The sequence below is a fragment of the Pseudomonas sp. ZL2 genome (assembly GCF_054788455.1).
In genome coordinates this window covers 1-228,817 of the sequence record NZ_JBGOGX010000001.1, presented here as the reverse complement: position 1 = coordinate 228,817, position 228,817 = coordinate 1, and the positions used below count along the sequence as shown (strand labels likewise).

Below are 228,817 nucleotides of genomic sequence, written 5' to 3'. Positions count from 1 at the left end.
TTCAGGTAGATCTGCTCGATGTTGCTGACGCCAAGGCTGGCCTGCCAGTTCACCAGGCGGCTGTCATTCGGCACGCTGGCCGACTCTTGGGCGAGCAGGGCGTAGCAGTCGCCCAGAGACGGGAAAGCTTGCTCGAGGTTGGGTGAGCAGTAGTCGGAGCGGCCGGTGGCCACCGGTTGTTCGCGCAGGTCGAGCAGGGCGCGCCCGGTGATCTGCCGGGCCAGTGCCTCAGCCTGCTCCAGAGCGCGTTGCAAGCCGGATTGCGACAGGTCGGCGGTGGCCGCGTAGGTTTCCACGCCATTGAGGCGCACGGTGAGCATTGCGCCTTCGTCGCGGCCGAGGAACGGCGGCTCCGCGATATTCTTGCGCACCGACAGGTGCTGCTGGCTCTGCTGCACATAACGCAGGGAGAAAAATTCGCCACTGCTGCGCAGGGCGGCGAAGCGCTGGCGCAGCAATGCGGTCAACTCGAACATGCGGGAACCTCCGTGTGCGCGGTGGTTCCCCCTCAGAACCACTCGTCGTGCATGCTCAGGCAGGTATCGTCACGGGCCGCGAGCAATGCCAGCTCATTATGGCAGCCCGGCACTTCCCAGGTCAGGAAATAACGCGCCGCCTGCAATTTGCCCAGGTAGAAGTCGCGATCGGCCGGGTTGCCGCGGGCCAGACCCTGTTCGGCACGGACCGCCTGCTCCAGCCAGCGCCAGCCGATCACGCAGTGGCCGAAGGCCTTGAGGTACAGCGCCGAGTTGGCCAGGGCAGTGTTGACCTGACCCTGGGCCAGATCAGCGAGCAGGCCCAGGGTCACTTCCTGCAGGCGGTCGAGCAACTGCTCCAGCGGTACCCGCAGGCGATCCAGGCTGCTGTGTTGGTGGGCTTGCTCGCAAGTCGTGGCGATCAGGCGGACCAGTTGCTTGAGCCCGGCACCACCGTTCTGCGCCAGTTTGCGCCCGAGCAGGTCCAGCGACTGGATACCGTGGGTGCCTTCGTGAATGGGATTCAGGCGGTTGTCGCGGTAGTACTGTTCGACCGGGTACTCGCGGGTGTAACCATGGCCGCCAAGAATCTGGATGGCCAGCTCGTTGGCCTTCAGGCAAAACTCCGAAGGCCAGGATTTGACGATCGGCGTCAGCAGGTCGAGCAGTTCCTGGGCCTGTTGGCGAACCGCTTCGCTCCCGCCGCTCTGAGTGTCATCAAACAGCCGCGCCGCGTACAGGCCCAGGTCGAAGGCGCCTTCGACGTAGGCCTTCTGGGTCAGCAGCATGCGTTTCACATCGCTGTGGCTGATGATCGGCACGGCGGCGGTGGCCGGATCCTTGTTGTCTGGCAGGCGTCCCTGCGGCCGCTGACGGGCGTACTCCAACGAATACAGGTAGCCGGCATAACCGAGCATCACCGCGCCCATGCCGACGCCGATGCGCGCCTCGTTCATCATCTGGAACATGCAGGCCAGCCCCTGGTGCGGCTTGCCCAGCAGATAACCGACGCACTGACCGTTGTCGCCGAAGTTCAGCGCTGTCGAGGTGGTGCCGCGCCAACCCATCTTGTGGAACAGACCGGCCAGCAGTACATCGTTGCGCGGGCCCAGGCTACCGTCGGCATTGACCAGGAACTTGGGCACGATAAACAGCGAAATGCCCTTCACCCCGGGCGGCGCATCCGGCAGTTTGGCCAGGACCATATGCACGATGTTTTCCGACAGTGGATGGTCGCCGGCGGAAATGAAAATCTTGTTGCCGCGCAGCCGATAGCTGCCATCGCCAGCCGGTTCGGCGCGGGTGCGGATATCGGCCAGGGACGAACCGGCGTGCGGCTCGGTGAGGGCCATGGTGCCGAAGAAACGGCCTTCGATCATCGGCTGCAGGAACAGGCGTTTCTGCTCGTCGCTGCCAAAGCTTTCAATCAGGTTGGCGGCGCCCATGGTCAGGAACGGGTAGGCCGTGGTCCCGGCGTTGGCGGCCTGGAAGTGGGCGAAGCAGGCTTGCGACAGCAGGGTCGGCAACTGCATGCCACCGGCTTCGAAGTCACGGCAGGCATTGAGAAAGCCGGCCTCAAGGAAGGCATCCACCGCAGGCTTAACCTCGGGAATCAACACGGCTTCGCCATTTTCAAAACGCGGCTCGTGCTCATCGCCTTTGCGGTTGTGCGGGGCGAAGTACTTTTCGGCGATGGTCCGCGCGGTGGCCAGGGCGGCGTCGAACGTTTCGCGGTTGTGCTCGGTAAAGCGCGGGCGTTGGGTCAGGGCCTCGGCGTCGAGCACTTCGTAGAGTTCGAAGGCCAGGTTGCGGGCGCTGAGCAGAGTCTCGGACATGGCGGCATTCCTGTCTGGGGATGGGCCGAGTCTAGGTAGTGACGTTGCTACTGCACAGCGAAATAGATGCGGGTGATGGCAGGGCACAAGGCGTTTGGGAATGTTCGTACCCTTGCTTCGGAGCCAGAGGGCAGATCTGTGATGCACGAGCAGGCTTAGATGGTCGACCCATTACCGAAGGCCGTAGCCATGACCACTAACAGCACCGCTTCGATGAGCCCTGACCTCCCTGATACCCCAGTCAGCGGGCCAATGTTCTTCGTCGTATCGATCAGAAAGATGATTGTGATGAACCTGTTCACCTTTGGTCTTTATTGGGCTTTTTGCCATTACCAAAGCTGGGCGCTCTACCGGCGGGAAACCGGGGAGCGAGTCTTGCCGCTGGTAAGAAGCATCTTCGGCATTCTGTTTCTTTACAGCCTGCTGAGCAGGGTCGATCGGCAATTGCACCTGTCTGGTCGAAGCTACAGGTGGTCGCCGTTCTGGTTGGTATGCGCCTTGATCCTGCTGACAGCGCTCTCGTTGTGGGCAAATCAGATGATGGAGCTGGCGCCGCTGCCGTTGTTGAGTGCGGTATTGGCTATGGATGTTTTGATACTTTGGGTGGTGGCCAGAGTTCAGGGGGCGATAAATACCTGCGTGGGCGACCCGAAAGGCCAGTCAAATTCCCGGTTGTCACTCCTGAACTGGGCATGGATGTCGGTTGGAATCCTGGTTTGGGTAGTACTGGTGTCTTTTCTCGTGGTTTTGCTGGCGGGGCTTTTCATCGTGACGTTTGCTGATGCCTGAGGCCTTCAGTCGTCAGCCTATGAATCAGCTCCCACTTATAACCCGGTATTGGTGGGGTGGGATGGATGCATTTTTTATTGTCTTGTATGTCCAGGGCAGTCTTCGTAGAGGTCAGATCCTCTATTACACCGACGCCCAAAACATGATCGGGTTGCTTCAGGATCATGGCATTTTCGCCAAGTGGCTCGCGGGTATGAGCTTCACCTTGCATCTGTCGATCATTGTCAGCTGTTTGCTGTTGTTGGCGGGGCGGAAGTCGGGGGTTTATCTCGGTTTGCTACAGATTCCATTTCGGCTGATGTTCATGGTGCCGTCCATTTCGATTCTATTGGTATGGGCAAAGCTGTCGCCAGCCTACAGCCTCTGGCTCATGCTTGTTTTGGTCATTGCTTCCGAGGTCGTGAAGGCGGGTAGCCTGTGGTGGCTGTTACATCATCAGCGTGCGAAATTTCTGGGCTAGAAAGCATCGCGGGCCAAGCCTGCTCCTACGTTGTAGGAGCGGGCTTGACCCGCGATAGAGGCGCCGCAGGCTATCAGCCGATAGTCATCAGGCTCGCGTTGCCACCGGCAGCTGCGGTGTTGACGCTCAGCGCGCGCTCGATCACCAGGCGCTCCAGGGCAATCGCGGTTTCACCCGACGACAGGCCGTGAACACCGACGATGGCACCGGCGCGCTTGGCCACCTGCTCGCACACGGCGCGCAGTTGGTCGGAGTCGCCGTGATGAAGGACGGCGTCGAACACCACTTCGTCCTTGTTCCAGTCGGCCACCAGCTGGATGCGCGCTTGCACTTCCTTCGGCAGACGATTGCGCAGGGTCTTGCTCAACTCGCCTTCCGGCCAGACAGCCGAGCTACCTACGGCCAGGACCGCGGCCAACTGGGTCAGCAGGTCAGCTTCGACCTCGGCCAGGCACAGCACGTGCTCGCGCGGCAGGATGGTGTAGCTGTTGCGCTCGCCAGTCGGGCCCGCCAGCAGGCGGCTGATACCGCTTTGCGATTGCTGGGCGAACTGTTCGCACAAGCCGCTCAGGTCGTTCAGCTGATTGCTCGCCGCCCAGGTTTTGAGGGCTTGCAGCGGTTTGCTCAGGCTGTCGCGCAGGCGGGTGTCCGGGGCGTTTTCGCCGTCGGTGCGCTGGAACGACTGCTCGATGGCGCCGGCCGGACGGGTCGACAGCAGGCGGTACAGGTACAGCGGGCCACCGGCTTTCGGGCCGGTACCCGACAGGCCTTCACCACCGAACGGCTGTACGCCGACCACGGCACCGACGATGTTGCGGTTGACGTAGACGTTACCGGCGTTGACGTTGTCGATGACCTTGGCAATGGTTTCGTCGATCCGGGTGTGCACACCCAGGGTCAGGCCGTAACCGGACGCGTTGATCTGCTCGATCAGCTGGTCGAGGTTCTTGCGGTTGTAGCGCACCACGTGCAGTACCGGGCCGAAGATCTCGCGTTGCAGCTCGTCGAAGCTTTCCAGTTCGATCAGGGTTGGCATCACGAAGGTGCCGCGCTTGATCTCTTCACCATCGGCGATTGCCATCTGGTACACGGTACGGCCTTTGTCGCGCATACCCTGGATGTGCTTCTCGATACCCGCCTTGGCTTCGGCGTCGATCACCGGGCCAATGTCCACGGCCAGGCGCTCGGGGTTACCCAGACGACTTTCAGCCATGGCGCCCTTGAGCATTTCGATGACGCGGTCGGCGGAATCTTCCTGCAGGCACAGTACGCGCAGTGCCGAGCAACGCTGACCGGCGCTGTCGAAGGCCGACGACACTACGTCGATGACCACTTGTTCGGTGAGCGCCGAGGAGTCGACGATCATCGCGTTCTGGCCACCGGTTTCGGCGATCAGCGGGATCGGGCGGCCCTGGGCATCCAGGCGGCCGGCGATGTTGCGTTGCAGCAGGCGCGCAACTTCGGTGGAACCGGTGAACATCACGCCTTTGACCCGATCATCACCGACCAGACGGGCGCCGACGGTTTCACCGCGGCCTGGCAGCAGTTGCACCACGCCTTCCGGAATACCGGCTTCGAGCAGCAGGCGCACGGCCTGGGCTGCGACCAGCGGCGTTTGTTCGGCCGGCTTGGCCAGCACCGGGTTGCCAGCGGCAAGCGCAGCGGCAACCTGGCCGCTGAAGATCGCCAGCGGGAAGTTCCATGGGCTGATGCACACCACCGGACCCAGTGGGCGGTGGGCGTCATTGCTGAAATCGTTACGTGCCTGCACGGCGTAGTAGCGCAGGAAGTCGACTGCTTCACGCACTTCGGCAATGGCGTTGGCGAAGGTCTTGCCGGCTTCACGGGCAAGCAGGCCCATCAGCGGCTGGATCTCGGCTTCCATCAGGTCGGCGGCACGTTCCAGGATCGCCGCGCGTTCGGCTGGCGGGGTGGCCTGCCAGATCGGCGCGGCGTTGAGGGCGCACTGGATGGCGTTGTCGACGTCGGTAACGGTGGCTTCCTGAACATGACCGACCACATCGCGCAGATCGGACGGGTTCAATACCGGTGCCGCTGCCTCGTTACTCGAAGCGCAACCGAGCATCGGCGCGGCTTTCCAGTCATTGTGGGCAGTGGCCAGCAGGGCGCAGGACAGCGAAGCCAGACGGTGTTCGTTGGCCAGGTCGATACCGGCGGAGTTGGCCCGCTCGGCGCCATACAGGTCGCGCGGCAGCGGAATGCGTGGGTGCGGCAGGCCGAAGTTGCCTTCCTGGGTGGCCATCTGCTCGATGGTGGCGACCGGGTCGGCGACCAGTTCCTGGATCGAGATCGACTGGTCGGCAATACGGTTGACGAACGAGGTGTTGGCGCCGTTTTCCAGCAGGCGGCGAACCAGGTAGGCCAGCAGGGTTTCATGGGTGCCGACTGGTGCGTACACGCGGCACGGACGGTTCAGCTTGCCATCGGCGACCTTGCCGACAACCTGTTCGTACAGCGGCTCGCCCATGCCGTGCAGGCACTGGAACTCGTACTGGCCCGGGTAATAGTTCTGACCCGCAATGTGGTAGATGGCCGACAGGGTGTGAGCGTTGTGGGTGGCGAACTGCGGGTAGATGACTTCTGGCACCGACAGCAGTTTGCGTGCGCAAGCAATGTAGGAAACGTCGGTGTACACCTTGCGGGTGTAGACCGGGTAGCCTTCCAGGCCTTCGACCTGGGCGCGCTTGATCTCGCTGTCCCAGTAGGCGCCTTTTACCAGGCGGATCATCAGGCGATGGCGGCTGCGGCGGGCCAGGTCGATGACGTAGTCGATTACATACGGGCAGCGCTTCTGGTACGCCTGGATAACGAAACCGATACCGTTCCAGCCGGTCAGTTGCGGCTCGAAGCACAGGCGCTCGAGCAGGTCCAGCGACAGCTCCAGGCGGTCGGCTTCTTCGGCGTCGATGTTCAGGCCGATGTCGTATTGCTTGGCCAGCAGGGTCAGCGACAGCAGGCGCGGGTACAACTCTTCCATGACGCGCTCGTACTGGGCGCGGCTGTAGCGTGGGTGCAGGGCCGAGAGCTTGATCGAGATGCCCGGGCCTTCATAGATGCCGCGGCCGTGGGAGGCCTTGCCGATCGAGTGGATGGCCTGCTCGTAGGACGCCAGGTACTTCTGTGCGTCATGTTCGGTCAGAGCGGCTTCACCGAGCATGTCGTAGGAGTAACGGAAGCCTTTGGCTTCGAACTTGCTGGCGTTGGCCAGGGCCTCGGCGATGGTTTCGCCGGTCACGAACTGCTCGCCCATCAGGCGCATGGCCATGTCGACGCCCTTGCGGATCATCGGCTCGCCGCTCTTGCCGATGATGCGGCTGAGCGAAGAGGTGAGGCCGGATTCATTGTGGGTCGAGACCAGCTTGCCGGTCAGCAGCAGGCCCCAGGTGGCAGCGTTGACGAACAGCGACGGGCTGTTGCCCAGGTGCGGCTGCCAGTTGCCGGTACTGATCTTGTCGCGGATCAGGGCGTCGCGAGTGCCTTTATCGGGGATGCGCAGCAGCGCTTCGGCCAGGCACATCAGCGCCACGCCTTCTTGGGACGACAGGGAAAATTCCTGCAGCAGGCCCTGAACAATGCCGGCACGGCCGCCAGCGCTCTTCTGGTTACGCAGTTTTTCGGCGATGCCGGCGGCCAGCTTGTTGGTGGCTTCGGCCATGGCGGCCGGCAGGCGTGCCTGCTCCAGCAGCATCGGCACCACTTCCGGCTCAGGGCGGCGGTAGGCGGCGGTGATGGCCGAGCGCAGTACCGATTGCGGCAGGATGCTCTCGGCGAACTCGAGGAAGCACTGGTGGGCGTGGTCGGCCTGGACTTCGCCGGCATCGTCGGCATGAATGCCTGGCTGACCGTTGAGTTCGGTCAGGGTGGCGCCACCCTCGAGCTTCTCCAGGTAATTGAAGATCGCTTGCTTGATCAACCAGTGCGGCGTGCGGTCGATGGACGTCGCAGCTGCTTTGAGTCGCTCACGGGTAGGGTCGTCGAGTTTGACCCCAAGGGTGGTCGTCGCCATTTCTTATCCTCATTATTGCCACAGGTTGTGGCTTAAGCTGGCGCCAAGATTATCCGTGCGCGAATTTGGGTGCAACCTAGTGCAACCCAAAATATGTAGGAAATAAGTGCTACTCGTCCGGAGGGTAAAACCACACAGCAAAAATGGCTGTTTGTGGTGCGTTTTCTTCTGATAACGGTGGTTCTTGCTCCGAAAGGGAGCAAAAAACGGCTGTTACGCAAAAAATCCGACGAGGTGCAACTTGAAAGTAAAAACAGGTTGCACCCTCTTTGCGTTGTTGCATAGGATTCGCGGCCTGGGTGCAACCTCCTCTGAGGCTGTCGCTACATAAAAACAAACGCCAGGGCGCAACAATGAGTGTAAGCAATCCAACCTTGATCACGTTCGTGATCTACATCGCGGCAATGGTGCTGATCGGCTTCATGGCCTATCGCTCTACCAACAACCTTTCTGATTACATTCTTGGCGGTCGCAGCCTCGGCAGCGTGGTCACCGCGCTTTCGGCCGGTGCGTCGGACATGAGTGGCTGGCTGTTGATGGGCCTGCCGGGCGCTATCTACATGTCGGGTCTGTCGGAAAGCTGGATCGCCATCGGCCTGATCGTCGGTGCCTACCTGAACTGGCTGTTCGTCGCCGGCCGCCTGCGCGTGCAGACCGAGCACAACGGTGATGCACTGACCCTGCCGGATTACTTCTCCAGCCGTTTCGAAGACAACAGCGGGTTGCTGCGGATCATCTCCGCGGTGGTAATCCTGGTGTTCTTCACCATCTATTGCGCCTCCGGCATCGTTGCCGGCGCCCGTCTGTTCGAAAGTACCTTCGGCATGTCCTACGAGACAGCGCTGTGGGCTGGCGCAGCGGCGACCATTGCCTACACCTTTGTTGGTGGCTTCCTGGCGGTGAGCTGGACCGATACCGTCCAGGCCACACTGATGATCTTCGCCCTGATCCTGACTCCGGTGATCGTGCTGATCGCAACCGGTGGCTTTGACACGACTTTTGCCGCCATCGAGCTGAAGGATGCGGGCAACTTCGACATGCTCAAGGGCACTACCTTCATCGGCATTATCTCGCTGATGGGCTGGGGTCTGGGCTACTTCGGCCAGCCGCATATCCTGGCGCGCTTCATGGCCGCTGACTCGGTCAAGTCGATCGCTAAAGCCCGTCGCATCTCCATGACCTGGATGATCCTCTGCCTGGTGGGTACCTGCGCCGTTGGTTTCTTCGGTATCGCCTACTTCTCGGCGCATCCTGAAGTGGCCGGTCCGGTTACCGAGAACCACGAGCGTGTGTTCATCGAGCTGGCCAAGATCCTCTTCAACCCTTGGATTGCCGGTGTTCTGCTGTCGGCCATCCTGGCGGCGGTCATGAGTACCCTGAGCTGCCAGCTGCTGGTGTGCTCCAGCGCCCTGACCGAAGACTTCTACAAGACCTTCCTGCGCAAGGGTGCCTCGCAGCTGGAGCTGGTCTGGGTCGGTCGCGCCATGGTGCTGCTGGTGGCCGTGGTTGCCATCCTCATCGCTTCCAACCCTGAGAACCGCGTACTGGGCCTGGTCAGCTACGCCTGGGCAGGCTTCGGTGCCGCCTTCGGTCCGGTGGTGCTGATCTCGGTCCTGTGGAAAGGCATGACCCGTGACGGCGCACTGGCCGGTATCCTGGTGGGTGCGATCACCGTTGTGGTGTGGAAGCACTTCTCCATCTGGGGGCTGTACGAGATCATCCCGGGCTTCATTCTCGGCGCCCTGGCGATCTACTTCGTCAGCCGGGCCGGCAACCCGTCGAAAGGCATGGTGTCGCGCTTCGAAGCTGCCGACGAGGCGTTCAAGGCCGGTCGCTGATCGGCTGCTGAGCTTCGCCTGACAACGGCCCGGCCTCGCAAGAGCCCGGGTCGTTGTCGTTTTGGCGGCCCGTGCCTGACGCCGCCCGCATGACAAGGTAAACTGCGCGGTCTTGCAGGAGTTGCCATGAACTATCGTCACGCCTTCCACGCCGGTAACCACGCCGACGTCTTCAAACACCTTGTGCTGACCCGCCTCATCGCTTTGATGTCGCGCAAGGAACAGCCGTTTGCCTACCTCGACACCCACGCAGGCCTCGGGCTTTATGACCTGCAGGGCGACCAGGCGACGCGTACCGGCGAGTGGCTGGAAGGTATCGGCCGTCTCTGGGGGCGCGACGACCTGCCGGAGGTAACCGCAGATTACCTGCGCATCCTGCGCAAGATGAACCCTGACGGCGAGCTGCGCTACTACCCGGGTTCCCCGGAGCTGGCCCGGCGCCTGGCCCGCCAGCAGGACCGTGTGCTGCTCAACGAGAAGCACCCCGAAGACGGCCGCCTGCTCAAGGACAACATGAAGAAGGACCCGCGCGTCGCCGTGCACCTGGGCGAGGGCTGGCATGTACCGCGGGCCTTGCTGCCAGTGCAGGAAAAGCGTGCAGTGATGCTGATCGACCCGCCGTTCGAGCAGGCCGACGAGCTCAAGCGCTGCACCCAGGCGATGAAAGAGACCATCAGTCGCATGCGCCAGACCGTCGCAGCCATCTGGTACCCGATCAAGGATCAGCGCCAGCTGGTGCGTTTCTACCAGGACCTGACCAGCACCGGTGCGCCGAAGCTGCTGCGGATCGAGCTCTATGTGCATCCGCAGGACAGCCCGCAGGGCCTTAACGGTTCTGGCCTGGCAATTGCCAACCCGCCATGGGGCCTGGAAGAAGAGCTGCGTGCGCTGCTGCCGTGGCTGGCTCAGGTGCTGGCGCAGACCCAGGGTAGCTGGCGGATGGATTGGTTGATCGCCGAGTAACCGCTGTAGGAGCGGGCTTGCCCCGCGATGCGGTATGTCTGAATGTATGCAATCGCGGGGCAAGCCCGCTCCTACGCTTTGCGTTATAATCCCGCGCTTTGGCTGCCGCCCGCCCCAACGGCCCGCGCGCATATTTACAGATTGAAGAGGCTAGACCCTTGGCATTGACGATTCTTGGCCTGTCCGGCGCCCTTAGTCATGACCCTTCCGCGGCCCTGTACATCGACGGCAAGCTGATTGCCGCCGCTGAAGAAGAGCGCTTCGTGCGCGATAAACATGCAAAGAACCGCATGCCCTACGAATCGGCGAAGTTCTGCCTGGAACAGGCCGGTATCAAACCGTCCGACGTTGACGTGGTAGCGATCCCGTTCGCTCCGATCAGCCTGTTCGGCAAGGCACGCTGGCACTACGCCAAGCGTTATTGGTATGCCCCGGACCGCGCCCTTGACGCGATCCTGATGGGCAACCGTCGCTACAAGCGCTACCGCAAGAAGATCGTCTGGTGCCTGGAGCAGCTGGGCTTCGACCCGAAAAAGGTCAAGATCGAGCCGGTCGAGCACCACCTGGCTCACGCCTCCAGCGCCTACCACTGCTCCGGCTTCAAGGAGAAGACCGCGATCCTCGGTATCGACGGTAAAGGCGAATACGCCACGACCTTCTTCGGCTACGGCGAAAACGGCAAGATCCACAAGATCAAGGAATTCTTCGATCCGGACTCGCTGGGCGGTCTGTATGGCGCGATCACCGAGTTCCTCGGCTTCGAAATGCTCGATGGCGAGTTCAAGGTCATGGGCATGGCGCCTTATGGCGATGCCAGCAAGTACGATTTCTCGCGCCTGGCCTCGTTCGAGAACGGCGAGCTGGTGATCAACACCGACTACGCCAACGTCATCGGCTTGCGTCGTTATAAAGAGAAGGGCAAAGGCTTCTACTTCTCGCCGAAGCTGATCGAGTGGCTGGGCCCGAAACGCGAAGGCGACATCGCCGACGAGCCGTACATTCACTACGCCGCGAGCATGCAGGCGCTGTTCGAGAAGCTCGCCCTGCAGATGATCGACCACTACCTGGGCGACATCCTCAAGGAGACTGGCAAGCTGGCCTTCGCCGGCGGTTGCGCGTTGAACGTCAAGCTCAACCAGAAGATCATTGCCCGTCCTGACCTCAAGGAGCTGTTCGTCCAGCCGGCTTCCGGCGACGCCGGTACTGCGGTCGGTGCTGCTGCCTATGTGTCTCACGCCCGTGGTGTGCCGGTCGAGAAGATGGAACACGTCTACCTCGGCCCTGCGTACTCCAACGAAGACGTGATCGCCGCCTGTGCCCGTCACGCGAGCCAGCCGAAATGGCGCAAGCTGGAGAACATGCCCGAGCAGATCGCCAAGATCATGGTCGACGGCAACCCGGTGGCCTGGTTCCAGGGCCGTATGGAGTTCGGTCCGCGCGCCCTCGGCGGTCGCTCGATCATCGGTTGCCCAAGTGTGGAAGGCGTTGCCGACCGCATCAACCACCAGATCAAGTTCCGCGAGCGCTGGAGGCCTTTCTGCCCGTCGATGCTCGACACCGTTGCCCCGCAGATGATCAAGATCGATCACCCGGCGCCGTTCATGACCTTCACCTTCGAAGTGGCCGAAGAGTGGAAGACCCGCGTGCCGGAAGTCGTCCACGAAGACGGCACCTCGCGGGCCCAGGTGCTCAAGCGCGAGTACAACCCGCGCTACTACGACATGATGAAGGCGCTGGAGACCCTGACCGGCAACGGCGTGTCGCTGAACACCTCGCTCAACCGTCGTGGCGAGCCGATGATCTGCTCGCCGACCGATGCGCTGAACATGTTCTTCGGCTCGGACCTGCAGTACCTGATCATGGAAGACATCCTGGTGGTCAAGGACGGCGCGGACACTTATGACGTCCAAGGCTGAAAAACGCGTCCTGCAGTTCTGTCATGGCTATGACGGTCCGTTTCTGGACTGCGCGCGCCAGTATGCCAGCCTGTTCGACGGCAGCGGCTATAAGGTCACCACGGTGTTCCTGACTGGCGCAGCCGACCCTCAGGTAGCGGCCGGCTGCGCCTCGGACGAAGTGATCTTCCTCGAGTTCAGCTCCAAGGCCATCCGTGGCCTGAAGCTGGGGGCGATCCGCGCATTGCGGCGGATCGTCGCCAGTCGCCAGTTCAGCTTCTGCATCGCGCACCGCTTCAAGCCGATCTATATCGCCTTGCTCGGCAGCCGCTTGCCGGTGATCGGCGTGCACCACGCCTTTGGTGACTACCTGCGTGGTAGCCGCCAGCTGTTTGCCAACCTGTTCAGCAAGCGCCTGAGCCTGCTCGGTGTTTCTGATGCGGTGCGCGACGACATGCGCAAGTGCCTGCCCAAGTGGCCGCTCGAGCGTATCCAGACCCTCTACAACCGCATCGACATCGAGGCGCTGCAGTCCAGCCAGGTACCTGCCGCGCAGGCGCGCGAGGCGTTGGGCCTGGATCAGCAGGCATGGATTGTCGGCAACGTCGGCCGCCTGCATCCGGACAAGGACCAGGCCACCTTGCTGCGTGGTTTTGCCCAGGCCCTGCCGCAACTGCCGGCCGGTGCTCGGCTGGCAATCCTCGGCAAAGGCCGTCTTGAGCAAGCGCTCAAGGCTCAGGCCGCCGAACTGGGAATTGCCGCGCAAGTGGATTTTCTCGGTCAGGTACCTGACGCCCGTCGTTACTTCCGTGCCTTCGACGCCTTCGCCTTGAGCTCCGACCACGAGCCGTTCGGCATGGTCCTGCTCGAAGCCATGGTCGCCGGTGTGCCGCTGCTGGCCACGGCTTGTGGCGGCGCGGTCGAGGTGGTCGAAGGTGTTGGCATCCTGTTCCCGCTGGGCGACGCCGAGCGCCTGGGGCAAGGCTTGCAGCACCTGGCCGCGCTGGACGAAGGGCAGCGCCAGGAATGTGCCGGGCGCATGCTCGAACGCCTGCGTGAGCGTTTCTCCGATGCCGCGGTGCGCGACGCCTTCTGGCAACTGCCGCACGTTCGTGCACTGACGGCGGAGGCCTGATGCTCAACCATATTCAAGGCTGGCGTGAGCGCGGCTGGACGCAGATCGATGCGCCTGCCTACGCCCAAGCCTGGGAAAAATTTGGTGGCAGTGTCGCCACTCATCCGCTGGTGGTCGAGCAACTGGCTGACCTGGCGCAAATTCCGGTGCGTTACCTGGGCTGGGAGCGCGACGGCGAGCTCAAGGCCGCGATTCCTACCTGGGGCCGCTACCTGGCGCTGTCCAAGGATGTGCTCAAGCGTCAGGGTAAAAAAGGCCTGTATGACCTGGGCAACGCCGAGCTGATCCTGCCTGCCGCCGCCGATGCCCAGGCGCCGCTGCGGCACGCCGGGCGCTATCTGTCCGAGCTCAATCAGGGTCGTTTTGCCCATCTCAAGCCGCAGACCGAAGCGCTGGCCATGGCGCGTATGCCGGAAGACCTGTCGAAGAAGTTTCGTTACAACCAGCGCCGCGAACTGCGTTTGCTGGAAGAGGCGGGCGGTCAGGTACGGCCGGTCACGGATTTCTCCAGTGCTGAACTTGCCGCAATCTACTGCGACCTGTTCCAGCGCCGGTGGGAGTTCCCGGCTACCGGTGCCGAACGCATGGCCGAGGTGATCGAGCGCCTGCGTGAGCTGTTGATCGGGTCGGTGCTGTTTCTTGACGATGCACCAATTGCCATCCAGTTGGTCTATCGGGTCGAAGCGTCGGAGTGGATCAGCGTTGAATACATCAACGGTGGTGTCGACCCGCAAACCAAGGCATTCAGCCCTGGCAGCGTACTGAGCTTCCTCAATACCCAGGCTGCCTGGGAAGACGCCCGTGCGCGCAACAAACCCCTGCGTTTCTCCTTCGGTCGTGCCGATCGCGAGTACAAGGACCGTTGGTGCAATCCCGTGCCGGTGTTTCAGGTGTGAGTCGCAAGCAGCAGTTGCTCAAGCGCCACCGGCGCAACAAGCGCCTGGGGCTGCTGGTCGGCCTGCTGGTACTGCTCGCCCTGGGCATTTTCGTTCAGTGGTGGCTGCCGCTGCTGTTGTTGCCGCTGCTGTGGGTAGCCCACGAGGCATGGTTTGCCGATCACCTGTTCTACTCTCCGGCCGAGGACTATCAATATCAGTTCCCGCCAGATTGCGTGGCGCATTCGGCCGAGCTGGTCGATGGCCTTGTGCACCTGCAGTCGCCGCTGCAGCTGGGCGGTGACGAAACGCTAATCCTGCAGGTGCGCCTGAAGGGTAGCTGGCTGGGGCGTTTCCTCGATCCTGCGGTAAGCCTGGGAAGTGAAGACGTTCAGACTTTCGAGCGGGGCGTAAACGGCCTTCGTTACCTGAACCTTACCGGGCTTGCCGAACCGCTTACGGCTGGGCGCCTGCGCCTGCGTGGGCGCTACTGTCGACTGATGGGTGAGGCGCAGCTGTGGGTTGCACCTTGCGCTGACCTGCGCCAGCGCCGGGTGATGGTGATCGCACCCCATGCCGACGATGCCGAACTCGCGGCGTTTGGCCTCTACAGCCAGGCTGAGGAAACCTGGGTGGTGACCTTGACTGCCGGCGAAATCGAAGCCGAACACTATCAGCAAATGGGTCTGGAAAAGTCCGAAGCTGCGCGCCTTAAGGGCCGTTTGCGGGCCTGGGACAGCATCGCCGTGCCACGCTGGGCAGGTGTCCCGGAGTCGCGTTGTGTGCAGCTTGGGTACTTCTGCCTGCAGCTCCCGGCCATGCAGGCCGCGCCTGCAGAGCCAATGGCTTCGCGAGAAGCCGGGCTTGTCGATACCCGCCTGTTCCGCCAGTTCAACCCGCTGTCCCTGCCGGGTGACCAGGACGGTGCGCCGACCTGGAACAACCTGCTGGCCGATTTGCGTGCACTGTTGCTCAAGGCCCGGCCGCAGGTGCTGGTGATGCCGCACCCGACCCTCGATCCGCACCCGGACCACATCTGCGCCCAGGCTGCTGTGCTTGAGGCGCTGCAGGGCCTGGAATGGCAGCCTGAAACCCTGTTGTGTTATGCCAACCATTTGCACGACAACGACCGCTGGCCCATGGGCGATAGCGGTGCGGGTATTGCCTTGCCGCCGCAACTCGAAGCGACCCAGGCCTGGACGCCCTATAGCCTGGTGCTGGGCCTGCCAGCCCAATGCGACAAGGCCATGGCCTTGGGCATGATGCATGACCTGCAGCCGCCTGCACCGTTCAAACGCCGCCTGCGCCGCCTGTTGCAACGCTGGCTGGCCGGGCGTCGGCCTTCGCCTTATGGCGAGAACGAGTTTTTCCGCAAGGCTGTGCGTCGACATGAACTGTTCTGGCGTCGTGACCTCTGATCATGACGCTGCAAGATTGAAAGCTGTGGCCCGAGCGCCGCAAGGAAAACGATGAAAGTTCTATTTCTGGTGCAGAAAGAACAACGGGCGATCCTCGATCGTTTGTATGACGGCGTTGCCGCGCATTGCGACTGCGACCTGCGCTGGCTGAGCAGCGACGACCAACGCAATCTGCGCAGTTATTTCCGTCGCGAGATCGACGTCGACAAGTACGACAGGATCGTGTTCTTCCTGCGTTTCAAGCAAGAGATTCGCCAGGTCGGTTTCATTCGCACGGTGCCCAACCTGGTCATCCTCGAACATGATGCCTACCAGAACTACATCCCGTGCAAGTACACCGGCAAGTTCAGTGCCCACTACCGCCAGTTGCCCTGGGCGCGGGTGATCAGCTCGGGTTACATGGTCAGTGAACGCCTGCGCCAGGAAGGCTTCGATGCCGAGTTCGTGCCCAAGGGCTACGATCAGCAGTTGCTGGCTGACCAGGGGCGCGAGCGGGATATCGAACTGGCCTTCGTCGGCAGCACCAACAGTGTTGCCTACAGCGGCCGCAAGGCCCTGCTCGATGAGTTGGCACAAGTGGAAAACCTGCTGGTGACACGCACCAATTCGGGCGAAGAATATTGCGACACACTCAACCGCATCCGTTTCTTTGTAAGCGCCGATGTCGGCATGGGCGAGTACATGATCAAGAATTTCGAGGCGATGGCCTGTGGCTGCGTTTTGCTGGCTTATGACCAGGGTGAAGCGGAAAACCGCGCCCTGGGCTTGAAAGACATGCATAACGTGGTGCTGTATGACAGCATTGCCGCGTTGCAAGAGAAGCTGAAAGTGTTGCGTGGCGACCCTGCACTGGTCGAGCGTATCGGCAACAACGGTCGTGAGCTGGCCGTCTCGCAATTCAGTTTCGCCCAGGTAGGTCGTAGCATCGTGGAAAAAATGCAGCCACCTCTTCGTCCCCGTCCAGCCCTGTCCGGCTGGCAACGCTTGCGTTTGAGACTGGGCATATGAGCCGGCTGTCCTGGAGCCAGGGAAGTAGTCTCGAACATCTGAATACAGTTTATGGGGAGGGAATCCGGTGCGATTCTGCCAAGATAGCGACGTAACCCTGGTGGTCACCAGTTGCGGGCGCTTCGATTTGCTTAAACTCACGCTGGAAAGTTTTGACCGGTTCAATACCGCGCCTATTCGTGAAGTGTTCATCACCGAGGATTCGGGGGATGAAGCGGTTCACGAGGCTGTGCCCGAGCATTGGAAGCCGCACTGCAAGGTTTTCGTCAATCGCCCGAAGCTGGGTCAACTGGCTTCGATCGACCTTGCCTACAGCCATGTAAAAACCTCTTACATCTTCCATTGCGAGGACGACTGGGAGTTCTACCGGCCTGGTTTTGTCGAAGACTCGCATGCGATCCTGGCGGTCAGCCCTGAACTGCTTCAGGTCTGGTTGCGCAGTTATGTCTATGACCTGAAACTGCACAGCCCCTATATCCATCTTGGCGAGCGCCAGGTGATTGCCGGCGTTCCTTGCTACCCGTTGCTGTCGGACAAGCCTGAGTGGCAAAGCTTCTCGCTGAACCCGGGCTTGCGCCGCTTGAGCGATTATCAGCGCTGTGCGCCGTTCGCCGCCTATGCTGGTGAAAAGGCTCTATCAAAACGCTATGCCGAATTGAACCTGACAGGCGTAAGCCTGGAGGGTGATGCCGTGTTGCATACCGGCTTCGGCATGCATGTAAGTCTTCCAGAAGAGCGCCAGCGTAAAGCCCGGCGGCGTCAGCGTGAGCGGATGAAGCTGGCCGTAACCTTGTTGATCGGCTTGGCAGTGGGAGTGGGTATTGGCGTTCTTGCGAGTTGATATTGCCGGTTTGCCAGTTGCCCAGTCCGATACAGGGGGTATAACCCCGTGAATATCGTCAACATCATGTGGGCTGGCGGTTCGCCTTACGTTTCGGTGCATAAGGTGCATCAGCAGATATTGTCGCAGGCCGAGCCTGGGACAAAGATCAGCAGTTGGCTATTGCAAGGGCAGGGCTCGTGCTGTGGTGCAGAATCAACGCGCGAGTGGCACCTGTCCCATCGTCTGCTCAAGGGGCGGCACCTTTGGCTGTTGCTCAGACCCTGGTTGCATGGACGCATGCGTGAGGCCCTGGAGCATGCCAATGCACAGGTGTTGGTGTTGGATGGTCTGGGTGTATCACGGCTGATTTTGCCGGTGGTGCAGAGAATGCCGGATGCTCGGGTGGCCATCGTCTTTCACGGCAAAACTCGTCTGCGTCGGTCGGATATCGCTTTGCTGCGAGCCTTCCCCGGCAGCCGCTTGAGCATCGTGGCGGTGTCCCAGACCCTTGCCAATGCATTGGAACAGGACCTCGGTGTCCCAGTAAAGGTCCTGCGGACCGCGCTTGAGCCAGAAGGCTTTCGCCAAGGCTTGCTGGGCTCAGAACAAGCCCGCGAGGCGCTGAATTTGCCGACGCAAGGTGTGCGGGTCATGGGGGCGGTGGGCCGTCTCGTCGACAGCAAGGGTTTTGACTACCTGCTTGACGCCTTTGCCCAGGCCAGTCAGCAGCAGCCGGATCTACGCCTGGTGATACTTGGTGAAGGTGTGCAGCGCCCGGTCCTGGAGGGGCAGATAAAGTTGCTGGGGCTGGAGCAGAAAGTGTCATTGCCGGGTCATTGCATTGGCCTTGCGCAACTTTATCGGGCATTTGACTGGATGCTGATACCGTCCCGCTCCGAAGGGCTGGGGCTGGTCCTGCAGGAGGCGGTGATGGCTGATGTGCCGGTGCTGTGTAGCGATTTGTCGGTCTTTCGCGAGCAGTTGGGCGAGGCCGGCTGCTATGCCCCGGCTGGTGATACGCCAGCCTGGGCCAAAGCCATCATAGAGTGTGCGATGCTGCCAGGCGCGCAGGTAGCCGCCGCTCAACAGCAAGCCCTCGCGCCAGAGCAGGCCTGGCAAAGTTTCAGTCAGGCCTCGCGGGCTTTGCTGTATACGCCCTGATGCGCCTTACGCCAGCAAGGCGCGCTCAAGTTCGGCAAGAGGAAACTGGTCCTCTAACTGTTCCCGAGCAATGTAACGAGCAAAGTGTTGTACGTTGCGTTTAACCATCCGGGCCGGCAACGGCGCGCGTAAAAAGCGCATGTCGGCCACGTCGATCAAGCCCCACTGCTGTTGCGGGGTAACAACAATATTACCTAGATGCAATGAGCGAAAGTAGATGCCCGACTGATGCAGGCGATGCACCAGGGTTATCAGGTCCGGCAAGCTTTTCTGCCAGCTGAAGCCCGGCTGGCGCGACAGTTGGCGCAGGGTCTCGCCCGGCAAGGGACGATACAGCACAGCTGTCATGCCTGGAGCATCTAGTGTGTAGTACTTCAGCACTTCCAGCGTAGGGATGCCGAGTTTTTGCAGGCGCAAGGCGTTATCGATGAAGCGACGCGAGTAAGGTCGCAGCAAGGCAGATGAAATTAACCGCTTGCGTCTGAACAGCTTGAGGATGTTGCCATCCGTTAGCAGGTAGACTTTAGCGCCGAAACTGTCGGCCTCCAGCACCTGGGCACCAAGCGTCAGTTGATTGAAATCGACCTGGGGTAGCCGTGAACATTGCATGGATAGGGGCCTTGTCATCGGGCAAGCAAAATGACCGGCAATAATGCCGAAAAGTTTAAGGATGCACCATGCCGGTGTTGTTGAATCAATGGGGAAGAGCATGATGTACGCAACGCGCTGGGCGCAGACCTGGCTGGCAATTGGGTTTTTGTGGTTCCTGGTGGGGATTGCATTGTCGCCAAGTAACAAACTGTATCAACAGGGTCTGGTGGTATTCCTCTGGTTGCCGACCCTGGTGCTGATCTGGTCCGCACGCGGTCGTCTGGTTCAGCTCTGGAATGCACAGCGGGCATTGTCTATCTCTATTCTGTTGATGCTTGCATGGACTACATCAAGCCTGCTGTGGGCGACGGGGGAGGAACCTGGCCGGGAGCTCAAGCGCTTGCTGTACATTGCTGTCTTCCTTCTGTTCTTCCCATTGTTGGCACAATCCGGAGAGCAGCGTCTGCGACAGCTGATGTTTTGCGGTGGCATAGGGCTTGCGGTCGCGGCTGTGCAGTCAATTGTGCAGTTCTACCTTGTTAGGGGTGAGGAATGGGCTTCGAGGCTATATGGCATAGGCGAAATCTCCCATCCCATCCTGGGGGCTTACGTGATTGGCGCCGCTATGGTGTGGATGATCCATTGGCAACCGCAAACGCGCCTGCTTCAGTTGCTGTGGTCGATCTCGCTGCTTTGCCTCGCTGCATTCTTACTGTTGTGCCAGAGCCGTGGTGCTGCGCTGGGGTTGTTGATTACCCTGGTTGCCATGCCGCTTTGGTGTCGTGACCGCAGAAGCTGCCTGATCGCCGGTGTGTCGCTGGCAACAGCAGCGGTAGTTTTTGTGGTGTTTTACTCGATGATCATGTCTCGCGGTGCTTCTTACAGGCCTGAAATTTTCCAGGTCACTTTGCAAATGATCGCCGAACACCCCTGGACAGGCGTAGGCCTTGGTTCTTTCTACACCATCATGGCTGCCGGCGCGCAGTTCGATCACACTCACAACATGTTCACTCACATCGCCCTTGAGTTGGGCATTCCCGGCATGCTGTTGTGGCTGAGTATTTGGTTGTGCGTATTGCGCGAAATCTGGAAAGCCCGTGATACCACCTTCGGCCAGGGCCTGATGGGTTTGTGGCTGTTCTCCACCCTGGCCATGCAATTCGATGCCGCCAGCCTCACCGGCACCCCGCGTGCCGAGTGGTTTATCAGTTGGCTGCCGGTCGGTCTGGCCACTGTCCTGGTCTGGGTGCGTGCCCGGGCTCCAGGCTGTGATAAAATTTCCGGTTCTATCTGAACAGCGAGCTCGACGATGGCCGAAACACCGCGAGAGGCGGAGCAGAGCTCCAGCCTGAAAATCTACTTCCGGCTGCTGAGCTATGTGAAGCCGTACATCGGCATTTTTTTGCTGAGTATCCTCGGCTTTGTGATTTTTGCCTCGACCCAGCCAATGCTGGCCGGGATTCTCAAGTACTTCGTCGATGGCTTGAGCAACCCCCAGGCGGTGTTGTTCCCCAACGTTCCTTACCTCAAGGACTTGCAGCTGCTGCAGGCCGTGCCATTGCTGATCGTGCTGATCGCAGCCTGGCAGGGCCTGGGTTCGTTCCTGGGCAACTATTTCCTGGCCAAGGTCTCCCTGGGCCTGGTGCATGACCTGCGGGTCGAGTTGTTCAACAAGCTGCTGGTGTTGCCCAACCGCTATTTCGATAACCACAACTCCGGCCACCTGATTTCACGCATCACCTTCAACGTGACCATGGTCACCGGCGCTGCGACCGATGCGATCAAGGTCGTGATCCGTGAAGGCCTGACCGTGGTGTTCCTGTTCGTCTATCTGCTGTGGATGAACTGGAAACTGACCCTGGTGATGCTGGCGATCCTGCCGGTGATTGCCCTGATGGTTGGCACCGCGAGCAAGAAGTTCCGCAAGCAGAGCAAGAAGATCCAGGTGGCCATGGGCGATGTCACCCACGTTGCCTCGGAAACCATCCAGGGCTACCGGGTAGTGCGCAGCTTTGGTGGCGAAAGCTACGAGCAGCAACGTTTTGCCAATGCCAGCCAGAGCAACACCGACAAGCAGCTGCGCATGACCAAGACTGGCGCGGTGTATACGCCGATGCTGCAACTGGTGATCTACACCGCCATGGCTACATTGATGTTCCTGGTGCTGTTCCTGCGCGGTGATGCCACTGCCGGTGATCTGGTGGCCTACATCACCGCGGCGGGCTTGCTGCCCAAGCCTATCCGCCAGCTGTCCGAAGTCAGCTCGACCATCCAGAAAGGCCTGGCCGGTGCCGAGAGCATCTTTGAGCAACTGGACGAGGCGCCAGAAGTCGATAGCGGCACTGTCGAGCTGGACCGCGTTGTTGGTCGTCTTGAAGTGCGCAACCTGAACTTCACCTATCCGGGGACTGATCGTCAGGTCCTCACCGACATCAACTTTACCGCCGAACCTGGTCAGATGATCGCCCTGGTGGGGCGTTCAGGCAGTGGCAAATCGACCCTGGCGGCGTTGATTCCGCGCTTCTATCACCATGATCAGGGGCAGATTCTGCTCGATGGTGTGGAGATCGAGAACTACCGCCTGCGCAACCTGCGCAAGCACGTCGCTCAGGTGACCCAGCATGTGACCCTGTTCAACGACACCGTGGCCAACAACATCGCCTATGGCGATCTGGCCGGGGCGCCGCGGGACGAGATCGAAGCCGCTGCCGCCGATGCTTATGCCAAGGAGTTCGTCGAGCAACTGCCCAAGGGCTTCGACACTCAGGTCGGCGAGAACGGCGTGCTGCTCTCCGGTGGCCAGCGCCAGCGTCTGGCGATTGCCCGGGCGTTGCTCAAGAATGCGCCGTTGCTGATTCTCGACGAAGCCACTTCGGCCCTCGACACCGAATCCGAGCGGCACATCCAGGCAGCCCTGGATCACGTCATGCAGGGACGCACCACCCTGGTGATCGCCCACCGGCTGTCGACCATCGAAAAAGCCGACATGATCCTGGTCATGGACCAGGGCAAGCTGGTCGAGCGTGGTACCCATACCGAGTTGCTGGCTGCCAATGGCTATTATGCCCGGCTGCACGCCATGGGCCTGGATGAGCCGGCCAAGGCCGACATCACCTGAGTTGCTCGCGCCGGGGCCTGTTGTGCCCCGGCTGCCTTTCCCTGGAGCGCTTGGCAACAAGGCGGTAAACAAGCCTTCGCTTTGCCTGTGCTAATATCCTGCCCCTGTTAATTATTTTGTATATGGGTTGCCCATGAAGTTGTCCATGCCGCGTTTCGATCAAGCCCCGGTACTGGTGGTGGGCGATGTCATGCTCGACCGCTACTGGCATGGCGGTACCTCACGGATCTCGCCTGAAGCACCGGTACCGGTGGTCAAGGTCGAACAGATCGAGGACCGTCCCGGTGGTGCGGCCAACGTTGCCTTGAACATTGCAGCCCTGGGGGCTCCGGCGGCGCTGGTCGGCGTGACCGGCCAGGACGAGGCTGCCGACAGCCTCGCCAATAGCCTGCTGGCTGCTGGCGTACGCTCGATCTTCCAGCGCATCGCCCATCAGCCGACCATCGTCAAGCTGCGGGTCATGAGCCGCCACCAGCAACTGCTGCGTATCGATTTCGAAGAGCCTTTCGCCACCGACCCGCTGTCCCTGGGCGCTGAGGTCGACGCGTTGCTCGATGGCGTCAAGGTGTTGGTGCTGTCGGACTACGGCAAGGGTGCGTTGAAAAACCACCAAAGCCTGATCCAGGCCGCACGGGCCAAGGGCATTCCGGTGCTGGCCGACCCCAAGGGCAAGGATTTCTCGATCTACCGTGGCGCCAGCCTGATTACCCCGAACCTCAGCGAATTCGAAACCATCGTTGGCCGTTGCGCCGACGAGGCTGAACTGGTGGCCAAGGGCGCCCAGTTGATGAGCGAGCTGGAGCTGGGTGCCTTGCTGGTGACCCGCGGTGAGCACGGCATGACCCTGCTGCGCCCCGACCACCCGGCCCTGCACCTGCCAGCCCGTGCCCGTGAAGTGTTCGACGTGACCGGTGCTGGCGATACGGTGATCTCGACCCTGGCCGCCGCCATTGCCGCCGGCGAAGAGCTGCCCCATGCAGTGGGCCTGGCAAATCTTGCCGCTGGTATCGTGGTCGGCAAGCTGGGTACCGCGGCCATCAGCGCCCCGGAACTGCGTCGTGCGATCCAGCGCGAAGAGGGTTCCGAGCGTGGTGTATTGAGTCTCGACCAGTTGCTGCTGGCCATCGACGATGCTCGCGCGCACAACGAGAAGATCGTCTTCACCAACGGTTGCTTCGACATTTTGCATGCCGGCCACGTGACCTATCTGGAACAGGCCCGAGCCCAGGGCGATCGCCTGATTGTCGCGGTCAACGACGATGCGTCGGTCAGCCGCCTGAAAGGTCCGGGCCGGCCGATCAACAGCGTTGACCGGCGTATGGCCGTGCTGGCGGGCCTCGGCGCAGTGGACTGGGTCATCAGCTTCCCTGAAGGCACGCCGGAAAACCTGCTGAGCCAGGTCAAGCCGGACGTGTTGGTCAAGGGTGGCGACTATGGCATCGATCAGGTGGTCGGCGCCGATATCGTCAAGGCCTACGGCGGTACCGTCAAGGTGCTGGGGCTGGTGGAGAACAGCTCGACCACCGCCATCGTCGAGAAGATCCGCAAGAACTGAAGGGCATAGCGCCGTAGGAAGGGCCGGGCGACGCTCGCTTGCCCCGCGATTGTTCCTACTTGCGCACCCCGCCACGCGCCATCTGCAACAACTCCCGCGCCCTGCCGGTCAGCCGCTTCAAGCCGCTGTCCGGCTTCGCCGGCGTCAGGCCTTGCTGCCTGACCCAATCCTTCCAGCGAATCCGCTCATCCCTGACCAGCCATCCTTCCTGCCGGGCAAAGCTTTCCGCCAGGTACAGCCCACGAGTGCTGGCCGGTACCAGGCGATCCTTGCTCAGGGTAAAGAGCTCGGCGCGTGGTTGGCCATCGTCCAGGGGCATCAGATATAGATCGGGACGCTTGCGGTTGAGACGGGCGACGAGCTGGTCGCCTTCAAGACGTTCATCGACGTGGAACAGGCTCAGTGATTTCGCCTCGCGTGGCACTTGCAGGCACAGGTCGTAAATCAGCTGCAGCGAGGCGGTCGGCAAGTGCACATAGGCGCGCGGGCGCTCCAGTAACTGCAGGTTGGCGCAGCGCACCGGGCGCGCTGCGCCGGACTGCGGGGTAAGCACAAAGGGCAGGGCTTCGCGGTAGTGCAGGGCGTCAGCATAGGGCGCCGGCAGCCAGGTGTCGTTGAAGCGCCCGCCAAGCCAGCCTTCCGGGGTTTCCAGCAGGCATTCTTCAGCAACCTCCTGAATCGCCGTATGCAGCGGCAGGTTCAGCTCCTGGGCTGGCACATATCCTGAAATCAATTTCAGCACCACATCGCCCCGGTCCTGGCGGCGTTGGCGTACAAGCACCCAGTAATCGCGATTTTGCCAGCGCAGGGTCAGGCGCACCGAGACACCGAGGTTGGCCAGTTCGACGGCGAAGCGCTGGCTGTCGGCAAGCTGGATCGGTTTGCGCCGTTGCAGGGTCTGGGCAAAGTTCAGGGGCACGCCGATGCTCTGGTAGACGAGGCCCTCGGGGCTGGCCTCGACGTGCAGGGGCAGGGTCTTGAAGTTGCTCGGGTTCTTGCGGATCAGCGTTCGCGGCATGTCGGCTCCTTCTTGCGTTGGGGTCGGCCGCGGCGGCGGCGTGGATGTCAGCGGCGCAGGACGTTGGCAACGGTTGCCACGTTATGCGCCAAGTGCAGCGGGTTGATGGTGCCGACAATAGCACTGCTGACGCCGGGGTGGGCAAACAGCAATTCGAAGCTGGCACGCACCGGGTCGACACCCGGACTCAGGCACACATGACCACTGGCCAGGGCCTTTTTCACCAGGATCGCCTTGCCGTGTTCGGCGGCGTAGTCGATCACCGGGCGTTCAGCCTGCTCGTTGAGATTGTAGGTGACCATGGCGCAATCGCCGCGCTCTAGTGCCTTGAGGCCGCCTGCTGCGGTCTTGCCGGAAAGGCCGAAACCACGGATCTTGCCTTCCTGCTTCAACGCTTCGAGAGTCTGGTAGACCTCCTCGTGTTCGAGGATATGCAGGTCATTGCCGTCGGAGTGCACCAGCACCAGGTCGATGCAGTCGGTTTCCAGGCGCTTGAGACTGCGCTCGATGGAGAAACGCGTGTGTGCTGCGCTGAAATCGAAGCGCGACTGGCCGTCTTCGAACTCTTCACCCACCTTGCTGACGATCACCCAGTGATCGCGCTGGCCGCGCAACAGCGGGCCCAGGCGTTCTTCGCTGCGGCCATAGGCTGGCGCGGTGTCGATCAGGTTAATGCCCAGTTCGCGGGCCTGGGCCAGCAGCATCCGTGCTTCGTCGTCGTCAGGAATGGTAAAGCCGCTGGGGTATTTGACGCCCTGGTCGCGACCGAGCTTGACGGTGCCCAGGCCGAGGGGCGAAACCGTCAGGCCGGTACCGCCGAGAGGACGACGCAAGTCATGCAGGGTCGGCAGGCTCATGGCAGCAATTGCTCCCACACCGGCAAGGCCATGGGCGGCCGGGGCAGTTCGGGCAAGGCGGCCTGGCCGGCTGGCTTGATGCCGTCGCGCTCAAGGTTGGCCAGCACCCGGTCACTGAAGTCCGGAGCCAACGCCAGTTTGGTCGGCCAGCCGACCAGCAGGCGTTGCTGCTCGGCGAGAAAAGCGTTGTCGGGGCGTACCAGGCCCGATTGAGCGGGCTCGGCGCGGTCAATGCGCACGGTCGCCCAGCGCACCTGGCTCAAGTCGATCCACGGCAGCAGGTTGGCGACTTCTTTTTTCGCCGCGGCGATCTGCGCTTCAGGCTCGCGAGCTACGCCGTCGGCTTCGGCCAGGTCGCCGCCCAGGTACCAGACCCACTGGCCGTCAGCGGCCGGATGGCTAGTGACGGTAATACGCGGCTTTGGCCCGCCGCCCAGGCAGTGTGCGTACAGCGGCTTGAGGCTGGCGCCCTTGGCCATGACCATGTGCAGCGGCCGGCGCTGCATGGCCGGCTGGCTCAGGCCCAGGGCCTCGAGCAAGGCGGCATTGCCGGCGCCGGCGCTGAGCACGACGCGTTGGGCGCGGATTTCGCGACCATCGACGCGCAAGCCGAGCAACTCGCCATTGTCGTTCAAGGGTTCGATGGTCTGCGCGGCGAGCAGGCTGTCACCGGCCAATTCCGCAAGCTTGTTGAGTAGGCTCGGTACGTCGATGACCAGTTCGGCCAGGCGATAGACCTTGCCCTTGAAGGCGCGGTCTTGCAGGGCAGGTGGCAACTGATCGCCCTTGACCTGATCGACGCGGCCACGCACCGCCTTGCTGGCAAAGAAACTGGTGAGATTGCCGGCCAGGGTGCCGGGTGACCACAGGTAGTGGGCTTCGGACAGCAGGCGCACGCCGGACAGGTCCAGCTCGCCATTGCCGGCCAGGGCCTCGCGCCAGCGCCGGGGCATGTCGGCGATGGCTTCCGATGCGCCGGTCAGGGCACCGTGCAGGGCGTATTTGGCACCGCCATGGATGATCCCCTGGGATTTGAGGGTCTGCTCGCCACCGAGGCTGGCGCGTTCCACCAGCACTGTCGAATAGCCGAGCCGGCGCAGGCGGGCATTGAGCCAGAGGCCTGCGACCCCAGCGCCGACGATCAGCACATCGGTGGAAATTACGGTTGGCATGCATGAACCTCACAAGCTTGGACAGACGCCCAGTATACAGCCTGTGAGCCATTGCACCCGGTTGCGGATCAATGCCCGGCGGTTTTCGAGAAGACCTGGATCACCACCACGCCACCAACGATCATGGCCATGCCGAGCATCGCCGGCACATCCAGCTTCTGCCCGTAGATCACCAGTGCCGCGATGCTGATCAGGACAATCCCCAGGCCCGACCAGATCGCATAGGCAATGCCAACCGGAATGCTGCGCACCACCAGGGTCAGCATCCAGAACGCCACCGCGTAGCCACACACCATCAGCAGTAGCGGCAGGGGCGTACTCAGGCCCTTGACGGCTTTCATCGAAGCGGTGGCGATGACTTCGGCGCAGATGGCGATAGCCAGGTAGGTGTAGGCGTTCATGTCGGTGATCCTCTATTCTGGCTGGGCATTCTAGAGCAAGCCTGAATGGGGTAAAGTCATTACCTATCTTTTCTGGAGATAGGTTGCATGGCCGAGCAGTGGAATCTGGAGCAGTTGCGCATGTTCGTGCGGGTCGCCGAGTTGCGCTCGTTCTCGGCGGTGGCGCGCGAGCAACGCAAGGCGCAATCGGCGGTGAGCAACGGCATTGCCCTGTTGGAGACCGACCTCGGTGTGACCCTGTTCGAGCGCAGCAGCGGCCGCCAGCCACGCCTGACCGAGGCTGGCGCGACCTTGCTGGAAGATGCCCGCGAACTGTTGCGCCAGTGCGAACGCCTGGACGGCCGGGCCCTGGCCCTGATGCGCGGGCAAGAGGCGCAGTTGCGTGTGGCCCAGGATGAGGCCATGCCCTATCAACCGGTGATCGACAGCCTCGATGAACTGGCCCGGCAGTTCCCCTTGCTCGAAGTGCAGATGGCCAGTGGCGCCCAGGGTGACGTGGCGCGCAAGCTGATCGAACGACGCGCCGATCTCGGGCTGTTGTTCCACCATGACCAGATGCCGGTGTCCCTGGAGCGCCGGGCGGTGGGGCGGATCGAGATGGTCACGGCGTGTGCAGTGGATCATCCACTGACTCGGCTGGAGCGGGTTACCCGCCAGGACCTGGCCCGCCACCGCCAGTTGCTGATCACCCCGCAGGAAAGCGGCTACCCCGGTGGCGAGCCGATCAGCCCGCAGATCTGGCGCGCCGACAGCTTCTACGCCATGGCCGAATTGCTCATGCGCGGCCTCGGCTGGGCCTGGCTGCCACGGCATGTGGTGCAGTACCCCACCTATCAGACGCAGATGGTCGAGCTGGCCAGCGAATGGACGCCGCCGGCGCTGGTGGTCGAGTTGGTGTGGCGGCGTGACGAGCCTTTAGGCCCTGCCGCGCAGTGGTTGGCTGAACGCTTCGCAGTGCACTTGCGCGCAATTGGCTAGTACACTTCGGCGCCATGAACAGAACCCTCTATACCTTGCTGTTTCACCTGGGCCTGCCGCTGGTTGCGCTGCGCCTGTTCCTGCGTTCGCGCAAGGCGCCGGCCTATGGTCAGCGCATTGGTGAGCGATTTGCCCTGAACCTGCCGGCCATGGCCAAAGGCGGCATCTGGGTGCACGCGGTGTCGGTGGGCGAGAGCATTGCCGCCGCGCCGATGATTCGCGCCTTGCTGCAGGCTTATCCACAGCTGCCGGTCACCATCACCTGCATGACCCCGACCGGCTCCGAGCGGGTCCGGGCGATGTTTGCCGATGAGCCGCGGATTCAGCATTGCTACCTGCCATACGACTTGCCCTGGGCTGCCGGGCGCTTTCTCGATCACGTGCAGCCCACGCTTGCGGTGATCATGGAAACCGAGCTGTGGCCCAACCACATTCACCAGTGCGCCAAACGGGGCATTCCCGTGGCCCTGGCCAACGCGCGGTTGTCTGAGCGCTCGGCCCGGGGCTATGCGCGCTTTGCCGGGCTGACCCGGCCGATGCTGGCCGAGATGAGCCTGATCGCGGTGCAGACCGAAACCGAGGCGCAGCGTTTCCGCCAACTGGGTGCGCGCTCCGAATGCGTGCAGGTTACCGGTTCAATCAAGTTCGACCTGAGTATCGATGAGCAACTGTTGCCCCGCGCCCGTGCCTTGCGTGAGCAGTGGCAGGCCGGCCAGCGGCCCGTATGGATCGCGGCCAGTACCCATGAAGGCGAAGACGAGATCATCCTCGCCGCCCACCGGCAGTTGCGAGAGCACCATGCCGATGCCCTGCTGATTCTGGTGCCACGTCATCCGGAACGCTTCAACAGCGTGTTCGAGTTGTGCCGGGGGCAGTTCCCGACGGTTCGCCGCTCCAGTGGCGAACCGGTGGCTGCTGATACCGCAGTGCTGCTCGGCGACACCATGGGCGAGCTGCTGTTTCTCTATGCCCTGGCCGATATCGCCTTCGTTGGTGGCAGCCTGGTGCCTAACGGTGGGCACAACCTGTTGGAGCCGGCGGCGTTGTCGTTGCCGGTGCTCAGTGGTCCGCACCTGTTCAACTTCCTCGAGATCGCGGCGATGCTGCGTGAGGCCGGTGCCTTGCAGGAAGTCGATGATGCCCAGGGGCTGGCGGCCGAGGTGCGGCGGCTGGTCGAGTTGCCGCGTGATGCGCAGCGCATGGGGGCGGCGGGGTTGGCGGTGATGAAGGCCAACCAGGGGGCGTTGCAGCGCTTGCTGGATGCGCTGGGGCGGTTGATCTAGGCAGGCTTCGCCGGCAAGACCGGCTCCCACAGGTTTTTGTGGGAGCCGGTCTTGCCGGCGATTGCTTTTCAGGGCCGGGCTTCGAAATTGGCCTTGGCCGCTGCTGCCAGGTCGGGCGGCAGGAAGTCCTTGTCCGGGTTGTAGTCCGGCTTCAGGTAGCGGCTCAGGTCGGTCAGATCCTGCGGGCTGAGAGTGCCGGCAGCTTGCTTCAGGCGCAGGTTGTCGAGGATGTAGTCATAGCGGGTATTGTTGTAATCACGCACCGAGGTGTACAGCTGACGCTGGGCATCGAGCACGTCGACGATGTTGCGGGTACCCACCTGGTAGCCGATTTCCGTGGCTTCCAGCGCGCTCTGGTTGGAGATGATTGACTGCTTGCGCGCTTGCACCTGCTCCACGTCGGTGTTCACCGCGCGGTGCAGGTTGCGGGTGTTTTCCACCACCTGGCGGCGCAGGCTCTCGCGCTGCTGTTCGGTCTGGCTCAGGCGCTGGTAGGCCTCGCGCACCTGCGAGCTGGTCAGGCCGCCGCTGTAGATCGGGATGTTCAGTTGCAGGCCGATGCTGGTCTGCTCGACATCGCCGCTGTAATTCTGCCCGGTGAGGTTGGGGTTGGTGAAGCCCAGGCTGTCGTTGTCGCCTTTCTGGAAGCGCGCTACCGCGTCCACGGTCGGCGCGTGTCCGGCCTTGCGCTGGCGCAGGGTTTCTTCGGCGGCGCTCACCGCGTAGTTGGTGGCGAGCAGGTTGAGGTTCTGCTTGCCGGCGGTCTCGACCCAGGCCTTGGCGTCGTTCGGTGTCGGCAGTTGCACCGGCAAGGTGTGGACGATGCCCTGGACCGAGTTGTAGTCGCGGTTGGTCAGGGTGATCAGCGCCTCGAAGGCGTCGTCGACCTGGCGCTGGGCAACGATGCGGTTGGCCCGGGCGGTGTCGTAGCTGGCCTGGGATTGCAGCACGTCGGTCTTGTCCGAGAGGCCAACGTCAAAGCGCTCGTTGGACTGGTCGAGCTGGCGCTTGAACGCCGCTTCTTCGGCCTTGGTCGAGGCCAGGGTGTCCTGGGCACGCAGCACGGCGAAATAATTTTCGGCGCTTTGTAGAATCAGGTTCTGCTCGGTTGCCGACAGCTCCAGGGCTGCTTGCTCGTTGACCGCTTCGGCGGCCTGCAACTGGAACCAGCGGTCCGCGCGGAACACCGGCTGCGCCAGGGTCGCGGACCAGGAGTTGCCGCTGCGGTTGGCGGTGGCCGAGGGGCTGTCTATCTTGGTACGGCTGTTCATCATCTCGGCGCCGGCCGAGAGGTTCGGCAGCAGGCCGGCACGGGCCTGAGGCACCACTTCCTTCTGGGCGCCGTAGTTGGCGCGGGCGGCCGCCAGGTCGGCGTTATTGTTCACGGCTTCCTGGTAGACACTGACCAGGTCGGTCTTCGCCGACAGGGGCACATCCGCTGCCCAGGCCATTCCGTTGGTAGCACAAGACACGGCGAGGGCCAGTGAAAGTTTGCGCAGCATAGGGCAATCCTTGAACGGTGAGTATTTCTGAACCGGTGAGTGTAGTTGCGCCGGCATTTTGCAACAATCCGCTATTTGCGCCATTTATCGTGTCCGTGTCCAGATGCTTGGCTTTGCATGCCACTCCAGTCTAGACTGGCCCCGTTCTTGTCGGGGTGCCTTGCGTTGAGGCTGAGATCGGATAATCCGGATCCCGTTGAACCTGATCAGGTTAGCGCCTGCGTAGGGAACAAGATTTCTCGCTTTCCCGGCGAGTCTCTTGTGCCAGGTCCGGGAATGTCGAGTCAGCCAACACAGCTGCAGGCATCACCGCGCATTTGGCACAGCACCACTCATGGTGCGTCCGTGCCTTTCAGGTTCTCCCCGACATTCCACTGCTAGGAAGCCGTCTGGAGAGCCTGTGATGAGTAAACAAGAAAAATATACCAATCTGAGTGAATCGGCCCAGGTCGATCAACAGTCCGTACAGCCGTTCACCCGCTCGCGCAAAATCTATGTCGAAGGCTCGCGCCCGGACATCCGCGTGCCCATGCGTGAAATCAGCCTCGACGACACCCCCACCGATTTCGGCGGCGAAGCCAACGCCCCGGTGCTGGTCTATGACACCTCCGGCCCCTACACCGACCCCAACGTCATCATCGATGTGCGCAAGGGCCTGGGCGACGTACGCTCGGCCTGGATCGACGCCCGCGGCGACACCGAGCGCCTGGACGGGCTGTCGTCGAACTTCGGCCAGCAGCGGCTGGCCGATGCCGAGCTGACCAAGCTGCGTTTCGCCCACGTGCGCAACCCGCGCCGGGCCAAGGCCGGCGCCAACGTCAGCCAGATGCACTATGCGCGCAGGGGCATCATTACCGCCGAGATGGAATACGTTGCCATCCGCGAAAACATGAAGCTGCAGGAGGCCCGCGCCGCCGGTCTGCTCAAGCAGCAACATGCCGGGCACAGCTTCGGTGCCAGCATTCCGAAAGAAATCACCGCCGAATTCGTCCGTGACGAGATCGCCCGCGGCCGCGCGATCATCCCGGCCAACATCAACCACGTGGAGCTGGAGCCGATGATCATCGGCCGCAACTTCCTGGTGAAGATCAACGGCAACATCGGCAACAGCGCCCTGGGTTCGTCCATCGAAGAAGAAGTGGCCAAGCTGACCTGGGGCATCCGCTGGGGTTCGGACACGGTGATGGACCTGTCCACCGGCAAGCACATCCACGAAACCCGCGAGTGGATCATCCGCAACTCGCCGGTGCCGATCGGTACCGTGCCGATCTACCAGGCGCTGGAAAAGGTCAACGGTGTGGCCGAAGACCTGACCTGGGAGCTGTTCCGCGACACCCTGATCGAGCAGGCCGAGCAGGGCGTGGACTACTTCACCATCCACGCCGGCGTGCTGCTGCGCTATGTGCCGCTGACTGCCAAGCGCGTCACCGGCATCGTCAGCCGCGGTGGCTCGATCATGGCCAAGTGGTGCCTGGCGCACCACAAAGAGAACTTCCTTTACACCCACTTCGACGAAATCTGCGAAATCATGAAGGCCTACGACGTCAGCTTCTCGCTCGGCGACGGTCTGCGTCCGGGCTCGATTGCCGACGCCAACGACGAAGCGCAGTTCGGCGAGCTGGAAACCCTCGGCGAGCTGACCAAGATTGCCTGGAAGCATGACGTCCAGTGCATGATCGAAGGCCCGGGCCACGTGCCGATGCAGCTGATCAAGGAGAACATGGACAAGCAGCTCGAATGCTGCGACGAAGCGCCGTTCTACACCCTTGGCCCGCTGACCACCGACATTGCCCCGGGTTACGACCACATCACCTCGGGGATCGGTGCGGCGATGATCGGCTGGTTCGGCTGCGCCATGCTCTGCTACGTCACGCCCAAGGAGCACCTGGGCCTGCCGAACAAGGATGACGTCAAGACCGGCATCATCACCTACAAGATCGCCGCGCACGCTGCGGACCTGGCCAAAGGTCATCCGGGCGCGCAAATCCGCGACAACGCGCTGTCCAAGGCGCGCTTCGAGTTCCGCTGGGAAGACCAGTTCAACCTCGGCCTGGACCCGGACACCGCGCGCAGCTTCCACGACGAGACGCTGCCCAAGGACTCGGCCAAGGTCGCACACTTCTGCTCCATGTGCGGGCCGAAGTTCTGCTCGATGAAAATCACCCAGGAAGTGCGTGAATACGCCGCCAACCAGCGCATCGAAGCGGTGGACGTGGCGGTCGAGGATGGCATGCGCGAGCAGGCCGAACGGTTCCGCCAGGAAGGCAGCCAGTTGTACAAAAAGGTCTGATCGGGCTGTTCAGGCGGTGTGCTGGCGCGCACCGCATCGCCGGCAAGGCCGGCTCCCACAAGGGCCCTGCAGTCAGGCTTTTGTGGGAGCTGGCCTTGCCAGCGATAGGGCCCCGAAGAACAACAAATTACCTCCTGTCGAGACCACTCTCGTGAGCACACCCAGCCAGTTTTCCCCCGATCATCCGGTCACCGCCGCGCAACGCGTGCTCAGCGGCCGCGACCTCTGTTCCTTGTGGTTTTCCCTCGGCATTGGCCTGATGGTGCTGCAGACCGGCGCCTTGCTCGGCCCCGGCCTGGGCCTGGCCAATGCGGTGCTGGCGATCATCATCGGCACCAGCGTCGGTGTACTGCTGCTCGCTGCCGTCGCGGTCATCGGCAGCGACACCGGCCTGTCGTCCATGGCCGCCCTGCGTCGCAGCCTGGGCCGCAATGGCGCGCGCCTGCCGGCCATGCTCAACCTGCTGCAACTGATCGGCTGGGGTTCGTTCGAAATCATCGTCATGCGTGATGCCGCCAGCTTGCTCAGCGAGCGCGCCTTCGGCGCAGGCAGTGCGCTGACCAATCCTTTGCTGTGGACCTTGTGCTTCGGCGCTTTGGCCACCTTGCTGGCGGTCAGCGGGCCGTTGACCTTCGTGCGCAAGATCCTGCGCAAGTGGGGCATCTGGCTGCTGGTCGGTGCTTGCCTGTGGCTGACCTGGAACCTGGTTGCCAAGGCCGACCTGGCTGCACTGTGGGCGCGTGCCGGTGATGGCTCGATGCCGCTGGCAATCGGCATTGATATCGCGATTGCCATGCCGCTGTCGTGGCTGCCGCTGATTGCCGATTACTCACGCTTCAGCCAGCGTGCCAGCCGGGTATTTGCCGGCACGGCGCTGGGCTACTTCGTTGGCAACGTGTGGATGATGAGTCTGGGCGTGGCCTACACCCTGGCGTTTGCTCCGGCCGGCGAGGTCAATACCCTGCTGCTGGCGCTGGCCGGCGCGGGCCTGGGCATTCCGCTGCTGCTGATCCTGCTCGACGAGTCGGAAAAGGCCTTCGCCGACATTCACTCGGCGGCGGTCTCCAGCGGATTGCTGGTGCGCCTGAAGGTCGAGCACCTGGCCCTGGCCATCGGCGTGTTGTGCACCCTGATCGCCAGTTTCGCGCCGCTGGCGCAGTACCAGAACTTTCTCTTGCTGATCGGCTCGGTGTTCGCGCCACTGTTCGGGGTGGTGCTGGTCGATCACTTCATCGTCCGTCGCCGCCGCAGCGATGCCAGCCCGATCCACAGCCTGCACTGGCCGGCATTGTTGGCCTGGGCGATTGGTGTAGCGGCTTACCATCTGCTGGCGCACTACGCCCCGAACGTCGGCTCGACCCTGCCGGCCTTGCTGCTGGCAGGGTTGGTGTACTGGACGGCAGCGCCGGCGGTCAGCCGCGACCGGGAAACAACTCCGGCTTGATCACGCCGTTCAGGCGCGGGTAGGGGATTTTCAGCTCGATGTGGCCCATGGAGTACGGGGCGATGGCATAGACCTCGTACTTCAGCACCAACGCACCGTAGGTCAGGGCGATGTGCGGGGTCTGGCGGAACGGCCAGGTCTTGACGAATTCGGCGTCCTTGTCCATGCCGGTGCTGATCAGCCAGCCTTTGTGGGCTTCTTCGGCGGTTTTCCAGAAGGTCGCTTCCTGGCCCGGTACCAGCATGTCCTGCAGGGTCAGAACCTTGTCCTGCTGGCGCGAATAGTTGATGAAGCCGCGCCCGGGCATGCCGTGGGCGCCGCCGGTATCGAGATAGCTGGACAGTTCGATGATCACCAGTCCGTCATGCTGCTCGCGTACCTTGGCTTGCAGGTAGCTGCTGTTGCGGCTTTCGGCGCTGGCCATGAACTGTTCTTCATAGGCTTTGAGCGAGCTGGGCAGGGCGCTGCGCTCGTTGTCCTGGGTCAGTTGCAGCAGGCGCTTCTCGACGATCCCGTCCAGCTTGGGGTTGGCCGGGAAGTGGATGGTGTCGATGTTGACCAGCGGGCAATCGGCATTGCTGCAACCGGGCTTGATGTGCTCCCAACGGTCGCGCTTGACCTCCAGCGGCGTGCGCATATTAGGCTGGAACAGGCTCTGACAAGCGCCCAGGGCCAGGGCCAGCACGGCCACGGAAGTCAGTTTCACAAGCGTCATGATGATCCTTGTAAGGCAAAGGTGATCGGACTTGGACCGTCGGCAAGGCCTTCAGTTCGCCACTAAGCTGAATAGACCAGCGGGGTGTCTATCCTCGCAGCCTGGACGGTATCTTTAAAGAGGTGAAACACGGCGGTGCGCAGGTTAGGATGGCGCGATGCGGTAAATGAGGTAATGAGGATTCCCATGTCAGACACGTTCAACAACGCAACGCCCGGCAAGGTCGAGATCATCGATCAGGTCAATTGCTACAAGGGCTTTTACCGGCTCGACAAGGTGCGTCTGCGCCACGAGCTGTTTGCCGGAGGCATGGGCCGCGAGATCAGCCGCGAGCTGTTCGTGCGTCACGATGCTGTGTGCGTGCTGCCTTACGATGCCCAGCGCGATGAAGTGGTACTGATCGAGCAGTTCCGGGTCGGCGCCATGGGCAAGGTCGAAAACCCCTGGTTGATCGAACTGGTCGCCGGTCTGATCGACAAGGACGAGCAACCGGAAGAAGTTGCGCACCGCGAAGCCGAGGAGGAAGCTGGGCTTGTGTTCAGTACGCTGTGGCCGATGACCCGATATTTTCCGTCACCGGGTGGCAGCGACGAGTTTGTGCATCTTTATCTGGGCCGTTGCAGCAGCGTTGGGGCCGGAGGCCTGCACGGGCTGGAGGAAGAGGGCGAGGATATTCGCGTCAAGGTCTGGGCGTTCGAGGATGCGCTGCAGGCCGTGCGCGACGGCAAAATTGCCAACGCGGCAACCATCATTGCCTTGCAATGGCTGGCCTTGAACCGCGCTGAAGTAAGGGGGCTATGGTCGTGAATCTGCTGCGCGAGCGCTACCGGGTCGATCTGGTCGGGTTGCAGGCTGCCTGCGAGGCCAACTATGCGCGCTTGATGCGCCTGTTGCCCGACATGCGCAGCACCCAGAGCTCGCGCCGGATCGGCATGACCCAAGGCGACCAGATGCTCGGCGTCCTGGTTCTCGATGTAGTGCTCGCCTGCCCCTACACCACTACCCTGCGCGTGCGCCAGGAGCACAGCTTGCCCTGGCTGCCGGTGCCGCAGCTGGAGGTGCAGGTCTACCACGACGCGCGCATGGCCGAGGTGGTCAGCGCCGAGCACGCCCGGCGTTTTCGCAGCATCTATCCGTACCCCAATGCCGCCATGCACCAGCCGGACGAAAAAGCCCAGCTCAATCTGTTCCTCGGTGAGTGGCTGAGCCATTGCCTGGCCTGTGGCCATGAGCTGGCCGTCGTTCGCTGAAATGTGATGGCGGTCGTTTTCGAGTATTTGCGCAAAGCCCGCCAGCCGCCATAATCGCGCTGAATCCGTTCAAGGAGTCGGCCCTTGCCGCAACCATCGATCCCACTTCGCGACGCGCCGGTGTACCTGGTGCAACTGACCGACAGTCATCTGTTTGCCGACCCGCAAGGCACGCTGCTGGGCATGAACACCCGCGACAGCCTGCAGCGCGTGATTGAACGGGTGCGCGACGAGCAACCGCGGATCGACCTGGTGCTGGCCACCGGTGACCTGTCCCAGGATGGCTCGGTGGAGTCCTACAGCTGTTTTCGTGACCTGACCGCCAGCCTCCAGGCCCCGGCACGCTGGCTTGCCGGCAACCATGACGAACCGTTGCCGATGGAGCAGGCGACGCAGGGCACCGCGCTGCTCGATCCCGTGGTGGATATGGGCAACTGGCGAATTCTGATGCTCAACTCGGCAGTGTCGGGTTCGGTGCCGGGGTTGCTCGATGACGGGCAGCTCCGCTTGCTTGAGCAGGCCTTGAGCGAAGCGCCCGAACGCCATCACCTGATCTGCTTCCATCACCAGCCGGTGCCTATCGAATGCGCCTGGATGGCGCCGATCGGCTTGCGCAACGCTGATGCGCTGTTTGCCGTACTCAAAGGTTATCCACAGGTGCGCGCCTTGCTCTGGGGGCATATCCACCAGGAATGGGACCAGGTTCGCGACGGCGTGCGGCTATTGGCCTCACCGTCGACCTGCATCCAGTTCGAGCCGCGCAGTGAAGACTTCAAGGTTGGCGAGCAGGCCCCCGGCTACCGCTGGCTGCGCCTGCAGCCGAATGGCTCGATCGACACCGGCGTGTCGCGGGTGACTGGCTTCGAATTCACTGTCGATTACGAAGGCGACGGCTACTAGAGTGTTGCCAAATCGCTGAAACTGCTCCATCTGCTGTCGAACAGGCTAAAATGCGCGCTTTCCTGCCTGGCGTTCCAGGCACTCAAGGCGCATCGGGGGCGGCATGTCGGGTTCGATTCTCTATATTCACGGGTTCAACAGCGCGCCGTCGTCGAAGAAGGCCTGCCAGCTGGTAGCGGTCATGGAGCAGTTGGGGCTGGGCGAGCGTCTGCGGGTTCCGGCTCTGCATCATCACCCGCGCCAGGCCATCGCCCAGCTGCAAGCTGCCATTGCCGAGCTCGAATCGCCATTACTGGTCGGCAGCTCGCTCGGCGGCTACTATGCCACCCATCTGGCCGAGCGCCACGGGCTCAAGGCCCTGCTGATCAATCCGGCGGTCAACCCGCACCGGCTGTTCGACGGCTACCTGGGACCCCAGCAGAACCTCTACACCGGCGAAACCTGGGAACTGACCCTGGACCACGTGCAGGCCCTGGCCGAACTGGAAGTGCCAGCGCCGATCGATGCCGGGCGCTTTCAGGTGTGGCTGCAAACCGCCGATGAAACCCTGGACTACCGCCAGGCCGAGCAGTTCTACCGCGCCTGCGCGCTGCGCATCCAGGCCGGTGGCGACCATAGCTTCCAGGGTTTTGCCGAACGCCTGCCGACCCTGCTGAGCTTTGCCGGTATTGCCCCGCAGCAGTATCAAACGCTCGATTTTTCTGTATTTTGATAACCTATTTTCACCCACGACTGACGACGAGAACCCATGGCCATTCCCAGCGCTAGTGCCTATAACGCAGACGCCATCGAAGTCCTCTCCGGCCTTGACCCGGTGCGCAAGCGCCCGGGCATGTACACCGATACCAGCCGGCCGAACCACCTGGCCCAGGAAGTGATCGACAACAGTGTCGACGAAGCCCTGGCCGGGCACGCCAAGTCGGTGCAGGTGATCCTCCACGCCGACCATTCCCTGGAAGTGTCCGACGATGGTCGCGGCATGCCGGTGGACATCCACCCTGAAGAAGGCGTCTCCGGGGTCGAGCTGATCCTCACCAAACTGCACGCCGGCGGCAAGTTCTCCAACAAGAACTACCAGTTCTCCGGCGGTCTGCACGGGGTGGGTATTTCGGTGGTCAACGCCTTGTCCAGCCAGGTTCGGGTCAAGGTCAAGCGCGACGGCAACGAGTACCAGATGACCTTCGCCGATGGCTACAAGGCCACCGAGCTGGAAGTGGTCGGTAGCGTTGGCAAGCGCAACACCGGCACCAGCGTGTATTTCGCCCCCGACCCGAAGTATTTCGATTCGCCGAAGTTCTCCATCAGCCGCCTCAAGCATGTGCTCAAGGCCAAGGCCGTATTGTGCCCGGGGCTGCTGGTCAGCTTCGAAGACAAAGGCACCGGCGAGAAGGTCGAGTGGCACTACGAAGACGGCCTGCGTTCCTATCTGGTCGATTCGGTCAGCGACTACCTGCGCCTGCCCGACGAGCCGTTCTGCGGCAGCCTGGCCGGCAACAAGGAAGCCGCCGACTGGGCCCTGCTGTGGCTGCCCGAAGGCGGCGACAGCGTCCAGGAAAGCTACGTCAACCTGATTCCCACGGCCCAGGGCGGTACCCACGTCAACGGCCTGCGCCAGGGCCTGCTCGATGCCATGCGCGAGTTCTGCGAGTTCCGCAACCTGCTGCCGCGCGGCGTCAAGCTGGCGCCGGAAGACGTCTGGGAGCGCATCAGCTTCGTGCTCTCGATGAAGATGCAGGAGCCGCAGTTCTCCGGGCAGACCAAAGAGCGCCTGTCCTCCCGCGAGGCCGCCGCGTTCGTTTCCGGCGTGGTCAAGGATGCCTTCAGCCTGTGGCTCAACGCCCACCCCGAGCTGGGTATGCAACTGGCGGAACTGGCGATCAACAACGCCGGCCGGCGTCTGAAAGCGAGCAAGAAGGTCGAGCGCAAGCGCGTCACCCAGGGCCCGGCACTGCCTGGCAAGCTGGCTGACTGTGCCGGGCAGGACCCGATGCGCGCCGAGCTGTTCCTGGTCGAGGGTGACTCGGCAGGTGGTTCGGCCAAGCAGGCGCGTGACAAAGAGTTCCAGGCCATCCTGCCGCTGCGCGGCAAGATCCTCAACACTTGGGAAGTCGATGGCGGCGAAGTGCTTGCCAGCCAGGAAGTGCACAACATTGCCGTGGCCATCGGTGTCGATCCCGGCGCTGCCGACATGAGCCAGCTGCGCTACGGCAAGATTTGCATCCTCGCCGACGCCGACTCCGACGGCCTGCACATCGCCACCTTGCTTTGCGCGCTGTTCGTCCAGCACTTCCGCCCGCTGGTCGAGGCCGGCCATGTGTATGTAGCCATGCCGCCGCTGTACCGCATCGACCTGGGCAAGGAAATCTACTACGCCCTCGACGAAGCCGAACGCGACGGCATCCTCGACCGCCTGGTGGCCGAGAAGAAACGCGGCAAGCCGCAGGTCACCCGATTCAAGGGCCTGGGGGAGATGAACCCGCCGCAGTTGCGCGAGACCACCATGGACCCGAACACCCGGCGCCTGGTCCAGCTGACCCTGGACGATCTGGACGGCACCCGCGAGATAATGGACATGCTGCTGGCCAAAAAGCGCGCCGGCGATCGCAAGAGCTGGCTGGAATCCAAAGGTAACCTGGCCGAGGTCCTGGCTTGATACGTCTGGCCCTGACTGCAGCACTGGCGCTGTTGACGCTTCCCGCACTGGCAGCGCCGTGGCCTGAACTCAAGCTGGTCGCCGAGCACCCGGTCGAAGGCATGCGCGGCGGCAACCTGTCCGGCTTGAGCGAATGCCGTGGCGGCCTGTGGGCGGTTTCTGACCGTGACGACGAGCTGCTCTACCGCCTGGATACCTCGGCCTCCGTGTGGCAAGCGCAAGCGCTGCACATGGAGGTACCACCGGTACCGGAAAGCGGCTTGCCGTGGGGCTTGCGTTCGCGTACCTGGGCCGCTTCGCAGGTGCGCGGCGGCGAGCTGGATTTCGAAGGCCTGAGCTGCGATGCCGCCGGCAATCACTACCTGGTCAGCGAAGCCCATGCGGCAGTGCTGCAGGTCCCGGTGGAGGGCGCGCCCAACTGGCTGAAGATCGACTCGAGCATGGTCCGCCAGGCGCGGGCCAGCGGCATGTTGTTGCATTTCAACGCGCTGTTCGAAGGCCTGGCGGTGAGCCCGGCCGGTGACCGTATCTGGCTGGCGGCCGAGCGCGAGCGCCGTGGCCTGCTGTTGATCAATCGCCAGCAAACCACCTGGAACTGTGGCAACGGCTGCGTGCTGCTCAGCGAAGCCGGGGTCGAGATGCAACCGCCGCAGATGGCCAAGCCGCGCCCGGTCGCGCGGGACTTTGCCGACCTGGCGCTGTTCAACGACAAGCTCTTTACCCTGGAACGCAATGCCTACCGGATCTGCCGGCGGGACGCGCAGACTGCCAAGGTCGAACGCTGCTGGTCATTTGCTGCCGATGCCCTGGCCGAACCTCGGCGTTACTCACAACCCTTTGGCTTGGCCGAAGCGCTGGTGATCGATGACAAGGGCGCCTGGATCGGCCTGGACAACAACGGTGCGACCCGCCAGGACGGCGAATCGCGACCGATCGTCTGGCGCTTTGCCGCGCCGGCCGGTGGCTGGAGTGCCAAATCGTGAGCCAGCCGCCGGGCAAGCGTGCAGGCCGGATACTGCTGATCCTCGCCTGGGCGGCCGGTCTGTTCCTGGCCACGCGCTTTTTCGGCGAGTGGGAACAGCGTCAGGCCAACCCCAATGCCGTGGTCACCTCGCAACATGGCGAGGGTTACATCGAAGTGCAACTGGCCGGTAATGGCCAGGGACATTTCGTCGCCGATGGCCGGATAAACGGTCAGACGGTACATTTTCTGCTCGATACCGGGGCGACCGACGTGGCGATTCCCGAAGCCCTGGCCGGCAAGCTTGGCCTGGAGCGCGGTGCGCCGGTGATGCTGAGTACCGCCAATGGCCGCACCCAGGGCTACCGCACGCGGCTGGATCAGCTGCAACTGGGCGATATCCTCCTGCGCAATGTGCGCGCGCTGGTGGTGCCGGGGCTGGATGGCGAACAGGTATTACTGGGCATGAGTGCCCTGAAACAACTCGAATTTACCCAGCGTGGCGGCACCTTGCTGCTGCGCCAGAACCTGAAATGATGAGGCCCGCATGAGCGACTCCCTTGATCTCAGCCTCGATGGCGTAGAGCGCCGGTCACTGGCTGACTTCACCGAACAGGCCTACCTCAACTACTCCATGTACGTGATCATGGACCGGGCCTTGCCGCATATCGGCGACGGCCTGAAGCCGGTGCAACGGCGCATCGTCTACGCCATGAGCGAACTGGGCCTGGACGCCGACTCCAAGCACAAGAAGTCGGCGCGTACCGTCGGTGACGTGCTCGGCAAGTTCCACCCCCATGGCGATTCGGCTTGCTACGAAGCCATGGTGCTGATGGCGCAGCCGTTCAGCTACCGCTACACCCTGGTCGATGGCCAGGGCAACTGGGGTGCGCCGGACGATCCGAAGTCCTTCGCTGCCATGCGTTACACCGAGGCACGCCTGTCGCGTTACTCAGAAGTGCTGCTCAGCGAACTGGGCCAGGGCACGGCAGACTGGGTGCCGAACTTCGACGGTACCCTCGACGAGCCTGCGGTGCTTCCGGCGCGTCTGCCGAACATCCTGCTCAACGGTACCACCGGTATCGCCGTGGGCATGGCCACCGACGTGCCGCCGCACAACCTGCGCGAAGTCGCCTCGGCCTGCGTGCGTCTGCTCGATGAGCCCAAGGCCACGGTCGAGCAGCTTTGCGAGCATATCCAGGGCCCGGACTACCCGACCGAAGCCGAGATCATCACCCCGCGCGCCGAGCTGTTGAAAATCTACGAAAGCGGCCGTGGTTCGGTGCGCATGCGCGCGGTGTATCGCATCGAGGACGGCGATATCGTCGTCACCGCGCTGCCGCACCAGGTCTCCGGGGCCAAGGTGCTGGAGCAGATCGCCGCACAGATGCAGGCCAAGAAGCTGCCGATGGTCGCCGACCTGCGCGACGAGTCGGACCACGAGAACCCGTGCCGAATCGTCATCATCGCCCGTTCCAACCGGGTCGACCTCGACGAGCTGATGCAGCACCTGTTCGCGACTACCGACCTTGAGTCCAGCTACCGGGTAAACGTCAACATCATCGGTCTGGACGGCCGCCCGCAGTTGAAGAACCTGCGGGCGCTGCTGGTCGAGTGGCTGGAATTCCGCGTGCAGACGGTGCGCCGCCGACTGAAATTCCGCCTGGACAAGGTCGAACGCCGCCTGCACCTGCTCGAAGGCCTGTTGGTAGCCTTCCTCAACCTGGATGAAGTGATCCACATCATCCGTACCGAGGACCAGCCAAAAGCCGCGCTGATCGCCCGTTTTGACCTGACCGAAACCCAGGCCGAGTACATCCTCGAGACGCGTCTGCGCCAGTTGGCGCGCCTGGAAGAGATGAAGATCCGCAACGAGCAGGACGAGCTGGCCAAGGAACAAGCCAAGTTGACCGCCCTGCTCGGTAGCGAAACCAAGCTGCGCAAGCTGGTACGAGCCGAGCTGATCAAAGATGCCGAAACCTATGGCGACGACCGCCGTTCGCCAATCGTCGAGCGTGCCGAAGCCAAGGCCCTGTCGGAAAACGAGCTGATGCCGACCGAGCCGGTCACCGTGGTGCTGTCGGAGAAGGGCTGGGTGCGTTGCGCCAAGGGTCATGATATCGACGCCACGGGGTTGTCGTACAAGGCGGGCGATGGCTTCAAGGCCGCCGCCGCCGGGCGCTCGAATCAGTTTGCCGTGCTTATCGACTCCACGGGCCGCAGCTACTCGCTGGCCGCCCATACCTTGCCATCGGCTCGTGGCCAGGGCGAGCCGCTGACCGGCCGCCTGACGCCGCCGCCGGGCGCGAGCTTCGATTGCGTGCTGTTGCCTGAAGATGACGCCCTGTATGTGATCGCCTCCGACGCCGGCTACGGCTTCGTGGTCAAGGGCGAAGACCTGCAGGCCAAGAACAAGGCCGGTAAAGCCCTGCTCAGCCTGCCGAACGGCGCCAAGGTCATTGCGCCGCGGCCCGTGGCCGACCGTGAGCATAACTGGCTGGCAGCGGTGACCACCGAAGGTCGGCTGCTGATCTTCAAGATCAGCGACCTGCCGCAGCTGGGTAAAGGCAAGGGCAACAAGATCATCGGTATCCCGGGTGACCGGGTCGCCTCGCGTGAAGAGTTTGTTACCGATCTGGCGGTCATTCCTGACGGTGCGACGCTTGTATTGCAGGCCGGCAAGCGTACCCTGTCTCTCAAGGCCGACGATCTCGAACATTACAAGGGTGAGCGCGGGCGCCGTGGCAACAAGCTGCCCCGTGGCTTCCAGCGGGTTGACGCGCTGTTGGTCGAAATACCCGGATAAGCCGGGTTAGACAGCCTGAACGGGTATTTTCGTGCCCGTTCGCGGTTGAAACACTGGAGTCGAGCCGCTATTTCGCGGATGATAGGCTCCTTGCGGTACCAGCGTGGCTGTGTATCCAAACGAATCTATATGAGTATCACTGCGGTTTGCCTTGTGGCGACCGCCTGGATGGGATGATGAAATTTCTGCGCCTTCCGTTGGTTCTGCTGTGTGGCGTGCTCGGATTGGCCGGTTGCAGCATGCACCAGCCGGTATCCCTGTATCAGCTCGACAGCGGTGAGCCTGGCCAACCCAAGCAAAGCGCTGGCATGGCGGTGGTGCTCGGCCCTGTGTCGATCGCCGATTACCTGCAACGCGAGACCCTGCTGCAGCGTCAGGCCGATGGTAGCCTGACCGCAGCCACCGATGGCCGTTGGGCCGGTAGCCTGTCGGCAGACATCGACCAGTTGCTGGTCCGTCAGCTGGCCTGGCGCCTGGACAGCCAGCGCGTGGTCCTGGCCCCGGCCAGCACCGGCTTTACCCCGGATGTACAGGTTCTGCTGTCGATTACCCGCCTGGACTCCGGTACCAACCAGCCAGCGATCCTCGACGCCCAGTGGCGCCTGCTGGACCGCCGTGGCCAGGTCCGTGACAACCGCATCGTGCACCTGGAGCAACAGCACCAGGGTAGCGAGTCTGCCCAGGTTCAAGCCCAGGGCCAGTTGCTGCAAAAGCTCGCCGAGCAGTTGAGCATTGCCTTGAAGCCGCTGGCCAATCAGCCTGCAGTGGTTGAAGAACAACCGAAGAAGGCCGCGCCGGTTCAGGTGCGTAAAGAGCCGGAGAAATCGAAGATTCCTTTGGCTACGCCGATTCGTACTGATCTGGAAGTGTTCCGCTTCTGAGTCGAGTGGTTACAAAAAGCCCGCAGTGATGCGGGCTTTTTTGTGGGCGCTCATCCTACCTGTGGGAGCTGGCTTGCCAGCGATCGGCCGTGAAGCGGTCGTAAGTCAGCCAGCACGGGTCTGTCCTTATCGCTGGCAAGCCAGCTCCCACAGGTCAGCAATAAAAAAGCCCGCATCACTGCGGGCTTTTTGTGTAGCAGGGGCTCAGCTCTTGACCCGGCGCTCATGCATCCGCGCCAATTGCCGCTCCAGCATCGATGGATACGGCTCCATCAAGCGCTCGACACAGCAGGCGCCTTCGGGGCTGGCGATCGGGCGAATGCGCGCGCGCTGGCGCACCAGGGCATCGTCGCTGATCTTGCGCTCGACCAGCAGCAGGTTGCGGCTGTGCTGCGACAGGGCCAGGGCGTCCTGGGCCTTTTCAGTCAGCAGCAGGTCGATCTGGCTCAGGCCGTGCAGGTCTTCACCCAGGGCCAGGCCCAGTTGCAGCTGCAGGGTGATGCCGCTGTCAGCCACTTCGATCTGCAGGGCATGACCCAGGGCACGCAGCAGCTCGCCACAGCAGATGGCATTGGTGAGGTAGTCCTCGCCGCTGTCCTGGCTGTGGAACAACAGCAGGGTGCTGCCGTCGTTGAGGGTGTGCACTTCGCTTTCATACAGCGAGGCAGCCTGGTCGAGGCAGTCGCGGTAGCGTTCCAGCAGCTCGGTCAAGCGCGTGCGTGGCAGACGCCGTAGTTGCTCCTGGGAGCCCAGTTGCACCGCCAGCACGGCGCTGGCCTGTGGCTCGCGGTTGATCGGGGCAGCCGGGGCAGGGGCGGCGCTGTGGTCTTCGTCGAGCAGGTCGGCGAAGGCATCATCGCTGTCGTCATCCGCCGCAGGTTTTACCGGTTTGGCGGCCTTGCTCACGGCAGGTTGTTCGTCGAAGCTCGGGTCACGCAAGTTGCGCACTTCGAACTCCGGTTCATCCTCGTCGAAGGATTCTTCGGCTTCTTCTTCCGGCTCGACTTCCCGTGGCGGCGGGGCCAGGCGCGTGTGCAGCTGGCGCGCCAGGTCACCGATTTCATCCTGGCGCTCGATCGCCGGGGTGAACTCGTTGATGTCGCGCAGCCAGACCCGCAGCTGCAACAGCGGCGTGGAGATATAGCGACCCAGGCGCAGGCTCATGGCCAATGCCAGGGCCAGCAGGATACCGGCGAGGATGCCCATGCTCTGCAGGCTGATGGTCAGCGGCTGCTGGAACTGGCTCATGTCCAGGCTGATGCGCAGTTGCCCGGCAGTTACATCCTGGAAGGTGATCTTGGTCTGGTACAGGCCTTCGGCCTCGCCCAGCAGGCCGTTTTTCGGGCGCTGGCCGGCTTCGGCGAGGATCCGGTTGTCGACGCTGTAGATCGCCGCGTGGGCCACCAGCGGATTCTTCACCAGGTTGCCGAGCAGCACGTTGAGGCTGAGGATGTCGTTGGACACCAGCAGCTCGGTGGCCGAGGTAGCAGTCTGGGTGGTCAGGCTCTGCCCAAGGGCATCGGCTTGCTCATGCATGGCCTCCTTGAACTGCAGGCCCATCACGCAGGCGTAGATCACCAGCGCCAGTGCCACCAGGAACACGTTATGGCAGGCGATACGCAGCGCCAGCGGTATTCGGCGTTGGCGCAGGGCGTGGAAGATCAGCAGGAAGAAGTTGTCGGTCTTAACGGGCGTGGGCCGGTTCACAGAGCGCGGCTCTTTATGTCGGAGAAGTTGCTGCGCAGTATAGCGAGCGCTCAGGGGCGGGCAAAGTATCGACTGCGCCCGATGGTCAGCGAAAATCGGTAGAATGCGCTTTTTTTCAATGAGTCGGAGCCCGTCTTGCGCGAAATCGTTCTGATTAACATCACCGGTGAAGACCGCCCGGGTCTTACCGCGGCCATCACCGGCGTCCTGGCCCAGGGTGGTGTGAACATCCTCGACATCGGTCAGGCGGTGATTCACGACACCCTGTCCTTTGGCATCCTGGTCGAAATCCCGGATACCGAGAAGGCCTCATCGGTGCTCAAGAACATCCTGTTTGCGGGCTACGAACTCGACCAGCAGGTACGTTTTACCCCGGTTTCCGAAGCCGACTACCAGAATTGGGTCGAAGGTCAGGGCAAGGCCCGACATATCGTCACCCTGCTGACCCGCAAGGTCACTGCCGAACAATTGCAGCGCGTCAGCTCGATCACGGCCAAGTACGGTCTGAATATCGACCATATCGATCGCCTGTCGGGTCGTGTGGCACTGGATACGCCGGCTGAGCAGAGCAAGGGCTGCATCGAGTTCTCGGTACGTGGCGAGCCGGCTGATCCGCAGGCCCTGCGCGCCGAGTTCCTCAGCGTCGCCCAGGAACTGAACGTCGACATCGCCTTCCAGCAGGATTCGCTGTTCCGTCGCAACCGCCGCCTGGCGGTGTTCGACATGGACTCGACGTTGATCGAAGCTGAAGTCATTGACGAGCTGGCCAAGGCCGCCGGTGTAGGCGAGCAGGTTTCCGAAATCACCGAGCGGGCCATGCGCGGCGAGCTGGATTTCCGTGCCAGCTTCAAGGAGCGCCTGGCGCTGCTCAAGGGTCTGGACGTTGGCGTACTGGACGAGATCGGTGCTTCGCTGCGCCTGACCGAAGGCGCCGAGACGCTGTTCGCCGAGCTCAAGCGCCTGGGCTACAAGACGGCCATCCTCTCCGGCGGCTTCACCTATTTTGCCAAGCAACTGCAAGCCAAGCTGGGCATCGATTATGTGTTCGCCAACGAGCTGGAAGTGGTCGATGGCAAGGTAACGGGTGTGGCGGTCGAGCCGATCGTCGATGCCCAGCGCAAGGCCGACCTGCTTGGCGAGCTGGCGCGCAAGGAAGGCCTGCAGATGGAGCAGACCATTGCCGTCGGTGACGGCGCCAACGACCTGCCGATGCTGGCGATTGCCGGCCTGGGCGTGGCTTTCCGGGCCAAGCCGCTGGTCAAGCAGTCGGCCAAGCAGGCGATCTCGACCCTCGGCCTGGATGGTGTGCTGTACCTGTTGGGTTTCCGGGATCGCGACGGTCGCGTCTGACGGACCAGGCGTCACCGATGTGGTTTTACCGGCCTCATCGCGGGGCAAGCCCGCTCCCACAGGTATGAAAAAGCCCGCATTGATGCGGGCTTTTTCATTTTCAGGCTTGTGCCGGCAGTGCCAGGCGCTGGCCCATGCTCACCGCCGAGCCGGCGCCAAGTTCTTCGGCCCACTTCACTTGCTCTGGCCCGAACAGCACGACAGCAGTCGAACCCAGCTTGAAACGGCCCAGTTCGGCGCCTTTTTCCAGATGGATCGGCGCACGGCTGGCTTCGTCGTAGCGCACGGTTTTCAGTTCACGCTTGGGTGGCGTGACCAGCCCAGCCCAGACGGTTTCGATCGAGGCGACGATCATCGCGCCCACCAGCACCACGGCCATCGGCCCGCGTTCGGTATCGAACAGGCAGACGACTCGCTCGTTGCGGGCGAACAGTTCCGGAACGTTTTCGGCAGTGGTCTGGTTGACCGAGAACAGCCGGCCCGGCACGTAGATCATCTCGCGCAGGGTGCCGGCCAGCGGCATGTGCACGCGGTGGTAGTCCTTGGGCGACAGGTAGATGGTAGCGAACTCGCCACCCATGAACGGCGCGGCATTGGCAGGGTCGCCGCCCAGCAGTTCCAGGGCGCTGAAGCTGTGGCCCTTGGCCTGGAAGATGCGGCCGTGCTCGATCGGGCCGAGCTGGCTGACGGCACCGTCGGCCGGGCAGAGGATCGCCCCCGGGGTTTCGTCCAACGGACGCGCACCCGGCTTGAGGGCACGGGTGAAGAAGGCGTTGAAGTGCTCGTAGGCAGTGACGTCTTCGACCAGGGCCTGGGACATGTCCACCTGGTAGCGCTTGGCGAACCAGCTGGTGAAGGCGTTCTTGAACCAGCGCACGCGGCATTCGGCGATGCAGCCGGCCAGGCGCGAGAGCAGGTGGTGAGGCAGCAGGTACTGGCTGATGATGAACAAGCGGGATTTCATTAGGTTTCCTTAAACTTCGACAGGGGTGTCGGGGTGGTTGCCCCATTCGCCCCAGGATCCGGCATAGGCTTTGACCCGAGGGTAGCCCAGATGCTTGGCCACCAGGTAGGTAAAGCCGGAACGGTGATGAGTCTGGCAGTGGGTGACCACTTCCTTGTCTTTGCTGATGCCGAGCTGTTCGAGGATCTCGGGCATGTCCTTGCGGATGCGCAGGGCATCGTTCATGTCCATGCCGGCGGTCCACTCGAAATTGACTGCGCCGGGAATGTGCCCGCCCTTGGCAGCCAGGACTTTCTCGCCCCGGTACTCAGCCGGGCTGCGCGCGTCCCAGATCGCCAGGTCGGCGGCGCCGAGGCGGCTTTGCAGGTATTCGCGGGTGGCCGTTGGCTCTTCGTGCAGGGTCAGGTTGAGCGTGCCGCTGGCATTGGCCGGTACTTCAGTGCTGAGGGTGCTCGCCGGCCACGCCTGAGCGCCACCGTTGAGGTAGTGGTAACGGCAATGACCGATGACATCCAGCAACCAGATGAAGCGCCCGGCCCAGCCGCCGCCTTCGTCGTCATAGACCACGTAGACCGCATTGGCGTTATGGCCGAGCTCGGCAAACAGTTTTTCCAGGTCGGCCTTGGCCGGCAACAGGCCCGGCGCTGGAGGCTGGCCCAGTTGCGTGCGCTTCGGGTCGACGAAGCGTGCACCGGGAATATGCCCGCTGGCGTAGCGGTTAACGCTGGTCAGGTCGACCAGGATCAGCTCTGGCGCATCCAGCCGGGCTTGCAGGTCAGCCGGCTCGATTACCAGGGGCAAGCCAGAAAAGTCAGTCATCCAGAGTCTCCAGAGCGGAACAGAGGGGGCGATTGTAGCGCATGGCTCAGGCGCTGCGGTTGCTGAAGGCGGTCAGGGCCCGCTCGATACATTGCGCAGTTTTGCCGAAGGCTTGCACGCTGACGTCCGCCAATGGCTTGCCGCCCTGGTCGGCGACCAGCAGCATCACCCCCCGGCCATTGCTCGACAATGAGCGCAGCAACAGGTGCTCGCTGCGAAACAGTGCGCGCAGGCTGGTCGGCAGCAGGGCCGAGAACTGGGCGTGGTTTTCCGGGGTCAGGCGCAGTTGCGCCGATTTGCTCAACAAGCGTTGCAGCAATTTGCTCTGGTCAATGGGCAGCACCAGGCTGGCGGCATCTGCCGGCACGCCGGCAATCTGATGGACCCGCAACTGGCTCTGGGTCTTGTCGGTCATCAGTAGCATCACCCGCTGCATGCCGCAGGCGATCAGGGCGTCGCGGGCAAGGGTGGTCAGGTGGATGGCATTGCTGAACGGGCTGGGCTCGGCCAGCAACTCGCCGCAGAGCTTGCGCCAGATACCCAGGGCTTGAGCCGAAGGGGGCGCAGGGGCGATCTGACCTTGGTGCAGGCGTTGCTGATGCCAAGGCCAGAGCAGGGATTCGGCCGGGTGGAACAGGCCTGGGCAGGCGTGATGACGGGCGCTGATCGCGGCTTGTTGGTGCACCAGTTGCTGCACGTCGTCCAGCGGAGTTTGCAGGTAAAGGCTGGTGAGCAATTGCCAGCGCTGCACGTGCGGATTGGTCCAGCCCACCTGCGCGGCCAGGGCCAGGCCGTTGGCCAGTAGCACGGTATTGGCCGGCTGATTGAACCAGCGGCGCAAGCTCGGCTGATCGTCGAGGCGCTGTTGCTGGTGCAGGCTGTCCTGGTCACGGGCGATGAGGATCGCCTGGGCCAGTAACCGGCGCTCTTCCTGGAGCAAATGGTAACCGCGTGTTACCCAATCCGGCAGGCGCCAGTGTTCGGCCAGGGCCTTGCACAGGCTCATGACCCGGACGCCGAACAGCTCTATTTCCACCCTGGGTGCCGATTCGCCCCTATGCACCACGCGCAGCTCCCACTCATCAAGGAGCTTGGGATGAGTCAGCGCCAGCGGCCACAGCGGCGAGAGGAACAACAGGCTGCCCCAGTGAATCTCTTGCCACAGGCGCGCCAGGCGGCTGGCGAACAGGCCGTTGGCTTGCTGGCTGGCATGCTGGCTGACAACCTGCAACTGACGCAGGGTTGGCGCAATCTCGCCCTCGGGCATGGCCGGCAGGCGTTCCAGCAACTCCGCCGTGCGCGCCAGGCCCAGGCGGTTGAGCGCGACCTCCAGGCTCTCGGCTGCCTCGCCGGTGCTGGTATTGCTGTGGTGGTTGGCCTCACGCATGACACTGAGCACCAGTGCCGGGCTGTCCTGCATCAGTTCGGCGATGTCGCGCAACGAGCGGCGGCTATCGCCGATGGCGATTTTTACCCGCTCGTAACTGGCCAGCGGAACTGGCAAGCGTACGCTGTCGAGGAGCTTGACCCAGGCATCGAGTGTTTTTGGTGTTTGACTTGGCACGATGGTTTCAATAGGCATGCTGGAGGTAGGCCGAACTGGCTTTTCGCCTTGACTGACTATAGTCTGGCGCAGTTCTGCCGATAAGTAGAAGAAGAGTTTTTTTAACTTCCGCTCACGACCCTGACCACGACAGTAAGTGCTTTCTATCTATGGCTAAAATTATCGGCATCATCGTCGTATTCGCGAGTGTGCTCGGCGGATATGTACTTTCCCACGGCAAGATTGCGGCCCTGATCCAGCCTTTCGAAGTGCTGATTATCGGTGGCGCTGCATTCGGTGCGTTCCTCCAGGCCAACCCTGGCTACATGACCATGCATGTAGTCAAGAAGTCGCTGAAGATGTTCGGCACGCGTTTTACCCACACCTTCTATATCGAGGTGTTGGGCCTGGTCTACGAGATTCTCAACAAATCCCGTCGCGAAGGCATGATGGCGATCGAAGCCGATATCGAAGACGCCGCTGCCAGCCCGATTTTCGCCAAGTATCCGGCGGTACTGGGTGATGAACGCATGACCGCGTTCATCTGTGACTACCTGCGCATCATGTCCACCGGCAACATGGCCCCGCACGAGCTTGAGGGCCTGTTCGACATGGAACTGCTGAGCATGAAGGAAGAACTCGAGCACCCGTCCCATGCCGTCAACGGCATCGCCGACGGCATGCCGGGTTTCGGTATCGTTGCCGCGGTACTGGGGATCGTGGTGACCATGGCCTCGCTGGGCGATGGCGACCAGAAGTCCATCGGCCTGCACGTCGGTGCAGCGCTGGTCGGTACCTTCTTCGGTATTCTCGCCGCGTACGGTTTCTTCGGCCCGCTGGCCACGTCCTTGCGCCATGACGCCAAGGAAGAGCTGAACGTCTATGAGGCGATCAAGGCCTCGCTGGTGGCTTCGGCCTCGGGCATGCCGCCATCGCTGGCCGTGGAATTCGGGCGCAAGGTGCTTTTCCCTGCCCACCGCCCGAGCTTCGCCGAGCTGGAACAAGCAGTTCGCGGTCGCTAAGCCATGGAAAATAATCAGCCCATTATCGTCAAGCGCATCAAGCGCTTTGGCGACGGCCACCACGGTGGCGCCTGGAAGATTGCCTTCGCCGACTTTGCCACGGCGATGATGGCGTTCTTCCTGGTGCTGTGGCTGCTGTCGACGGCCACGCCCGAGCAGAAGATTGCCATTGCCGGCTATTTCAAGGACCCGATCGGTTTCTCCGAAAGCGGTACACCCTACATCATCGATCTGGGCGGTTCGCCCCAACTCGCCCCGGAAAAGACCATTAACCCGGAAGTGAAGTCCGAGCCAACCCCTGACACCAGCCTGCAGCTGGACCAGGACAAGGTCGAGAGCATGGCCGAGCAGGTCGAGCGCGAGCGCCTGGAGTTGCTGCTGCAGGAGCTGCAGAACAAGGTCGAAGAGAACCCGCAGCTGCAGAAGTTCAAGGACCAGATTCTCTTCGAGATCACCCAGGACGGGCTGCGCATCCAGATCATGGACGCCGAGAACCGGCCGATGTTCGACCTTGGCAGTGCGCGCTTGCAGCCGTACTTCGAGGACATCCTGCTGGCGATGGCCGATACCATCAAGGCGGTGCCGAACAAGATCAGCATCAGTGGCCATACCGATGCCAAGCCGTACGCCGGTACTGGTGACTTCGGCAACTGGGAGCTGTCGGCCAACCGCGCCAACGCGGCCCGTCGCGCGCTGGTCGCCGGTGGCTACCCGGATACCCAGGTGGCGCGGGTGGTGGGCTATGCATCGTCGTCGTTGTTCGACCGGCAGAACCCGCTCAATCCGGTCAACCGCCGTATCGACATCATCGTCCTGACCAAGAAGGCCCAGCGCACCATCGAAGGCGAGCAGAACCAGCCTGCCGCCCCCGATGCCGCACAGCCAGGCACCGCGACGCCGGCACCGGGTGCAACGCAAGAGCAGGCCCCGGCGGCCGAGCCCGAGCCGATGCAGCCACGGGAGTTGCGTCAGAAGCTGAACATCTTCGAAGACGGCGTGTTGAAGATGGACGAAAACAAGCAGTAAGCCTGCTTGCGTGAAAACGCCCGTGCGCAGCGATGCCCACGGGCGTTTTTTTGCGCTACAGGCTAGAAGCCGCGGCGGATCTTGGCCTTCAGGTCGGCATGGAAGAAGTCGGCGTTGGAGCGGTTGGTGGCATTGGCCTCGCAGGCTTCACTGTCAATGGAGCGCTTGAAGGTCTGCTCGTCATGGTAGGCGCGAACGTACAGGTCGATGTGTTCGCGGTTGGTCATGGTTGGCCACTTTTCGAGATACGCCGGCAATGTAGCCTCTGCGCACTGGTAGAAGGCTACCCGGCGGTTGACCAGGGTGGCGGCGCCGAGCTGGAAGGGTACCCACCAGGCATCGGCGGTCTCGGGGGCGAGCACGGCGATCAGATGAGTGCACTGGCTGATGTTGCGGCGGATGATGCCGCTGATATCGTCGGTGGTCTGCTGTGCCCCACTGTCGAACAGGTCCAGTTGGGTACTGATGCCTTCGAGCTTGAGCCGTTCATTGATAATGAAGGCGTCCAGGCGTTCGCTGTGGCGATAACTGATAAAGACTGGCATCAGTAGTGCCCTCCCACGCTGGAGGGAGTGGCATCGATGCGCAAAAGCTGAATTGTCATGGTTGATTCCTTTCATACGCAGGGCATGGGTTGATTCGCTTCATGGCGGCGAATCTTGAAAGGTGACAATCAGCGAAAGTCTTCCGGACAGCAAGGTACGACCAACAAACAAGATGCGCCCTACTTGTTTGGGTAAAAAGTCCTACAGGCTGGTCCTACAAAACAGCGGGTTGAGGCTCGTTTCCGAGCCTCATGCGTTTCAGTAGCTGTCTTGCGGCAGGCTGGCGATGATCGAGCGATAGCTGTTCATCCGCTGTTGTTGCACGCGGCCGTCTTCGAGGGCCTTGAGCAGGGCGCAACCGGGCTCGCGGTCGTGTTTGCAGTCGCGGAAGCGGCAGGTGCCGAGCAGGTCGGTGAACTCGATGAAGCCGGCTTCGACATCGGCGCGGCTGACATGGCCCAGGCCGAATTCGCGGATGCCCGGGGAGTCGATCAGTTCGCCACCACCGGGGAAGTGGTAAAGACGGGCGGTGGTAGTGGTGTGGGTACCCTGGCCGGACCATTCCGACAGATCACCGACGCGGGTCTGCACTTCAGGTAACAGGCTGTTGACCAGCGACGACTTGCCAACCCCGGACTGCCCGACAAACACACTGATATGGCCGTCGAGCTGTGCCTGCAACTGCGCCATGCCATTGCCGTGGTGGGCCGACACTTCCAGTAGCGGGTAGCCGAGCTGCCGGTACACCGCCAGCAATGCATTGAGTGCCGGGGCATTCTGTTCGTCGATCAGGTCCGCCTTGTTCAGCAGCAGCAAGGGTCGGATGCCGGCATGTTCGGCCGCTACCAGATAGCGGTCGATCAGGTTGGCATGAGGTTCCGGTGCCGGTGCGAAAACGATCACGATCAGGTCGACGTTTGCCGCCACCGGCTTGAGCTGGCCGCGGCTGTCCGGGCGGCACAACTCGGTGTGGCGTGGCAATTGCGCTACGATCACGCCAATGCCCTGGTTGCCCGCACGCCACACCACCTTGTCGCCAGTCACCAGCGCCGGCAGGTTGGCCCGCAGGTGGCAACGGAACACTTGGCCGGCAACGTCGCCGTCCTGGGCTTCGACTTCGACCTGCACGCCAAAGTGGGCGATGACCAGGCCCAGTTGTTCCGGGCCGAGGTCGCCGCCTTCGAGCTCCTTCAGGGTCTGTTGTTCGCGTTTGGCGGCGCGGGCAGCGCGTTCACCCTGGATTTTTTCGATGCGCCAGTTCTGGCGTCGATTGAGCTGGCGTTTGGCCATGAAGGTTCCGTGTTCGGGAGGCAATATTTAACGGCGGGGAGTTTAGCACGCTCCACTAGGCTAAACTGCGCACCTACCGAGGAGCAGAATCATGCAGAACCCACAGAACCTGATCTGGATCGACCTGGAAATGACCGGTCTGGATCCGGATCAAGACGTCATTATCGAAATGGCCACCATCGTCACCGACAGCGACCTCAACACCCTGGCTGAAGGCCCGGTGATCGCTATCCACCACAGTGACGAGGTGCTGGCGCGCATGGATGAGTGGAACACTCGCACCCACGGCGCCTCCGGCCTGACCCAACGGGTCAAGGACAGTAAGGTCAGCATGGCCGAAGCCGAGGCCCGGACCATCGCCTTCCTGGAGCAGTGGGTAGCGAAGGGCAAGTCGCCGATCTGTGGCAACAGCATCTGCCAGGACCGCCGGTTCCTCTACCGCCACATGCGCAACCTGGAAAACTACTTCCACTACCGCAACCTCGACGTTTCGACCCTCAAGGAGCTGGCGGCACGCTGGGCCCCGGAAGTGCGCGACAGCTTCAAGAAGGGTGGCACCCACCTGGCACTGGACGATATTCGCGAGTCGATCAACGAACTGCGCCATTATCGCGAGCACTTCATCAAGTTCTGAGTGCAGCGCCGCCGGCTTGTACAGACAATCCGCGCGGCGCCCCCTTTTGGTGCCTGTGGCAACTGGTTAGACTGCGCGCCCCTTTGCACGGATCTGCGCCATGTTGTTGATGCTCTACCTCATTGCTATCACCGCCGAAGCCATGACCGGTGCACTGTCTGCTGGCCGTCGCGGCATGGACTGGTTCGGTGTGGTGCTGATCGCCTGCATCACCGCTCTGGGTGGTGGCTCGGTGCGCGACGTGCTGCTGGGGCATTACCCGCTGACCTGGGTCAAGCACCCGGAATACCTGGTGCTGACCAGTTTCGCGGCGCTGATGACCATCTTTATTGCGCCGCTGATGCGCCACCTGCGCTCACTGTTCCTGGTGCTCGATGCCCTGGGGCTGGTGGCCTTCACCCTGATTGGCTGCATGACCGCGCTGGAAATGGGCCAGGGCATGCTGGTGGCATCGATCAGCGGGGTGATTACCGGGGTGTTTGGCGGCATTCTTCGGGATATCTTCTGTAACGATATTCCGCTGATCTTCCGCCGCGAGTTGTATGCCAGTGTGTCGTTCGCTGCGGCCTGGTTCTACCTGGGCTGTGTGTACTTCAATGTGCCGGGCGAGCAGGCGATTTTGCTGACCTTGTTTGGCGGCTTCCTGCTACGGCTGCTGGCGATTCGGTTCCATTGGGAGATGCCGAAGTTTCATTACAACGACGAGCATTGATTTGCTTGTGCCGGCCTCATCGCTGATTCAGCCAGCTCCCACATAGCCCCTGACCGGTCTCAATAATGCAACCCGCCTGGTCCCCTGTGGGAGCTGGCTTGCCAGCGATGGCCGCGCCGCTGATTCAGCCAGCCTGCCGCTCGGTATGCTGCGCCAACGCCCACTCCACATGCTCGCGCACCAGCTCCGACGGAAAATCCTGCCGCGCCTTGAGCGCCTCCAGTACCTGGATAGTCGACGGCGCATTGCCCAAGCCCACCGCCAGGTTGCGCAACCAGCGCTCATAACCGGCACGGCGCAGCGGTGAGCCTTCGGTGCTGTCGAGGAAGGTCTGCTCATCCCACATGAACAGCTCGGCAAGCCCGGCGCTATCGAGGTTGTGCCGGGGCTTGAAGTCACTCTCGCCGGTAGGGCGGGCAAAACGGTTCCACGGGCAGACAATCTGGCAGTCGTCGCAACCGAACACCCGATTACCGATCAACGGTCGCAGCTCTTCGGGGATCGCGCTTTTCAGCTCGATGGTCAGGTACGAGATACAGCGCCTGGCATCCAGCACATACGGGCCAACAAAGGCCTGGGTCGGGCAGATGTCCAGGCAGGCGCTGCAGCGCCCGCAATGTTCGCTGGCCTGCGGTGGGTCGACCGGCAGCGGCATATCGACGAACAGTTCGGCGAGAAAGAAGTAACTCCCGGCCTTGCGATTGAGCAGCAGGGTGTTCTTGCCGATCCAGCCCAGCCCGGCCTGCTCGGCAATGGCCTTTTCCAGCACCGGGGCGCTGTCGACAAAAGCACGAAAGCCAAACGGGCCTATGTCCTTCTGGATGCGCTCGGCCAGGTGTTGCACGCGTTTGCGCACCAGCTTGTGGTAATCGCGACCCAGGGCGTAACGGGAGATGTAGGCCTTCTCCGGTTGGGCCAGTTGCTGGGCCATGCGCGTGTCGCCCGGCAGGTAGTCCATGCGCAGCGAGACCACGCGCAAGGTGCCTGGCACCAGCTCATCCGGGTGCGAGCGCTTGCTGCCGTGGGCGCCCATGTAGTCCATTTCGCCGTGGTAGCCGGCTTCGAGCCAGCGTTCCAGGTGTTTTTCGTGCTCGCCCAGGTCTACCCCGGCGATGCCGACATGGGCAAAGCCAAGCTCTCGGCCCCAATCCTTGATCGATTGGGCCAGTGCGGGTAGGTCGGGGGCAGAAGCAGGCATGGGAATAAGGCAATACGGACTCAGGTGCGTATAATTCTGCCAGACATCAGAGCCTTTGACCCATGCCTCAGACCAAACACCCCACAAACGAGCCGCATCGGCTCACCAGCGTCACCCTTGCGCCCCTGGCACCACGTCATGCCGGCGCTCATAAAGGCGACTTCGGCCATGTGCTGGTGGTCGGTGGTGATCGCGGTACCGGCGGCGCGGCGCTGCTCAGTGCCGAAGCCGCTTTGCGCTGCGGCGCCGGGCTGGTGTCGCTGGTCACCCGGCCTGAGCATGTGCCCGCGGCCATGGCCCGCTTGCCCGAGGTGATGAGCCTGGGCGTGCATTCGGCCAATCAATTGATGACGCCGATCGAGCGGGCTTCGGTGCTGGTGGTTGGCCCTGGCCTCGGCCAAGCGGCCTGGGGGCGCAGCCTGTTGTCGGCGGTGGCCAGCAGCCAGGTGCCACAGGTGTGGGACGCCGATGCCCTCAACCTGCTGGCTTGCACGCCCTTGCCGCTGCCCAAAGGCAGCATCATTACCCCGCATCCGGGGGAGGCCGCTCGTCTGCTTGGTGTATCCACCGAAGCCGTGCAGGCCGACCGGCCTGGCGCGGCGCGCAAACTCGCGCGTAAATATGCGGTCGTATGTGTGCTGAAAGGCTCTGGCTCCCTGGTGGCCGATCCGGCGGGGCAACTGGCGCTCTGCTCGCGCGGTCATCCGGCGATGGCTGGCGCCGGCCTGGGTGATGTGCTCAGTGGTGTGCTCGGCGCCTTGCTGGCCCAGGGCATGTCGGCCTGGGAAGCGGCCTGCCTGGGCGTCTGGCTGCATGCCTGCGCCGGCGAGCGCCTGGGCGTTCAGGGCCGTGGCCTGGCGGCCAGCGATATGGCCCCGGCAATTCGTCAGTTATTGGAGGAGCATTCAGCGTGTCTGGCATAACCCTGTTTTTGGCCGATGAAGAGGCCATGGTCCACTTCGGCAACCGCATTGCCGAAGTGACCCAAGGTCACGGCGTGATTTTTCTTGAAGGGGACCTGGGGGCCGGCAAGACCACCCTGTCGCGAGGCATTATTCGTGGCCTTGGGCACCAAGGCGCAGTAAAAAGTCCTACCTTTACAGTGGTTGAGCCTTACGAGATTGGCGACATCCGCGCCTTCCATTTCGACCTCTACCGTCTGGTCGATCCGGAGGAGCTGGAGTTCATGGGCATCCGCGATTACTTCGAAGATGACGCCCTGTGCCTGTTCGAATGGCCCCAAAAAGGGGCGGGCATTTTGCCAAAGCCCGACCTGACCATTACCATAAGCCCCCAGGCGAGCGGTCGTTCGCTCAACCTGTCGCCGCAGGGGGCACGTGGCGAAGCCTGGTGTGCCGCTCTGGCCTTGGAATTCAAATAGAAAATGGGGATAGGTATGCGCATTCGCGCACTGGTTTCTGTCGTAGGACTGCTGCTTACGGCAGTAGCCGTGGACGCTCTGGCCGTTACGCAAGTCAAAAGTATGCGTTTATGGCGAGCGCCGGATAACACACGGCTGGTCTTCGACCTCTCGGGCCCTGTGCAGCACAGCGTATTTACCCTGACCGCCCCGGATCGCCTGGTGATCGACATCAATGGCGCGACCCTGGCCGCGCCGCTTTCAGTGTCCACCTCCAACACCCCGATTACCAGCGTGCGCTCGGCCCAGCGTACGCCCACCGACCTGCGCGTGGTGGTTGACCTCAAGAAGTCGGTGACGCCCAAGAGCTTCACCCTGGCGCCCAACGCGCAGTACGGCAACCGCCTGGTGGTCGATCTGTTCGACCAGGAGGCCGACGCCGTCACCCCGCCGCCGACCCCGCCGGTCGCCACCACGCCTGCGGTGCCGGTGACTCCGGCACAACCGGCGATCAAGCTGACCCCGGTGCCCAATGGCAAGCGTGACATCGTCATCGCCATCGACGCCGGTCACGGCGGTGAAGACCCGGGGGCTTCCGGCTCGCGCGGCCAACACGAAAAAGACATCGTCCTGGCCATCGCCAAGGAACTGCAGCGCCAGATCAACTCCGAGAAGGGCTTCCGCGCCGAGCTGACCCGTACCGGCGACTACTTCATCCCGCTGCGTAAACGCACCGAGATTGCCCGCAAGAAGGGCGCCGACCTGTTCATTTCGATCCACGCTGACGCCGCGCCGTCCAAGGCCGCGTTTGGTGCCTCGGTGTTCGCCTTGTCCGATCGCGGTGCCACCTCGGAAACCGCGCGCTGGCTGGCCGACAGCGAAAACCGCTCCGACCTGATCGGTGGTGCCGGTAACGTTAGCCTCGATGACAAGGACCGCATGCTCGCCGGTGTGCTGCTCGACCTGTCGATGACCGCTTCGCTGAGCTCCAGCCTCAACGTCGGGCAGAAGGTCCTGGGCAACATGGGCCGTATCACGCCGCTGCACAAGCAGCGCGTCGAACAGGCCGGGTTCATGGTGCTGAAATCGCCGGACATCCCGTCGATCCTGGTGGAAACCGGCTTTATCTCCAACGCCAACGAGGCCGCCAAGCTGGCGACCCCGAGCCACCAGCAGTCCCTCGCCCGCTCGATTCACAGTGGCGTGCGCCAGTTCTTCCAGCAGAACCCGCCGCCGGGCACTTATGTCGCCTGGCTGCGTGACAGCGGCAAGATTGCCCAGGGCCCACGCGAGCATTCGGTGCGCCCGGGCGAGACCTTGGCGATGATCGCCGTGCGCTATCAGGTCAGCGTTGCCAGCCTGCGCAGCGCCAACAGCCTGAAGACCGATGAGCTGAAAGTCGGCCAGCACCTGAACATCCCGACCACAGCACTGGCGGCCCAGCAATGAGCAGCAGTGCCCGGATCGAGCTGCTCAGCCCGCGGCTGGCCAACCAGATTGCTGCTGGTGAGGTAGTCGAGCGCCCGGCCTCGGTAATCAAGGAGCTGCTGGAAAACAGCCTGGACTCCGGTGCCAAACGCATCGACGTCGAAGTCGAGCAGGGCGGCGTCAAGTTGCTGCGGGTGCGCGACGACGGTGGCGGTATCGCTGCCGATGACCTGCCGCTGGCCCTGGCCCGGCACGCCACCAGCAAGATCCGCGACCTGGAAGACCTCGAGCGGGTCATGAGCCTGGGCTTTCGTGGTGAGGCCCTGGCCTCGATCAGTTCGGTCGCCCGCCTGACCCTGACCTCGCGCACCCGTGACGCCGAGCAGGCCTGGCAGGTGGAAACCGAAGGCCGCGACATGGCCCCGCGGGTGCAGCCTGCGGCGCATCCGGTCGGCACCTCGGTGGAAGTGCGCGACCTGTTCTTCAATACTCCAGCCCGGCGCAAGTTCCTCAAGACCGAGAAAACTGAATTCGATCACCTGCAGGAAGTGATCCGGCGCCTGGCGCTGGCGCGTTTCGACGTGGGTTTTCACCTGCGTCACAACGGCAAAAGCATTCTCAGCCTGCACGAAGCCCATGACGACACTGCTCGCGCTCGCCGCGTAGCCGCTATTTGTGGCCCGGGCTTCCTTGAGCAGGCGCTGCCGATCGAAGTCGAGCGCAACGGCTTGCACCTGTGGGGCTGGGTCGGCCTGCCGACCTTCTCGCGCAGTCAGGCCGACCTTCAGTACTTCTTCGTCAACGGCCGCGCAGTGCGCGACAAGCTAGTCGCCCACGCCGTGCGCCAGGCTTATCGCGACGTGCTGTTCAACGGTCGGCACCCGACCTTTGTGCTGTTTCTCGAAGTCGACCCGACAGGCGTCGACGTCAACGTGCACCCGACCAAGCACGAAGTGCGCTTCCGTGACGGGCGCATGGTTCACGACTTTCTATACGGCACCTTGCACCGCGCCCTGGCCGATGTGCGCCCGGAAGACCAGTTGGCCGCGCCTGCTGCGACCGGCGAGATCGTCCGTCCCAGCGGCATTCAGGCGGGTGAGTTCGGACCTCAGGGCGAGATGCGCCTGGCCGCCAATCTGCTCGAGCAGCCGCCTGCCGAGCCAGGCCTGCGCCCGTCCCTGGGCAGCAATGGCAGTGGCGCTGGCTATCAGTATCAGTACACACCGCGGCCAGCCCAGGCATTGCCTGCGGCCGAAGCCCAGGGTGTGTACCGTGAGTTCTTTGCCCCACTGAACGATGCCGCGCCTGCTGCATTGCCCGAAGGCCAGGGCGACATCCCGCCTCTGGGTTACGCCCTGGCTCAGCTCAAGGGCATCTATATCCTTGCCGAAAACGCCGTCGGCCTGGTGCTGGTTGACATGCACGCCGCCCATGAGCGGATCATGTACGAGCGCCTCAAGGTGGCCATGGCCAGCGAAGGCCTCAGCGGCCAACCGCTGCTGGTGCCGGAATCCCTGGCTTTGAGCCAGCGCGAAGCCGATTGCGCCGAAGAGCACGCCGAGTGGTTCCAGCGCCTGGGCTTCGAGTTGCAGCGCCTGGGCCCGGAAAGCCTGGCGATCCGGCAGATTCCGGCGCTGCTCAAGCAAGCCGAGGCCAATCGCCTGGTTCAGGATGTACTGGCGGACCTGATGGAATACGGCACCAGCGACCGTATTCAGGCGCACCTGAACGAACTGCTCGGGACCATGGCCTGCCACGGCGCGATCCGCGCCAACCGGCGCCTGGCCATCCCGGAAATGAACGGCCTGCTGCGCGACATGGAAAACACCGAGCGCAGCGGTCAATGCAACCATGGCCGACCGACCTGGACCCAGATGGGCCTGGACGATCTGGACAAACTGTTCCTGCGCGGTCGATGACATGAGTGGCAAACCTCCAGCGATATTCCTCATGGGCCCGACTGCGGCGGGCAAGACCGACCTTGCCATCGAGCTGACCAAGGTCCTGCCATGCGAGCTGATCAGTGTCGACTCGGCGCTGGTCTACTGTGGCATGGACATTGGCACCGCCAAGCCATCCAAAGAGATTCTGGCTGCCCATCCGCATCGCTTGATCGACATCCTTGACCCGGCTGAAAGCTATTCGGCCGCCGATTTTCGTCGCGATGCGCTGGAGGCCATGGCCGATATCACCGCGCGCGGCAAAATCCCCCTGCTGGTCGGCGGCACCATGCTTTATTACAAGGCATTGCTCGAAGGCCTGGCAGACATGCCGGCGGCTGACCCGCAGGTGCGTGCCGAACTCGAAGACGAGGTCCAGCGCCTCGGCTTGCACGCCCTGCACCAGCAACTGGCGGCGGTCGACCCGGAATCGGCGGCGCGTATTCATCCCAATGACCCGCAGCGGCTGATCCGCGCGCTGGAGGTCTACCGGGTCAGCGGCCTGACGATGACGTCACATCGCCAGCGTCAATCCGCGGAAAGTAGCGCCGCAGGCACGTCCGCAGCGGGCCAATTGCCCTATACTGTCGCCAGCCTGGCCATTGCGCCTGCCGATCGACACGTATTGCACGAGCGGATTGCGCTAAGATTCGGGCAAATGCTGGAACAGGGCTTCGTTGACGAGGTCCGATTGCTGCGAGCCAGAAGTGACTTGCATGCGGGGCTGCCGTCTATACGGGCGGTTGGTTATCGCCAGGTCTGGGATCACCTTGATGGCAAGTTGACTTCAGTGGAAATGCAGGAGCGCGGCATTATTGCCACTCGCCAATTGGCGAAGCGGCAGTTCACCTGGTTGCGTAGTTGGGCTGACCTGCACTGGTTGGACAGCCTGGCCTGCGACAATCTGTCTCGCACCTTGAAATACCTTGGATCGGTCTCCATATTGAGCTGAGTCCTTGCAATAGCCGTCTATCCTTGGGGTGGGGCGGCTTGAGCCATCAGTTTTTCTTTGATTTTTTTACTATTGATCCTTACAGGAGTGCGGCATATGTCAAAAGGGCATTCGCTACAAGACCCTTACTTGAATACTTTGAGAAAAGAAAAAGTTGGGGTTTCGATCTATCTGGTTAACGGTATCAAGCTGCAAGGCACGATCGAATCCTTCGACCAGTTCGTGATTCTGCTGAAGAACACCGTCAGCCAGATGGTTTACAAGCACGCCATCTCGACAGTTGTCCCTGTGCGTCCGATCCGTCTGCCTAGCGCAACCGAATCAGAGCAAGGCGACGCTGAGCCAGGTAACGCCTGATAGGAGTCTGCTTTGTTCTTTGAGCGCCACGGTGGTGGTGAACGGGCAGTCCTCGTTCACTTGGAAGGTCAGAACCCTGAGGCGCGCGAAGATCCGCAGGAGTTTCAGGAGCTGGCACTGTCGGCTGGGGCCGATATTGTCGCGTTCGCCAATGTGGCGCGACATCAGCCCACCGCCAAATACCTGATTGGCAGCGGCAAGGTCGAAGAGTTACGCGACCTGGTCAACGCCGAACAGGTAGATTTGGTGATTTTCAATCACACCCTCACCCCCAGTCAGGAACGTAACCTCGAACGAGTCTTCGAGTGTCGCGTGCTTGACCGCACCGGTCTGATTCTCGACATCTTCGCCCAGCGGGCGCGTACCCATGAAGGCAAGCTGCAGGTCGAACTGGCCCAGCTCGAGCACATGAGCACGCGGCTGGTGCGTGGCTGGACTCACCTTGAGCGGCAAAAAGGCGGTATCGGCCTGCGCGGCCCGGGTGAAACCCAGCTGGAAACCGACCGCCGCCTGCTGCGGGTACGCCTGCGCCAGATCAAGGCGCGCCTGGAGAAGGTCCGCAGCCAGCGTGAACAAGCTCGCCGTGGCCGTAAACGGGCGGATATCCCCTCGGTTTCCCTGGTCGGCTACACCAACGCCGGCAAGTCCACCCTGTTCAACGCCCTGACCCAGTCCGAGGTCTATGCCGCCGACCAGTTGTTCGCGACCCTCGACCCGACCCTGCGCCGGCTTGAGCTCGACGACCTCGGGCCGATCGTGCTGGCCGACACCGTGGGCTTCATTCGTCACCTGCCGCACAAGCTGGTCGAGGCATTTCGGGCTACGCTCGAAGAGTCGAGCAACTCCGACCTGCTGCTGCACGTGATCGACGCCCATGAGCCTGAGCGCATGGCGCAGATCGAGCAGGTCATGGCGGTACTGGGAGAGATCGGTGCAGAAGGCTTGCCGATCCTCGAGGTCTATAACAAACTCGACCTGCTTGAAGGTGTCGAGCCGCAGATTCAGCGCGATGCCGATGGCAAGCCGCAACGGGTCTGGGTCTCGGCCCGCGATGGTCGGGGGCTGGAGCTGGTGGGGCAGGCGGTCGCCGAATTGCTGGGGGATGACCTGTTTGTCGGTACCTTGCGCCTTGAGCAGCGTTTCGCCCGGCTGCGCGCGCAGTTCTTTGAACTGGGTGCGGTGCAGAGCGAAGAGCATGACGATGAAGGCAGCAGCCTGCTGGCTGTGCGATTGCCGCGGGTGGAGTTGAACCGCCTGGTCAGCCGCGAAGGTTTGCAGCCGCTGGAGTTCATCGAGCAACATACTTTGCAATAAATGCCCGGCGACGCGGTCGGGCAGCCGTGACAGGCATTCTGTAGCATTGGACGGCGCGCCGTGGGCGCGTCTTTGCTTTATCAGATGGAGAGCGCTATGGCTTGGAATGAGCCGGGTGGCAACTCGAACAATCAGGATCCGTGGGGCGGGCGCCGTGGTGGCGACAAGAAAGGGCCACCGGATCTCGACGAGGCCTTCCGCAAGCTGCAGGACAGCCTGAACGGCATGTTCGGCAGTGGCAAGAAACGCGGTGGTGATGGCGGCATCGGCAAGGGCGGTGGCTTCGGCCTGCTCGGCATCGGTCTCGCCGTGCTTGCAGCTATCTGGCTGTACAGCGCCGTGTACGTGGTCGACGAACAGGAGCAGGCAGTCGTGCTGCGCTTCGGCAAATACTACGAAACCGTAGGGCCGGGCCTGAACATCTACTTCCCGCCGATCGATCGCAAGTACATGGAGAACGTTACTCGCGAACGTGCCTATACCAAGCAGGGGCAGATGCTGACCGAAGACGAGAACATCGTCGAGGTGCCGCTGACCGTGCAGTACAAGATCACCAACCTGCAGGATTTCGTGCTGAACGTCGATCAGCCTGAAATCAGCCTGCAGCACGCGACCGACAGTGCCTTGCGTCACGTGGTGGGTTCCACCGCGATGGACAAGGTGCTGACCGAAGGTCGTGAGCAGATGGCCGTGGAAATCAAGGAGCGCCTGCAGCGTTTCCTCGATACCTACCGTACCGGTATCACCGTCACCCAGGTCAACGTACAGAGCGCGGCAGCCCCGCGTGAAGTGCAGGAAGCCTTCGATGACGTGATCCGTGCCCGTGAAGACGAGCAGCGTGCCCGCAACCAGGCCGAGTCCTACGCCAATGGCGTGGTGCCGGAAGCCCGTGGTCAGGCCCAGCGGATCATCGAGGATGCCAACGGTTACCGCGACGAAGTCGTCTCGCGCGCCAAGGGTGAGGCCGACCGCTTCACCAAACTGGTCGCCGAGTACCGCAAGGCCCCTGAAGTGACCCGTCAGCGCCTGTACCTGGACACCATGCAGGAAGTCTACAGCAACACCAGCAAGGTCCTGGTTTCCGGCAAGGACGGCCAGAGCAACCTGCTGTACCTGCCGCTGGACAAGATGGTGCAGGGCAGCCGTTCCGGCTCTGCCCCGGTCACCGTTGCGCCGTCGGCCAACGCCGATGCGGCCAACCGCGCGGCGGAGCTGCAACAGCAGCAAACACAGTTGCGTACTAGGGAGAGCCGCTGATGAGCAATAAATCGCTGATCGCCCTGATCGTGGCCGTGGTGCTGGCGATCGTGGCCTGGAACAGCTTCTACATCGTGGCCCAGACCGAGCGTGCGGTACTCCTGCAATTTGGTCGTGTGGTCCAGGCTGATGTCCAGCCTGGCCTGCATGTGAAGGTTCCTTACGTCAACCAGGTGCGCAAGTTCGACGCCCGCCTGATGACCCTGGACGCCCCGACCCAGCGCTTCCTGACCCTGGAAAAGAAAGCGGTGATGGTCGATGCCTACGCCAAATGGCGGGTCAAGGACGCCGAGCGCTTCTACACCGCGACCTCGGGCCTCAAGCAGATCGCCGACGAACGTCTGTCGCGCCGTCTGGAAAGCGGCCTGCGTGACCAGTTCGGTAAGCGCACCCTGCACGAAGTGGTCTCCGGTGAACGTGACGCGCTGATGGCTGACATCACTGCATCGCTGAACCGCATGGCCAGCAAGGAACTGGGTATCGAAGTGGTCGACGTTCGCGTCAAGGCCATCGACCTGCCCAAGGAAGTCAACCGCAGCGTGTTCGAGCGGATGAGCACCGAGCGTGAGCGTGAAGCCCGCGAGCACCGCGCCAAGGGTAACGAGCTGGCCGAAGGCATCCGTGCCGACGCCGATCGTCAGCGCCGTGTACTGCTGGCTGAAGCCTACCGGGAATCGGAAGAAACCCGCGGTGACGGCGATGCCCAGGCCGCGTCGATCTACGCCAAGGCCTACGGTCAGGACCAGGAGTTCTACGCGTTCTACCGTAGCCTCAAGGCCTACCGCGAGAGCTTTGCCGACAAGAGCGATGTACTGGTGCTCGATCCGAGCAGCGAGTTCTTCCGCTTCATGGGCAAGACCAAGCCATAAGCATCTACCCCGCCGGGCGGCTAAAACGCCTGGCGGGGTGATCCCGCGAGAAAACGGGTGTATGATGCGGCAGCCGGGAAATTCCCGGCTTTTTTGCGTCTGCAAGATCGAACGGTTCAAACCCGGCTCGGGTCTACAGAGCAGCCCAAGGTATTCGAGGGTATAGGCACGGCGGTAGCGCTGGAATCGGTGCTGCGCGCCATTGTTTGCCGATACCTGCTTCACTCAAGGCTCGCCCGCGGGCAGGCCGCCCGGACCATAGGGGAAATGGCGAAATGGCAACGGTAGACCGCTGGCTGCTGCCAGATGGCATCGAAGAAGTACTGCCACCTGAGGCGGCGCGCATCGAGATCGCGCGTCGGCAGGTGTTGGATCTGTTCCAGAGCTGGGGTTATGACTTCGTCGTGACCCCGCATATCGAGTACCTGGAATCGCTGCTCACCGGTGCCGGCCAGGACCTGGACCTGCGGACCTTCAAGGTCATCGACCCGCAATCGGGCCGGCAGATGGGTTTCCGTGCCGACATCACCCCGCAGGTTGCGCGCATCGATGCGCACACCCTGCGTCGTGAAGGGCCGAGCCGCCTGTGCTATGCCGGCAGCGTGCTGCACGCTTTGCCGCGGGCGCTGTCGACTTCGCGCAGCCCGATCCAGCTCGGTGCCGAGCTGTACGGCGACGCCAGCCCGGTCAGCGACGTCGAGGTGATCAGCCTGATGCTGGCCATGCTGCAACTGGCCGATGTGCCGGATGTGCACATGGACCTTGGCCATGTCGGTATCTACCGTGGCCTGGCCCGTGCTGCCGGCCTGTCGGGTGCGATCGAGCAACAACTGTTCGATGCCTTGCAGCGCAAGGCCGTCGACGAAGTGATCGAGCTGACCGCCAAGCTGCCAGCGGACCTGGCCGGCATGCTGCGCTCGCTCACCGAGCTGTGCGGTGGCCGTGAAGTGCTGGCCGAGGCGCGTGTGCGTCTTGGCCGTGCACCGGCTGCGGTACTGGCGGCACTGGATGACCTGATGGCGATCGCCGAGCGGCTGGCCACGCGTTACCCCGAGCTGCCGCTGTATTTTGACCTGGGCGAGCTGCGTGGCTACCACTACCACACCGGTGTGGTGTTTGCCGCGTTCGTCCCGGGTGTCGGTCAGTCGATCGCCCAGGGCGGTCGTTACGACGACATCGGAGCAGACTTTGGCCGGGCACGCCCGGCCACCGGTTTCTCCACGGATTTGAAGACCCTGGTCACACTGGGGCGAGCCGAGGTGGTATTGCCGTCTGGCGGGATCTGGATGCCCGACAGCAGCGATGCGGCACTCTGGCAGTTGGTCTGCCAATTGCGCAGTGAAGGTCAGCGGGTGGTTCAGGCCTTGCCTGGGCAGCCATTGACTGCCGCCGTCGAGGCGGATTGCGATCGGCAATTGATTCAGCAAAACGGGCTTTGGCAGGTTCTGCCGCTGGCCATTTGAGATTCCCCGCCGGTACGAGCCGGCGCCAAGTTTGCGCGAATGAGGACAAGTGTTATGGGTAAGAATGTCGTAGTCCTGGGCACCCAGTGGGGTGATGAGGGCAAAGGCAAGATCGTTGATCTGCTGACCGAACATGCTGCCGCCGTAGTGCGCTACCAGGGTGGCCACAACGCTGGTCACACCCTGGTGATCGACGGTGAGAAAACCGTGCTGCACCTGATCCCTTCGGGCGTGCTGCGCGAAGGCGTGCAGTGCCTGATCGGCAACGGCGTGGTGGTTGCACCTGACGCCCTGCTGCGTGAAATCAACAAGCTGGAAGAGAAAGGCGTACCGGTGCGCGAGCGCCTGCGCATCAGCCCTTCCTGCCCGCTGATCCTGTCCTACCACGTGGCCCTCGACCAGGCTCGTGAAAAAGCCCGTGGCGAGCAGAAGATCGGCACCACCGGTCGCGGCATCGGTCCGGCCTACGAAGACAAGGTTGCCCGTCGCGGCCTGCGCATCGGTGACCTGTTCCACCGCGAGCGTTTCGCTGCCAAGCTCGGCGAGCTGCTGGACTACCACAACTTCGTGCTGGTCAATTACTACAAAGAGCCTGCAATCGACTTCCAGAAGACCCTGGACGAGTGCATGGAATACGCCGAGCTGCTCAAGCCGATGATGCTCGACGTCACCGCCGAGCTGCACAACCTGCGTCGCGCTGGCAAGGACATCATGTTCGAAGGCGCCCAGGGCTCGCTGCTGGACATCGACCACGGTACCTACCCGTTCGTGACCAGCTCCAACACCACCGCTGGCGGCATCGCTACCGGTTCGGGCGTTGGCCCTATGTACCTGGACTACATCCTCGGTATCACCAAGGCCTACACCACCCGCGTTGGCTCGGGCCCTTTCCCGACCGAACTGTTCGATGACGTCGGTGCCTTCCTGGCCAAGCGTGGTCACGAGTTCGGCGCCACCACCGGCCGTGCCCGTCGTTGCGGCTGGTTCGATGCCGTGATCCTGCGTCGCGCCATCGACGTCAACAGCATCTCCGGCCTGTGCCTGACCAAGCTGGACGTGCTCGACGGCCTGGAAACCATCCGTATCTGCGTTGGCTACAAGAACGAGAACGGTGCCGTTATCGATGCCCCGACCGACGCCGACAGCTACATCGGCCTGGAGCCGGTGTACGAAGAAATGCCGGGCTGGAGCGAGTCGACCCTGGGTGCCAAGACCCTGGAAGAACTGCCGGCCAACGCCCGTGCCTACATCAAGCGTGTGGAAGAGCTGGTCGGCGCGCCGATCGACATCATCTCCACCGGCCCGGACCGCAACGAGACCATCGTGCTGCGTCATCCGTTCGCCTGATCCGCGACTGATGTAAAGACAAAGGCCCCTTGATAGGGGCCTTTGTCGTTTCTGTCGGCTGATCGGCACAACCTTTGCTGTAAGAATCACTCCAGCGGTGCCATCACTTTAATGGCCCCAGAAGTAGAGGGTTCTTTCGTGTCCGCCGTTCTCTCACTGTTACGAAGCCGCCTGTTGCGGCCTGTCTTTGTTGCTCTCGGTATCGCTCTTTTGGTGCAGGTGCTGGTCGCGGTCGCGCTGACCCGGAGCACGGTGACTGCCCTGGAGGCCGATCTGGGCAACCGTCTGGCTGCCGACAGCCAGAAGCTTTCTGCCGAACTCGAGCAGGCCGGCCAGGAGGTAAGCTCCGGGCTCGACAGCTTGTCTGCCAGTACCCGCCAGCGTCTGGCTGCAGGCCTTTCCACACGCCTGCAGGATGAGCAGGCGCAGTTGCGGGCAACGCTGGAGAAGAATCTCAAGGATTCGGCCAACGACATGGCTGAGTTGCTTGCCTCGGTGGCGCCGCGGGCCATGTGGGACAACGACGTGCCGACCCTGTCGGAGTTTTCCCGTCGGGCCCAGCGCAACCCTAACGTGCTGTTCGTCATCTACGACGACGCCCAGGGGCAGCACCTGACCCGTTATCTCAACCGGCAGAACCCGATCAACCAGGCGCTGCTGGAAAAGGGCAAGGGTGAGCGGGCGCTGGACAAGGTGCTGGATGCTGCGCGCAACGACCCGTCGGTGTATTTCGTCGAGGCCCCTATCAACCCCAATGGTGTCGAGATCGGCAAGGTGCTGATGGGCGTTTCCACTGCCGTGGTCGACCACGAGCTGGTGGCGCTGGACAAACGCTTCTCGGCGTTGATTGCCAGTGGCGATCAGCTGGTCGGCGACAGCCTGGTGGGCGCCGCGGCAGACAGCAGCAAGGCCCTGCGCGCGCGTCTGGAGGCGGCTCAGGCCAGCGCTGCCGGCATGCAGGCCAATACCTCGCAAAGCGTCCAGGACGCCGCGGCAACCCTGCGCTGGAACATCGGTGTGGGGCTGGCCCTGGTCGGCCTGGGTGTACTGCTGGTGGTCGCGGTGGTGCTCGGCCGGCGCGTGGTCAACAAGCTGCGCCTGTTGATCGCTGCGCTGAACGACCTGGCGGCGGGTGAGGGTGACCTGACCAAGCGCGTTTCCATCGACAGTCGCGACGAGATCGGCGACATGGCTGCGGCGGTCAACCAGTTCGTTGCCAAGCTGCAGCCTATCGTGCGCGAAGCCGGTGAGGTGGCCCAGCGTACTGGCATCGAGATCGGTGCCATGACCCAGCGCAATGCCGGCGCCGACGCCGCTGCCGAACTGCAGCGCGACGAAGTCGCTGCCAGCCTGCGCGACCTGTCGAGCATGGCCGATGAGGCTCAGGCCGAAAGCCAGGCCATGCAATCGGCCTTGCAGCAAGTGGTGGATATTCGCCAGGCCACCGACGAGAACAGCCGTACTTCAACCCAGGTGGCCAAGCTCATCGAAGACCTGGCCGGACAGGTCGAGACCGGCTCCAAGGTCATCGAGCGCCTGGCCCAGCAGAGCGAGCAGATCGAGGTGGTGCTGACGGTGATCCACGGTATTGCCGAGCAGACCAACCTGTTGGCACTCAACGCCGCCATCGAAGCGGCGCGCGCCGGGGAAACCGGGCGTGGCTTTGCCGTGGTGGCCGATGAAGTCAGGGCGCTGGCGAGCAAGACCCAGAGTTCGACCGGTGACATCCAGGCGCATATCGGTGCCTTGCAGCAAGGAGCAAAAGAAGCGGTGGCGGCAATCAGCCTGGCTGGGCGCCAGGCCAGCGAAGGCTTGCTGGTGCTGCGCGACAATGCGCGGGTGCAGCAGTCGGTGCAGGCTTCGGTGGAGCAGGTGCATGCGGCTATCGGCCTGGCTACCCGTGCGGCTGAGCAGCAGGCGCATGGGGCGCAGGCGGTGCGTGGCAGGGTGCAGACCATCCATGCTCAGGCCGAGCGGGCTGCCGAAGTGGTGATGCAAACCACCGCCAGCAGCAAGGTGCTCGACGACCTGGCGGCGCAGCTCAAGGCTAGCCTGGGGCAGTTCCGGGCCTAGTGTGGGAGCCGGCCTTGCCGGCGATGAGTTCGGTGCAGCCAGCACATCATGTGTTGCCTGAATTACGACCGCTTCGCGCTCGATCGCTGGCAAGTCCAGCTCCCACGGGTCTGTTGCATGCAGGTCCATTGTGGGAGCCGGCCTTGCCGGCGATGGGCTGCGAAAGCAGCCCCAAAGGCCTCACGCGCGGTTGAGGTACATCCGCGTAGTGAGTAGATACACCGGCAACCCCGAGACCAGAATCAGCAATGCCGCATACGGCGCCGCCGCTGCGAACTCGACGTTGGCGGTATGCGCCCACACCTCGGTCGCCAGGGTGGTCATGCCGGTCGGGCTGAGCAGCAGGGTTGCCGTCAGCTCCTTCATGGCATCCAGGAACACCAGCGCGAACGCCGCCGCCAGGGCCGGGAAGATGATCGGCAGGGTCACCCGGCAGAACGCCGTGAACTGCGTCGCGCCAAGGGTGCGCGCTGCTTCTTCAAGCTGCGGCGCCGCCTTGTTCAAGGCTGTGCGCACCGGTGCCTGGGCCAGCGGCAGGAACAACAGGGCGTAGGCCAGCAACAGCAAGCCGGTGGTCTGGTACAGCGCCGGCACATAGTGCAGGGCGAAGTACACCAGGGTCAGTGCAATCACCAGGCCGGGCAGGGCATGCAGCAGGTACGGCAGGCGCTCGGCCCAGATCGCCAGGCGACCTTTGTAGCGCACCACCAGAAAGCTTACCGGCAGCGCCAGCAACAAGCTCAAGCCGGCGCCACCCAGTGACAGCGACAGCGACGAGAACAGGGCGCGGCTGATATCAGCCACCGGAAAGGCTGCTGACGAACCAACGCTCAGCCAGTAGCCGAGCATGCCCAGCGGAATGCCGCTGCCCAGCAGGGCCAGGATCAGGCAGTACAGCTGCCCTGCCGGCATCCATGCCCGCAGGCGAATCGGCGCACCGCGCCGGGCCACGCCCTGGCCGATCCGCACATGCCGGGCCTTGCCGCGCACGCGCAGTTCCAGCCAGAGCATCAGCAGGCACATGAACAGCAGCACCGCCGAGAGCATGGCGGCGTTGGCGTTGCTGAACTCCAGTTCGAACTGCTGGTAGATCGCCGTGGTGAACGTCTGCAGGCCGAGAATCGACAGGGCGCCGAACTCCACCAGCATGTGCAGGGCAATCAGCAGGCTGCCGCCAATGATCGACGGCCACAGCAGCGGCAGGGTGATGCGCCAGAACACGCCCCAGCGCGTCTGCCCCAGGGTGCGCGCCGACTCTTCCAGCGAGGTATCGAGGTTGCGCAGGGTCGCGGCTACCGGCAGGAACACCAGCGGGTACTTGGACAGGCTCATCACCAGGATGGCGCCGCCCAGGCCTTCGAAGCGCGGGCTCAGCGACACCCAGGTAAAGCCGCTGACAAAGGCCGGCACGGCGAACGGCAGGCACAGGATCACACCCCACAGGCGCCGCCCGGGCAGGTCACTGCGCTCCAGCAGCCAGGCCAGGGATACGCCCAGGGCCATGCAGGCCAGGGTGACTCCGGCCATCAGCATCAGGGTGTTGCGCATCAGGCCCCAAACGAAAGGGCGCCAGAGCAGGTGCAAGGCTTCGCGCCAGCCGGCTTCCCAGGTTTTCAAGGCCACATACAGCAGGGGTAACAGGCTTAGCCCGACCAGCAGCAACACTGGCAGTACCACCCAGATCGACGGGCGCTTGCGCTTGGGGATGTAGCGGCTGGCCAGTGCTGCCGCGGGCAGGGCTGCGCTCATTACAGCAGGCCAACTTCGCGTTCGAGCTCCAGGGCTTCTTCGGCATTACCCAGGTCGGCCGGAGTGATTTTCGGCGGGTGCAGGTCTTCGAATGGTTTCAGGCCCTGATCCGAGACCATGCCTTTATGCAGCGGATACTCTGCAGTGGTCTGGGTGATTACCCGCTGGCCTTCTTCGCTGGCCATCCAGGCCAGCAGGGCCTGGGCTTCTTTCGGGTGTTTGCTGGCTTTTACCGCAGCGGCGCTGGAAATGGTCACCAAGCCACCGACGTCGCCATCGGCCAGGTAGTAGAGCTTCGAATCCAGCTGGCCGCGCTCTTTTTTCAGGGCGTACCAGTAGTAGTTGTTCACCAGCACGGCAGCCACTTCGCCATTTTCGACGGCTTTGAGCGCAACCATGTTGTTGGTGTAGGTCTTGCCGAACGCCTTGAGGCCGGTCAGCCATTCTTCGGCGGCGTCACGGCCATGCAGCTTGAGGATGGCTACGGCCTGTTCCTGGAACGCGCCGCTGGTCGGCACGAAGCCGATCTTGCCGTCCCATTGTGGGTCGGCGAAATCCATCACTGAGGGAGGCAGGTCTTTTTCGTCGATCACCTTGGGGTTGAAAGCGACCACGCGGGTGCGTGCGGTGACGCCCATCCAGCTGCCGTTGGCGGCGACGTATTCCTTGGGCAGGACCTGCAGGGTCGAGTCATCGATCTTGGCCAGCAGGCCCAGTTCGCCGAGGTTGTTCAGCGGTGGCGACTCTTCGGTGTAGATGACATCGGCAGGGGAGCGATCACCCTCTTCGATGATCTGGCTGGCCAGCTGGTTGCTGCTGCCCTTGCGAATATTGATGTGGATGCCGGTCTTGGCCTCGTAGGCCTTGGCGATGGCTTCACCGATTTCCTTGTGCTGGCCGTTGTACAGGGTCAGCGCCACAGGGTCGGCGGCCATGGCGGCTGGCGTACCCAGCACCATGGCAAAAACAGAAACGGCCAGGCCGCGCAACAGGGGGTTATTGCGGAACGTCATGCGGGTGCTTCCTCGCTTGCGGCTACATATCTGGAAACAATGATAATCGATATTGCTTCTCAAATGCCCTTGTGAGGGAAAATTCATGAGCAGGCTATCGGTCGTTTCTGGATTGCAGGCGAGGAAAAGGGGAGGGCAGAAACGAAAAAACCCGCTTTCGCGGGTTTGATCTGAATTGGTGCCCAGAAGAAGACTCGAACTTCCACGACCGTAAGGTCACCAGCACCTGAAGCTGGCGTGTCTACCAATTTCACCATCTGGGCAAAATGAAGCGGTGTAGCTTGTAACGAAAACAGTGTAGCGTGTTGCAGTAAATCTCAGAAGCCGGAGGCGATTCTAAGATTTGAAATTGGTGCCCAGAAGAAGACTCGAACTTCCACGACCGTAAGGTCACCAGCACCTGAAGCTGGCGTGTCTACCAATTTCACCATCTGGGCATTTCGCTGAGGAACATGATGCTTCACATCGTGCTGCATCTCAACTATAACGACGGTGTCCGTCGTTGTGGTGCGCACTATACGGATGCCTCTGAGAGCTGTAAACCCCCGTTCTGAAAAAATCTTAAAAAATTCAAGTCGTTGTTCCTTATGATGGTTTTGGCAGCATCCAGGGGGCTCTGACAGGGCTGTCCAAGCCTGAAATTTCCGGTTTCAATACGCCTATGCCAAACTAACCCTTATATAGACAAGGTGAACCCCTCCTAATGGCCGATTGGCAGACCCTCGATCCCGAGGCCGCTCGTGAAGCGGAAAAATACGAAAACCCTATTCCTAGCCGTGAGCTGATCCTCCAGCGTCTGGACGAGCGCGGTTCGCCGGCAGCCCGTGAGCAGCTGGTCGAAGAGTTCGGCCTGACCACCGAAGACCAGATCGAAGCCCTGCGCCGCCGCCTGCGCGCGATGGAGCGTGACGGCCAGCTGATCTATACCCGGCGCGGCACTTATGCCCCGGTAGACAAGCTCGACCTGATCCTCGGCCGCATCGCCGGCCACCGCGACGGCTTCGGTTTCCTGATCCCGGATGACGGCAGCGACGACCTGTTCCTCAGCCCCGCGCAAATGCGCCTGGTGTTCGACGGCGACCGCGCCCTGGCCCGGGTTTCCGGCCTGGATCGCCGTGGCCGCCGCGAAGGCGTGGTGGTCGAAGTAATCTCCCGTGCCCACGAAAGCATCGTTGGCCGCTACTTCGAAGAAGGCGGTATCGGCTTTGTCACCCCCGACAACCCCAAGGTCCAGCAAGAAGTGCTGATCACCCCGGGTCGCAACGGCGGTGCCCGGGTCGGTCAGTTCGTCGAGGTCAAGATCACCCACTGGCCGACCCCGCGCTTCCAGCCTCAGGGCGACGTTACCGAAGTGATCGGCAACTACATGGCCCCGGGTATGGAAATCGACGTTGCCCTACGCAGCTACGATATTCCGCACGTCTGGCCAGAAGCCGTGATCAAGGAAGCGCGCAAGCTCAAGCCGGAAGTCGAAGATAAAGACAAAGAGCACCGCGTCGACCTGCGCCATCTGCCGTTCGTCACCATCGACGGTGAAGATGCCCGCGACTTCGACGATGCGGTGTACTGCGAGAGCCTGGGCAAATTGCGCCTGTTCTCCGGTGGCTGGCGCCTGTACGTGGCGATCGCCGACGTCTCCAGCTACGTGCGCCTGGGTTCTGCCCTGGATGCCGAAGCCCAGGTGCGCGGCAACTCGGTGTACTTCCCCGAGCGCGTGGTGCCGATGCTGCCCGAAGAGCTGTCCAACGGCCTGTGCTCGCTGAACCCGCACGTCGACCGCCTGGCGATGGTCTGTGAAATGACCATCAACAAGTCCGGGCAGATGGTCGATTACCAGTTCTACGAAGCGGTGATCCACTCCCATGCGCGCCTGACCTACAACAAGGTCAGCAGCATGCTCGAGCACGCCCGTACCCGCGAAGGCAAGGCACTGCGCGAGCAGTACAGCGAAGTGGTGCCGGACCTCAAGCAGCTCTATGCGCTGTACAAGGTGCTGCTGGCGGCCCGTCATACCCGTGGCGCGATCGACTTCGAAACCCAGGAAACCCGGATCATCTTCGGTGCCGAGCGCAAGATCGCCGAAATCCGGCCGACCGTGCGCAACGACGCGCACAAGCTGATCGAGGAATGCATGCTGGCGGCCAACGTGGCCACCGCCGAGTTCCTCAAGAAGCACGAAATCCCGGCCCTGTACCGTGTTCACGACGGTCCGCCACCGGAGCGTCTGGAAAAACTGCGCGCCTTCCTTGGCGAGCTGGGCCTGTCCCTGCACAAGGGCAAGGATGGTCCGTCGCCGAAGGATTACCAGGCGCTGCTGGCGAGCATCGCCGACCGCCCGGATTTCCACCTGATCCAGACCGTGATGCTGCGCTCCCTGAGCCAGGCGGTGTACAGCGCCGACAACAATGGCCACTTCGGTCTGAACTACGAGGCATACACCCACTTCACGTCGCCGATCCGTCGCTACCCGGACCTGCTGACCCACCGGGCCATCCGCAGCGTGATCCGTTCGCGCCAGGAAACCCCGCACGTCAAGCGTGCCGGTGCGATGAGCATCCCCAAGGCGCGCATCTACCCGTACGACGAGGCGACCCTGGAGCAGCTCGGCGAGCAATGCTCGATGAGCGAGCGGCGTGCCGACGAGGCCACCCGCGACGTGGTCAACTGGCTCAAGTGCGAGTACATGAAAGACCGCGTCGGCGAGAGCTTCCCAGGTGTGATCACCGCGGTGACCGGTTTTGGCCTGTTCGTCGAGCTGACCGACATCTACGTCGAAGGCATGGTCCATGTCAGCGCCTTGCCGGGCGACTACTACCACTTCGACCCTGTGCACCACCGCCTGGCCGGTGAGCGTACCGGTCGCAGCTTCCGCCTGGGCGATACCGTTGAAGTACGGGTAATGCGCGTTGACCTCGAGCAGCGCAAGATCGACTTCGAGATGGCCGAGAACACCCTGAAGGCGCCGATTGGTCGCAAGCAGCGAGGCGAGGGCGTGCGTCCGCAAGACGGCAAGCCGGTACCGGTGCTCGACAAGAAGGCTGAAGCGTCGCCCAAGGCTGCAGAGCCTGCGCGCCGGAGCAAGAAGAACGAAACCGCCGAAGCCTATTTCCCTTCCCATGCCGCGGCGAAAAACGCCGAAGTGCGCAAGAGCCGGGAAATGAAAAAGGCCTTGATGACCGACGCCAAGCACGCAGGCAGCAAGCCGGCGGCCAAGTCGGGCAAGTCGGAAAAACCGAGCAAGCACCGTAAAGGGCCGCCGAAAGCTGGCTCCGCGTCACGTAAACCCAAGGCCAAGTCATGAGTCAGTTGGAAAAGATCTACGGCGTACATGCCGTGGAAGCCCTGTTGCGTCATCACCCCAAGCGGGTCAAGCAGATCTGGTTGTCCGAAGGGCGCAGCGAACCGCGCCTGCAGCCGCTGCTTGAGCTTGCCGCGCAGAACCGCGTGGCGGTCGGCCAAGCCGAGCGTCGCGAGATGGATGCCTGGGTTGAGGGCGTGCACCAGGGCGTGGTGGCTGAAGTCAGCCCGAGCCAGGTCTGGGGCGAGGCAATGCTCGAAGAGCTGCTCGATCGCACCGAGGGCGCACCGCTGATTCTGGTGCTCGATGGCGTTACCGACCCGCACAACCTCGGCGCCTGCCTGCGCACCGCCGATGCGGCCGGTGCCCTGGCGGTGGTCGTGCCCAAGGACAAGTCGGCGACCCTGACCCCTGCGGTACGTAAAGTGGCCTGCGGCGCGGCCGAAGTCATCCCGCTGGTAGCGGTCACCAACCTGGCGCGGACCCTGGAGAAACTCCAGCAACGCGGCCTGTGGGTGGTCGGTACCGCTGGCGAGGCCGAGCAGGAGTTGTATCAGCAAGACCTGACCGGGCCGACCATCCTGATCATGGGCGCCGAGGGCAAGGGCATGCGCCGCTTGACCCGCGAGCACTGTGATTTTCTGGTCAAGCTGCCGATGGCCGGTAGCGTCAGCAGCCTCAACGTGTCGGTGGCGACAGGCGTGTGCCTGTTCGAGGCCGTTCGTCAGCGGCAGGCTAAAGCCAAGGGCTGATCTCTGCGGGGCTGCTTCGCAGCCCATCGCCGGCAAGGCCGGCTCCCACAGGTGTTGTGCCAGTCTGTGGGAGCCGGCCTTGCCGGCGATTGCAGCACCGCGGTGCTGCTCAATAATTCACCAATTACCTTGCTTGTCCCCCGGGGCTTCTCTACAATTGCGCCCCTTGCCATGTTGGCAGGCGTTCATGCGCCTTTTCCCAGGGCAAGACATACAAGTGTCATTCACTCCTTGTCTGACCACTCTGGTGGCAGACTACAACCCGTAAGGAGCATTCATGCGTCATTACGAAATCATCTTTCTGGTCCACCCTGACCAGAGCGAGCAAGTCGGCGGCATGGTTGAGCGTTACACCAAGCTGATCGAAGAAGACGGCGGCAAAATCCACCGTCTGGAAGATTGGGGCCGTCGTCAACTGGCCTACGCAATCAACAATGTTCACAAGGCTCACTACGTGATGCTGAACGTTGAGTGCACCGGCAAGGCCCTGGCCGAGCTGGAAGACAACTTCCGCTACAACGATGCCGTGATCCGTAACCTGGTCATCCGTCGCGACGAAGCCGTTACCGGCCAGTCCGAGATGCTCAAGGCTGAAGAAAACCGCAGTGAGCGCCGTGAGCGTCGCGACCGTCCTGAGCATGCTGATGGCGCCGAAGGCGACGACAGCAATGACAGCGACAACAGCGATAACGCTGACGAGTAATCCACGGACCTTTTGAGGAGCCTATTACATGGCACGTTTCTTCCGTCGTCGTAAATTCTGCCGCTTCACTGCTGAAGACGTGAAAGAGATCGATTACAAAGATCTCAACACCCTGAAAGCTTACGTATCCGAAACCGGCAAAATCGTTCCAAGCCGTATCACCGGTACCAAAGCTCGTTATCAGCGTCAGCTGGCTACCGCTATCAAGCGCGCCCGCTTCCTGGCCCTGCTGCCCTACACCGACAGCCACGGCCGCTGAGACCGGGTCGTCGACAAGTAGCAAAGGATAAAATGCATGCGCGCCTTGGCTGATTTCATCATGCGCGGTCGCGTGCAGGCCACCCTCGTGGTGGTGGGTTGTGCGGCATTGCCGCTGTTGTTCTGGTTAAGTGCCGCCGCCGGGAGCCTGGTGTTCCTGCGGCGCGGTTTCAAGGATGCCTCCGGTGTCCTCGCCTGGGCTTTGTTGCCGGCGATGGCCTGGTGGTTCTTCGGCGAGCCGCGCACCTTGATGGTGTTGCTGGGTACGCTGGGTCTGGCTGCGCTGTTGCGCGCCGGGCAGTCCTGGAACCGGGTGCTGTTGTTCAGCATCGGCATGGGCCTGGTGTATGGGGTTGTACTGGGTTCGGTGTTCCGCGAACCGATTGAAGCTCTGGCTGGAGCGCTTGAAAAAGCCCTGCCGCAGATGCTCGACGGTCTCTACCAACAGTTATCGGTAGAGGAGCGGGCCCGCCTTGGTGGCCTGATTGCGCCAGTGCTCGTTGGCCTGATAGCGGCGTTGTTGCAAGCCGTCAGTGTGCTGGCCCTGATGTTGGGTCGTTACTGGCAGGCGTCGTTGTATAACCCGGGTGGTTTTGGTCGCGAGTTTCAAGCGGTCAGGCTCCCCCTGGTGCCGGCGCTGGTACTGTTGGTGCTCATGCTGGTGGGGCCGAACTTCGGTCCTGAACTGGCGATGTTGACGCCACTGTGCAGCGTACCGCTGATGTTTGCAGGGCTTGCCCTGATGCATGGGCTGGTGGCGCAAGGTCGATTGGCCAAATTCTGGCTGGTCGGGTTGTACGTGACGCTGGTGCTGTTCATGCAGCTGACTTATCCGTTGCTCGTGGTCCTGGCCATTGTCGACAGCCTGATTGATTTTCGCGGTCGCAAGGTACCCCCCAAAGGTGCCGATAACGATTCCGCGAACGGTGAAGGTTAAAAGTTAAGAGGTTATTACCAAATGGAACTGATCCTGCTGGAAAAAGTCGCCAACCTGGGCAACCTGGGCGACAAGGTAAATGTTAAGGCCGGTTACGGTCGTAACTTCCTGCTGCCATTCGGCAAAGCCACCGCTGCTACCGCTGCCAACCTGGCTGCGTTCGAAGAGCGTCGTGCTGAGCTGGAAAAACTGGCTGCAGAGAAAAAAGCTTCGGCTGAAACCCGCGCTGCCCAACTGGCCGAGCTGGAAGTGACCATCACTGCCACCGCCGGTGACGAAGGCAAGCTGTTCGGTTCGATCGGCACCCACGACATCGCTGACGCCCTGACCGCCTCCGGCGTTGAAGTGGCCAAAGCTGAAGTTCGTCTGCCGAACGGCACCATCCGTAACGTCGGCGAATACGACGTTGCCGTGCACCTGCACAGCGACGTTGAAGCCACCGTTCGCGTGGTTGTTGTCGCAGCCTAAGCTGTACCGATCGGCTGGCACCTTGGGTGTCAGCCGGTTAACATCGGGCACGATCCTGCTTTGCAGGTCGTGCCCTTTGTCTTTTTCATCACCCTGATTCCTGCGTGGCCATGAACGAGATAACCGCCCCCGAGCAATATGATCTGCAAACCGCTGCCCTGAAGGTGCCGCCGCATTCCATCGAGGCCGAACAGGCCGTGCTCGGTGGCTTGATGCTGGACAACAACGCCTGGGAGCGGGTGCTTGATCAAGTCTCCGATGGCGACTTCTACCGGCATGACCACCGCCTGATCTTCCGCGCCATCCACAAGCTCGCCGACCAGAACGCCCCGTTCGACGTGGTGACACTGCACGAGCAACTGGACAAGGAAGGGCTGAGCTCGCAAATCGGCGGCCTCGGCTACCTCGGCGAGCTGGCCAAGAACACCCCGTCGGTGGCCAACATCAAGGCCTATGCGGGTATCATCCGCGAGCGGGCGACCCTGCGCCAGCTGATCAGCATCAGCAACGAGATCGCCGACAGCGCCTTCAACCCCCAAGGGCGCAATGCCGCGGAGATCCTCGATGAAGCCGAACGGCAGATCTTCCAGATCGCCGAAGCACGGCCGAAAACCGGCGGCCCGGTGGGCGTCAACGACCTGCTGACCAAGGCCATCGACCGTATCGACACGCTGTTCAACACCGACAGCGCGATCACCGGCCTGTCCACCGGCTACACCGACCTTGACGAGAAGACCAGCGGCCTGCAGCCAGCCGACCTGATCATCGTCGCCGGCCGTCCATCGATGGGTAAGACCACCTTCGCCATGAACCTGGTGGAAAACGCGGTACTGCGCAGCGACAAGGCGGTACTGGTGTACTCCCTGGAGATGCCAGGCGAATCGCTGATCATGCGTATGCTGTCCTCGCTCGGCCGCATCGACCAGACCAAAGTACGTTCCGGCCAGCTGGAAGACGACGACTGGCCGCGCCTGACCTCGGCGGTCAACCTGCTCAACGACCGCAAGCTGTTCATCGACGATACCGCCGGCATCAGCCCGTCGGAAATGCGCGCGCGGACCCGCCGCCTGGTGCGCGAGCACGGCGAAGTCGGCCTGATCATGATCGATTACCTGCAACTGATGCAGATCCCGGGCTCCAGCGGCGACAACCGCACCAACGAGATTTCCGAGATTTCCCGCTCGCTCAAGGCCCTGGCCAAAGAGTTCAACTGCCCGGTAGTGGCCCTGTCGCAGCTCAACCGCTCCCTCGAGCAGCGGCCGAACAAGCGCCCGGTGAACTCCGACTTGCGTGAATCCGGTGCAATCGAGCAGGACGCCGACGTGATCATGTTCGTTTACCGGGATGAGGTGTACCACCCGGAGACCGAGCACAAAGGCATTGCCGAAATCATCATCGGCAAGCAGCGGAACGGCCCGATCGGCTTTATCCGCCTGGCCTTCATCGGCAAGTACACCCGCTTCGAAAACCTCGCGCCGGGCAGTTACAACTTCGACGACGACGAGTAATCCGCTCAGCCATCACTGGCGGCCCTGAACAGTTCACGCGCCGCTTGAGGGCTAAAAGCGGCACGCCAGATCGGCACATGGGCTTGCCCTTCACGCTCGGCCTGAGCCTGTGATGCCGCGCCCAGGCGGCTTTGTGCCAAGGTCTTCAAGTGCGCGCCCTTGAGCTGGAACTGGTCCAGGGCAGTCGTTGTCGCATCGTAGTGAAAATGCGCCTCCCAAAGCGTTGAGCGACTGCCTTGGGCGTCGCGGATCTGGTAAATGTCGAGGAAGTACTTGTTCCGCCCTTTACCGCGTGGCGCTCGCATCAGTGTCTTGTGCACGCTCACTTGCCGGTGCTCGATCAGGTACAGCAGACGATTGATGTCGAGTGTTTCCGGTGATTTGTACAGCATCAGGCGCAATGCCTCGCCATGCTGGCGCAAGCGCTGGGCGGCGCCGTGCAGGCGATCGAGCAGGGAACTTTGTTCAGCCGCCGTGCTTGATGACTCAATGCCTTGTGCCAACACCTCCAGAGCCCCGGCGTGACGTTCAAGGGCTTCGACGATGTTGGTCGGGTTTTGTTTTTTCGCGGCATCCTGGCGTGCGCTGTCCAGTTGCTGCTCGACGTTGCCCAGTAACGTATTGGCCTGGGACAGTTGCGTTGCCAGCGACGCAGCGCCGCCAACCTGGCGTTCAGTGGCAAGCGGCTGCCAGTAGCCGGCCACTGGGTTGACATAGCGTTGCACCCGGGGGCCGGAAACGATGCCAGGGCTGATGATATCGACCACCTCCCGACCCTGCTCGTCGGTGTGTGCTTCCCCCACCTTAAATGCCGTAGTGCCCTGCTGCCTGACTTTGATCACCCGCTTGCGTGGCCCGGCGACAGGCTGCTGCAGCGACAGGGCGGGCAGAAAATCAGTGTCCAGGGCCTGCGAGTCAAGGCTCAACAGGGTATTGCTGGTCAGGTCTTGGTACATCGACTCAAGTCGCTGTTGTATCTGCTGCACCAGGTTGACCAGCGCCTGGTCGATGTCGCGCAGATGGGCTTTATCCAGCATGGCAGCGGTGTCCTGCATGGATTTGAGCCCTTGCTGGTGGTTGTCGAATTGGCGTTGCAGGTCATCGAGCAGTGACAGCTGATAGTGTTCCGGGAGGCTGTCCAGGTCGGTATAGGTGCTCAGGGCGTCGTGCAGTTGCACCAGGCGCAGCGCCGCCTCGGTATTGAGCTGGATCGGGGCTTGCGGGTCCGGGGTGTCGCTGATAACCAGCAAGTCCATCTTGAACAGGATCACCGCCGCTTGGTGCATCAGCACAGTCGCGGGGAAATGTTCCCTGGCCCGGGCGAGATAGGCGTCGGTGCGAGGGCCGGGAAAGCTGCTGGTGAGGGCTTTGATATAGGCCGCGTGCTTGTCGAGGAAGGGGCGCTTTTCGTCCAGGTGCTGGAGGATACGCCGGTGTTGCAGGCGATAGCGGCCATGCTCGCCCTGATGGGGGTCGGCCAGCAACTCCCCGGTTTCACTGGTGAAGGCGAGGTCCTGGCTGAGCATGATCTTTTCCAGGCAGTGAAGGCGATATTCGTGCATCTCTCGTTGCTGACTCAGTGTCTGCGGCTCGCCCAGGGTTTCAAGCAGGTCGATCTTCGTCGAAATGTATTTGATGGTTTTCCAGTAGGTCAGGACCAGGGCAGAGATGGCTTGTAGCTGTGCGTCTGAGCCACTAATCGTGGCGTTGACCCGGGCAGTCGCTTGCGTCATCTGGCCGGCGGTCGTCAGCAGTGCCTGGTTGACTTCAAGGAGTTGCTGGCGAGTGTTGTATTGCTGCTGAAATTGGACAGCACGCTCGGCTGTGGCGGCTGCACGGTTCTGCTCCTGCATTTGCGCCAGACGCCCGCCTCGGCGGGGCATGCCGGCGGCGCCAGGAACCTGGGCGTAGTACCAGTGCTGGCGATACAGCACAATCGCAGGGCTATCGGCGCGTGGACCATCTGCCAGTCGCCATACCCGCCATTCTGGAGTTGATGCCGAGGCCTCAGGCACTATCGGGTATGCGGCTCCCTCGATCATGGCGTAGGTCGTTCCCTGGTAACGATGAATGCCGCTCCCAGGCGGGCTGGCAGTACCGGCCAATGGATGGGCGCTAACCCTCAAACGTCCGGCTGAGACCGCCTGCAGCGGCGGCTCGGCCAGCAGTGCCGGCAGCAGGTCGCGGTTGCGCAGCGCGATGTCGAGCAGATGTTCGCGCAACATGGCAACGCTATTGTCTTTGGCTAACGGGTTGTGTGGGTGCTCGTGCAAGGCCTGCAGTAACCCAACACCTGGCATGTCCTGGAAGTGATAGCGGCTACCGGTGCGGGTCAGGCTCAGGTAGCCCGTGGCGTCGGGTGAACCGAAGTGTTGAACGGGCACTGCGGGGGTGAAACCTGTGCCTGGCGGGGCTTGAAGGTTCTCTTCGATGCGGATGCCTAATGTAGCTGGCCACTCAGGGCGGGTGGCGAGCAACTGGCAGCACAGAGCTTCGACATCCCGGTCGGGGCCAGCCCGTTCATCGTCCAGTTTGCACAGTGCCAACAGGCTGCGGCTTTCCTGCGCAAGCCCGAGCAAGGTCGAAATGGGGCCGGGTTCGATGAGACTGTCCGTTGCTAGCCGCATCAGCTCGGGGTGGCGGCGCAGCGCTTCGCGCGCGGCCGCAACAGACAAACCGGGGAAGCGCAGGGGCAGGGCGGCAATGGCCGGGTTGCCCTCTGCGTTGGCCGATGGTTGCGCTTCAATCACGCAGCGCAGTTGCCAAGGCAGGTCCGCCCCCGCGCTCCATGCCGCCTCCAGCTGTTCGCGCGTTACACCGCACAGCCGCACTACGGAGGTAGCGGACCTGGTAGGGAGCTGAGGCTGCAGGTGTTCCAGCAACCTGGCGTCGCTCCAGTTTCGCGAATCCAGCTGCTGCGCTATTCGTGCCTCAATTGCCGGTGCACGGCCAAGGGCTGCCACCAGGTGCCTTGAGCGGCGAGCCGAGAGCCGTGCGCCGAGGCCCTGAAGCCTGGCGCTGATGATCAGGTCGGCGATATCGGCCGCGGCCTGGACTGCTTCGTTGATGCGACCGGACAGCAGTGCGTTGGCTGCTGAAATCGACTGAAAACCAAGGCTGGCGAAGGTGGCGGTGAGCATGGCGCGGTTGAGGCCGGTAACGCCGCCGGGAACCGAGAGTGTCAGCAACTCCAGCACCTCGCTGACCACGAACAGTGCGCCTCTCTGGAAGGTGTCGAAATCCACGCTGTTGTTGCTGATCGCCATCAGCGCCAGGTCGGCGGCAATCCCGTGCTGCTGTTCCTGGGCGATAACCTGGAGCAGTGATTGCGATTTCCACGGGCTGTTCGGGTTCTCGACGACATCGAGCAGGGCGGTGGAGGGCTGGTTGGCAAAGGTGTCGTACAGCCATTTGGCCAACGTATTGAGCTGGTTGCGGTCAACGTTGTCAGGCTTGAGCAGTGCCGAGAGCTTTTGTTGTAGCGCAAGCGGCAGCCATTGATAGAGCCAATGCAATGCGCTGGTGTTTTGGCCCTCGTGGATCTGCTGGCGTAGCGAGTCCACAGCGTCGACGGCCGAGGCGTGAGAGCGCCAGGCGCCGTCCGGGCGTTCGGGAAAATAGCTGAAAATCCCATCGCCCAACTTGACCACGAAAAACGGCAGCGGAATCAAGTTACCCATCAGGGTCTGGCTCATGCGTTGGCTGGCCACTGAGTCCAGTGCCTGTTTCAGTGGCCTGAACAACGGCTGAGACCCGGCCAGCCCGAGCAGATGTTCGATGACCCCGTCCGGCAACTTCAGGCTGAAGTATTTCCACTGCAGGGCCCCCGGTCGCTCGCAGGCCGTTTGCAAGCTGGCCAGTTGCTCACGGTTGAACTCGTGGTCTTCGGTGCTGCGATAGGCTTCCAGCAGGGCAAATTGCAACAGGGCACGCTGATAGTCGTTGACCGCTGGTGCGCTCAGGGCGGGCAGCTTTTGCTGCAAGTCGTCTTGCAAGCGCTTGCCCAGGTTCAGATTGCGCACGACATCGACGAAGGTGCTCACCGGGATCAGCGAATGACGCCCGCCAGGCTCGCGGGTGTTGATGCTACTGGCCTTGAGGAAGTCCTGCCCTGAGCCGCTTTGCAGCGCAATGTTAAAGCCAAAATTGTCCTGGGCTGCCTGCCAGAGACTGCGAGTCTGCAGGTGTTCGACTTCCTGGTGGGGGAACTCGTGCTGAACCTCCAGCGAGTAGGTATGCAGGTAGGTGCTCAGAGGGTCCAGCGCCTGGCCGGACGCCAGGGCCAGTTGTTGGCGCAGGTCATTCAGAGCCTGGTGCTCGAAAGCACTGCGAAACTGGTGCAGGGCGTCACTCAGACGCTGGCGCAGTTGCGGGCCGAGACGGGCCAGTAGCAGGTAGCGGCGCTGCTCATGTTCATCCAGGGTGTGCAAACTCTGCTTCAGATGCTCTTCGATCAGCTCCAGAGTCAGGCGATCTGACCAGCGTTGCAGGTCGTTGGTTGCCAGTGGGACCTGGTCGACAATTGAGGGGGGCATGGTGTGCGTCTCCATTGGTGGAAAACGCAGATCAGAGCGCGGCGCTGGCGGCGACGGGCGGTAAATAATTGTCGGGGGCGGATTCCGACCACCACCGTCGGATTTGGTCAATTTTTGTGCTATATTCCGCGCCCGCGATTTTTCATCGATTAGCCACCGGTCACTGACATGCAAGCAGCCAAACCACTTTTCGACTATCCCAAATACTGGGCCGAATGCTTCGGGCCAGCACCGTTCCTGCCGATGAGCAGGGAGGAGATGGATCAGCTCGGCTGGGATTCCTGCGACATCATCATCGTGACCGGTGATGCCTACGTCGACCATCCGTCGTTCGGCATGGCCATTATCGGCCGCCTGCTGGAAGCCCAGGGTTTTCGCGTGGGCATCATTGCCCAGCCGAACTGGCAGTCCAAAGACGACTTCATGAAGCTCGGCGAGCCGAACCTGTTCTTCGGCGTCGCGGCCGGCAACATGGACTCGATGATCAACCGCTACACCGCCGACAAGAAGATCCGCTCCGACGACGCCTATACCCCGGGCGGTCTGGCCGGCAAGCGTCCGGATCGCGCCAGCCTGGTGTACAGCCAGCGCTGCAAGGAAGCCTACAAGCATGTGCCAATCGTCCTTGGCGGCATTGAAGCTTCTCTGCGCCGTATCGCTCACTATGACTACTGGCAGGACAAGGTCCGTCATTCGATCCTGATCGACGCCTGCGCCGACATCCTGCTGTACGGCAACGCCGAGCGGGCCATCGTCGAAGTGGCCCAGCGCCTGTCTTTTGGCCAGAAGATTGAAGACATTACCGACATCCGCGGTACTGCTTTCATTCGCCGTGACACGCCGCAAGGCTGGTACGAGGTCGACTCGACCCGTATCGACCGTCCGGGCAAGATCGACAAGATCATCAACCCGTACGTCAACACCCAGGACACCCAGGCCTGCGCCATCGAGCAGGAGAAGGGCGAGGTCGAGGACCCGAACGAAGCCAAGGTTGTGCAGATTCTCGCCAGCCCGCGCATGACCCGTGACAAGACGGTCATCCGCCTGCCGTCGTTCGAGAAGGTCCGTGGTGATGCCGTGCTCTATGCCCACGCCAACCGCGTGTTGCACCTGGAGACCAACCCGGGCAACGCCCGTGCCCTGGTGCAGAAGCATGGCGAAGTGGACGTGTGGTTCAACCCGCCACCCATTCCGATGACCACCGAAGAAATGGACTACGTGTTCGGCATGCCCTATGCGCGCATCCCGCACCCGGCGTACGGCAAGGAGAAAATTCCGGCCTACGACATGATCCGTTTCTCGGTGAACATCATGCGCGGCTGCTTCGGTGGTTGTACCTTCTGCTCGATCACCGAGCACGAAGGGCGCATCATCCAGAACCGTTCGCACGAGTCGATCATTCGCGAAATCGAAGAGATCCGCGACAAGGTGCCGGGCTTTACCGGCGTCATCTCCGACCTTGGCGGCCCGACCGCGAACATGTACCGCATTGCCTGCAAGAGCCCCGAGATCGAATCGGCGTGCCGCAAGCCATCGTGCGTGTTCCCGGGCATCTGCCCGAACCTGAACACCGACCACTCGGCACTGATCAAGCTGTACCGCAGCGCCCGTGACCTGCCGGGAGTGAAGAAGATCCTCATCGCTTCGGGTCTGCGTTACGACCTGGCGGTGGAATCGCCGGAGTACGTCAAGGAACTGGTGACCCACCACGTCGGCGGTTACCTGAAGATTGCCCCGGAGCACACCGAGGAAGGCCCGCTGAATCAGATGATGAAGCCGGGCATCGGTAGCTATGACCGCTTCAAGCGCATGTTCGAGAAGTATTCGAAAGAGGCGGGCAAGGAGCAGTACCTGATCCCGTACTTCATCGCCGCGCACCCGGGCACTACCGACGAAGACATGATGAACCTGGCCTTGTGGCTCAAGGGCAACGGTTTCCGCGCCGACCAGGTGCAGGCGTTCTACCCCTCGCCAATGGCGTCGGCCACGGCCATGTACCACTCGGGCAAGAACCCGCTGCGCAAGGTCACCTACAAGAGCGACCCGGTGACCATCGTCAAGAGCGAGCAACAGCGTCGCCTGCACAAGGCGTTCTTGCGTTACCACGATCCGAAGGGCTGGCCGATGCTGCGTGAAGCCCTGGAACGCATGGGCCGTGCCGACTTGATCGGCCCGGGCAAGCACCAGTTGATCCCGCTGCACCAGCCGGCGACCGACAGCTACCAGAGTGCCCGGCGCAAGAACTCGACCCCGGCCGGCAGCCACAAGGTGGCCAAGGAACAGAAGATCCTCACCCAGCACAACGGCTTGCCGCCGCGTGCCAGCGACGGTTCCAAGCCGTGGGACAAGCGCGAACAGGCCAAGGCTGCGGCGTTTGCCCGCAACCAGGAAGCGGCCAAGGCGCGCAAGGATGCCGCCAAGGGCGGCAAGGGCAAGAAAAAGCCCGCCCGCCAGCCGGCGCTGCCGCGCTAACTGAAACGCCAGCCTTCGGGCTGGCGTTTTTGTTTGTGTCGCTGGCAAAGCCTCAAATCTGTGCAAGGCTTGCACGGCGGCCTCGCTACGGTGCGCTTTTGCTGCGACCGTAGGGGCTGCATGCAGGGAATCGCAGGCCTGGGCCCATGGCACAAGTCTTGCGCGGTTCCGCTACCGCCCAGGCTCGCAGGAGGCCCGCCGTGTCGATTCATGTCGCCTTGCACCATGTCACCGAGTACCGCTACGACCGTGCAGTTGAACTGGGCCCGCAAATCGTTCGCCTGCGCCCGGCCGCCCACAGCCGTACACGGATCCTCTCCTACGCGCTGAAGGTGCAGCCGGGTGGGCATTTCATTAATTGGCAGCAGGACCCACAGGGCAATTACCTGGCGCGCCTGGTGTTCCCGGAGAAAACCGACAGCCTGCGGGTGGAAGTCGACCTGGTCGCCGAGATGGCGGTGTTCAACCCGTTCGACTTCTTCCTCGAACCCTACGCCGAGCAGATGCCCTTCAGTTATGGCCGTGACGAACGCCACGAACTGCTGCCCTACCTGGAGCAACTGCCGCTGACGCCGAAGTTCGCCACCTACCTGGACAGCATCGAGCGTACGCCGCAAGCCAGCGTCGATTTCCTAGTTGCCCTGAACCAGCGCCTGAGCGAAGACATCAGTTACCTGATCCGCCTCGAACCTGGTGTGCAAACCCCGGAGCAAACCCTGGAACTGGGCTCCGGCTCTTGCCGTGATTCGGCCTGGCTGCTGGTGCAGTTGCTGCGTCACCTGGGCCTGGCGGCGCGGTTTGTCTCCGGCTATCTGATTCAACTGACCGCCGACATCAAGTCGCTGGACGGGCCGGCGGGTACCGAAGAAGATTTCACCGACCTGCATGCCTGGTGCGAGGTGTACCTGCCCGGCGCCGGCTGGATCGGCCTGGATGCCACCTCAGGGCTGTTTGCCGGCGAAGGTCATATCCCATTGGCCTGTAGCCCCGATCCGACTTCAGCGGCGCCGATCAGCGGCTTGGTCGAGCCCTGCGAATGCACCTTTGAACATGAAATGAGCGTCGAGCGCCTGTGGGAATCACCACGGGTGACGCTGCCCTACAGCGATGAGCAATGGCAGGCCATCGTCGCCCTCGGGCGCCAGGTGGATAGCGATCTGAAAGCGGCGGATGTGCGCCTGACCATGGGCGGCGAGCCGACCTTCGTTGCCATCGACGACCCTGACGGCGCCGAGTGGAACACGGCAGCGTTGGGCGCGAACAAGCGGCGCCTCGCTGGCGAGCTGTTCCAGCGTCTGTACAAGCATTACGCGCCCAGCGCCCTGGTGCATTTCGGTCAGGGCAAGTGGTACCCGGGTGAGCAGTTGCCGCGCTGGTCGCTCAACTGCTTCTGGCGGCGTGACGGTGTGCCGCTGTGGAGCAACCCGGCGTTGATTGCCGACGAACAGGAAGACCTTGGCGCCGACAGCGACTTGGCCGGGCGCTTCCTGGCCAGCGTTGCCGAGCGTTTGAAGTTGCCGCCGCGCTATGTCTTCGCCGCCTACGAGGACCAGCTCTATTACCTGTGGCGCGAGGGCGGCCTGCCGTCCAATGTGCGCGTCGACGATGCACGGCTGGACGACGAGATGGAGCGCGCTCGATTGCGCAAAGTGTTCAGCCAGGGCCTGGACAAGGTCATCGGCCAGGTTCTGCCGTTGGCCCGCAGTGCCGACGAAGAGCGCTGGCAAAGCGGGCGCTGGTACTTGCGCGATGAGCATTGCCGGTTGGTGCCTGGCGATTCACCACTGGGTTACCGCCTGCCGCTGGCCGCGCAGCCCTGGGTCAAGGCCGCTGAATACCCCTATGTGCATCCGACCGACCCGAACCAGGTGCTGGGCGATTTGCCCGCCGGTGATGCGTTGGCCCGGGCGAGCGCTGGGCATGCAGTGGACGAAAAGGAACGCACAGCCCCCGAGATCGATGCCTCGGCCGACTGGCTGACCCGAACGGCCCTGTGCGCCGAACCGCGTGAAGGTCGCCTGTACCTGTTCATGCCGCCGTTATCACGGCTGGAGGATTACCTGGAGCTGGTCACGGCGATCGAAGCCACCGCCGCCGAGCTGCATTGCCCGGTCATCCTCGAAGGCTACGAACCGCCGGCCGACCCGCGCCTGGCCAACTTCAAGGTCACGCCGGATCCCGGTGTCATTGAGGTCAACGTGCAGCCTTCGGCCAGTTGGGACGAGTTGGTGGAGCGCACCGAGTTCCTCTACGAACAGGCGCGCCTGAGCCGCCTGAGCAGCGAAAAATTCATGATCGACGGTCGCCACACCGGTACCGGCGGCGGCAACCATTTTGTGCTCGGCGGCGCGACTCCGGCCGACTCGCCGTTCCTGCGCCGGCCCGATCTGCTACGCAGCCTGATCAGCTATTGGCACAACCATCCATCGCTGTCCTACCTGTTTTCCGGCCTGTTCATCGGTCCGACTTCCCAGGCGCCGCGGGTGGATGAAGCGCGTAACGACGCTCTCTATGAACTGGAAATTGCCTTCGCGCAGATGCCCGATGTCGGTGAGGACTGCCCGCCCTGGCTGGTCGACCGGCTACTGCGTAACCTGCTGATCGACGTCACCGGCAATACCCACCGCGCCGAGTTCTGCATCGACAAGCTGTACTCCCCGGATGGTCCGGCCGGGCGCCTGGGGTTGCTGGAACTGCGCGCCTTCGAGATGCCGCCTCATGCGCGCATGAGCCTGGTCCAGCAGCTTTTGCTGCGCGCCTTGGTCGCGCGTTTCTGGCGTGAACCCTATGCGCCCAAGCGCCTGGCCCGCTGGGGGACCGAGCTGCACGACCGCTTCATGCTGCCGCACTTTATCGAGCAGGACTTCGCTGATGTACTGGTCGAGCTCAATGCCGCAGGCTACCCGCTGCGTGCCGAGTGGTTCGCCGCGCACCTGGAGTTTCGCTTTCCCAAGGTCGGCGACTATGCCGTCAACGGTATCGAGCTGGAGCTGCGCCAGGCCCTGGAGCCCTGGCATGTACTGGGCGAGGAGGGCAGTGGCGGTGCCACCGTACGTTATGTCGATTCGTCGCTGGAACGCCTGCAGGTCAAGGTCAGCGGCATGCCGCCGGAGCGTTATCAGCTGACTTGTAATGGCCGGGCGCTACCCTTGCAGCCAACCGGGCGGGTCGGTGAGTTTGTCGCCGCCGTGCGTTATCGCGCCTGGCAGCCGGCCAATTGTTTGCAGCCGACCATCGCGGTGCATGCGCCGCTGGTGTTCGACCTGCTCGACACCTGGATGGGCCGGTCGCTGGGCGGCTGCCAATACCATGTCGCCCATCCGGGCGGGCGCAATTACCAGACCCTGCCGGTCAATGCCAACGAAGCCCAGAGCCGGCGTCAGGCGCGCTTTTTCCGCCTTGGGCATAGCCCGGGCGTAGTGGACGTACCTGTGCTGCAGGTAAACCCGGAACTACCCTTTACCCTGGATTTGCGCCGCAGCTGAGCGTTACTCTGAACTGACTTGTGGCCTTCGAGCATTGCCATGCCTGACCTGTTTGATGCTTACCCGCTGAGTGCGGGGACCTATCACGAGATGCTCGAAAGCCAAGGCGCGGTGCGTGAGCATTGGCAGCCCTTGTGTGCCTACCTGCAGCGCAGCGGGCCGGCGCAACTGGCCCAGCGCCAGGCCTCGTTGACCCGCCAGTTACGCGAGAACGGCGTCACTTACAATGTCTATGCCGACCCCAAGGGTGCCGACCGGCCGTGGGAGCTGGACCTGTTGCCGCACCTGCTGCCCGCCGCCGAATGGCAGCAGCTGGCGGCGGGTGTTGAACAGCGCGCACGATTGCTCAATGCGGTGCTGGCCGATATCTACGGGCCGCAACAGTTGATCCGTGAAGGCCTGCTGCCGGCCGAACTGGTCTATGGCCATAACAATTTTCTCTGGCCCTGCCAGGGTATCGCTCCACCTGAAGGGACCTATCTGCATGTCTATGCGGTGGACCTTGCCCGCGCCCCGGACGGTCGCTGGTGGGTCACTGCCGACCGTACCCAGGCGCCGTCGGGCGCAGGTTTCGCGCTGGAGAACCGCACCATCGTCTCGCGAGCCCTGCCCGAGCTGTACCGCGACCTGCAGGTGCAGCACCTGGCTGGTTTTTTCCGTACCCTGCAACAGACCCTGGCGCGGCTGGCGCCCAGTGCCAAGGACGCGCCGCTGGTGGTGTTGCTGACCCCGGGGCGCTTCAACGAGAGCTATTTCGAGCACCTGTACCTGGCCCGGCAACTGGGTTATCCACTGGTCGAGGGCAGCGACCTGACCGTGCGCGATGCCACGGTGTACCTCAAGACCTTGAGCGGCCTGCGCCGGGTGCACGCGATCATGCGGCGTCTGGACGATGATTTCTGCGACCCACTGGAGCTGCGCACCGATTCGGCCCTGGGCGTGCCCGGTTTGCTTGATGCCGTGCGCCAGGGCCGGGTACTGGTGGCCAATGCGCTGGGCAGCGGCGTGCTCGAGTCGCCAGGGCTGCTCGGCTTTTTACCGGCGATCAACCAGCGCCTGTTCGCTGAAGACCTGAGCCTGCCGTCCATCGCCACCTGGTGGTGCGGTGAGCCACCGGTGATGGCGCGGGCGCTGGAGCAGTTGCCCAAGCTGTTGGTCAAGCCGGCGTTCCCCTCGCAGAGCTTCAGCCCGGTATTCGGTCGTGATCTCGACCCGGCCCAGCGCCAGGCCCTGGCCGCTCGCATCCAGGCCCGGCCGTACGCCTACGTGGCCCAGGAGCTGGCACAACTGTCCCAGGCGCCGGTATGGCAGGCCGAGAAGGGCCAGTTGCAGCCGCGGGCCATCGGCATGCGCGTGTACGCCGTGGCCTCGGCCGAGGGTTATCGGGTACTGCCCGGTGGCCTGACCCGGGTTGCCGCCCAGGCCGATGCCGAAGTGGTGTCGATGCAGCGCGGTGGTGCCAGCAAGGACACCTGGGTGCTTGGCGACGCTGTGCCAGCGGGCGAGCAATGGCGGACCCAGCGCAGCATCGGCGTGGCCGAGCTGATCCGCCAGGACCCTTATCTGCCGTCACGGGTAGTGGAGAACCTGTACTGGTTCGGGCGTTACTGCGAGCGCTGCGATGCCAGTGCGCGTTTGCTGCGGATCATTCTCACCCGTTACCTGGACGGCGACGACCCGCTGGCCTTGCAGGCCGCGGTGGAACTGGCCGATGAGTTGTCGTTGTTGCCGGAGGAGGGCGAATTGCCCGAGCGCCTGCGTGCGGCGCTGGATGATGCCGACTGGGCCTTCAGCCTGCGCGCCAACTTGCAGCGCCTGCAATGGGCGGCCTCCCAGGTGCGCGGCAAGCTCTCGCGGGAGAACTGGCAGGCGCTGGTCGAGCTGCAGCGTGAGGCGCAATGCCTGGAGGATGCCGAGGCGGATTTCGGTGAGCGGGTGGATTTTCTCAACCGCCTGGTGATGTCGCTGGCGGCACTGTCGGGTTTTGCCCTCGACGACATGACCCGCGACGAGGGCTGGCGTTTCTTGATGATCGGTCGACGCATCGAGCGCCTGCAGTCGCTGTGCAGCAGCCTGGCGGCGTTTCTGCGCGGGCCGGCGGTGTACGACCAGGCCGGGCTCGAATGGTTGCTGGAGCTGGGCAACAGCAGCATCACCTATCGTTCGCGCTATCTGGCCGTCGCGCAGTTGATCCCGGTGCTCGATTTGCTCCTGCTCGATGAACAGAACCCCCATGCCGTGCTGTTTCAGCTCAAGCTGCTGGTGCGCGCCAATCAGCGCTTGAGCGAGGAGTTCGACAGCCCCTGCGATCCGGCCCTGGCCCTGCTGGCCGAGCAGTTGCGTCACTTCGACCTGCGCAGCCTGGAAGATCCCTTGTTCGGCAGCGCCAGCGTGCAGGCAGTGCTGTCCGGCCTTGCCGATCTGCTGCAAGCGGTCGCCCTCGCCAGTGGCGAGATCTCCGAGCGCCTGGCCTTGCGCCATTTCGCTCACGTCGATGATGTCAGCCAACAGACGGTGTCACTGTGATGAGTGCGCACTACCAGATCATTCACGACACCCATTACCGCTACGACAGCCCGGTGTCCCTGGCCCAGCAGCTGGCGCACCTGTGGCCACGGCCTTGCGCCTGGCAACGCTGCACGGCCCAGGCCCTGCAGGTCAGCCCGCAGCCAACCCAGCGGCGTGATGAGTGGGATGTATTCGGCAACCCGCTGACCCGCCTGGCCTTCGAGCGCCAGCATGAGCAATTGCGGGTGGTGGCGCGCTTGCAGGTTGAAGTGCTGGAGCGGGACGCGCCGGACTTTGCCGCCTCGCCCGCCTGGGAGCGGGTGCGCGATGCCCTGACCTATGCCAGTCAGCCGTTGGTGGCGGAGTTTTTCGAAGCCTGTCGCTACCGTTTTGAGTCGCCTTATGTGCGTCTCAAGCAGCGCTTCGTTGTTTTCAGCGAATCCTGTTTCGAACCCGGGCGGGCGTTGCTGGAAGGCGTGCAGGCGTTGATGGAGAAGATCTTCAGCGAATTCACCTTCGACGCCGACGCCACCCAGGTCGCCACGCCACTGGTAGAGGTGCTGGAGCGCCGTCGCGGGGTGTGCCAGGATTTTGCCCACCTGATGCTCGCCTGCCTGCGTTCGCGTGGTCTGGCTGCGCGTTATGTCAGCGGCTACCTGTTGACCCGACCGCCACCTGGTCAGCCTCGGCTGATTGGCGCCGATGCCTCGCATGCGTGGGTTTCGGTGTTCTGCCCGGGGCAGGGCTGGATTGATTTCGACCCCACCAACAACCTGCGGCCGGCGCTGGAGCACATCACCCTGGCCTGGGGCCGGGATTTTTCCGATGTGTCGCCGTTGCGCGGGGTGATCCTTGGAGGCGGCAGCCATGACCCGGAGGTGCAGGTCACGGTGATGCCGCTGGATGAAGCTGCTGCTTTGCAGGAGCGGGCTTGACCCGCGATGAAGCCATGTCGCCTGGATAGCGACCGCTTCGCGCTCGATCGCGGGCAAGTCCCGCTCCCACAGGATCTGCGCGGTGTGGGAGCTGGCTTGCCAGCGATGAGGCCGGGTCAATCAGGCTTCTTGTCGACCCACTTGGGTAGCACGGGGGCTTCGAAGCTGTCCATGGCGTCGAGCAACTCGGCCGGTGAGTCGGCCAGTTGCAGCATGGCGCGGTGTTGCGGGCGCACGAAGCCTTCTTCCACCACATGGTCAAGGAAGCTGCCCAGCTTGCTGTAGAAGCCGTTGACGTCGAGCAGGCCCAGCGGCTTGGCGTGGTAGCCCAACTGGCCCCAGGTCCAGACTTCGAACAGTTCTTCCAGGGTGCCCAGGCCACCTGGCAAGGCGACGAAGGCGTCGCTCAGCTCGGCCATGCGCGCTTTGCGCGCGTGCATGCCGTCGACCACTTCCAGGCGGGTCAGGCCGGTGTGGCCAATCTCGGCGTTTTTCAGCGCCTCGGGAATGATGCCGATCACCTCGCCACCCGCAGCCATGGCCGCATCGGCAACGATACCCATCAGGCCCACGGCGCCACCGCCGTAGACCAGGGTCAGGCCGCGCGCGGCGATGGCCTGGCCGAGGGCGATGGCCGCCTCGCGGTAGGCTGGGTTGACGCCGGTGCTGGCGCCACAGAACACACAAACGGAACGTACGGGCATTGCTTCTCTCCGGTTACAAGCGCACACAGAGTAAGGCGCTGGCCGCTCGCTTCCAAGCCCGCAGCATTCATTCTGGCCGGGCAAACTCGCACGACGCGCCCGCAGCACCGCAGGCGTAGGCGGCCAGGAGGCCGTTGAGGAAAGTACCAAAGGACATGATCATTTACTCCTAAATGAGAGGTTGTCTCATCCTCCCTCAAAGGTGCATGATGGGCACTTAGATTTCCTGTATACAATCCATAGAACAAATTTACTGCCTGGCTCTTCGGCCAGCGCTTGACCCACATCATGGGCCGGCCTTGCGGTTTCAGGCAGTCTTCAAACTGATAAAAACCCCTGCCATGGAGATTCACGATGTTTGCCAAAGTTGTTGCAGTATCCTTGCTGACCCTCGCCAGCACTCAGGTATTTGCCGCTGAGTGCAAGGCGACGATCGACTCCACCGACCAGATGTCGTTCAACACCAAGGCTCTGGAAATCGACAAGAGCTGCAAGACCTTCACCGTCGAGCTGACCCACTCCGGTTCGTTGCCGAAGAACGTCATGGGCCACAACCTGGTCATCAGCAAAGAAGCTGACATGCAGCCGATCGCCACCGAAGGCCTGGCTGCCGGCATCGACAAGAGCTACCTGAAAGAAGGCGACGCGCGCGTGATCGCCCACACCAAGATCATTGGCGCTGGCGAGAAGGATTCGCTGACCATCGACGTGTCCAAGCTCAAGGCGGACGAGAAGTACGGCTTCTTCTGCTCGTTCCCTGGCCACATCTCGATGATGAAAGGCACCATTACCCTGAAGTAATTGCCCTGGGGCTGCTTTGCAGCCCATCGCCGGCAACGCCGGCTCCCACACCGATTACCGTGGGAGCCGGCGTTGCCGGCGATTCAATCAGCGCCTCAAGGCGCGAATGGCATCTCGCGCTTGTGCTGGGTCTTGCGGTACGTGGCACTGATGATGTCGAAGGCTTCCTGGCTCACCGGCTCGCCATGCAAAAACGCATCGATCTGCGCATAGGTCACGCCGTGGGATGCTTCGTCCGGCTTGCCGGGCGCCAGGTCTTCCAGGTCTGCGGTCGGGACCTTCTCCACCAGTGATTCCGGCGTGCCAAAGCTGCGGGCGATGGCCCGTACCTGGTTCTTCACCAGGCCACTGAGCGGCGCCAGGTCGCAGGAACCATCACCAAATTTGGTAAAGAAACCCATCACCGCTTCGGCGGCATGGTCGGTGCCGATCACCAGGCCCTGACGGGCGCCGGCGATGGTGTACTGGGCAACCATGCGCATGCGCGCCTTGGTGTTGCCGACGACGAAGTCGACCATCGCCGGCGAGCCGTTCTCCAGGGCCTTGACCTCGGCTGCCAGGGCGCGCACGGCCGGGGCGATGTCGACGGTGTGCACCTCGTCGGCCTTGATCACCTCCAGGCAGGCCTGGGCGTCGTGTTCGTCGTGCTGCACCTGATAGGGCAGGCGCACGGCAATGAAGCGGTACTGCGCGTCACCGCTCTCGCTGCGCAATTCATTGATCGCCCGTTGCGCCATCAGCGCGGCGGTCAGCGAGTCGACGCCGCCACTGATGCCCAGCACCAGGGTCTTTAGCCGTGCGTTGTTCAGGCAGGTCTTGATGAAGGCCACGCGCCGGGTCACTTCGGCTTCGAGCGCGGCGCTGTCGGCGAACGGCGGCTGGACCTTGAGCGCTTGGGCAATCTCTCGCTGGACGGCTTGCATGAATTACTCCTTGGACACTTTGAAGACGTGGCGCAGGTAGGCGACGAAGTTTTCGTCGCGGCATTGGGTCTTGGCCGCCTCATCGGAAATCTTGGCGACGGGCTGGCCGTTACAGTCGGTCATTTTAAGCACGATGCTCATCGGCGCCACCCCGGGCAGGTCGCAGGTGAGGTTGGTGCCGATGCCGAAGCTGACGTTGATGCGCCCGCGCAGGGCACGGAAGATCTCCAGCGACTTGGTCAGGTTCAGGCCGTCGGAGAACACCAGGGTCTTGGTCATCGGGTCGATTCCCAGCTTGCGGTAGTGGGCGATGGCCTTTTCCGCCCATTGCACCGGGTCGCCCGAGTCATGGCGCAGGCCATCAAACAGTTTGGCGAAGTACAGGTCGAAATCGGTCAGGAAGGCATCCATGGTGATGCAATCGGTCAGGGCGATGCCAAGCAGTCCGCGGTATTCGCGCACCCAGCAGTCGAGCGCGGCGATCTGGCTGTCGATCAGCCGCGGCCCCAGTTGCTGGTGGGCCATGATCCATTCATGGGCCATGGTCCCCAGCGGCTTGATATCCAGTTTCCGTGCCAGGTGCACGTTGCTGGTGCCGACGAAGCGCGCCGGGAAATCATCCTTGAGTACCCGTACCACTTCTTCCTGAACCTTGTAGGAGAAGCGTCGGCGGGTGCCGAAGTCGGCCACCTGCAGCTCGGCCAGTTCCTCGCTGCTGGCATTGGCCTTGAGCCAGTCGAACTTGCGATACAACTGGTCGCGGGCATCGCTCAGTTTTGCCTGGGGATGACGATGGCGGTTGCGCACTTCGCTGATGATCGCCAGCAATGGCACTTCAAACAGGATCACGTGCAGCCAGGGCCCGCGCAGGCGCAGGTACAGCTGATCGTTCTCGACCCCCAGTTGCAGGTAGCGCAGGTTGAAGCGAAACAGCCCGAGAAAGCGCAGGAAGTCCGGCTTCATGAAGCTGATCTGTTCAAGGAAGCCCAGCTGGCCATTACCCAGGCTCAGTTCGCACAGCTGCTCGATCTGTTCGCGGATCTGCGCCAGATAAGGGCGCAGGTCTTCACCGTTGCGGCAGCGGAATTCCCACTCGACGTCGACGTTGGGGTAGTTGTGCAGCACGGCCTGCATCATGGTCAGCTTGTAGAAATCGGTGTCGAGCAGGTTCTGCACGATGCGATCGGCAAATGCACTCTCGCTCATAGGGGGCTCCAAAGGGGGCGCACGCCATCACCGCCAGTGATGACGCACAGACTTGCGCATTGTGCCAGCCTTTGTCGCCATGAGGGCAGGCCGGGGCAGGGGTAATTCGGTAGCAGGCTACAGGTAGCGGCGCTTTTAGCGGTCAGCGACTAGCCTGTAATGGTGCCCGCTGTAGCAGTCGCGCACCAAGGATGTGCAGTTCGGTTACGCATCCTGTTACAGGCTGGTTGCACGTAACCAAAACCCAGGGTTGCAATGATGGCACTTCGTGGTTGCTCTTTTTTGTCGGGGCGGGTGGCGCTTTCCGTAAGGCAGACGGTTGCACGACCAGTAAAAAAAGGCCGCGAATCCTTGCTGCGCAACTTGTTCACGAGTTTTTCCAGAATAAAAAACCAATGGCACGGCCCTTGCTCAGAGCAATTGCTGAAAGTTGTAGTGCCAACCAAAAAAAACTCCAGGAGCACCACCTCATGTCGCAGACGTTTTACAAGAAAGGCTTTCTGGCCCTCGCCGTGGCTACGGCGCTGGGCATTTCTTCGTATGTTCAGGCCGACATCAAGATCGGCGTAGCAGGCCCGATGACCGGTGCCAACGCAGCGTTTGGCGAGCAGTACATGAAAGGTGCACAGGCGGCAGCCGACAAGGTCAATGCCGCGGGCGGGGTCAACGGCGAGAAGATCGTGCTGGTCAAGGGTGACGACGCCTGCGAGCCGAAACAGGCCGTGGCCGTGGCCAACCGCCTGGTTGACCAGGACAAGGTCATCGGTGTGGTCGGGCACTTCTGCTCGTCCAACACCATTCCGGCCTCTGAGGTGTATGACGAGGCCGGTGTCATCGCAATCACCCCGGGTTCGACCAACCCGGCAGTTACCGAACGCGGCCTGACCGGCATGTTCCGCATGTGCGGGCGTGACGATCAGCAGGGTATCGTCGCCGGCGACTACATCGTCGACGTGCTCAAAGGCAAGAAGGTCGTGGTCCTGCATGACAAGGACACTTACGGCCAGGGCCTGGCGGATGCCACCAAGGCCCAGCTTGAGAAGCGTGGCGTGAAACCCGTTCTTTACGAAGGCCTGACCCGGGGCGAGAAAGACTTCAGCGCCGTGGTCACCAAGATTCGCGGCGCTGGTGCCGATGTCGTCTACTTCGGTGGCCTGCATCCGGAAGCGGGTCCTCTGGTGCGGCAACTACGTGAGGCGGGTCTGAAAGACGTCAAGTTCATGTCCGATGACGGCATCGTAACCGACGAACTGGTCTCCACCGCTGGTGGCCCACAGTACGTCGATGGCGTGTACATGACCTTCGGCGCCGACCCGCGCCTGCTGCCAGACAGCAAGGCCGTGGTCGAGGAGTTCCGCAAAGGCGGTACCGAGCCAGAAGGCTACACCCTGTACGCCTACGCCTCGGTCCAGGCCCTGGCTGCAGCGTTCAACGGCGCCAAGTCGAACAAGGGCGAAGACGCTGCCAAGTGGCTCAAGGCCAATCCGGTGCAAACCGTGATGGGCGAGAAGAAGTGGGACACCAAGGGCGACCTGACGGTCTCCGACTACGTGGTCTACCAGTGGGACAAGGACGGCAAGTATCACCAACTGGAAAAACAAAAATAACAACGGTAGGCGACCCGGGCCTGTGCCCGGGTCGCTACCCGGTTTTGCGCCGTACCTGTCTTTTCTCGTAGATCTGCACAACCCTGCGCTGCGAGGGCCGCTTCATCCGGGGCTCACCGTAGTCGGCGCTTGTGCAATCTCAAATACGTGAGATTGCGTTATGGATGGTATTTTCCTGCAGCAACTGGTCAACGGGCTGACTCTCGGGTCTGTCTATGGCCTGATCGCCATCGGCTACACAATGGTCTATGGCATTATCGGCATGATCAACTTCGCGCACGGCGAGGTGTATATGATTTCCGCGTATCTCGCGGCAATCAGCCTGGCATTGCTGGCGTATTTCGGTATCGAATCCTTTCCCTTGCTGATGCTCGGGACGCTGATCTTCACGGTGGTGGTCACCGGTGTCTACGGCTGGACCATCGAACGCATCGCCTACAAACCCCTGCGTAACTCCACCCGCCTGGCGCCGCTGATCAGTGCCATCGGCATCTCGCTGATCCTGCAGAACTACGCGCAGATCAGCCAGGGCGCACGCCAGCAAGGCGTACCGACCCTGCTCGAAGGCGCCTGGCGCGTCGAGGTGGGCACCGGATTCGTCCAACTGACCTACACCAAGATCTTCATCCTGGTGGCAGCCTTCGTCGGCATGGCCGCACTCACCTACATCATCAAGTTCACCAAACTTGGACGCATGTGCCGGGCCACCCAGCAGGATCGCAAGATGGCCTCGATCCTCGGTATCAACACTGACCGGGTGATCTCCTATGTGTTTGTCATCGGTGCAGTCATGGCGGCCCTGGCCGGCGTGCTGATCACCATGAACTATGGCACCTTCGACTTCTATGCCGGCTTCATCATCGGCATCAAGGCCTTCACCGCTGCGGTCCTCGGTGGCATCGGCTCATTACCGGGCGCCATGCTCGGCGGGATCATCCTCGGGATTTCCGAGTCGTTGTTCTCCGGGCTGATCAACTCCGACTACAAGGACGTGTTCAGCTTCTCGCTGCTGGTGCTGATTCTGATCTTCCGTCCCCAAGGCCTGCTGGGTCGCCCACTCGTGGCGAAGGTGTAAGTATGTCTGCTGCCAATACAACTACATTCGATATCAAGCGCAGCCTGATCGATGCGATTCTCGCCGGGCTGATTTCCCTGATCGTGTTCGGGCCCATCGTCGGCGTGGTGCTCGACGGCTACAGCTTCAACCTTGAACCCACCCGTGTTGCCTGGCTGGTGGCCGGGGTCATGGCCGGGCGTTTCTTGCTCAGCTTGTTCCTGCAGACACCCAAGGGCCAGTCGATCCTCCAGGGCTTCGAGGGCAGCGGCTCCGGGGTGCACGTGCTGGCGCCAGACTACAAATCGCGGCTGCGCTGGATCATCCCGGCACTGATCGTGATTGCCATCGTCTTCCCGTTCTTCGCCAACAAGTACCTGCTGACCGTGGTCATCCTCGGCCTGATCTACGTGCTGCTGGGCCTGGGCCTGAACATCGTGGTGGGCCTTGCCGGCCTGCTCGACCTGGGCTACGTGGCCTTCTACGCCATCGGCGCCTATGGCCTGGCCCTGGGTTACCAGTACCTGGGCCTGGGCTTCTGGACTGTGTTGCCACTGGCGGCGATCGCGGCGGCGCTGGCCGGGTGCATATTGGGCTTCCCGGTGCTGAGGATGCATGGCGACTACCTGGCCATCGTCACCCTGGGCTTTGGCGAAATCATCCGGCTGATACTGAACAACTGGTTGTCGTTTACCGGTGGCCCCAATGGCATGCCGGTGCCGTCGCCAACGTTCATGGGCCTGGAGTTTGGCCGCCGGGCCAAGGACGGCGGGGTGCCTTTCCATGAGTTTTTCGGCATCGCCTACAACCCCAATGTGAAATTCCTGTTCATCTACATCGTGCTGTTCCTGGTGGTGCTGGCGGTGCTGTACATCAAGCACCGGCTGACCCGCATGCCGGTCGGCCGCGCCTGGGAAGCGTTGCGCGAAGATGAGATCGCCTGCCGCTCCATGGGCTTGAATCATGTGTTGGTGAAACTCTCGGCCTTCACCCTCGGCGCCTCCACCGCCGGCCTTGCCGGGGTGTTCTTTGCCAGTTACCAGGGTTTCGTCAACCCGTCGTCGTTCACCTTTTTCGAGTCGGCGCTGATCCTCGCCATTGTCGTGCTCGGCGGCATGGGCTCGACCGTCGGCGTGGTGATCGCCGCGTTCGTGCTGACGGTGGCGCCGGAACTGCTGCGCAGCTTCTCCGAATACCGGGTGCTGTTGTTCGGCGTGCTGATGGTGTTGATGATGATCTGGAGACCGCGTGGCCTGATTCGCATCAGCCGTACCGGTGTAGTTCCGCGTAAAGGAGTGGCGCCATGAGCGATGACGTGATTCTCTCGGTTGAAAACCTGATGATGCAGTTCGGCGGCATCAAGGCGCTCAGCGATGTCAGCCTCAAGGTCAGACGCAACCAGATCTTCGCCCTGATCGGCCCCAACGGTGCGGGCAAGACCACGGTGTTCAACTGCCTGACCGGCTTCTACAAGGCCAGTGGCGGCAAGATCGAACTGAACCTGCGCGGCACCCGCACCAACGTCATCCAGCTGTTGGGCGAACGCTTCCAGCTGGGCGATTTCGTCTCGCCCAAGCGCTTCATCAACCGCCTGCACTACAAGATGTTCGGCGGTACCCACCTGGTCAACCGCGCCGGGCTGGCGCGGACCTTCCAGAACATCCGCCTGTTCCGGGAAATGTCGGTGGTCGAGAACCTGCTGGTGGCCCAGCACATGTGGGTCAACCGCAACCTGCTGGCCGGCGTGCTCAACACCAAGGGCTACCGCAAGGCCGAAAGCGATGCCCTGGACCATGCCTTCTACTGGCTGGAAGTGGTCGACCTGGTCGACTGTGCCAACCGCCTGGCCGGTGAGCTGTCGTACGGGCAGCAACGTCGCCTGGAAATTGCCCGGGCCATGTGCACGCGCCCGCAGATCATCTGCCTGGACGAACCGGCCGCCGGCCTCAACCCGCAGGAAACCGAAGCGCTGAGCAAGATGATCCGTGTGCTGCGCGACGAGCATGACCTGACCGTGGTGCTGATCGAGCACGACATGGGTATGGTCATGAGCATTTCCGACCATATCGTGGTGCTCGACCACGGCAACGTGATCGCTGAGGGCGCGCCACAGGACATCCGTCACAACCCGACGGTGATTGCCGCCTACCTGGGCGCCGATGAAGAGGAACTGGTATGAGTACACCGATCCTCGAACTGAAAGAGATCGACGTGTTCTACGGGCCGATCCAGGCCCTGAAGAAAGTCTCGCTGCACATCGATGAAGGTGAAACGGTGAGCCTGATCGGCTCCAACGGCGCCGGCAAGTCGACCCTGCTGATGTCGATCTTCGGCCAGCCGCGGGCAGCGGCCGGGCAGATCATCTACCGTGGCACCGACATTACCCACAAGTCATCGCACTACATCGCTTCCAACGGTATTGCCCAGTCGCCGGAAGGCCGCCGGGTGTTCCCCGATATGTCGGTGGAAGAGAACCTGATGATGGGCACCATCCCCATTGGCGACAAGTTCGCCAGCGAGGACATGCAGCGTATGTTCGAGCTGTTCCCGCGGCTCAAGGAGCGGCGCAACCAGCGCGCCATGACCATGTCCGGCGGCGAGCAGCAAATGCTCGCCATCGCCCGGGCGCTGATGAGCCGGCCCAAGTTGCTGCTGCTCGATGAGCCGTCGCTGGGCCTGGCACCGATTGTGGTCAAGCAGATCTTTTCCACCTTGCGTGAGCTGGCGCAGACCGGCATGACCATCTTCCTGGTGGAGCAGAACGCCAACCATGCGCTGAAACTCTCGGACCGCGCCTACGTGATGGTCAACGGCCATATCCGTATGACCGGCACGGGCAAGGAGCTGTTGGTCAACGAGGAGGTGCGTAACGCCTATCTGGGCGGGCACTGATCGGTAGCTGAAAAAACGCCCCGCTTGACGGGGCGTTTTTTTTGTCCACAGTTTTGTGGAAAACCTTGCGGCGACTTTCTTTTGGGCGCGACAGAAAGTCGCTTTAACTGGCTGTTTTATCAGCTTTTGAGTTGTCCACTATTGGTGTGGAAGCGACTGTGGGTAACTTGGGTGCAGCTTGCTGGAAGCCTTTATCTACAAGGCTTTCAGGCTTGTGATTGTTTTTTGATCAGGTTTTTTTCCGGCGTTCGCATCGGGGTTTGTCAAGTGTTTTGTCCTTAGCGCAAATGGCGATTAAACGGCTCCAACAGCCTGTGGATAACTCTGTGGGCAAGCCTTGGAAAGATCGACGTAGACAGCGTCGTTACAGGCCTGGAGCCATCATGGAAATCCGCGCCTTGGGCGACTGCTACCACCCTGAGGTCAAGGCCAGCGCCCAAGGTCAAGGAAAATACTTGCTCAAGGCCCGGATTACGCGGCTTGCAGGGTTTTCAAGTTGCCCCCGGATTTTGTGGAAGGGCTTGTGGATAAGATGCGCAAAGCTTGCTACAGGCCGCCTATACCGGGGCTTACACAGGTTTGATCGTTTTTTGTACAGTGTCCTGAATGGCTTGCTGCCGAACGCGGCGGCGGGCATGCTGCAAACCCTGTGATCAGCCTCATCAAGGAGACCCGCATGACCTCTACCGTATTCATCACTGGCGCAACCTCCGGCTTCGGCGAAGCCTGCGCCCGTCGTTTTGCTGAAGCCGGCTGGTCGCTGGTGCTGACCGGTCGCCGTCAGGAGCGCCTGGAAGCGCTGTGTGCCGAGCTGTCGCAACAAACCGAAGTGCACGGCCTGGTGCTCGATGTGCGTGACCGCAAGGCCATGGAAGAGGCCATCGCCAACCTGCCACCGGCGTTCGCCAAGCTGCGCGGGCTGATCAACAACGCAGGCCTGGCCCTGGGCGCTGACCCGGCGCCCAAGTGCGACCTCGATGACTGGGAAACCATGGTCGACACCAACATCAAGGGCCTGATGTACAGCACCCGCCTGCTGCTGCCACGGCTGATCGCCCATGGCCGTGGCGCGACCATCCTCAACGTCGGCTCGGTGGCGGGTAACTATCCGTATCCGGGCAGTCATGTGTATGGCGGCACCAAGGCGTTTGTCGGGCAGTTCTCGCTGAGCCTGCGCTGCGACCTGCAGGGGACTGGCGTGCGGGTGAGCAATATCGAGCCGGGCCTGTGCGAGAGCGAGTTCTCGCTGGTGCGTTTCGGTGGTGACCAGGCGCGTTACGACGCCACCTATGCCGGGGCCGAGCCGATTCAGCCGCAGGATATCGCCGAGACCATCTTCTGGATCATGAACCAGCCGGCGCACATCAACATCAACAGCCTCGAGCTGATGCCGGTGAGTCAGGCGTGGGCGGGTTTTTCGATCGATCGTTCAGGCAAGGCTTGAGGGCCTTTCGCTGGCAAGCCAGCTCCCACAGGGATTTCAGGCCACCAGGGCCATTGTGGGAGCCGGCCTTGCCGCCGATAGCGTCAAAGCTGACGCTGCAGCCCTTCCAGGCAAGTCGCCAGATGGTAAGGCGTAGTCGACGGCATATCGAAGCGGCTGACCTTGCCATTGGCATCCCGGCACTCATACCAGCCTCCGGCATGCAGGAAATTCTGCTGCAGCGCCTTGAACTGGGCCAGCACCGTGGCGGCGCTCGCCGGGCGCAAGGTCAGGGCGCGCAGGTATTCGGCCTGGGCCCAGATGCGCTGGGTAGCGTCGCGCACCTGGCCATCGGCGCTGAGCATTGCCAGCACCGCCGTGTCTTTCACGCCGCAGTGTTCGGCATAGGCGAATGCCCGGCTGAGCGACCCATGCAACTCGCCACCGCGTAACAGCGGCGAAGACTCCAGCAAGTAGAACCATTCGAACTGGTGACCCGGTTCGAACCAGTTATCCACAGCCCCGCGCGGCATTTCCAGCATCACCCCGTGTTCAGGGTCGATGAAGTGCGTCTGCATGGCCGCTGCCAGGGTTTCCAGCGCTTGCTGAACAGTTTCATCGTCACGCACCGACAGGGTGGCGAGGAAGGCTTCGGCCAGGTGCATCAGCGGGTTCTGCAGCGGGCCGCTGGCCAGGTCCGACCAGTCTTCGCCAAGGCTCGCCTCGTACAGGCCGTCATCACGGGCGAACTGCACGGCCACCACTTCCAGCGCAGCGTTGAGGGTCGACTCGACCAGCGGCTCGCGGACCTTGCCCCAGTAATGCGCGCAGGCGAAGACGATAAAGGCGTGGGTGTAGAGGTCCTTGCGTCGGTCCAGCGGCTTGCCCTGGGCATCGATGCTGTAGAACCAGCCGCCGTGCTCGGCATCATGGAAGTGCCGCTGCAAGGAGCGAAACAGAGCCGCGGCGCGCTCGCTGGCGCCGGGCTGCTCGATACGGCTGCTGAACAGGTACAGCTGGCGTGCGCAGGCCATGGCCCGGTAGCGCTGCACCGGCATGGGTTGCTGCTGTGGGTCGAGGGCTTCGAAGGGCAGGGCCATGTCTGCATTCCAGCCCGGGCCTTGCCACAGCGGCACGATGCGCTGGTCAAAGTGCGTCTGGACCTCGGCGAGCAGGGCGGGCAGTTCAGGCTGGGCAGTACGAAGGTCGGGCATGGAAAAAGTTCGTCGCGGTCGGTGCGTTTGCGCGCAATGGTAGCAGGAAACGGCGGCGACTTTGCCGGCCTCATCGCTGGCAAGGCCAGCTCCCACAGGACTTCGGTGGGGTCAGTGATCTCTGTGGGAGCCGGCCTTGCCGGCGATGGGCTGCGAAGCAGCCCCGGAACAGACTGCCTACAGGGTGCTGAGCCCCTGCCAGTGCTTGGCGCCGACAAAGATGAAGCGCAATTGCTGGGTGATTTTTTCCTGGGCGCTGATCGGTTCGACGGCGCTGGCGCTTGGTTCGTCGATCAGTTCCGGCAGGGTGGCGAACACGGTTTTCACCACCAGGTCGGCCATCACCGCCAGGGCTGCGGCGTCCAGGTGCTGCCAGCGCGGCATGCGTGCAAGGTCGGTGGCCAGGTCCGAGCTGATGCCCTGGCGCAGGGTACCGATAGCCTGGCGTACCGGCTGCGAACCACCATATTGCTCGCGGGCCAGGAACAGGAACTGGGCGCGGTTGGCTGCCACCACGTCGAGAAAGATCCGCACCGAGGCATCGGTGATGCCGCCGAGCTCGAATTCGTTCTGGCGCACCAGGCGGATGGTCTGGCGAAAGGTTTCGCCGACTTCATTGACCAGGGCCAGGCCCAGTTGGTCCATGTCGGAGAAATGCCGGTAAAAGCCGGTAGGGACGATGCCTGCGGTTTTCGCCACTTCGCGCAGGCTGATGCTGCCGAAGCCTCGACCGCTTTCCATCAGGTGGCGGGCGGCATCCAGCAGGGCGTGGCGGGTCTGTTGCTTTTGTTCGGCGCGCGGCAGCATGGCAAGTATCGGCAGGCAGTGAAACAGCCCTGCACTCTAATAGCCTGGCGCCAGAAAAACAAAGCCCGGTCAATGGACCGGGCTGGGAGGGGAGCTACTACAGCACTGGTGTCTCTTGTTGTCTGGCATAGGCTTCAGCTCGCGCGTTGGATTTCGATCAGACGATCAGAACCACCTTCTGCGACCTCGAAGCGTGCTTTCAGACGGTCAGAACCACCTTCGGCTACCTTGTAGTACTGTTTCAGGCGATCAGCACCACCCTCGGCAACCTTGACCCGGTCATTCAGGCGATCAGCACCACCTTCGGCAACGCGGTTGTTGCGGTCAAGTACGCGATCCGAGCCACCTTCGGCAACACGGTTGTTGCGCTCCAGCAGCCGATCCGAACCGCCTTCGGCCAGCGGGTTCAGCGGTTGCGAAATCACCGTCGAGCTGGAACGCGATTCGGCGGTCAGGGCTTGTTCGGCGGCGGGAACGGCAAAGGCGTTGGCGGCCAGGATGGACAGGGACAGGCTCAGCAGTAATTGGCGTTTCATGATTCGGTGCTCCTCGGCGGGGCTGGAAAGTGGGTACGGAGCCAATGCTACGCCGGGAAACGCCAGATAAAAGTTCATAAAGATAATGGTAACAATCAACGGAATTGATGCTTTGCAGCGGCCGCTCTAAACCGCAGTTTACGGCGCGATGAGCGACGGCGCCGAGGTCGTTACCGGGGCAGCCGGATGAGGTAACGATCGACAAAAGTTGAGAAAAAGGTCAGAAAAAACCTCGTTATCATGGCTGATCAATTAAACCCCTCGGGTTTTCATCAGTCCGAAGAGATAAGTGCCATCAACGCGCCCGCTTTTTGCCATGCAGTCATCAGGAGAATCGTGCAATGACGCGCCCCGCCAAAATCATCACCTGGACCCTCGCCAGCCTGCTGCTGGTCCTGGCCGTAGTGGTGATCGTCATCGCCACCTTCGACTGGAACCGGGTCAAGCCCACCCTCAATGCCAAGGTCTCCGAAGCACTGCATCGGCCCTTCGCCATCAACGGCAACCTGGCGGTGCGTTGGCAGCGTGAGCCGGAGCAAGGCGGTTGGCGCGCCTGGCTGCCATGGCCGCACTTCATCGCCGAAGACCTGACCCTGGGCAACCCCGATTGGCTCAAGGAGCCGCAGATGGTCGGCCTCAAGCGCGTCGAGTTCCGCCTGGCGCCGCTGCCGCTGCTGGTGCAGCAGATCGTCATTCCACGCATCGATCTCAACCAGCCGACCGCCAGCCTCAAGCGCCTGGCCGATGGCCGTGCCAACTGGACCTTCGACTTCGGCCCCAAGGACGAGCAGGCCGAACCGTCGAAATGGGTGCTCGACATCGGCGCCATCGGCTTTGACAAGGGCCAGGTAAGTCTCGATGACCAGACCCTGAAAACCCGCCTGGAGGTGTTGATCGACCCGTTGGGCAAGCCGATCCCGTTCAGCGACATCGTCGGCAAGGCCTCGGCGCAGAAGGCCGGTGCTGCCCAGGACTACGCCTTCGGCCTCAAGGTCAAGGGCCGCTACAAAGGCCAGGCGCTGGCCGGCACCGGCAAGATCGGCGGCCTGCTGGCCCTGCAGGACGCTTCGCAGCCGTTCCCGCTGCAGGCCGACATGGCCATTGGCGAAACCCGCATCGCCGTCGCCGGCACCCTGACCGACCCGCGCAATCTCGGCGCCCTCGACCTGCGCCTGCGTCTGTCAGGAGCGAGCCTGGGCAACCTGTATCCGCTCACCGGCGTGACCCTGCCCGATTCACCGCCCTATGCCACCGATGGTCATCTCACGGCCAAACTGCATGAACCTGGCGGTGCGGCGTTTCGCTATGAAGGCTTCAACGGCAAGATCGGCGACAGCGATATCCATGGTGACCTGGCGTTCGTCGCCAGCCAGCCGCGGCCAAAGCTGAGCGGCAAGCTGGTTTCCAACCAATTGCTGTTCAAGGACCTGGCGCCGCTGATCGGGGCCGACTCCAATGCCCAACAGAAAGCCCGAGGCGGTGCCAGCAAGCAACCCGCGGGCAAGGTGTTGCCGGTCGAGGAATTTCGCACCGAACGCTGGCGGACCATGGACGCGGACGTGACCTTCAGCGGCAAGCGCATCGTGCACAGTGCCGAGCTGCCGTTCACCGATCTTTCCAGCCACTTCGTCCTCGAGGATGGCGTGCTGCGCCTGGCACCACTGCGCTTTGGCATCGCCGGCGGCAAGCTCGACGCCCAGGTGCGCCTCGATGGCCGTAGCGTGCCGTTGCAGGGACGGGCGCAACTGAGTGCGCGTAACTTCAAGCTCAAGCAGCTGTTCCCGACCTTCGAGCCGATGAAGACCAGCTTCGGCGAACTCAATGGCGACGCCGACCTGAGTGGTCGTGGCAACTCGGTGGCAGCGCTGCTGGCGACCGCCAATGGCGACTTGAAAATGCTGATCAACGATGGCGCCATCAGCCGTGGATTGATGGAGATCGCCGGGCTCAACGTTGGCAACTATGTGGTCGGCAAGCTGTTTGGTGACAAGGAAGTGAAGATCAATTGCGCGGCAGCCGACTTCGGTATCAAGGATGGCCTGGCGACAACGCGGGTGTTCGTCTTCGATACCGAGAACGCGATCATCTACATCAACGGTACCGCCAACTTCGCCAGCGAGCAGCTGGATTTGAAGATCAACCCCGAGTCCAAGGGCGTGCGCCTTATTTCGCTGCGCTCGCCGCTGTATGTGCGCGGGCCGTTCGCCAAGCCAAGCGCTGGCGTACAGGCCTTGCCGCTGGCCTTGCGTGGGGTGGGGATGGTGGCTTTGGGGGTGACGGTGGGGCCGGCGGCGGGGTTGCTGGCACTGATAGCGCCAAGTGGGGATGTGCCGAACCAGTGCACGCCGTTGCTGGAGCAAATGAAGGCTGGCAAGGCGCCGCGAGCAGTGAAGGCGGGTTGAGAGGAAGCAATCGCGGGTCAAGTCGAGCCGTCGCACCGCCGCTCCCACAATGGAACTGTGTGCACCAGACCTGTGGGAGCGGGCTTGACCCGCGATAAGGTCTACAGGCCTTGCAGCAAATCCGCCATGTCGTCGGCGTGCTCCTCTTCCTGGGCCAGGATGTCTTCGAAGATCCGCCGCGTGGTCGGGTCGCTCTCGCCGATGTACTGGATGATCTCGCGGTAGCTGTCGATGGCAATCCGCTCGGCGATCAGGTCTTCCAGGACCATCTCCTTGAGGTTGCTGCCGGCGACGTATTGGGCATGGGAATTCTTGCTCAGGTTGTCCGGGTTCAGGTCCGGTTCGCCGCCCAGCTGGACGATGCGTTCGGCCAGTTTGTCGGCGTGCTCCAGCTCCTGGGTGGCGTGCTCGAGGAATTCGTCAGCTGCGACACTGGCCTTGATCCCGCTGGCCATGTAGTAGTGGCGCTTGTAGCGCAGGGCGCAGACCCACTCGGTGGCCAGCGACTCGTTGAGCAGGCGCAGGATTTTTTCCCGGTCGGCGCTGTAGCCTTCGGTCACGGCGCCCTGCTCGACATGCTGGCGGGCGCGTTCACGCAGGGTTTTAACATCGGTCAGTTCAACGTTGCTCATCATCATCTCCAGGCTGAAAACGGATAGATCTTCACGCTCTGTCGGCGCGCTGGTTACTAAAGCTGTGAGTCGCCAGCACGGGGAAAAGTTTTATAGCTTGGCCTTGGCCTTTTCGACGGCCTCGTCATCGACCTGGCGTTGTTCGCAGGTCTTGAAGCCCTTGGCGTCGACATGGCCGGTGGCATCGAAGCGCACGTAATAGGCCTGCTGCTTTCCGTCACGGTTGAGGATGTAGTTGTTGCAGGTACCGCCGTGGGGCAGGTCGATCACCGTCGATGGGCTGCCGCCAATGGCAATCACCCGCTGCATGGTCATGCCGTTCTCGACCTGCTTGACCAGCGGCTCTTCGTGATAGGTGACGTAGTCCACCGGGTTTTCCGGGCGGCTGCCGCAGGCGGCCAGGGTGGCGGTGGTCAGGAGGATGGCCAGGGTCTGTTTGTACATGGTTGAGCTCCTTGCTGAGGGTCTATTGGCTTGGAACCCCAGCGAGCGGCGGGAGTTCGATTGCGATTGCCATCGAAGAGCCTGTAGTGTTGGGCGACTGTCCACGGAACGGGGAATGCAGCCATGGCCCAAGGGCTCGCCACGCGTTATCCACTGGTGCTGGTGCCAGGCATGCTCGGGTTTGTCCGCCTGCTGCTGTATCCCTACTGGTTCGGGATCGTTTCGGCGTTGCGCCGGGGCGGGGCGACGGTGTTTGCCGTGCAGGTGTCGCCGCTCAACTCCTGCGAGGTGCGCGGCGAGCAGTTGTTGCTGATCATCGAGGACCTGCGTCGGCGCACTGGCGCCGACAAGGTCAACCTGCTTGGCCACAGCCAGGGCGCCCTGACGGCGCGCTATGCGGCCGCCAAACGGCCGGAATGGGTGGCGTCCGTCACCTCGATTGCCGGGCCCAATCACGGCTCGGAGCTGGCCGATCACCTGCATGACTATTACCCCGCCGACTCCGCGCGCGGCCGTGTGCTCAAGGCTCTGCTGCATGGGCTGGGGGTTTTGATGGGCTGGCTGGAGACCGGCTGGCGCGGGCCGAAACTGCCGATTGACGTCCACGCCTCGCACCAGTCGCTCACCAGTGCCGGCGTGGCGCGCTTCAACCAGGCTTATCCACAGGGCCTGCCGACCACCTGGGGCGGCGAGGGACCGGCCGAGGTGAATGGCGTGCGTTACTACTCCTGGTCCGGCACCCTGCAACCGGGCCGGACCGATCGCGGCCTCAACCGCCTGGACGGCAGCAATCGCTTCTGCCGCCTGTTCGCCCGCACCTTCGTGCGGGAAAAGGGCCAGTGCGACGGCATGGTCGGGCGCTTCAGCTCGCACCTGGGCCAGGTGATCGGCGATGACTATCCGCTCGATCACCTGGACATCGTCAATCAGTCGCTAGGTGCGGTGGGCAAGGGCGCAGAGCCTGTGCGGCTGTTCACCGAACATGCTGCCAGGCTCAAGGCTGCGGGACTGTAGCGCTGCGGCGCAGGGGTGTTTTCCAGCGTTCGGCGAGGATCACCCCGACCAGGGTCAGCACCCCGCCCACCAGGTGATAGAGGGCCAGCTGCTCGCCCAGCACCATGGCAGCGATCACCGCTGTCACCGCTGGCAGCAGGTTAAAGAACAGCGTCGTGCGACTCGGGCCCAGACGGCTGACCCCCTGCATCCAGGCCAGCGGCGCGATCATCGAGGCCAGTACGCAGGCGTAGATCACCAGGCCGATGTTGCCCGCGCCCAGGCCGGTCTTTTCCGAGAACAGGAACAGCGGAAACAGCACGATGATCGCCACCAGCACCTGCAGATACAGCAGCTGCAGCGGTGGGATGCGCAACTGCCACTTTTTCAGCAGGGTGCTGTACACCGCATAAGCCAGGGTGGCGATCAGCATCAGCGCATCACCGCCGTTGACCCCGTGTTGCACCAGCACCGCCAGATCGCCAGCCGACACCACAACCAGCACGCCGATGAACGACACCACCGCGCCAATCAGCGCACCGATGGTCAGGCGCTGGCCGAGGCTGATGATTGCCAAGGCCAGGGACATCAGCGGCATCAGCGAGAGGATGATGCCCATGTTGGTAGCGCTGGTGATGGCGGCGGCGAAGTAGGCCAGGCTCTGGTACACCGCCATGCCGAGTACGCCGAGAATGAAAATCTTGCCCAGGTTCGGGCCAATCGCCGCCCAGTTGCGCAACACCGGCCGCAAAAGAAAGGGCGTGAACAGCAGGCCGGCGAGCAGCCAGCGATAGAAGCCGATCTCGGCCGGGAAGATCGCCCCGGCAGACATCTTGGTGACCACGGTATTGCCGGCCCAGATGAAGATTGCCAGCAATGGAAACGCATAATTCATGAAACAGGAACTCTTGAGGGTACAGGCAGCTATTATCCGCTTGTCTGTCTTGTTGTTTATACTTGCATCCAGACAACCTGCCCATAGATCCAGACAGCATGTCGATAAAGTACGTAAAAATTCCGCAATTCGAGGCTTTGCCGGCCCCGGTGTATTTTCGCTACGACGAGTTCGGCGCCGATACCCACAGCGCCGCCCATCGGCATGCCTGGGGCCAGCTCAACTATGCGGCGCACGGCATCATGCACCTGGATATCGACGGCCAGCGCTTCATCTCGCCGCCGCATTATGCGGTGTGGGTGCCGCCCGATACCGAGCACAGCTGCTACAACCCGCAGGCCATCGTCTATCGCTCGGTGTACCTGGATCGTGCCCTGTGCCAGGGCCTGCCTGGCGAACCGTGCACCCTGGTGATCAGCGACATTCTCAAGGCCATTCTTGGCGATTTCGCCACCCGTGACGTCAAGGTCCCTGAAGATGAAGCCGACCAGCGCCTGGCCCGGGTGCTGGTCGACCAGTTGCGCCGCGCACCGACCCAGACCTGCTACCTGCCCTACGCACGCAGTGCCGGTCTGGGCGATGTGCTGCAGGCTCTGCATGCCGAGCCCGGCGACAATCGCCCGCTCGGCCATTGGGCCGCCAGCGTCCATGTCAGCGAACGCACCCTGGCCCGGCAGTTCATCCGCGAGCTGGGCATGAGCTTTGGCGAGTGGCGCCTGCGCCTGCGATTTCTGCGCGCCATCGAGGCGCTGGAGCAGAACCTGCCGATCCAGCAGGTTGCCTTCGACCTGGGTTACAGCAGCGCCTCGGCGTTCATCGCCATGTTCCAGCGCCAGGCCCACTGCACGCCTGAGCAGTACCGGCGCCGGGCTCGCGCTGGAGGTTTGTAAGAGTATTTGTCTACACTCTCGCCAAGGCTGCGCGTGGTGCGCGGCGACCAGGAGAAAACGCCATGAAGATGGTGCGTGTGCCGTTGCTGTTGCTGGGATTGCTGATGTGTTCCCAAGGTTTTGCCGCTACGGCGCAACAGGAAAAAATGAAGACCTGTAACGCTGACGCCACGGCCAAGGCGCTCAAGGGCGATGAACGCAAGGCGTTCATGAGCACCTGCCTGAAAGCCAAACCTGCGACCCAGCAGGACAAAATGAAAACCTGCAACGCCGACGCCACCACCAAGGCGCTCAAGGGCGACGAGCGCAAGGCGTACATGAGCGACTGCCTGAAGAAAAAGTAACGTCTGCTGCTGGCGGCAGGCCCGCGGTTCTTGCGAGCCTGTCACCACCCCCCTATGATCCGCGGCCCGGGCAGGGTGGTTCATCCTGCACAATTCATCGCCAGGATCTTCATGAAAACGGACTTCAACTTCTCGCGCCAGCATCTGTTGCTCGGCTGCTCAGCGTTCTTTGCCGCAGCGTTTTTCCTCTACTCGATTGCCACGATCAACTACTGGATCGACGGCAGTGACCTGGCCTTTTTCAGCCTGCTGACCCTGTTGTCGGTCACTGCGCTGTTCAACATGATCTGCGGCAAGGAGATTGCCACCAGCCTGAGCCTGGAAGAGGGCAAGGTGCACTATTTCGACGGCAAGCAGTACCGGGTGGCGGTGCCGGTGGAGGAGATCACCGAGGTCAAGGTGCAGAACCTGTTGCTGTGCAATCGCCTGATCGTCGACCTCAGCGGCTCGCGCCGCCTCAGTCGCTTCAATGTCGAGAACGCCGAAGCCTTTCGCGACCAGCTTCAGTCGTCGGCGGCGTAAGTCACCGACTCGAGCCGGTCCAGACCCTCGCCGATAAACAGCGAGAACGGCCGGCCGGCGCGGTTGGCCAGGTCCCGGCAGTCGCTCTGGAGCATGCCGATACGCAGGTCCTTGCCCGGATTCAAGTTCAGGCTCTGCTTGCCCAGCGAGCCGATCTCGAAGGCCATCTCGAAGGGGCGCCACGGGCTGCGCTGCGGCGTCCCCTCGGCTTGCCAGGCCTTGACCTGGCCGTTGTGGATTCTCTCCCGCAGGGTCGGGTCCTTGAAGTCGAAGCGTGCCGGCAGTTGGGCGAAATGCATCGGCGCGTACTCGATAATGACCTGCGCGCGTTCCGGCGGGCCATCGTCGCGCTGCACGATCGACCTGAACTTGAATGGGCCACCGGACACCTCGGCCAGCACGTGACAGGTGATGATGCTCGACACTTCACTGTTGTTCTCGGCGGCAAGCGTGCGCTCGCGCAGCGTGGCACTGGAAAGCGCTTCGATACGATTGCCAAGCTTGAGCTGCAGGGTGACTGGCCCCTGGATGCTTTTGACCGCCTCGCTAAAACCGTCGAACCTGGCGCCCGGCGCGTGCGGTTCAAGGGTGACATCGACTTCCCAGGAAGCGGCGGCACGAGCCCGGGGAATTTCGTCGAACAACTCGCGCAGGGCTTGGCGCTTACCGGCATCGAGCGAGCGTGAGACGTTGATCCGCAAGTTCTGCCGGTGGTCATCGTCAAGCTCGACCTCGATGTCTTTTGGATCGATTTTCAGTGCCAGGATGGCCTGGTACAGGTCATCGCCGTATTGCGGCCTGAGGTCGCCATAGTAGGCGCTTACCGGCTGCGCGAAATGCAGGGTGGCGAAATCTTCCGAACAGCCGCCAAGCAGCATCAGCGGAAGCAGGACAAGCAGTTTGCGCATGGTCTGGAACTCTTTGCCTTGAAGGTGGGAAGGCACAGAGGGATTCCTGTTTCGCCTACCTGCGAAAGCGCCTGCGCGGCGCCACCATTCCATTGGGGGCGGCAATCATAGAAACATCACAACGGCATTGCCAGCCGCAGCGCCGCTGCGTGCCACTATGCCTGCCGGACGAAGGCTGGCAGACTGCCGGTTTTCCATGCCGTCGCCTTTCGAGGTTGTATGACCTTTACTCAGCGCCAGATCACCCTGGCCAGTTGGATCATCGTCTTCACCGGCCTGTTGCTGGTGTTGCCGCTCAAGTTGTTGCCGAGCCTGCTGGCCGGGCTGCTGGTGTTCGAACTGGTCAACATGCTCACCCCCAAGCTGCAGCACCTGATTGCCGGGCAACGGGCACGCTGGCTGGCGGTAGCGTTGCTGGGCACCCTGGTGGTCAGCACCCTGACGTTGCTGTTCGCCGGTGCCATCAGCTTCCTGCTGCACGAAGCAGAAAACCCCGGGGCGTCCCTGGACAAGTTCATGTTGTTGGTGGATCAGGCTCGCGGACAGCTGCCGCCGTTCATCGACGCCTACCTGCCGGCCAGTGCCTCGGAGTTCAAGGTAGCCATCGGCGACTGGCTCAAAACCCACCTGGGTGAGCTGCAACTGGTGGGCAAGGGCGCGGCGCACATGTTCGTCACCCTGCTGATCGGCATGATCCTCGGCGCCATCGTCGCGCTGCAGCGCATTCCCGACATCTCCAAGCGCAAGCCCCTGGCGGCGGCGCTGTTCAACCGCCTGGCGCTGCTGGTGCAGGCGTTTCGCAACATCGTCTTCGCGCAGATCAAGATTTCCCTGCTCAACACCTTCTTCACCGGCATCTTCCTCGCCGTGGTGCTGCCGCTGTTCGGCGTGCATCTGCCACTGACCAAGACCCTGATCGTGCTGACCTTCCTGCTCGGCTTGCTACCGGTGATCGGCAACCTGATGTCCAACACCCTGATCACCATCGTCGGCCTGTCGTTGTCGATCTGGGTGGCGATGGCGGCGCTGGGCTATCTGATTGTTATCCACAAGGTCGAGTACTTCCTCAACGCGCGGATCGTTGGCGGGCAGATCAGCGCCAAGTCGTGGGAGCTACTGTTGGCGATGCTGGTGTGCGAGGCGGCGTTCGGACTGCCTGGGGTAGTGGCGGGGCCGATCTATTACGCCTATTTGAAGAGTGAGTTGCGCCAGCAAGAGCTGGTGTGAACTGAAGGCTATCGCCGGCAAGGCCGGCTCCCACAGGGATAGTGTGCAGCAATACTTTGTGGGAGCCGGCGTTGCCGGCGAAAGGGCCGCAACGCGGCCCCGGCTATCTCAACCGTAACGCTTGCGCGCCTCGATCGCCAAACCGCTGCCAATGCTGCCAAAGATGTTGCCTTCGACATGCCGGGCATTCGGCAGCATCGCCGCCACGCTCTGGCGCAATGCCGGGATGCCGCTGGAACCGCCGGTGAAGAACACCGTATCGACCTGCGCCACACCCACGCCAGCCTTGGTCAGCAGTTCGCTGACACTGCCGCGCACGCGCTCGAGCAGGTTGTCGATCGACTCTTCGAACAGCGCCCGGCTCAGTTCGACGCTGAGCCCCGGCTCGACCCGCTTGAGATCGACCAGGCGGCGATCGTTGTGGGTCAGTTCGATCTTGGTCTCTTCCACTTCCATCGCCAGCCAGTGCCCGGCGCGCTGCTCGATCAGCTTGAACAGGCGGTCGATGCCGTCGGTGTCTTCGATGTCGTAGCGCATGCTGCCCAGGGCCAGCTGGGATTTTTGCGAGTACACCGAGTTGATGGTGTGCCAGGTGGCCAGGTTCATGTGGTGGCTGGTCGGCATGAAGGCACCGCTCTTCATCCGGCTGCCGTAGCCGAACAGCGGCATCACGCCCTGCAGGCTCAGCTGCTTGTCGAAGTCGGTACCGCCGATGTGCACGCCGCCGGTGGCGAGGATGTCCTGCTGGCGGTCGTCGAGCATGTGCCGCTCAGGGGCCAGGCGCACCAGCGAGAAGTCCGAAGTACCACCGCCGATGTCGACGATCAGCACCAGCTCTTCGCCCTGGATGTTCGACTCGTAGTCGAAGGCCGCGGCAATCGGTTCGTACTGGAAGGAGACTTCCTTGAAGCCGATTTTCTTTGCCACTTCGGCCAGGGTGTCTTCGGCTTCCTGGTCGGCGGCCTGGTCGTCATCGACGAAATGCACCGGGCGGCCCAGCACCACCTCGTCGAAGGCGCGGCCGGCGTTGGCTTCGGCGCGCTTTTTCAGCTCGCCGATGAACATCCCCAGCAGGTCCTTGAACGGCAGCGCGGTGCCCAGCACGCTGGTGTCGTGCTTGATCAGCTTGGACCCCAGCAGGCTCTTGAGCGAGCGCATCAGGCGGCCTTCATAGCCTTCGAGGTATTCGTGCAGGGCCAGGCGGCCGTACACCGGGCGGCGCTCCTCGATATTGAAGAACACCACCGACGGCAGGGTGATCTTGCCGTCTTCCAGGGCGATCAACGACTCCACGCCCGGGCGATGCCAGCCGACGGTGGAGTTGGAGGTGCCGAAGTCGATGCCGCAGGCACGGGCCGGGGATGCTTGACTCATGGATTGTACTTCCGGGGGAAAAACGGCCGCGCAGTTTATGCCAGCTGGCAGCAGAATCAAGACCGATTATCTGCTTTGCAGCAAACCCATGAGCACCTTGAAAGGCTATGCTTGACCCCAATCTACAAAAGCATTCGATTAACCCATGGTGACTCCTTAGATGGACTTCAAAGACTATTACAAGATTCTTGGCGTAGAGCCCACTGCGGATGACAAGGCGATCAAGACCGCCTACCGCAAGCTCGCGCGCAAGTATCACCCCGACGTCAGCAAAGAGCGTGACGCCGAGGAGAAATTCAAGGAGGCCAACGAGGCCTATGAAGCCCTGAGCAATCCGGAAAAACGCGCCGAGTACGACGAGCTGCGCAAATACGGCCAGCATGGCCGGCCGTTCCAGGGCCCGCCGGGCTGGGAAAGCCGCGGCTCGGCCGGTGCCGGCGGTTTTGGCGACGGTGGCGATTTTTCCGATTTCTTCAGCTCGATCTTCGGTTCGCGCGGTGGCAACGGCAATCCTTTTGGCCGCGGCCAGCAACGCAGCGCCGGACGGCGGGGGCAGGACGTGGAAATGGAACTGGCGATTTTCCTTGAGGAAACCCTGTCCAGCGAATCCAAGCAGATCAGCTTCCAGGTGCCGCAGCACAACGCCCACGGCCAGCGCACGGGCTTTACCACCAAGACCCTGAACGTGAAGATCCCGGCCGGCGTCAGCGACGGCGAGAAGATCCGCCTCAAGGGCCAGGGCGCGCCGGGCGTCGGTGGCGGCGCCAATGGCGACCTGTTCCTGACCATTCGCATGGCACCGCACCCGCTGTTCGATGTCGAAGGTCATGACTTGATCATCACCGTGCCGCTGGCACCGTGGGAGGCCGCCCTGGGCACCAAGGTGGCGATGCCGACCCTGACCGGCAAGGTCAACCTGACCATCCGTCCGGACAGCCAGAACGGCCAGCGCCTGCGCATCAAGGGCATGGGCCTGAGCAACAAGCAGGGCCAGCGTGGCGACCTGTATGCGCAATTGAAAGTGGTGATGCCGAGCCACTCCGATGCCGCAGCCCGTGAGCTGTGGACCAAGCTGTCGGAAAAGGCCGCGTTCAACCCGAGGACACAATGGAGTAGCTGATCATGAGCAGTACCCTGATCGTTCAACTGGACATGCAGACCCTCTGTCAGGAAGCCGATCTGCCGGCGGCCTACGTGATCGAAATCGTCGAACACGGCATTGTCGAGCCTTCTGGGCGAACGCCGGAAGACTGGCTGTTTGACGATCAGGCGCCGGTGCTGGCCAAGCGCGCGGCGAAGCTGCATCACGATCTGCAACTGGAGTGGGAAGGGGTGGCGCTGGCCCTGGAGCTGCTGGAGGAAGTGCAGCAACTGCGCAGCGAGAACAGCATGCTCAGGCAACGTTTGGGGCGGTTTGTGCAGGGCTGAGTTCATTGCGTCCGCTGCGCGGCCGATCGCCGGCAACGCCGGCTCCCACACTGGCCCTGTGCATGCAGTACCCTGTGGGAGCCGGCCTTGCCGGCGATTGGCCCTGAAGACCTAGAGCAATTTGTAGTACAACGCCGTCGCCCGATAAACCCCGTCCGGCCCGCAGGCGTAATCCGGAATCTCGCCCGCCTTGCTGTAGCCCAGCGATCGATAAAAAGCTTCGGCCCCCGAGCCGGCCTCGGTATCCAGGTAAAGCATGCCGCGCTGCTTCTGTCGCGCCGCCAGTTCCAGCGCGTGCATCAACTGCTGGCCCAGGCCACGGCGCCGTGCCGCGCTATGCACCAGCAGCTTCTGTACTTCCGCCCGGTTCAAACCGTTGGGCTTGAGGCACAAGCCCAGCTGGACACTGCCCAGCACTTCCTTGTCCTTGCCCACCACCCACAGCAACAGCTCGCCGCTGACCAGGCGCTGCCTTACCTCCTCGAAGTAACGCTCGGCCTGCTGCACATCGATAGCCGCCAGAAACCCCACCGAGGCGCCGTGTTGCACGGCATCAAGCAGCAACGCCACCAGGCCGTCGCGGTAATAGGCAAGGCTTTCATGGGTTACACGATTAAGCTGCGCAGCATTCACAGGCGTCACTCCATTGTCGGGGGCAGGGCATCCGGGTTGAGGATCAACTGCATGAAGGTCAGGTCCAGCCAGCGGCCAAACTTCACCCCGACCTGGGGCATCTGCCCGTTGAGGGTGAAGCCCAGGCGCTGGTGCAGGCGAATCGAGGCGGCGTTGCCGCTTTCGATGGCAGCGACCATCACGTGTTTGTTGCAGGCGCGGGCCCGTTCGATCAGCGCTTGCATCAGCTTGGGGCCCAGGCCGTTGCCGCGCTGGTCGTTGCGGATGTACACCGAATGCTCGACGGTATGGCGAAAACCTTCGAACGGCCGCCAGTCGCCAAACGAAGCATAGCCGAGGACTTGATCGGCAGCGTCCACCGCCACCAGGATCGGATAACCCTGGGCCTGGCGGGCTTCGAACCAGGCCTGGCGGTTGCTCAGGTCGACCGCTTGCTCGTTCCAGATCGCCGTGGTGTTGAGCACGGCATCGTTGTAGATATCGCGAATGCCCGGCAGGTCGGCAGGCACGGCATCGCGCAGCAGGTAAGTCATGGCAGGTTCTCGAGCAGGGGCACGGTGATCGGCTCAGGTTAAATGGTTACCAGGCCGCGCACACCCTCGGCTTCCATATTTTCGCCACGTCCGGACTGGATGATTTCACCGCGGGACATCACCAGGTACTGGTCGGCAAGCTCAGCGGCAAAATCGTAGAACTGCTCGACCAACAGGATGGCCATGTCGCCCCGGGCGGCAAGTTTGCCGATCACCGCGCCGATCTCCTTGATGACCGAAGGCTGAATCCCCTCGGTGGGCTCGTCGAGGATCAACAAGCGTGGCTGGCTGGCCAGGGCGCGGCCGATGGCCAGTTGTTGTTGCTGGCCGCCGGAGAGGTCGCCGCCACGGCGCTGTTTCATCTGCAGCAGCACCGGGAACAGCTCGTAGATGAAGCCCGGCACGCTTTTGGCCTGGCGGGCGCCAAAGCGCGACAGGCCCATCAGCAGGTTCTCCTCGACGCTCAGGCGCGGGAAGATCTCGCGGCCCTGGGGCACGTAGGCGATGCCGGCGTGCACCCGCTGGTGCGGCTTGAGTGCGGTGATCGCCTGGCCTTCCCAGTGCACGCTGCCTTCGCGGGTGGGCAGCAGGCCCATCAGGCAGCGCAGCAGGGTGGTCTTGCCGACGCCGTTACGGCCGAGCAGGCAGGTGACTTCACCGACCCTGGCCTCGAAGGACAGGCCGCGCAGGATGTGACTGCCGCCGTAGTATTGGTGCAGGGAGTCGATTTTCAGCATGTCTGATGTCCTTTGTTGGTCTTATCGCGGGGCCTGTGGGAGCGGGCTTGCCCCGCGATGCTCTGCAAGTCACCTTCCCAGATAAACCTCGATCACCCGGTCATCCGCCTGCACCTGCTCCAGCGACCCTTCAGCCAGCACACCGCCCTGATGCAGCACGGTGACGTGGTCGGCGATGCTGCCGACAAAGCCCATGTCATGCTCGACCACCATCAGCGAATGCTTGCCGGCCAGGCTTTTGAACAGTTCGGCGGTGAATTCGGTTTCGGCATCGGTCATGCCCGCGACCGGTTCGTCGAGCAGCAGCAATTGCGGGTCCTGCATCAGCAGCATGCCGATCTCCAGGAACTGCTTCTGGCCGTGGGACAGCAAGCCGGCCTGACGCTGGGCCGAGCCGCTCAGGCGAATGGTCTGCAGGATCTCGTCGATGCGGTCGCGCTGCTCGCCACTCAGGCGCGCAACCAGGCTGGCCAGCACCGACTTGTCGGCTTTCTGCGCCAGCTCCAGGTTCTCGAACACGCTCAAGGCCTCGAACACCGTCGGCTTTTGGAATTTGCGACCGATCCCGGCCTGGGCGATCTGCACCTCGCTCATGCGCGTCAGGTCCAGGGTGTCGCCGAACCAGGCCTTGCCGCTGGTGGGGCGAGTCTTGCCGGTGATCACATCCATCAGCGTGGTCTTGCCGGCGCCGTTGGGGCCGATGATGCAGCGCAGTTCACCGACGCCGATGTACAGGTTGAGGCTGTTCAGTGCCTTGAAGCCGTCGAAGCTGACGTTGATGTCTTCCAGGGTCAGCACCGTGCCGTGGCGCACGTCCAGGCCTTCGCTGCGGCGCTGGCCAAGGCCGATGGCATCGCGGCCGCTGCCGGCGTCGAGGATCGGTTCAAGCATGAATTCCGGGTGCACCGGCGGTAGCGGGATGGCTCTCATTGTTCGCCCCTTTTCTTCAGCAGACCGACCACGCCCCGTGGCAGGTACAGGGTCACCAGGATGAACAGCGCACCGAGGCAGAACAGCCAGTATTCGGGAAAGGCCACGGTGAACCAGCTCTTCATGCCGTTGACCAGGCCGGCGCCCAGCAGCGGCCCGATCAGCGTGCCGCGCCCGCCGAGAGCGACCCACACTGCGGCTTCGATGGAGTTGGTCGGCGACATTTCGCTGGGGTTGATGATGCCCACCTGCGGCACGTACAAGGCCCCGGCCAGACCGCACAGCACCGCGCTCAAGACCCAGACGAACAACTTGAAACCGCGCGGGTCGTAGCCGCAGAACATCAGGCGGTTCTCGGCATCGCGCAGGGCAGTCAGCACCCGTCCAAACTTGCTCCGGGCCAGGCGCCAGCCCAGGTACAGGCTGGCTACCAGCAAGGCGACGGTGAGCAGGAACAGCACCGCACGGGTGCTTTGCGCGGTGATTTCAAAGCCGAGGATGCTGCGAAAATGGGTGAAACCGTTGTTGCCGCCAAAGCCGGTCTCGTTGCGAAAGAACAGCAGCATGCCGGCGAAAGTCAGGGCCTGGGTCATGATCGAGAAGTACACGCCCTTGATCCGCGAGCGGAAGGCAAAGAAGCCGAACACCAGCGCCAGCAGCCCCGGCGCCAGCACCACCAGGCACAGGGCCCAGGCAAAGTGCTGGGTGCCGGCCCAGTACCAGGGCAGCTCGCTCCACGACAGGAAGGTCATGAATGCTGGCAGGCCATCACCAGACGCTTCGCGCATCAGGTACATGCCCATGGCATAGCCGCCGAGGGCGAAGAACAGGCCGTGACCCAGCGACAGCAGCCCGGCATAGCCCCAGACCAGGTCCAGGGCCAGGGCGACGATGGCGTAGCAGAGGATCTTGCCGACCAGGGTCAGGGTGTAGGCCGAGACCTGCAGGCTGTGCCCGGCCGGCAGCAGCGACAGCAATGGCAGGGCCAGCAGCACCAGCAGTACCACGGCGCCGATAGCCAGGGTCCAGCGCGGGCCGGCCTTCTGGCTGGCGGTAACAAGCAGAGGCTGGTTCATCAGTCGATTACCCGTCCCTTGAGCGCGAAGAGGCCTTGCGGGCGTTTCTGGATGAACAGAATGATCAGCGCAAGGATGAGGATCTTGCCGAGCACCGCACCGATCTGCGGCTCCAGCAGCTTGTTGGCGATGCCGAGGCCAAAGGCCGCCCAGAGGCTGCCGGCCAGCTGGCCGACGCCGCCAAGCACCACCACCAGGAACGAGTCGATGATGTAGCTCTGGCCCAGGTCCGGGCCGACGTTGCCGATCTGGCTCAGGGCCACGCCACCGAGCCCGGCGATACCGGAGCCGAGGCCAAAGGCAAGCATGTCCACCCGCCCGGTAGGCACGCCGCAGCAGGCGGCCATGTTGCGGTTCTGGGTGACTGCACGCACGTTCAGGCCCAGGCGCGTGCGGTTGAGCAGCAACCAGGTCAGCAGCACCACGAACAGGGCGAAGGCGATGATCACCAGGCGGCTGTAGGGCAGCACCAGGTTGGGCAGCACCTGGAGGCCACCGGAGAGCCAGGCCGGGTTGGCCACTTCGACGTTCTGTGCGCCGAACAGCAGGCGGATGGCCTGGATCAGGATCAGGCTGATACCCCAGGTGGCCAGCAGGGTTTCCAGTGGGCGGCCGTACAGGTGGCGGATCACTGTGCGCTCCAGGAGCATGCCGACCCCGGCGCTGACGGCGAAGGCCACCGGCAGGGCGATCAGCGGGTAGAACTCGATGGCCCCGGGCGCGTAGCGTTGCACCAGGATCTGCACCACGTAAGTGGCATAGGCGCCGAGCATGAGCATCTCGCCGTGGGCCATGTTGATCACTCCGAGCAGGCCGAAAGTGATGGCCAGGCCCAGGGCGGCAAGCAACAGGATCGAACCCAGCGACAGGCCGCTGAAGGCCTGGCCGAGCAGCTCGCCGAACAGCAGCTTGCGTTTGACCTGGGCCAGGCTGGTTTCGGCGGCGGTGCGCACGCCGGCGTTGCTTTCGACACCGGGTTCGAGCAGGGCTTGCAGACGCGTGCGGGCCATGGGGTCGCCGGTTTCGCCGAGCAGGCGCACCGCAGCCAGGCGTACGGCCGGATCGCTGTCGACCAGTTGCAGGTTGGCCAGTGCCAGGCCGAGGGCGGCATGCACGGCGGCGTCGGCTTCGCTGGCGAAGCGCCGGTCGAGGAAGGCGACCTGTGCCGGCTGGGCGCTTTTTTGCAGTTGCTGGGCAGCAGCCAGGCGCACCTCGGCATCGGCACTGAGCAACTGATGGCTGGCCAGGGCGTTATCCACAAGTCCGCGCAGGCGGTTGTTCAGGCGCAGCTTGCGGGTGTCGTCGGGGGCAATGCGGCCTTGTTGCAGGGAACTCAGCAGTTCAAGGCGGGCCGGGTCCGGTTGCGCCGCCCAGTCCTGGAGCAGGCGCGCCTGCTCATTGGCCTTGGCGGCGATGAAGTAGTCGGCGTCGGCTGCCTGGGCGGCTAGCGGCAAGAGCAGGAGCAAGCCGAGGAAGAGGCGCTGGAGGGCCTTGGGCATAGCGGGATCCGTCGCGGTTGTGGAATGTCTCAGGGCCTCATCGCTGGCAAGCCAGCTCCCACAGGCATTGCAGTGTCTGTGGGTATGCGCGGTCCTTGTGGGAGCTGGCTTGCCAGCGATGGGCCGCAAAGCGGCCCCGACAACTCAGTTGCCTTTCACCGCATAATCCGGCCGCTTGTCGTTGCCCGGAATGAACGGGCTCCACGGCTGTGCGCGCAGCGGTTGTTCGGTTTCCCAGACCACATTGAACTGCCCGTCATCCTGGATCTCGCCGATCATCACCGGCTTGTGCAAGTGGTGATTGGTCTTGTCCATGGTCAGGGTGTAGCCGGACGGCGCCTTGAAGGTCTGCCCGGCCAGGGCCTCGCGGACTTTGTCGACATCGGTGGACTTGGCCTTCTCCACCGCCTGGGCCCACATGTGGATGCCGACGTAGGTGGCTTCCATCGGGTCGTTGGTCACCGCCTTGTCGGCGCCCGGCAGGTTCTTGGCCTTGGCGTAGGCCTTCCAGTCGGCGACGAACTGGCTGTTGACCGGGTTATCCACCGATTCGAAGTAGTTCCACGCCGCCAGGTGCCCCACCAGCGGCTTGGTGTCGATGCCGCGCAGTTCCTCCTCGCCTACCGAGAAGGCCACCACCGGCACGTCGGTGGCTTTCAGGCCCTGGTTGGCCAGCTCCTTGTAGAACGGCACGTTGGAGTCGCCGTTGACCGTGGAGATGACCGCGGTCTTGCCGCCAGCGGAGAACTTCTTGATGTTGGCGACGATGGTCTGGTAATCGCTGTGGCCAAACGGCGTGTAGACCTCTTCGATGTCCTTGTCGGCCACGCCCTTGCTGTGCAGGAAGGCGCGCAGGATCTTGTTGGTGGTGCGCGGGTAGACGTAGTCGGTACCCAGCAGGAAGTAGCGCTTGGCGGCGCCGCCGTCTTCGCTCATCAGGTATTCCACTGCCGGGATCGCCTGCTGGTTGGGCGCGGCACCGGTGTAGAAGACGTTCGGCGACATCTCTTCGCCCTCATACTGCACCGGGTAGAACAGCAGGCCGTTGAGCTCTTCGAACACCGGCAGTACCGACTTGCGCGACACCGAGGTCCAGCAGCCGAACACCACCGCGACCTTGTCCTGGGTCAGCAGCTGGCGGCCCTTCTCGGCGAACAGCGGCCAGTTCGATGCGGGGTCGACCACCACCGGCTCCAGCAGCTTGCCGTTGACCCCGCCCTTGGCATTGATCTGTTCGATGGTCATCAGGGCCATGTCCTTGAGCGAGGTCTCGGAAATCGCCATGGTCCCCGACAGCGAATGCAGGATACCGACCTTGATGGTCTCGGCGGCCTGGATGCTCCAGCTCAGGCCCATCGCCGCGATGGACGCGCTGAGGGTAAAGGCCTTGATCAGACTGCGACGCTTCATAGTGCTCTCTCCATGGAATCGGATGTTCTGTTGGGCAGATGGCGACTTCGCCAAGAGCGTTAGCAAGGGCTGTGCCGAGTGGTGCGAGGCGCTCTGGGGCGCGGTTTGCACGATGAATCGCGGCTGCTGGCAAGCAGGCTTGCACCGTGATGGCGCTGTGGCCGGTGCGCGGCAAACGGGTCTGCACAGCTTTGGTTCGTGCAGGTATCATCGCCGCCTTCGAAAGCGGTTCAGGGACGACGACAGTGAGCAAGCTCGCGTGTGCAGGGATGATGATGGCCGGCGTGTGGGCCGCAATGGGGCAGGTGCAGGCCAGCGAGCCGTCCTCGCTGTATTTTCGTTGCACCATGACCGCTGCCCAGTACGCCGAGGTCAAGGCCGCGCCGCCGGGTGGTGCGCCAGCCTTCGACGATTGGCAGCAATGGTTCGACAGCCAGGGGATGTATGGCCCGGGCAAGGTCAGGAGTGAAGACCTGCGGCCGCTGGTAGCGCGAAACCTGAGCGAGCTGGTCGGTGTCAGTGGCTGGGGCACGTACTCCGAGTACGACGAGAAGGCGGGCGCCTGGCGCTTCGCCCTGTTGCAGTTCAGCGAGAACTACGGCGAGATGATCTCGCTACTGGCGCCACTGCGCAGCGTCGCGCCGTACTGCGCCGCCGACTCCGACAGCTTCATGCTGGTCTATTCGTACATCTGGGGCGACGGCGATAACGCCTACCTGACCCTCAACGGCCGCAGCCAGTTCGCCAAGGCACCGACGCCGGCCCAGCGCGAGGAGGCCGACGCGGTGCTGGCCGAACTGCTCAAGGCCAGCGAGGGTTGATCAGCCCTGGCGGGAGCTGACGCTTTCAAGCTGGGCTTGACGATTGCGCCGCACGAACTGGTAAGTGACGGTCAGCAGCACGAACCACAAAGGCGTGACAATCAGCGCCTGGCGGGTATCGTGCTCAAGGCTCAGCAGCACCAGGATGAAGGCGAAGAACGCCAGGCACACCCAGCACATCAAACGCCCGCCGGGCATCTTGTACTTCGAGGCCTGGTGCAGCGCGGCGCGCTGTTTGCGGTAGTTCAGGTACGACAGCAAGATCAGCGACCAGACGAACATGAACAGGATCGCCGACACCGTGGTCACCAGGGTGAAGGCTTCGACCAGATCCGGAATCACGTACATCAGCAGCGCCCCGGCCAGCAGGCAGGTGCACGAGAACAGCAGGCCGCTGGCCGGCACGCTGCGCTTGGACAACTGCTCGAAACGCTTGGGCGCATCACCCTGCTGGGCCAGGCCGAAGAGCATGCGGCTGGTGGAGAATACGCCGCTGTTGGCCGACGAGGCCGCCGAGGTCAGCACCACGAAGTTGATGATGCTGGCCGCCGCCGGCAGGCCGGCAAGCACGAACAGTTCCACGAACGGGCTCTTGCCCGGCACCACGTCACGCCACGGTGTCACCGCCATGATGGTGATCAGCGCCAGCACGTAGAATACGATGATGCGGATCGGGATCGAGTTGATTGCCCGCGGCAGGTTGCGCTCCGGGTTCTTCGCTTCGGCAGCGGTGGTGCCCACCAGTTCGATGCCGACGAAGGCGAACACGGCAATCTGGAAGCCGGCAAAAAAGCCCATCAGGCCATGGGGGAACATGCCCTGGTCGTTCCACAGGTTGGCAAGGTCGGCGGTGCGCCCGGCGGGCGACTGGAAGCCGGCCATGACCATGTACAGGCCGGTGCCGACCAGGGCGACGATGGCGATGATCTTGATCATGGCGAACCAGAACTCGATCTCGCCGAACATCTTCACCGTGATCAGGTTCAGCGACAGCAGCAGGCCGACACAGGCAATCGCCGGCGCCCACTGCGGCAGGTCGGGGAACCAGAACTGCGAATAGGCCGAGATCGCGATGACGTCGGCGATGCCGGTGATGATCCAGCAGAACCAGTAGGTCCAGCCGGTGAAGTAGCCGGCCCAGGGGCCGAGCAGGTCGGCAGAGAAATCGATGAACGACTTGTAGTTGAGGTTCGACAGCAGCAGTTCGCCCATGGCACGCATGACGAAGAACAGCATGAAGCCGATGATCATGTAGACAAAGATGATCGACGGGCCGGCCAGGCTGATGGTCTTGCCCGAACCCATGAACAGCCCGGTGCCGATGGCGCCACCGATGGCGATCAGCTGGATGTGGCGGTTGGACAGGCTGCGTTGCAGGTGGTCATGGTCAGTGGGTGCGGGGTGTTGCGGGGGCAGGTTCGCGGTCATAGGCAGGCATTCCGTTGAGGTCGGTCTTGTTGTGCGCCGCTAGGCTAACACGCGCCTTCCTGGCGCTAGCGCGACAATACGTCTCAAGGCGCGGGCGGTGTTGACCGTGATCAACGTCGGCGCATCAGGCCGATAAAGAACAAGCCGCCAATGGCCGCGGTGGCGATGCCGATGGGCAGGTCCTCGGGCGAAATCAGCGTGCGCGCGGCAACGTCGACCCAGATCAGGAACAGGCTGCCCAGCAGCAGGCACACCGGCAGCAGGCGGCTGTGCTCGGCACCGACCAGGCGCCGGGCGATGTGCGGCACCATCAGGCCGACAAAGCCGATCGAGCCGCTGATCGCCACCAGCACGCCGGTCAGCAACGAACAGATCAGAAACGCCAGCAGGCGCACCTTGCGTGCATTCAGGCCAAGGGTCACGGCGGTCTGCTCGCCGGCCATCAACGCGTTCAGCGAGCGGGCCATGCCCAGCAGCAAGGCCAGGCCCAGCAACACGCTGATGGCCGGGATCGGCAGCAGCTCCCAGCGCGCCAGGCCCAGGCCGCCGAGCATCCAGAACATCACCGCCGAGCTTGCCCGGTGATCACCGAGAAACAGCAGCAGGTTGGCCGCCGCCATCATCACAAAGGCCACCGCCACGCCGCACAGCAGCAGGCGGTCGCTGTCCAGGCGGCCGTGGCGGCTGGCGATGGCCAGCACCAGCAGCATGCTGCACAGCGCGCCGATAAAGGCTGCCAGGGGCAAGGTCAGCACCCCGAGCAACTCGCCGATATGCAGCACCACCAGCACTGCCCCCAGGGTCGCCCCGGAGGTGACGCCGAGCAGGTGCGGGTCGGCCAGTGGGTTGCGTGTCACTGCCTGCAGTACCGCGCCGATCATTGCCAGACCGCCGCCGACCAGTGCCGCCAGGAGCATGCGCGGCACCCGAATCAGCCAGACGATATGCTCCTGGCCGGTGCTCCATGCAGGGGTGTCGGGCGTAATGCCGAACACCTTGAACAGCAACACGCGCCAGACCACCTCGACCGGCACCGGCGCCGAACCGAAGCCCAGGGAGACCACGCAGGACACCAGCAGCAGGCCGAACAGCCCGAGCAGCAACAGCCGATGACGGGAGCTTGCGGACCTCATGCGCCGTGCAGGCTCGCGGCGATGGTCTCGATGGCTTCGACGTTCTCAAGGCTTGGCGTGGCTGCTACGTAAGGGATGACCACGAAGCGCTTGTTGCGGATCGCAGCCACCGATTGCAGTGCCGGGTGTTGTTCGAGGAACGCCTGCTTCTGCGCGGCGCTGACTTCGCCATAGTCGACGATGACGATCACCTCGGGGTTGCGCTCGACCACGCTCTCCCAGTTGACCCGGGTCCAGCTGGCCTCGATGTCGTCAAGTACATTGCGCCCGCCCGCAGCGGCGATCAGCGCTTCGGGCATGCCCAGGCGCCCGGAGGTCATGGCCCGGTCTTCGCCGCTGTCGTAGAGGAACACACGTGGACGTTGTGCCGGCAAGTGCTGTTGCACCACGGCGACGCGCTCCTGCATCTGGCCGACCAACTGTTCGGCGCGGTCCTGCACGTCGAAGATCCTGCCGAGGTTGCGCAGGTCGGTATAGGTGTCGTCCAGGCTGGCTGCCGGGCGCTTCATGACAAAGGCGCAGGATTCGGTCAACTCATAGACCGGGATGCCCAGCGGCGCCAGGCTCTGTGGCGTCAGGTCGCCGCCGACGCGCATGCCGTAATCCCAGCCGGCGAAGAGGAAGTCGACATTGGCGTTGAGCAGGGTTTCCACCGACGGGTACTTGGCCGCCAGTTCCGGCAGGCCGGCGAGTTGCTTGCGCAACTGCGGGGTCACCGCCTTCCAGCCGCTGACGCCGCTGTAGCCGACCATGCGCGAGCGCAGGCCGAGGGCGAGCATCATCTGGGTCATGTTGATGTCGTGGCTCAGGGCATGCTCCGGGGCCTTGGTGAAGGTCACCTGGCGGTTGCAGCTCTGCACCGTCAACGGGTATTGGGTGGCCTCGGCGAAAGCGCCGGGGCTGGCCAGCAGCAAGGCCAGGCCGAGCAACAGGATGGATCGAATCATCGCTGGGTTATCCAGGTAAGGCGAGGGTGGTCAGCCAGAGGGTGGCGGTCGATCAGCGCTTGTACGCCGAAAACCTCGTGCAGCAATTCGGCGGTCAGCACCTGATCAGGCGTGCCGCTGGCGACGATGCGCCCGTGGTCGAGCACGTACAGGCGATCACAGAAGGCCGCGGCCAGGTTCAGGTCATGGATGCTCGCCAGGGTACCGATGCCCAGGCGGCGCACCTGCTGCAGCAGTTCCAGCTGATAGCGCGGGTCGAGGTGGTTGGTCGGCTCATCGAGGATCAGCACCTGGGGTTGCTGGACCAGGGCGCGGGCGAGGATCACCCGCTGCTTCTCGCCGCCGGACAGGCTGGCGAAAGTGTGGTCGTCAAAGCCCTGCAGGCCGACTGCCTGCAAGGCCTGTTGCACCAACTGGCGATCCTCGTGGCTGTCGCCGTCGAACAGGCTTTTGTGCGGGATGCGGCCCATGGCGACCACTTCCTCGACATTCAGGCCGAAGGCATCGGGAAACTCCTGCAGCACCACGGCGATGCGCTGGGCGCACCAGCGCGACGACTGCTGCCACAGGTCATGCTCGCCCAGGCGCACCCGGCCGCGCTCCGGTTTGTTGAAGCGGTAGGCGCAGCGCAGCAGGCTGGTTTTGCCGCTGCCGTTGGGGCCGATCAGACCGACGAATTCGCCGGCACCGACCTGCAGCTCAACGTCGCGCAGCTGGAACTGGTGGTGGCAGTGGCCGTGGCCCAGGGGCGACCAGTGCAGGTCGCTGATACTCAGGGTGCTCATCAAGGTCCTGCGGGCCTGCGGGCGATGACGCCGAAAACAGGCCCGTATCGAAAACGGGCGCTCATGTTAGCGGATTTGTCCGGGCCAGCGGTTGTGCATAACGATCAACCAACCACACCAGCAGCATCGAGCCACCCACCAGCGGGAATGCCGCACCCAGGATCAGCATGATTACTGTCGCGGTCTTCCAGCGCGGCAGGTCATGACGCAGTGGCGGCACGCCGAGGCCGCCTTCGGGACGGCGCTTCCACCACATCACCAGGCCGCTGACCGAGCCGAGCAGAATCATCAGGCAGATCAGCAGGACAACAATCTGGTTCAGCGGACCGAACATCTTGCCCTCGTGCAGCATCACCCCGAGCTCGGTGGCGCGGGCGACATTGTTGTAATCCTGCCAGCGCACATCCACCAGGACCTTGCCGGTGTACTGGTCGACATGCAGGGTGGCGTCGTTGCGCGGGTCATCGGCGAACACGGCGATGGTGTACACGCCTTCGGCGCTGGTCGGCAGGGTGATGCTGTAGCCAGGTTCGACGCGGCGGGTGTTGGCCAGTTCTTCGATCTGTTGCAGGCTGACCTGCGGTGCTGGCGCTGCGCCGGAGCCCATGCTGTGGCCGGCATGCTCGGCGTGGGCCCCGGATTGCGGCATCGGTGTGTTTTCCATGGCCCAGGGCACGGTCTGGCGGCTGGCGTTGTTCAGCGCCCGGGCTTGCTGGTCGGATTGCGGTACGTCGTTCCACATCGCCGCCGGAAAGCGGTTCCACAGGTCAGCGTATTGCTTGCCCCAGAAGCCGGTCCAGGTCATGCCGCTGAGCAGCATCAACAGCAGCAGGGCCGAGCCCCAGACGCCGGTGACCGCATGCAGGTCGCGCCACAGCAGGCGCCCGCGCGCGTTCCGGCGCGGCCACAGCACGCCGCCCGTACGTTTGCCACGCGGCCACCAGAGGTACAGGCCGGAGACCACCAGCACCACGCCCCAGCCGGCAGCCAGCTCCACCAGGCGATCGCCGGTGGTGCCGATCATCAGTTCGCCATGCAGGGCGCGGGCGACGGCCTGCAGGTTGTTCTGCGCGTCCTGCGCGCCGAGCAGCTTGCCGCTGTAGGGGTCGACGAACACGTTCAATTCACGGCCATCGTTGTGCACCACGAACTGCGCACTGCGGTCATTGGCCAACGCCGGCAGGTACTGGCTGACCTGACCTTTGGGGTAGGCCTGTTGCACCTGTTGCAGCAGGCTGTCGGCGTTTTGCCGGTGATGCCCGGCCTCGACCACCATCAAGTCGCGGTACAGCAGCGGGTCGAGCTGCGGCTTGAACAGGTAGATGATCCCGGTGATCGCCAGCAGGATCATGAACGGCGCGACGAACAACCCTGCGTAAAAGTGCCAGCGCCAGGCCAGGTTGTAGAAGGATACTTGCGGTTTGCCCATGGAGCGCTCCCGTGTTGCCTGGGTAGGGCGCGATCAGTGATCGCGCCCGGGTTGGATCAGAAACTCAGGTCGACCTTGGTCCAGAACGTACGCCCTGGTTCGTTGATCGGCTGCGGGTCGGTGGCCGGGTAGCCGAAGCCGGCGTTGCCCGCCAGGTTCAGGTGTTCGGCGTAAGCCTTGTCGAACAGGTTGTCGACCCCGGCACTGAGCTTGAGGTTGTTGCTGACCTTGTAGGCGCCGTTGAGCGAGAACACGCCGAAACCACCGCTTTTTTCGTAGTCCTTGCCCACTACGTTGCCGGAGTTCTCGGCGATGCGGTTCTGCGCCGCCACCAGGCGCCACAAGGCGCCGGCGCTCCACACGTCACGGCTGTAGGTCAGACCCAGGCGGCTTTCCAGCGGTGGCATCTGCGGCAGTGCCTTGCCGTCGCTGCTGTTCTTGCCCCAAGCGTAGGCCAGGGTGGCGTCAGCTTTCCAGTTGCTGGTCAACTTGTACGCCGCGCCCAGTTCGCCGCCCATGATCCGCGCGTCGATGTTCTGCGCTTGCGAGCTGGGCATGCCCATCATCCCCGGCCGGTAGTCGAAGAGGATGTAGTCGCGGATCTGCCCGACATAGCCCGACGCCCAGGCGTCGACGGTATCGGTCTGGTACTGGATGCCGAAGTCGAGCTGGGTGGTTTTCTCCGGCTTGATGCTGTCGAAGGCGTTGACTGAGCCGGCCGGGCCGGATTTGGGCGAGAACAGCTCCCAGTAGTCGGGGAAGCGCTGGGCGTGGCCGAGGCCGACGTAGGTGGTGGCGGGGATATCCACCAGGTCATGCTCGTAGCGGATAAAACCGCTGGGCAAGGTATCGGCGCGGGTGTCGCCGCGGGTGGCGCTGGTGGCCCGATAGTCCTTGGCCGAGGCGCGGTCCAGGCGGGCACCGGTGATCAGCCGGTCCTGTTCGGCGGCGTACCAGGTCAGTTCGCCGAACACCCCGTAGTTGTGGAAGTCGGCGTCCTTGGTCCAGGCCATGTGCTTGTGTGCATCGACGCCCATGCCGCCGCGCTGGCGGTGCTCGTTGGTTTGCGCGTCGATGCCGCTGATCAGTTGCAGGTCATCCCAGCGCCAGGTGCCCTTGATCCGCCCGCCGAGGGTGCGACGGTCGACGTTGCTGACCATGGGCATGCCCATCATGCCCATGCCCGAGGGCGTGCGCAGGCTGTAGTTGTCCATCACGTGGTCGGCGTAGTTGTAGTAGACCTGGGCTTCGAGCTTGTCGAAGACCTCGCCGATGTTGGACTTCTCGAAGCGCAGGCCAAGGCTTTCGCGCTTGAACTGCGAACCGTCCATGCCACGGCCGGCATAGCGGGCCTCGCCGTCGCCCTTGCCGGCGGTCAGTTCCACCAGGGTATCGGCGTCCGGGGTCCAGCCCAGGGCCACGTCGCCGTTCCACTTGTCCCAGCGCGACGGCACGGTGTCGCCATTGCCGTCTTCATAGTCGTCGGAGCGCGACTGGTTGCCGACGAAACGCGCATAGCCGTAGCGGTTGCCCGCTGCGGCATCCAGCACCTTGTCGAAGCGGCCGTTGGAGCCGCCCAGCAGGCTGGCATTGACCCGGCTGCCAAGCTCGCCGAATTTCTCCGGCTCGCGATCGAAGAGGATGGTCCCGGCCGAGGCGCCCGGGCCCCAGATCACGCTTTGCGGACCCTTGATCACGGTCAGGCGGTCATAGGTTTCCGGCGAGATGTACGAGGTGGGGGCGTCCATGCGGTTGGGGCAGGCGCCGAGCATCACGCCGCCGTTGGTGAGGATGTTCAGGCGTGAGCCGAACATGCCGCGCAGTACCGGGTCGCCATTGGTGCCGCCGGCGCGAATCGCCGAGAAGCCGGGGATGGTCTTCAGGTAATCGGCGCCATCACTGGCCGGTACCGGCTGGCGTGGGTCCTTGGGGTTGGTGACGATGGTCAGCGGCGAGCTGGGGGCGACGGCGGTGATCACCGTCGGGCTCAGCTCGTTATGCTCATGCAGGTGCTCGTCATGGCCCTGGCTGGCGGCCAGGACCAGGGGGCTGAGCAGGGTGCCGCAAATCACGGCGATGGTCCCTTGCAGGGACAGACGAAAAACAGCGGTGCAGCCGGACATAATGATTCCAACATCGATCAGTCGTAAGGGTGCGCGCAGTCGACGGCAGATACCGGACTTCGGGCGCGGGTAGTGGGTTCAGACGACGATGAAGGCGGGTGGCGCGCGGCTGCGGGCGCCGGGGAATACCGTCTGCCGGGCATGCCCCTGGCGCGGGTGAACGAGCAGTTGGCTGTTGGCGGGGACGGCTTCAGTGTTGAGCAGGCTCAGCGCCTGGGGCAATGCCGGGCAATGGAAGAACAGGCTGCAATAGCCGCACTTCTCCCAGATTACCTTTAGCGACGGGCTGCTGCCGTGATGGCTGTCGGCATGGCAATCGGCGGCGCTGTCCATGGCCATGCTCATGCCGGCTGGCATGGCACGGTGATCCATCGGCATCGACTGGGAAACCAGTGGGCCGATAAAGATCATCAACATGGCGAACAGGCTCAGCCAGCTGCCGCGAACCGTCCTGGACTCAGGACGCGCGGGGCGGGTGAACCTGCTGCGGGCGCTAGTCACGCCGGGCAGCTTTCTTCAGCACTCAGTGGCTGTGGGCGGCTTCCTCGGGTGCATTTTTTTGCACCGCGACCTCGACGGTGATGTCACCGGCGTTCTTGAAGTGCAGGGTCAGCGGGAAGCGCTTGCCGTCAGCCAGCAGGCTGCGGTCCTTGGGCTGCATCAGCATCACATGGTAGGCGCCGGGGGCGAACTTCAGCTCACCGTCCGCTGGTACTTCGACACTTTGGACCTGCTGCATTTTCATCAGGCCATCTTTGTGCACATGCTCGTGCAACTGGGCGTCGTCGCTGATCGGGCTGTCGACGCTGAGCAGGGTGTCGGCAGTCTTGCCGTTGTTATGCACGACGAAATAGGCCGCGACGTTGGGCGCGTTCGGTGGCAGTTCCTGCGACCACGGGTGCGCGATGTGCAGCTCGCCGACGGTGTATTCATGGGCAGTGGCAAAGGTCGCCGGCAGCATCAGCGCGGCCAGCAGCAGGGCGTTCTTGAACATGGTGATTCTCCAGTCGAGTCAGGTTCGCAGCAGTTAGCGTAGTGAACTCAGACCAGAGGGGAGGCGCGGGGGTTGAGGGCCGGCCACTGTTGGCGTGGCGTGGGTTGATAGGCCGTCAGCAGCGGTTCGAGCCCGATCGACAGGGCCAGCGGTTTGCTCAGCTGCGGGGTATGCCCGGGAAGCGCCAGCAATGGCGCAGCACCAGAGCAGCACCAGCAGTGCTGCATGTTGGAGTGATCATCGCCTTGCTGGCCGAGGTCGATCTTGCCCAGGGCGATGATTTCAGCCTTGGCCTTGCCGCCGACACTCGAACAGAAGGCGCCCCACAGCAGTTGTTCGGCCGGCCCCTTGGGAGCTGCGGACGCCAACGGCATGGCCAGCAGATTGAACAGCACTGCGAAGCAGGCGATCCAGGCGATGGCGGGCCGATATGGGGACATGGAAAGATCCGGTCAGGAATCAGAGGTGGCTATTGTAGCGCCCAGTATAGGAAAAATTACCGGGGGTGCGGTGAAGTGCCGCACTCCCGGTTCGCATCAGGCCTGCTTGTTGCGGCCCATCAGCCCGCGCACGGTTTCCTGGAGGTCGGCGGGCAGCACCACGACCTTGGCGTTGTCGCTGCTGGCAAGGCTCTCCATGGCGCCGATATAGCGCTCGCCAAGCAGGTACATGGCCGGGGTGATCTCGGTACCGACCGCGTCCTTGACCAGGGTGATCGAACGCGCCGAGGCTTCGGCGAGGTTGATCTGCGCCTCGGCGTCGAGCTTCGCTGCCTGCTGGCGCGCTTCGGCTTCGAGGATGGCCGCCTGCTTGGCGCCTTCGGCACGGGTCACGTCGGCTTTACGCTCGCGTTCGGCGGCAGCCTGGCGCTCCATGGCGGCCTGCATGTTCTGCGACGGCTTGATGTCCTGGATCTCTACCGAGCGCACGGTCACGCCCCAGTCTTCGGTCTGCTCGGACATGGCTTCGCGCAGGCGCGCCTTGATCTGTTCGCGGCTCGACAGCGCTTCGTCCAGGTCCATGGCGCCGACGATGGCGCGCAGCGAGGTCATGGTCAGGCTGGTCACTGCGAAGGAGAAGTCCTGCACACCGTAGGCGGCCTTCTGCGGGTCGACGACCTTGGCGAAGCACAGGGCGTTGGCGACGATCACTGCATTGTCGCGGGTGATGATTTCCTGCTGCTGCACGTCGAGGATGATGTCTTTGGTCGGCAGGCGGTAGGCAACCACGTCCATGTACGGGATCAGCAGGTTCAGGCCCGGCTTGAGGGTGCTGTGGTAGCGGCCCAGGCGCTCGACGATCCACTCCTCGCCCTGAGGCACGATGCGCACCCCCTTGAACAGGGTGATGAGGACGAACGCGGCGATAGTCCCGACGACGATAAGGCTGGTCATGAGTCAAAGCTTCCTTTTTTGCTGATCAGGCCCGGGTAACCCGGGCGGTATTGCCTTCGATGGCGGTGATGCGCACGCGCTCGCCCGAGGGGATTTCGGCATCGGCAACGCAGATCCACTCCTCGTTGCCCAGGACGGGTTTCTGGAAGCGCACGCGGCCTTTCTGGAATTCAGAGACCGTGGCGGTGAGCAGGCCGACCTCGCCGATTACGCTGTCGGCGGTCCAGCGGGTGTCGGGCTGTTTCTTGCGAAACACCTTGAACCACAGCAGCGTGGTAATCGACGAGAACACCACCCAGAGCAGCACCTGCATGTCGAGTTGTAGACTTGGCGCCAAAAAGGCAATGAGCGAAACCAGCACGGCACCGATGCCGAACCAGAGGATGAAGAAGGTTGGCAGGACCAGTTCGAGCACTACGAGGCCGAAACCGAATACCAGCCAGATCCACCATTGCATTTCCATATGGGTGAAGTCTTCCGGGGGGAGGAGGGGCGTAGTGTAAGGCAGAGGGGTGGGGACGGGGCAAATCAACCCAGTAAGAAATTTCTTAAAATCTGGTTTGTATGGCTATGCGCCCACAGGTTGTGGTGCAAATAAATCCATCAAGGCAGGTCTGCCAGCAGCTTTGAAGGACTGAAGAATTCCCTGTCGACTTGCGGCAGCTCTGGTCGCTTGAGGACCAACACCGGCACTCGCCGTTGCCTGGCGATTTCAAGTTTGGGCTCGGTCGCCCCGCTGCCACTGTTCTTGCTGATCAGCACATCGATCTGCCGGCGCTCGAACAGCGCGCGTTCGTCGTCCAGGTGAAACGGCCCGCGGGCGCCGATCACTTCGCAGCGCTCATTGCCCGGGCAGGCCTCAAGGGCGCGCAAGGTCCAGAACTGATGGGCGGGAATCTCGTGCAGATGCTGCAGCGGCTCACGGCCGAGGGTAAACAGCGGGCGTTGGAACGGGCGCAGCGCGTCGATCAGCTCGGCCCAGTCGGCCACCTCGCGCCAGTCATCCCCAGCCTGGGCTTGCCAGGCCGGGCGGCGCAAAGCCCAGCACGGCACGCCGGTGAGCTGCGCGGCGCGGGCGGCATTGGCGCTGATCTGCGCGGCATAGGGGTGGGTGGCGTCGATCAGCAGTTCGATGTTTTGCGCGCGCAGGTAAGCGGCCAGACCCTCGGCGCCACCAAACCCTCCCACCCGTACCTGGCAGTTCAGGTCAGTGGGCACCCGGCCGATCCCGGCCAGGCTGTAGACGTGCTGCGGGCCCAGGGTGCGGGCAATGGCCAGCGCCTCGGTAACGCCGCCGAGCAACAGGATGCGCTTCATGCAAAGCCCCCCGCATGGCCAACGATGCCACCCTGGCGATCAATGGCAAACACCTCCACCTGCACCTGCGCCGGCACGACGCTGCGGGCAAAGGCCAGGGCGTGGGCGCAGACGGCATCGCCCAGGGCAATCCCGGCGGCGCTGGCCAGGGCCAGGGCCTGCTGGCTGGTGTTGGCCTGGCGAATCGAGTCTTGCAAGGCGTCATCGGCACCAATGGCCGCGGCCCATTCGGCCAATTGCGGCAGGTCGATGCTCGAATGACGGCTGTGCAGGTCCATGTGTCCGGCGGCCAGCTTGCTGATCTTGCCAAAGCCGCCGCACAGGCTGAGTTTATCCACAGGCACCTTGCGCAGGTGCTTGAGCACCGCGCCGACAAAATCGCCCATTTCGATCAAGGCGATTTCCGGCAGGTTGTAGACCCGGCGCATGGTGTCTTCGCTGGCGTTGCCGGTGCAGGCGGCGATGTGCTGGTAGCCGTTGGTCTTCGCCACGTCGATGCCCTGGTGGATCGAGGCGATGTAGGCCGAGCAGGAAAACGGCCGGACGATGCCGCTGGTGCCGAGGATCGACAGGCCGCCAAGAATGCCCAGGCGCGGGTTCATGGTTTTCAGCGCCAGGCTTTCACCGTCCTGGACGTTCACCGTGACCTCGAAACCGCCGCCGTAGGCGTGTTCGGCAGCCAGGCGCTGCAGGTGCTCGGTCATCATCCGCCGTGGTACCGGGTTGATTGCCGGCTCGCCGACCGCCAGTACCAGCCCGGGGCGGGTCACCGTACCGACACCCTTGCCGGCAACGAAGCGCACGCCGGGCTCTGCCTGCAAGCGCACCTGGCTGTAGAGCAGGGCGCCGTGGGTAACGTCCGGGTCATCGCCGGCATCCTTGAGGGTGCCGGCCTCGGCGCCATTCTCCAGCAGGCGGCAGAACTCCAGACGCATCTGCACCACCTTGCCCTTGGGCAGGGTGATGTGCACGGCGTCATCGCCTTGGCCCGCAAGCAGCAGGCGGGCCGCTGCGAGGCTGGTGGCGGTGGCGCAACTGCCTGTGGTCAGACCGCTGCGCAGCGGGGCGGGTTGTTCCCGGGTTTCGTCACGCATCGACAGGCTTGACCGCTTCTAGCAGGGTGATCGGCAGGGCCTGGCGCCAGGTGTCGAACTCGCCCAGGGGCTGCGCCTGGGCGATATGGATACGGCTCAGTTCGCCGCCATGCTGCTCGCGCCAGTTGACCAGGGCCAGCTCGCTTTGCAGGGTCACGGCATTGGCCACCAGGCGCCCACCCGGGCGCAGTTGCTCCCAGCAATGCTGCAGCACGCCTTCGCGGGTTACGCCGCCGCCGATGAAGATCGCATCAGGGCGCTCCAGGCCCTGCAGGGCCATCGGCGCACGGCCGCGGATCAACTGCAGGCCAGGCACGCCGAGGGCATCGCGGTTGTGTTCGATCAACTGCTGGCGGCCCTCATCGGACTCGATGGCCAGCGCCCGGCAACTGGGGTGGGCACGCATCCACTCGATGCCGATCGAGCCGCTGCCGGCGCCGACATCCCAGAGCAGTTCACCCGGTCGCGGCGCCAGGCGCGCCAGGGTAATGGCACGCACATCGCGCTTGGTCAGCTGACCGTCGTGCTTGAAGGCGCTGTCCGGCAGACCGGCCAGGGGCGACAGACGCGGCGCATCGGGCGCGGCCAGGCACTCGATGGCGATCAGGTTCAAGTCGGCAATCTGCGTGTGCGGCCAGTGCTCGGCAGTGCCCTCGAGACGACGTTCGGCGCTGCCGCCAAGGTGCTCGAAGACCTGCAGCCGGCTCGGCCCGAAGCCGCGTTCATGTAGCAATGCGGCGATGGCTGCCGGGCTGTAGCCATCGTTGCTCAGCACCAACAGGCGCACGCCGCTGTACAGATGGGCGTTCAACGCAGCGATTGGCCGGGCCACCACAGAAAGCGTCAGCACCTCCTGCAACGGCCAGCCAAGGCGGGCGGCGGCCAGGGCGCAAGAGGAGGGCATCGGCAGCACGCTCATCTCACTGACATCGAGCTGCCGGGCCAGGCTGGCCCCCACGCCATAGAACATCGGGTCGCCGCTGGCCAGTACGCATACCGCTTCGCCACGCAGGGCCAGTACCGGCGCCAGGGAAAAAGGGCTGGGCCAGAGCAGGCGTTCGCCAGTGATGCAATGCGGTAGCAGATCCAGCTGGCGCTGGCCGCCAAACACCCGTGAGGCGCCCAGTAGCGCGCGCCGGGCATGCTTGCCCAGGCCACTGAAACCGTCTTCACCGATACCTACTACTGTCAGCCAGGGCGACATGGATTTCCTCAATTCAACGCAATCCGACCGGCAGGCTTTTCATGCCTTCGGACAAAGCAGGCATAATACCGCGCCTTCTACACTGAAGTGCCTTTTCACGATTGCCGGGTGACCTTTTGAACCAGCCTGTATCGGCCCACCAGCCCCAAGCTTCGCTGCGTCCCTCGGCCTGTCCGGGGTTGTGGCGCATCGTCCAGGCGCTGGACGGCGGCATCTGCCGGATCAAGCTGGCAGGCGGTGCGCTGACGGCTGATCAGGCCGATGCCGTTGCCACTGCGGCCGAGCGCTATGCGGGGGGTGAAATAGAAGTCACCAACCGCGGCAACCTGCAGATTCGCGGCATTGCTGGCGAGCATGGCGCTCTGATAGAAGGGCTGCTGGCGGCGGGCCTGGGCCCGCGTGATGCGGCCGGCGATGATGTGCGTAACCTGATGCTCAGCCCCGTGGCCGGCCTTGATCCGCAGTTGCTGTTCGACACCCGGCCCTTGGCGCAGCAACTGCTGCAGTCGCTGGAAACCACTCCGCGTTTTCATCAGTTGTCGGCCAAGTTCGCCGTGCAACTGGATGGCGGTGAAGCCCTGGCGATGCTCGAACATCCCCATGACTTATGGCTCAGCCCCCTGAACCTGGACGGCGAACTGTGGCTGGCATTCGGCCTGGCCGGGTGCCCGGCCAAGGATGCGCCGTTGGGCGCTGTGCCCCTGACGCGGGGGCATGAGCTGGTGCTGGCGGTGCTCAATCGTTTTCTCGACCTGGCCCGGCCAGAACAGACGCGGATGCGCCAGTTGCTGAGCGAGCATGCGCCAGAGGTGTTTATCGCCGGGTTGGGCTTGCCGATCCGGGCTGACGCAGCGGTCTGCCAATGGCGCCGCTCGCTGACCGCGGCCAGCTATCTGGGCATTTATCCCCAGTTGCAAACCGGCCTGAGCGCTGTCGGTGCCGCAGCGCCGCTGGGCCGCCTGAACCCTTCGATGCTGCGCGGCGCGGCCCGGCTTGCACGTGAACAGGGCGACGGCACCCTGCGCATGACACCCTGGCAAAGCCTGTTGCTGCCCGCTATTGCCCAGCGCCATGCCGAGCGGGTCAGCGAGGGTCTGGCCCAACTGGGGCTGCTGGTCTCTGCGAGTGAGCAACTGTCCCGTCTGGTCGCCTGCACCGGTTCCGCCGGCTGTGCCAAGGGCCAGGCCGAAACCAAGGGCGATGCCCGCCTGCTGGCGACCCTGCTGGCCCCCGGTGCCCCGGCCAGCGTGCACCTGAGTGGCTGCCCGCGCTCTTGCGCCATGGCCCACGTGGCCCCGGCGACCTTGCTGGCGCAGAGCCCCGGCCACTACGACTTGTATCTGCGTGACGATGCCCAGCCAGGCTTCGGCCAGCTGCACGCACGCAACCTCACACTAAAAGAAGCCGGCGCATTGCTAGACGCCTGCTCACGGAGCACCCTTGATGATTGATTACATCCGCGATGGTCAGGAGATCTATCGCAATTCCTTCGCGATCATTCGAGAGGAAGCCCGGCTCGATCGCATCCCGGCCGATCTGGAAAAACTCGCGGTCCGCGTGATTCACGCCTGCGGCATGGTCGATGCGATCGATGGCCTGCAGTTTTCCGCGGGCGCCGGCAAGGCCGGGCGCGATGCCCTGGCCGCTGGGGCGCCGATTCTCTGCGATGCGCGGATGGTCTCCGAGGGTATTACCCGCGCACGCCTGCCGGCCAACAACCCGGTGATCTGCACCTTGCGCGACGAGCAGGTGCCGGAGCTTGCCCGCGAACTGGGCAACACCCGCTCGGCGGTGGCCCTGGAGTTGTGGCGGCCGCACCTGGAAGGCAGTGTGGTGGTCATCGGCAACGCGCCGACGGCACTGTTCTACCTGCTGGAAATGCTCGACGCCGGCGCGCCTAAACCCGCGTTGATCCTCGGCTTCCCGGTGGGCTTTGTCGGCGCTGCGGAGTCCAAGGCGATGCTCGCCGCCGACAGTCGTGGCGTGCCGTTCGTGATCATGCAGGGGCGCCTGGGCGGTAGCGCCATGGCCGCAGCGGCGGTCAATGCCCTGGCCACGGAGGTCGAATGATGCAGGCTCGTGGACGTTTGCTGGGCCTGGGCGTCGGCCCTGGCGACCCGGAACTGATCACCGTCAAGGCGCTGCGCCTGCTGCGCGAATCGCCGGTGGTGGCCTACTTCGTCGCCAAGGGCAAGCGTGGCAACGCCTTTGGCATCATCGAGAGCCATTTGCAGGAGGCCCAGACCTTGCTGCCCCTGGTGTACCCGGTGACCACCGAAGTGCTGCCGGCGCCGTTGTCCTATGAACAGGTCATCAGCGACTTTTACGATGCCGCCAGCCTTGAGGTTGCCGCGCACCTGGATGCCGGCCGCGATGTGGCGGTTATCTGCGAAGGTGATCCGTTCTTCTACGGCTCCTACATGTACCTGCACGACCGCCTCGCCGAGCGCTACGAAGCGCAGGTGATCCCGGGTGTCTGCTCGATGCTCGGCGGTGCCTCGGTGCTCGGTGCGCCGCTGGTCTACCGCAACCAGAGCCTGTCGGTGCTCTCCGGCGTGCTGCCCCACGATGAACTCAAGCGCCGCCTGGCCGATGCCGATGCCGCGGTGATCATGAAGCTTGGACGCAACTTCCCCAAGGTCCGCGATGTGTTGGCCGAACTCGGCCTGGCCGAGCGCGCGCTGTACGTGGAACGGGCGACCATGGCCAACCAGAAGATCGTGGCGCTGGATGAGGTCGACCCGCAGTCGTCACCGTACTTCTCGCTGATCATCGTTCCCGGTGAAAGGTGGCAAGGCTGATGATCCGTAAAGCCCCGGCCATCGTCATTCTTGGCAAAGGCAGCCTGGCCACTGCCCGCAAGATCCAGCAGCTGTACCCGGACGCACTGATCCATGGCCTTGAAGGCCGGGTCGAAGGCGCCGACCGCAGTTACCAGGAGTTTGGCGCGACCTTGCGCCAGCTCTACCAGCAAGACACGCCGATCATCGCGCTGTGCGCTGCCGGCATCGTCATCCGCACCCTGGCCGGCCTGTTGCTGGAGAAGGGCGCCGAGCCGCCGGTACTGGCGGTGGCCGAGGATGGCAGCGCCGTGGTACCGCTGCTCGGTGGCCTGGGCGGGGTCAATGTCATGGCCCGGGAAATCGCGGCCGGCCTGGCTGTGGCGGCGGCGATTACCACCAGCGGCGAGCTGCGCTTTGGTACCTGCCTGCTCAACCCGCCCAGCGGCTATGCCCTGGCGGACCTGGAACTGGGCAAGCGCTTCGTTTCCGACCTGCTGGCCGGTGAAAGCGTGCGCATCGACGGCGCCGCGCCCTGGCTGGAACAGGCGCAGTTGCCACAGAGCGAGCAGGCGCAGCTGGCGATTCATGTCGGTTGTGATGCCCGTGAAGCCTCGGCCAATGAGCTGGTGATCTATCCGCGTTGTGTGATGGTTGCGGTCAGTGAAGTGCCGCCGGAACTGGCCCAGGCTATTCGTGATGCGCTGCAGGCTGCACGGATTGCCGAGCCGGCGCTGGCCTGCCTGCTGGCAGCAGACGAGCACATGGCCAACCCGGCCCTGCACGCTGCTGCGGCCGAGCTGGGCGTGGCCCTGCGCTTTGCTCCGGGCGCCGGTGATGCCAGTGCCCTGGCCGCTCTGGTAATGCCGCAATTGCTGCCACCGCAGGCGGTGACCGATGGCCTGGCCATCGTGGTCGCGAGCCAGCCGATCGATCCGCAACAGATCGGCCGCGCCCGTGGTCGTCTGGCAGTGATCGGCCTCGGGCCTGGCGCTGCCGACCTGATGGTGCCTGCGGTCAAGGCCGAGCTGGCACGGGCCAACGATGTGCTCGGCTATGAAACCTATGTGCGCATGGCCGGGCCGTTCCGTGCCGACCAGGTGCTGCACTGCACCGACAACCGCGAAGAGATGCAGCGTGCCCGGCATGCCTTCGAGCTGGCGGCGCAAGGGCGTACGGTGGTGGTGGTGTCCTCGGGCGATCCAGGTGTGTTCGCCATGGCCGCGGCAGTGCTCGAAGCGCTGCACGAGTCGAGCGATCCGCACTGGCACGCGGTGGAGCTGGAAATGCTGCCCGGCGTTTCGGCCTCCCTGGCGACCGCGGCGCAGGCGGGCGCACCCTTGGGCCATGACTTCTGCGTGCTGTCGCTGTCGGACAACCTCAAGCCCTGGTCGATCATCGAGAAACGCCTGGACCTGGCCTGCCAGGCCGACCTGGCATTGGCCTTCTACAATCCGATCTCGCGCTCGCGTCCCTGGCAGCTTGGTCGGGCCCTGGAGATTGTTCGCCAGCACCGCGCCGCGCCGACCCCTGTAGTCCTTGGCCGCGACATCGGTAGGCCGGGGCAGACGCTGAGGGTGGTCACGCTCGGCGAGCTGCAACCGGACATGGTCGATATGCGTACCATGGTGCTGGTCGGCTCCTCGACTACCTGCGAGTTTGCCCGCGCCGACGGTGGGCAGTGGGTCTATACCCCACGCTGGTATCCGGCGCAGGATTGAATCTGTAGTGGAAGGCTTTCGGTCCTGATTGAAACGGCCATCTCGAATAGCGTGAAAACCCCTGTCGATAGCGACCGGGGCTTCATGAAAAGGACTATTCGAGATGAACGACACCACCGAAATTCTGAGCACCAATACCGCTGCAGTTCTGGAACAATCGCTGATGGCATTTGGTGCCGGCATGTCAGTGCAAAGCCGCACCGACGTGAAAAACTCTTACCAGTTCGCATCCCTGGTGGCCAGCAAGCTGTATGACCAGGAAGGCCAGGGTGAAGCCTGGTTCAAGCAGTTTCTTAAAGTTCTGCAGGACTGTGGCTGGGTCACCGCACGTCGTAGCTATGAGCGCGAATTTACTTCCTCCAAGACGCTGACTGTCGGCGCCGTCGCCTCCAAGGCGCTGGGCGCGATAGGCACTGCGGTGATGGGCGGTCCCGTCGGTGTGGCGCTGAACAAGCTGACTAACGATGCGCTGGCGAAGCTGGGGCAGGTTGAGCAGGCGCAGAAGCTGTTTGATCGCAACGTCAAAAACAAAAAAACCGCCACCATCGGTCTGGCCTCCTGTATCGAAACCTCCGACGGTGAAGTGGTCCTGGCCATGAGCTGCATACATTCGGACACCTCTGCCAAGGACCTGGATGTCTTCGTTCTGGAATGGAACAGCAGTTCCGCCGAGTTCTATACCGGCGCTGCGGCGCTGTCGTTCAACAAGCCGGTGTACGAGCGGGTGCGCGCCACTATCGAGAGCAAACTGGGCGACCGCAGCCTCGGCAACGTGCTCGACTACGAGATCTGACCGCCCGGGGTGGCTCGCTCGCCGGGCCATCCTGGCATTTCAGGAGCAAGGATCATGGAAACGGACGACTACTCGGTATGGACGGCTGGCGGCACCCTGCTGCTGATTGCCGCCGGGGTAACGCCTGCTCAGCGCCAGGCAGTACTCGATTCGCTGTTGTACTGCCAGTTGCGGGCCAACAAGGTTGTGGGCTCGCGTTTTCTGGACTATCCACCGTGGTATGGGCGATACCGCAAGGAGCTTTCCGAGCGCGGCTGGATCATTACCCAGTTCTTCCACGATACGCAGTCTGCCGGTGCATGTTCATTGCTCGCACCCATCCAGCCTATACGGCTGTGGCTGGACAGCCAGTTCCCCTCGGCGGACAACGTCATCGAGCAGGGTCTGGTCAGGCTGAACCGGGCACAGAGCAGCCTGGACGGCTTTCGCGGTTTCACCTTCGAAAGCAGTCAGTGCGGTACGCGGCTTGCGTTGGAGATTGGACTGGTCCACCCGGGGCCGGTGATCAACCTGTGCAGTATCGCCTTGCACACCAGCGAAGCTGTAGAGCGGGTGAATTTCGAGGGACCGTTGCTGGCAAGGGCGTTGCAGGGGGAGGTTGTGGTCAAGGGGCTGTCGGCGCAACTGGACGTTGAACGCTTCGAGCTCCAGCGTGCCCAGTTGCGAACCTTGATCGAGCACAAGCAACAGGAGCGAGGCGACTTGTTGCACAGAGTGCCAGGAGATGCTCATGAATAAGCCACAGGCAACAGTGGTGGGCGCCGGCCTGATGTCGTTCATGCCCGGCCTGACTCCTGCGCAACGAAGCTCGGTGAAGCTTGCAGTATTGCAAGCCGAACGGGAAACCCGCTTTGTCCATGAACAGGGCCAGGTGCAGAACTGGTACAGCTACTACAAGAACAAACTGAAGTTCTATGGCTGGGACGCGGTGCCGCCTAGCGAGGTCCATTGGCCGGGCAACGAACGCTCGGATATTGTCGATAGCGCGCTAAAGGCCATCTCGGCCGTCGCCGGCAGCCAGTATGCAAGTTCGACGGAGTTGGCCATGCGGGGGCTCAAGCAGGACGCCAGGGCCTTGGTACAGTTTGAGCGGCGTACGCGTGAGCAGGGCGTGTTTCAGTTGTTGCCGTGTGCGCCGGGCCGAAATGGCGCGGTGGACATGGTGCTGTATTACGAAGAGCTTGAGCAATCGCAAGTCGCCGCCGGCTTTCTGTTTCGTAAACGCAGACACCAGCAGGTCAGGGCCGAGCTGGTGCGCTTTAACACCCGTCTGTTCGATCAACAGTTCAGAAGCAAGGTGGAGCGGAGCCTGGAGACTATCGCCCTGCGGGAAATCCTTGAACTGGAACTCTAGGGCACCAGGTAGCCCTTGATCCCGGTAAAGATGATCTGCGCCGCCAGGGCGCAGACGAACAAGCCCATCAAGCGACTAACGATCTGCAAACCCTGATCCCCGAGAATCCGCTCGATACGGTTCGACAGGTACAGCACCAGGCCAACCGTGAAGCTGGCCAGGGCGATACTGACGATGGCCAGCAGTTTGTCGTCCCAGTGTGGCTGGCCAACACCCATCACCAGCAGCGCACCGATGGTGCCGGGGCCGACGGTCAGGGGGATGGTCAGCGGCACGATGGTCACGTCCTGCTGCACGTTGTCGGTCTGCACCGCCGATTTTCCCTGGGCCATGCCCAGCGCGGAAATGAACAGCACGCTACCGGCGCCGATGCGAAAAGCATCCACCGTAATTCCGAATATGCCGAAGATCGCCCTCCCGAACAGGTACAGCAATATGCTGGCAACCAGCACGGCGATTGCGACGCGCCACGCCAGTTGCTTGCGCTCCTTGCTGGAGTAGCCGCGAGTCAGGCTGATAAAGCAGGAGAGCACGAAGAACGGGCTGTAGAGCACGAGCATTTTCAGGTAGACGCTGAATAACTCATGAAGCATGGTCGAGGCTCGCGGCAAGGGTGACGAGAGGGAAGTGTATGCGAATTACGGGGTCGGAATCTGACTTGATTCGGCTTCGCGGCGCGCTACCCAATGTTCGATCAGTTCACGCAGTTGCGACAGCTCAACCGGTTTGGACATGTGCCCGTCCATGCCCGCCAGGCGCGCGCGCTCCTTGTGCTCGGCGAGGATGTGCGCGGTCAGGGCTACCACAGGCGTGCGCCGGCGCTGGTTGCTGACTTCCCAGATGCGCAACTGCTGGGTGGCGGAAAAACCGTCGAGCACCGGCATTTCACAGTCCATCAACACCAGGTCGTAATGGTTGGCCTTCATCGCCTGCAAGGCCTCCTCGCCGTTGCTGGCGGTGTCTGGCTCCAGGCTCAACTTGCCGAGCATGCCGCGGATCACCTTGGTCGAGATGTTGTTGTCTTCGGCCACCAGGATGCGGAAATCGCTGGGCAGGTTCAATGGCGCTGACAGGCTGGCCTGCATCGGTATGCTCGGCTGGCCCTTGCTGCGCTGGGCCAGCTCTTCGGCCAGGGTGGTCTTGAGGGTGTAGCCGGCCACCGGTTTGGCCAGGATACGCTTGACCCCGGCATTGCGGGCGATGACCTTGCTCGGCGCATTGCTGATGCCGGTGAGCATCACCAGCAGGATGTCGTGGTTGAGGCTCGGGTCTTCCTTGATCTTCGCCGCCAGCTGCATGCCGGTCATGCCGGGCATGTTCTGATCGAGCAGCACCGCATCGAAGTAGTCGCGCAGGTGCGCCTTGGTGCGCAGCAGGGCCAGGGCTTCCTTGCCCGACGGCACGGCGCTGACGTTCATGCCCCAGGCGCTGCACTGCTGTACCAGAACCTTGCGGCAGGTGTCGTTGTCGTCGACCACCAGCACCCGGGCGCCGCGCAGCGGGCCGTCGAGGTCGGCGGGCGGTTGTTCGAGACGCAATGGGTCGAGCGGCAGGGTCATCCACAGGGTGTTGCCCATGCTGTGGCTGGTCTTGATGCCGAACTCGCCCTGCATCAGGGTGATCAGCTGCTTGGCGATCACCAGCCCCAGGTGGCCGCCGAGCTTGTTGCTGGAAAGGAAATGCTTGCTGTGCAGTTCTGCCTGCAGCAGCGCTTCGCGCTCACCCGGCGGGATCGGTTCGCCGCTGTCCTGCACGGCAATGCGCAGGCGCGGGCTGTCACCGCGTTGATCGAGGGCGACCACCAGCAGGATCTCGCCCTGGTCGGTTTTCTTCAGGGCGTTTTCCAGCAGGCTCAGCAAGGCCTGGCGCAGGCGTGTCGGGTCGCCACTGATGACCCGCGGCACCTGCGGCTGGGTGAAGCTGATCAGTTCGATGTTCTGTTGTTCGGCCTTGGCCCGGAAGATACTCAGGCAATCTTCGATCAAGGCATTGAGGTCGAACTGCACGTCATCCAGTTCGATCTGCCCGGATTCGAGCTTGGAGATGTCGAGGATCTCGTTGATCAGGGTCAGCAGCTCGTTGCCGGCGCTGTGGATGGTTTGCACGTAATCACGTTGCTTGACCGACAACGGGGTGCCGAGCAGCAGCTCGGTCATGCCCAGTACGCCGTTCATGGGCGTGCGGATCTCGTGGCTGATCTTGGCCAGGAACTCGGCCTTGGCATTGATTTCGGCGTTGCTGGCGGCCAGCTCGCGGCTGGCGCTGAAGCGTTCTTCACTGATGCGCCGCAAACGCTCGCTGACCGCGAGGTTGAGCAACAGGCCACTGACGCTGGTCAGCCCAAGGAGTATGAACAACAGCCATTGGGTTGGCGTGCGGGTCAGCCCAAGCAGGGCCGGCAACACCACCAGGCAGCCGATATTGAACACCAGCATGGCCACGGCGAACAGCCGCGCCGGGGCGTAGCCCTTGTACCAGTGGTAGCTGGACACCAGCAGCATGGTCAGGCTGCCCAAGGCCATCAGCGCGTAGGTCATCAGGTTCAGCGGCAGGGTATCGACGAACAACAGCAGCAGGCCGCAGAGCGCGACCACAAGCATTTCCACCTGCAGCAGGCGGCTCAGGCGCGGTTGTTCGCAGGGCGTGAAGAAGCGCAGGGTGAAGGTCAGGCCGGCCAGCGATGCCAACAGGGCGGTGAGGTAGGCCGCCGGTGTTTGCGCCGAATGCCAGAGGCTCCACCAGGGGCCGCTGAGGTTGAGCAAAATCAGCGCGCTGAGCAGCATCAGCGCATGGTAGACCGCCAGGGCCAGGCTGGTGCTGGAGCGTGAATAGGCGAAGCGGATCAGGTTGTGCAGCATCAGCATCAGCAGGCAGCCGAACAACAGGCCGAAGAACAGCGGCTGGCGCTGGTCGGCGGCGGCCTGGGCGGCAGGCTCGAGGCTGATGGCCGGACGCAGCTGGTGCTCTGACACCAGGCGCAGGTAGACGTCCAGCGGTTGCGCGCTGTTGGGCAGGGCCAGGACATGGTCGCTGCTGCGCAGGTAAGGGTCACCGCTGTCGTTCTGGCGACCGTTGTGGATCTGCTTGATCAGTCGATCGCCGTTGAGGGCGTAAAGGTCCAGGCGCGACAGGTCGGGGGCGAAGACCCGCAGCAGTTTTTCCTGCTGTCCGGGCTCCAGCCGGTAGTGCAGCCACAACGCCTGGTCGGGCGTGGCAGCGTTGAGTTCGTTGAGTTCGAGGGGGCTGAACTGGTTGCGGTAGCGTTCGGAACGTACATCGCTCAATTGCAGGCTGGCCTGATCGTCAAGCAATATCGCCCATCCACTGCCTTGTTCGGCCGCAGCCGGGAACAGGCAGAGCAGGGTCAGCAAGCTGACGGTGAGACCAATGGCAATCCTGAGCCAACGCAAGACGAAATCCCTTCTTAGCCAAATGCCGGATGGTAACTATGCGCGGCGCGCCAAGCCGAAGGCAAGGCCCATGGCGGGCCCTGTCGACGAGCCGGGGGCAGGACGCTTGCCGCGTCGCTGCCTCCAGGCACCTGTTTACTGCTGGTGTTCACCGCGTTCGCGGGCAATGGCGCGGTAGCCGATGTCCTTGCGGTAGAAGCTGCCGTCCCAGTTGATCTCGGCAGCCAGGCGGTAGGCTTGTTGCTGCGCGGACTCGACGCTGTTGCCCAGGGCGGTGGCGCAGAGCACGCGGCCGCCAGTGGCAACCACCTGGCCATCCTTGAGCGCGGTGCCGGCGTGGAAGACTTTGCCTTCGAGCTTCGCGGCAGCGTCCAGGCCATTGATCGCAGCACCCTTGCTGTAGTCGCCCGGGTAGCCACCGGCAGCCAGGACTACACCCAGGCTCGGGCGCGGGTCCCACTGTGCTTCGACCTTGTCCAGGGCCTTGGCGAAGGCGGCTTCGATCAGCAGCACCAGGCTCGATTCCAGGCGTAGCATGACCGGCTGGGTTTCCGGGTCGCCGAAGCGGCAGTTGAACTCGATGACTTTCGGGTTGCCGGCTTTGTCGATCATCAGGCCGGCATAGAGGAAGCCGGTGTAGACGTTGCCTTCCTCGGCCATGCCGCGCACGGTTGGCCAGATCACCAGGTCCATCACGCGCTGGTGCACGTCGGCGGTGACCACTGGCGCTGGCGAGTAGGCGCCCATGCCGCCGGTGTTCGGGCCGGTGTCGCCGTCGCCGACACGTTTGTGGTCCTGGCTGGTGGCCATTGGCAGCACGTTGTGGCCGTCGACCATGACGATGAAGCTGGCTTCCTCGCCGTCGAGGAACTCTTCGATCACCACGCGCGAACCGGCGTCACCAAAGGCGTTGCCGGCGAGCATGTCGCGTACGGCATCTTCGGCTTCGGTCAGGGTCATGGCGACGATCACGCCTTTACCGGCGGCCAGGCCGTCGGCCTTGATCACGATCGGCGCGCCTTTTTCACGCAGATAAGCCAGCGCTGGCTCGATCTCGGTGAAGTTCTGGTAGTCGGCGGTCGGGATCTTGTGGCGCGCCAGGAAGTCCTTGGTGAAAGCCTTGGAGCCTTCCAGCTGGGCTGCGCCCTTGGTTGGGCCAAAGCAGTCCAGGCCGCGGCTGCGGAACAGGTCGACGACACCGGCAACCAGCGGGCCTTCAGGGCCGACGATGGTCAGGGCGACATTCTTCTCGGCGAAATCGGCCAGTTGCTCCAGGGCGCTGACGTCGATGTCGACGTTCTCGCACTTGGCTTCAGTGGCGGTGCCGGCGTTGCCCGGGGCAACGAAGACTTTCTCGACCCGAGGGTCCTGAGCGACTTTCCAGGCCAGGGCGTGTTCACGACCGCCGCTACCGATAATCAAAATTTTCATGAAGGCTCCTTCGGAGAAGCTGCAAGCTGCAAGCTACAAGAAAAAGCAGCCAGTGCTGCCCTTTGCGTAGCTTGCAACTCTGAAATTTAAGGGGCTGCAACTGCAAGAGGATGCGACTCGATGCGCTTTTTCTTGCAGCTTGCAGCTTGGAGCTTGTCGCTGCTTCACTCAGTGCCGGAAGTGACGCATGCCGGTGAAGACCATGGCGATGCCGGCTTCGTCAGCGGCTGCGATGACTTCGGCATCGCGCATCGAGCCACCCGGCTGGATTACCGCAGTGATGCCCACTTTGGCAGCGTTGTCGATGCCATCACGGAACGGGAAGAACGCATCCGATGCCATGACCGCGCCCTGCACCTGCAGGCCAGCGTGCTCGGCTTTGATTGCCGCGATACGGGCGGAGTTGACGCGGCTCATCTGGCCGGCGCCGACACCGATGGTCTGGCGGTTTTTGGCGTAGACGATGGCGTTGGACTTGACGTACTTGGCCACTTTCCAGGCGAAGATCAGGTCGTGGATCTCTTGCTCGGTCGGCGCGCGCTTGGTGACCACTTTCAGGTCGCCCGCAGTGATCATGCCGATGTCGCGGCTCTGCACCAGCAGGCCACCAGTGACGCGCTTGAAGTCCCAGGCAGCGGCACGTTCAGCCGACCACTCGCCGCAGGCCAGCAGGCGTACGTTGGCCTTGGCAGCCACTACGGCGCGAGCTTCGTCGCTGACGCTCGGGGCGATAATCACTTCGACGAACTGGCGCTCGACGATGGCCTTGGCGGTTTCAGCGTCCAGCTCGCGGTTGAAGGCGATGATGCCGCCGAAGGCCGACTCGGTGTCGGTGGCATAGGCCAGTTCGTAGGCCTGGCGGATACCGCCTTCGGCGTCCGGGCTGACGGCCACGCCGCACGGGTTGGCGTGCTTGACGATGACGCAGGCCGGCTTGACGAAGCTCTTCACGCATTCCAGCGCGGCGTCGGTATCGGCCACGTTGTTGTACGAAAGCTCTTTGCCCTGCAGCTGTACGGCGGTGGCGATGCCGGCTTCGGCAGGCTTGGCCTCGACATAGAACGCCGCGCTCTGGTGCGGGTTCTCGCCGTAGCGCATTTCCTGGGCCTTGACGAACTGGCTGTTGAAGGTGCGCGGGAACTCACTGCGACCGGAGGTCGAAAGGCTCTCGGCAGCCTGGTTCACGGTGCCCATGTAGTTGGCGATCATGCCGTCGTAGGCGGCGGTGTGCTCGAACGCCTTGAGCATCAGGTCGAAGCGCTGGGCGTAGGTCAGGCCGCCGGCCTTGAGGTTTTCCAGAACCTGGCCGTAGTCGCTGGCGTTGACCACGATGGCGACGTCTTTGTGGTTCTTGGCCGCCGAGCGGACCATGGTCGGGCCGCCGATGTCGATGTTCTCGATAGCGGTCGGCAGGTCACAGCCAGGCTTGGAGATGGTGGCTTCGAACGGGTACAGGTTGACCGCGACCAGATCGATCGGCTTGATCCCGTGTTCGGCCATGATGGCGTCATCGGTACCGCGACGGCCGAGGATGCCGCCGTGGATTTTCGGGTGCAGGGTCTTGACCCGGCCGTCCATCATTTCAGCGAAGCCGGTGTAATCGGCAACTTCCACCGCGGCAACGCCATTGTCCTGGAGCAACTTGAAGGTGCCGCCGGTGGACAGGATCTCGACGCCGAGCTGTTGCAGCTCACGGGCGAATTCAAGGATCCCGGTCTTGTCGGAGACGCTGATCAAGGCGCGGCGGATCGGCAGGCGGGTAGTCTGGTCGGTCATTTCAGATTCCATAACGCGGTGGAGTCAGCAAAAAAGGCGACCTCATCGAATGGGAGCCGCCTTTTCTGGTTTGGATGCTTGCTTACAATAAATCGTACTGCTTGAGTTTCTTGCGCAAGGTGCCGCGGTTGAGCCCGAGCAGCTCGCTGGCCTTGGTCTGGTTACCCTTGACGTAGTTCATTACGCTTTCGAGCAACGGCGCTTCGACTTCCGAGAGCACCAGGTTGTACACGTCCGTGACGGCCGCGCCCTCAAGATGGGCGAAATAGTTGTGCAGCGCCTTTTCCACACTGCCGCGAAGGGTCTGACCCTCTTCGCTCGGCGTATTCAGGTGCTGTTTCAGGTTGACGTTGTCGCTCACGGGCGTTGTTCCACTCACTAAAGTCTCGGTCATCATCGTCATGCGGCCACCCCTTGTCCGTCCTCTGTCTCAAGGCTCTGTTCACGTTCGCTGAAGAAGCTGCGAACGTTGGCGCACTGCGCTTGCGTGTCTTCCAAACGGTTGAACTGGGCGCGAAACTCCTTGGCGCCCGGTAGCGTTGCCAGGTACCAACCAACGTGCTTGCGGGCGATACGTACGCCCATCACATCGCCGTAGAAGGCGTGCAACGCGGTCAGGTGCTCCAGCAGAATTCGTTCCACTTCGTTCAGCTGCGGCGCCGGCAGTTTTTCGCCGGTGCGCAGGTAATGCTCGATCTCGCGAAAGATCCATGGCCGCCCCTGGGCAGCCCGGCCAATCAGCAGACCGTCGGCCCCGGTGGCATCCAGCACCGCCCGGGCCTTTTCTGGCGAAGTGATATCGCCATTGGCAAAAACCGGGATCGACACCGCCTGCTTGATCGCCGCGATGGTGTCGTATTCGGCTTCACCGGTGTAGAGGTCGGCGCGTGTGCGTCCATGTACCGCCAGTGCCTGGATCCCGGCCTGCTCGGCGATCCTCGCCACAGTCAGGCCGTTCTTGTTGGCCCTGTCCCAGCCGGTACGGATCTTCAGCGTGACCGGCACGTCCACGGCGGCAACCACCGCGTGGAGGATTTCGCTGACCAGGGCTTCATCTTTCAATAAAGCAGAGCCTGCGGCCTTGTTGCAGACTTTTTTTGCCGGGCAGCCCATGTTGATGTCGATGATCTGTGCGCCGGCCTCGACATTGGCCCGGGCCGCTGCTGCGAGCATCTGCGCGTCACCACCGGCGATCTGTACCGAGCGTGGCTCGGGATCACCTTCGTGAATCATGCGCAGGCGCGACTTGCGGCTGTTCCACAGGCTCATGTCGCTGCTGACCATCTCCGACACCACCAGGCCTGCACCCATTCGCCGGCACAACTGACGAAAGGGCTGGTCCGTGACCCCGGCCATCGGCGCGAGGATCAGGGCGTTCTGCAGTGTGTATGGGCCGATGCGTACCGCCGACATAGGAGTTCCCTGTTGTGGGGCCGGATCATTAGAGTTCGAAAAAGGGTTGGCATGATACCCGCTCTCGGTGACCGGATAAAGATGGATTTGGATAAAATCTGAACAGTTGGCTTTAAGCCTCAAGCTGCAAGCTTCAAGCCGCAAGTAAAAACGGATCAGCGTATGGGGCTGCTTTTCCTTGTGGCTTGAAGCTTGCAGCTTGCCGCTCGCCTGTTATTCCGGGGACCGGAATGACAGGCTGTAGTTGACTGCCTTGGGGCCCGGGTCGAGGATGTCCAGGGCGATGTGGATCGGCGTCTGGCTGGGCATTTCGCCCTTGCCGGCCAACTCGCCGCTGAGGTACTCGGTGGGCTTGAAGCGGCGGCTGGCGATCAACTGGCCATTGAGGTCGGCAAAGCGCAGTTCCAGCAGCGGGAACGGCTGGGAGAAGGGCGCACGGTTGTAGATGATCGCGTCGACGATCAATGCACCGTTGAAGTCCGGGTGGCTGCGCACCACCAGGTTGCTGCTCTTGATCCGGGCAATGTCGACCCGCGACGGCACCTGGCAACCGACGGTCGGGCAGATCGTCTGGAACCATGGACGGTAACGGTCCTGGCGGGCCAGTTCGTCGAACTGGTACCAGATGTACTGGCCGGCCAGCGCCGCGGCAGCCAGCAGGATCAGCAAGATCCACAGCAGGCGCTTGCCCCAGTTGACCTTGGGTTTCTGCCAGCCGAGCTGAATCGGGTCGTCGACCAGGTCGAGCAGCGGCTCCTTGCGGTCAGCGCGGCGGCCGCTCGGGCCCAGGCCTGGTTCGCGGCGTTCGACCAGCTCAGGCTCGGGGCTGTCCAGGTCGTCGTCAGGCTCCCGGGCCGACAAACGTTCGCCGGGCAGTTCGTCATCATCGGCATGCAGCGGCTGCGCGGGTGGTGCCGGGGCATCGAGATCGTCGTCGAGTACATCCAGCGACAGCGAAGGCTCGGTGCGCTCGCCCGGTGCCGGCGCGAGGTCCAGGGCTTCCTGTTCGATCAGCGGTGGCTGTGGCTCGTCGAGCTCGGCAATGAGTTGTTCGCGCTCGGAGGCCGGGCTGCTGAACAGGCTGTCGGGCCAGTGCTGGTCGTCCTGCTCGGGGCTGTCGCGGTGCGCGCTGAGGCTGTCTTCGCGCGGGGCGGCGGCCTTGAACTCGGTCGTCGGCTGGATTTCGCGCTGTTCCAGGCGCGCCAGTTCCTGATCCAGATCGAGCTGGTCGAGGTCCAGTTCTGCGGCGCTCCACTCGTGCTGGCTGGGCGCTTGCGCGGGCTCCACCACAGGCTCGACCGGCGCCGGCTGCGCAGGCGGGTTCTGCGCCGCGCTTTGCTCCAGCAGTTGCCGGGCGGCGTTGAACACTTGCAGGCAGGCGCCGCAACGCACCACACCGCGGGCCACGCTCAGCTGATTGTGGCTGACGCGAAAGCTGGTCTGGCAATGCGGGCACTGGGTGACGAAACTGTCGGTCATGCGGCGGTCCGGGTTATGCAGAAGGTTATTCTAGGCGCACTTAGCGGCGGCGACCACTGATGCGTACCCAGCCATCGCGTACGGCGATCGGGTCGAGGTCGAAGTCCTTGGCGTAGGCCGCGGCGACTTCACCACCCTGTTCGGCGAGAATCCCCGACAGCGCCAGCAGGCCACCCGGACGTACCAGCCCGGACAGTTGCGGGGCCAGCGATACCAGCGGGCCGGCCAGAATGTTGGCAACCAGCACGTCGGCCTGCATGGCCGGCATGTGCTCGGGCAGGTACAGGGCGAATTTCTCGTCGGCGATGCCGTTGCGCCCGGCGTTGTCGCGCGAGGCTTCCAGGGCCTGCACGTCGATGTCGGTACCGACCGCTTCGCGGGCGCCCAGCAGCAACGCGGCAATGGCGAGGATGCCTGAACCGCAACCGAAATCGAGCACCTGAGTGCCGTTCAGGTCCTGGCCGTCGAGCCATTCCAGACACAAGGCGGTGGTTGGGTGGGTGCCGGTGCCGAAGGCCAGGCCCGGATCAAGCAGCAGGTTGACCGCCTCGGGCTCGGGCGCCGCATGCCAGCTTGGCACGATCCACAGGCGCTGGCCGAAACGCATCGGCTGGAAGTTGTCCATCCAGCTGCGTTCCCAGTCCTGGTCCTCGATGACTTCGGCCTGGTGCTCCGGCAGTTCGGCGCCGGTCAGCAACTGCAGGTGGGCGAACACCGCGCTGGCGTCGGTATCGGCTTCGAACAGTGCCAGCAGATGGGTATGCGACCACAGCGGGGTGGTGTTGAGGTCCGGTTCGAAGATCGGCTGATCTTCGGCATCCATGAAGGTGACCGAAACGGCGCCTACTTCGAGCAGGGCATCTTCATAGGTTTCGGCTTGTTCCGGGCTGATGGCCAGACGTACTTGCAGCCAAGGCATGGCGGGCACCTTTGGAAAAATCTACAGGGGCAGCCCGAGGCTGCGAGAAGCCCGCCAGTTTACTTGAGTACGAGGGGTTTGTGGGAACCCTGTGGGAGCCCCAAAAAAAGACCCCGGTCACGGGACCGGGGTCTTTTTTACATCACTGCCGAATCACTCCTGGTTAGCCAGTTTGTGTTCCAGATAGTGAATGTTGACGCCGCCTTTGCAGAAACCTTCATCACGCACCAGGTCGCGGTGCAGCGGGATGTTGGTCTTGATGCCGTCGACGACGATCTCGTCCAGGGCATTGCGCATGCGCGCCATGGCTTCGTCGCGGTCCTTGCCGTAGGTGATCAGCTTGCCGATCAGCGAGTCGTAGTTCGGGGGAACCGCGTAACCGCTGTACAGGTGCGAATCGACGCGAACGCCGTTGCCACCCGGGGCGTGGAAATGCTTGACCGTGCCTGGGCTCGGGATGAACTTCTTCGGGTCTTCGGCGTTGATCCGGCACTCCAGGGAGTGACCACGAATCACCACGTCATCCTGGGTGAACGACAGCTTGTTGCCAGCGGCGATGCTGAGCATCTCCTTGACGATGTCGATACCGGTGACCATCTCCGAAACCGGGTGCTCCACCTGAACACGGGTGTTCATTTCGATGAAGTAGAAACTGCCGTTTTCGTAGAGGAACTCGAAGGTGCCAGCGCCACGGTAGCCGATCTCGATGCAGGCATCGACACAGCGCTTGAAGACTTCCTGGCGGGCTTTCTCGTCGATACCTGGAGCCGGTGCTTCTTCCAGTACCTTCTGGTGGCGGCGCTGCAACGAGCAGTCGCGGTCACCCAGGTGCACGGCATTGCCCTGGCCGTCGGACAGGACCTGGACTTCCACGTGACGTGGGTTGGTCAGGAACTTCTCGAGGTAGACCATCGGGTTGCCGAACGCGGCGCCGGCTTCGGTGCGGGTCAGCTTGGCCGAGGCGATCAGGTCCTCTTCCTTGTGCACCACGCGCATGCCGCGACCACCACCGCCACCGGCGGCCTTGATGATCACCGGGTAGCCGACTTCACGGCCAATGCGCAGGGCTTCTTCTTCGTCTTCCGGCAGCGGGCCGTCGGAACCCGGTACGGTCGGAACGCCGGTTTTGATCATCGCGTCCTTGGCCGATACCTTGTCGCCCATCAGGCGAATGGTGTCGGCTTTCGGGCCGATGAAGGCAAAGCCGGAGTTCTCGACCTGCTCGGCGAAGTCGGCGTTTTCCGCGAGGAAACCGTAGCCTGGGTGAATGGCGGTAGCGCCGGTCACTTCGGCCGCGGCGATGATCGCCGGGATGTGCAGGTAGGACTGGCTGGCCGAAGCCGGACCGATGCAGACCGACTCGTCTGCCAGGCCCAGGTGCATCAGTTCGCGGTCAGCCGTGGAGTGTACGGCGACGGTCTTGATGCCCAGCTCTTTGCAGGCACGCAGGATCCGCAGGGCAATTTCCCCGCGGTTGGCAATCAGGACTTTTTCCAGCTTCGCAGACATCGTTGGCTCTCCGCGGTTCAAACGATGGTGAACAGCGGCTGGTCGAACTCAACCGGCTGACCGTCTTCTACCAGGATGGACTCGATCACACCGCTGGTTTCAGCTTCGATGTGGTTCATCATCTTCATGGCTTCGACGATGCACAGGGTGTCGCCTTTCTTCACGGTCTGGCCGACTTCAACGAAGGCTGGCGAGGCAGGCGAGGCTTTGCGGTAGAAGGTACCGACCATTGGCGAACGGGCAACGGTGCCGTTCAGTTTTGGTGCGGCGGCTTCGGCTGGAGCGGCGGCAGCGGCCGGGGCGGCGGCTGGTGCGGCAACAGGAGCGGCGACTGGAGCCGGAGCGTAGTACTGCTGGGCTGGAGTCTTGCTGTGGCGGCTGATCCGTACGGATTCTTCGCCTTCCTTGATCTCCAGCTCGTCGATGCCAGACTCTTCCAGCAGTTCGATCAGTTTCTTGACTTTACGGATATCCATTAATCATCAACTCCCAAGGTTCGGTCAGGGGCGTAAATATAAAAACGTGTTAGCAAACGTTTCTTGTGAGCCCCGGCCTTACAGGCCAGGTTCTCGTCATCAGGGCTTTGCGTTAGCAGCCAGGTGTTCCAGGGCAGACTCCAGGGCCAGGCGGTAGCCAGTGGCGCCCAGGCCGCAAATCACTCCTACGGCGACATCAGAGAAGTAGGAGTGATGGCGAAAAGGTTCGCGTTTGTGCACGTTGGACAGATGCACTTCGATGAATGGGATGCTCACCGCCAGCAACGCGTCACGTAATGCGACACTTGTATGTGTGAAAGCCGCCGGATTGATCAGAATGAAGTCCACGCCTTCGCTGCGCGCCGCGTGGATACGGTCGATCAATTCGTACTCGGCATTGCTTTGCAGGTACTGCAGGTGATGGCCGGCGGCGCGGGCGCGCTGCTCCAGGTCCTGGTTGATCTGGGCCAGGGTCACGGCGCCATAGACGCCCGGTTCGCGGGTGCCGAGCAGGTTCAGGTTGGGGCCGTGGAGCACCAGTAGCGTTGCCATCTGTGGTTCCTTTTTATCGTTAGGAAACTTTGCGCGGCGACTATGCCGTAAACCGGCGGGCACTGTCCAGTTGCCGGCAATAGCCAGCACGATGACCGATATTCACGCTAAATATGTGACTAGTTTATTAATTTCGGTCATCGAAGCCGGCTTTTTAGCGGCCAGAGGAAGTTATAGACCCAGATCGGCGCGAATGCGCGTCAGATGCTCGGCGAATTCGCCGGCGTTTATCTCGCCAACTAGCCGATCGGCGCTGATTTCGCTGCCGTTCGCGGCAAAGAACAGCAGCGCAGGCGGGCCGAACAGTTGGTAGCGGTCGAGCAGGGCACGCTGCTCGGCATTGCTCTCGGTAATATCGAAGCGCAACAGCTTGTAATCCTTGAGCTGCGGCTGCACCGCCGGAGCATTGAGTACTTCGTGCTCGATCACTTTGCAGCTGATGCACCAGTCGGCATACCAGTCCAGCAGCACCGGCTGGCCGGCGGCCTTGGCTGCGGCCAGCGCGCTGTCCAGCGCCGCCGGGGTGGTGATGGTCTGCCAGTCGCTGGCGCTGCTGGCCTGGGAGGTTGCGCCGGTGCTGGCAATCCCAGCCTGAGGCAGCGGACGCAGCGGGTCGGTCTGCCCGCTCAAGGCACCGTACCAGCAGGCCAGGGCGTAGAACAGCAGAGCCAGGCCAAGCAGTTGTGCCAGGCGCTGGCGGGTGGTTTTCACGGTGAACTCCAGGGCGCCGAGGAACACCGCGGTACCGGCGGCCAGCAGGCCGACCAGCAACAGCGTAACCTGCCCCGGCAGCACGCGGCTGAGCAGGCCGATGGCCAGGCCCAGCAACAGTACGCCGATAGCGTTTTTCACCGTCACCAGCCACGGTCCGCTTTTTGGCAGCCAGGCAGCGCCGCCAGTGGCGATCAGCAGCAGCGGCGCACCCATGCCCAGGCCCAGGGCGAACAGTTTCAGCGCGCCGCCCAACGCGTCGCCACTGGCGCTGATATACAGCAGCGCGCCGGCCAGTGGCGCCGACACGCACGGCGATACCAGCAGGCTGGAGAACACCCCGAGGATCGCCGCACCGATCAGCGAACCGCCCTTGGTCTGGCCCACCAGGCGCTCCAGGCGGCTGCTGATGGCATGGGGCAGCTTGAGCTCGAACAGGCCGAACATGGCCAGGGCGAACAGCACGAAGAACAGCGAAAACGGCACCAGCACCCAGGCCGACTGCAGGCGCGCCTGCAGGTTGAGGCCGGCGCCGAACAGGCCCATCAGCGCGCCCAGCAGGGCGAAGCAGGCGGCCATTGGCAGTACATAGGCCAGCGACAGGGCAAACCCGCGCACGCCGCCGACCTGGCCGCGCAACACCACGCCGGAGAGGATCGGCAGCATCGGCAACACGCACGGCGTGAAGGTCAGGCCGACGCCGGCGAGGAAGAACAGCAGCAGGCTTTTCCAGTCCCAACCGGCTTTGTCGGCGGCGTCAGCGGCTGGCGTCGCACTGCCGGCGGCGCCATCGATGCTCAGTCGTGCGGTTTCCGGCGGGTAGCACAGGCCCTTGTCGGCGCAGCCCTGGTAGCCCACCAGCAGGGTGAAGGGGCGTTGTTCGTTGGCCGGGCGGGGGATCTCGATGTCGAGGATGCCGTGGTAGACCTCGACATCGCCGAAGAACTCGTCGTGCTTGGCTTCACCGGGCGGAATCTGCGCGGTACCCAGGGCGATGTCGGCAGGTTCGCTGCGGAACTGGAAACGGTGGCGGTACAGGTAGTAGCCGTCGGCGGCGACGAAGCGCAGCTTCAGGGTTTGTCCTTCATCCTGCACCAGGCTCAGCTTGAAGGCTTCATGCACCGGCAGAAAATCGGCGCTGTTGTTCAGCGACGCTGCGCCCAGGGTGGCGCTGGGGCGATTGTCGAGCAGGCCAGCGCCGACGGCGGGCAAGGCCAGGAGCAGAAACAGGAGGCAAAGCAGGCGGCGCATGGCGGTCTCGCAGGACAAAAGTGCCTGCATGATAACGGACTGAGCCGCTACGTGCAGTTGCGCGGCGCCTGCATCGCTGGCAAGGCCAGCTCCCACAGGTTCGGAGTACACACATCCCCTGTGGGAGCCGGCCTTGCCGGCGATGGTGGCGCCACCGTCTCGGATCAGAGTCGAAACGCCCGCACCGCCGTATTCAGCTCTCCCCCCAGCCTGAGCAACTGCTCACCCTGCTCACGGCCTTCACCAATACGCTGCAAGTTGTCTTCACCCAACCCATGAATCCGCTCGCTGTGATCGCGAATTTCGCTCACCGCGCCGCTTTGCTGGGCGGTGACATCGGCAATCCTTACCGCCGTGGCAGAGATGGTCTGGATCGCCGCGACAATTTCATCCAGCGCGCCATCCGCGGCCTGGGCCTGATCGGCGGTGATTTGCGCATGTTCGAGCTGGGCGCGCATGCCTTCAACCGATTCACGAGCAGCCTGCTGCAAGCGACCGATCAACGTCTGGATCTCACCGGTAGCGCCGGTAGTGCGTTGCGCCAGGGAGCGCACCTCTTCGGCGACCACGGCAAACCCACGACCCATTTCTCCGGCCCGCGCCGCCTCGATCGCGGCATTCAGGGCCAGCAGGTTGGTCTGTTCGGCAATCGAGCGGATCACCGTCAGCACGCCGCCGATGGTTGCCGACTCTTCGGCCAACTGTTCGATACTCTGCGCGTTGCCCTGCACCTCGTCGACCAGCGCCCGCAGCCCGGTCAGGCTCTGGCCGATCACTGCCTGGCCTTGCTCGACCGCCCGCCCGGCATCGTGGCTGGCGTCGGCAGCCTGACTGGCATCGCCGGCCACCTGGAGGATGGTCGCCTCCAGCTCGCCCAGGGCATCGCGGATCTGCGCGGTATCGCCGGCCTGGCGTTCGGCGCCATCGTGCAGGGCGCTGCTCATGCCGGCCAGGGCATGGCTGCTGCCGGCGACCTGCTCGGCGTTGTGGCGGATGGTGCCGACCAGCTCGACCAGATAAACACGCAGGCGGTTGAGCGAGTCCTGGATGTCATGCATTTCACGGTTGCTCCTGCCCAGGGCAATGGCCTGGCTGAAGTCGCCCTCAGCCCAGGACGACAGCGCCGGCGCCAGGTTGGTCAGCACCCGTGCCAGGCGTCGTTGCAGGGTGTCGATGAGCAGGGCGATCAGCAGAATCAGGCCGATCATCAGGCCCTGGATCACCCGCACTTCGCCCTGAATGGCGGCATGCTGACTGCGCACACTGGGTTCAAGCTCGGCGATGGCCTGCTGTACGGCGGCGATGCGCTCGAAGGTGCTGCTCGCCAGTGCGCTACGCTGCTGGATCTGCTCGCGGGTACGCTGCAGTTCGCCCGGGTAGCGCTTGATCAGGCTGTTGAGCTCGCGCTTGAGCGCCACACCGTTGTCTTCGGCCTCGGTGCTGGCCTGGGTTTCCAGGCCCATCAGGGCGGCAAAGTCATCGGCGCTCGAGGCGTTGGCGGCGGTCACGCCCAGCAGCGGCAACTGATCGAGCAGTTGGGCCTGGGCGGCAATCTGCTGCAGTTCGCGCTCGACTTCGTCGGCCAGTTCGCTACGGCCGCTGCTGACCAGTTTGTCGCGGGCCAGGGACAGCCGCGACAGATGCAGGGAGGCATTGAACAGCGCCGGGGCGTAGCGCCCGGCGTCGGCACGGGTGCTGCTCTGGGCATAGTTGGCCAGTTGTTCGAGGCTGGCGCCCAGTTCGCGTTCGGCCTGGAGCAGCAGGGCCTGGGGATCGCCGGCCAGTTTGCCGGCGCCAAGCAGTTCGTTGGCGGTGAAGCGCTGCAGGTTGTCCAGGCTCGGGCGCAGGCGCGCCGAAAGGTCTGCCGGCAATTTTTCGAGTTCGCCCTGCAAGGCTGCGGTGGCCTGCAGCGCCGTGGCATGGCGCAGGGCGTCGCCGCTGCTCAGGTAGTCCTGGATATTGCGTGCCGCCTGGTTCTGGAATTGCTGCGACAGCGACAGGTAGCGCTCCATCAATAGATAGGGGCGCTCCAGGGCGCGCTGCGACCACCACAGGGTCGCGCCCAGGGCGATGCACACGGTAACCAGCAACAGGGTATTGAAATTGGTGAGCAGCTTCAGGCGCATGTCCGGTGTCTACCAACGGCCGAATGGTAAGCGCCTGAAGTTATTGCGTTTTTATGACCAGGTTATGACGAAGCGGGCAGGTCGGTGAAAAAAAACTGGCACATTGCCTTTATGCTTCAACCCGCTGTACGCAATTGCGCCCGGCACCCTTGGCCCGGTACAGCGCCTCGTCGGCGGCGGTAGCCATGCTCAGGGCATCCAGGCCTTCGCTCAACTGCACAATCCCCGCGCTGAAGGTGCAGGACAGGTCGCGGGGCTGGGCCGGGTAGTGGATCTCGGCAAAGCGCCGACGGATTTCATCGAGCACCTTGTGCGCCGAGCCCAGGTCGGTGTTGGGCATGACGATGGCGAATTCTTCACCGCCATAACGGCCGATGAAGTCGGTCTTGCGCAGGCGCTGTTTAAGAAACAGCGCCAGGCTCTTGATTACCCGGTCGCCCATGGGGTGGCCGTGGCTGTCGTTGACCTTCTTGAAGTGGTCGATATCGAGCATGGCGAAGCTCAGCGGCTGTTCTTCGCGGCGCGCGCGAAAGCTGCAGTCTTCGAGCAGTTGCAGGATGTGGGTGTGGTTGTACAGCCCGGTGAGGCTGTCGCGAACCATGCGCGCCTTGAGATTGCGCGCACGGGCAGCGCGGTTGCGCACGGTGGTGATCAGGTGCCGCGAGCGGATCGGCTTGGTCAAAAAGTCATCGCCGCCTTCGCTCATGGCGTCGAGCTGTTTATCCAGGTCGTCCTCGGCCGACAGGTAGATGATCGGCACGCTGACATATCGGTCGTTGTGGCGGATCACCTTGGCCAGCTCCGTGCCGGTGCAGGCGGGCATGTACATGTCGAGGATGATCAGGTCGGGCTGGAAGTCGGCAAGCTCGGCCATGGTCTGGATCGGGTCGATCAGGGTGCGGGTGACGATCCCGGCGCTGTTGAGCAGGCGCTCGGTGTGCAGGGCCTGGGCCCGCGAGTCGTCGATGATCAGCACTTTGAAAGGCTCGTACTGGGTGACGCTGGTCAGCAGCTCGACTTTCTCCAGCAGGCTCGAGGCCTCCAGGGTGCCGGTGAGAAATTCCTGGCCGCCGGCGCGCACGGCGGCCAGGCGGGTCGGGGTATCGGTTTCGTGCAGGCTGAAAAACAGCAACGGCACCCGCTGTTCCAGGCCCTGCTGGGCCTGGGCGGCCAGTTGCAGGCCGACACCGGGGCCGGTGAAGTCGACGTCCATGACGATCGCCGAGGGTAGTCGCTCGCTCATGGTCGCCTGGAAGGCGGCGGCGCTGTACAAGGCCTGTACACCCAAGCCGAAGAATTCCAGCTGCTGGGCCAGGCGTTCGGCGCGGTCGTGGTCCTGGAGCATGATGTACACCGGCTTGCGCAGCGGCGGCAGCGGTACTTGCTCAAGCTGGTCGCCCTGGCGCAGGCCGGTGCGCGACAGGCGCTGCATCAGCCGGTTGAGTTCGCTGATCAGTTGGCTGCTCAGGCGCGCGCTGTTGGCCTCGACCGCCTCCAGGGCATGACCGATGGCTTCGGCCAGCTGGCTATGCTCGGGCTGCTCGAAGCGCTCGGCATAGCGTTGCAGGCGCAGGTTGGCTTCGCACAGCTCACCCAGGTCGCCAGTGGACCACTCGCTGCGCTGCAGGCGCTGCCAGATCTCTAGGATTTGCCGGGCCTGATGGATGACCCGCTGGGCAAAGTGTTGCTTGAGGCGCTCACGACTGGGGTCTTCTGGCTCGGTCATGTCCTGACTACTTATAAGGGTGAGGCTGAGGTCGAGTGATGGCTCTATGCTAGCACCACTTTCCCGGCAATCGAGTGCCTTGTATCAATTAACTGTACAAGTCCGTTTATTCATTTGCTGACCCAATAGTCGCTTATGCGAAGCGCCGTGCTTGATTTATAGTGCAGCGATACTTGCCGACCCCGGCAGGTGGCGCGCGGCACAAAATGCCCATCGCGCTGGCACGAAGCCCGGGGGTTGCGGTCGAACCCCTTGAACCGACGTGACTGAAAGGACAACGCCATGCTGGACTGGAAAAACCGTACAGGCAAAGCCGAGGCGCGTGAGCGGGTCGAACCGCGCACTGCCGCTACCCGCAGTTATTTCGGCGGGTTGCTGTTCAGCCGTGCCCTGGGCTCGCTGATCGGCCTGTACCTGCTGGTGTGCGTGGGCCTGGGCTGGTACTGGAGCGCCGAGCCCGACCTGTTCCCGGTGCAGCAGAACGCCCAGGCGGCTGCAGAAAAGACCGGCAAGCAGATGGTTGTCGGCTACACCACCATCGAAACCCTCAAGACCGTGGCCGGTACCCTGCTCAACAAGCCCGGTGGCTACATTTCCAACGACCGCTTCCCGCCAGGCCTGTGGATGGACAACATGCCCAGCTGGGAATACGGCGTGCTGGTCCAGGTGCGTGACCTGAGCCGCGCCCTGCGCAAGGACTTCGCCCGCTCGCAGTCGCAGTCCACCGAAGACGCCGATCTGGCCAAGGCCGAGCCGCGCTTCAACTTCGACAACAAGAGCTGGATCCTGCCGTCGAGCGAATCCGAGTTCCAGGAAGGCATCAACTCGCTGACCCGCTACCAGAACCGCCTGTCCTCGCCGGATCAGCAGGGCGCACTGTTCTACACCCGCGCCGACAACCTCAACAACTGGCTGGGTGACGTCGCCACTCGCCTGGGTTCGCTGTCGCAGCGGCTGTCGGCCAGCGTCGGCCGGGTCAAGCTCAACAGCACCCTGAAGACCGAATCGGTGCTGCCGGGCCAGGTGCCGCAACTTGACGAAGAAGTGGTCGAGACTCCGTGGCTGCAGATCGACAACGTGTTCTACGAAGCCCGCGGCCAGGCCTGGGCGCTGTCGCACCTGCTGCGCGCCATCGAGGTCGACTTCGCCGATGTGCTGGCGAAGAAGAACGCCACGGTCAGCGTGCGCCAGATCATCCGTGAGCTGGAAGCCTCGCAGGAACCGCTGTGGAGCCCGATGGTGCTGAACGGTAGTGGCTTCGGCATGTGGGCCAACCACTCGCTGGTAATGGCTAACTACATTTCGCGGGCCAACGCTGCGGTAATCGACCTGCGTCAACTGCTGACCCAGGGCTGATCCGGTGTCGATCTCCAAGCAGGAGGCGGCGCACCGCGCTGCCTCCGATCGCGAACGGATCGCCTGGGTCGACGAAAACGACCGGTTGCTCGGCGCCTTGCCCCGCGCCGAGCTACGCGAACGCGGGCTGATCGGGCGCGGCACCTACATCCTGCTGTTCAATTCCGTTGGTGAGCTGTGCGTGCACCGGCGCACCGAGAGCAAGGCGATCTACCCGGGTTACTGGGATGTCGCCGCCGGTGGCATGGTCCAGGCCGATGAAAGCTTTGCCGAGTCGGCGGCCCGCGAACTGGAAGAAGAGCTCGGGGTGGGTGGGGTCGAACTCACCGCCCACGAGTGCTTTTTCTTCGACCAGCCCGGCAACCGGCTCTGGTGTGCAGTGTTTTCGGCCGTCTGGGACGGGCCTTTGCGCCTGCAACCGGAGGAGGTCAGCGAGGCGCGCTTCATCCCCGTCGATCAGGCCCTGGCCGACAGCCGGCAACAGCCATATTGCCCCGATTCACTGGCCGCTTTGCAGCGCTACATCGACCGTCAAGCCTGACGTCGCGAATCACATGCAAAATGGCGCAGTTTTGTACTTAGCATTCGCGACATTTATCGTTACACTGCGCGGCCTTTTAAGGCTGCCGCACGCTTCATGCGGCAGTTGCGCTGCCCCTGCCAGAGTGGGGCTTCGCGGTCGGTACCCCGCCAGGGGCGTCGACCAGTTTTTATCCTCACCGTAGAGGATCAAAAGTGGCCAAGAAAGCCGCATCATTCGCCGCCCTGGGTGGCCTGGTGTTCTCCACTGATGCAGGCCGGCATTGCCCGGACTGCAGCAAACCCATAGATGCCTGCATCTGCAAACAGACGCTCATCCCCGAAGGCGATGGCATTGCTCGCGTGCGCCGCGAAAGCAAGGGCCGTGGCGGCAAGACGGTGACGACCATCAGCGGCGTGCCGCTGCCCCTGGAACAGCTAAAGGATCTGGCCAGCACGCTCAAGCGCCGCTGCGGAACCGGCGGCGCGTTGAAAGACGGGGTCATCGAAATCCAGGGCGATCATGTCGAGCTGTTACTGGCCGAGCTGATCAAACAGGGCTTCAAAGCGAAAAAGTCCGGCGGCTGAAGACTGCATCGCGATTTTTTGCAATTCGCTTTCTAAACTCGTTCCCGTAGGAAGGGTCTATCCCTGAACACGGATAATCGTCACTTTCAGGTTTTACACTGCGCCCGCCCCATGCCGGCCAGTGTTTTTCGACTTTCTATATAGGGGACTTCAATGTCCGTACGACGCACACGCAAAGACGATGGCAGCCAATGGACAGTTGCGGACAGCCGCAGTGTTTACGGCATTCGCCATTGGGGGGCCGGTTACTTCGCAATCAACGAGGCCGGGCGCGTCGAAGTCCGCCCGAATGGGCCAGAGAGTGCGCCGATCGACCTGTTCGAACAGGTCGACGAGCTGCGCAAGAGCGGCCTGTCGCTGCCATTGCTGGTACGTTTCCCGGACATCCTCCAGGACCGCGTGCGCCAGCTGACCGGCGCTTTTGACGCCAATATCGCGCGCCTGGAATACCAGAGCCAGTACACCGCGCTGTACCCGATCAAGGTCAACCAGCAAGAAGCGGTGGTGGAAAACATCATCGCCACCCAGAACGTCTCCATTGGCCTTGAAGCCGGCTCCAAGCCCGAGCTGCTGGCCGTGCTGGCGCTGGCGCCGAAAGGCGGCACCATCGTCTGCAACGGTTACAAGGACCGCGAGTTCATCCGCCTGGCATTGATGGGCCAGAAGCTGGGCCACAACGTCTTCATCGTCATCGAGAAAGAGTCGGAAGTGGCCCTGGTGATCGAAGAAGCCGCCGAGCTCAAGGTCAAGCCGCAGGTCGGCCTGCGCGTGCGCCTGTCGTCGCTGGCCTCGAGCAAGTGGGCCGATACCGGTGGCGAGAAGTCCAAGTTCGGTCTTTCGGCGGCGCAACTGATTTCGGTGGTGCAGCGCTTCCGCGATGCCGGCCTGGACCAGGGTATCCGCTTGCTGCACTTCCACATGGGCTCGCAGATCGCCAACCTGGCCGACTACCAGCACGGTTTCAAGGAAGCCATCCGTTACTACGGCGAGCTGCGCGCGCTGAACCTGCCGGTCGATCACATCGACGTCGGCGGCGGCCTGGGCGTTGACTACGACGGTACCCACTCGCGCAACGCCAGCTCGATCAACTACGACATGGATGACTACGCCGGTGTCGTGGTCGGCATGCTCAAGGAGTTCTGCGATGCCCAGGGCCTGCCGCATCCGCACATCTTCTCGGAAAGCGGCCGCTCGCTGACCGCACACCATGCCATGTTGGTGGTGCAGGTGACCGATGTCGAGAAGCACAACGACGAAGTGCCGCTGATCGAGAACAAGGAAAATCTGCCCGAGACCGTACAGTGGCTGGCCGACCTGCTGGGCCCGACCGATATCGAGATGGTCACCGAGACCTACTGGCGCGCCACTCACTACATGAGCGATGTCGCCGCCCAGTACGCCGACGGCAAGATCACCCTGGCCGAAAAAGCCCTGGCCGAGCAGTGCTACTTTGCCGTTTGCCGGCGCCTGCACAACTCGCTCAAGGCCCGTCAGCGTTCGCACCGCCAGGTGCTGGACGAGCTCAACGACAAGCTGGCCGACAAGTACATCTGCAACTTCTCGGTGTTCCAGAGCCTGCCGGACACCTGGGCGATCGGCCAGGTGCTGCCAATCCTGCCGCTGCATCGCCTGGATGAAGAGCCGCTGCGCCGCGCCGTGCTGCAGGACCTGACCTGCGACTCGGATGGCAAGATCAACCAGTACGTCGACGAGCAGAGCATCGAGACCAGCCTGCCGGTGCACGCGATCAACGAGGGTGAAGACTACCTGCTGGGTATCTTCCTGGTGGGTGCCTACCAGGAGATCCTGGGGGACATGCACAACCTGTTCGGTGATACCGACTCGGTGAACATCTACCAGAACCCGAACGGCAGCGTGTACCACGCCGGTATCGAGACCCACGACACCATCGAAGACATGTTGCGTTATGTGCACCTGTCGCCGGAGGAGTTGATGACTCATTACCGCGACAAGTGCGCCAGCGCCAAGATCACTGCCCGTGAGAAGACCCAGTTCCTCGACGCGCTGCGTCTGGGGCTGACCCGCTCGTCGTACCTGTCGAGCTGATCAGTGGTGCGGGTCGCGTGCAGTCGCTGGCTGCGCGTCGACCCCATCGCCGGCAAGTCCGGCTCCCACAGGTGCAGTGCCGCACTCTTGTGGGAGCTGGCCTTGCCAGCGATGGGCTGCGCAGCAGACCCAGAAACTACCGCACAAACCACCCATCCCGCCGCTGCAACCGCCAGCCCATCACCCCCAGCGTCACCCCGCGCAAGGCCATGAACAGCAGAAACCCCAACCACAAGCCGTGGTTGCCCAGGTCGCGGGCGACATAGGCGACCGGCAGGGCGATGAGTACGCTGAGCAGCATGCCGTTGCGCATCTCCCGCGCCCGCGTGGCGCCGATGAACAAGCCATCAAGCAGATAGCTCCACACCGCAATCAACGGCAGCAGTGCCAGGTACGGCAGGTACTGGTAGGCGGTTTCGCGTACGTTGGCGATGTCGGTCTGCATGTTGATGAACAGATGTCCGCCCAACAGAAACAATACGGCAAAGCCGGAACTGGCCAGCAACGACCAGCCGCAGGCAACGGTGAGCGAGCGCCTTAATGCCTGGCGATCGCCGGCACCGATGGCGTGCCCGCACAGCGCCTCGACCGCATGGGCCAGGCCATCGAGGGCATAGGCGGTGAGCAGCAGGCCATTGAGCAGCAGGGCGTTGGCCGCCACTGTCGCTTCACCCAGCCGCGTGCCTTGTACGGTGATCAGGAAGAACACCGCCTGCAGCGCCAGGCTGCGGATGAAGATGTCGCGGTTGACGCTGAGCAGCGGCCGCCAGCTCTGCCAGCGCGCCAGCAGCGCCCAGGCGATCTGCCCAGGGTAGGCGCGCAGGGCCGGCCGGGTCAGGGCCAGGCCGAGCAGGGCGGCGCTCCATTCGGCAATCACCGAGGCGCGGGCCGAACCGATCACGCCCCAGTCCAGGCCGAGCACGAACCACAGATTGAGGGCGATGTTGAGCAGGTTGGTAGTCAACAGGATCGCCAGCGGCGCCTTGGCGTTCTGGGTGCCGAGGAACCAGCCGACCAGGGCGAAGCTGGCCAGCGCCGCCGGCAGCCCGAGCAGGCGAGTCTGGAAGAAGTCGTGGGTCGATTGCTCCAGCGCCGCCGTCGGTTGCATCAATTGCAGGGCCAGGTGGCTGAACGGCAGGGCCAGCAAGCCCAGCAACAGGGAAAAAAGCAGCGCCAGCAGCAGGCCTTGCAGCAACACCTGGCGTAATGCCGCACCGTCGGCACGGCCCGCAGCCTGGGCGGCGAAACCGGTCGAACCCATGCGCAGAAAGCCCATGACCCAGGCCAGGAAGGTGTACAGGCTGGCGCCCACCGCCACCGCACCCAGTTGATGGGCATGGGGCAGGTGGCCGATTACGGCGCTGTCGACCAGGGCCACCAATGGTACGGAAATATTCGAAAGTATCATCGGCGCGGCCAGCGCCCAGACCTTGATATGGGTCGGGCGGTCGCGCCAGTCGGTCAGCAAACGGGACATGGAGGCTCCTGGCAAGCCGGCATTGTAGCCGCTGTGCTAGTAAATCGTGCGAAGGCCGTCTCACATCCGCTCGCCGTATCACCGTTGCGGCGCGGTTGATATATAGTGCACGCCTAAGATTCCGCTGCCCGAGAGTTACTACTCCCATGCTCAACAAAGGATTGTTGCTGGCCTGCGCGCTGGCCTTGCTCAGTGCCTGCGATTCGTCTGCCCCGGATAAACCGGCTTCGGCGCCGGCCACACCGCCAGCGCAGACGCAGGATCAACCCGCGGCGCCAGCCCCGGCCCCGGCAGCTGCCCCCGCAGCGCAGCCGGAAGCGGAAAAAACCGCTCCGGCCAAGGAAGATGCCTCAACCCTGGCCAAGCGTTATGCCGGCCGCGAGCTGAGCGTGGTGGATGTCTCGGAAGTGCAGGTCGATGGTGCCAGCGCGCTGTCCCTGACCTTTTCGATTCCCCTGGATGACCAGCAGAACTTCGCCGACAAGGTGCACCTGGTCGATACCGTCAAAGGCAAGGTCGACGGTGCCTGGGAGCTCTCCGCGAACAAGATGGAGTTGCGCCTGCGCCACCTGGAGCCGCAGCGCAAGCTGGTGCTGACCATCGACGCCGGCCTGCTCGCGGTCAACGGCAAGCGCCTGCCCGGCGAGTCGATCAGCCGCCTGGAAACCCGCGACATGCAATCGACCATCGGCTTCGCCAGCCGTGGCTCGCTGCTGCCGACCCGCCTGGCCGAAGGCCTGCCGGTGATCGCCTTGAACGTCAACAAGGTCGATGTCGAGTTCTTCCGCATCAAGTCGGACAAACTGTCGCCGTTCCTGGCCACCTGGGGCCGCAACAGCAGCTTGTACTACTACACGTCCAAAGAAATCCTGGACATGACCGATCTGGTCTACAGCGGCCGCTTCGACCTCAACCCGGCGAAGAACACCCGCGAGACCGTGCTGCTGCCGATTGCCGGGATCAAGCCGCTGCAAGAGCCAGGCGTGTACATGGCGGTGATGCGCGCCTCCGGTACCTACGACTACACACAACCGGCAACGCTGTTCACCCTCAGTGACATCGGCGTCTCGGCGCACCGTTACCAGAACCGCCTGGACGTCTTCACCCAGGGCCTGGAAGGCGGCAAGGCGCTAAGCGGCGTCGAACTGGAACTGCTCGACGGCGAAGGCCGCGTGCTGGCCCAGGCCAAGACCGACAGCGACGGCCACGCCCAGTTGCCGACGCCACCCAAGGCCGAAACCCTGCTGGCCCACCAGGGCGTGCACACCACCATGCTGCGCCTGAACAGCGCAGCCCTGGACCTGGCCGAATTCGACATCACCGGCCCCCAGGCCAACCCGCTGCAGTTCTTCGTGTTCGGCCCGCGCGACCTGTATCGCCCGGGTGAAACCGTGTTGCTCAACGGCCTGTTGCGTGACCAGGACGGCCGTCCGCTCAAGCCGCAACCGGTGACTGTGGAAGTACGCCGCCCGGATGAACAGATCAGCCGCAAGTTCGTCTGGGAGGCCGATGCCAATGGCTTCTATCAGTACCAGCTGCAACTGGCCGACGAAGCGCCGACCGGGCGCTGGCAGTTGCTGTTCGACCTCGGCGGCAAGAAGCAGGTGTTCGAGTTCCTAGTCGAAGACTTCCTGCCCGAGCGCCTGGCCCTGGAACTGAAGGGCAGCGACAAACCGCTGAGCCCGGATCAAACCGCGCAGATCAAGGTCAATGGCCGTTACCTGTACGGCGCCCCGGCTTCGGGCAACCGCCTCAGCGGCCAGGCCTATGTGCGCCCGTTGCGTGAAGCGGTGCCGGCACTGCCGGGCTACCAGTTCGGTTCGATCACCGAGGAGGAATTGAGCCAGGACCTGGAGCTGGACGAAGTCACCCTGGACAGCGCCGGCAAAACCACCCTGAACATCGAAAGCAAATGGTCCGAGGCCCGTTCGCCGCTGCAACTGACCGTGCAGGCCAGCCTGCAGGAGTCCGGTGGCCGGCCGATCACCCGGCGCCTGGAACAACCGATCTGGCCGGCCGGGCGCCTGCCTGGCTTGCGCGGCCTGTTCGAGGGTGAAGAGGCCGACGAAGGCCCGGTGGAATTCGAAGTGCTGGTGGCCGACCCCCAAGGCAACAAGCTGGCGGTCAACAACCTCAAGGTGCGCCTGGTCCGCGAGCGCCGGGACTACTACTGGAACTACTCGCAGAGCGACGGCTGGAGCTACAACTACAACGAGAAATTCCTGATCCAGAACGAAGAGACGGTCAACGTCAAGGCCGGCTCCACCGCGCGGGTGAACTTCCTGGTCGACTGGGGCCCGTACCGTGTCGAGGTCGAAGACCCGCAGACCGGCCTGGTGTCGAGCGCGCGCTTCTGGGCCGGCTACCGCGCCCAGGACAACGCCGATGGCGGCGCCGTGCGTCCGGACCAGGTCAAGCTGGCCCTGGACAAACCGTCGTATAGCGATGGCGCCACTGCCAACATCACTGTCACCCCGCCTGCCGCAGGCACCGGCTACCTGATGGTCGAGTCCAGCGAAGGTCCGCTGTGGTGGGAAGAAATCGATGTGCCGGCCGAAGGCAAGAGTTTTGCCGTCAAACTCGATCCGAAGTGGGCGCGCCACGACCTGTATGTCAGTGCCCTGGTGATCCGCCCGGGCGAGCGCAAGGTCAACGCCACACCGAAACGCGCCGTGGGTGTACTGCACCTGCCGCTCGATCGCCACGAGCGCAAGCTGGCGGTGACCCTCACTGCCCCGGAAAAAATGCGCCCCAAGCAGCCGCTGACCGTCAAGGTGCAAGCGCGCAACGCCGACGGCAGCGTGCCCAAGCAGGTGCATGTACTGCTGGCAGCGGTGGACGTGGGTATCCTCAACATCACCGAGTTCGAAACGCCTGACCCGTTCACCGGCATGTTCGGCCGCAAGGCCTATGGTGCTGACCAACTGGATATCTACGGCCAGTTGATCGAAGCCGGGCAGGGCCGTCTGGCCAGCCTGGCCTTCGGTGGTGACGCGGCCATGGCCAAGGGCGGCAAGCGCCCGAACACCACGGTGACCATCGTTGCCAAGCAAAGCGCCCCGGTGACCCTCAATGACAAGGGCGAGGGTGAAGCGACGGTCGATATCCCCGACTTCAACGGTGAGCTGCGGTTGATGGCCCAGGCTTGGACCGACGAGCGCTACGGCATGGCCGAAGGCAAGACCGTGGTCGCCGCGCCGTTGATTGCCGAGCTCTCGGCGCCGCGCTTCCTCGCCGGTGGCGACCGCACGACCCTGGCCCTGGACCTTTCCAACCTGTCGGGCAAGGCGCAGAACCTGACCGTGCGCCTGAGCACCGAAGGCCAGTTGAACCTGCTCGGCGCCGCCGAACAGACCCTGAGCCTCATCGAAGGCAAGCGCGTCACCCTGCTGGTGCCGGTGCAGGCCAGCGGTGGCCTGGGCCAGGGCAAGGTCAAGGTCGAGGTGCAGGGCCTGCAACTGCCGGGCGAGTCGGCCACAGCCTTCAGCCGCGACTGGACCCTGGGCATTCGCCCGGCCTACCCGGCGATGCTGCAGCACTATCGTGTTGCCCTCAAAGACCAACCCTGGACCCTGCCGGAATCTGACCTGGCGCTGTTCGAGCCGTCGGGCCTGGAAGCCTCACTGGCACTGTCGAGCCGCCCGCCGCTGAACCTGGCCGAGCAGATCCGCGCCCTCGAAGCCTACCCGTACGGCTGCCTGGAACAGACCACCAGTGGCCTGTATCCGTCGCTGTACGCCGATGCCGCGACGCTCAAGCGCCTGGGTATCAAGGGTGAGCCGGCCGACGTGCGCAAGCGCAAGATCGAGATGGGCGTCGAGCACCTGCTGGGCATGCAGCGCTACAACGGCAGCTTTGGCCTGTGGAGCTCTGATGACCAGGAAGAATTCTGGCTGACCGCCTACGTCACCGACTTCCTCCTGCGTGCCCGCGAGCAGGGTTACGCGGTACCGCCCGAGGCCCTGAAAAAGGCCAGCGAGCGACTGCTGCGTTACCTGCAGGAGCGCAACCTGATCGAGGTCAACTACAGCCAGAACGCCGAGCACAGCCGCTTCGCCGTGCAGTCTTATGCGGCCCTGGTGCTGGCGCGTACCCAGCAAGCGCCGCTGGGTGCCCTGCGCAGCCTGTTCGAGCGGCGCAGCGATGCGCGTTCCGGCCTGCCGTTGGTGCAGTTGGCCATCGCCCTCGACAAGATGGGCGACAAGCCGCGTGCGCAACAGGCACTGCAGGCCGGCCTGGCCGTCACCCGCAACGAGAACACCTGGCTGGGCGACTACGGCAGCCCAGTGCGTGACCAGGCGCTGATCCTGTCGCTGCTCACTGAGAACAACCTGGCCAGCGACAAGCTCGATGCACGGCTGTTCGAGCTCTCCGACCAGATGGCGGGTAACCGCTGGCTGTCGACCCAGGAGCGCAACGCACTGTTCCTTGCCGGTCGTGGCCTGTTGCGCAAGCCTGAAGGCAACTGGTCGGCACGCCTGGACAGCGCCGGTGAGGTGCGCGAATTCAACAACGAGCAATCGGGGATGAAACTCGAAGGCGCGCTGCTGGCCTCACCGCTGACCATCCAGAATGAAGGCAGCGAGACGCTGTTCCAGCAACTGACCCTGTCCGGTTATCCGCGCCAGGCCCCGGTTGCCCGCGGCAGTGGCATGACCATCCGCCGCGAGTTCCTTGGCATGAATGGCCAGGCCCTGGATATCAAAGCGCTCAAGAGCGGTGACCTGGTGCTGGTGCACCTGGCGGTAACCGCCAACACCCAGGTGCCGGACGCCCTGGTGGTCGACCTGCTGCCGGCGGGCCTGGAGCTGGAAAACCAGAACCTGGCGCAAAGCGCGGCAAGCCTCGAGAACGCCAGCAGTGCGGTGAAGGAATGGCGCGAGTCGATGCAGAACGCCGCTGTCGTGCATCAGGAGTTTCGTGATGACCGCTACGTGGCGGCGCTGAACATCGACCAATACGCCACCACCCACCTGCTGTACCTGGCCCGTGCGGTGACCCCGGGGACCTACAAGGTACCGCCACCGCAGGTCGAGTCGATGTACCGGCCGAACTACAACGCGGTGGGCGAGTCGCCTGCCGAACTGGTGGTCAAGGGCCGCCTGTAGGAGCGGGCTTGACCCGCGATAGGGCCACACTGGCCCTATCGTGGGACAGGTCGACTCCTCGCACCGCCGCTCCTGCTGCTCAGTGAATGATCCAGCTCAGCACCCACAAACCCAGCACCAGCCAGATGATGCCGAGTATGATCGAAGCGCGCATGAAGGCGCGGATCGCCGAGTACAGCAGCATCAGGCCGATGATCAGGGCGAGGATGCTGACCAGCGAAGTGTCCATGCCCAGGGTGCGTGACAGGCCCTCGATGAAATTGCCGCCGGCGTTGGCCAGCAGGTTGAACAACCCGCTCAGGCCGTCGACGATAAAACGGATCACCGCCCCCAGTGCCTGGCCGAGCCACTCGAAAAAACCTTCTACATGCATAGTTGCTTCCTGATGATCAATTCGGCGAATGCGCCGTTGCCAAGCCTTTGGCCATGCCTTGGCCGGGTCGGTTCCCTGCGTAGCTGTTACGCCAGGAGAGCCTGATGCACATCTTAGCGCGCCTGCGTGGCGCAATCAGAAAACCACTGGGCTTGCTGCTCGCCATCCCGTTGCTGCTGATTGGCCTGTTATGGCTCGCCGACCGCATCTGGCCGTTACCGATGCCGGCGGATGACCTCGCCCGTGTGGTGTTGGCCGAAGACGGCACGCCGCTGTGGCGCTTTGCCGATGCCGATGGTGTGTGGCGCTACCCGGTCAGTGCCGAGCAGGTTTCGCCCTATTACCTGGAGGCGTTGCTGACCTACGAGGACCGCTGGTTCTACCATCACCCCGGGGTCAACCCGCTGGCGCTGACGCGCGCGGCCTGGCAGAACCTGCGCGGTGGCCGGGTGTTGTCCGGTGGCAGCACCTTGTCGATGCAGGTGGCGCGTCTGCTCGATCCGCATTCGCGCACGCTGCCCGGCAAGTTGCGCCAGTTATGGCGTACCGCGCAACTGGAGTGGCACCTGTCGAAAGCGCAGATCCTCGAGATTTACCTCAACCGCGCGCCGTTCGGTGGCACCTTGCAGGGCGTCGCCGCGGCCAGTTGGGCGTATCTTGGCAAGTCGCCGATGCACCTGACGCCTTCGGAAGCAGCGTTGCTTGCGGTGTTGCCCCAGGCTCCCAGCCGCCTGCGTCCGGATCGTCACCCTGAACGCGCCCAGGCGGCGCGCGACAAGGTACTGCAGCGCCTGGCCGAATATCAGGTATGGCCGCAGCAGCGGGTTGCCGAGGCCGCCGAGGAACCGCTGTTGCTGGCACCGCGTCAGGAGCCGGCGCTGGCGCCGCTGTTGGCGCGTCGCCTGAATCGCCCGCACAGCCCGCCGTTGATTCGCACCACCCTCGATGCCTCCTTGCAACGGCGCCTGGAAGACCTGCTGCTGGGCTGGCGCGCCCGGCTGCCGGAACGTACCTCGGCGGCGATTCTGGTGGTCGAGGCGCAGAACATGGCGGTGCGCGCTTACCTGGGTTCGGTTGATCTCAACGACGAGCGCCGCTTTGGCCATGTCGACATGATCAGCGCCCTGCGTTCACCTGGTTCGACCCTCAAGCCGTTCCTCTACGGCATGGCCATGGACGACGGTCTGATCCATTCCGAATCCTTGCTTCAGGATGTCCCGCGACGTTACGGCGACTATCGGCCGGGTAACTTTTCCATGGGTTTCAGCGGGCCGGTGGCGGCCAGTTCCGCCCTGGCCCTGTCATTGAACCTGCCTGCGGTGCAACTGCTTGAGGCCTACGGGCCGAAACGCTTTGCCGCGCAGATGCGCAGTGGTGGTGTGCCGTTGATCCTGCCGCCGCTGGCCGAGCCGAACCTGTCGCTGATTCTTGGCGGTGCCGGTAGCCGCCTGGAGGATCTGGTCGGCGGTTATGCGGCGTTTTCCCGCGATGGCCTGAGCGCGCCGATCCGCTTGCAACCGGATGATCCCTTGCTTGAGCGGCGTCTGCTCTCGCCGGGCAGTGCCTGGATCATCCGCCGTATTCTCAGCGGCCAGGCACGCCCGGATCGCGACCCTCATGCCGAACTGGTGCAGCGGCCGCAACTGGCCTGGAAGACCGGCACCAGCTATGGCTTTCGTGATGCCTGGTCGATCGGCGTGGGGCCGCGCTACCTGATTGGCATCTGGATCGGCCGCCCCGATGGCACGCCGGTGCCGGGGCAGTTCGGCCTGGCCTCGGCGGCGCCGTTGATGCTGCAGGTGCATGACGTGCTGAGTAACCGCGACAGCCAGCGCGGCATCACCACATCGGTGGCGGCGGTGCCAGCCAACGTGGGGGTGGCGGCGATCTGCTGGCCGCTGGGGCAACCCATGGCCCGCCAGGACCCCAACTGCCGCCGCCAGCGCTTCGCCTGGACCCTGGATGGCACCACGCCGCCGACCCTGCTGGCCCAGGACCAACCCTTGAGCGTCGGCTTGCGCGAGACCGTCTGGGTCAACGCCCAGGGCTTGCGCGTCGATGCCACGTGCGCCGGCGCCCAGGCGCGGGAAATCGCCCTGTGGCCGTCGCCACTGGAACCCTGGCTGCCGCGGGTTGAACGCCGCGAGGCGCGCTTGCCCAAGGTCGATCCGCAGTGCCCACCGCAGGTGCCGCCCAGTGCGCCGCCGTTGTCCATCGTCGGTGTGCGTCAGGGCGATCAGTTGCGCCGTCCGGCCACCAGCAGCGAGCCGTTGCGATTCAAGGTCTCGGCCCTTGGCGGTAACGGTCGGCACTGGTGGTTCCTCAACGGCGCGCCGCTGGGCGAAACCAACGGTCAGGAAAACCTCACGGCGAGCTTCGATCAGGCCGGGCGCTTCGAGTTGAGCGCCCTGGATGAAAGCGGTGAAACCGCCCGGGTCGAGTTCCAGGTCAACGAGTGACAGCGCGGATTAGACGATGCCGGGGCCAGCACCTACGCTTGGATTGACGAGGCCGCCGCCCTGGCGGCCTTGTACTGTTCGGGATCATGGAGTGTCCGATGCGTGCGTTGGCTGTCGCGATTGTTGGGTTGTCCTGGACGAGCGTGGCCAGTAGCGAACCCCTGCCGCGCTTTCTCGACAGCCACGAAATCGAACGAAACCTGCCCGCCCCAAACTTGCCGGCCGATGCCTATCGGCCGAGTAACCCGGGGGTTCTGCTGCCCATCCCGGTCACCCAGGCCCAGCCGTTGCTGCGCGGCAGTCGGATCATCTTGCGCAAGGTGCGTTTCGAAGGCGGCAGCATCTATCCGTTGAGTGACCTGCGCGATAACTATCAGGGCCTGATCAACCGTGAAGTCAGCCTGGGCGAACTGATCGACGCCACCCAGCGGCTGACCCAGCGCTACCAGCAGGACGGCTACCTGCTGTCCCATGCTTATCTGCCCGCGCAGGACTTCGCCGATGGTCGGGTGCGGGTGGTCCTGGTCGAAGGTTACATCGACGATTTCGAGCTGCACGGCGACGTTGGCCCGGCGGCGGCCTATGTGGAAAAACTGGTGGGCAGGCTCAAAGCCGAGCGGCCGCTGACCCGCGCGACCTTCGAGCGCTATGTCGCCCTGATGAGTCGCCTGCCGGGCTTCAGCGTACAGGCGCGGTTGTCGCCGGCAGATGCCGGTAGTGGCACCAGCCAGCTGATCGTCGAGGCCACGCGTCGGCCTTTGAGCGGCACCCTGACCGTCACCGATGGCACCCGTGATGATCCCCAGGCGTTACTCGCCGTGAGCAGCAACGCGCAGACGGCGCTCGCTGAACAGTTCAGTTTCACGACCCTGGCGCCGCGTGGGGAGGATCACGAAAGCTATTTCCGCCTGGATTATTCCCAATACCTGGACGATCAGGGCAGCCAGCTGCACCTGTCGGCGTCGCGTTACGAAAGCGACCCCAGTGCCCAGGTGCTGCTCGGCGATGGCACCCAGCTCAAGGCCCATCGCGAGAATGACCGTTTCTCGGCCGGCCTGAGCCAGGTGCTACTGGCCGCGCCCGGTGAATCGCTCAACGTTGCTGCGCGCTTTTACATGGTCAACGACGATGTCGTGTATCGCGCGGTCGGTGCGCCCCTGCGGCTCAGCAATCGCACCGACGTGCGCGCCCTGGGGTTTGAAGGTGAGTGGCGCAAGGCCGATGCCGGCCAGCTGCGGATTGTCAGTGGCGGTGCCTATCAGGGCCTCGATTACCTGGGGGCGAAAACCAACAGCGACTTTGACCTGGATTTCCTCCGCCTGCGCCTGTCCGGGTTGCAGAGCGACCGCTTGTTCGGCAACTGGCAGGGGGTGGCGTCGGCGGCCTTGTACTGGAGTGGTGACAGCCTGCCCGACAGCGAGCGGGTGGTGTTCGGCGGGCAGAGCTTCGCCCGTGGTTACCCCGCCGACCAGGCCTTGGGCGACAAAGGCTGGGGCCTGGCGTATGAGGTTAACTACAGCTTCAACGGGGATGGTCGCTGGGTGAGGCTGCTGCAACCTTACGGCGTGCTGGATACCGCGCGCACCTGGTTCAATGAAGTGGACCTGCGCGATGCGCACCTGTCATCAGTGGCAGTGGGGCTGCGCATCGGTGATGGGCGTTTCTACAACATGGCGCTGGAACTGGCCAAGCCGCTGTCGGACGTCGCCCTCGACAGCTTTGACCGGGAACCGCGGGTGAGTTTGAGTTTCAGTTTTCAGCTGTAGGCCGTTCCTACTTTGTGGGAGCGGGCTTGACCCGCGATGCTTCTACTGCACCAGTTGCATCCGCGGCTTGGGGAACAGGTTGTCCAGGGTTTCCAGCAGGCGGGTGTGGTAGATCGGCTTGCGGAACAGGTCCAGCACCTGCAGGCGCAACAGGTCGCTGACGTCGTCCATGTCGGCATGCCCGGAGGTGACGATCACCGGCAGGTGCTGGCGCGCGGTGTGTTCGCGCAAGCGCTTGATCAGTGATATGCCGCTTTCCTCGGGCATGCGCAGGTCGGTGATGACCAGGGCCACGTCCGGGTGGCGGGTGAGCTGTTGCAGGGCGAGTTTGACCGAGGTAGCCGTGTGACAGCAAAACCCCTCACCCTCCAGCAATTCGGCAAGCTCCAGCAAGGCGTCCTCTTCGTCATCCACCAGGAGCAACTGTTGACGGGGGGAAGAGGTAGGCATAAGGCAGTCCTGTGATGGAGGCGTTGTTCAGTACGTTAGCGTGAACCCATGAATCCATTCGTCAATTGCTACCACTGCTGCTCGAAGCTGGTGGGGCTTTTAGCGCATTTTCAACCTTGGTCATGACTCCAGTGACATTGGTGGAAATAGGCGTAATGAACGCCGTCAACGCTACCGCGACCATTGCCGCGATAATCGCGTACTCAATGCCGGAGGCGCCATCCTTGCGGTAGAAGAATTCTTTGCAGCTTTTGAGGACACGGGAAAGAGGCATGGCATTTCTCCTTGCGCCGCAGGCGCAGGTGGCAGGGGTATTGGATGATTCCCCTTTGCCATCACAGCATCGTCAACGGGTCATACTTCGGCAAATGTAAGAAGGGATTAATACTAAAGTTATAACCAGATGTCGGCGCCAATAAGCTGTTGTTTTATGGTGCTGCCGGTTTTGCGACGGAAAAAAATCTGACGGGTAATGGCATTTTGTCCTAGCTACGCTACCGTCAAATAGCGAAATAGTTGTTTCCGACTGCAGTGCTGTGGGCCATTTCACATAAAGGGCCGAAAGAACGCTGAGGGGAAGGAGGACCGGCATGAGCAGTCGCATTACCATCATCCTCGCAGGCTTTTTTCTGCTCGGCGCGTTGCTGGCCGGTTACTGGGGCCTGGCCCTTAGCCGCTCACCCAGTGAACCGCTTGCCGCACCTGTACCGGCGCCCGTTGAGCAAGTGGCACAAGACGCCGCTGACGAACTGCGCAAGCCGGTGGTGGTGTTGCGTCGCGATGTTGCCGCGTATGTGCCGCTGACGGCAGACGACCTGGTGGTAGAACGCTTGCAGGTGGCGCCGCCCGGCAGTTTTCAGACCCCTGAGCAAGTGCTCGGGCGCAGCAGTTGGCGCGCGTTGAGTGCTGGAACCTGGCTGGAGCAGGGCAGCTTTGACGCCGGTGGCCCGCTGGCACGGATGATCCACCCCCATGAGCGCGCGCTGGCGGTAGCTGTGGATGAGGTGGTGGGTGTCGCCGGGCAGTTGAGTCCGGGCGACTATGTCGATGTCTTGCTGTTTCTGCGCGAAGAGACCCGCAACCCGCAAGCGTCGGCTCAGGTGATACTGCCTGCACTGCGTCTGCTCAGTGTCGGCGAACAGTTGGGCCTGACCAATGACGGCAAGCCCGCGCAGCCGCCAGTGAATGAAAAGAGCCAGCCGCAGCAACCGTCACATGTTGCGCGCACGGTAGTGCTTGCCGTTCCCGAGGCACTGGCCAGCCGCTTGTTGCTTGCCGCCCAGGCCGGCAGTTTGCGCCTGGCCGTACGCAGCGCCGAAGAGAAGCGCCTGGCCCGCTACTGGGCGGACCCCAAAGCCGGCGGCAAGGAAGTCGATAGCGCCAATCGCAAACTCTATCGCTTCAGTCAGCTTGCCCAGGCACCAGCCGCCCAGCCGGTGGCCAGCGTCGCGCCGTCGCGCGGCATAGAAATCATCCGCGGAAATCAAGCCAGACAGCCCACTCCCTGACCAAGCAAGGATGCCCTTCAATGAGCAGTCGTTCCGAGCGGGTAATCAAGCAGATGCTCTGTGCCTTGCCGTGCACTGCGCCGCAGGTGCCAATGGCGCACGCCCCGATCCGGGGCCGGCTGGTGTTCCTCGAAAACAGCGATTTCGAACGTCGCAGCGGGTTATCCCTATGAGTGAAAACCTGAGCCAGACCTTCCTCGCCATTACCCGCAACGATGGCGACTTGCAGTGGTTGCAAGGTGCGCTGGCGCCCTTGGGGCAAGTGGTGGGCGCCGGCAGCGGCAGCCTTGACGAGTTGCTGGCGCTGGTCGATGTCACCTTTGCCAGTTTGGTGTTCGTGGGGCTGGATCGTGAGCAGGTGGTCAATCAGTGCGCACTGATCGAGGGGGTGCTGGAAGCCAAACCGATGCTGGCAATCGTCGCCCTGGGCGATGGCATGGACAACCAGTTGGTGCTCAATGCCATGCGTGCCGGGGCGCGGGACTTTGTCGCCTATGGCTCGCGCTCCAGTGAGGTCGCAGGGTTGGTGCGGCGCTTGAGCAAACGCCTGCCGCCAGTAACCAGCAACCCCAGCCTTGGGGGGCTGACGGTACTCTATGGCGCCCAGTGCACCGCAGATGGCGCCTTGCTGACCACCCATATGGCGCGGGTGGTGCAAACCAGCGGCCAGCAAACGTTGCTGCTGGACCTTGGCGTGCCTCGTGGTGACAGCCTGGCATTGCTCGGCCTGGAAGCCTCGTTTCATTTCGGCGATGCCCTGCGCCACCTGCGCCGGCTCGACAATACCCTGATCGACAGCGCCTTCACGCGTGAAAGCTCGGGCCTGCGCCTGCTGGCCTACGCCGAGACCGACGAACCGCTGGAGCGCACCAGCGCGGCGGAGCTGTACATGCTGCTCAGCGCCTTGCGCCAGCATTTTCAGCACATCGTCGTGAACCTGACCGGGCAGGCTGACAGCGAAGCCCTGCGCACCTTCGTCAGCCATTGCGACAAGCTGATCTGGTACACCGACCAGAACGTCCTCGATTGCCGGCGCAACCTGGAGGTACTGACCCAATGGCGCGAGAAGGGCATGAAGCTCGAACACGCCAGCCTGCTGGTCGACCGCTACCTGCGCGGCGTCGCACCGGACTCCGAAGCCCTGGGCAAGCGCTATGGCTTGCCGGTTCTGCGGGTCTTGCCCTACAGCCCAGAGGTGCGCCTGAATGCCAAGAACCAGGGCCTGACCTTGTTCGAACTGGCGCCGCGCGAGCAGCTCACCCAACATTTGAAAGCGCTCGGTGAACGGCTGGCGCGCCGCTCCGAGGGCAACCCGGTGGTCAGCGCCAACTGGCTCAATCGGTTATGGGGGCATAAATGAGCGGTGACGAACTGTTCGGCGGCCCGCGGCACAATCTGGGGGCCGACCCGCAAGGGCTCAAGCGTGCCTTGCATCGTTACATCATCGACGCCATCGAGGACAGCGGGCGCAACCTGCTCGAAGGCTCGCGCCCGGCCCTGGCGCAATTCGTGGTGGAGCAGGTCGGCGACTATATCGCCCGATTGCACCTGGCCCTGTCGCGCTACGAGATGGAACGCCTGGCCGAGGAAATCGTCGACGAACTGACCGGCTTCGGTCCGCTTGAAGTGCTGTTGCGCGATGCCAGCGTCACCGAAATCCTGGTCAACGGCCCGCACCGGGTGTTCATCGAGCGGGCCGGCCTGTTGCAGCAGACGGATCTGCGCTTTATCGATGCCCACCATGTCGAGCGGGTCATGCAACGGATTCTCGCGCCCTTGGGCAGGCGCCTGGATGAATCGTCACCCATGGTCGATGCGCGCATGCCCGACGGCAGCCGGGTCAATGCGATCATTCCGCCGGTGGCGCTGGACGGCCCGTGCCTGTCGATCCGCAAGTTTCGCAAGGACATGCTCAAGAGCGCCGACCTGCTGGCCACCCGGACCATCGACCAGGGCATTCTCGACTTCATCCAGTTGGCGGTGGCACGGCGCTGCAACATCCTGGTCAGTGGCGGCACCGGCACCGGCAAGACCACCATGCTGAATATCCTCAGCCAGTTGATTACGCCCCGCGAGCGCCTGGTGACCATCGAAGACGTGGCCGAGCTGCAGCTCGATCACCCTCACGTGGTGCGCCTGGAAACCCGTCCGCCAAATGCCGAGGGGCATGGCGAGATCAAGGCCAGCGAGCTGATCCGCAACGCCTTGAGGATGCGCCCCGACCGCATTCTGCTCGGCGAGATCCGTGGCGTCGAAGTGCTCGATGTGCTCACCGCGATGAACACCGGTCACGACGGCTCAATGAGTACCGTACATGCCAACACCGCCCAGGACGCCTTGCTGCGTCTGGAAACCCTGGTCGGCCTGACCGGCCGCCAAGTGGCCGAGAAAACCCTGCGGCAGATGATCTGCGCCGCACTGGATGTGGTCATTCAATTGACCCGTCTGGCCGATGGCCGCCGCTGTGTCAGCGAGGTGTTGGAGGTAGTCGGGGTGCGCGATGATGTGTACGTCACCAATACCCTGTTCCGTCTCGATCGGCACAACGGCGAGGGTTTCTTGCGGGAGGCGCCGAACCCTGCCGGCGACAAGCTGCGCCGCGACTATTCGGAACTGCAGCCGTGATTGCCGCAGTACTTGGCTTGATCTGCCTGGCCTTGCTGGGGGTATCGGTGCGCTTGTTCTACAGCGGCATGCGCAAGTCGGGTGAGGAGCGGATCCTGCAGCGTCTTGGCCAGGTTCAGGAGTCCTCGGCGCTGACGCCCAGTCGCCGCGATTGGCTGGACCGCCTGTTGCAGCGTGCCGGTATCGAGCGGCGCAATGACCGGCTGCTGATATGGCTGGCGATCGGCCTGCTGACAGCGCTGCTGTGTGGCCGGATCCTGGGGTGGGCTGCAGGCGTCGGGCTGGTGCTGCTTGCGCCGTTGCTGATCTGGTTGTACCTGGGCTGGCGCTATCGTCGACGGGTGCAGCGGATGATCGAACAGTTGCCGGTGTTGCTCGATCACAGTGTGCGCAGCCTCAAGGCCGGACGAACCTTGAACGATGCCGTGCTGGGGGCCATCGATGCGTCGCGTGATCCTTTGCATGGCGCTCTGCAGCGGGTGCGGCGCAATGTGCAGATGGGCGTCAGCCTGGACGATGCCATGAGCGACCTGGCCGAACTGTATGAACAGGATGAGCTGCGCCTGTTCGCGTTGGGCCTGCGTATCAATCATCGCTACGGCGGCAACGCCAGCGAGCTGCTGGAGAACCTGATCAAGCTGATTCGCGAGCGCGAGCAGGGTAGCCGTCAACTGCGCGCCATGACCGGTGAAACCCGCATGACTGCGACTGTCCTGGGCCTGTTGCCGGTGGGTATGGCCGGCTATTTCCTGATCAGCAACCCCAACTATTTGCTGGCTATGTGGCAGGACGGCAACGGTCAGTTCCTGCTGCTCGGCGCGTTTATCCTGCAAGTGGTGGGCTGCCTGATGTTGTGGCGCATGTTACGGAGTATCTGAAATGGCCTGGTTGCTCTGTGCCCTGATGTTCTTCGCCGCATTTGTCTTGCTGGCAGGCCAGTTGCTGCACCAGCGTCGTCGCCAGCGCCTGGTTGCTCGGCGTCTGCAGGGCCAGCTTGGCAGTGAGAACCGCTTGGGCAACTGGCTGCAACAGATCGGTAGCAGCCGGCTGGGCCAGCGTTCGCTGAATCTGGATAGTGAGACCCGTCTGCTGCTTGACCGCATGGGCTGGCGGCGGAGTCGGCAACGGGCGCTGTTTGCCGCTTGCCAGGTTGGCGTGCCGTTCCTCGCCCTGGGGTTGGGCGTAGCGCTGCAGGAGAGTCTGTACCGCGATAGCCAGTTACCGTGGCTGGTAGTGCCGTTTTGCGCCATGGGCGTGGGCTATCTGCTGCCCAAACGCCTGCTGGCGCGGGCCGCTGTGCGTCGCCAGCAACAGGTCGCCGGCGAAGTTTCGACCTTCATACCCTTGCTGAGGATTCTCTTCGAGTCGGGCCTGGCGGTGGAGCAAACCTTGCGTGTCCTGAGTCAGGAGTCGCGACAACTGTTGCCAGTGTTGAGCGAGGAGTTGCGGGCGATTCTGCTGCGGGTCGACTCCGGTTTGGCCTTGGCTGCGGAGCTTGAGAAAACCGCGCAGTTGCTCAGCGTCGACGAGTTCAGCGACACCTGCGTGATTCTCCAGCAATTGCTGACCCAGGGCGGTGGCGCAATGAAGTCGCTGTTGGCGCTCAAGCAACTGCTCGATGACCGTCGGCTGACACGCATGCAGGAACGGATTTCGAAGATGTCCGGGAAGATGTCGATGGTGATGATGGTGTTTCTGTTTCCGGCCTTGCTGATCGTGTTGGCCGGTCCCGGCCTTAGCGCCTTGGGCAGGGCATTGGGTTCATGAGCGGGAGCAAGGCACGAAGGCAGCGACGACAACCTCCTGGCGCAGGTCAACCTGGTGAGCCGCCTGCGTCTGACACCGGCGCTGCACTCAGTGCGCCGTGACACGTTGATGAAGGGGCGAGGTGCTGGGAGACAGCGCCAGCGCGAGTTGGGTGCGGTTGTGCATGTGGGTCAGGCGCAGCACCTGGGACACGTAGAGCTTGACGGTATTTTCGGTGATGCCCAGCTCGCAGGCGATCTGGTAGTTGGTCTTGCCCTTGCTGACCAGCCGCGCCACATCCAGCTGGCGCGGTGACAGCTTGTTGAACAGGGTTGGCAGGTTGTCGGGTTCCACTTCGGGGTCGACGTCGGTGGCGCGGCGGTGGGCGCCGAGCCCGCGGGCCTTGTCCAGGTCCTGGTAGAGGTCGTCGATCGAGTCGGCCAAAAACTGCAGCTTCTGGTTCAGGTCACCCAGGTGCTGGTAGCTTCTGCGTCGTTCCAGCACGGCAGCCTCCTGGCGTTGCACGCCTTCGAGCAGCTCGCTGAGGTCGACCGGTTTCTGGTAGTAGTCGGCAAAGCCTTCGCGCAGCGCCTTGATCACGTCCTGCTTGTTGGCGCGGCCGGTGAGCATGATCGCTTCGAACAGCCGCTGCGGCCCGGCAATGGCCTTGAGCGCACGCATCAGTTCCAGGCCATCGTAGTCGGGCATATGCAGATCACACACCACCAGCGCGATCTCCTGATCGGCACTGAACTGTTCGATGGCCTGGGTACTGGAGTGGCAGGGCACGCAATGGTATCCACTGCTCTGGAGAAATTCGCACAACTCTTCGACGATCAGTGGCAGGTCGTCCACCACCAGCACCTTTAATTCACTGACTGATTTGTTCACATGCAACTCCCTGCTGTTCGCCTCTATGTTCCCTCAACCAGGCTGAGCCTGGATCCATCCGGCACACACTAGAAAGTAGTCGCACTTTTGGGCTATGTACAAGGTGGGCGCATCCATTTGCACGCAGCATTCGACTAATGGATCCATACCGCAGCCAGTAAAAAACCGACCAGCAGGAACGGCGCGAAAGGCTGTTTTTTTGACGACTCTTCGCTCAGTTGCTTCAGGCGGTTCTTAACCTTCTGACTTAAAAGGGACCACAGCCAGCGACGGCCAAGCAGCCAGGCAACGACGGCTACACCGGCACCGATAAACGTGCCCAGCAGGTGCATGCGATCGGTGGCCAGGGCCAGGGCACCGAGCAATTTCACGTCGCCGGCGCCCAGGCGGCCGAGCATGTAGCCGGGGAGGGTCAGGAGCATGACGATGGCCAGCGCCCAGCCACCTTCACTGGCATCGGCGCCGATCCAGGTGTGTCCGGTAACGAACAGGTAGATCAGCGCACACGCCGCGGCGCCGAGGGTCAGGGTATTGGCGATCTGACGTTCGCGCAGATCTTGTTCAGAGCACAAGGCAAGCCACAGCAGCAGAACAATGCTTTGCATTGGCGAAAGGCCATCCCTTTGTGGTGAATGATTCTATGCTGTCTTTCAGGTGTCACTGTCAGGGTAGACGCGATCATGCAAGCAAGCCTGTGCAAGCGGCAAAAAGGTGCGGCAGCCCTCGAGTTCGTCGCGGTATTCGTGATCTTTTTCGCGGCCTTCTATGGGGTGGTCAGCTACGGCTTGCCAATGTTGATGTTGCAATCGTTCAACCAGGCCAGCAGCGAAGCGGTGCGCCGTTGCGTGGCGCTGGACCCCGCCAGCGCGACCCACAGCGCTGACGTCAACACGCTGGCCAAGCGCGTGCTCGGTGAGCAACTGGCGTGGATGCCGGCGTCGTTGAATTTCCAGGTGAACAGCGATGCCAGTGTCACGCTCACCTCCGGTAAGCTGCTGACAGTGAAGATCGATTACGCCAAAGCCAAGCTGACCTCGGTGTTGCCGGTGCTGGACCTGCCGGGGATCGGTGAAGTACCGCGCTTGCCCGCCAGCCTCAAGGCCGAAGCGAGCCTGCAGCTGTGAGTGGCGGGCATAGCCTGTTCGAGCGCTGGCGCGGGCGCGCCGCGCCAGCCGAGGAGCCAGTGCCGCAACCGGCCGATGTGCCTGCCGTGGGCCTGCAACTCTGGTTGGATGGTTCCGCCCGCGTGCTACGCCTGGCAGGCCCGCTGCGCTCGGTGCTGGCGTTGCCGACCCAGGCCGGCGTGCGTCTGCACGACTACGTGCAGCCCTACAGCCTGCTGGTGCTCGAAGGCGAGCCGCCAGACTGGCAGGGCCAACCACTGGAACTGGATTTCAAGGCGGCTGGCGGGCGTACCTTGCACACCCGCGGCTGGTTGCTGGCGCAAAGCGGTGGCTGGTTGCTGCAACTGTTCGACATTGGCGACCTGTTGCAGCACCGCCAGCAAGCCCTGGCTGCCGAGCGCCAGCAGCACCTGACCGCGCACCTGGCCTGCGCCTTGCGCGCCTGCACTATCGAGCGCCTGCAGGTGGTGGCCGAAGAGCAGCTCAACTGGCTGGTACGGCACTGGCGGGCCAGGGGCGCGCGGGTGCTGGTGCAAACGGATCAGGGCTGGCAAACCTACGCTTGCAGTGGCGACGCGTTGCACTGGCCGCGTGATGAACAGCTTGCGCCTGTGCTGGATCGTCAACTGCCCGCCAGTATGATCAGCAGCGCCACTGAGCCTGGCCTGCAGGACTTGCTGCCGGGGCTGTCGACCTATCTGCTGGCCTATGCGCAAGGGCAGGTCAATCAGGCTTGGCTGATCTGTGTCGAGCCGCAAGAGGTCCTGCAAGCGCTGGATGCATTACTGGTTGCCGCTGCTTTTGTCGAGCCGCTACTCGGTCGTCTGGCTGCGCATCAACTGGATCAGCAAAGCGAGCGCCTGGACAGCCTGCAGCTGCAACTGGGGGCTGGCTGGTGGCAGTGGCGTCTGGATGAGCCGCAGTTGCACCTGGACCCGGCGCTGGCCGAGAGCCTGGGCATTCCGCCAGCGCTGACGGTCAATCAATGGCTGAGCCGCGTGCACCCGGCAGACCGGGAAGCGACTCAGCTGGCCTTTGGCGACCTGCAACGCCAGGGCTGCGCCGTGCAACTGAACCTGCGCCTGCTCGACCACAACGCCCAGGCGCAGCCGCGCTGGTACCGGGTGTGCGGCCAGGTGCACGGCAGCGGCGGTAACCGGCGGGTGCAGGGCTTCATGCTCGACATCAGCGATATCAAGACGCAGCAGCTGCAGGCCAGCGCTGCCCAGGCGCGCCTGGAAAACCTGATCGCCAGTTCACCGGCGGTCATCTACGTCCAGCGTTACCACGAGGGGGCGTTGCTGTCGGAATTCTTCAGTGCCAGCCTGGAGCCGCTGCTCGGTTGGCAGCCCCGGGCGGACGAGCCTCTGCAACCTGGCCAGTGGTTGCATCCCGACGATCAGCCACTGTGGCTGGAGCGTACCCGCATTCTGTTACGCGAAGGCTCTAGTCGCAGTCGCTATCGCCTGCGTGACCATCAAGGGGGCTATCACTGGGTACTCGATGAAGCGCGTCTGCTGCGTGATGACCTGGGCCTGCCGGTCGAGGTGGTGGGCATCTGGCTGGATGTCAGCGAGGCGACCGCCGCTGCGGAAAAAGTGCGTCAGAGCGAGGAACGCTATCGGGTGCTGGTCGAGGACTCCCCGGCGATGATCTGTCGCTACCGGCCCGACCTGAGCCTGGTGTTCGGCAACCAGCCGCTGGCCGATTACCTGGAGTGTTCACCCGCGCAGCTGGCTGGCTTGAACCTTGGCCAATGGCTGTCCGAGGCGCAGCGCCAGGCCTTTGTCGAGCGCCTGGCCGGGCTGACGCCAGAGCAACCGGTCAGCAACGCAGAGATTTGCCTGCAATTACCGGGGCGCGAGCATGCCTGGTGGGTGTGGTCCGATCGCGGGTTGTTCGACGAGCATGGCCAGTTACAGGAAATCCAGGCGGTGGGCCGCGACAACACACAAGTCAGGCGCACCCAGCAGCAACTGCTGCAAAGCGCGAAAATGGCCACCCTCGGTGAAATGGCCACCGGGCTTGCCCACGAGATCAACCAACCGCTCAACGTGATGCGCATGGCCGTGGTCAATGCGCTCAAGCGCCTGGAAAACGGCGAGGTCCAGGTCGACTACCTGCAAGACAAGCTCAAACGCATCGATGCCCAGGTGCTGCGCGCCTCGAAGGTGGTCGACCATATGCGCGTGTTCGGTCGGCGCTCGGAAGTCGAACAGCAACTGTTCGCGCCCTGGCAGGCCGTTGAGGGGGCGTTGTCGTTGCTAGCTGACGGCTTGCGCGGCAAGGGTGTGGAGCTGCGCGTGCAGCCCCCTGAGCACGACGTGCAGGTCAGTGGTCATCAGGATCAGTTGGAGCAGGTGCTGATCAACCTGCTGGTCAACGCCCGCGATGCCCTGCTGGCCCGGCGGGAGCAGCAACGCGACCTGCAGCCGTGGATTGCCCTGGGGCTTGAGTGCGATGCGCGGCAGGTGCGGCTATGGGTCGAGGATAACGGCGGCGGCATCGAACCGCGTTTGCTCGAACGCATCTTCGAGCCGTTCTTCACCACCAAGCCGGTGGGGGTCGGCACTGGCCTTGGGCTGTCGGTGAGCTACGGCATCATTGACACCATGGGCGGCTGCCTGAGTGTCGAGAATGGTGAGCTGGGTGCGCGGTTCTGCATCGAGCTGCCACGGGCTCAGATCATCAGTTGAGCGCGACCGCTGTGGCAACTGAGGTTGGCACCAATCTCCACCTGGTTCAGGTCGATACCCAGGAGCATCAGCAGGTTGTTGATGATCGGGTCGAGCAGCGAACCGAGCAAAGTGCCAATCAAGCCTGAAACGGTGTTGAGCAACAGGCTGACCAGCGGGATCTGCGGGGTCAGCTCCAGGCCCTGCAGGGTACTGCGCACACTGGCAACGATATTCTTCGAGCTGAGCAGGTGGTTGGCCGAGTCTTGTTCGAGCTCAGGTGGCTTGAGGTAGGTGAAAGATTCGCCCTGGCTGAACAGCGGTGAGTTTGCGCCCAGGCCGATGTCGATTCCCAGCACCTTCAGCAGCACCAGCGGGCTGGCGTCGACCGGCTTGACCGATGAGAAGAAGTTGCTGCTGTTGATTGTGCCGATCAGCACTTTCACCGCTGCTGCCTCGTTGCGCACGGTCAGGCTCTTGCTGGCGGCCGAGGCGCAGTTATAGCCGGTGACATGGCTGCTGGCGCTGCCGACCGCCAAGCCCACGTCGAGGCTGGGGTTGGGCAATACCTGGATGATCCCCAGGTTGATGCCTCCGAGCAGCGGTCCCAGGTCGACCTTGATCAGGATGCGCGTCTGGGCGGTGCGAACATAGATCTGCTCGGGATCTTTTGGGTCTGCCGTGGCTTTGGCCGGATTGCCCAGGGCGGAAAACTGCGGCGGCTCGATGATTTTTACCCGGGTCGAGATATTGGCCAGGCCCAGCAGGTTGACCGGCAGGCTGACCTCGGCACCATGGGCGCTGTTGGCCAGTTGCACCATGCCCTGGACCAATTGCAGGGCTTGCAGATTTGCGTCCAGCCCGGCACTCGAGCCGCCATTCTGGATATCGAGCAAATCGCCCAGGACAATGCCCCCTGCATTCCCGGCCTGCACACCGAGCTGGTTCAGGCCGCTGACATCCACCAGCGGATTGTTCTGCGCCGCCACCGTGGCCATGACCTTCAGGGCTTCACCGACATTGAGGGTCTTGCCCAGCAGTTCGGTGTAGTTGCCTGCGCTGACCTGGGTCTTGATCGCCAGGGCATCGAGGTAGTTGAGCAGATTGACGTCGGCCTGCAACAAGCCCTGCCACTGGGCCAGGCTCAAATTGACCTGGCTGCCCAGCAATGTGCTCATCAGTGTATTGAGCAGCGCCGAACGTGACGAGTCGATGTTCAGCAAGGTACTGCGAATGTTCAGGCGGGCCAGCGGCGGACCGGGCTGGGCCGCGGTTGCCTGGGCGCTGAGGCGGGTGCTGGGGTCAAAGGTGGCGGAGGCCACCAGCGAGCGGATACCGGCGGCAATACTGGTCTCCAGGGTAATGCCGGCCGTCACCCGGACCGCATCGGCCTTGGTGGAATCGGCAGTGAACACGCGCAAGCTGCCGGCACCGGTCTGCAGGCTGCCACATTCCACCTGCAGGCTGTGATTGGCGCCTGGGGCATGGTCATTACGGGTCGCTGCCCGCACTGCCAGCGTCTGTGCGCTGGGACCTGTCGGCAGGCAAGTGCCCTTGCCATTGACGGCCTCAAGTGCCGCCATGTCGGCTACCCGCTGCAATTTGCGCTGCTCCAGGAACAACCTGCCGGTGTCAACCACCATCAGCACGAACACCAGGGCCATGCCCAGGGTCAGGGCAGCCAACAGCCCGATAGCGCCACGTTGCCGTGCTGGAAAGCGAGAAGACACGAGCACTCCTTTGCCGGCCCATGGCCGCGCGGGGCAGCAGTGCGAGAAGTGTAGTCAACATAATGGCCAGTCGCCTGCATGGCGACTGGCGGGTGAGGCTCAACGTGGCGGGTAGTTGCCCATCAGTTTGGCGACGGTGTTCTGGATCGCCGTGTTGCGTTCTTCCGGGCTTGGCGGGTAATTGTTCATGATCTGTTCGGCACTGCCGCGCCACACCAGCTTGCCATCGCGGGCATCGAACAGGTCGACCTGGATGGTTGCCACCTTGTAGTCGACGCTGCGGGTTTCGTTGTACATCGGCCCACCCCAGTAGCCGCCCCAGTAGCCACCCCAACCGCCGCCGTAGTTGGTGGTGATTTGTTGCTGACGGTTTTCGACGATCAGGTAGGCCTGGACCTTGAGGTCACCGCGGCTGTTGCCCGGGGCCGGGCGCAGGCCGCGCTGGTCGAGTTGGCCGGCCACCGCCTGGCGGATGCGTTGTTCGGTGAGGTCGCTCTTGATCCGCGGATCGTCCGGGCGGTACTGCAGCCCCGGCTCCTGCCAGACCCAGCTGCGGTAGGCGGCAAAGTCACGGCTGGCATCGAAGTCCTGGGTAACGTTGCCGCTCTGGCAGGCGCCGAGCAACAGCACTAACGAGAGTAAAGCGAGACGGCGCAACATGATGGTTCTCCGATTGCCTTTAACTGGGAGGATAGCTGGCCAGCGCCTTTTGCACCGACTCACGCAAGGCATCGGCGCGCTTGCCCTGGGAATCCTGGCTGGCGGTTTCGGCGCTGGCGCTCCATACCGGCTGGCCGTCGCGGGCGTCATACAGGTCAACGCGCACCACCATTACTTCGACCTCGTAGGTACGCACCAGCGGGACACTGCCGTAGACCCCGTAGCCGTTGTGGTAGCGGCCGTAACTGCCGTAGCCAGCGTAACCGCCATAAGGGTAGGCGTCATAGGGGTAGTAGTCTTCGCGAACCTGGCGCAGGCGCCGTTCCAGGCGCAGGTCGGCACTGACCAGCAAATCCCCGCCTTGTCCGTTGCGTGCCGGACGCAGGCCGCGCTGGTCGAGGGCATTGCTCACGGCATCGGCCAGCTGGGCGGGTTCTGCATAGGTGCTGCCAGCCGGCAACTGGCCGTCGCGCCAGGCCCAGCTGCGGTAGCGGGCATAGTCGCGCGGCGCGGCGGGGTAGGCACTGACATCGAAGGTGTTGGCCGCGTGTGCCGGCGCCGGCGGCAATGGCCGGGAACTGGCGACGTAGGGGTTGCTGCCCTGGCAGGCGGCGAGGGCCAGGCACAGCAGGCCCAGGGTCAAACGGTACGGCATGTCACCCTCCCGGCGGGCGCGGTTCAGCGCGGTCGACAGATCCAGTGCAGGTAGCGGCCCAGCCCGGCGAAAGCCGGATGACGACGATGCGCCAACTCCATCTCCAGCAGGTCGAGCAGTTCGGCCTTGGCCTGGAAGTCGCGGGGCATGTAGTCGTGGAAAACCCGTACACCACTTTCACTTTCGACCTTCCACAAGTCTTCAAGTTGCGCCTTGAGCGTGCGTGGATCAAGTGGTTTTTGCGGGGTCAGGCTCTGCTTTTCACCGGCCAGTTCATTGCTGCGCAGTTTGCGGAAATGGCCCTTGAGCAGGTTGCGGTACACCAGCGCGTCGCGGTTGTAGAACGCCAGCGACAGCCAGCCATCGGCACGGGTCAGTTGATGCAGCACCGGCAGGATGGCCTCGGGTTCGGCCAACCATTCCAGCACCGCATGGCACAGTACCAGGTCATAGGGTTCAGTCAGCTGGCCGAGCAGGTCCTGCCAGGGGGCCTGAATGAAAGTGGCCTGTTGGCCGGCTTCGGCAAAGCGTTCGCGGGCACCGTCGAGCATCGGTGCGGCGGGTTCGGCCAGGGTAACCTGATGTCCGCGTTGCGCCAGCCACAGAGACATATGGCCCAGGCCCGCGCCGATATCCAGCACCCGCAGCGGGCGCTCGGGCAGGGCTTCGGCCAGGTCGGCCTGAAGCACCGCGAGGCGGATCGCACCCTTGGCACCCCCGTAGATTTTCTCGGCGAAACGGGTGGCCAGTTCATCGAAATGACGGTCGTTCATTTGGCAAAACGCCTTTCGCTGTCGGCCAGTTTGCTTTTGACTACCTGCTCCATGTCCAGGCCCAGCTCGCTGCACAGCAGCAACAGGTAAAGGACGATATCGCCGACTTCCTGCCCGGCGTGCTCAAGTTGCTCGGGCGGCAGCTGGCGCGACTGGTCTTCAGTCAGCCACTGGAAGATTTCCACCAGTTCGGCCATCTCGACGCTGGCGGCCATGGCCAGGTTCTTTGGGCTGTGAAAGCCGCGCCAGTCGTTGTTGTCGCGGATGCGGTGCAGGCGTTGGGTCAGTTCTTGCAGGTTCATCGGGGCTCTCCTCAAGCGGCATAGCTTCAGGCGGGCGCTGTCGCAACGCAAGGGGTGCTGTCAGCTCAATGGCCGCCAGGCCCCGCGCATGTGCACCAGCTCGCCATGGCCGTCGAGTTGCAACTGGCCCTCGGCCGCCGTCGGGCTGGCATTGAGGATCACCTCGCTGGGCAGGCGCACCGGTTTAAGGAAGTCCACCTCGATCTCATATCCACTGACCGGCAGATGCCCGCGCAAGGCTGCCAGGGCCATGGCCTTGCTCCACATGCCATGGGCAATGGCGGTGGGGAAACCGAACAGCCTGGCGCTGGCGGCGCTCAGGTGGATCGGGTTGTAGTCGCCGCAGACCTTGGCGTAGCGCCGGCCGATATCGCTGTCGGCATACCAGCGGGTCAGTTCGCTCAAGGGCAGGGCTTCAGGCGCTTCGACCGCGGCCGGTTCGCCGGCCGGTTTCAAACCCCGGCAGAGCATGCGGCTGGTCTCGGACCAGAGCAGGCCAAGGCTGTCCTCGGCTTCGGTGATCAGCTCGAAGGTGCCGCCTTTCTCGTGGGGCTGCAGGTTGTCCACATGCACGCTGAAACGCAGGCGACTGATGCCGCCCAGGGGCCGCACGACGCGAATGCTGTTGTGCAGGTGCACCAGCCCCAGCAACGGGAAGGGAAAGTCCTTGGCCGTCAGCAACTGCATTTGCAGGGCGAAGGCCATGACATGCGGGAAGGTGGGCGGCAGGCGCCCGTCGTCGCTGAAGTGACAAAGTTTGCGGTAGGCCTGCAACTGCTGCGGATCGACGTTCAGGTGGCAACGCAAGCCAGTGGCGGGCAGGCTGTCGCCGCTGATCTTGCGTTTGCGCGCGGCGCGCAGGTACAGCCCGGAAAGCGCCGCAGTGTTGCCCAGCTCAATCCATTTTCGGGTCATGTTCAGGCCCCCATCACGGCTTGGCCGCAGACCCGCAGCACCTGGCCATTGACCGCGCCGCTGCCCGGCTGCACCAGCCAGGCCACCGCTTCGGCGACATCCTGGGGCAAGCCGCCCTGGCCCAGCGAACTCATGCGCCGCCCGGCCTCGCGCAGGGCGAAAGGGATGGCCGCGGTCATGCGCGTTTCGATAAACCCGGGGGCCACGGCGTTGATGCTGGCGCCGCGTTCGGCCAGCTTCGGCGCCCAGGCCTGGGCCAGGCCGATCAGCCCTGCCTTGCTGGCGGCGTAGTTGGCCTGGCCACGGTTGCCGGCGATGCCGCTGATCGAGGCCAGCAGCACGATGCGCGCGTTGTCGTGCAGGGCGCCGCTGTCGAACAGTGCCTGGGTCAGTAATTGCGGGGCCTTGAGGTTGACCGCCAGCACCGAGTCCCAGAACTCCGGGGTCATGTTGGCCAGGGTCTTGTCGCGGGTGATGCCGGCGTTGTGCACGACGATGTCGATGCCGTCGGGCAGACCTTCGAGCAACTGCGCCGGGGCGTCCGCCGCGCAGATGTCCAGGGCCAGGCTGCGCCCGCCCAAACGCGCGGCCAGGGCCTCGAGGTCGGCCTTGGCCGGTGGCACATCGAGCAGGATCACCTCGGCGCCATCGCGGGCCAGGGTTTCGGCAATCGCCGCACCGATGCCCCGGGCCGCGCCAGTGACCAGTGCCTTGCGCCCCGCCAGCGGCCGGCTCCAGTCCTGCACCGCTGTGCCGCAGGCCTCCAGGCGCAGTACCTGGCCGGAGATGAACGCGCTTTTCGGTGAAAGAAAGAAACGCAGGGCGCCTTCAAGCTGGTCCTCGGCCGCTTCGTTCACATACAGCAGTTGCAGGGTGCCGCCGGCGCGCAGCTCCTTGGCCAGGGAGCGGCTGAAGCCTTCGAGGGCACGCTGGGCAACGCGCGCCAGCGGGTCGTCGAGCTGTTCCGGGGCGCGGCCGAGGATGACGATATGAGCGCTGGACGCCAGGCTGCGCAGCAGCGGCTGAAAGAACTCGCGCAGTTGCTTGAGCTGGTCGATATCGTCCAGTTCACTGGCATCGAACACCACCGCCTTGAGCTTGGGCCCGAGCCCGGCCACCCACTCGTTGGCCTCAAGTTCAGGGCTGGCAAAGCTGTACAGCTCGTCGGTCAGGCGCTTGGCGAAGGCTTCGATGGTCTTCGCCAGAGGCCCGCCACCCAGCAGCAGCGCGCCTTCGATCGGCCGCAGACGGCCGGCTTCCCAGCGCTCCAGGCGGGCCGGGCTGGGCAGGCCGACGGCACCTACCAGGCGGCGTCCAAGGTCGGAGTTGGCGAAGTCGATATAGCGGTCGCTCATGTGCGGTTCTCCCTGAAATAGCTTCAAAGTGTGGACCATGATTGGCCATTGGTCGTTCGACCGCAGAAAAAACACCTACGCTGTAGCGGACCATTAGGGAAAAAGAGGACATCACGCATGCGCTCACTGCGCCGGGTCGCCATCATTGGCGGCAATCGCATTCCCTTCGCCCGTTCCAACGGCCCTTACGCCACCGCCAGCAACCAGGCAATGTTCACTGCCGCGCTTGAGGGCCTGATCGAACGCTACAGCCTGCATGGCTTGCGCCTGGGCGAAGTGGCGGCGGGAGCGGTGCTCAAGCATTCTCGCGACATGAACCTGACCCGCGAAAGCGTGCTCGGCTCGCGGCTGTCAGCGCAAACGCCGGCCTACGATTTGCAGCAGGCCTGTGGCACCGGGTTGGAAACGGCATTGCTGGTAGCCAACAAAATCGCCTTGGGGCAGATCGACTGCGGCATTGCCGGTGGCGTTGATACCACCTCCGATGCGCCGATCGCGGTGAGCGAAGGCTTGCGCCGGATCCTGCTCCAGGCCAACCGTGGCAAGACTACCGTCGACAAGCTCAAGGCCTTCCTCAAACTGCGCCCCGGTCACCTCAAACCCGAGTTGCCGCGCAACGGCGAGCCGCGCACCGGCCTGTCCATGGGCGAGCATTGCGAGCAGATGGCCAAGACCTGGCAGATCCCACGCCAGGAGCAGGATGAGCTGGCCCTGCGCAGCCACCAGAACATGGCCGCCGCCTTTACCGACGGCTGGCATGACGATCTGCTTACTCCCTTCCTGGGGCTGACCCGCGACAACAACCTGCGCCCGGACCTGACCCTGGAGAAACTCGCCAGCCTCAAGCCGGTGTTCGACCGCAGCGGGCAGGGCACGCTGACCGCAGGTAATTCCACGCCGTTGACCGATGGCGCCTCGGTGGTGCTGCTGGGCAGCGAAGACTGGGCCCGTGAGCGTGGCTTGCCGGTGCTGGCCTATCTGGTCGATGGCGAGACCGCCGCGGTGGATTTCGTCAAAGGTCACGAAGGGTTGTTGATGGCCCCGGCCTACGCCGTGCCGCGCTTGTTGGCGCGCAATGGCCTGACCCTGCAGGACTTCGATTACTACGAAATCCACGAGGCCTTCGCCGCGCAAGTGCTGTGCACCCTCAAGGCCTGGGAAGACCCCGAGTACTGCAAAACCCGCCTGGGCCTGGCCGCGCCACTGGGTGCAATCGACCGCAGCAAGCTCAACGTCAAGGGCAGCTCACTGGCCGCCGGGCATCCCTTCGCGGCCACCGGGGGGCGCATTCTGGCCAACATGGCCAAGTTGCTGGCCACCGCCGGCAAGGGCCGTGGCCTGGTCTCGATTTGCGCCGCTGGCGGTCAGGGCGTGACGGCGATCATCGAGCGTTGACCCGTACCGACTGGCTGGCCACCGGGGCCGGGCGGTTGGCGTAGTGCTCGGCCATGATCGAGCAGACGATCAGTTGGAACGGGTGGTCGATGGCTGCGCTTACGACGCCTCTTCGGCCTACATCGCTGCCTTCAAGGGCCTGTTCGGCTTCACCCCGGGCGAGCTGCGCCTGTAGCCGTCAGGTACGGAAGCGCCGTACCAGCGCATCCAGTTCATTGGACAAACCGGCCAGGCTCTGCGAGTCCTGCCGCGCCGAGTTGGCCAGCTCGGCCACCAGCTGCGCATCGCCGTGGATCTGGCTGATATGGCGGTTGATGTCTTCGGCCACCTGGTGCTGTTCTTCGGCGGCGGTGGCGATCTGGGTGTTCATGTCGCGGATGATGTCCACCGACTCGCGAATTTGCCCGAAACTGCTGCGCGCCAGGCCGATGCGGCTGACCGACTGTTGCGACACTTCCAGGCTCGCGTGCATCTGCTGGGCCACTTCACTGGTGCGGTTGGCCAGGTTGCCGAGCAGGTTGTCGATCTCGGCCGTTGAGTCGGCGGTGCGCTTGGCCAGGGCCCGCACCTCGTCGGCGACCACGGCAAAACCACGGCCCTGCTCACCGGCGCGGGCGGCTTCGATGGCCGCATTGAGGGCCAGCAGGTTGGTCTGCTCGGCAATCGAGCGGATGGTGCCGAGGATCGACTGGATCGCATTGCTATCGCGTTCGAGTTGCTGCATCGACTGCGCCGACTGTTCGATCTCCTGGCTCAGGCGATCGACGCTCTGCACTGCCGCATCGATCTGCTGCTGGCCTTCGCGGGCCTGTTGCTGGCCACTGTCGGCCGAGTCGGCGGCCTGGCTGCAGGAGCGCGCGACTTCGTTGGCGGTGGCGACCATTTCGTGAAAGGCGGTCGACACCATGTCCACCGCTTCACGCTGGCGCCCGGCGGCTTCGGCCATGTCATTGGAGACCTGGGTCGAGCTGCTGGAGGTGGCGAGGATCTTGTTCGCCGCCTGGCCGATGCTCTGGATCAGGTTGCGGATCGCCGCGAGGAACTGGTTGAACCAGCTGGCCAGTTGCGCGGTTTCGTCACGTCCGCGTACTTCCAGGCTGCGGGTCAGGTCGCCTTCACCCTGAGCGATGCCTTCCAGGCCGCTGGTAACGCTGTGGATCGGGCGCACGATGAGCTTGGCAAAGGTGGCACCGACCAGGGCAAATACCGCCGCCAGCACGATGGCGAGGGCGGCGACCAGCCAGGTCAGCTGGGTGGCAGTGTGCATCACTTCGTCATGACGGATCAGGCCGATGAAGTTCCAGCCCAGTTGCTCCGAGGGCCAGACGTTGGCCATGTAGCGTTCGCCATCCAGCTCGACCTCGACCAGGCCCTTGCCGGCCTTGGCCAGTTGCGCATAGCCCTCGCCGAGGCTGCCCAGCGGCTTGAAGTTGTGCGCCGGATCGCGCGGGTCGACCAGCACGCTGCCGTTGTCTTCAAGCAGCATCAGGTAGCCGCTTTCGCCGAGCTTGATCTGCTTGACGATCTCGGTCAGCTGCTTGAGCGACACGTCGATGTTGACCACGCCACCGGGGTTGCCGAGCTGGTTGGGCACGGCGCGCACGGTGCTGACCAGCACCGCGTCATCGCCCGCCCAGTAATAGGCGTCGGTGCGCAGGGTCTTGCCCGGGTTGGCCATGGCCGCCTGGTACCAGGGGCGTTGGCGCGGGTCGTAGTTGGCCATTTTCGCGTCGCCCGGCCAGAAGGCGTAACCGCCGTCGCTCAGGCCGTAGGACACGTAGGAGTAAGCGGGATGGCTGGCGGCGAGGCTGGCGAAGAAGTCGTAGAGTTTCTTGTCCTGTTCGCCCAGGGCAATTTGTGGAGCATCTGCGCCCAGGTACTTTTTCACGTCGTTGCCGGTAGCGCTGACCAGCGGCTGGGCGGCCAGGTAGTCGACGTTCTGGCTGATGCCTTCGAAGAACAGTTGCATGGCGTTGGCCACCTGGCGGATCTCGCGGCTGCTGCCGTCGACGAAGCCTTCGCGGGCTTCACTGCGCAGGTTGAGGACCACCAGGGTGGCGACCAGGATCACCGGCAAACCGGCGATCACGGCGAAGGCCCAGGTCAGTTTTTGTTTTATGTTCATCCGCGCTCCAGTATTTTTCTTGTAAACGTACGAGGCTGCTGCAGACTACATCGGCCATGGGCGCTGGAAATAAAGTGTTACTTGCGTAATTAACCCCGTATTTATTGGTGTTTGGCGATTTTTGTGACCGATTGGTCGCGCTCGGGCAGAAAAAGAATGGCAAGTCAGGCAGATTGCCGTTACAACGCAGTGCGGTCTTGATTCAGCGACAAGCAGGTTCCAAGACCTGTGACCTATAACAATCACGTGTTTGGCCAGACAGGACCCCCGACAGAAACCGATGAAGACTCCAAAACGCATTGAACCGCTGGTTGAAGATGGACTGGTCGACGAAGTACTGCGACCGCTGATGAGTGGCAAGGAGGCTGCGGTGTATGTGGTCCGCTGCGGTCGGGAGCTACGGTGCGCCAAGGTCTATAAAGAAGCCAACAAGCGCAGTTTCCGCCAGGCCGCCGAGTACCAGGAAGGCCGCAAGGTGCGCAACAGCCGCCAGGCCCGGGCCATGGCCAAGGGCTCAAAGTTCGGCCGCAAGGAGGCCGAAGACGCCTGGCAGAACGCCGAAGTGGCGGCGCTGTTTCGCCTGGCCAATGCCGGTGTGCGGGTGCCCAAGCCTTATGATTTTCTCGATGGCGTGCTGCTCATGGAGCTGGTGGCCGACGAGCACGGTGATGCTGCGCCGCGTCTGAACGACGTGCACCTGGAGCCTGAGCAGGCCCGGGACTACCACGCCTTCGTGATTCGCCAGATCGTGCTGATGCTCTGCACCGGCCTGGTCCATGGCGACCTCTCGGAGTTCAACGTGCTGCTCGGGCCTGACGGGCCGGTGATCATCGACCTGCCGCAAGCGGTGGACGCCGCCGGCAACAACCACGCGTTCAGCATGCTCGAACGCGATGTCGGCAACATGGCCGCGTACTTCGGGCGCTTTGCCCCGGAGCTCAAGCAGACCCGCTACGCCCGCGAGATGTGGGCCTTGTACCAGGCCGGCGATTTGCTCCCGGAAAGCCCGCTGACCGGTGTGTTCGCCGACGACGAGCACAGCGCCGATGTTGACGGGGTGATGCGCGAAATCGACGCGGCGCGCATCGATGACGCCCGCCGGCGCGCGGCCAGGGCCGACGCCGAACGGGGGGCGGTCAAGGACGAAGAACCGGCGCCGCCCTGGCTTCAGTAAGCGCCGTTACTGACAGCAACTGCCGCCGGCTGCCAGGTCCTTGAGGATCGGGCAGTCCGGACGGTCGTCGCCCTGGCAGTGGGCAACCAGCTCGCTCAAGGTGTCACGCAAGCTCACCAACTCTTCGATGCGCCGGTTGAGGTCGTCAATGTGCTGGCTGGCCAGGGCCTTGACGTCGGCACTGGCGCGCTGACGGTCCTGCCACAGGGTCAGCAGGCGGGCGACTTCTTCCAGGGAAAACCCCAGGTCCCGCGAGCGCTTGATGAAGGCCAGCTGGTGCAGGTCTTCCTGCTGGTACAGGCGATAGCCGCTGTCGCTGCGCAGGGCCGGCTTGAGCAGGCCGATCGACTCGTAGTAGCGGATCATCTTTGCGCTCAAGCCTGAGCGGCGGGCGGCTTGGCCGATATTCATTGGGCATCGTCCTCAGGCGGGGTGGCGGGTTTCCAGGTTTTCAGCAACAACGCGTTGCTGACCACACTGACGCTCGACAGGGCCATGGCTGCGCCGGCCAGCACCGGGTTGAGCATGCCGAAGGCGGCCAGGGGAATACCGATCAGGTTGTAGATAAACGCCCAGAACAGGTTCTGGCGGATCTTGGCGTAGGTCTTGCGGCTGATCTCCAGGGCTGCCGGCACCAGGCGCGGATCGCCGCGCATCAGGGTGATCCCCGCCGCCTGCATGGCCACGTCGGTGCCGCCGCCCATGGCGATGCCGATGTCCGCAGCGGCCAGCGCCGGGGCATCGTTGATGCCGTCACCGACCATGGCCACCACGCCGGACTGCTTGAGCACGGCGACGGTTGCGGCCTTGTCGGCAGGCAGCACTTCGGCGTGCACGTCAGTGATGCCCAGAGCTTCGGCCACCACCTTGGCGCTGCCGCGGTTGTCGCCGGTCAGCAGGTGGCTGCTGATGCCTTGCCCGGCCAGTTGCCGCACTGCTTGCCCGGCACCGGTCTTGAGGCTGTCACCGAAGGCGAACAGGCCCAGCACCCGCGCCTGCGGGCTGCGCTCGATCAACCACGACAGGGTACGGCCTTCGGCTTCCCAGGCCTGGGCGCTGCTGGCCAGCTCGCCCGCTTGCAGGCCACTTTCATCCAGCAGGCGCCGGTTGCCCAGGGCCAGCTCGCGGCCATCGAGGCTGCCGGCGATACCGCGGCCGGTCAGCGACTGGCTGTTGTTGATGTCGGCCACCGCCAGGCCCTGTTCTTCACAGGCATCCAGCACCGCCTTGGCCAGCGGGTGCTCGCTGCCGCGCTGCAGGGCGCCGGCCAGTTGCAGCAACTGCGCCTGGTCACCCACTACCGCACGGCTGTGGACAATGCGCGGGCTGCCGGAGGTCAGGGTACCGGTCTTGTCGAACACCACACGGTTGACCGCATGGGCGCGCTCCAGGGCTTCGGCGTCCTTGATCAGGATGCCGTGGCGGGCGGCGACGCCGGTGCCGGCCATGATCGCTGTCGGTGTGGCCAGGCCCAGGGCGCACGGGCAGGCGATCACCAGCACGGCTACGGCGTTGATCAGTGCGTATTCCATTGGCGCGCCGGTGAGCAGCCAGCCGACCAGGGTCAGCAGCGCCAGCACCAGTACGGCCGGGACGAACACCTGACTGACCCGGTCAACCAGTTTCTGGATCGGCGCCTTGGCGGCCTGGGCGTCTTCGACCAGGCGGATGATCCGTGCCAGCACGGTTTCCGTGCCCAGCGCCAGGGTGCGTACCAACAGACGGCCTTCACCGTTGATCGCGCCGCCGGTGACCTTGTCGCCAGGCTGTTTCGGCACCGGCAGGCTTTCGCCGCTGATCAAGGCTTCGTCGGCGTGGCTCTGGCCTTCGATCACTTCACCGTCAACCGGGAAGCGCTCGCCAGGCTTGACCAGCACCAGGTCATGCAGGCGCAGTTCGCTGATGGCGACATCGCGCTCCTGGCCGTCGACCAGCAACAGCGCGCGTTCCGGGCGCAAGGCCTCCAGCGCCCGGATGGCACTGGCGGTCTGGCGTTTGGCACGGCTTTCCAGGTATTTGCCGAGCAGGATCAGGGCAATCACCACGGCCGAGGCTTCGAAGTACAGGTGCGGCATGATGCCGTCCGTGGCCGTGGCCCATTCGTAGAGACTCAGGCCGTAGCCGGCGCTGGTGCCGATGGCCACCAGCAGGTCCATGTTGCCGGCGCCGGCGCGCACGGCTTTCCACGCAGCGACATAAAAACGCGCACCGAGAATGAACTGCACCGGGGTGGCCAGGACAAACTGCGCCCAGGCCGGCAGCATCCAGTGGATGCCAAAGGGTTGCAGCAGCATCGGCAGCACCAGCGGCAAGGCCAGCAGCACCGCCAGGGCCACCGACCAGCGCTCCTTGCGCAGGCGGCGTTCGGCATCGGCCTGGTTGACTTTGGCACTTTGCGGCAGGCTTGCCGAGTAGCCGGCATGACTGACGGCATCGATCAGCACGCTGCTGTCGACCTGGCCAAACAGCTGCAAGTGCGCGCGTTCGTTGGCCAGGTTGACGGTTACCTGCTGCACGCCCGGAACCTTGGCCAGGGCGCGTTCGACGCGCCCGGCGCAGGAGGCGCAGGTCATGCCGCCGATCTGCAGCTCGAGGGTCTGGGATGGCACGCTGTAGCCGGCTTGCTCAACGGCTTCGACCAGCGCTGGCAGGCTGTCGGCCGGGGCCTGGACCCGGGCCTGTTCGGTGGCCAGGTTGACACTGACCTGTTCGGCACCAACGACCTTGCGCAGGGCGCGCTCGACCCGGCCAGCACAGCTGGCGCAGGTCATGCCGGCAATCGGCAGGTCGAACGTGGTAGATGCGGACATGGGGCACTCCTCCTTGGACAGGCCTCAAGCATCAACCTTGCCATGCGGGGAAGGTCAATAGCCCAGGCCGGCCCTGATCAGCTTGAGGCCATTCTGATCCACGGCAATGCGGTATTTATTGATCTCGCCGGCCCTCAATGTCAGTTGCTGGCTGCGCTGGTTCTCCAGGCCGTTCTGGCAGCCCGGCATCTGTGCCGGCAACAGGCGCAGACGCACCGCGACCTGGCCCGGCGGCAGGTTGAACGAGGTCGACTGCTCCTGAAACAGCCGCGCCGAAAGCTGGTCATCCAGGTACACGCCGATCTCGCACGAGGTCGCCACTTCCAGGCGCTCGCGAGAAATGGTCAATATGCTGTAATCGGCATTGCCCTCGGCGCTGGCCTGGGGGACCAGGCTCAATACTCCCAGCAGGCCGAATAGGCCCAAAGCTGCCCTGCGCATGAATTCAAACTCCTGCAAACCAATCGTCAGGCATGCAGCTTGGCGGAGCGGCGCGCTGATTTCCAGCCCGGCAGGCAATCAACGAACTTGACCTTGCCCCGATGGCAAGCTTGAAACTGCGTTCAAACCCCACAGGAGGCTGTTGCAATGCAAGTATTCACTGTTCAAGGAATGACCTGCGGCCATTGCGTCAAGGCTGTCACTCGCGCGGTTCGGGCCCAGGATGAGGAGGCCGTGGTCGAGGTCGATCTGGCTCACAAGCAGGTAAAAGTGCAGAGTGAATTGTCGGCAGAAGATATTCTCACGGCGATTCGCGACGAGGGTTACGCGGCCGAAGCCGTCTGACCGCTGACGCTTGCGCGGTGGATAAAAGATTCATCGCGCAGGCGTAAGTCTGTCAGCGAAACCCCGGCAGGACGGTTAGACTAGCGGACTTGCTTAGCCTGCTATGGATTTCCGATGAACCTGCGAACCATCCTGATTCTCGGCGCCTTGAGTGCGTTCGGGCCCCTGGCGATCGACTTCTACCTGCCCGGTTTCCCGGCCATGGCACTGGCCTTCGGCACCGACGAGAAGCACATCCAGACCACCCTCGCGGCGTACTTTCTCGGCCTGTCGCTTGGCCAGCTGGCCTATGGGCCGGTGGCCGACCGCTTTGGCCGGCGCATACCGCTGTTGGTCGGGGTGACGCTGTTCACTGTGGCGTCACTGGCCTGCGCTTTCGCCCCGACCCTCGATGCGCTGATTCTGGCGCGCTTCGTCCAGGCCCTCGGTGGCTGTGCCGGGATGGTGCTGTCGCGGGCGATCGTCAGCGACAAGTGCGATGCCGTGGGGTCGGCCAAGGTTTTCTCGCAACTGATGCTGGTCATGGGCCTGGCGCCGATCCTCGCACCGATGCTCGGTGGTGTGATGGTCAATCTGTATGGCTGGCAGTCGATCTTCATTGCCCTGACCCTGTTCAGTGCCCTGTGCACCCTGGCCGTGGCCCTGGGCCTGCCTGAAAGCCTGCCGGCCAATCAGCCGCGCCCGCCTTTGTCAGGCTCCCTGCGCCAATACGGTCGGCTGTTCAAGGACCGGATCTTTCTCGGCCACGCCTTGACCGGCGGCATCGCCATTGCCGGGATGTTCGCCTACATCGCCGGTTCACCGTTCGTGTTCATCAAGCTCTATGGGGTGCCAGCCGAGCACTATGGCTGGCTGTTCGGCAGTAACGCGGCGGGGTTCATTCTGGTGGCGCAGGTCAATGCGCGGCTGCTGGCCAAGCGTGGCCCGGCCTTTTTGCTGGCGCGTGCAGTGTGGGTTTACCTGGCGGCAGGACTGACCCTGCTCGGGATCAGCGCCTTGCACCCGGCGGCGCTGTGGCCATTGCTGATTCCGCTGTTCATCTGTATCGCCAGCCTCGGTTGCATCATCCCCAATGCCTCGGCCTGCGCCATGAGCGGGCAGGGTGCCCGGGCCGGCAGCGCTTCAGCGCTGCTGGGTTGCCTGCAGTTCAGTGTGGCTGCCGGTGCCGCGGCGCTGGTGGGGGTGCTGCATGACGGCACGGCGGTGCCGATGTCCATGGTCATCAGCCTGTGCGGCCTGGCGGTGGTGAGCGTGGCGATGCTGACCCGGCGGCTGAGCCTCAGCCGTTGCGTTTGAGCGGGTGCGGCGCCTGTAGCCGGGCTTGCAGGGTGTTGACGAAGGCACGGGCCTCAGCCTCGCTGCGAAAGCTCACCACATGCTGGTCGAGCTGAACCTGCCATGGGCAGCCGGGCTTTTTTACTGATGCACTGACCTGGATATTCATATCTGCATACCTGAGGTTGGCGTTGGCTGATGCATTGTAGCGCCGGCCACGGGCAGCGGAATGACCTGGGTCAGTTGTCGGACTGACGGTCACGCCCACCCCGCAAGCGAGGTGGGCGCGTCATTTCAGAAGCCTTCCAGGACGATCTTGCCCTTGGCCGCTCCGCTTTCCAGCAGGGCATGGGCGCGGCGCAGGTTGGCGGCGTTGATGGTGCCGAAGTGCTCGCCCACGGTGGTCTTGAGCGTGCCGTTGTCGATCAGTTCGGCAACCCGGTTCAGCAGTTTGTGCTGCTCGATGATGTCGGCGGTTTCGAACAGCGAGCGTGTGTACATGAACTCCCAGTGCAGCGACAGGCTCTTGCGCTTGAGCTTGGTGACGTCCAGCTGCTTGGGGTCATCGATCAGCGCCAGTTTGCCTTGCGGCGCCAGGGCTTCGACCAGTTGATCGAGGTGCTGGTCGGTCTGGGTCAGGCTGGCCACGTGAGTCACCTGGTCGATGCCCTGGGCCTTGAGTGCGGCGGCCAACGGCTGGCGGTGATCGACCACCTGATCGGCACCCAGTTCACGTACCCAGTCCTGGGTTTGTGGGCGCGAGGCGCTGCCAATCACCGTGAGGCCGGTCAGCTTGCTCGCCAGTTGAGTGAGGATCGAGCCGACCCCACCGGCCGCGCCAACGATCAGCAGGCTCTGGCCGAGGTCTTGCTCGCCTTCGGCGATCTGCAAACGCTCGAACAGCAGCTCCCAGGCGGTGATGGCGGTCAACGGCAGTGCCGCCGCTTCGGCAAAGCCCAGGGTTTTCGGCATGTGCCCGACGATCCGCTCATCCACTACGTGCAGTTCACTGTTGCCGCCAGCGCGGGCGATGGAGCCTGCGTAGTAAACCTGGTCGCCCGGCTGGAACAGGCTGACCTCGCCGCCCACCGCCTTGACCACACCGGCCACATCCCAGCCCAGCACCTTGGCGGCGCCACCTTCAGGCTGCACGTTCTGGCGAACCTTGGTGTCGACCGGGTTCACCGAGATTGCCCGTACCTCCACCAGCAGGTCGCGTGGGCCTGGCTCGGGGGCTGGCAGTTCGATGTCGTGCAGGGCTGCCGCGTCGGTGATGGGCAGGGAGTGATAATAGGCAACGGCTTTCATGGAGAGTCCTCGGCGGGTCGTCAATGAGGGCCATGATTGGTGCTTTCACTTGCAGTTAAAAGCCGTTAAAACTACAGAATCTTTCAATAAAATTTTGATAATGGCGGGTGAATCAGGTGCGTATCGACGACCTGCAACTGTTCGTACGGGCCGCTGAGCTGGGCAGCCTGTCTGCCGCCGCCCGCCTGCTTGATCTATCGCCGGCGGTAGCCAGCGCATCGCTCAAACGTCTGGAGCAGCAACTGGGTGTGCGCCTGCTGGCGCGCTCGACCCGCAACCTGCGCCTGACTGCCGAGGGCGAGGGTTTCTTGCAGCACGCCCGTTCCGCCCTGGCGAGCCTCGAGGAGGGGCGGCGGATCCTGGCCCATGGTCAGGATCAGGTCAGCGGTACCTTGCTGTTGTCGGCACCGTCCGATTTCGGCCGTAATGTGCTGCTGCCCTGGCTCGATGAACTGCAGTACGAACACCCGCAACTGAATGTGCGCCTGCTGCTGGGCGACCGCAACGCCGACCTGTTTCGCCAGGCGGCCGACATCGCCCTGCGCTACGGCGCGCCGGAAGACTCGAGCCTGGTGGCCTTGCCGCTGTGCCCGGAGAACCGCCGGGTGCTGTGTGCCTCACCCGCCTATCTGGCCCGCCACGGTGCGCCGGCCGAAGTGGCACAACTGGCCCAGCACAATTGCCTGCTGTATCAGCTTGGCAGCCGCGTGCATGACCACTGGCGCTTTGGCGAGGGCGCCAGTGAGGTGGGTGTGAGCGTGAGCGGCGATCGCTTCTGTGACGATGCCGATGTGGTCCGGCGCTGGGCATTGGCGGGTGCCGGTATCGCTTACAAGTCCTGGCTGGATGTGGCCAACGATGTGCAGGCCGGACGCCTCAAGTTGCTAATGCCGCAACTGCGCGGTGAAGCGGCCCCGCTGAACCTGATGTGCACCCATCGGGCGCAGTTGGGCAAGCCCGTGCAGTTGTTGCGAAATATGCTTCGAGTGCGTTGTCAGGCAATGCTCGAGAAACTGCTGGGTTGAACTGCCCAAGACATTGCTATTACGTGTTACTCCTACATGGTATGCATGTAGTTCTTGTGGGTTGCAGTAAAATTTGTTGTAGGTTTTATCGGGTGGTTTGAACTTGATAATAATCCGTCAATTGCTAGCAACATATGTAACATGGGGGCTTGGGTATACATGTCCAAACGTATCTTCAATCTTGCGCCAGGCCGCCGTTGCTGAGGTTGCCAATACCTTGGGAATTGACCGGATTTCCTTGGCGCTACGCGGCTTATAATGGATCCAGCAGTCATTTCCAGCGAGAGATACTTCCATGTCCAGGCCGGCAAGTATTGCCTCTTACTCAGACATTGCCTGGCCCTGGCCCGGGCTGACTGCCGGTGAGGTGCTTGACCGCAAGTAGCCTGAATAACTTTTGTATGTTCGTGTTTCAGGAGGAACACGATGACTAGATAACTTCCGCTTCCTGCCTTTCTGGCATCGGAACCTCGCAGTAAATGCTGCCGACATGGTTAATCAATCGATATCAGACGTGATCTCGCAGGGAGTTGAGATATGAAACCAGTAACGAGTATCAGCCAGATCGCCAGCTTGTTGGCCGACCCGAAACGCAGTGCAATGTTATGGGCCCTGATCGATGGCATGGCGCGACCTTCCGATGAGCTCGCCAGTTTGGCTGGGCTGACGCCTTCTTCGGCCTGTGCTCACCTGGCCAGGTTGTCGGCCAGCGGCTTGCTGAAGCTGGAGCCACGTGGGCGCAAGCGTTATTTCAGGCTGGCCGCGCCAGAGGTCGGGGCGGCTGTCGAAGCGCTGGCCAGTGTCCAGGTGAAAACCCCTGAAGACAGCGGCGAGCGGGAGGTGGGGGGTATCCCGCTGTCCATGCGCCGGGCAAGAGTGTGTGGCGATCACCTGGGCGGCGAACTGGCGGCGGATTTGTACCAGCGCTTTTTCGATGCCGGCTGGCTGGAAGGCAGCGAGCGGGACATCGAAGTAACCCAGCACGGCCGTACCCAGTTTGCCGCTTACGGGATTTTCATCGAGGCCTTGGCCCAGCATCAACGTCGAAGTTTCAGCAGTTGCCGTTGCTGCAGCGAATGGAGCGACCATCGCCCGCATCTGGGCGGAGCGCTGGGCAGCAGCTTGCTCAAGTTGTTCCTGCAGTCTGGCTGGATTCGCGAGAGTGAAACCTCGCGCATGCTGCAAATCAGTGCAAGCGGCTTGTCACATATCAACCGCATGGCCCAGCTTCAGGTGTTGAAGACGGCAGGCTGAACCGGAGGCGGCTGCGTAGCGGGCGTCGTTGTGGTGTCTGGCAAGGTCGTTGCTGACAATTCGCCCGAAGGCAGATGCCGTGACACTCGGAGTTGGCACAACTCCCGGCGTCTGGAGTGCTTGCCGATCAGTGGTTATCACCGACTGATTTTAATCATCATTGCCCTGCGGTGTTCGGCATCGAGACGCGGGGCAAGACTCTGGAGGAGTTGAGCGAGATTGAGGATTAACCTGTAGGAGCGGGCTTGCCCCGCGATCAAGAGTGCTGGCTGCACTGGCCTCATCGCGGGGCAAGCCCGCTCCTACAGGTCCAGCACTGTCAGGGTTTGACCAGCCGTGCATCCAGGCTGTTCTGCGCCAGGCGCCGCGCCTGGTCCTGGGTCATGCCCAGGTGCTCATGCAGGGCCTGGAAGTTTTCGGTGACATAACCACCGAAGTACGCCGGGTCATCGGAGTTGACCGTGACCTTCACGCCACGCTCGAGCATGTCGAGGATGTTGTGCTGGCTCATGTGATCGAACACGCACAGCTTGGTGTTGGACAGCGGGCAGACGGTCAGTGGGATCTGCTCGTCGATGATCCGCTGCATCAGGCGCTCGTCTTCGATAGCGCGCACGCCGTGGTCGATACGCTGGATCTTCAGCAGGTCGATGGCTTCCCAGATGTATTCGGGCGGGCCTTCTTCGCCAGCATGGGCGACGGTCAGGAAGCCTTCGCTGCGGGCGCGGTCGAACACCCGTTGGAACTTGCTCGGTGGATGGCCCATTTCCGAGCTGTCGAGGCCGACGGCGATGAAGGCATCACGAAACGGCATGGCCTGGTCGAGGGTCTTGTGTGCTTCCTCTTCACTGAGGTGGCGCAGGAAGCTGAGAATCAGGCCGCTGCTGATGCCCAGTTGCTGCTGGCCATCCTTGAGTGCCGCTCTGATGCCATTGACCACAACCTCGAAAGGGATGCCGCGATCGGTGTGGGTCTGCGGGTCGAAGAACGGCTCGGTGTGAATCACGTTCTGCGCCTTGCAGCGCTGCAGGTACGCCCAGGTCAGGTCGTAGAAATCCTGCTCGGTGCGCAGGACATCGGCGCCCTGGTAGTAGAGGTCGAGAAACTCCTGCAGGTTGTTGAACGCGTAGGCGCTGCGCAGGGCCTCGACGTCGTTCCAGGGCAGGGCGATCTTGTTGCGCTCGGCCAGGGCGAACAGCAACTCGGGCTCCAGCGATCCTTCCAGGTGCAGGTGCAATTCTGCCTTGGGCAGAGCGTTAAGCCAGTCGTACATAGTGGTGGAGTCTCATCAGGTGCGGTTGCCGCCATTCTACAGAGGTTGCGCTGTCTACGCGGGGAAAGCTGACCAGGCGGTTCCTGCGGTTAACCTTCAACGATGGCGAAACCAACGGGATCGAGGGCATGACCCTCTTCGTGCGCTTCGCCACCGTCATCATGTTGGCATTGCTCGCCTTTGAGCTATCAGCCCGCGATCAGTTGTGCGGCGGCCTGACGGTGATCGGCGATCAGCGCCTGCACATCCAGGCCTTCGATCTGGCCATCAACGACGCGCCACTGGCCACCGACCATGACCCGGTCAGCGCGGTCGGCGCCGCACAGCAGCAGGGCCGAAAGCGGATCGTGGCTGCCGGAGAAGCGCAGCTCATCGAGCTTGAACAGCGCCAGGTCTGCCTGTTTGCCCACCGCCAGCTCGCCAATATCGCTGCGCCCCAGCAGTTGCGCCGAGCCGCGGGTGGCCCAGCCCAAAACCAGTTCCGGCGTGATCGCTTCGGCGCCGTAGCGCAGGCGCTGCAGGTACAGGGCCTGGCGCGCTTCGAGGATCATGTTGGAAGCATCGTTGGAGGCCGAGCCGTCAACGCCCAGGCCCACCGGTGCCCCGGCCCGGGTCAGTTCCAGGGTTGGGCAGATGCCCGAGGCCAGGCGCATGTTCGAGCTCGGGCAATGGCAGATGCCAGTGCCGGCGGCGCCCAGGCGGGCGATTTCGTCCGGATTGAAATGGATGCCATGGGCCAGCCAGGTGCGCGGGCCGAGCCAACCGACGCTGTCGAGGTAGTCGACCGTGCGCAGGCCGAAGCGCTGCAGGCAGAAGTCTTCTTCGTCGAGGGTTTCGGCCAGATGGGTGTGCAAGCGTACGTCCAGCTCTTCGGCCAGATCGGCGCTGGCGCGCATGATCTCCGGCGTGACCGAGAACGGCGAGCAGGGTGCCAGGGCGATCTGTATTTGCGCGCCATCGCCGCGCTCGTGGTAGCTGTGGATAAGTCGCTGGCTGTCGGCCAGGATCACTTCGCCCTGCTGTACCGTCTGTTGCGGTGGCAGGCCACCGTCGGCTTCGCCCAGGCTCATGGAACCGCGGGTGAGCATGGCGCGCATGCCCAGTTTGCGTACCGCTTCGACTTGCACGTCGATGGCGTTTTCCAGGCCATCGGGGAACAGGTAATGGTGGTCGGCGGCGGTGGTGCAGCCCGACAGCAACAGCTCGGCCAGGGCCACGCGGGTCGCCAGCTCAAGCTTGGCCGGAGTCAGCCGGGCCCATACCGGGTACAGGGTTTTCAGCCAGGGGAACAGCGGCTGGTTGACCACCGGCGCCCAGGCGCGGGTCAGGGTCTGGTAGAAGTGGTGGTGGGTGTTGATAAGTCCGGGCAGCACCACATGCTCGCGGGCGTCAAAGACTTGTCCACAGGGGCTGGCCGGGCTTTGGCCAAGGCCGAGTACTTGCTGGATACGGCCGTCTTCAATGACCAGGCCGCCACGGGCGTCGAGGCTGTTGGCAGTGAAGATGGCGAGGGGGTTTTTCAACCAGATACGGGTCGCAGGCATGGTGCCGGCTCCTCTGAAAGTGGGTTCAGGTTAGCCAGCTCAGTGTTGCCCTGTCTGCTGATCCAGGTCCGCCGCGGTGGGCGAGGTGTCGAGTCTACACCCACCGCGCGCGGTTTCACCAGATCAGGCTTTCGCCTTTGTAATTGATGAATTGCAGACCGCCTTTGCCGCTGTTGGCGTGAACCTGATCGAGCATGCCGCGGGTGCTGGTGGCCACATCGATATCGGCGCCTTCACCGCCCATGTCGGTCTTGACCCAGCCCGGATGCATGGCCAGCACGGTCGGCTGCGGCTCGCCCAGTTGCGCCACGAAGCTGTTGATCATCGAGTTCAGCGCCGCTTTGCTGGCCTTGTACAGGCACAGTTCCGGCGCGTCGGGAATACTCACACTGCCCAGTACCGAGCTCATGAAGGCAATCACCCCGGTGTTCTTGCGCAGTTGCGGGGCGAAACGTTGGGCCACGCGAATCGGCGCCACGCTGTTGGTCATGAACAGCTCGCCGACATCGGCCAGCTTGGCCTGCTCCGGGTTCTGTTCTTCCGGGCCCTTGACCCCGGCGTTGACGAACAGCAGGTCGAAAGTCTGCGCGCCGAGGCGTTCCTGTAGTGCGTCGAGCTGGCGGGCGCTGTTCATCTCCAAGGTTTCTACCTGCACCCGCGGCAGGGCGCTGAGGGTGTCAGCCCTGGCCGGGTCGCGCACGGTGGCGATCACATTCCAGCCGTCTTCTACCAGGCGTTGCACCAGGCCAAGGCCCAGGCCGCGTGAGGCACCAATGATCAGGGCGGTTTTGTTGATGGACATGGGGGACTCCTTTCAAGGGGGTATCGATCTTTGATCAAAGAATAACCAGTCTAGTCAAACCGTGGCCCTACAAGCTGTTGGCGCAGGGGTGCACGGCTTATCCACAGCTTGCTCCACAGTAATTGTGTGCAAGCATTCAAGGTGGATATAAGCCCGTCAGAGCCCGGTCCGAAGCCAATAACTGGGGATAACTTGCTGATTTTTCGTCAGTTGATGCACTGTCATCAAAACTTGATCAAAATATGATCGTTCGCCTGCAGGCTAGGTAAATCAAGGCGCGCAGGCGAATGCTAAGAGCTTATCCACAGCCGGGCCCACAGTGAATGTGGGCAATTGTTCAGGGGCGTTCCAGCAGGATGCGGCCACGGCTGAGGTCGGCCAACTGGCGTTGCAGGGGTTCGATCTGCTCCTCGCCCAGGGCCAGGCGCAGATCGACGCCGTTGGCGGTGAATTGTTCGTCCAGCACCAGGCCGTCGGCTTCAGCCACGCGCAGTTTGAGCAGCGCCAGTTCGCTGAAGCTGCAGCTGCAGGTGAGTTCGCTGCGGCTGACCAGCAAGCGTTTTTCGGCCTGCTGCAGGCACTTGTTGGCGCCACCGCCGTAGGCGCGGGCCAGGCCCCCGGTGCCCAACTGGATGCCACCGTACCAGCGGATCACCAGCACCACCACCTGGTCACAATCCTGGGCCTCGATGGCCGCGAGGATCGGCCGCCCAGCGGTGCCGCCGGGTTCGCCGTCGTCGCTGCTGCGGTATTGCCCGCCAAGCTTCCAGGCCCAGCAGTTGTGGGTGGCGGCGAAGTCGCTATGGCTTTCGATGAAGTTCATGGCTTCGGCCGGGCTGCTGATTGGCGCAGCCAGGGTGATGAAGCGGCTCTTGCGAATCTCTTCGCGAAACTCGCAGGTGTCGAGCAGGGTAAAAGGCATAAGGCAGGTTCAGTCGCGAGGTGTCAGGCCACAGCCTTTGAGAATGATGTGGATAAGATTGTTGCTGGCATCTTCCATGTCCTGCTTGGTCAGGCGGCTGCGGCCGGTGACCTGGCAGATCTGGGTGGCGAAGTCGGCATAGTGCTGGGTACTGCCCCACAGTAGGAAGATCAGGTGTACCGGGTCGACCGGGTCCATCTTGCCGGCGTCGATCCAGGCCTGGAACACCGCGGCACGGCCCTTGAACCAGGCGCGGTAGTCTTCGCTGAAATAGTCGCTCAGGCACTGGCCGCCGCTGATGATCTCCATGGCGAAGATCCGCGATGCCTGCGGGTTGCGCCGGGAAAACTCCATCTTGGTGCGGATGTAGCTGCTCAAGGCCTGGGCTGGGTCATCGTCGACAGTCAGGGCGTTGAAAGTGCTGTCCCACAGCTCGATGATGTTGCTCAACACTGCCACATACAGGCCGAGCTTGTTGGTGAAGTAATAGTGCAGGTTGGCCTTGGGCAACCCGGCCTTGAGGGCGATGGTGTTCATGCTGGTGCCCTTGAAACCGTGGCGGGCGAACTCGTCCTCAGCGGCCTGGATGATGGCCTGCTCGTTCTTCTGGCGAATGCGGCCGGCGGGCTTGCCCGAGGCTTGGGGGCGATGCGCAGGGACTTCAAAGGTCATGAACGATTCCAGACAAGGCAATGGGTATCTCTTATGACTGGCTAACCTACCAGCATTAGTCCTCAGCGAGTAGCCGCCAGGCTTTCGAGGAAGCTTTCCAGCACCAGGTGCGGGCGCCGGCCTTTGCGCGTCACCCAGCACAGGCTCAGGTCATAGAAGCGCTCGGTGGGCTTGAGTGCACGCAGCCGGCCTTGTTGTACCCAGAAGGATGCATAGTGGTCCGGCAGGTAGCCAATGTAGCGCCCGGTCAGAATCAGGAAAGCCATGCCTTCGCGGTCCGAGGCGCTGGCGGTGCAGTTCAGCGCCTGGTAATGGGCCTGGATGTCCGCGGGTAGGCGGAAAGTCGGGGCAATGGCGTCCTGGCTGTTGAGACGCTCGTCGTCCAATTGCCGGTCGTCGGCGTAGAACAGCGGGTGGCCGACCGCGCAGTAGAGCAGCGAACGTTCGCTGTACAGCGGCTGGTACTCAAGGCCCGATAGCGGGCTGGTTTGCGGAACCACGCCAACATGCAGGCTGCCATCGAGCACGCCCTGTTCGACCTGGCTGGGGGCAATCATGCGGATCTGGATGCGCACGTCCGGGCCGCGGTCCTTGAGCTGCGCCAGGGCATGGGTAATGCGCATGTGCGGCAGGGTCACCAGGTTGTCGGTCAGGCCGATGTTCAGTTCGCCGCGCAAATGCTGGTGCAGGCCGTTGACCTCGGTACGAAAGCTTTCCAGAGCGCTAAGCAATTGCAACGCCGACTGATACACCTCGCGGCCTTCCTCGGTCAGCGAAAAACCGGCGCGTCCGCGCTGGCACAGGCGCAGGCCCAGGCGCTGCTCGAGGTCGCTCATCTGCTGGCTGATGGCCGAACGGCCGATACCCAGCACGTTCTCGGCGGCCGAAAAGCCGCCGCACTCCACCACGCTGCGGTAGATTTTCAACAGGCGGATATCGAAATCGCTGACCTGGGCCAGGGGTTGTGGACGTTTCACGCGATGCCTTTGCACTGGAGGGGAGTGAAGGCTCACAACATACCCTCATCAGACATTCTCGCGCCAGCGACGGGCCTGAACGAGCAGGGCCGGAGCGAAGTGCAGCACGACCATCCGCAGCAGGTGATGCGTCAGGATGAATACCACATTCAGCCCGCCGCTGAAGGCGACGATGGCGATGGTCTCGATGGCGCCGGGCATGTACGCCAGCCATAAGGCAAAAGGGTCGTTGTCCAGCACCCGGGCGGCGACCCCGGCAAAGGCAGCGGCGACCAGCAGCATCAGGCCCACGGACATCAGCCCGGCCCGACCGTGACGAACAAGTTCTGCCAGGCTGATCTCCCTGAACCTGGCGCCAATCATCACGCCGAGGATCAGCGCGGCGCCATCGACGCTCCATTGCGGCATGTGGAAAGCATGCAACAGCCCAAGCTTCACATAGATCCCCGAGGCGATGATCGCGGTCAGCATGAAAGGTGCGGGAACACCGACTTTCAACAGCAGGCGGCCAAGCACAATGCACAGAGCGATCAGCGACAGCAGGGTCAACGCGGTAATGAACGTCAATGGACTGCTCGCGCTTACGTGCGCTCCGGCACTTGCCGGTATGCACAGGCTCACCAGCAGCGTGATCGACAGCAGTCGTACCAGGTGCACAACGATCACCTTGCTGGATGCGCGTTCAGACTCAAGCAGATCGAACACCGCCGCCAAGGCGCCCGGGTAGACGGCAAGGAGTGAATCCTTGAGGTTCCATGCCGAGACTTTCAGCAACCACAGTGCAGCCACGGCAATCTGCGTTGTCAGGCACAGAAGTAACAAGCCGAGGCTCGGCAGCATGGTTGCCACTGTCTGGTTGTCCCAGGCCTCGAACATCAGGCCGGTGGCAATGCCCAGGACGATCTGCACATAGCCGAGGCCGAAGCGCAGCCGGGGAGCCACATTGAACCTGCTGACGACAATTGCCGTCGCCACTATCGAGCCCAGTAGCAGGCCATGGGGCACGCCAGCGTACTGCAGGGCGGTACCAGTCAAAGCAGCGATCAGCAAACACACGAAGGTTTTCATAGGCTCAAGTGCTCAATGCACGAAGGTTGCGGTAGATGGTTTCAGCCTGCATCTGCAAGACGTCGATATTGCTGACGGCATAGAACACACCCGTGGTCGGAGCGCCAATGGCAAAGATATTAGACGGCCCCTGGTGGTTGATGACGCGACAATCGTCATAACGCACGTCGATCCCACCGTATTGATGCTGGATACAAATACCGGATGCAGCCAGATTCTTGTAGAGCGCACCTTGCATCGCATCGCCAGCGCCCGTGGCATTGACCACGTTGGAGAACCTGCAATTGAAATCACGCCCGCGTGCCAGGAAGCCGCCTTGTGTCACGCTGACATCGGATAATCCGGTTCGACAAGCCAAGCGTCCTGAATGCATATGCTGGTGAATCTTGATCCAGTTTTCCTTGGGGATGGGAACCCGCAATTGCCTCCAGGCACCCCGGAAGCGTCCGACGAATACCTTCCTTTCGCGCTCGGAGAGCAGGTTCCAGATCATCGGCACGATCAGGTTGGTCGAAGAGAACACCGAGTAGATATCCTCGCGGGCCACCGAGGCCTGGGTGTGATCGCGCATGAGGTCATCGAGGGTGGCGTCGATGCCCTGCGCCTCCAGCTCTTCGTCGAACATCGCCCGCACCGTCTTCAATGCCGAGCCACCAAAGCGCAGGCGATGCCTGATGGCGTGTTCAGTCAGTACCTTGAGTGCTCGCGGCTGATAGCTTTCGCTGTAGTTGGGAATCTTGCTGCTGCGGGTCAACATGGTCACATGATTGCCAGGGTCGGCATCGAGCAGGGTCAGTGCGACGTCGATGGCTGACAGTTGATTGCCGAGCACACCGATACTGTCGGAGCGAATCTCGGCAAGGCGAGTCGTCGGGTAGGGGTTGTTGATGTATCCCGGGGCCCCCTTTAGCCGATAAAAGTCGGTCGGCTCGGCATTGCCGGTTGCCAGCACGACGGCCTTGTATCCCGGGCGTTCACCCGATGCGGTGCTGAGATCATAGCGTCCCCGGGACGAAGTCATTCCGGTGATATGTTCACGGTAGTACTGAATCGATGAGTGCTCGCGCAGCGAAGACTGCACTGATTCTTCGATGAACTTGCCGAACACCGGGCGCGGTTGATAACCATTGGACTGGGCCATGCCACGGGTCTGCAACCACTGCTTGAAGTCGCCCTGCTCGCGCAGATACATCAAATTGGCGGGGCGGTTGACCAGGTTGCTCAAAATATCTTGCTGATAAGCCTGGCCCGATCCGCTGCTACCGGCAGTATCGAACACATCAATGCTGAGTGCTGGCGTCAGGTGCTTCAACCGTTCCAGAATGATCGCACCGCTATAGCCCAGCCCAACGACTGCTACCTTGCCCATATCCAATCCTTTAGATGTGGTTTTGCTGCGGGCGCGATAACGCCCGTTGCCTGGTATCGACCTGCCAGGTCATGACAGGTGACAAAGACCGGCTGGCGGGGTATCCGTCAGTCGGTGTCCGATTACAGGCAAGCGCCGGTGGGCGCTGCCTGATGTCGTTGTTCAAAGGGATACCGGCTTACGCCCAGACGAAGGTATCCCTGACCCAGCTGTCGAACTGGGCGAGATGGTCGCTGACTTCTTTCTCACTGTTGCCCTCGACAATCGCCGAGACGATTTCGCCATTGGTCATTTGCATTCCGGAATAATCCGTGCCCTTTTTTGCAGTGACCGTGTAATAGCGAATGAAGGGCAAGTCGATAGATGCCGGGAAGTCGATCAGCTTGCCTGTGCGCGGCGGTACGTTCAGTTGGCCGAGCAAGTGGCGCGGTGGCAGCAGCGACTTCAACGACGCCGACTTGCCGCCACGCTCGGCATCGATCAGGGTCAGACGCGGATTCAACCCGTAGGCTTCGGTCAATTCCTGATTGATGCAGCAGCCTCCCAGGCGACAGGCGATTTCGCAGACGATGAGGTCGTCGCCGTCGAGAAACACTTCAAGGTGGAACAGCAGGGTGCCCAGGTTTGGCAATGCCTGCTCGATGATGCTTCGGGTCAGCTTCACGCACTGCGCATGCAGCGGATTGCTTTCGGCCAGCATCTGGAAACCGAGGCTTTGTCCGTCAAGAAAGTCCAGGCAGGTAATCGTCGAGCGTACCGGGGAAATAATCACCGGGTTGCCGTTGATGTAGAGCCCATTAACGTTCAGCAACGGTGCATCGAGGTACTTTTCGACCATCAGATTGTGCAGCGTTGTGCCGTCCTGCTGTTGCAGGTAGTCGCGCAAGCCGTCGACGTCGCGTAGCACCCGTACGCCCCCCGAACCTCGTCCATCACGAGGCTTGACCACCACCGGGTAGCCGTACTGCTCGATGAAATCGTTGATTTCGCACGCCGAGCCGACCATCGCCATGGGATTGATGCGAATGCCATGCTCTGCGAGCCTCTGCTTCATGAGGAATTTGTCACGGTACAGCAGAGTCATGGCCTCATAGCGTGTACGCGAACCATTGAGACGGTCCTTGATGCGCGCCACACGCAGCAAGTCGACTTCTGCCAGCGCAACTACCGTGTGAGTGCCTAGCGCTCTCGCCGCCGCCAGGGCATCGAGTTCGACTAGCGCTGATTCATTGAAGTTGGGGTAAAGCCTGAAAGACTCGCTCAGGGTGGGGAACTGCTGGTCCAGCGCTGCTTTGGCTGACAAGTCGCTGTAAATCAGCGAATTGTTGCCCAGCACGTTCAACCATTCTTGTTCCGAGTGCTGCAGGAGGATTTTCGCGGGCGAGAACAGGATTACAGGGTTCAAAGGATTTCCTTATCGTGATTGTTCATGGCGTAGCACATGCGCAAGGCAGTCCATGGTGCGCGTGTTGTTGCAGCGACCGGCCGAAGGGCGCGTTCATACGCTCCTGTAGTGGAACTATCAGAAGTTGCCTGTACGTGAGCGCTGTAGGTCTTAGGAAATACTGGGAGGCGCGATGGCTTCGAACAAGAGAGGTTCTGCGACAGATAGAGTGAGACTCCTCTATCGTGGCTGTAAGTAAATGCACATCGCCGCACGGCGGTTTTTCGCAACTAATTGATTGGTGAGGGAATTTTCGGAGTCGCTCAGTCGACCGGCATTCAACATGACGCCAGGCGGTAAATGTTTAGCGAAAGGCAAACCAAAGATCGGAAAAGCAGGATTTTCCAGACCTTACGGCCATGCCAATTTAGTCGCAACAACACTTGTCGCTGCCCAATTGCCTTGCGAGGACTTGTCCGATGAATCTGCCTGAAAACGCTCCTGTCGGTCTGGCCAGCCAGCTCAAGCTGGACGCCCACTGGATGCCCTACACCGCCAACCGCAATTTTCAGCGCGATCCCCGGCTGATCGTCGCCGCCGAAGGCAGCTACCTGACCGACGACAAGGGTCGCAAGATCTATGACGCACTGTCCGGCCTGTGGACTTGCGGTGCCGGTCACACCCGCAAGCAGATCCAGGAAGCCGTATCGCGTCAGTTGGGCGTGCTCGATTATTCGCCGGCCTTCCAGTTCGGTCACCCGCTGTCGTTCCAGCTGGCCGAGAAGATCACCGACCTGACCCCGGGCAACCTCAATCACGTCTTCTATACCAACTCCGGTTCCGAGTGCGCTGACACTGCGGTCAAGATGGTCCGCGCCTACTGGCGCCTGAAAGGCCAGGCCACCAAGACCAAGCTGATCGGCCGTGCCCGTGGCTATCACGGAGTGAACATCGCCGGTACCAGCCTGGGTGGCGTCAACGGCAACCGCAAGCTGTTCGGCCAGTTGCTCGACGTCGATCACATCCCGCACACCCTGCTGCCTGGCAATGCCTTCACCAAGGGCATGCCGGAAGAGGGCGGTATCGCCCTGGCCGATGAAATGCTCAAACTGATCGAGCTGCACGATGCTTCGAACATCGCCGCGCTGATCGTCGAGCCGCTGGCCGGTTCCGCTGGTGTATTGCCGCCGCCGAAGGGTTACCTGAAACGCCTGCGGGAAATCTGCGACCAGCACAACATCCTGCTGATCTTCGACGAAGTCATTACCGGCTTCGGCCGCATGGGCTCGATGTTCGGTGCCGATGCCTTCGGCGTTACCCCGGACCTGATGTGCATCGCCAAGCAGGTCACCAACGGCGCCATCCCGATGGGCGCGGTGATCGCCAGCAGCGAGATCTACCAGACCTTCATGAACCAGCCGACCCCGGAATACGCGGTGGAATTCCCCCACGGCTACACCTACTCGGCACACCCGGTCGCCTGCGCCGCCGGTATTGCCGCGCTGGACCTGCTGGAGAAGGAAAACCTGGTGCAATCGGCCGCCGAACTGTCGCCGCACTTCGAGAAGGTGCTGCACGGGGTCAAGGGGGCGAAGAACATCATCGACATCCGCAACTACGGCCTGGCCGGTGCGATCCAGATTGCCGCCCGTGACGGCGATGCCATCGTGCGTCCGTACGAGATTGCCATGAAGCTGTGGAAAGCCGGCTTCTATGTGCGCTTCGGCGGCGACACCCTGCAGTTCGGCCCGACCTTCAACAGCCAGCCGCAGGAACTGGATCGTCTGTTCGATGCGGTCGGCGAAGCCATCAACCAGGTCGACTGATCGTCCCTCTATATATATGAAGCGGGCGCGAGTGATCTCGCGCCCAGGCATACCCTCTTTCTGGAGTTCTGCATGAGCACTGTTCAACACCTGATCAACGGCGAGCTGGTGGCTGCCGACGTACGCACCGCCGATGTCTTCAATCCGTCCACTGGCCAGGCTATCCACAAGGTCGCCCTGGCCAGCAAGCAAACCGTGCAGCAGGCCATCGACTCGGCCAAGGCCGCTTTCCCGGCCTGGCGCAACACGCCACCGGCCAAGCGTGCCCAGGTGATGTTCCGCTTCAAGCAACTGCTGGAGCAGAACGAAGCGCGTATCTCCCAACTGATTAGCGAAGAGCACGGCAAGACCGTGGAAGACGCCGCCGGTGAACTCAAGCGCGGTATCGAGAACGTCGAGTTCGCCTGCGCCGCCCCGGAAGTGCTCAAGGGTGAGTACAGCCGCAACGTCGGCCCGAACATCGATGCCTGGTCCGACTTCCAGCCGCTGGGGGTGGTGGCCGGTATCACGCCGTTCAACTTCCCGGCCATGGTGCCGCTGTGGATGTATCCGCTGGCCATTGCCTGCGGTAACTGCTTCATCCTCAAGCCATCGGAGCGTGACCCGAGCTCGACCCTGCTGATCGCCCAACTGCTGCACGAAGCCGGCCTGCCTAAAGGCGTGCTCAACGTGGTGCACGGTGACAAGGAAGCGGTTGATGCGCTGATCGAGGCCCCTGAGGTCAAGGCCCTGAGTTTCGTCGGCTCGACGCCGATCGCCGAATACATCTATGCCGAAGGCACCAAGCGCGGCAAGCGCGTCCAGGCGCTGGGCGGGGCGAAGAACCATGCGGTGCTGATGCCTGATGCCGATCTGGACAATGCGGTCAGCGCGCTGATGGGTGCAGCCTACGGTTCTTGCGGTGAGCGTTGCATGGCGATCTCCGTGGCCGTGTGCGTTGGCGACCAGGTGGCCGATGCGCTGATCGCCAAGCTCGAGCCGCAGATCAAGGCGCTGAAGATTGGTGCCGGCACTTCCTGTGGCCTGGACATGGGCCCGCTGGTTACTGCGGCAGCCCGTGACAAGGTGGTGGGCTACATCGACGATGGCGTGGCTGCCGGTGCGCAACTGGTGGTCGACGGTCGTGGCTACCGGGTTGCCGGTAACGAAGACGGTTACTTTGTCGGCGGCACTCTGTTCGACCGTGTGACTCCCGAGATGCGCATCTATAAAGAAGAGATCTTCGGGCCAGTACTGTGCGTGGTACGGGTGGACAGCCTGGAAGAAGCCATGCGCCTGATCAACGAGCACGAGTACGGTAACGGCACCTGCATCTTCACCCGTGACGGTGAGGCAGCGCGCCTGTTCTGCGATGAGATCGAAGTGGGCATGGTGGGCGTCAACGTACCGCTGCCGGTGCCAGTGGCTTACCACAGCTTCGGTGGCTGGAAGCGTTCGCTGTTTGGTGATCTGCATGCCTATGGCCCGGATGGCGTACGTTTCTACACTCGCCGCAAAGCCATTACCCAGCGCTGGCCGCAACGTGCCAGCCATGAAGCCTCGCAGTTTGCATTCCCGAGCCTCTAAGGCGTTAGCTGCAAGCTGCAAGTTGAGCGCGGTGCTAGCGCTTCTACTTGCAGCTTGAAGCTTGTGGCTTATAGCTAAAACGCCGCCGCTGAAACAAAGTTGAAATAAGTCCTTGACGCCCCTGTGGATCT

At 63.1% G+C, this 228,817-nt stretch carries 196 protein-coding genes, 2 tRNA genes, 3 pseudogenes and 1 riboswitch (1 of these 202 cut by a window edge); of the genes and pseudogenes, 104 read left to right on the top strand and 97 right to left on the bottom strand.

The features are described from left to right. On the bottom strand, nt 1-476 hold the 5' portion of the coding sequence (locus tag ABM562_RS01005) for a TldD/PmbA family protein (protein ID WP_233673551.1). Its footprint begins 967 nt before the window's first position; 476 of the gene's 1,443 nt are visible here — the first part of the coding sequence; its start codon is at nt 474-476; its stop codon lies off the left edge, out of view. A 32-nt stretch (nt 477-508) separates the two neighbouring features. After that, nucleotides 509-2,311 carry an acyl-CoA dehydrogenase gene (locus tag ABM562_RS01000; protein WP_233673550.1) on the bottom strand — a complete coding sequence of 601 codons (1,803 nt, stop codon included), beginning with the start codon at nt 2,309-2,311 and terminating at the stop codon, nt 509-511. Between the two features lie 189 nt (nt 2,312-2,500). On the opposite strand from ABM562_RS01000, the gene ABM562_RS00995 reads away from it, so the two are divergent. Together ABM562_RS00995 and ABM562_RS00990 are read left to right on the top strand one after the other, a co-directional pair. Next, the gene (locus ABM562_RS00995) at nt 2,501-3,100 is read left to right on the top strand and encodes a hypothetical protein (protein WP_460420502.1); all 600 of its coding nucleotides are present in this window, start codon (nt 2,501-2,503) and stop codon (nt 3,098-3,100) included. Nucleotides 3,101-3,161: 61 nt separating this feature from the next. Continuing rightward, complete coding sequence (locus tag ABM562_RS00990) at nt 3,162-3,560, top strand: hypothetical protein (protein WP_148708575.1); 399 nt, start codon at nt 3,162-3,164, stop codon at nt 3,558-3,560. Between the two features lie 73 nt (nt 3,561-3,633). Here the strand turns inward: ABM562_RS00990 and putA are convergent, their stop codons facing one another. Then, on the bottom strand, nt 3,634-7,587 hold the full coding sequence (gene putA / locus ABM562_RS00985) for a trifunctional transcriptional regulator/proline dehydrogenase/L-glutamate gamma-semialdehyde dehydrogenase (RefSeq protein WP_115089182.1): 3,954 nt from the start codon (nt 7,585-7,587) through the stop codon (nt 3,634-3,636). Nucleotides 7,588-7,940: 353 nt separating this feature from the next. Between putA and putP the strand changes: the two genes are divergently transcribed. The 9 genes from putP to ABM562_RS00940 all read left to right on the top strand — a co-directional run bounded on the left by putP (nt 7,941) and on the right by ABM562_RS00940 (nt 18,703). Further along, complete coding sequence (gene putP / locus ABM562_RS00980; RefSeq protein WP_115089180.1) at nt 7,941-9,425, top strand: sodium/proline symporter PutP; 1,485 nt, start codon at nt 7,941-7,943, stop codon at nt 9,423-9,425. Nucleotides 9,426-9,551: 126 nt separating this feature from the next. Further along, a complete protein-coding gene (locus ABM562_RS00975) occupies nt 9,552-10,388 on the top strand; it encodes a 23S rRNA (adenine(2030)-N(6))-methyltransferase RlmJ (protein ID WP_115089178.1) in 837 nt (278 codons plus the stop codon). A 158-nt stretch (nt 10,389-10,546) separates the two neighbouring features. Next, a complete protein-coding gene (locus ABM562_RS00970; RefSeq protein WP_460420499.1) occupies nt 10,547-12,304 on the top strand; it encodes a carbamoyltransferase family protein in 1,758 nt (585 codons plus the stop codon). Then, nucleotides 12,288-13,418, top strand: a complete 1,131-nt coding sequence (locus ABM562_RS00965; RefSeq protein WP_460420497.1) for a glycosyltransferase — start codon at nt 12,288-12,290, stop codon at nt 13,416-13,418. Before ABM562_RS00970 ends, ABM562_RS00965 begins: the two co-directional genes overlap by 17 nt. Continuing rightward, complete coding sequence (locus ABM562_RS00960) at nt 13,418-14,314, top strand: antimicrobial resistance protein Mig-14 (RefSeq protein ID WP_115089174.1); 897 nt, start codon at nt 13,418-13,420, stop codon at nt 14,312-14,314. The genes ABM562_RS00965 and ABM562_RS00960 overlap by 1 nt, the downstream gene beginning before the upstream one ends. Next, entirely contained in the window at nt 14,311-15,711 is a 1,401-nt protein-coding gene (locus ABM562_RS00955; protein WP_115089172.1) for a PIG-L deacetylase family protein, read from the top strand. Before ABM562_RS00960 ends, ABM562_RS00955 begins: the two co-directional genes overlap by 4 nt. 51 nt (nt 15,712-15,762) lie before the next feature. Then, a complete protein-coding gene (locus ABM562_RS00950; RefSeq protein WP_134064556.1) occupies nt 15,763-16,719 on the top strand; it encodes a glycosyltransferase family protein in 957 nt (318 codons plus the stop codon). A gap of 67 nt (nt 16,720-16,786) precedes the next feature. After that, nucleotides 16,787-17,560, top strand: a complete 774-nt coding sequence (locus tag ABM562_RS00945; RefSeq protein WP_346617672.1) for a glycosyltransferase family 2 protein — start codon at nt 16,787-16,789, stop codon at nt 17,558-17,560. Between the two features lie 48 nt (nt 17,561-17,608). Further along, nucleotides 17,609-18,703, top strand: coding sequence for a glycosyltransferase (locus tag ABM562_RS00940; RefSeq protein ID WP_460420495.1), 1,095 nt, complete (start codon nt 17,609-17,611; stop codon nt 18,701-18,703). 6 nt (nt 18,704-18,709) lie between these two features. Here the strand turns inward: ABM562_RS00940 and ABM562_RS00935 are convergent, their stop codons facing one another. Continuing rightward, a complete protein-coding gene (locus tag ABM562_RS00935) occupies nt 18,710-19,312 on the bottom strand; it encodes a BUD32 family EKC/KEOPS complex subunit (protein ID WP_346617684.1) in 603 nt (200 codons plus the stop codon). Between the two features lie 100 nt (nt 19,313-19,412). Between ABM562_RS00935 and ABM562_RS00930 the strand changes: the two genes are divergently transcribed. The 3 genes from ABM562_RS00930 to hldE all read left to right on the top strand — a co-directional run bounded on the left by ABM562_RS00930 (nt 19,413) and on the right by hldE (nt 23,967). Continuing rightward, the gene (locus tag ABM562_RS00930; protein WP_346617670.1) at nt 19,413-20,588 is read left to right on the top strand and encodes an O-antigen ligase family protein; all 1,176 of its coding nucleotides are present in this window, start codon (nt 19,413-19,415) and stop codon (nt 20,586-20,588) included. A gap of 15 nt (nt 20,589-20,603) precedes the next feature. After that, the gene (gene msbA, locus ABM562_RS00925) at nt 20,604-22,412 is read left to right on the top strand and encodes a lipid A export permease/ATP-binding protein MsbA (RefSeq protein WP_346617669.1); all 1,809 of its coding nucleotides are present in this window, start codon (nt 20,604-20,606) and stop codon (nt 22,410-22,412) included. Nucleotides 22,413-22,545: 133 nt separating this feature from the next. Beyond that, nucleotides 22,546-23,967 (top strand): bifunctional D-glycero-beta-D-manno-heptose-7-phosphate kinase/D-glycero-beta-D-manno-heptose 1-phosphate adenylyltransferase HldE, encoded by a 1,422-nt coding sequence (gene hldE, locus ABM562_RS00920; RefSeq protein WP_115089161.1) that lies wholly within the window; start codon nt 22,546-22,548, stop codon nt 23,965-23,967. 55 nt (nt 23,968-24,022) lie between these two features. On the opposite strand, the gene ABM562_RS00915 is transcribed toward hldE, so the two are convergent. The 4 genes from ABM562_RS00915 to ABM562_RS00900 all read right to left on the bottom strand — a co-directional run bounded on the left by ABM562_RS00915 (nt 24,023) and on the right by ABM562_RS00900 (nt 27,415). Next, complete coding sequence (locus ABM562_RS00915) at nt 24,023-24,985, bottom strand: metal ABC transporter ATPase (RefSeq protein WP_115089159.1); 963 nt, start codon at nt 24,983-24,985, stop codon at nt 24,023-24,025. Between the two features lie 47 nt (nt 24,986-25,032). Continuing rightward, on the bottom strand, nt 25,033-25,842 hold the full coding sequence (locus ABM562_RS00910) for an aldo/keto reductase (protein ID WP_460420491.1): 810 nt from the start codon (nt 25,840-25,842) through the stop codon (nt 25,033-25,035). Beyond that, nucleotides 25,839-27,014 carry an NAD(P)/FAD-dependent oxidoreductase gene (locus ABM562_RS00905; RefSeq protein WP_115089155.1) on the bottom strand — a complete coding sequence of 392 codons (1,176 nt, stop codon included), beginning with the start codon at nt 27,012-27,014 and terminating at the stop codon, nt 25,839-25,841. Before ABM562_RS00905 ends, ABM562_RS00910 begins: the two co-directional genes overlap by 4 nt. A 68-nt stretch (nt 27,015-27,082) precedes the next feature. Continuing rightward, the gene (locus tag ABM562_RS00900; protein WP_010221561.1) at nt 27,083-27,415 is read right to left on the bottom strand and encodes a DMT family transporter; all 333 of its coding nucleotides are present in this window, start codon (nt 27,413-27,415) and stop codon (nt 27,083-27,085) included. 87 nt (nt 27,416-27,502) lie between these two features. On the opposite strand from ABM562_RS00900, the gene ABM562_RS00895 reads away from it, so the two are divergent. Together ABM562_RS00895 and waaA are read left to right on the top strand one after the other, a co-directional pair. Then, entirely contained in the window at nt 27,503-28,393 is an 891-nt protein-coding gene (locus tag ABM562_RS00895) for a LysR family transcriptional regulator (RefSeq protein ID WP_115089153.1), read from the top strand. Between the two features lie 14 nt (nt 28,394-28,407). Continuing rightward, a complete protein-coding gene (gene waaA / locus ABM562_RS00890) occupies nt 28,408-29,676 on the top strand; it encodes a lipid IV(A) 3-deoxy-D-manno-octulosonic acid transferase (RefSeq protein ID WP_460420488.1) in 1,269 nt (422 codons plus the stop codon). Nucleotides 29,677-29,744: 68 nt separating this feature from the next. Here waaA and ABM562_RS00885 read toward each other — a convergent pair whose 3' ends face one another. Next, entirely contained in the window at nt 29,745-31,178 is a 1,434-nt protein-coding gene (locus tag ABM562_RS00885; RefSeq protein ID WP_134064542.1) for a TolC family outer membrane protein, read from the bottom strand. Nucleotides 31,179-31,319: 141 nt separating this feature from the next. Then, a riboswitch (TPP riboswitch) is annotated at nt 31,320-31,424 on the top strand. A gap of 157 nt (nt 31,425-31,581) precedes the next feature. On the opposite strand from ABM562_RS00885, the gene thiC reads away from it, so the two are divergent. Continuing rightward, nucleotides 31,582-33,468: a phosphomethylpyrimidine synthase ThiC gene (gene thiC / locus ABM562_RS00880; protein ID WP_460420486.1), complete on the top strand. Its 1,887-nt coding sequence runs from the start codon at nt 31,582-31,584 to the stop codon at nt 33,466-33,468. A 151-nt stretch (nt 33,469-33,619) separates the two neighbouring features. After that, on the top strand, nt 33,620-34,912 hold the full coding sequence (gene cytX, locus ABM562_RS00875; RefSeq protein WP_134064540.1) for a putative hydroxymethylpyrimidine transporter CytX: 1,293 nt from the start codon (nt 33,620-33,622) through the stop codon (nt 34,910-34,912). Here the strand turns inward: cytX and ABM562_RS00870 are convergent. Beyond that, nucleotides 34,881-35,627: an RsiV family protein gene (locus ABM562_RS00870; RefSeq protein WP_233673539.1), complete on the bottom strand. Its 747-nt coding sequence runs from the start codon at nt 35,625-35,627 to the stop codon at nt 34,881-34,883. The two genes, cytX and ABM562_RS00870, sit on opposite strands and share 32 nt — an antisense overlap. A gap of 186 nt (nt 35,628-35,813) precedes the next feature. On the opposite strand from ABM562_RS00870, the gene ABM562_RS00865 reads away from it, so the two are divergent. The 9 genes from ABM562_RS00865 to ABM562_RS00825 all read left to right on the top strand — a co-directional run bounded on the left by ABM562_RS00865 (nt 35,814) and on the right by ABM562_RS00825 (nt 45,078). Next, a complete protein-coding gene (locus tag ABM562_RS00865; RefSeq protein WP_115089142.1) occupies nt 35,814-36,434 on the top strand; it encodes an NUDIX domain-containing protein in 621 nt (206 codons plus the stop codon). Next, a complete protein-coding gene (locus ABM562_RS00860) occupies nt 36,425-36,877 on the top strand; it encodes a DUF1249 domain-containing protein (protein ID WP_045193762.1) in 453 nt (150 codons plus the stop codon). The genes ABM562_RS00865 and ABM562_RS00860 overlap by 10 nt, the downstream gene beginning before the upstream one ends. Before the next feature lie 84 nt (nt 36,878-36,961). Further along, nucleotides 36,962-37,777, top strand: coding sequence for a 3',5'-cyclic-AMP phosphodiesterase (gene cpdA, locus ABM562_RS00855; protein ID WP_460420483.1), 816 nt, complete (start codon nt 36,962-36,964; stop codon nt 37,775-37,777). 103 nt (nt 37,778-37,880) lie between these two features. Next, a complete protein-coding gene (locus tag ABM562_RS00850) occupies nt 37,881-38,489 on the top strand; it encodes a YqiA/YcfP family alpha/beta fold hydrolase (protein WP_115089138.1) in 609 nt (202 codons plus the stop codon). 36 nt (nt 38,490-38,525) lie between these two features. Further along, complete coding sequence (parE, locus tag ABM562_RS00845; protein WP_115089136.1) at nt 38,526-40,430, top strand: DNA topoisomerase IV subunit B; 1,905 nt, start codon at nt 38,526-38,528, stop codon at nt 40,428-40,430. Next, nucleotides 40,427-41,413, top strand: coding sequence for an esterase-like activity of phytase family protein (locus tag ABM562_RS00840; protein ID WP_115089134.1), 987 nt, complete (start codon nt 40,427-40,429; stop codon nt 41,411-41,413). The genes parE and ABM562_RS00840 overlap by 4 nt, the downstream gene beginning before the upstream one ends. Further along, nucleotides 41,410-41,928 carry a retropepsin-like aspartic protease family protein gene (locus ABM562_RS00835; RefSeq protein ID WP_038997467.1) on the top strand — a complete coding sequence of 173 codons (519 nt, stop codon included), beginning with the start codon at nt 41,410-41,412 and terminating at the stop codon, nt 41,926-41,928. Before ABM562_RS00840 ends, ABM562_RS00835 begins: the two co-directional genes overlap by 4 nt. A 10-nt stretch (nt 41,929-41,938) precedes the next feature. Further along, entirely contained in the window at nt 41,939-44,197 is a 2,259-nt protein-coding gene (parC, locus tag ABM562_RS00830) for a DNA topoisomerase IV subunit A (RefSeq protein WP_115089132.1), read from the top strand. Between the two features lie 176 nt (nt 44,198-44,373). Next, nucleotides 44,374-45,078, top strand: a complete 705-nt coding sequence (locus ABM562_RS00825) for a PqiC family protein (RefSeq protein WP_115089130.1) — start codon at nt 44,374-44,376, stop codon at nt 45,076-45,078. A gap of 204 nt (nt 45,079-45,282) precedes the next feature. On the opposite strand, the gene ABM562_RS00820 is transcribed toward ABM562_RS00825, so the two are convergent. After that, a complete protein-coding gene (locus ABM562_RS00820) occupies nt 45,283-46,785 on the bottom strand; it encodes a HAMP domain-containing protein (RefSeq protein WP_115089128.1) in 1,503 nt (500 codons plus the stop codon). A 135-nt stretch (nt 46,786-46,920) separates the two neighbouring features. Here ABM562_RS00820 and serB point away from each other — a divergent pair, with 135 nt between their 5' ends. After that, nucleotides 46,921-48,135: a phosphoserine phosphatase SerB gene (gene serB / locus ABM562_RS00815; protein WP_134064532.1), complete on the top strand. Its 1,215-nt coding sequence runs from the start codon at nt 46,921-46,923 to the stop codon at nt 48,133-48,135. A 100-nt stretch (nt 48,136-48,235) separates the two neighbouring features. On the opposite strand, the gene asd is transcribed toward serB, so the two are convergent. The 3 genes from asd to ABM562_RS00800 are packed head-to-tail and all read right to left on the bottom strand — an operon-like array spanning nt 48,236 to nt 51,500. Next, complete coding sequence (gene asd, locus ABM562_RS00810; protein ID WP_115089122.1) at nt 48,236-49,099, bottom strand: archaetidylserine decarboxylase; 864 nt, start codon at nt 49,097-49,099, stop codon at nt 48,236-48,238. Nucleotides 49,100-49,108: 9 nt separating this feature from the next. Beyond that, nucleotides 49,109-49,918: a rhodanese-like domain-containing protein gene (locus ABM562_RS00805; protein ID WP_115089120.1), complete on the bottom strand. Its 810-nt coding sequence runs from the start codon at nt 49,916-49,918 to the stop codon at nt 49,109-49,111. 46 nt (nt 49,919-49,964) lie between these two features. Continuing rightward, nucleotides 49,965-51,500 (bottom strand): HDOD domain-containing protein, encoded by a 1,536-nt coding sequence (locus ABM562_RS00800; RefSeq protein WP_460420479.1) that lies wholly within the window; start codon nt 51,498-51,500, stop codon nt 49,965-49,967. A gap of 131 nt (nt 51,501-51,631) precedes the next feature. On the opposite strand from ABM562_RS00800, the gene motA reads away from it, so the two are divergent. Together motA and motB are read left to right on the top strand one after the other, a co-directional pair. Continuing rightward, a complete protein-coding gene (motA, locus tag ABM562_RS00795; protein ID WP_115089116.1) occupies nt 51,632-52,483 on the top strand; it encodes a flagellar motor stator protein MotA in 852 nt (283 codons plus the stop codon). 3 nt (nt 52,484-52,486) lie between these two features. Continuing rightward, nucleotides 52,487-53,509, top strand: coding sequence for a flagellar motor protein MotB (gene motB / locus ABM562_RS00790; protein WP_115089114.1), 1,023 nt, complete (start codon nt 52,487-52,489; stop codon nt 53,507-53,509). 62 nt (nt 53,510-53,571) lie between these two features. On the opposite strand, the gene ABM562_RS00785 is transcribed toward motB, so the two are convergent. Further along, on the bottom strand, nt 53,572-54,054 hold the full coding sequence (locus ABM562_RS00785) for a TIR domain-containing protein (protein WP_115089112.1): 483 nt from the start codon (nt 54,052-54,054) through the stop codon (nt 53,572-53,574). Nucleotides 54,055-54,312: 258 nt separating this feature from the next. Then, nucleotides 54,313-55,344: a small ribosomal subunit biogenesis GTPase RsgA gene (gene rsgA, locus ABM562_RS00780; protein WP_115089110.1), complete on the bottom strand. Its 1,032-nt coding sequence runs from the start codon at nt 55,342-55,344 to the stop codon at nt 54,313-54,315. Nucleotides 55,345-55,435: 91 nt separating this feature from the next. On the opposite strand from rsgA, the gene orn reads away from it, so the two are divergent. Then, a complete protein-coding gene (gene orn / locus ABM562_RS00775; RefSeq protein WP_115089109.1) occupies nt 55,436-55,978 on the top strand; it encodes an oligoribonuclease in 543 nt (180 codons plus the stop codon). A gap of 100 nt (nt 55,979-56,078) precedes the next feature. Next, nucleotides 56,079-56,690, top strand: coding sequence for a trimeric intracellular cation channel family protein (locus tag ABM562_RS00770; RefSeq protein ID WP_038997454.1), 612 nt, complete (start codon nt 56,079-56,081; stop codon nt 56,688-56,690). A 124-nt stretch (nt 56,691-56,814) separates the two neighbouring features. Here ABM562_RS00770 and queG read toward each other — a convergent pair whose 3' ends face one another. Then, entirely contained in the window at nt 56,815-57,888 is a 1,074-nt protein-coding gene (gene queG, locus ABM562_RS00765; RefSeq protein ID WP_460420475.1) for a tRNA epoxyqueuosine(34) reductase QueG, read from the bottom strand. A gap of 62 nt (nt 57,889-57,950) precedes the next feature. On the opposite strand from queG, the gene ABM562_RS00760 reads away from it, so the two are divergent. From ABM562_RS00760 to ABM562_RS00700, 13 genes and pseudogenes are all read left to right on the top strand, one after another. After that, on the top strand, nt 57,951-58,811 hold the full coding sequence (locus ABM562_RS00760) for an NAD(P)H-hydrate dehydratase (RefSeq protein WP_460420473.1): 861 nt from the start codon (nt 57,951-57,953) through the stop codon (nt 58,809-58,811). Continuing rightward, a complete protein-coding gene (gene tsaE / locus ABM562_RS00755; protein WP_115089103.1) occupies nt 58,799-59,269 on the top strand; it encodes a tRNA (adenosine(37)-N6)-threonylcarbamoyltransferase complex ATPase subunit type 1 TsaE in 471 nt (156 codons plus the stop codon). The genes ABM562_RS00760 and tsaE overlap by 13 nt, the downstream gene beginning before the upstream one ends. Nucleotides 59,270-59,272: 3 nt before the next feature. After that, a complete protein-coding gene (locus ABM562_RS00750; RefSeq protein WP_205125920.1) occupies nt 59,273-60,697 on the top strand; it encodes an N-acetylmuramoyl-L-alanine amidase in 1,425 nt (474 codons plus the stop codon). Continuing rightward, nucleotides 60,694-62,595 carry a DNA mismatch repair endonuclease MutL gene (gene mutL / locus ABM562_RS00745; protein ID WP_115089099.1) on the top strand — a complete coding sequence of 634 codons (1,902 nt, stop codon included), beginning with the start codon at nt 60,694-60,696 and terminating at the stop codon, nt 62,593-62,595. Before ABM562_RS00750 ends, mutL begins: the two co-directional genes overlap by 4 nt. A 1-nt stretch (nt 62,596) precedes the next feature. Then, on the top strand, nt 62,597-63,568 hold the full coding sequence (miaA, locus tag ABM562_RS00740; RefSeq protein ID WP_115089097.1) for a tRNA (adenosine(37)-N6)-dimethylallyltransferase MiaA: 972 nt from the start codon (nt 62,597-62,599) through the stop codon (nt 63,566-63,568). 96 nt (nt 63,569-63,664) lie between these two features. Beyond that, entirely contained in the window at nt 63,665-63,925 is a 261-nt protein-coding gene (gene hfq / locus ABM562_RS00735; RefSeq protein WP_010221594.1) for an RNA chaperone Hfq, read from the top strand. 12 nt (nt 63,926-63,937) lie between these two features. Further along, on the top strand, nt 63,938-65,239 hold the full coding sequence (gene hflX / locus ABM562_RS00730) for a ribosome rescue GTPase HflX (RefSeq protein ID WP_010221595.1): 1,302 nt from the start codon (nt 63,938-63,940) through the stop codon (nt 65,237-65,239). Nucleotides 65,240-65,335: 96 nt separating this feature from the next. Then, on the top strand, nt 65,336-66,496 hold the full coding sequence (gene hflK, locus ABM562_RS00725) for an FtsH protease activity modulator HflK (protein WP_115089095.1): 1,161 nt from the start codon (nt 65,336-65,338) through the stop codon (nt 66,494-66,496). Beyond that, nucleotides 66,496-67,365 (top strand): protease modulator HflC, encoded by an 870-nt coding sequence (hflC, locus tag ABM562_RS00720; RefSeq protein ID WP_010221597.1) that lies wholly within the window; start codon nt 66,496-66,498, stop codon nt 67,363-67,365. Before hflK ends, hflC begins: the two co-directional genes overlap by 1 nt. Nucleotides 67,366-67,640: 275 nt before the next feature. Continuing rightward, nucleotides 67,641-68,828, top strand: coding sequence for an ATP phosphoribosyltransferase regulatory subunit (locus ABM562_RS00715; RefSeq protein WP_038997444.1), 1,188 nt, complete (start codon nt 67,641-67,643; stop codon nt 68,826-68,828). A 54-nt stretch (nt 68,829-68,882) separates the two neighbouring features. Next, nucleotides 68,883-70,175, top strand: coding sequence for an adenylosuccinate synthase (locus ABM562_RS00710; RefSeq protein WP_010221599.1), 1,293 nt, complete (start codon nt 68,883-68,885; stop codon nt 70,173-70,175). A gap of 111 nt (nt 70,176-70,286) precedes the next feature. Further along, nucleotides 70,287-71,342: pseudogene (locus tag ABM562_RS00705) on the top strand (methyl-accepting chemotaxis protein); the annotation flags it as partial. A gap of 21 nt (nt 71,343-71,363) precedes the next feature. After that, nucleotides 71,364-72,248: a methyl-accepting chemotaxis protein gene (locus ABM562_RS00700; RefSeq protein ID WP_415842493.1), complete on the top strand. Its 885-nt coding sequence runs from the start codon at nt 71,364-71,366 to the stop codon at nt 72,246-72,248. Between the two features lie 180 nt (nt 72,249-72,428). Here ABM562_RS00700 and ABM562_RS00695 read toward each other — a convergent pair whose 3' ends face one another. From ABM562_RS00695 to ABM562_RS00680, 4 genes are all read right to left on the bottom strand, one after another. Continuing rightward, the gene (locus ABM562_RS00695; RefSeq protein WP_115089093.1) at nt 72,429-73,997 is read right to left on the bottom strand and encodes an ABC transporter permease; all 1,569 of its coding nucleotides are present in this window, start codon (nt 73,995-73,997) and stop codon (nt 72,429-72,431) included. Further along, nucleotides 73,997-75,010 (bottom strand): extracellular solute-binding protein, encoded by a 1,014-nt coding sequence (locus tag ABM562_RS00690; protein ID WP_460420468.1) that lies wholly within the window; start codon nt 75,008-75,010, stop codon nt 73,997-73,999. Before ABM562_RS00690 ends, ABM562_RS00695 begins: the two co-directional genes overlap by 1 nt. A 176-nt stretch (nt 75,011-75,186) precedes the next feature. Further along, nucleotides 75,187-75,273: transfer RNA gene (locus ABM562_RS00685), tRNA-Leu, on the bottom strand. 87 nt (nt 75,274-75,360) lie between these two features. Next, a tRNA-Leu gene (locus ABM562_RS00680) sits at nt 75,361-75,447 on the bottom strand. A gap of 266 nt (nt 75,448-75,713) precedes the next feature. On the opposite strand from ABM562_RS00680, the gene rnr reads away from it, so the two are divergent. The 7 genes from rnr to dnaB all read left to right on the top strand — a co-directional run bounded on the left by rnr (nt 75,714) and on the right by dnaB (nt 82,934). After that, nucleotides 75,714-78,311, top strand: a complete 2,598-nt coding sequence (gene rnr / locus ABM562_RS00675; protein ID WP_115089090.1) for a ribonuclease R — start codon at nt 75,714-75,716, stop codon at nt 78,309-78,311. Continuing rightward, nucleotides 78,308-79,060 carry a 23S rRNA (guanosine(2251)-2'-O)-methyltransferase RlmB gene (rlmB, locus tag ABM562_RS00670; RefSeq protein WP_115089088.1) on the top strand — a complete coding sequence of 251 codons (753 nt, stop codon included), beginning with the start codon at nt 78,308-78,310 and terminating at the stop codon, nt 79,058-79,060. The genes rnr and rlmB overlap by 4 nt, the downstream gene beginning before the upstream one ends. Nucleotides 79,061-79,337: 277 nt before the next feature. Continuing rightward, a complete protein-coding gene (gene rpsF, locus ABM562_RS00665; RefSeq protein WP_115089086.1) occupies nt 79,338-79,763 on the top strand; it encodes a 30S ribosomal protein S6 in 426 nt (141 codons plus the stop codon). A 28-nt stretch (nt 79,764-79,791) separates the two neighbouring features. Then, a complete protein-coding gene (rpsR, locus tag ABM562_RS00660; protein WP_009403887.1) occupies nt 79,792-80,022 on the top strand; it encodes a 30S ribosomal protein S18 in 231 nt (76 codons plus the stop codon). Between the two features lie 36 nt (nt 80,023-80,058). Next, entirely contained in the window at nt 80,059-80,958 is a 900-nt protein-coding gene (locus tag ABM562_RS00655; RefSeq protein WP_115089084.1) for a hypothetical protein, read from the top strand. 21 nt (nt 80,959-80,979) lie between these two features. Beyond that, on the top strand, nt 80,980-81,426 hold the full coding sequence (gene rplI, locus ABM562_RS00650) for a 50S ribosomal protein L9 (RefSeq protein ID WP_045196876.1): 447 nt from the start codon (nt 80,980-80,982) through the stop codon (nt 81,424-81,426). Nucleotides 81,427-81,536: 110 nt separating this feature from the next. Next, a complete protein-coding gene (dnaB, locus tag ABM562_RS00645; protein ID WP_115089082.1) occupies nt 81,537-82,934 on the top strand; it encodes a replicative DNA helicase in 1,398 nt (465 codons plus the stop codon). Between the two features lie 5 nt (nt 82,935-82,939). On the opposite strand, the gene ABM562_RS00640 is transcribed toward dnaB, so the two are convergent. Next, on the bottom strand, nt 82,940-87,469 hold the full coding sequence (locus tag ABM562_RS00640) for a hypothetical protein (RefSeq protein ID WP_460420465.1): 4,530 nt from the start codon (nt 87,467-87,469) through the stop codon (nt 82,940-82,942). Between the two features lie 168 nt (nt 87,470-87,637). Between ABM562_RS00640 and ABM562_RS00635 the strand changes: the two genes are divergently transcribed. From ABM562_RS00635 to ABM562_RS00620, 4 genes are all read left to right on the top strand, one after another. Beyond that, on the top strand, nt 87,638-89,941 hold the full coding sequence (locus tag ABM562_RS00635) for a YgiQ family radical SAM protein (RefSeq protein ID WP_134064509.1): 2,304 nt from the start codon (nt 87,638-87,640) through the stop codon (nt 89,939-89,941). Nucleotides 89,942-90,141: 200 nt separating this feature from the next. Further along, on the top strand, nt 90,142-93,426 hold the full coding sequence (locus tag ABM562_RS00630; protein WP_460420463.1) for a transglutaminase family protein: 3,285 nt from the start codon (nt 90,142-90,144) through the stop codon (nt 93,424-93,426). Nucleotides 93,427-93,465: 39 nt separating this feature from the next. Further along, on the top strand, nt 93,466-95,952 hold the full coding sequence (locus ABM562_RS00625) for a circularly permuted type 2 ATP-grasp protein (RefSeq protein WP_115089515.1): 2,487 nt from the start codon (nt 93,466-93,468) through the stop codon (nt 95,950-95,952). Further along, entirely contained in the window at nt 95,952-96,869 is a 918-nt protein-coding gene (locus tag ABM562_RS00620) for a transglutaminase family protein (protein WP_115089073.1), read from the top strand. The genes ABM562_RS00625 and ABM562_RS00620 overlap by 1 nt, the downstream gene beginning before the upstream one ends. A gap of 116 nt (nt 96,870-96,985) precedes the next feature. On the opposite strand, the gene ABM562_RS00615 is transcribed toward ABM562_RS00620, so the two are convergent. After that, the gene (locus tag ABM562_RS00615; RefSeq protein ID WP_115089071.1) at nt 96,986-97,573 is read right to left on the bottom strand and encodes an LOG family protein; all 588 of its coding nucleotides are present in this window, start codon (nt 97,571-97,573) and stop codon (nt 96,986-96,988) included. Between the two features lie 354 nt (nt 97,574-97,927). Between ABM562_RS00615 and azu the strand changes: the two genes are divergently transcribed. Next, the gene (azu, locus tag ABM562_RS00610; RefSeq protein ID WP_115089069.1) at nt 97,928-98,374 is read left to right on the top strand and encodes an azurin; all 447 of its coding nucleotides are present in this window, start codon (nt 97,928-97,930) and stop codon (nt 98,372-98,374) included. Nucleotides 98,375-98,469: 95 nt separating this feature from the next. On the opposite strand, the gene nadE is transcribed toward azu, so the two are convergent. Further along, nucleotides 98,470-99,297, bottom strand: a complete 828-nt coding sequence (gene nadE, locus ABM562_RS00605) for an ammonia-dependent NAD(+) synthetase (protein WP_115089067.1) — start codon at nt 99,295-99,297, stop codon at nt 98,470-98,472. Nucleotides 99,298-99,300: 3 nt separating this feature from the next. Beyond that, a complete protein-coding gene (gene pncB / locus ABM562_RS00600) occupies nt 99,301-100,503 on the bottom strand; it encodes a nicotinate phosphoribosyltransferase (protein WP_038997430.1) in 1,203 nt (400 codons plus the stop codon). A gap of 470 nt (nt 100,504-100,973) precedes the next feature. On the opposite strand from pncB, the gene ABM562_RS00595 reads away from it, so the two are divergent. The 7 genes from ABM562_RS00595 to ABM562_RS00565 all read left to right on the top strand — a co-directional run bounded on the left by ABM562_RS00595 (nt 100,974) and on the right by ABM562_RS00565 (nt 107,500). Then, the gene (locus tag ABM562_RS00595; protein ID WP_115089065.1) at nt 100,974-102,110 is read left to right on the top strand and encodes a branched-chain amino acid ABC transporter substrate-binding protein; all 1,137 of its coding nucleotides are present in this window, start codon (nt 100,974-100,976) and stop codon (nt 102,108-102,110) included. 160 nt (nt 102,111-102,270) lie between these two features. Beyond that, a complete protein-coding gene (locus tag ABM562_RS00590; RefSeq protein ID WP_010221625.1) occupies nt 102,271-103,185 on the top strand; it encodes an ABC transporter permease subunit in 915 nt (304 codons plus the stop codon). A 2-nt stretch (nt 103,186-103,187) separates the two neighbouring features. After that, complete coding sequence (gene livM / locus ABM562_RS00585; protein WP_115089064.1) at nt 103,188-104,471, top strand: high-affinity branched-chain amino acid ABC transporter permease LivM; 1,284 nt, start codon at nt 103,188-103,190, stop codon at nt 104,469-104,471. Continuing rightward, nucleotides 104,468-105,343, top strand: a complete 876-nt coding sequence (locus tag ABM562_RS00580; RefSeq protein WP_038997426.1) for an ABC transporter ATP-binding protein — start codon at nt 104,468-104,470, stop codon at nt 105,341-105,343. Before livM ends, ABM562_RS00580 begins: the two co-directional genes overlap by 4 nt. Continuing rightward, nucleotides 105,340-106,056, top strand: a complete 717-nt coding sequence (locus ABM562_RS00575) for an ABC transporter ATP-binding protein (RefSeq protein WP_115089062.1) — start codon at nt 105,340-105,342, stop codon at nt 106,054-106,056. The genes ABM562_RS00580 and ABM562_RS00575 overlap by 4 nt, the downstream gene beginning before the upstream one ends. A 383-nt stretch (nt 106,057-106,439) precedes the next feature. Continuing rightward, entirely contained in the window at nt 106,440-106,709 is a 270-nt protein-coding gene (locus tag ABM562_RS00570; protein WP_115089060.1) for a hypothetical protein, read from the top strand. 23 nt (nt 106,710-106,732) lie between these two features. Then, nucleotides 106,733-107,500, top strand: coding sequence for an SDR family oxidoreductase (locus ABM562_RS00565; RefSeq protein ID WP_115089514.1), 768 nt, complete (start codon nt 106,733-106,735; stop codon nt 107,498-107,500). Nucleotides 107,501-107,583: 83 nt separating this feature from the next. Here the strand turns inward: ABM562_RS00565 and ABM562_RS00560 are convergent, their stop codons facing one another. The 3 genes from ABM562_RS00560 to ABM562_RS00550 form a co-directional block, all read right to left on the bottom strand. Continuing rightward, nucleotides 107,584-108,693: an AGE family epimerase/isomerase gene (locus ABM562_RS00560; protein WP_460420457.1), complete on the bottom strand. Its 1,110-nt coding sequence runs from the start codon at nt 108,691-108,693 to the stop codon at nt 107,584-107,586. Between the two features lie 177 nt (nt 108,694-108,870). Further along, nucleotides 108,871-109,500: a TetR family transcriptional regulator gene (locus tag ABM562_RS00555; RefSeq protein ID WP_115089055.1), complete on the bottom strand. Its 630-nt coding sequence runs from the start codon at nt 109,498-109,500 to the stop codon at nt 108,871-108,873. Between the two features lie 134 nt (nt 109,501-109,634). After that, on the bottom strand, nt 109,635-110,036 hold the full coding sequence (locus ABM562_RS00550) for a hypothetical protein (protein WP_115089053.1): 402 nt from the start codon (nt 110,034-110,036) through the stop codon (nt 109,635-109,637). A gap of 341 nt (nt 110,037-110,377) precedes the next feature. Here ABM562_RS00550 and ABM562_RS00545 point away from each other — a divergent pair, with 341 nt between their 5' ends. Then, nucleotides 110,378-112,438 (top strand): AsmA family protein, encoded by a 2,061-nt coding sequence (locus tag ABM562_RS00545; RefSeq protein ID WP_115089051.1) that lies wholly within the window; start codon nt 110,378-110,380, stop codon nt 112,436-112,438. 101 nt (nt 112,439-112,539) lie between these two features. On the opposite strand, the gene ABM562_RS00540 is transcribed toward ABM562_RS00545, so the two are convergent. Both ABM562_RS00540 and osmE read right to left on the bottom strand, forming a co-directional pair. Next, a complete protein-coding gene (locus ABM562_RS00540; RefSeq protein ID WP_010221634.1) occupies nt 112,540-113,070 on the bottom strand; it encodes a ferritin-like domain-containing protein in 531 nt (176 codons plus the stop codon). A 90-nt stretch (nt 113,071-113,160) separates the two neighbouring features. After that, the gene (gene osmE, locus ABM562_RS00535; RefSeq protein WP_038997418.1) at nt 113,161-113,514 is read right to left on the bottom strand and encodes an osmotically-inducible lipoprotein OsmE; all 354 of its coding nucleotides are present in this window, start codon (nt 113,512-113,514) and stop codon (nt 113,161-113,163) included. Between the two features lie 123 nt (nt 113,515-113,637). Between osmE and ABM562_RS00530 the strand changes: the two genes are divergently transcribed. Then, nucleotides 113,638-114,528, top strand: coding sequence for a lipase family alpha/beta hydrolase (locus tag ABM562_RS00530; RefSeq protein WP_115089049.1), 891 nt, complete (start codon nt 113,638-113,640; stop codon nt 114,526-114,528). On the opposite strand, the gene ABM562_RS00525 is transcribed toward ABM562_RS00530, so the two are convergent. After that, a complete protein-coding gene (locus ABM562_RS00525) occupies nt 114,509-115,402 on the bottom strand; it encodes a DMT family transporter (protein ID WP_115089047.1) in 894 nt (297 codons plus the stop codon). The genes ABM562_RS00530 and ABM562_RS00525 overlap by 20 nt on opposite strands. Nucleotides 115,403-115,500: 98 nt before the next feature. Here ABM562_RS00525 and ABM562_RS00520 point away from each other — a divergent pair, with 98 nt between their 5' ends. From ABM562_RS00520 to ABM562_RS00510, 3 genes are all read left to right on the top strand, one after another. Beyond that, nucleotides 115,501-116,292: an AraC family transcriptional regulator gene (locus ABM562_RS00520; protein WP_346617656.1), complete on the top strand. Its 792-nt coding sequence runs from the start codon at nt 115,501-115,503 to the stop codon at nt 116,290-116,292. Nucleotides 116,293-116,354: 62 nt separating this feature from the next. Then, entirely contained in the window at nt 116,355-116,636 is a 282-nt protein-coding gene (locus tag ABM562_RS00515; protein WP_115089043.1) for a PsiF family protein, read from the top strand. Nucleotides 116,637-116,747: 111 nt separating this feature from the next. Further along, a complete protein-coding gene (locus ABM562_RS00510; RefSeq protein WP_233673526.1) occupies nt 116,748-117,158 on the top strand; it encodes a hypothetical protein in 411 nt (136 codons plus the stop codon). Here ABM562_RS00510 and ABM562_RS00505 read toward each other — a convergent pair. Beyond that, on the bottom strand, nt 117,140-118,066 hold the full coding sequence (locus ABM562_RS00505) for a hypothetical protein (RefSeq protein ID WP_148708574.1): 927 nt from the start codon (nt 118,064-118,066) through the stop codon (nt 117,140-117,142). The genes ABM562_RS00510 and ABM562_RS00505 overlap by 19 nt on opposite strands. Before the next feature lie 219 nt (nt 118,067-118,285). Here ABM562_RS00505 and ABM562_RS00500 point away from each other — a divergent pair, with 219 nt between their 5' ends. Then, entirely contained in the window at nt 118,286-119,293 is a 1,008-nt protein-coding gene (locus ABM562_RS00500) for an AI-2E family transporter (RefSeq protein WP_115089037.1), read from the top strand. A 108-nt stretch (nt 119,294-119,401) separates the two neighbouring features. Here the strand turns inward: ABM562_RS00500 and ABM562_RS00495 are convergent, their stop codons facing one another. After that, complete coding sequence (locus ABM562_RS00495) at nt 119,402-120,667, bottom strand: Hsp70 family protein (RefSeq protein ID WP_115089035.1); 1,266 nt, start codon at nt 120,665-120,667, stop codon at nt 119,402-119,404. A gap of 160 nt (nt 120,668-120,827) precedes the next feature. On the opposite strand from ABM562_RS00495, the gene cbpA reads away from it, so the two are divergent. After that, nucleotides 120,828-121,787 (top strand): curved DNA-binding protein, encoded by a 960-nt coding sequence (cbpA, locus tag ABM562_RS00490; RefSeq protein WP_115089032.1) that lies wholly within the window; start codon nt 120,828-120,830, stop codon nt 121,785-121,787. Nucleotides 121,788-121,789: 2 nt separating this feature from the next. After that, complete coding sequence (locus tag ABM562_RS00485; protein ID WP_045196932.1) at nt 121,790-122,095, top strand: chaperone modulator CbpM; 306 nt, start codon at nt 121,790-121,792, stop codon at nt 122,093-122,095. 111 nt (nt 122,096-122,206) lie between these two features. On the opposite strand, the gene ABM562_RS00480 is transcribed toward ABM562_RS00485, so the two are convergent. The 7 genes from ABM562_RS00480 to urtA all read right to left on the bottom strand — a co-directional run bounded on the left by ABM562_RS00480 (nt 122,207) and on the right by urtA (nt 128,913). Further along, nucleotides 122,207-122,728 carry a GNAT family N-acetyltransferase gene (locus ABM562_RS00480; protein WP_115089030.1) on the bottom strand — a complete coding sequence of 174 codons (522 nt, stop codon included), beginning with the start codon at nt 122,726-122,728 and terminating at the stop codon, nt 122,207-122,209. A 5-nt stretch (nt 122,729-122,733) separates the two neighbouring features. Next, on the bottom strand, nt 122,734-123,261 hold the full coding sequence (locus ABM562_RS00475; protein ID WP_460420453.1) for a GNAT family N-acetyltransferase: 528 nt from the start codon (nt 123,259-123,261) through the stop codon (nt 122,734-122,736). 38 nt (nt 123,262-123,299) lie between these two features. Continuing rightward, complete coding sequence (gene urtE / locus ABM562_RS00470) at nt 123,300-123,998, bottom strand: urea ABC transporter ATP-binding subunit UrtE (protein ID WP_346617654.1); 699 nt, start codon at nt 123,996-123,998, stop codon at nt 123,300-123,302. Between the two features lie 69 nt (nt 123,999-124,067). Next, entirely contained in the window at nt 124,068-124,889 is an 822-nt protein-coding gene (gene urtD, locus ABM562_RS00465; protein ID WP_233673589.1) for an urea ABC transporter ATP-binding protein UrtD, read from the bottom strand. Between the two features lie 35 nt (nt 124,890-124,924). Continuing rightward, complete coding sequence (urtC, locus tag ABM562_RS00460; protein WP_134064483.1) at nt 124,925-126,004, bottom strand: urea ABC transporter permease subunit UrtC; 1,080 nt, start codon at nt 126,002-126,004, stop codon at nt 124,925-124,927. Continuing rightward, a complete protein-coding gene (gene urtB, locus ABM562_RS00455) occupies nt 126,004-127,503 on the bottom strand; it encodes an urea ABC transporter permease subunit UrtB (RefSeq protein ID WP_134064481.1) in 1,500 nt (499 codons plus the stop codon). Before urtB ends, urtC begins: the two co-directional genes overlap by 1 nt. A gap of 144 nt (nt 127,504-127,647) precedes the next feature. Then, a complete protein-coding gene (urtA, locus tag ABM562_RS00450) occupies nt 127,648-128,913 on the bottom strand; it encodes an urea ABC transporter substrate-binding protein (RefSeq protein ID WP_258578710.1) in 1,266 nt (421 codons plus the stop codon). A gap of 245 nt (nt 128,914-129,158) precedes the next feature. Between urtA and ABM562_RS00445 the strand changes: the two genes are divergently transcribed. Further along, a complete protein-coding gene (locus ABM562_RS00445) occupies nt 129,159-129,734 on the top strand; it encodes a hypothetical protein (protein ID WP_233673523.1) in 576 nt (191 codons plus the stop codon). On the opposite strand, the gene cycA is transcribed toward ABM562_RS00445, so the two are convergent. From cycA to cbiE, 14 genes are all read right to left on the bottom strand, one after another. Then, the gene (gene cycA, locus ABM562_RS00440; RefSeq protein ID WP_134064477.1) at nt 129,735-131,162 is read right to left on the bottom strand and encodes a D-serine/D-alanine/glycine transporter; all 1,428 of its coding nucleotides are present in this window, start codon (nt 131,160-131,162) and stop codon (nt 129,735-129,737) included. 110 nt (nt 131,163-131,272) lie between these two features. After that, entirely contained in the window at nt 131,273-132,295 is a 1,023-nt protein-coding gene (locus ABM562_RS00435; RefSeq protein WP_115089013.1) for a FecCD family ABC transporter permease, read from the bottom strand. Beyond that, nucleotides 132,292-133,242 carry an ABC transporter substrate-binding protein gene (locus ABM562_RS00430; protein WP_115089010.1) on the bottom strand — a complete coding sequence of 317 codons (951 nt, stop codon included), beginning with the start codon at nt 133,240-133,242 and terminating at the stop codon, nt 132,292-132,294. The genes ABM562_RS00435 and ABM562_RS00430 overlap by 4 nt, the downstream gene beginning before the upstream one ends. Further along, nucleotides 133,239-134,027: an ABC transporter ATP-binding protein gene (locus ABM562_RS00425; RefSeq protein ID WP_115089007.1), complete on the bottom strand. Its 789-nt coding sequence runs from the start codon at nt 134,025-134,027 to the stop codon at nt 133,239-133,241. The genes ABM562_RS00430 and ABM562_RS00425 overlap by 4 nt, the downstream gene beginning before the upstream one ends. A 61-nt stretch (nt 134,028-134,088) precedes the next feature. Beyond that, nucleotides 134,089-135,456, bottom strand: coding sequence for a PepSY-associated TM helix domain-containing protein (locus ABM562_RS00420; RefSeq protein ID WP_460420448.1), 1,368 nt, complete (start codon nt 135,454-135,456; stop codon nt 134,089-134,091). A gap of 56 nt (nt 135,457-135,512) precedes the next feature. Beyond that, nucleotides 135,513-137,579, bottom strand: a complete 2,067-nt coding sequence (locus tag ABM562_RS00415) for a TonB-dependent copper receptor (protein WP_115089004.1) — start codon at nt 137,577-137,579, stop codon at nt 135,513-135,515. A gap of 78 nt (nt 137,580-137,657) precedes the next feature. Further along, nucleotides 137,658-138,080, bottom strand: coding sequence for a DUF2946 domain-containing protein (locus tag ABM562_RS00410; RefSeq protein WP_115089002.1), 423 nt, complete (start codon nt 138,078-138,080; stop codon nt 137,658-137,660). 22 nt (nt 138,081-138,102) lie between these two features. Next, nucleotides 138,103-138,573, bottom strand: a complete 471-nt coding sequence (locus ABM562_RS00405) for a copper chaperone PCu(A)C (protein ID WP_115089001.1) — start codon at nt 138,571-138,573, stop codon at nt 138,103-138,105. A 47-nt stretch (nt 138,574-138,620) separates the two neighbouring features. Continuing rightward, entirely contained in the window at nt 138,621-139,013 is a 393-nt protein-coding gene (locus ABM562_RS00400) for a DUF2946 domain-containing protein (RefSeq protein ID WP_115088999.1), read from the bottom strand. A gap of 96 nt (nt 139,014-139,109) precedes the next feature. After that, nucleotides 139,110-139,967: an SPFH domain-containing protein gene (locus ABM562_RS00395; protein WP_115088997.1), complete on the bottom strand. Its 858-nt coding sequence runs from the start codon at nt 139,965-139,967 to the stop codon at nt 139,110-139,112. 25 nt (nt 139,968-139,992) lie between these two features. Next, complete coding sequence (locus tag ABM562_RS00390; protein WP_115088995.1) at nt 139,993-140,430, bottom strand: NfeD family protein; 438 nt, start codon at nt 140,428-140,430, stop codon at nt 139,993-139,995. Nucleotides 140,431-140,570: 140 nt separating this feature from the next. Beyond that, nucleotides 140,571-141,284, bottom strand: a complete 714-nt coding sequence (locus ABM562_RS00385; RefSeq protein WP_460420445.1) for a cobalt-precorrin-6A reductase — start codon at nt 141,282-141,284, stop codon at nt 140,571-140,573. Next, the gene (locus ABM562_RS00380) at nt 141,281-142,378 is read right to left on the bottom strand and encodes a cobalt-precorrin-5B (C(1))-methyltransferase (protein ID WP_115088991.1); all 1,098 of its coding nucleotides are present in this window, start codon (nt 142,376-142,378) and stop codon (nt 141,281-141,283) included. Before ABM562_RS00380 ends, ABM562_RS00385 begins: the two co-directional genes overlap by 4 nt. Next, on the bottom strand, nt 142,371-143,582 hold the full coding sequence (gene cbiE, locus ABM562_RS00375) for a precorrin-6y C5,15-methyltransferase (decarboxylating) subunit CbiE (protein WP_233673520.1): 1,212 nt from the start codon (nt 143,580-143,582) through the stop codon (nt 142,371-142,373). Before cbiE ends, ABM562_RS00380 begins: the two co-directional genes overlap by 8 nt. Nucleotides 143,583-143,698: 116 nt before the next feature. Between cbiE and cobG the strand changes: the two genes are divergently transcribed. From cobG to ABM562_RS00340, 7 genes are all read left to right on the top strand, one after another. Beyond that, nucleotides 143,699-145,033 carry a precorrin-3B synthase gene (cobG, locus tag ABM562_RS00370; protein WP_276330497.1) on the top strand — a complete coding sequence of 445 codons (1,335 nt, stop codon included), beginning with the start codon at nt 143,699-143,701 and terminating at the stop codon, nt 145,031-145,033. Further along, nucleotides 145,026-145,652, top strand: a complete 627-nt coding sequence (locus ABM562_RS00365; RefSeq protein WP_134064467.1) for a precorrin-8X methylmutase — start codon at nt 145,026-145,028, stop codon at nt 145,650-145,652. Before cobG ends, ABM562_RS00365 begins: the two co-directional genes overlap by 8 nt. Then, entirely contained in the window at nt 145,649-146,383 is a 735-nt protein-coding gene (locus ABM562_RS00360) for a precorrin-2 C(20)-methyltransferase (RefSeq protein ID WP_374045236.1), read from the top strand. The genes ABM562_RS00365 and ABM562_RS00360 overlap by 4 nt, the downstream gene beginning before the upstream one ends. Beyond that, a complete protein-coding gene (gene cobJ / locus ABM562_RS00355; protein ID WP_460420441.1) occupies nt 146,383-148,083 on the top strand; it encodes a precorrin-3B C(17)-methyltransferase in 1,701 nt (566 codons plus the stop codon). The genes ABM562_RS00360 and cobJ overlap by 1 nt, the downstream gene beginning before the upstream one ends. Before the next feature lie 103 nt (nt 148,084-148,186). Next, complete coding sequence (locus ABM562_RS00350; protein WP_115088982.1) at nt 148,187-148,876, top strand: hypothetical protein; 690 nt, start codon at nt 148,187-148,189, stop codon at nt 148,874-148,876. 54 nt (nt 148,877-148,930) lie between these two features. Beyond that, nucleotides 148,931-149,614 (top strand): hypothetical protein, encoded by a 684-nt coding sequence (locus ABM562_RS00345; RefSeq protein WP_460420439.1) that lies wholly within the window; start codon nt 148,931-148,933, stop codon nt 149,612-149,614. Beyond that, nucleotides 149,607-150,230 carry a hypothetical protein gene (locus tag ABM562_RS00340; protein WP_115088978.1) on the top strand — a complete coding sequence of 208 codons (624 nt, stop codon included), beginning with the start codon at nt 149,607-149,609 and terminating at the stop codon, nt 150,228-150,230. Before ABM562_RS00345 ends, ABM562_RS00340 begins: the two co-directional genes overlap by 8 nt. Here ABM562_RS00340 and ABM562_RS00335 read toward each other — a convergent pair. The 14 genes from ABM562_RS00335 to ABM562_RS00270 all read right to left on the bottom strand — a co-directional run bounded on the left by ABM562_RS00335 (nt 150,227) and on the right by ABM562_RS00270 (nt 169,009). After that, nucleotides 150,227-150,823 carry a MarC family protein gene (locus ABM562_RS00335; protein ID WP_130262929.1) on the bottom strand — a complete coding sequence of 199 codons (597 nt, stop codon included), beginning with the start codon at nt 150,821-150,823 and terminating at the stop codon, nt 150,227-150,229. The genes ABM562_RS00340 and ABM562_RS00335 overlap by 4 nt on opposite strands. A 45-nt stretch (nt 150,824-150,868) precedes the next feature. Further along, nucleotides 150,869-153,640, bottom strand: a complete 2,772-nt coding sequence (locus ABM562_RS00330; protein ID WP_460420437.1) for a hybrid sensor histidine kinase/response regulator — start codon at nt 153,638-153,640, stop codon at nt 150,869-150,871. A 135-nt stretch (nt 153,641-153,775) separates the two neighbouring features. Next, nucleotides 153,776-155,071 (bottom strand): phosphoribosylamine--glycine ligase, encoded by a 1,296-nt coding sequence (gene purD / locus ABM562_RS00325; protein ID WP_115088973.1) that lies wholly within the window; start codon nt 155,069-155,071, stop codon nt 153,776-153,778. A gap of 168 nt (nt 155,072-155,239) precedes the next feature. Next, entirely contained in the window at nt 155,240-156,847 is a 1,608-nt protein-coding gene (gene purH, locus ABM562_RS00320; protein WP_134064463.1) for a bifunctional phosphoribosylaminoimidazolecarboxamide formyltransferase/IMP cyclohydrolase, read from the bottom strand. Between the two features lie 82 nt (nt 156,848-156,929). Beyond that, nucleotides 156,930-157,250: a DNA-binding transcriptional regulator Fis gene (gene fis / locus ABM562_RS00315; RefSeq protein WP_003186237.1), complete on the bottom strand. Its 321-nt coding sequence runs from the start codon at nt 157,248-157,250 to the stop codon at nt 156,930-156,932. After that, nucleotides 157,247-158,260, bottom strand: coding sequence for a tRNA dihydrouridine synthase DusB (gene dusB / locus ABM562_RS00310; RefSeq protein ID WP_460420434.1), 1,014 nt, complete (start codon nt 158,258-158,260; stop codon nt 157,247-157,249). The genes fis and dusB overlap by 4 nt, the downstream gene beginning before the upstream one ends. 213 nt (nt 158,261-158,473) lie before the next feature. After that, nucleotides 158,474-159,739 carry a DUF3426 domain-containing protein gene (locus ABM562_RS00305; protein ID WP_233673517.1) on the bottom strand — a complete coding sequence of 422 codons (1,266 nt, stop codon included), beginning with the start codon at nt 159,737-159,739 and terminating at the stop codon, nt 158,474-158,476. A 40-nt stretch (nt 159,740-159,779) separates the two neighbouring features. After that, nucleotides 159,780-160,658 (bottom strand): 50S ribosomal protein L11 methyltransferase, encoded by an 879-nt coding sequence (gene prmA / locus ABM562_RS00300; RefSeq protein ID WP_460420432.1) that lies wholly within the window; start codon nt 160,656-160,658, stop codon nt 159,780-159,782. A 153-nt stretch (nt 160,659-160,811) separates the two neighbouring features. Continuing rightward, a complete protein-coding gene (gene accC, locus ABM562_RS00295) occupies nt 160,812-162,167 on the bottom strand; it encodes an acetyl-CoA carboxylase biotin carboxylase subunit (protein WP_038997371.1) in 1,356 nt (451 codons plus the stop codon). Between the two features lie 17 nt (nt 162,168-162,184). Further along, the gene (gene accB, locus ABM562_RS00290) at nt 162,185-162,643 is read right to left on the bottom strand and encodes an acetyl-CoA carboxylase biotin carboxyl carrier protein (protein WP_093376528.1); all 459 of its coding nucleotides are present in this window, start codon (nt 162,641-162,643) and stop codon (nt 162,185-162,187) included. A gap of 99 nt (nt 162,644-162,742) precedes the next feature. Further along, nucleotides 162,743-163,195: a type II 3-dehydroquinate dehydratase gene (aroQ, locus tag ABM562_RS00285; RefSeq protein WP_045182308.1), complete on the bottom strand. Its 453-nt coding sequence runs from the start codon at nt 163,193-163,195 to the stop codon at nt 162,743-162,745. A gap of 171 nt (nt 163,196-163,366) precedes the next feature. After that, entirely contained in the window at nt 163,367-165,157 is a 1,791-nt protein-coding gene (locus ABM562_RS00280) for a protein-disulfide reductase DsbD (RefSeq protein WP_115088965.1), read from the bottom strand. Between the two features lie 164 nt (nt 165,158-165,321). Beyond that, nucleotides 165,322-166,101: a methyl-accepting chemotaxis protein gene (locus ABM562_RS00275; protein ID WP_415842512.1), complete on the bottom strand. Its 780-nt coding sequence runs from the start codon at nt 166,099-166,101 to the stop codon at nt 165,322-165,324. A gap of 1,291 nt (nt 166,102-167,392) precedes the next feature. Then, entirely contained in the window at nt 167,393-169,009 is a 1,617-nt protein-coding gene (locus ABM562_RS00270) for a response regulator (RefSeq protein WP_115088963.1), read from the bottom strand. Nucleotides 169,010-169,291: 282 nt separating this feature from the next. Between ABM562_RS00270 and ABM562_RS00265 the strand changes: the two genes are divergently transcribed. The 4 genes from ABM562_RS00265 (at nt 169,292) to speA (ending at nt 173,539) form a co-directional block, all read left to right on the top strand. Then, nucleotides 169,292-170,365, top strand: coding sequence for a DUF2333 family protein (locus ABM562_RS00265; protein ID WP_115088962.1), 1,074 nt, complete (start codon nt 169,292-169,294; stop codon nt 170,363-170,365). Between the two features lie 4 nt (nt 170,366-170,369). Further along, a complete protein-coding gene (locus tag ABM562_RS00260) occupies nt 170,370-170,906 on the top strand; it encodes an NUDIX hydrolase (RefSeq protein WP_460420429.1) in 537 nt (178 codons plus the stop codon). 194 nt (nt 170,907-171,100) lie between these two features. Further along, nucleotides 171,101-171,472, top strand: a complete 372-nt coding sequence (locus tag ABM562_RS00255) for a translation initiation factor Sui1 (RefSeq protein WP_010221702.1) — start codon at nt 171,101-171,103, stop codon at nt 171,470-171,472. A 153-nt stretch (nt 171,473-171,625) separates the two neighbouring features. After that, nucleotides 171,626-173,539 carry an arginine decarboxylase gene (speA, locus tag ABM562_RS00250; RefSeq protein WP_115088960.1) on the top strand — a complete coding sequence of 638 codons (1,914 nt, stop codon included), beginning with the start codon at nt 171,626-171,628 and terminating at the stop codon, nt 173,537-173,539. 136 nt (nt 173,540-173,675) lie between these two features. On the opposite strand, the gene ABM562_RS00245 is transcribed toward speA, so the two are convergent. After that, a complete protein-coding gene (locus ABM562_RS00245) occupies nt 173,676-175,016 on the bottom strand; it encodes an MATE family efflux transporter (protein WP_115088959.1) in 1,341 nt (446 codons plus the stop codon). A 146-nt stretch (nt 175,017-175,162) separates the two neighbouring features. On the opposite strand from ABM562_RS00245, the gene ABM562_RS00240 reads away from it, so the two are divergent. Beyond that, nucleotides 175,163-180,124: an alpha-2-macroglobulin family protein gene (locus ABM562_RS00240; protein ID WP_460420427.1), complete on the top strand. Its 4,962-nt coding sequence runs from the start codon at nt 175,163-175,165 to the stop codon at nt 180,122-180,124. A 79-nt stretch (nt 180,125-180,203) separates the two neighbouring features. On the opposite strand, the gene ABM562_RS00235 is transcribed toward ABM562_RS00240, so the two are convergent. Beyond that, on the bottom strand, nt 180,204-180,497 hold the full coding sequence (locus ABM562_RS00235) for a hypothetical protein (protein ID WP_038997361.1): 294 nt from the start codon (nt 180,495-180,497) through the stop codon (nt 180,204-180,206). A 104-nt stretch (nt 180,498-180,601) separates the two neighbouring features. On the opposite strand from ABM562_RS00235, the gene pbpC reads away from it, so the two are divergent. Both pbpC and ABM562_RS00225 read left to right on the top strand, forming a co-directional pair. Next, the gene (pbpC, locus tag ABM562_RS00230) at nt 180,602-182,956 is read left to right on the top strand and encodes a peptidoglycan glycosyltransferase PbpC (RefSeq protein ID WP_166675735.1); all 2,355 of its coding nucleotides are present in this window, start codon (nt 180,602-180,604) and stop codon (nt 182,954-182,956) included. A gap of 98 nt (nt 182,957-183,054) precedes the next feature. Further along, nucleotides 183,055-184,722 (top strand): ShlB/FhaC/HecB family hemolysin secretion/activation protein, encoded by a 1,668-nt coding sequence (locus tag ABM562_RS00225; RefSeq protein ID WP_134064447.1) that lies wholly within the window; start codon nt 183,055-183,057, stop codon nt 184,720-184,722. Nucleotides 184,723-184,764: 42 nt separating this feature from the next. Here the strand turns inward: ABM562_RS00225 and ABM562_RS00220 are convergent, their stop codons facing one another. Together ABM562_RS00220 and ABM562_RS00215 are read right to left on the bottom strand one after the other, a co-directional pair. Further along, nucleotides 184,765-185,172 (bottom strand): response regulator, encoded by a 408-nt coding sequence (locus tag ABM562_RS00220; protein WP_115088956.1) that lies wholly within the window; start codon nt 185,170-185,172, stop codon nt 184,765-184,767. Between the two features lie 61 nt (nt 185,173-185,233). Further along, nucleotides 185,234-185,446, bottom strand: a complete 213-nt coding sequence (locus tag ABM562_RS00215; RefSeq protein ID WP_115088955.1) for a Flp family type IVb pilin — start codon at nt 185,444-185,446, stop codon at nt 185,234-185,236. Between the two features lie 316 nt (nt 185,447-185,762). On the opposite strand from ABM562_RS00215, the gene cpaB reads away from it, so the two are divergent. Genes cpaB through ABM562_RS00185 form a run of 6 tightly spaced genes read left to right on the top strand, consistent with a single transcriptional unit; the run spans nt 185,763 to nt 191,072 of the window. Next, nucleotides 185,763-186,680, top strand: a complete 918-nt coding sequence (cpaB, locus tag ABM562_RS00210; protein ID WP_460420423.1) for a Flp pilus assembly protein CpaB — start codon at nt 185,763-185,765, stop codon at nt 186,678-186,680. Between the two features lie 20 nt (nt 186,681-186,700). Further along, on the top strand, nt 186,701-186,853 hold the full coding sequence (locus tag ABM562_RS00205; protein WP_460420421.1) for a hypothetical protein: 153 nt from the start codon (nt 186,701-186,703) through the stop codon (nt 186,851-186,853). Continuing rightward, the gene (locus ABM562_RS00200) at nt 186,850-188,040 is read left to right on the top strand and encodes a pilus assembly protein (protein WP_115088953.1); all 1,191 of its coding nucleotides are present in this window, start codon (nt 186,850-186,852) and stop codon (nt 188,038-188,040) included. The genes ABM562_RS00205 and ABM562_RS00200 overlap by 4 nt, the downstream gene beginning before the upstream one ends. Next, a complete protein-coding gene (locus tag ABM562_RS00195) occupies nt 188,037-189,305 on the top strand; it encodes a CpaF family protein (RefSeq protein WP_010221716.1) in 1,269 nt (422 codons plus the stop codon). The genes ABM562_RS00200 and ABM562_RS00195 overlap by 4 nt, the downstream gene beginning before the upstream one ends. After that, a complete protein-coding gene (locus ABM562_RS00190; RefSeq protein WP_233674697.1) occupies nt 189,302-190,183 on the top strand; it encodes a type II secretion system F family protein in 882 nt (293 codons plus the stop codon). The genes ABM562_RS00195 and ABM562_RS00190 overlap by 4 nt, the downstream gene beginning before the upstream one ends. A gap of 1 nt (nt 190,184) precedes the next feature. Beyond that, nucleotides 190,185-191,072, top strand: a complete 888-nt coding sequence (locus ABM562_RS00185; RefSeq protein ID WP_115088951.1) for a type II secretion system F family protein — start codon at nt 190,185-190,187, stop codon at nt 191,070-191,072. Nucleotides 191,073-191,159: 87 nt separating this feature from the next. On the opposite strand, the gene ABM562_RS00180 is transcribed toward ABM562_RS00185, so the two are convergent. Continuing rightward, complete coding sequence (locus tag ABM562_RS00180; RefSeq protein ID WP_115088950.1) at nt 191,160-191,942, bottom strand: response regulator transcription factor; 783 nt, start codon at nt 191,940-191,942, stop codon at nt 191,160-191,162. A 134-nt stretch (nt 191,943-192,076) separates the two neighbouring features. Further along, nucleotides 192,077-192,547 carry an A24 family peptidase gene (locus ABM562_RS00175; RefSeq protein WP_134064439.1) on the bottom strand — a complete coding sequence of 157 codons (471 nt, stop codon included), beginning with the start codon at nt 192,545-192,547 and terminating at the stop codon, nt 192,077-192,079. Nucleotides 192,548-192,622: 75 nt separating this feature from the next. On the opposite strand from ABM562_RS00175, the gene ABM562_RS00170 reads away from it, so the two are divergent. Next, nucleotides 192,623-193,066, top strand: coding sequence for a TadE/TadG family type IV pilus assembly protein (locus ABM562_RS00170; RefSeq protein WP_115088948.1), 444 nt, complete (start codon nt 192,623-192,625; stop codon nt 193,064-193,066). Then, on the top strand, nt 193,063-195,762 hold the full coding sequence (locus ABM562_RS00165; RefSeq protein WP_460420417.1) for a PAS domain-containing sensor histidine kinase: 2,700 nt from the start codon (nt 193,063-193,065) through the stop codon (nt 195,760-195,762). Before ABM562_RS00170 ends, ABM562_RS00165 begins: the two co-directional genes overlap by 4 nt. Here the strand turns inward: ABM562_RS00165 and ABM562_RS00160 are convergent. From ABM562_RS00160 to ABM562_RS00130, 7 genes are all read right to left on the bottom strand, one after another. Continuing rightward, on the bottom strand, nt 195,747-197,471 hold the full coding sequence (locus ABM562_RS00160) for a pilus assembly protein TadG-related protein (protein ID WP_460420415.1): 1,725 nt from the start codon (nt 197,469-197,471) through the stop codon (nt 195,747-195,749). The genes ABM562_RS00165 and ABM562_RS00160 overlap by 16 nt on opposite strands. Nucleotides 197,472-197,570: 99 nt before the next feature. Continuing rightward, the gene (locus ABM562_RS00155) at nt 197,571-198,131 is read right to left on the bottom strand and encodes a DUF4136 domain-containing protein (RefSeq protein ID WP_115088946.1); all 561 of its coding nucleotides are present in this window, start codon (nt 198,129-198,131) and stop codon (nt 197,571-197,573) included. A gap of 19 nt (nt 198,132-198,150) precedes the next feature. Beyond that, nucleotides 198,151-198,786: a DUF4136 domain-containing protein gene (locus ABM562_RS00150; protein WP_460420412.1), complete on the bottom strand. Its 636-nt coding sequence runs from the start codon at nt 198,784-198,786 to the stop codon at nt 198,151-198,153. Nucleotides 198,787-198,809: 23 nt separating this feature from the next. Then, on the bottom strand, nt 198,810-199,559 hold the full coding sequence (locus ABM562_RS00145; RefSeq protein ID WP_115088944.1) for a methyltransferase domain-containing protein: 750 nt from the start codon (nt 199,557-199,559) through the stop codon (nt 198,810-198,812). Then, the gene (locus ABM562_RS00140) at nt 199,556-199,861 is read right to left on the bottom strand and encodes a MazG-like family protein (RefSeq protein ID WP_115088943.1); all 306 of its coding nucleotides are present in this window, start codon (nt 199,859-199,861) and stop codon (nt 199,556-199,558) included. Before ABM562_RS00140 ends, ABM562_RS00145 begins: the two co-directional genes overlap by 4 nt. A 60-nt stretch (nt 199,862-199,921) precedes the next feature. Beyond that, on the bottom strand, nt 199,922-200,776 hold the full coding sequence (locus ABM562_RS00135) for a MaoC family dehydratase (protein WP_115088942.1): 855 nt from the start codon (nt 200,774-200,776) through the stop codon (nt 199,922-199,924). Nucleotides 200,777-200,778: 2 nt separating this feature from the next. Then, nucleotides 200,779-202,131 (bottom strand): 3-oxoacyl-ACP reductase, encoded by a 1,353-nt coding sequence (locus ABM562_RS00130; protein WP_460420410.1) that lies wholly within the window; start codon nt 202,129-202,131, stop codon nt 200,779-200,781. A gap of 117 nt (nt 202,132-202,248) precedes the next feature. Here ABM562_RS00130 and ABM562_RS00125 point away from each other — a divergent pair, with 117 nt between their 5' ends. Together ABM562_RS00125 and ABM562_RS00120 are read left to right on the top strand one after the other, a co-directional pair. Next, nucleotides 202,249-203,526 (top strand): acetyl-CoA C-acetyltransferase, encoded by a 1,278-nt coding sequence (locus ABM562_RS00125; protein WP_233674694.1) that lies wholly within the window; start codon nt 202,249-202,251, stop codon nt 203,524-203,526. 100 nt (nt 203,527-203,626) lie between these two features. Next, nucleotides 203,627-203,701: pseudogene (locus tag ABM562_RS00120) on the top strand (hypothetical protein); the annotation flags it as partial. 3 nt (nt 203,702-203,704) lie between these two features. On the opposite strand, the gene ABM562_RS00115 reads toward ABM562_RS00120, so the two are convergent. Together ABM562_RS00115 and ABM562_RS00110 are read right to left on the bottom strand one after the other, a co-directional pair. Next, nucleotides 203,705-204,433, bottom strand: a complete 729-nt coding sequence (locus tag ABM562_RS00115) for a methyl-accepting chemotaxis protein (protein ID WP_371857248.1) — start codon at nt 204,431-204,433, stop codon at nt 203,705-203,707. A gap of 129 nt (nt 204,434-204,562) precedes the next feature. Beyond that, nucleotides 204,563-205,651: pseudogene (locus ABM562_RS00110) on the bottom strand (HAMP domain-containing protein); the annotation flags it as partial. Nucleotides 205,652-205,931: 280 nt separating this feature from the next. Here ABM562_RS00110 and ABM562_RS00105 point away from each other — a divergent pair. Then, nucleotides 205,932-206,825, top strand: a complete 894-nt coding sequence (locus ABM562_RS00105; RefSeq protein ID WP_115088934.1) for a PA4780 family RIO1-like protein kinase — start codon at nt 205,932-205,934, stop codon at nt 206,823-206,825. 6 nt (nt 206,826-206,831) lie between these two features. On the opposite strand, the gene cueR is transcribed toward ABM562_RS00105, so the two are convergent. From cueR to ABM562_RS00090, 3 genes are read right to left on the bottom strand one after another with little or no spacing between them, the layout of a single operon-like run. Continuing rightward, complete coding sequence (gene cueR, locus ABM562_RS00100) at nt 206,832-207,236, bottom strand: Cu(I)-responsive transcriptional regulator (protein ID WP_115088932.1); 405 nt, start codon at nt 207,234-207,236, stop codon at nt 206,832-206,834. After that, the gene (locus tag ABM562_RS00095) at nt 207,233-209,635 is read right to left on the bottom strand and encodes a heavy metal translocating P-type ATPase (RefSeq protein ID WP_115088930.1); all 2,403 of its coding nucleotides are present in this window, start codon (nt 209,633-209,635) and stop codon (nt 207,233-207,235) included. The genes cueR and ABM562_RS00095 overlap by 4 nt, the downstream gene beginning before the upstream one ends. Before the next feature lie 54 nt (nt 209,636-209,689). Continuing rightward, nucleotides 209,690-210,076 (bottom strand): hypothetical protein, encoded by a 387-nt coding sequence (locus ABM562_RS00090; protein ID WP_134064427.1) that lies wholly within the window; start codon nt 210,074-210,076, stop codon nt 209,690-209,692. A gap of 147 nt (nt 210,077-210,223) precedes the next feature. Between ABM562_RS00090 and ABM562_RS00085 the strand changes: the two genes are divergently transcribed. Continuing rightward, on the top strand, nt 210,224-210,421 hold the full coding sequence (locus tag ABM562_RS00085; protein ID WP_115088928.1) for a heavy-metal-associated domain-containing protein: 198 nt from the start codon (nt 210,224-210,226) through the stop codon (nt 210,419-210,421). A 114-nt stretch (nt 210,422-210,535) separates the two neighbouring features. After that, nucleotides 210,536-211,717 (top strand): multidrug effflux MFS transporter, encoded by a 1,182-nt coding sequence (locus ABM562_RS00080; protein WP_115088927.1) that lies wholly within the window; start codon nt 210,536-210,538, stop codon nt 211,715-211,717. Here ABM562_RS00080 and ABM562_RS00075 read toward each other — a convergent pair. Together ABM562_RS00075 and ABM562_RS00070 are read right to left on the bottom strand one after the other, a co-directional pair. Then, entirely contained in the window at nt 211,701-211,865 is a 165-nt protein-coding gene (locus ABM562_RS00075; RefSeq protein WP_166675732.1) for a hypothetical protein, read from the bottom strand. The two genes, ABM562_RS00080 and ABM562_RS00075, sit on opposite strands and share 17 nt — an antisense overlap. Nucleotides 211,866-211,990: 125 nt before the next feature. After that, nucleotides 211,991-213,004 carry a zinc-binding alcohol dehydrogenase family protein gene (locus ABM562_RS00070; protein WP_115088925.1) on the bottom strand — a complete coding sequence of 338 codons (1,014 nt, stop codon included), beginning with the start codon at nt 213,002-213,004 and terminating at the stop codon, nt 211,991-211,993. 116 nt (nt 213,005-213,120) lie between these two features. Here ABM562_RS00070 and ABM562_RS00065 point away from each other — a divergent pair, with 116 nt between their 5' ends. Together ABM562_RS00065 and ABM562_RS00060 are read left to right on the top strand one after the other, a co-directional pair. Beyond that, nucleotides 213,121-214,029, top strand: coding sequence for a LysR family transcriptional regulator (locus ABM562_RS00065; protein ID WP_115089509.1), 909 nt, complete (start codon nt 213,121-213,123; stop codon nt 214,027-214,029). Between the two features lie 537 nt (nt 214,030-214,566). After that, entirely contained in the window at nt 214,567-215,283 is a 717-nt protein-coding gene (locus ABM562_RS00060; protein ID WP_134064425.1) for an ArsR/SmtB family transcription factor, read from the top strand. A gap of 319 nt (nt 215,284-215,602) precedes the next feature. Here the strand turns inward: ABM562_RS00060 and ABM562_RS00055 are convergent, their stop codons facing one another. The 9 genes from ABM562_RS00055 to ABM562_RS00015 form a co-directional block, all read right to left on the bottom strand. Next, nucleotides 215,603-216,556: an adenosine deaminase gene (locus tag ABM562_RS00055; RefSeq protein ID WP_115088922.1), complete on the bottom strand. Its 954-nt coding sequence runs from the start codon at nt 216,554-216,556 to the stop codon at nt 215,603-215,605. Between the two features lie 188 nt (nt 216,557-216,744). Beyond that, on the bottom strand, nt 216,745-218,100 hold the full coding sequence (locus ABM562_RS00050; RefSeq protein ID WP_115088919.1) for an 8-oxoguanine deaminase: 1,356 nt from the start codon (nt 218,098-218,100) through the stop codon (nt 216,745-216,747). A gap of 115 nt (nt 218,101-218,215) precedes the next feature. Then, a complete protein-coding gene (locus ABM562_RS00045) occupies nt 218,216-218,902 on the bottom strand; it encodes an SDR family oxidoreductase (RefSeq protein WP_115088917.1) in 687 nt (228 codons plus the stop codon). 337 nt (nt 218,903-219,239) lie between these two features. Beyond that, on the bottom strand, nt 219,240-219,824 hold the full coding sequence (locus ABM562_RS00040) for an IMPACT family protein (RefSeq protein ID WP_460420404.1): 585 nt from the start codon (nt 219,822-219,824) through the stop codon (nt 219,240-219,242). Between the two features lie 9 nt (nt 219,825-219,833). Beyond that, entirely contained in the window at nt 219,834-220,496 is a 663-nt protein-coding gene (locus tag ABM562_RS00035; protein ID WP_115088914.1) for a TetR/AcrR family transcriptional regulator, read from the bottom strand. A gap of 62 nt (nt 220,497-220,558) precedes the next feature. After that, a complete protein-coding gene (locus ABM562_RS00030) occupies nt 220,559-221,473 on the bottom strand; it encodes a LysR family transcriptional regulator (protein WP_115088912.1) in 915 nt (304 codons plus the stop codon). Nucleotides 221,474-221,521: 48 nt separating this feature from the next. Next, complete coding sequence (locus ABM562_RS00025; RefSeq protein ID WP_115088910.1) at nt 221,522-222,541, bottom strand: AbrB family transcriptional regulator; 1,020 nt, start codon at nt 222,539-222,541, stop codon at nt 221,522-221,524. Nucleotides 222,542-222,545: 4 nt separating this feature from the next. Continuing rightward, nucleotides 222,546-223,910 carry an FAD/NAD(P)-binding protein gene (locus ABM562_RS00020; protein ID WP_233674693.1) on the bottom strand — a complete coding sequence of 455 codons (1,365 nt, stop codon included), beginning with the start codon at nt 223,908-223,910 and terminating at the stop codon, nt 222,546-222,548. Between the two features lie 178 nt (nt 223,911-224,088). After that, the gene (locus ABM562_RS00015) at nt 224,089-225,315 is read right to left on the bottom strand and encodes an ATP-grasp domain-containing protein (protein WP_115088906.1); all 1,227 of its coding nucleotides are present in this window, start codon (nt 225,313-225,315) and stop codon (nt 224,089-224,091) included. A gap of 458 nt (nt 225,316-225,773) precedes the next feature. Here ABM562_RS00015 and aptA point away from each other — a divergent pair, with 458 nt between their 5' ends. Further along, nucleotides 225,774-227,120: an omega-aminotransferase AptA gene (aptA, locus tag ABM562_RS00010; RefSeq protein ID WP_038997314.1), complete on the top strand. Its 1,347-nt coding sequence runs from the start codon at nt 225,774-225,776 to the stop codon at nt 227,118-227,120. Nucleotides 227,121-227,192: 72 nt separating this feature from the next. Further along, complete coding sequence (locus ABM562_RS00005) at nt 227,193-228,686, top strand: CoA-acylating methylmalonate-semialdehyde dehydrogenase (protein ID WP_115088904.1); 1,494 nt, start codon at nt 227,193-227,195, stop codon at nt 228,684-228,686. Nucleotides 228,687-228,817 lie beyond the last annotated feature (131 nt).

What these genes read in the sequence shown, in the direction of transcription:
- ABM562_RS00635 (WP_134064509.1), top strand. Translation starts at nt 87,638, where the DNA reads ATGCAAGCAGCCAAACCACTTTTCGACTATCCCAAATACTGGGCCGAA.
- ABM562_RS00335 (WP_130262929.1), bottom strand. Translation starts at nt 150,823, where the DNA reads ATGCTTCATGAGTTATTCAGCGTCTACCTGAAAATGCTCGTGCTCTAC.
- ABM562_RS00080 (WP_115088927.1), top strand. Translation starts at nt 210,536, where the DNA reads ATGAACCTGCGAACCATCCTGATTCTCGGCGCCTTGAGTGCGTTCGGG.
- speA (WP_115088960.1), top strand. Translation starts at nt 171,626, where the DNA reads ATGTCCGTACGACGCACACGCAAAGACGATGGCAGCCAATGGACAGTT.
- ABM562_RS00825 (WP_115089130.1), top strand. Translation starts at nt 44,374, where the DNA reads ATGAAATTTCTGCGCCTTCCGTTGGTTCTGCTGTGTGGCGTGCTCGGA.
- hldE (WP_115089161.1), top strand. Translation starts at nt 22,546, where the DNA reads ATGAAGTTGTCCATGCCGCGTTTCGATCAAGCCCCGGTACTGGTGGTG.
- ABM562_RS00915 (WP_115089159.1), bottom strand. Translation starts at nt 24,985, where the DNA reads ATGCCGCGAACGCTGATCCGCAAGAACCCGAGCAACTTCAAGACCCTG.
- ABM562_RS00140 (WP_115088943.1), bottom strand. Translation starts at nt 199,861, where the DNA reads ATGAACCTGCAAGAACTGACCCAACGCCTGCACCGCATCCGCGACAAC.
- ABM562_RS00270 (WP_115088963.1), bottom strand. Translation starts at nt 169,009, where the DNA reads ATGACCGAGCCAGAAGACCCCAGTCGTGAGCGCCTCAAGCAACACTTT.
- osmE (WP_038997418.1), bottom strand. Translation starts at nt 113,514, where the DNA reads ATGTACAAACAGACCCTGGCCATCCTCCTGACCACCGCCACCCTGGCC.
- ABM562_RS00135 (WP_115088942.1), bottom strand. Translation starts at nt 200,776, where the DNA reads ATGACCCGAAAATGGATTGAGCTGGGCAACACTGCGGCGCTTTCCGGG.
- aroQ (WP_045182308.1), bottom strand. Translation starts at nt 163,195, where the DNA reads ATGGCAACGCTACTGGTGCTCCACGGCCCCAACCTGAACCTGCTCGGC.
- ABM562_RS00045 (WP_115088917.1), bottom strand. Translation starts at nt 218,902, where the DNA reads ATGTCCATCAACAAAACCGCCCTGATCATTGGTGCCTCACGCGGCCTG.
- ABM562_RS00050 (WP_115088919.1), bottom strand. Translation starts at nt 218,100, where the DNA reads ATGCCTGCGACCCGTATCTGGTTGAAAAACCCCCTCGCCATCTTCACT.
- ABM562_RS00870 (WP_233673539.1), bottom strand. Translation starts at nt 35,627, where the DNA reads ATGACGCTTGTGAAACTGACTTCCGTGGCCGTGCTGGCCCTGGCCCTG.
- ABM562_RS00550 (WP_115089053.1), bottom strand. Translation starts at nt 110,036, where the DNA reads ATGAAACGCCAATTACTGCTGAGCCTGTCCCTGTCCATCCTGGCCGCC.
- ABM562_RS00800 (WP_460420479.1), bottom strand. Translation starts at nt 51,500, where the DNA reads ATGCCTATTGAAACCATCGTGCCAAGTCAAACACCAAAAACACTCGAT.
- parE (WP_115089136.1), top strand. Translation starts at nt 38,526, where the DNA reads ATGGCCATTCCCAGCGCTAGTGCCTATAACGCAGACGCCATCGAAGTC.
- ABM562_RS00275 (WP_415842512.1), bottom strand. Translation starts at nt 166,101, where the DNA reads ATGAGCAGCGCCCTGCACGATGGCGCCGAACGCCAGGCCGGCGATACC.
- ABM562_RS00435 (WP_115089013.1), bottom strand. Translation starts at nt 132,295, where the DNA reads ATGAGGTCCGCAAGCTCCCGTCATCGGCTGTTGCTGCTCGGGCTGTTC.
- ABM562_RS00280 (WP_115088965.1), bottom strand. Translation starts at nt 165,157, where the DNA reads ATGCGCCGCCTGCTTTGCCTCCTGTTTCTGCTCCTGGCCTTGCCCGCC.
- ABM562_RS00570 (WP_115089060.1), top strand. Translation starts at nt 106,440, where the DNA reads ATGGAAATCCGCGCCTTGGGCGACTGCTACCACCCTGAGGTCAAGGCC.
- ABM562_RS00805 (WP_115089120.1), bottom strand. Translation starts at nt 49,918, where the DNA reads ATGACTGACTTTTCTGGCTTGCCCCTGGTAATCGAGCCGGCTGACCTG.
- hflK (WP_115089095.1), top strand. Translation starts at nt 65,336, where the DNA reads ATGGCTTGGAATGAGCCGGGTGGCAACTCGAACAATCAGGATCCGTGG.
- ABM562_RS00545 (WP_115089051.1), top strand. Translation starts at nt 110,378, where the DNA reads ATGACGCGCCCCGCCAAAATCATCACCTGGACCCTCGCCAGCCTGCTG.
- ABM562_RS00115 (WP_371857248.1), bottom strand. Translation starts at nt 204,433, where the DNA reads ATGGTGTCGACCGCCTTTCACGAAATGGTCGCCACCGCCAACGAAGTC.
- nadE (WP_115089067.1), bottom strand. Translation starts at nt 99,297, where the DNA reads ATGCAAGCCGTCCAGCGAGAGATTGCCCAAGCGCTCAAGGTCCAGCCG.
- ABM562_RS00125 (WP_233674694.1), top strand. Translation starts at nt 202,249, where the DNA reads ATGCGCTCACTGCGCCGGGTCGCCATCATTGGCGGCAATCGCATTCCC.
- ABM562_RS00520 (WP_346617656.1), top strand. Translation starts at nt 115,501, where the DNA reads ATGTCGATAAAGTACGTAAAAATTCCGCAATTCGAGGCTTTGCCGGCC.
- ABM562_RS00715 (WP_038997444.1), top strand. Translation starts at nt 67,641, where the DNA reads ATGGCAACGGTAGACCGCTGGCTGCTGCCAGATGGCATCGAAGAAGTA.
- cycA (WP_134064477.1), bottom strand. Translation starts at nt 131,162, where the DNA reads ATGACCGCGAACCTGCCCCCGCAACACCCCGCACCCACTGACCATGAC.
- ABM562_RS00220 (WP_115088956.1), bottom strand. Translation starts at nt 185,172, where the DNA reads ATGCCTACCTCTTCCCCCCGTCAACAGTTGCTCCTGGTGGATGACGAA.
- ABM562_RS00175 (WP_134064439.1), bottom strand. Translation starts at nt 192,547, where the DNA reads ATGCAAAGCATTGTTCTGCTGCTGTGGCTTGCCTTGTGCTCTGAACAA.
- ABM562_RS00690 (WP_460420468.1), bottom strand. Translation starts at nt 75,010, where the DNA reads ATGACGTTCCGCAATAACCCCCTGTTGCGCGGCCTGGCCGTTTCTGTT.
- ABM562_RS00770 (WP_038997454.1), top strand. Translation starts at nt 56,079, where the DNA reads ATGTTGTTGATGCTCTACCTCATTGCTATCACCGCCGAAGCCATGACC.
- ABM562_RS00540 (WP_010221634.1), bottom strand. Translation starts at nt 113,070, where the DNA reads ATGAGCAACGTTGAACTGACCGATGTTAAAACCCTGCGTGAACGCGCC.
- ABM562_RS00395 (WP_115088997.1), bottom strand. Translation starts at nt 139,967, where the DNA reads ATGACCAGCCTTATCGTCGTCGGGACTATCGCCGCGTTCGTCCTCATC.
- ABM562_RS00555 (WP_115089055.1), bottom strand. Translation starts at nt 109,500, where the DNA reads ATGCTGCCGCGCGCCGAACAAAAGCAACAGACCCGCCACGCCCTGCTG.
- ABM562_RS00860 (WP_045193762.1), top strand. Translation starts at nt 36,425, where the DNA reads ATGGTCGTGAATCTGCTGCGCGAGCGCTACCGGGTCGATCTGGTCGGG.
- ABM562_RS00360 (WP_374045236.1), top strand. Translation starts at nt 145,649, where the DNA reads ATGATGCAGGCTCGTGGACGTTTGCTGGGCCTGGGCGTCGGCCCTGGC.
- purD (WP_115088973.1), bottom strand. Translation starts at nt 155,071, where the DNA reads ATGAAAATTTTGATTATCGGTAGCGGCGGTCGTGAACACGCCCTGGCC.
- rsgA (WP_115089110.1), bottom strand. Translation starts at nt 55,344, where the DNA reads ATGGCCAAACGCCAGCTCAATCGACGCCAGAACTGGCGCATCGAAAAA.
- urtA (WP_258578710.1), bottom strand. Translation starts at nt 128,913, where the DNA reads ATGAAGCGTCGCAGTCTGATCAAGGCCTTTACCCTCAGCGCGTCCATC.
- fis (WP_003186237.1), bottom strand. Translation starts at nt 157,250, where the DNA reads ATGACGATGATGACCGAGACTTTAGTGAGTGGAACAACGCCCGTGAGC.
- ABM562_RS00235 (WP_038997361.1), bottom strand. Translation starts at nt 180,497, where the DNA reads ATGCATGTAGAAGGTTTTTTCGAGTGGCTCGGCCAGGCACTGGGGGCG.
- ABM562_RS00405 (WP_115089001.1), bottom strand. Translation starts at nt 138,573, where the DNA reads ATGTTCAAGAACGCCCTGCTGCTGGCCGCGCTGATGCTGCCGGCGACC.
- ABM562_RS00145 (WP_115088944.1), bottom strand. Translation starts at nt 199,559, where the DNA reads ATGAACGACCGTCATTTCGATGAACTGGCCACCCGTTTCGCCGAGAAA.
- ABM562_RS00430 (WP_115089010.1), bottom strand. Translation starts at nt 133,242, where the DNA reads ATGATTCGATCCATCCTGTTGCTCGGCCTGGCCTTGCTGCTGGCCAGC.
- ABM562_RS00020 (WP_233674693.1), bottom strand. Translation starts at nt 223,910, where the DNA reads ATGGGCAAGGTAGCAGTCGTTGGGCTGGGCTATAGCGGTGCGATCATT.
- ABM562_RS00760 (WP_460420473.1), top strand. Translation starts at nt 57,951, where the DNA reads ATGCCTCAGACCAAACACCCCACAAACGAGCCGCATCGGCTCACCAGC.
- ABM562_RS00075 (WP_166675732.1), bottom strand. Translation starts at nt 211,865, where the DNA reads ATGAATATCCAGGTCAGTGCATCAGTAAAAAAGCCCGGCTGCCCATGG.
- ABM562_RS00750 (WP_205125920.1), top strand. Translation starts at nt 59,273, where the DNA reads ATGGGGATAGGTATGCGCATTCGCGCACTGGTTTCTGTCGTAGGACTG.
- ABM562_RS00510 (WP_233673526.1), top strand. Translation starts at nt 116,748, where the DNA reads ATGAAAACGGACTTCAACTTCTCGCGCCAGCATCTGTTGCTCGGCTGC.
- ABM562_RS00865 (WP_115089142.1), top strand. Translation starts at nt 35,814, where the DNA reads ATGTCAGACACGTTCAACAACGCAACGCCCGGCAAGGTCGAGATCATC.
- msbA (WP_346617669.1), top strand. Translation starts at nt 20,604, where the DNA reads ATGGCCGAAACACCGCGAGAGGCGGAGCAGAGCTCCAGCCTGAAAATC.
- ABM562_RS00350 (WP_115088982.1), top strand. Translation starts at nt 148,187, where the DNA reads ATGAACGACACCACCGAAATTCTGAGCACCAATACCGCTGCAGTTCTG.
- ABM562_RS00345 (WP_460420439.1), top strand. Translation starts at nt 148,931, where the DNA reads ATGGAAACGGACGACTACTCGGTATGGACGGCTGGCGGCACCCTGCTG.
- ABM562_RS00785 (WP_115089112.1), bottom strand. Translation starts at nt 54,054, where the DNA reads ATGCCAGTCTTTATCAGTTATCGCCACAGCGAACGCCTGGACGCCTTC.
- ABM562_RS00930 (WP_346617670.1), top strand. Translation starts at nt 19,413, where the DNA reads ATGATGTACGCAACGCGCTGGGCGCAGACCTGGCTGGCAATTGGGTTT.
- thiC (WP_460420486.1), top strand. Translation starts at nt 31,582, where the DNA reads ATGAGTAAACAAGAAAAATATACCAATCTGAGTGAATCGGCCCAGGTC.
- rplI (WP_045196876.1), top strand. Translation starts at nt 80,980, where the DNA reads ATGGAACTGATCCTGCTGGAAAAAGTCGCCAACCTGGGCAACCTGGGC.
- ABM562_RS00225 (WP_134064447.1), top strand. Translation starts at nt 183,055, where the DNA reads ATGCGTGCGTTGGCTGTCGCGATTGTTGGGTTGTCCTGGACGAGCGTG.
- cbpA (WP_115089032.1), top strand. Translation starts at nt 120,828, where the DNA reads ATGGACTTCAAAGACTATTACAAGATTCTTGGCGTAGAGCCCACTGCG.
- ABM562_RS00850 (WP_115089138.1), top strand. Translation starts at nt 37,881, where the DNA reads ATGTCGGGTTCGATTCTCTATATTCACGGGTTCAACAGCGCGCCGTCG.
- rpsF (WP_115089086.1), top strand. Translation starts at nt 79,338, where the DNA reads ATGCGTCATTACGAAATCATCTTTCTGGTCCACCCTGACCAGAGCGAG.
- accB (WP_093376528.1), bottom strand. Translation starts at nt 162,643, where the DNA reads ATGGATATCCGTAAAGTCAAGAAACTGATCGAACTGCTGGAAGAGTCT.
- ABM562_RS00040 (WP_460420404.1), bottom strand. Translation starts at nt 219,824, where the DNA reads ATGCCTTTTACCCTGCTCGACACCTGCGAGTTTCGCGAAGAGATTCGC.
- urtD (WP_233673589.1), bottom strand. Translation starts at nt 124,889, where the DNA reads ATGCTTGAACCGATCCTCGACGCCGGCAGCGGCCGCGATGCCATCGGC.
- ABM562_RS00710 (WP_010221599.1), top strand. Translation starts at nt 68,883, where the DNA reads ATGGGTAAGAATGTCGTAGTCCTGGGCACCCAGTGGGGTGATGAGGGC.
- ABM562_RS00895 (WP_115089153.1), top strand. Translation starts at nt 27,503, where the DNA reads ATGGCCGAGCAGTGGAATCTGGAGCAGTTGCGCATGTTCGTGCGGGTC.
- ABM562_RS00085 (WP_115088928.1), top strand. Translation starts at nt 210,224, where the DNA reads ATGCAAGTATTCACTGTTCAAGGAATGACCTGCGGCCATTGCGTCAAG.
- ABM562_RS00700 (WP_415842493.1), top strand. Translation starts at nt 71,364, where the DNA reads ATGGCTGCGGCGGTCAACCAGTTCGTTGCCAAGCTGCAGCCTATCGTG.
- hflC (WP_010221597.1), top strand. Translation starts at nt 66,496, where the DNA reads ATGAGCAATAAATCGCTGATCGCCCTGATCGTGGCCGTGGTGCTGGCG.
- ABM562_RS00990 (WP_148708575.1), top strand. Translation starts at nt 3,162, where the DNA reads ATGGATGCATTTTTTATTGTCTTGTATGTCCAGGGCAGTCTTCGTAGA.
- ABM562_RS00060 (WP_134064425.1), top strand. Translation starts at nt 214,567, where the DNA reads ATGAAACCAGTAACGAGTATCAGCCAGATCGCCAGCTTGTTGGCCGAC.
- ABM562_RS01000 (WP_233673550.1), bottom strand. Translation starts at nt 2,311, where the DNA reads ATGTCCGAGACTCTGCTCAGCGCCCGCAACCTGGCCTTCGAACTCTAC.
- dnaB (WP_115089082.1), top strand. Translation starts at nt 81,537, where the DNA reads ATGAACGAGATAACCGCCCCCGAGCAATATGATCTGCAAACCGCTGCC.
- ABM562_RS00425 (WP_115089007.1), bottom strand. Translation starts at nt 134,027, where the DNA reads ATGAGCACCCTGAGTATCAGCGACCTGCACTGGTCGCCCCTGGGCCAC.
- dusB (WP_460420434.1), bottom strand. Translation starts at nt 158,260, where the DNA reads ATGTCGGCGGTACGCATCGGCCCATACACACTGCAGAACGCCCTGATC.
- ABM562_RS00070 (WP_115088925.1), bottom strand. Translation starts at nt 213,004, where the DNA reads ATGAAAGCCGTTGCCTATTATCACTCCCTGCCCATCACCGACGCGGCA.
- hfq (WP_010221594.1), top strand. Translation starts at nt 63,665, where the DNA reads ATGTCAAAAGGGCATTCGCTACAAGACCCTTACTTGAATACTTTGAGA.
- ABM562_RS00935 (WP_346617684.1), bottom strand. Translation starts at nt 19,312, where the DNA reads ATGCAATGTTCACGGCTACCCCAGGTCGATTTCAATCAACTGACGCTT.
- motA (WP_115089116.1), top strand. Translation starts at nt 51,632, where the DNA reads ATGGCTAAAATTATCGGCATCATCGTCGTATTCGCGAGTGTGCTCGGC.
- putP (WP_115089180.1), top strand. Translation starts at nt 7,941, where the DNA reads ATGAGTGTAAGCAATCCAACCTTGATCACGTTCGTGATCTACATCGCG.
- urtE (WP_346617654.1), bottom strand. Translation starts at nt 123,998, where the DNA reads ATGCTGAAAATCGACTCCCTGCACCAATACTACGGCGGCAGTCACATC.
- ABM562_RS00095 (WP_115088930.1), bottom strand. Translation starts at nt 209,635, where the DNA reads ATGTCCGCATCTACCACGTTCGACCTGCCGATTGCCGGCATGACCTGC.
- ABM562_RS00885 (WP_134064542.1), bottom strand. Translation starts at nt 31,178, where the DNA reads ATGCTGCGCAAACTTTCACTGGCCCTCGCCGTGTCTTGTGCTACCAAC.
- ABM562_RS00485 (WP_045196932.1), top strand. Translation starts at nt 121,790, where the DNA reads ATGAGCAGTACCCTGATCGTTCAACTGGACATGCAGACCCTCTGTCAG.
- ABM562_RS00215 (WP_115088955.1), bottom strand. Translation starts at nt 185,446, where the DNA reads ATGCCTCTTTCCCGTGTCCTCAAAAGCTGCAAAGAATTCTTCTACCGC.
- ABM562_RS00340 (WP_115088978.1), top strand. Translation starts at nt 149,607, where the DNA reads ATGAATAAGCCACAGGCAACAGTGGTGGGCGCCGGCCTGATGTCGTTC.
- ABM562_RS00495 (WP_115089035.1), bottom strand. Translation starts at nt 120,667, where the DNA reads ATGAGTCAAGCATCCCCGGCCCGTGCCTGCGGCATCGACTTCGGCACC.
- ABM562_RS00155 (WP_115088946.1), bottom strand. Translation starts at nt 198,131, where the DNA reads ATGTTGCGCCGTCTCGCTTTACTCTCGTTAGTGCTGTTGCTCGGCGCC.
- ABM562_RS00205 (WP_460420421.1), top strand. Translation starts at nt 186,701, where the DNA reads ATGAGCAGTCGTTCCGAGCGGGTAATCAAGCAGATGCTCTGTGCCTTG.
- ABM562_RS00505 (WP_148708574.1), bottom strand. Translation starts at nt 118,066, where the DNA reads ATGCGCAAACTGCTTGTCCTGCTTCCGCTGATGCTGCTTGGCGGCTGT.
- cobJ (WP_460420441.1), top strand. Translation starts at nt 146,383, where the DNA reads ATGATCCGTAAAGCCCCGGCCATCGTCATTCTTGGCAAAGGCAGCCTG.
- urtB (WP_134064481.1), bottom strand. Translation starts at nt 127,503, where the DNA reads ATGCCCAAGGCCCTCCAGCGCCTCTTCCTCGGCTTGCTCCTGCTCTTG.
- accC (WP_038997371.1), bottom strand. Translation starts at nt 162,167, where the DNA reads ATGTCTGCGAAGCTGGAAAAAGTCCTGATTGCCAACCGCGGGGAAATT.
- ABM562_RS00900 (WP_010221561.1), bottom strand. Translation starts at nt 27,415, where the DNA reads ATGAACGCCTACACCTACCTGGCTATCGCCATCTGCGCCGAAGTCATC.
- ABM562_RS00515 (WP_115089043.1), top strand. Translation starts at nt 116,355, where the DNA reads ATGAAGATGGTGCGTGTGCCGTTGCTGTTGCTGGGATTGCTGATGTGT.
- ABM562_RS00475 (WP_460420453.1), bottom strand. Translation starts at nt 123,261, where the DNA reads ATGACTTACCTGCTGCGCGATGCCGTGCCTGCCGACCTGCCGGGCATT.
- ABM562_RS00185 (WP_115088951.1), top strand. Translation starts at nt 190,185, where the DNA reads ATGGCCTGGTTGCTCTGTGCCCTGATGTTCTTCGCCGCATTTGTCTTG.
- ABM562_RS00580 (WP_038997426.1), top strand. Translation starts at nt 104,468, where the DNA reads ATGAGCGATGACGTGATTCTCTCGGTTGAAAACCTGATGATGCAGTTC.
- ABM562_RS00695 (WP_115089093.1), bottom strand. Translation starts at nt 73,997, where the DNA reads ATGAGCGCAGCCCTGCCCGCGGCAGCACTGGCCAGCCGCTACATCCCC.
- rnr (WP_115089090.1), top strand. Translation starts at nt 75,714, where the DNA reads ATGGCCGATTGGCAGACCCTCGATCCCGAGGCCGCTCGTGAAGCGGAA.
- ABM562_RS00130 (WP_460420410.1), bottom strand. Translation starts at nt 202,131, where the DNA reads ATGAGCGACCGCTATATCGACTTCGCCAACTCCGACCTTGGACGCCGC.
- miaA (WP_115089097.1), top strand. Translation starts at nt 62,597, where the DNA reads ATGAGTGGCAAACCTCCAGCGATATTCCTCATGGGCCCGACTGCGGCG.
- waaA (WP_460420488.1), top strand. Translation starts at nt 28,408, where the DNA reads ATGAACAGAACCCTCTATACCTTGCTGTTTCACCTGGGCCTGCCGCTG.
- motB (WP_115089114.1), top strand. Translation starts at nt 52,487, where the DNA reads ATGGAAAATAATCAGCCCATTATCGTCAAGCGCATCAAGCGCTTTGGC.
- ABM562_RS00590 (WP_010221625.1), top strand. Translation starts at nt 102,271, where the DNA reads ATGGATGGTATTTTCCTGCAGCAACTGGTCAACGGGCTGACTCTCGGG.
- ABM562_RS00625 (WP_115089515.1), top strand. Translation starts at nt 93,466, where the DNA reads ATGCCTGACCTGTTTGATGCTTACCCGCTGAGTGCGGGGACCTATCAC.
- ABM562_RS00200 (WP_115088953.1), top strand. Translation starts at nt 186,850, where the DNA reads ATGAGTGAAAACCTGAGCCAGACCTTCCTCGCCATTACCCGCAACGAT.
- ABM562_RS00975 (WP_115089178.1), top strand. Translation starts at nt 9,552, where the DNA reads ATGAACTATCGTCACGCCTTCCACGCCGGTAACCACGCCGACGTCTTC.
- ABM562_RS00055 (WP_115088922.1), bottom strand. Translation starts at nt 216,556, where the DNA reads ATGTACGACTGGCTTAACGCTCTGCCCAAGGCAGAATTGCACCTGCAC.
- purH (WP_134064463.1), bottom strand. Translation starts at nt 156,847, where the DNA reads ATGACCGACCAGACTACCCGCCTGCCGATCCGCCGCGCCTTGATCAGC.
- ABM562_RS00385 (WP_460420445.1), bottom strand. Translation starts at nt 141,284, where the DNA reads ATGAAGCGCATCCTGTTGCTCGGCGGCGTTACCGAGGCGCTGGCCATT.
- ABM562_RS00530 (WP_115089049.1), top strand. Translation starts at nt 113,638, where the DNA reads ATGGCCCAAGGGCTCGCCACGCGTTATCCACTGGTGCTGGTGCCAGGC.
- putA (WP_115089182.1), bottom strand. Translation starts at nt 7,587, where the DNA reads ATGGCGACGACCACCCTTGGGGTCAAACTCGACGACCCTACCCGTGAG.
- ABM562_RS00655 (WP_115089084.1), top strand. Translation starts at nt 80,059, where the DNA reads ATGCGCGCCTTGGCTGATTTCATCATGCGCGGTCGCGTGCAGGCCACC.
- ABM562_RS00565 (WP_115089514.1), top strand. Translation starts at nt 106,733, where the DNA reads ATGACCTCTACCGTATTCATCACTGGCGCAACCTCCGGCTTCGGCGAA.
- ABM562_RS00595 (WP_115089065.1), top strand. Translation starts at nt 100,974, where the DNA reads ATGTCGCAGACGTTTTACAAGAAAGGCTTTCTGGCCCTCGCCGTGGCT.
- ABM562_RS00525 (WP_115089047.1), bottom strand. Translation starts at nt 115,402, where the DNA reads ATGAATTATGCGTTTCCATTGCTGGCAATCTTCATCTGGGCCGGCAAT.
- ABM562_RS00195 (WP_010221716.1), top strand. Translation starts at nt 188,037, where the DNA reads ATGAGCGGTGACGAACTGTTCGGCGGCCCGCGGCACAATCTGGGGGCC.
- ABM562_RS00965 (WP_460420497.1), top strand. Translation starts at nt 12,288, where the DNA reads ATGACGTCCAAGGCTGAAAAACGCGTCCTGCAGTTCTGTCATGGCTAT.
- cbiE (WP_233673520.1), bottom strand. Translation starts at nt 143,582, where the DNA reads ATGTCGCCCTGGCTGACAGTAGTAGGTATCGGTGAAGACGGTTTCAGT.
- urtC (WP_134064483.1), bottom strand. Translation starts at nt 126,004, where the DNA reads ATGAACCAGCCTCTGCTTGTTACCGCCAGCCAGAAGGCCGGCCCGCGC.
- ABM562_RS00025 (WP_115088910.1), bottom strand. Translation starts at nt 222,541, where the DNA reads ATGAAAACCTTCGTGTGTTTGCTGATCGCTGCTTTGACTGGTACCGCC.
- cueR (WP_115088932.1), bottom strand. Translation starts at nt 207,236, where the DNA reads ATGAATATCGGCCAAGCCGCCCGCCGCTCAGGCTTGAGCGCAAAGATG.
- ABM562_RS00265 (WP_115088962.1), top strand. Translation starts at nt 169,292, where the DNA reads ATGCTGGACTGGAAAAACCGTACAGGCAAAGCCGAGGCGCGTGAGCGG.
- asd (WP_115089122.1), bottom strand. Translation starts at nt 49,099, where the DNA reads ATGAAATCCCGCTTGTTCATCATCAGCCAGTACCTGCTGCCTCACCAC.
- ABM562_RS00415 (WP_115089004.1), bottom strand. Translation starts at nt 137,579, where the DNA reads ATGTCCGGCTGCACCGCTGTTTTTCGTCTGTCCCTGCAAGGGACCATC.
- ABM562_RS00390 (WP_115088995.1), bottom strand. Translation starts at nt 140,430, where the DNA reads ATGGAAATGCAATGGTGGATCTGGCTGGTATTCGGTTTCGGCCTCGTA.
- ABM562_RS00575 (WP_115089062.1), top strand. Translation starts at nt 105,340, where the DNA reads ATGAGTACACCGATCCTCGAACTGAAAGAGATCGACGTGTTCTACGGG.
- ABM562_RS00400 (WP_115088999.1), bottom strand. Translation starts at nt 139,013, where the DNA reads ATGTCCCCATATCGGCCCGCCATCGCCTGGATCGCCTGCTTCGCAGTG.
- ABM562_RS00035 (WP_115088914.1), bottom strand. Translation starts at nt 220,496, where the DNA reads ATGACCTTTGAAGTCCCTGCGCATCGCCCCCAAGCCTCGGGCAAGCCC.
- ABM562_RS00150 (WP_460420412.1), bottom strand. Translation starts at nt 198,786, where the DNA reads ATGCCGTACCGTTTGACCCTGGGCCTGCTGTGCCTGGCCCTCGCCGCC.
- orn (WP_115089109.1), top strand. Translation starts at nt 55,436, where the DNA reads ATGCAGAACCCACAGAACCTGATCTGGATCGACCTGGAAATGACCGGT.
- livM (WP_115089064.1), top strand. Translation starts at nt 103,188, where the DNA reads ATGTCTGCTGCCAATACAACTACATTCGATATCAAGCGCAGCCTGATC.
- prmA (WP_460420432.1), bottom strand. Translation starts at nt 160,658, where the DNA reads ATGCCTTGGCTGCAAGTACGTCTGGCCATCAGCCCGGAACAAGCCGAA.
- azu (WP_115089069.1), top strand. Translation starts at nt 97,928, where the DNA reads ATGTTTGCCAAAGTTGTTGCAGTATCCTTGCTGACCCTCGCCAGCACT.
- ABM562_RS00910 (WP_460420491.1), bottom strand. Translation starts at nt 25,842, where the DNA reads ATGAGCCTGCCGACCCTGCATGACTTGCGTCGTCCTCTCGGCGGTACC.
- ABM562_RS00170 (WP_115088948.1), top strand. Translation starts at nt 192,623, where the DNA reads ATGCAAGCAAGCCTGTGCAAGCGGCAAAAAGGTGCGGCAGCCCTCGAG.
- pncB (WP_038997430.1), bottom strand. Translation starts at nt 100,503, where the DNA reads ATGAGCGAGAGTGCATTTGCCGATCGCATCGTGCAGAACCTGCTCGAC.
- pbpC (WP_166675735.1), top strand. Translation starts at nt 180,602, where the DNA reads ATGCACATCTTAGCGCGCCTGCGTGGCGCAATCAGAAAACCACTGGGC.
- ABM562_RS00500 (WP_115089037.1), top strand. Translation starts at nt 118,286, where the DNA reads ATGACCTTTACTCAGCGCCAGATCACCCTGGCCAGTTGGATCATCGTC.
- ABM562_RS00365 (WP_134064467.1), top strand. Translation starts at nt 145,026, where the DNA reads ATGATTGATTACATCCGCGATGGTCAGGAGATCTATCGCAATTCCTTC.
- rpsR (WP_009403887.1), top strand. Translation starts at nt 79,792, where the DNA reads ATGGCACGTTTCTTCCGTCGTCGTAAATTCTGCCGCTTCACTGCTGAA.
- cpaB (WP_460420423.1), top strand. Translation starts at nt 185,763, where the DNA reads ATGAGCAGTCGCATTACCATCATCCTCGCAGGCTTTTTTCTGCTCGGC.
- ABM562_RS00420 (WP_460420448.1), bottom strand. Translation starts at nt 135,456, where the DNA reads ATGGGCAAACCGCAAGTATCCTTCTACAACCTGGCCTGGCGCTGGCAC.
- ABM562_RS00560 (WP_460420457.1), bottom strand. Translation starts at nt 108,693, where the DNA reads ATGCCCGACCTTCGTACTGCCCAGCCTGAACTGCCCGCCCTGCTCGCC.
- ABM562_RS00090 (WP_134064427.1), bottom strand. Translation starts at nt 210,076, where the DNA reads ATGCGCAGGGCAGCTTTGGGCCTATTCGGCCTGCTGGGAGTATTGAGC.
- ABM562_RS00995 (WP_460420502.1), top strand. Translation starts at nt 2,501, where the DNA reads ATGACCACTAACAGCACCGCTTCGATGAGCCCTGACCTCCCTGATACC.
- ABM562_RS00905 (WP_115089155.1), bottom strand. Translation starts at nt 27,014, where the DNA reads ATGCCAACCGTAATTTCCACCGATGTGCTGATCGTCGGCGCTGGGGTC.
- ABM562_RS00005 (WP_115088904.1), top strand. Translation starts at nt 227,193, where the DNA reads ATGAGCACTGTTCAACACCTGATCAACGGCGAGCTGGTGGCTGCCGAC.
- mutL (WP_115089099.1), top strand. Translation starts at nt 60,694, where the DNA reads ATGAGCAGCAGTGCCCGGATCGAGCTGCTCAGCCCGCGGCTGGCCAAC.
- ABM562_RS00105 (WP_115088934.1), top strand. Translation starts at nt 205,932, where the DNA reads ATGAAGACTCCAAAACGCATTGAACCGCTGGTTGAAGATGGACTGGTC.
- queG (WP_460420475.1), bottom strand. Translation starts at nt 57,888, where the DNA reads ATGCCTGCTTCTGCCCCCGACCTACCCGCACTGGCCCAATCGATCAAG.
- rlmB (WP_115089088.1), top strand. Translation starts at nt 78,308, where the DNA reads ATGAGTCAGTTGGAAAAGATCTACGGCGTACATGCCGTGGAAGCCCTG.
- ABM562_RS00240 (WP_460420427.1), top strand. Translation starts at nt 175,163, where the DNA reads ATGCTCAACAAAGGATTGTTGCTGGCCTGCGCGCTGGCCTTGCTCAGT.
- ABM562_RS00960 (WP_115089174.1), top strand. Translation starts at nt 13,418, where the DNA reads ATGCTCAACCATATTCAAGGCTGGCGTGAGCGCGGCTGGACGCAGATC.
- ABM562_RS00620 (WP_115089073.1), top strand. Translation starts at nt 95,952, where the DNA reads ATGAGTGCGCACTACCAGATCATTCACGACACCCATTACCGCTACGAC.
- ABM562_RS00950 (WP_134064556.1), top strand. Translation starts at nt 15,763, where the DNA reads ATGAAAGTTCTATTTCTGGTGCAGAAAGAACAACGGGCGATCCTCGAT.
- ABM562_RS00380 (WP_115088991.1), bottom strand. Translation starts at nt 142,378, where the DNA reads ATGCGTGACGAAACCCGGGAACAACCCGCCCCGCTGCGCAGCGGTCTG.
- ABM562_RS00615 (WP_115089071.1), bottom strand. Translation starts at nt 97,573, where the DNA reads ATGCCCGTACGTTCCGTTTGTGTGTTCTGTGGCGCCAGCACCGGCGTC.
- parC (WP_115089132.1), top strand. Translation starts at nt 41,939, where the DNA reads ATGAGCGACTCCCTTGATCTCAGCCTCGATGGCGTAGAGCGCCGGTCA.
- ABM562_RS00305 (WP_233673517.1), bottom strand. Translation starts at nt 159,739, where the DNA reads ATGACCGACAGTTTCGTCACCCAGTGCCCGCATTGCCAGACCAGCTTT.
- ABM562_RS00640 (WP_460420465.1), bottom strand. Translation starts at nt 87,469, where the DNA reads ATGCCCCCCTCAATTGTCGACCAGGTCCCACTGGCAACCAACGACCTG.
- ABM562_RS00245 (WP_115088959.1), bottom strand. Translation starts at nt 175,016, where the DNA reads ATGTCCCGTTTGCTGACCGACTGGCGCGACCGCCCGACCCATATCAAG.
- aptA (WP_038997314.1), top strand. Translation starts at nt 225,774, where the DNA reads ATGAATCTGCCTGAAAACGCTCCTGTCGGTCTGGCCAGCCAGCTCAAG.